We start from the raw sequence: 230,686 nt of genomic DNA on the forward strand, positions 1-230,686 counted from the left end.
CAACAAAGTGAAAAGCATCAATGTAAAAACGGCGCAGCAATCAGTCGCCGCAGCGGAAAAGAAATCAACTGACGCAAATGCGGCGAGAGCCCAAAAGGCTGTCAATGAACTTCAGTCCGGAAAAGACAAAACGTCATTGCAAAAACGGTTAGATAAAGTGAAGAAAAAAGTGGCGGCAGCTGAAGCCAAAAAAGTCGAAACGGCCAAAGCCAAAGTGAAAAAAGCGGAAAAAGACAAGACAAAAAAATCAAAAACAGCCGCTCAGTCCGCAGTAAATCAATTAAAAGCATCCCATGAAAAAACAAAGCTGCAAAAACGGCTGAACGCCGTTAAGCCGAAGAAATAATTGAAAAACCTTTAAGGCGTAATGCTCGTCTTAAAGGTTTTTTTCATCTGTTAAGTGGTGTACGCAACCTTTTTCCCATTTGTTTCACAGGCTTTTCATACTATTGCTATCCTGCTGTGAACAGCATAAAATGAACGTTATTACAGATATCAACTGCATAATGCGGGATTGTGACTGGCAAGCAGGCAAGACCCAACGATGCAAAGGGAGTATTAGTGCCTAGAAAAAGAAAGGTATTTTAACTCTTCTTTTCGTGTTGGGCTCGTAACGGCGCCATGGACATTTCTGCTTTATATGTTTCGTAATGCCCCGTCACCCGACGAGGGCATTTTTTGATGGCTCAGAATGATTTATAGTTTTTCTCACTTTTTTCATTTTGATTGTCAACTTTTCATTTGATACGATGAACAAGCCGACTTTTCTTCAGCAGAGGAGGTTTTTATTGTTTGCAAAAAGAGATTGCGAAAGAATTATTGCTCCTCGCAGGAGGAAAAAACAACATTAACAGCATCAGCCACTGTACAACTCGTCTTCGTTTCGAAGTCAAGGATGAAACGAAAATCGACATACGTGCTATTGAAAATCTGCAAGGTGTGCAGGGCACCTTTTTCAGATATGGCCTGTTCCAAATTATTTTTGGGGCAGGTGTCGTCAACAAAATTTATAAAGAAGTCGTTTGTGTGTGGGAGGCATCGCCTTCTGAAGAGGCTGTTCAAGAGAAACATGCCAGCCGCAAACTGAACCCCGTCACAACATTTGCTAAAACGCTGTCCGATATTTTCATGCCGATTATCCCGGCGATAACAGCAAACGGGTTGCTCATGGGGCTGATCGGCATGATTCAGGTCTTTCACTGGTTCTCTGCCGACAGCCCGTGGATCAAAGTGCTGGATCTCGTATCCAGCACCGCATTTATTCTGTTGCCGATTTTGGTTGGCTTTAGTGCCGCCAGACAATTTGGCAGCAACCCATTTTTAGGGGCATTGATAGGAGGGCTTCTGACTCATCCTGATTTGCTTGATCCATCCATGCTCGGCAGCAAAACCCCCGCTTCCTTGGACATATGGGGGCTGCATATTCCATTGATGGGCTATCAGGGCGCCATTATACCGATTCTTCTCTCCGTTTATATCATGAGCAAAATTGAGAAGCTTTTAAAAACGATTGTGCCCAAATCACTTGATGTCGTGATCATTCCCTTTATCACTGTGATGGTGACAGGGTGTCTCGCGCTGATTGTGATGAACCCCGCCGCAGTTATTATCGGCCAGGTCATATCGCAATCGATTGAATACATTTATCACCACGCAGGCATTGCTGCCGGAGCACTTTTCGGGGGCATCTATTCCACTATCGTTCTATCAGGCTTGCATCATAGCTTTTATGCGATTGAAGCGACTTTGCTTGCCGATCCTCATGTGGGTGTAAACTTTTTGGTGCCGATATGGTCAATGGCGAATGTGGCGCAAGGTGGAGCGGGACTGGCGGTTTTCTTCAAAACGAAGCAGTCCAGCCTGAAGAAAATCGCGCTCCCCGCTTCCCTTACCGCGTTTTTAGGCATTGTGGAGCCGATTGTGTTCGGGGTAAATGTGAAGCTGATCCGCCCCTTTATCGGAGCCGCTATTGGCGGTGCTCTCGGCGGGGCGTATGTAGTTGGGGCACACGTCGTCTCGAATTCCTACGGACTGACCGGCATCCCGATGATTTCAATCGTGCTGCCATTTGGCGTTGCGAATTTTGTTCATTATATGATCGGTTTTTTGATCGCGGCCGTCTCTGCTTTTATAGCTACATTGTTTCTCGGGTTTAAAGAAGAGACAGAATAACTGGATTTATTCGATTTCATTCATAAAACGGGGGATGAAAGGAAAAAAGCTATGAAAATTAAAAGAATCTTAAATCATAATGCAATCGTCGTAAAGGATCAAAATGAAGAGAAGATTCTCTTGGGTGCAGGAATTGCGTTCGATAAAAGAAAAAATGATATTGTCGATCCGTCTAAAATAGAAAAAACATTCGTCAGAAAAGATACACCTGACTATAAACAATTCGAAGAGATTTTAGAAACGTTGCCGGAAGACCATATTCAAATCTCCGAGCAAATTATTTCCCATGCTGAACAAGAACTGAACATCAAAATCAATGAACGGATTCACGTCGCGTTTTCAGACCATCTCTCATTTGCGATTGAACGCCTGAGCAACGGAATGGTCATCAAAAATCCGCTGCTGAATGAGATCAAAGTTCTTTATCCGAAGGAATTCCAAATCGGCATGTGGGCTAGAGCGCTAATTAAAGAGAAGCTGGGCATTGAGATTCCTGAGGATGAAATCGGCAATATCGCCATGCACATTCACACAGCCAGAAACAACGCCGGCGACATGACACAGACACTTGATATAACAACGATGATCCGTGACATTATCAACATTATTGAAACCCAGCTGTCGATCAACATTGTGGAGGATACCATTTCTTACGAAAGGCTCGTGACCCATTTGCGCTTTGCCATTCAGCATATCAAAGCAGGCGAAACCATTTACGAGCTGGATTCAGAAATGATTGCCATCATTAAAGAAAGATTCAAGGATGCTTTCCTATGCGCCAAAAGCATCGGCACTTTTGTAAAAAAGGAATATGGCTTTGAGTTTCCTGAAAAAGAATTGTGCTACATCGCCATGCATATTGAGCGGTTTTATCATAGGTCAGTGGCGCGCTGACAAACAAAAAAACGCTTTTGATGATCTCAAAAGCGTTTTTTTCATATATAGATTATTGGTTGATGGCCGGGCTCCCAATCGTATTCCATTTCGTATAGGACATGTAATGGAAATACTCATCGCGGTACGGATGCTTTGTATTGGAGTTCCAAGGCTTTTCTCCGCCGCAGAAGTGGACGATTGCCGGGTCTTCTCTCGTTTCATTATATTGCTTCCGTCCTAACAGTGTCGGTGGAGTTTTCAGTTTTAACATGATGTATGTTTGAGCGTTCCAGCGCGGATGAAGCTCATACCACTTATCATATAAGATCGCGTTCAGCGCATCTTGGTCATGTAACACAAGAAAATCTTCAGAACCGTTTTCATTGATAAAGTTGAGAACTTTTTCTGTGATGTTTTGCTTTCTCCAAGGTTCCATATCAATAATCATAATACCTGAGTTAAAATACTTTCCTGTGTCCGTGATATTCATTTCTTTCAAACGTTCATGCTGCCCCGCATCTTCCACAGCAGCAACGGTGTATGGAGAGATGTCCAAGTCCCATAGTTTCGAAATATCCTCAAGGACAAGTGCATCACAGTCGACATATATCATACGTTTGATGCTTTCATCCTTAATTAAGTCAGGAATCGAAATGCGGTAATATGCCGCTTTTGTAATATGGCTGCTTTCCACCGCATGTTCATACTGGTTGGCATCCACTTCTAAGAACTCAATCGGCACGCCGAATTTCAATGTCGTTTCTTCCAGCCTTTTTTTGTTATCAGGCTCAATTCCCCCATCAATCACATATAGCTTCACTTTTCTATTCTGGTCCATGTTTGTCAATAAAGAAACGAACATCCCACCTAAATGACGAGCATAATTATCATCTGCGCATGATACGATATGCATAAATTCATCTTTCTTCAATGGTATTCATCTCCCTTTGTGTTGTACAAGTTACATTCCCTTTTTCAGAAAATTAAACACCATTCTCCAATATTTTTTTTAATAGAATGTGCTAGACAACAAAAAGGCTTTTATTTTTTGAACATGCGATAAAGCCAATAAAGAATGAAAAAGCTCGCAATTGCAATCGCTTCAGCTGAGGCGATATACCATGGCCAAGGCCCGAGAACATCCAAAAGTGAAGAGCCGCCCGGCTTTTTCGTTAAATACATATAATTCGCATTCAGCCAGCGGTCAACCAGATAAATGATCCCTCCGTACAGATTGACAATCAAAACAGTCACCCATAAAGAGCGCTGTCTGAGTCTGTACGTGCCAATCACCGCCATAAGCAGACAGGATAGAAATACGGACCCGTGCGAAATAAAAAAGAGAATATATCGTACATGCGGAAATGAAAACATACCAAGATCTGGGGTCAGAAGCGCCTGAAGCGAGCTTCCTATACCGACAAAATACAAAAACACAAACAGCTTTCTGCTCTTTGTCACCAGCATGATCGCTGATAAATACACAGACAGGTCACTCAACTGAAGAGGCAGAGAAGTCCGCACCGACCACCTGCCCGTGGCGATCATCCATATTTGGTAACCAATTTGTGAAGCAAGCAAAAGAAACACAAATAAATAGCGCAGAAATTGACTGAATGCAGGCTGCTTCACTGACCGGCGGAACAGAAACAATAGGATGGCAAGCACGCCGATCAAGCCTAATGTCACTGCATGCTCTGTCGAAAACAGATGAAATGGATCGTGTCTATACACACCTTGAACATATTTTTGCACAACTGCACCCCTCGTTAGCGGATTTTTCTTTATTGTGGTGTTCTTTTGGCTTTTTTTATTCAACTGAAAAATATAGGCTTGAAGTTCACCATCGTCTCTGCTACAATTCATTTCATAGCTAATGATTCTGATAATTTAAGGCAGGCCTGATAAATGGAACGTTTCAATACACAGCAGCAGCTTCGCAAAGAAGAGCATGACACACTCAGCAAGCTTAGACAAATGCCCGTTGAGTCACTCAACTTGGAAGCCATTTCGATCGCGACGAATTTGTATCGGTCTGCGCAAAGGCTCCGTGTCAAAATGGAGACTGAGGTTCTTTCTTCTTACAAATTATCTTGGACCGCTTTCTCCATTCTTTACGATCTATGGGTATGGGGCAAACTCGAAACGAGAAAAATCTCTGAGCTGTCAGGCATTTCAACAGCTACAGCAAGCAACGTGATCAAAACGCTCGAAAAAAAGGGCTTTTGCTCCAAAAGCATCGATACCAGAGATCGGCGACTTGTTTTTGTCACAATTACTGAATCCGGCAAACAAGCGATCGAAGAACTCTACCCCGAGTTTCACAAAGGGGAAACGGAATTGATTACGGGCATGACAAAAGAGGAGCAGAAAACCCTGACAGGACTGCTTAGAAAAGTAGCGGACAATCTTCATACATCATAAGCTTTGACGGGAATCCAGTAGCGGTTTGTCTCCCTGTTTCAGAGAGCCGGCGGAAGGTGCGAGCCAGCACACAGGCACACGCGAATTACCTCCCCGAGCTTTCTTTGTGAACGTTAGTAGCAAAGGACGGGAAACCGTTATTCGAATGAGCGGAAGACAATGTCTTCAACCAGGGTGGTACCGCGTGCATTGAGCCACGTCCCTTATCGGGATGCGGCTCTTTTTGTGTTTCTAAAAAAGGAGGAAGACGATGAAAACATTTGATCAGCTCACAGCAGCACAGCAAAAAGAAGTCGAAAGACAGCTTGATTTATATATGACAGGCGCCCAAGAAGTCATACCGCCGGAGGAATTAAAGGCTAAGCTTGTCAAATCGATTGAGACAGGCACACCACTAAAAATCAAACTCGGATTAGACCCTTCTGCACCGGATGTTCATCTGGGACATACGGTCGTTTTAAACAAGCTTCGCCAATTTCAAGAAAACGGCCACATTGTGCAGCTCTTGATTGGCGATTTCACAGGAAAAATCGGTGATCCGACAGGCAAGTCCGCAGCCAGAAAACAGCTGACCGATGAAGAAGTCAAGCACAACGCCAAAACATACTTCCAGCAATTCGGGAAAGTGCTTGATCCAGAAAAAGTCGAGCTTCACTACAACTCGAAATGGCTGAAGACATTGCATCTGGAGGATGTCATTGACTTGGCAGGCAAAATAACAGTAGCACGCCTAATGGAACGCGATGACTTTGAAGAACGCATTGCCATGCAAAAACCGATCTCCCTGCATGAATTCTTTTACCCGTTGATGCAGGGATACGATTCCGTCGTTCTGGAAAGCGATATTGAATTAGGCGGAACAGATCAGCATTTCAATGTGCTGATGGGACGGCATTTCCAAGAACGATACAACAAAGAAAAACAAGTCGTCATCCTGATGCCGCTTTTGGAAGGCTTGGACGGTGTTGAGAAAATGTCGAAATCAAAAAACAACTACATCGGCATTGACGACCATCCAAACGACATGTACGGGAAAACGATGTCACTGCCCGACAGCCTGATGAAAAAATATATCCATTTGGCAACGGACCTTGAGCTTGAAGAAAAAAAACAGCTCGTGAAGGACTTAGAAACCGGCTCCGTTCATCCAAGGAATGCCAAAATGCTTTTAGCCAAAACGATTGTCCGAATGTACCACGGATTGGAAGCCGCTGAAGCAGCCGAACAATCTTTCAAAACAGTCTTTCAGGAAAACAGCCTGCCTGAGGATATTCCGGCTGTGAACTGGAAAGGCGAGAAAACAATAGCGATGATCGATCTGCTCGTCACTCTTGACCTTCTCTCTTCGAAAAGCGAAGCGCGCCGCATGATTCAAAACGGAGGTGTCCGGATTAACGGAGAGAAAATAACAGACATTCACGCCGATGCAGAGATAAAAGAGAATATGATTATCCAGGTCGGCAAACGCAAGTTTTTAAAACTCCAATAATTTGATGTCCTGACGCTTATGAAATCGGCTTTCATAAGCGTTTTTTTGCAGGTATAAAGCACTGTCTTTTCAAAAATGCGCTTCAGGTTGCAGGAAAACCCTTTAGCATCCCGAAATATTCCCCATCCAAACATTAGGGGAGGTTCATGTTTATGAAAAAGCTTTTAACTGTAATGACGATGGCCGTTTTAACGGCCGGCACGGTTCTCTTGCCGGCACAGAGTGTCACCCCTGCTGCGCACGCTGTCCAAGTATCAGAAAGCCAGCGGGAGCTTCCATTCAAAGCAAAGCGTGCGTATTCCACCATTTCTCAGCTTAGTGAAACAATCGGCCCCAGAATAGCCGGAACTGCCGCTGAAAAAAAGAGTGCCTTATGGATCGCCTCAACCTTGAGAAAATTAAAGCTTGATGTGAAGGTTCAACGATTCGGCATTCCTGACCGGCTTGAGGGAACGCTGTTTTCAGAAGGACGCGACATTCTTCTCCGGGCGGCATCCGGCTCAGCCCCGACTGAGGAAAAAGGGCTGACGGCTCCGCTTTACAATGCCGGCTTAGGCTATCCAAAGGACTTCACCGCTGATGCCAAGGGCAAAATCGCCTTGATTTCAAGAGGAGACCTGACATTTTACGAGAAAGCCAAGAACGCCGAAGACGCCGGAGCGAAGGCTGTCATCATTTATAACAACAAAGAAAGCCTTGTGCCTGTCACCCCAAATCTATCCGGAAATACAGTCAGCATCCCTGTCGTCGGAATTAAGAAAGAAGACGGTGAAACCCTTATCCAGCAAAATGAAGCAACCTTACAAATAAACGCGCTCTCCAATCAAACCTCCCAGAACATCATCGGTGTCAAAAAACCAAAGAACATCAAAAATCCTGATATTGTGTACGTCACAGCACATTATGACAGTGTTCCTTTCTCACCCGGCGCAAATGACAACGGATCAGGAACCTCTGTCATGCTGGAAATGGCACGCGTCTTGAAAAGTATTCCTTCTGACAAGGAGATCCGCTTTATCGCTTTTGGCGCTGAAGAGCTCGGCCTGCTCGGCTCCTCTCATTATGTAGATCATCTATCAGAAAAAGAGTTGAAACGAAGCGAAGTGAACTTCAACTTAGACATGGTGGGTACAAGCTGGGAGAATGCGTCTGAGCTGTATGTCAACACATTGGATGGACAATCTAACTATGTTTGGGAATCCAGCCATACGGCCGCTGAAAAAATTGGATTCGACAGCCTGTCTCTGACACAAGGAGGCTCATCCGATCACGTGCCGTTCCATGAAGCCGGTATAGATTCCGCTAACTTTATTTGGGGAGATCCGGAAACCGAAGAGGTTGAGCCTTGGTATCATACCCCTGAAGACTCGATCGAGCATATCAGCAAAGAACGCCTTCAGCAGGCCGGCGACCTTGTGACAGCCTCTGTCTATGAAGCTGTGAAAAAAGAGAAAAAACCGAAAGCCAATAAGAAACAAATAAAGACAAAAGCCTCTGACATTTATGAAGATATGAAATAAAAAAAGACGGCACATCGCTGCCGTCTTTTTTTAATCCACTTCTTTCTTAATCCCCAGCATTTTCTCATCTAAATAATGGGCGATCTCCGCCGCTTCCTTCAGCTCATCAGTTAAATGTTTAGGAACGTCGTTGTTCAATTTATAGTAGATTTTATGCTCCAAGCTCGCCCAGAAATCCATGGCGATGGTGCGGATTTGAATTTCTGCTTTGACGTATTCCACTCTGTTCGTTAAGTTTACAGGCATTTCAATAATCAAATGCAGGCTTCGGTAGCCGTTCGGTTTCGGATTCTGAATATAATCCTTTACCTTCACGATCCGCAAATCCTCATGCTGCTTCAGGACGTTCACGACATTATAAATATCAGAAATAAAGGAACAAATGATACGCACACCGGCAATATCGTTGATATGTTCCTTCATTTCCTGTGTCGTAATCTCGCAGCCCTTTCTCATGAGTTTATTTACGATGCTTTCAAAGCTTTTCACACGCGATTTTGTATGCTCAATCGGATTGTGGCCATGAATTAAATTGTATTCCTGACTGATAATCGAAAACTTTGTATCAAGTGCATCAAGTGCGAATTTATAAACCAACAGTTCGTTTTTCCAATCTTCCATGACAGTTTTTAAATCGTCCATATGTGTTACAGATAAATCCATTTTCGTCATCTCCTTTAACGGATCTTTATCCGCTGTCCATGTACTAGACGTGCCTGCCTGCTGCTAGGTTCTATGAATTTTTTTACAAAATCCTGTCGAATGTAACAAAAAAAGACCGCATGAAAAAGCGGTCTTCTTTCTTACCGGAAATAACTGATCAATAATCCAATTGACAGCAGGAATCCGAAAAATGTATTGGTTTGCGCTGTAGATTTCATCGCCACAATCATATTCATTGGCAATTCTTTTTTGACGAAGCCTTTCACCGCCTGAACTGGTTTAGGTACGCTCAAAAAGACGACAAACAGCCATGGGCTTGCAGCTCCTGTAATGACCAAGCCGACAACCCAAATATACGCCACAGCAAAAGATGCAGCCAGCAGAGTGACAGCTCCTTTATGCCCCATCAGGATTGCCAATGTTTTGCGTCCGCCTTTTTTATCCTCTTCGATATCGCGAATGTTGTTCGACAGGTTAATCGCGCCGACAAGAATCGCAATCGGAATCGAAATCAAAATGCTTTGCATATTGATCTTATCTGTCTGAATAAAAAATGAAATCAGCACAAATACCGAACCCATGCAAATGCCTGAGAATAACTCACCGAACGGTGTATATGCAATTGGCAGAGGCCCGCCTGTATACAGGTAACCGATCGCCATTCCCACGAGGCCGATGACAGCCAGCCACCAGCTGCTGCTCATGCAAATATACACACCGAGCAAAATGGCAATGCCGTATGAAGCGAGAGCTAATTGCAGAATCGTTTTGGGCTTCATACCATGCCTGACAATTGCGCCGCCGATTCCGACAGATTCAGCTGTATCTAACCCGCGTTTAAAATCGTAGTATTCATTGAATAAGTTCGTCGCGATCTGAATCCATAAGCAAGAAAACAGCATAGCCAGAAACAGCAGCAAATCAACCTTCACATAAAACATCGCCAAAACTGTTCCTAGAAGCACAGGAACAAACGACGCCGTTAATGTATGCGGACGCGTTAATTGCCAAAGAATCTGCCCCATACTTTCTTTTTCCGGCGCTGTCTGACCCTCACCCTTATTTGTTTGGTTCATCTTCCTCTTCCTTTCTATTAAAAGGCTTACTTTATTTCAGCCGGCCACTTGATGAAACTTGCGTTTTGCTTCCTTATCTATCATAATGACTTCTCCACCATTTCACAAGATACCTTGAGCGGGCGTTTTCCTTCTTATTATACCCTTTCTGCCCTGATTTCATTAGGGTTCTGCCTGTGCCTTTACAAACAGGAGCGGAAAAATTTTTTTAAATACATTTTCGCTTTTTAAAAGTTAAAAAGTTCTCTTCATTACATTTGATCTTTCCTTTATAATGAATCAGTCAGAGAAGCTTCATTCATACTCTCTCTCTGAGATAAAAATTCACTTCTGAAGGCAGAAGCCGATATATAAATTTGAGGGAGATTAGGGAAAATATGAAACTTTTTGCGCATCCGCTCGTCATATACTCATGTAATTATCGAAAAAACGGGAAGGGAATTTAGATATGCTGCAATTGATGAAACAGCTGTATGAAAAACCCGCTGTCAAGTGGACTTGTCATACAGGCTTTTATTTGTTGATACTGCTTGTTTTGTTTTTTATGTATGGTTTTCACACCGCGAATACCGGTTCTTATATTTATAACGATTTCTAATTGGAGAGAGAATAACAATGAAACTTTTAGATGCTATTCAAACACATGCGGAAACTTATCCGCAAACCGAAGCCTTCCGCTCTCAAGGCCAGTCGCTCACATATCAGGAACTTTGGGCACTGTCTGACCGTGCGGCGGCCGCAATCAAAAAACGCGTTTCCGGAGAAAAGGGTTCTCCTGTTCTGGTGTACGGACATATGGAGCCGCACATGATTGTCTCCTTTTTAGGAAGCGTCAAGGCGGGACACCCTTATATCCCGGTTGACTTGTCCATTCCGTCCGAGCGGATTGCGAAAATTATTGAAAGCTCGGGCGCTGAATTGCTGATTCATGTATCTGGTCTTCCTGTTGATATTGACAGCGGGCTGATTCAGACAGTTTCAGCGGAAGAACTGCTGGAACACGAAGGCACTGTCAGCCGTGATCAATGGGTGACGGGACACGAAACGTATTATATTATTTACACTTCCGGAAGCACGGGCAATCCGAAAGGCGTGCAGATTTCAGCCGCGAACCTTCAAAGCTTCACAGACTGGATTTGCGCGGACTTCCCGATCAACGGAGGCAAAACGTTTTTAAACCAAGCGCCGTTTTCATTTGATTTATCCGTCATGGATCTTTATCCGTGCCTTCAGTCAGGCGGTACTTTACACTGTGTGACAAAGGACGCCGTGAATAAGCCGAAGATCTTATTCGAAGAGCTTAAAAAGTCCGGGCTGAATATATGGACATCGACGCCATCCTTTGTGCAAATGTGCCTGATGGACCCTGGATTTTCACAAGATCTGCTTCCTGAGGCGGACACATTTATGTTTTGCGGAGAGGTTCTCCCGGTTTCTGTAGCCGAAGCGCTGCTTGAGCGTTTCCCGAAAGCAAGAATTTTTAATACGTACGGTCCGACTGAGGCGACAGTCGCTGTTACGTCCGTTGAAATTACAAGTGACATCATCAGCCGGCACGAATCTCTGCCAGTCGGCTTCGCCAAACCAGATATGAACATTTTGATTATGGATGAACAGGGAAATCAGCTCCCGGATGGAGAAAAAGGCGAAATCGTCATTGCAGGTCCGAGTGTAAGCCGCGGCTATCTCGGTGAGCCTGAGCTGACAGATAAAGCGTTCTTCTCTTATGAAGGCCAATGGGCATACCGAACTGGCGATGCTGGTTATACACAAGATGGTCAGATTTTCTGCCAAGGCCGCTTGGATTTCCAGATTAAACTTCACGGGTACCGAATGGAGCTGGAGGAAATTGAGTTTCATGTGAGACAGTCTCAGTACGTGCGCTCAGCTGTTGTGATTCCGTATCAGCCAAACGGAACAGTTGAATATCTGATAGCTGCAATTGTGCCTGAGGAGCATGAATTCCAGAAGGAGTTCCAGCTGACAAGTGCGATTAAAAAAGAGCTTGCCGCTTCCCTGCCGGCTTATATGATTCCGAGAAAGTTCATTTATCAGGATCACATTCAAATGACGGCTAACGGCAAAATTGACAGGAAACGCATCCGCGAAGAGGTTCTTGTATGACGCCTTACAGCTCGTTTCTATTCTTTATATTGCTTGGCATTCTTCTTCTGCCGACCATTATTCTCGGCCTGAACGGGAAAAGATTCCAGGCATACAACATGTTTATATCCATTCTTATATTGGCTCTGATTTTCTCGCATGACTTACACGGCATCATCGCCCTGTGTTTGTTTACCATATGGCAGGTGCTCCTGATCAGCGGCTACCTGGCGTACCGGCAGAAAGCGAACAGCGGCTTTGTCTTTTGCTCGGCTGTTATCGCGTCTATTCTGCCTTTATTCTTGTCAAAAATATGGCCGTTTCTTTCTCATCCGCAGCCGCATCATCCCGCGCATAACCTGATCAGCTTTTTAGGGATTTCGTATTTAACCTTTAAAGGCGTTCAGCTGATTATGGAAGCGAGAGACGGGCTGCTGAAGGAACAGCTGCCGCTTCACCGCCTTCTGTATTTCATCCTGTTTTTCCCGACGATATCTTCCGGTCCGATTGACAGGTACCGCAGATTCGTCAAGGATGAGCAGAAGGCCTGGACAAAAGAGGAATATGCCGATCTGCTGTATACGGGGATTCACAAGATTTTCATTGGATTCCTTTACAAGTTTATTATCGGCTATGCGATCAACACATATTTCATCATGAACCTTCCCGCGATCACGCACAATAAGATCCTCGGGAATCTGCTGTACATGTACGGCTACAGCATGTATTTATTCTTTGATTTTGCCGGCTACACGATGTTTGCCGTCGGGGTCAGCTATATTATGGGGATTAAATCGCCGGAAAACTTTAATAAACCGTTTATCAGCAAAAATATTAAAGATTTCTGGAACCGCTGGCACATGTCTCTGTCATTTTGGTTCAGAGACTATGTATTTATGAGATTTGTATTTTGGATGACAAAGAAAAAGTGGATCAAAAACCGTATGGCCGTCTCAAATATCGGGTATTTCCTGCTGTTTATGCTGATGGGGGTTTGGCACGGCCTTGCGCCGCAATATATCATCTACGGCCTCTATCACGCCGTCCTGATGACGTGTTACAACTTTTTCGAGAAGTGGAATAAGAAATATAAATGGCTGCCGTCCAACCGCTGGACAACGATTCTCGCCATTGTGATCACGTTCCATTTTGTTTGCTTTGGGTTTTATATTTTCTCAGGAAAACCATTTCATCACCATCATTAAAGGAGATTAGAAAACTATGGATTTTAAACAAGAGGTATTAGACGTTTTAGCAGAGGTTTGCCAGGATGACATCGTAAAGGAAAACCCTGATATTGAAATTTTTGAAGAAGGTTTGCTTGATTCTTTTGGAACAGTAGAATTGCTGCTTGCGATTGAAAACCGTTTTGATATTCTGGTGCCTATCACTGAATTCGACCGGGATGTATGGAATACGCCTAATAACATTGTAAACCAGCTGTCTGAGTTGAAATAATGAAAAAGCGTTTTTTCGGTCCAATTATTTTGGCGTTTATTCTATTCGCAGGCGCCATCGCAGTTCCATCTTCATGGCTGACTCGTTTTATTACCGATAAACGGGTTGAAGAGTCAGCAACAACCTTAAACCCGAGTATGTTTCAGGGGCTTTATTTACAAAATCAGATGCTCAATGATCCGAAGTATCTTCCGATTTACGGGTCTTCTGAGCTTTCCCGGCTGGACGAGTTCCACCCATCTAATTATTTTCAAGTAAACAATGAGGGATTTACGCCTTACCTTGTCGGCAAAGGCGGGTCCCAGTCATTGATACATTCTTTAAACTTCGCTGCCCATATGGATCAGCTGAAGGGCAAAAAAATTGTTTTCATCGTTTCTCCGCAGTGGTTTATTAAGCGCGGGTCTGATGAACAGCATTTTGCGCCGAACTATTCCGCGCTTCAAGGGCTGGATCTGGCATTTAACGAGCAGATCGATCCTGACGTGAAAAAGAAAATGATGAAGCGTATGCTGCGCTTCAAAGCTGTTCAAAACGATGCTGTACTTTCCGAGCTTTATAAGGCGATGGTGAACGGCCAGACATGGAAAGTGAACGCGCTGAAGCCGGCGGCAAAAGTATATTACAAGATGCTCGAAAAGAAAGACCTTTATTATTCGACGACGGAAACCACAGGACCAAAGCGTTATATCTCACAATCCGTGAAGGATAAGTCATGGTCGGAATTAAATAAACTGGCCGATGAATCAGGCAAACGCCACTCCGGGTCTAACGATTTTCACATCGACAATCCTGTTTATAAGAAGCTGAAGCCGAAAGTGCCTAAGCTGAAAGGGAAGAACAAAGGCAGATCGTATGCGAATTCACCGGAATACGGCGATTTTGAGCTGATGCTTCATATCCTGAAAGACGCGGGCGCAGAGCCTATGTTTGTCACCATCCCTGTTAACGGAAAATGGTATGACTACACAGGCTTCCCGAAAAAAGGTCGCACTGACTATTATGAAAAGGTCAATAAACAGATTAAAGCGAAGGGCTTCCAAGTCGCTGATTTTTCAGGTCATGAATATGACCCTTATTTTATGAAAGATACTATCCACATCGGCTGGAAAGGCTGGGTGTATGTGGATAAGGCAATTGATGAATTCTATAAAACCGGAAAGGTTACTTCATCGTGAGCATCTATTAGGACGCGGCTGCATATTTCCTGCTAAGATTTGAAATAGTAAAGGAATCACAGCCAGCTTGATAAGAGGTGTTACATCAATGAAGATGACAGGCAATACGGTTTTGATCACAGGCGGTTCAGCAGGCATCGGGCTTGAACTGGCCAAACGGCTGCTTGAGCTCGGGAATGAAGTGATCATTTGCGGACGCAGCGAAACGCGTCTTGCAGAAGCAAAAAAACAGCTCCCAGCCCTCCATACAAAACAATGCGATGTCTCAGACCGCACACAGCGTCAGGCATTGTTTGAATGGGTCCAGAAGGAATTTCCAACACTGAACGTTCTCGTTAACAATGCGGGCATTCAAAAGGAAATCGACTTTAAAAAAGGGACTGAGGAGCTTTTTGTGGACGGGGATGAAATTGAGCTGAATTTCCAAGCGCCCGTCCATTTATCAGCTCTTTTTACGCCCCACTTGATGAATCAGCCGGAAGCGGCAATTGTTCAGGTAACATCCGGGCTCGCGTTTAACCCGTTAGCTGTTTATCCGGTGTACTGTGCAACAAAAGCGGCGCTCCACTCCTTCTCACTCACGCTCAGACACCAGCTTCGCGATACAAGCGTTGAAGTGATTGAGATGGCGCCCCCTATGGTTGACACGGGATTAAATCAAAAATCACGCGATAAGCAAGGTCTGACGTACCGCGGCATTACACCTGAAGAATATGTTCAATATTTCTTAGACGGCTTAAAAGAAGGCAAACAAGAGATTACAAATGAACGTGTCGAAGGTCTGCGGAATGCAGTCCGTGCCGATTACGACAGAGTATTTGAACAAATGAATGCGCAGGAGAATTAAATTCTCCTGCTTTTTCTTATAAATTTTTTACAAATTTGAGCAAACCTATTGCGATTATTTGGTGAAGGTATACAATAGAATATAAAATATTTTCAAATAAGTTTGATAATATAAACAATTTAACAACAGGGAGATTGACCATGACTAAACAAACGATTCGAGTTGAATTAACATCAGCAAAAAAACCAAAACCAGATCCAAATCAGCTTTCTTTCGGAAGAGTGTTTACAGACCACATGTTTGTAATGGACTATGCATCTGATAAAGGCTGGTACGATCCGAGAATCATTCCTTATCAACCCGTTTCAATGGACCCGGCCGCAATGGTTTATCACTATGGCCAAACGGTGTTTGAGGGCTTGAAGGCTTATGTCACAGAGGATGACCATGTTCTGCTTTTCAGACCGGAAAAGAACATGGAGCGCCTGAATAAATCAAATGACCGCATCTGTATTCCGCAAATTGATGAAGAACAGGTTCTAGAAGGTTTAAAACAGCTGATCGCTATTGATAAAGACTGGATTCCGAATGCGGAGGGCACGTCCCTTTACATCCGTCCATTCATTATCGCAACCGAACCTTTCCTTGGTGTCGCGGCATCTCATACGTATAAGCTTCTTATCATCCTTTCTCCGGTCGGCTCATATTACAAAGAAGGCATTAAGCCTGTCAAAATTGCTGTGGAAAGTGAATTTGTCCGTGCGGTGAAAGGCGGAACGGGAGATGCGAAAACCGCAGGAAACTACGCGTCAAGCTTAAAAGCGCAGCAGGTAGCAGAAGAGAAAGGATTTTCTCAGGTTCTCTGGCTGGACGGCATTGAGAAAAAATACATCGAAGAAGTCGGCAGCATGAACATTTTCTTTAAAATCAACGGTGAAATTGTGACACCGATGCTGAACGGCAGCATTCTGGAAGGCATCACGCGCAATTCCGTCATTACCTTGCTTAAGCATTGGGGGCTTCCGGTATCAGAACGAAGAATCGCCATTGATGAAGTCATCCAAGCCCATAAAGACGGTGTTCTTGAAGAAGCCTTCGGAACGGGTACAGCGGCTGTTATTTCTCCAGTCGGCGAGCTGATCTGGAATGACGAAACACTGATGATCAATAACGGAGAAACAGGAGAAATCTCCAAAAAGCTGTATGACACGATTACAGGCATTCAGAAGGGTACAGTTCCTGATGAATTTGGATGGACGACTGAAGTCGCAGCGCTCACTGAAAGCAAATAAACAAAAAACGGCCCGAAACGGGCCGTTTTTTTATGCTTCAATTTTGTTAAAGAACTGCGGCAGATGTGTTTTGTGCGCCTCCAGCATTTCATCTAAGATCTGTTTGGCCACTGTGTCGGATGGTACGAGAGGGTTAATCGTCATGGCGAGCAACGCTGTTTCGTAGTCGCCTGTGACAGCCGCTTCTGCCGCAACACGCTCAAATGATTTGATTTGCTGGACAAGGCCGCGGACAGATACTGGCAGGTCGCCTACGGCGATTGGCTTAGGGCCATTTTTCGTCATCACGCAGTTCACTTCAACAGCGGAATCATCTGGAATGCTTGCAATCGCACCATTATTGATCGTGTTCACCGGCTGAATGTCGTGTTTATCATTGTAAATGGAGCTGATGAGATTACACGCTGCGTCACTGTAGTATGCCCCTCCGCGTTTCTCAAGCTGCGGCGGCTTGATCGCCAAATTTGGATCTTTATAAAGCTCGAACAGCTCTTGCTCTACCTTTTGCACCACTTCAGCACGGGTGCCTTCCGTTTGTGATGCTTCAAGCTCATGCTCGAACATTTCTTTTGTTTTGAAATAGTAGCGGTGGTAGCCGCAAGGGATCATGTTGAGTGCCTTTAAGAATTCTGGCTCCCACTCAGCGCCGGAGATGTTTTTCATTGTCATCGCGTTTTCCGGATCACCCATCGCTTCAATGACTTGATCCTTGACGCTGACGCCGTCTAAGAAGACGTCCATTCCGAACACCATATGATTCAATCCGGCAAATTGAACCTCTACCCGGTCAACCTCTACATCGAGCGCTTTCGCTACGCCCATTTTCATGCCGATTGGAACATTGCAGAGACCGACAACTTTCTTCAGGTTGGAGTAGCGAAGCAAGGCCTCCGTCACCATACCTGCAGGGTTTGTAAAATTAACGAGCCATGCATTCGGACAAAGCTCCTCGATGTCCTTGGCAATCTCTAAGATGACCGGGATGGTGCGCAATCCTTTAAAGAGTCCTCCCGGGCCGTTTGTTTCCTGGCCGATGACGCCGTATTTTAATGGAATGCGCTCATCCTTGGCTCTCGCTTGCAGCAATCCGACCCGAAATTGAGTCGTCACAAAGTCTGCATCTTTCAGCGCTTCCCTTCTGTCCAAAGTGAGGTGAATGTCAATCGGGACACCAGCTTTTTCAACCATCCGCTTGGCGAGCGTGCCGACAATGTTCAGCTTTTCCTCGCCTTCAGGAATATCAACGAGCCATAATTCACGTACGGGCAGCTCTTCGTACCGTTTGATTAAACCTTCCACGAGCTCCGGTGTGTAGCTTGAACCTCCGCCAATCGTTACAATTTTCAATCCTTTTGTCATATGCTTGCTCCCCCTTGCACGGTGATTTTTTCATATAGCTCAATGAATTCAGCCGCCAAATCCTTGACTGTCATGGCATTCATTAAATGATCCTGCGCGTGGACCATCAGCAGTGTCATTTCTGTTTTTTCTCCGCCTGCTTCACTTTGGATCAGTTCTGTCTGATAATGATGGGCTTTTGACAATTCATCCGCAGCGTCTTGAAGCTTATTCCGCGCCTCTTCGCTGTCGCCGTTTTTCGCGGCGGCGATCGCTTCCATTGCGGAGCTCCTTCCGTTTCCTCCGTGAAGTATGATTTGAAAAATAATTTGCTCCATTTTCTCATTCACGCGATTCACTCCTTTCTTTACAAAGCTGCCTCTTTGTCGCCTGAAACAGCAGGCGTTTGAACGAGCTCTAATTCGTTTTCTTCTTTCAGCTTCTGTTTATCCCACATTCTGAAGAACGGGTAGTAGACAACAAAGGAAACGGTGATATTAATGGCTTGCATGACCGCGCCCGATATTTTGCCTCCTGTCGCCAAATAGCCTGAAAAGATCGGCGGCATGGTCCAAGGGACTGCGATACCCGCCGGTTTGGCGACAAGTCCGGTGCTCATTCCGATGTATGTGAGTGTCAGTGTGATGAGCGGCGTGACGATAAACGGAATTAAGAGCATCGGGTTCATGACGATCGGCATTCCAAAAATGATCGGTTCGTTAATATTGAAGACCGCCGGGCCGATCGCAAGCTTTCCGAGCTGCTTCATTTGTTTGCTTCGGGCGCGAAGGAACATCGTGACAACCAGTGCAAGAGTGGCACCGCTTCCGCCGATATTGATCCAGATATCGAAAAATTGCTGGGTGAAAATCTTAGGCAGTTCCTCACCGGCTTGGAAGGCGATCCGGTTGGCATCCATGGCGCCGTACCAAATCGGTGCCATGACGCCGCCGACAATGTTGGCGCCATGAAGACCGCAGGCCCATAAAAGCATTTTGACAGCTTCTGCGATAAGGCTTCCCCCGAGGCTTCCGCCAAGGATGGAGAGCGGCGTCCCCAGTAAAACGCTTACAACATTATGAAGGCTTTCAAAAGGCGTCGCTTCCACAATCAGTCGGGCTCCCCAAATCAGGAAGATGACGGCAAAGCCGGGGATTAAAGCGACAAATGACTTGCTGACCGCTGGCGGAACGCCATCCGGCATTTTAAAAACCATATTGCGTTGAATAATGAGACGGTAAATCTCTGTTGACACCATTGCGATAATCATGGCGACAAACAGGCCTTTACTTCCCATCAGCGATAGCGGAATACCGCCGCTGACCATCATCTCTTTTGTCGAGCCATCCGGTGTAAACGGCACTTGATACGGTGTCGCTAAGAGGAAAGCCGCAAGAGAAATGGCACCTGCCGACAAGGCATCAACCCCGTATTTCTCTGCCAGCCTGTAGGCGATGCCGAATGCGGCGACAAGCCCCATAATTTCAAAGGTGGCGTCAACCGGGTAAGCGAGCTTCTCTGACCAAGCGCTTCCAAACGTTTTTGCCATAAAATCGGCATATCCGGGAATCGGGAGGTTGCCGATGATGAGGAAAAAGGACCCGATGATAATAAGCGGCATTGTTAAAATGATACCGTCACGGAGCGCCTGCAAATGACGCTGTCCCGCAATTCTTCCTGCTATAGGCATGACCTTCTCTTCTAACAACTGATTGACTTTATTCACATAGCCCGCCCCTCTCTATGACGCGTTTCCAAGCTGTTCAGCCGATTTCAGCACTTCCGCTCCGTTGCACGTCCCATAATGGACTGTGTTAATGACGTCTACCGGAACACCCTTTGATTCACCTAGTTTTTTCAGCTGAGGAAGCAAGTAACGGACTTGCGGGCCGAGGAGCAATACATCCGCTTTATCGATATGATTTTGTACAGAATCACCTGATACTGCCCAAATGGTATAGTCTTTTCCTTGTTCCTGCGCGCTTTTTTCCATCTTGCTGACGAGTAAGCTTGTTGACATGCCTGCTGCACAAACGAGTAATATATTCATGTAAGAGACCCCCTAAGAGTTTGATAGAATTTGTATGTCCTGCTGTTGATAACATCATATTATGAAATCGCTTTCATATACACTCAAGGTTTTTCCGCAGGAAACGGAAAAAAGGTATATCCAGGCTGTCAGTTTATCGTTTTTTATCAAACACATCGGAGAGCTCTTGGTATGTGCGGCTTTTTAACAGCTGGCTTACCGCGGCCGGGTCATCCAAAATGCTGCCGAGCAGTTTATACATGCTTTGCAAATCCGCCTTGTTTTCCTTTTCGACACAAAGCAGGCAGACAAATTGAACCCGTTTATTCTCCCAGTCTATCGGTTTTTTGAGCGTGCAGACGGCCCAAAATGTCGTTTGCGTCTGCGGGACGAGCGGGTGCGGAATGGCCACGAGGTTGCCGAAGCACGTTGGCGACATCTCTTCTCTTTCAAATATAGAATCTATGATTTCCTTATTCGCATAGCCGCCTTCCACTGCTTTCTGACCTAAAAATTGAATCACTTCTTCTTTTGAACGCAGATCCTTCTGGAAAAAAACGAGATCTTCTTTGAGATAGCTGATCGCTTTTTCTTTCTCATCATTGAGGATGGATTCTATTTTTGTAAAATCGGTTCCGCCTAAGATGGTGTTTACCTTCAGTACAGGCACAGGGAGTTCTTTTTTGATCGGAATGGTGCTGACGACAAAATCAATCGATTCGTAAGACATCTGGTCAAGACTGTAATATTCAGCCGTGCCGAGAATATCAATCCGTTTGCCGAAATGGGAGCGAAGTTTTTCCCTCAGAAGCTGGGCGCTTCCCGCACCTGATGCACAAACGATGATGCAGCGCTTCGGCGGGCTTTCTGTTTTCTTCCGTTCAATTGCGGCGCCGAAGTGCAGAGCTAAATAACCGACTTCATTTTCATGGATATCAATGCCCGTTTTCTCTTTTATGACGATTCCGGCGATGATTCCGGCCTCAAAGGCGAGAGGATAATTTTCTTTGATCGCTGCCAGCATCGGATTTCTTAGATTCATACCATACCGGTTGCGGGTGACCGCGGGTTTTACATGCAGTGCCAAGCCGATTTTCAGCTCTTGATCATGCAGGATGCCGAGCTTTAATTCTCGATCGACCGCTTCGATCATGGCGGCAGTCAGCCGATCTGTTTCTTCATCAATTGAAAATTCGCCGTCCCCGCACTGCGGCTGTGTCATTCGTTTCGTGCCGAGGAGATGCATGGCGATATAAGCTGTTTCTTTTTCCGGAAACGTGACGTCAAGGGCTGATTCCAGTTCTTTCACAATGGCTTCTGCAGTTTGGTATTCTTTTTGATGCAGAATGTGTTCCATATCTTCCGGGAAAAGAGACACATAGTGTTCCGTTCTGATCCGCTTACAGGCGATGGCGATATGAATGATGAGGTTATTCAATCCAAGGTTAGACAGAGGAATCCGGTCGTTTTTGACCTTTTTCATAATAATAGAATGGATGATATCGATTTGTTCCTTCGGCAATATATCAGCCTTTTCATTCAGTAAATCGATCTCTGTTTCTCTTTCATCGACAATGTACTCCGCCATACAATACCTCATCTGCACCTCATCTCCGCGCAGCTTGAAGCCGTAATTCGGGCGTGTTTCCATGACAATGCGGTAAGGGAGCAGCCGTTTCTTCACTTCCTTTAAATCGGTTTGAAGTGTAGATTTTGAGATAAATAGTTCTTCAGCCAGCTCATCCAGCTTGAGATAATGATCCGCCAGCAGCAGCCGTTTCATGAGATATGTAATCCTCTCCTCGGGAATTACCGGCAGTCCCTTTTTCTGATGAAACTCGTCTTGCAGCAGCATTCTAAAGGTCTGGTCGTCATGAATGCGCAGCCTGTATCCCGAGCCTCTTACCGATTGAACCAAAGCGCCATGGGCGCTTATTACATCTTGGAGTTCCTTTATATCATTGCGGACCGTCCGCGTCGTCACATGTAAATGTGCGGCAAATACCGAGCTTGTCACCGGAGCTTCTGCCGCCATCAATAAGCGCAGAATTTCACGAAGTCGCCCATGCAGCATGAGAAAAACCTCCTATCATGATAGATGCAGGAATTACATAAGTAGGCAGAAAGGATGTGGTGAAGGGAAAGCGAAATGTATATAAATTCTATAATGGGGAGAAATGCAAGTCAATGAACATCGGGAGGACAAGAGGGAAAACAGACCCATAAAAAAACAGCCGGAATTAGCCGGCTGTTCGGGATGCGGACATGTTCTTTTGTTTAGACGCCTTGCGGTCCTTCATGATTTTTCGAACAATCGGGTAAATGACCGGCGCCCATTTGATAACGGTTTTGACCATTTTTTTCAAGACTCCGATTCTCCCTTCTTTTTTTCTCAACTATTCCCCAGATTCCCCTTTGCTTAAACATGCTAACGCGATACGTACCTGTTTCCCGTCACCCAGAAACGCCACGGATAATCGCGCGCCTCTCCGCTGTTGTCAATGCCGATCCGCGGACCGGTTGATATTTCTTCCGGTGTGTACCCACTTTCAATGTAAAGCGGCTGTTCCGTGATCCAGCGTCCGTAGTCATTCATCGTGACGCCAAGCGCTTTCGTCAACTTTCCGGGACCATTTGTCCATTCCCTCGGACGCCGGCCTGGCCTTCTTTCCTCCATTAACAGCTGGCCTTCCTGAGGCTCAATTGCCCTGATTAATACCGCTTGCGGAACATCCTCTTCGGCGGCAACGACGTTCAGCAATGTATGGGTGTGCATCACATACGTATACACACGGCCAGCTTCAGCAAACATAATCTCAGTCCGTTTCGTCCGGCGGTTGTTAAAGCTGTGGGCTGCTCTGTCCCCGGCTCCCATATAGGCCTCTGTTTCCACGATATAACCTGAAGCTGTCCCTTCATCCGTTTCTTTTACCAAAAGACAGCCGAGAAGAGAGGGAGCCAGTTCTAGGGCCGTTTTTTGATAAAACGTGATGGGCAGCGGATTTCTTTTTCTGGTCACGGATGTCGTACTCTCCTTTTTTCGTTTTGGTAATTGTACCATTCCCGAAGCAGCTAAAAAAAAACTTCAGTTTTAAAATTCTTCCATCAAGGGAATATTGTTACTGTTCAAAAAGGAGGATCAATCAATGAAAGATGATCATCAAAAAGAGTATCACGGCACAAATGTCGAAGGCAGTGAGGATGCGCTTTCTCATAAGACATCCGGGAAAAACGAGTCAGAGGATACCTTAACGAACAGACAGGGGCATCCCGTCACTGACAACCAGAATGTGAGAACGGTCGGGAACAGAGGACCAACAACGCTGGAGAATTACGATTTTCTTGAAAAGATCAGCCACTTTGACCGGGAACGCATCCCTGAACGTGTTGTGCATGCCAGGGGCGCGGGCGCACACGGTTATTTTGAAGCCTACGGAAGTTTTGGAGACGAGCCGATTTCAAAGTACACGCGAGCGAAGCTCTTCCAGGAAAAAGGCAAGAAAACGCCGGCATTTGTCCGTTTTTCTACGGTCAATCACGGAAAACATTCACCTGAAACCTTACGGGACCCCCGCGGTTTTGCCGTTAAGCTTTATACCGAAGACGGAAACTGGGATTTGGTCGGGAACAACCTAAAAATCTTTTTTATTCGAGATCCGCTGAAGTTCCCGGACCTTGTACACGCGTTTCAGCCTGACCCGGTGACCAATATCCAAGATGGTGAACGTATTTTCGACTTCATTTCTCAATCTCCTGAAGCGACACATATGATCACATTCTTGTTTTCACCTTGGGGCATTCCTGCCAACTACCGGCAAATGCAGGGTTCAGGCGTTCACGCCTACAAATGGGTGAATGAGGAAGGCAAGGCCGTTCTTGTAAAATACCATTTTGAACCGAAACAGGGCATCCGCAACCTGACACAGAAGGAAGCGGAAGAGATTCAGGGGAAAAACTTCAACCACGCGACACAGGATTTGTATGAAGCGATTGAAAACGGCGATTATCCGGAGTGGGAGGTTTATGCCCAAATCATGAGTGATGACGAGCATCCGGAGCTCGACTTTGATCCGCTTGATCCGACTAAGCTGTGGTATAAGGATGATTTCCCGTGGAAGCCGATCGGCAAATTAGTGTTAAACAAAAACCCTGAGAATTACCATTCTGAAGTAGAACAGGCTTCATTCGGTACAGGGGTCCTTGTCGACGGACTTGATTTTTCTGATGACAAATTGCTTCAAGGCCGGACGTTTGCCTATTCCGATACGCAGCGGTACAGAGTTGGCGCAAACTACCTGCAGCTGCCAATCAACTCACCGAAAAAACACGTCGCGACCAACCAGCAGGGGGGTCAAATGCAATACCGCGTGGATATCGGCGAAGGTCAAAATCCGCACGTCAACTATGAACCGTCTATTATGGGCGGACTAAAGGAAGCAAACCAGCAGGCAAAAGACCATACCCCGCATGTCGAAGGCGACCTGAAGCGGGAAGCGATTGACAGAACGAACAATTTCGGACAAGCCGGTGAAACGTACCGGAAATTTACTGAGTTTGAGCGTACTGAACTCATCACAAATCTGGTCAATACGCTTTCAACTTGCAGAAAAGAAATTCAGGAGCAAATGATTGAGAATTTCACAAAAGCCGATCCGGACTACGGAAAACGCGTGGCGGAAGGGCTGAAAAAGGCTTCAGAAAATAACAGCAACGGACCGGTTGGCACGACAGAAACGGCTCAAGCCGTCGAGCAGGCCGAACAGGAAAGCCATCCGTCTGATCCGTATTAACACCAAGAACAGGACTTTTTTGACGTCCTGTTTTTCATTTCTCTATTGAAACGTTTCCACAAATTGTGTTGTACTGGAAGGAAAGAGGTGGTGAGAGCATGGACATTCAGCAGCCGCTGATTCCTCAGCAAAAAACAATCGGCACTTTAGATCACGCCGTTTTCTTATGCATGGTATTTTGTTTTTGGTTTTCGGGCTATATTTACGTCCCTGTTTTCAGCCTGTATTTGGAGGATCTGCACTTTTCATACGGAGCGATCGGCATGATTCTCGGAAGCTACGGGGTGACCCAAATCCTGCTGCGGTTCCCGCTTGGGGTTCTGTCAGAAATTCTTTTTTCTCTGCGTAAGCCATTGTTAATTGCCGGCTTTGGATGTTCCATTCTAGCAGCGTGCTTTTTCTTGCGTTTGATTCTTTTTTCTTCGTCCTGACCGCCCGGCTTCTCGCGGGGTTAACAGCATCCATGTGGGTGATGGCAACGATTCTATACGCTCATTATTTCAAAGATGGCAGTGCGTCAAAAGCAATGGGCATTATGCAGTTTTTTACTGTCATGCCTCAGTTTGTCAGCATTGTGTTCTGCGGGCTTGCAGCAGCGCATTTAGGCAGGCAGGTTCCGTTTTGGATGGCACTGGCTGCCTCGTGCATCGGCCTTGTGATATGCTGCTTTATTAAAGATCCGTCCGTTTCTCCTGGGCAACGTAAGGCTCTCCGTATAACGCAATACATCAAAGAAACATTGCGGCTGCCAAAGCTGAAGCTTTTCACGATTCTATCTATGACAGCTCATGCCGTGCTATTTATGACGGTGTTTGGTTTTACGCCGCTTTATACAAATCAGCTCGGAATGGGGGACATTGAACTGCTTTGGGTGATGAGCGCCTTTTTTCTCCCTCATGCCGCGGCTACCCTGAGCTTTTTGTTTTTGCGTTTTACCGGAAGAATCGCCTATGGCACCATGCTGATTTGTTTTGCTGTCATTGGAGTCTGTTTGATGTTCGTCCCTTTTTCAGCTTCATTGTCCACGGTTTGCATGACCCATGCTTTCATCGGTCTGGCGCTTGGCTTTGTGTTTCCCCTATTGTTAAGCCGGGTCGTCGATATCAGCTCAGCTCGTTTAAAAATGTCAGCCATGGGTTTTTATCAATCGTTTTATGCGCTGGGCATCTTTATCGGCCCCCTTCTCGCCGGAAGAATCGCACAGGTTTTCGGTTTGGCAGAGGTATTTTATGGAGCGGGATTGATGGCATTTTCCGCTTTGTTGATGGTGCTGGCCACAAAGCGAAAAATGATCGGTTAATAGCTTTCATACTGCCGGAAGCGCCACACAGAAAAAATGGCCAGAAGCATGATGCACAGAATGGAGAATGTGAGCGACCATCCGAAAAAGTCCGCCCGCTCTCCATGAAGCAGAATATGCTCCGCCTGCTTGCAAAGCTCAGCCGGCAGCCATTTCGCACCATCAGGAAAAAGCGAGACAGCAAAGGAAACGGCAGCAGTCAGCCCAATTCCGGCTGCCGCGGCTGCTCCGAGAGACCGAAACATCACGCTTCCGGCTAGCCCTGCAGTAACAATAAACATCATCCAAAGAGAGTAGAGGCCGAGGCTTGCTGCAAAGCGGCTGAATGATGCGTGTTCAAACAAGATCCGGACGTAATAATAAGCAAGTCCGTACCCAGCTGCAAACGAGGCGATTCCGATCATGCTTTGGGTGATCCATTTGTTCAATATATACTGGGCTGCCGTCACAGGCCGTGACATGATCAGCGCCGTTACACCTTGATTTCTTTCATTCGCCACACTGCCCATGACACTGAAGATAATCAGCGCCATGCCAAGCGTGTTGAATTGGGAAAGCGTGCTCACCATCACCTCAGATCCGGAAGGCATAGTAAAACTGATTTTCATACCGTCTGGCAGGCTCCCCCCATGCGCAATGATTTCCGGCATGTAATAAATGGTCAGCGGCTGCGTCAGCCCCACGATCATCATCGCGATGGGCAGCCAGATCAGCTTGCCGCTTCTCCAGCCTTCCAGCCATTCCTTTTGTAATAGCGTCATCATGACATTCATGCGTGCACCACCTTAAGATAGACGTCTTCGAGAGACTCGGTTTTCTGTTCAAAACAGGTGATTGTCAATCCCATTTGGATACAATCGCTCAGCAATGTCCTGCCAGAGCCTGTATCGCTTAGCTCAAAAACAGCTTGAGACGGATTCTTATAGACAACATCTGATATATAAGGCCTCTCTTCAAGCCAGCCCTTCAGTTTCTCTTTTACAGTAAGAGTGAAAACATTCGTTTGATGCTGTTCTTTAAGCTGCTGTAAAGCGCCTTTCCATGAAATCTCACCATTTTGCATGATCACGACTTGATCACACACCTGCTCCGCATCGTGCAAAACGTGAGTAGAAAACAAAACAGCCATATGTTTTTTCAGCTCCCGCATCATATCCAGCACCTCAATACGCCCAGAAGGATCCAGTGCAGATACCGGTTCATCCAAAATCAAAAGCTTCGGTTTATGAAGCAGAGCCTGAGCCAGGCCGAGCCTTTGTTTCATGCCGCCAGAATAACCGCCGATTCTTTTGTTTGCCGCGTCCTGCAAACCGACAAACTCCAGCATTTCGCCTATTTTCTCAAGGCTTTTTTTCTTTGAAAGGCCAGACAGTCTCCCGGCAAAGGTTAAAAATTCATTAGCCGTCATCCAAGAATAAAAAGCCGGGTACTGCGGAAGATAGCCGATCATACTGCGATCTGCCTTTTGCTCCCCGTACAGCTTGATCGTCCCGGAGGTGGGTGACAGCAGTCCGGACAGCATTTGAAGCGTCGTGGTTTTACCAGCCCCATTCGGTCCTAATAGAGCGACACACTCGTTCTCCTTGACTTGAAAACTGACATCCCGTACAGCTTGATGATGCCGATATGATTTGCATAATGACTCAATAGATAGCATGCTCGCTCACCTTTGCTTTCTGCCGACGGTAAAAAATAAAATCGGCCCAATAATATTGATGCATATAATCACTGCTGCCCACATCCATTTAGGCCCGTTTGTCCGCTCTTCTTTCACACAGCTGATCAGGGCAAACACTGCCAGCACGGCCTGTAATACAATCAGCGGTACAATCATTTCCCAAGAAATATTCATTAGCTGATCCTCCTATTTTTTCGGTCCGGCCTTATCACAAAAAAGTAATAGCAAATCAGAGGCATCGGCGCTTGAATCAGTCCGACAATTCCCCACACCCATGCCAGACGATCCCGTTTTTTCGCATCAATGAATAAAAAGATGCCCTGTGCCAATACAATCAGATAAGCAAACACAAAAATCGTCAATTCTGTTTGGGACATCAGTGTTTCACCTCACGTTCGCCAAGGTATCGTTTTTTCTCAGCCGCAATTAAAATCGGCAGGACAGCCAGCGCACAGACCTGAAGCACGACAAAAGCAGCGGGAACTTGAGTAAATGCCAGAATCGCCGCGCTTACCACCATCAGTGCAGAGAACACAAATAAGATAACTTCTTTCAGCACGCTTTTTCTTCGTTCGGCTTTCATTTGTGACAGCTGATCAAGCAATTCTTTTTGACTCGGTATATTCGGGTTGGCGCATTGGTCAATTTTCTGCAATTCCGATTTTAAATGAACAGATCCCTTTTCTTTATTCATCAGTCCACTCCTTTCTGATTTGCTGGAGCCCTTTATGGACTCTGGACTTTACCGTGCCTTCTTTGATATGCAGCATCATCCCGATATCAGCATAGGTATAGCCGTAATAGTGCCTTAATAAAACGGGCGTGCGCAGCTTCGGGTCAAGCTGAGAAAAGAGATCAAGCGTCTCGCTCCACTCAGAGCCTTTCGTTGACACGTCCCACTTGATCTTGCGTATCGTTTCCTCTGTAACAGCCTGATTTCGTTTCCATTCTCTCTTTCTCTTTTTCTGGTGATCGAGGTAGAGTCTTGACGCGATAGAAATCAGCCAAGTGGAGAATTTGGATCGGCCTTGAAAACTCCCCAGATGGACGTATCCTTTCAGAAAGGTTTCCTGAACCAGATCCTCGCTGACGTCAGGGTGAAGGGAAAGCTTTAACAAGTATTTATATAGAAAAGAATAATAATGCTGAAAAAGGGCTGTAAACGCCTCGTCGCTTCCCTCTTTCGCCTGCTGAATCAATTGCTGTTCTTCATTTGTATCCAATGCACGCGATCCCCCCTTTTTATGTTATCTTGCCTTATGAGACGACACCGGATTCCAAAGCGTTCAATTTTTTTTATAATTCTTTTGATCTATTGACTTCACTGGCTTCTCATTGGTTTTTGTGAGCATCAAAATTTGTAAAGCGAAGTACAGTCTGTTAAGCTATGTTTTTATGTCTATATCAAAATTTCATTATATATGGAGGACGATGCATTGAAAGTAGAAAGGCGAACGATTGAATATATTCCAAATGAAGAAAGACATGGTAAAGCGAAAGATTTATTTCCCGTATGGTTCGGGGCAAATATGCATATCACCACGTTAGTAACCGGTACCCTTCCCGTTGCAATGGGACTTAATCTGTTTTGGAGTGTTGCCGCTATTATTTGCGGAACCTTAATTGGTGCCATATTTATGGCTTCTCATTCCGCGCAAGGACCTCAGCTCGGCATCCCGCAAATGATTCAAAGCCGTGCCCAATTCGGCGTAATCGGAGCGATTCTCCCCCTCTTCTTAGTCATGTTTATCTACCTTGGTTTCTTCGCAAGCAGTACGATTCTGGCGGCCGGGACCTTAAGCAGCTTTGTTCCCATCCCGGGATCATGGAGCATTATAGGCTTAAGCGCCGCATGTTTTTTACTCACCATTTTCGGTCATGATTTGATTCATAAAATGCAAAAAATCCTTTCTTGGACCTCTTTTGCCGTATTTTTTGCTGCAACGATACTCATTTTCCAATTACCGATTCCGGCAGGCAGCTGGGTGCCCGGAACGGTCGACTTGCCCGTTTTCTTGGTGGCGGTCAGCGCCGTAGCGACTTGGCAGCTTGCCTATGCGCCTTATGTCGCCGATTATTCTAGATATCTGCCCATTAAAACACCGGCGTCCAAAACGTTTTGGTACAGCTACGCAGGAACATCTGTCAGCTCCATCTGGATGATGCTGCTCGGCGCGCTGCTGACCACAGCACTTCCTGATTTTACGACAAACTCAGGGACCCAGATTGTGCAATTGTTCGGCCCCTTCTCGTTCATTATGCTGATCATTGTTTTATTTGGCCAGATGGCGATTAATGTCTTTAACTTGTATGGAGCCTTTATGTCCACGACGACTACGCTTGAGCCGTTTCTGAAATTAAAAGTCACACCGAAAATCAGAATCATCATGATTCTTGGCGTCACAATCGTCGGAACAGTCCTAAGCCTTCTCGGGCAAAGTAATTTTATGGAGCTGTTTTTGAATTTCATCTTTTTTATCAGTTATTTCTTAATTCCATGGACGGCGATCAATTTAGTGGATTACTACTTCGTCCGCCACGGGAACTATGAGGTCAAAGCGATGTTTGATGTCAACGGGCCATATGGAAGAGTCAATTGGATCACAACGATTGCTTTCATTCTATCCATCTTGTTAGAAATTCCGTTTATCAATACATCCTTTTACATCGGGCCATTGGCAAAAATGTTTGGCGGCGGGGATATCGCATGGATTATCGGCTTAGCCGTGCCTTCTGTTCTATATTATGTACTCATGAAACCGCGCCTGAAAAAACGAGCGGCTTATCAAGAAAAGCTGTCTTCCCTATGAAGACAGCTTTTTTCATTCAAATCGTTTCCACACACGAGGCAACATGTCAGAGAGCTCGTGGGCGAGCAGCGTATGAGCAGAGTGTTCGTCAGTCCAAAGCTCGGCGCATGCACCGTGCAAGTATACGGCATTTAATACGGCATGTTTCGGGTCTTTGTGGCAGCAAAGCATGCCCAATATCATTCCCGTCAGCGTGTCGCCGGTTCCTCCTTTGGCGAGTGCCCCATTTCCGGTCGGATTGCTCCAGCAGTCGCCATCGGGAAACGCGATGATGGTTTGATTTCCTTTTAACACGATCACCGTTTGCAGCTGAACCGCCCACTCCTTGGCATATTCCGCTCTTTTGTTTTGTAAGTCTTTCACCGGGACCCCTGTCATTCGGGAAAACTCACCTGGATGCGGCGTGAGGATGACGGGCGCCTCCCGTTTCGGATACGTGCGCTTTGTCAGCGCTCCGGCATCCAAAATAACAGGGCAGTCCATCTCAAGCACATGATCAACGGCCTGCTGCACTCTCTCTGTTTGCGGAAGCCCCGAACCGATCGCAATCGCCCGGTACGTCTCTTCAAGCCGTAAGCCCGCCGCTTTTTCCCAGCCGTCACGCCAATACGTGGCCTCCGGCAGAACCGGAACGATCAGCGGGATCACGCTTTCAGACGTGCCGATGACAAGCTTGCCGAGACCGCTCCGCATGGCACCAAGCCCGGCCAAAAGCGCAGCGCCCGGCATATCATCGCTTCCCGCCAGCAGCAAAGCCGTACCGTATGTGCCTTTATGGCTCTCTGCATCTCTTTCAGGGAGCGCAGCCCTCACATGCTCTTCCGTCCAAATCGGAACATTCATATCCATACCTCCTCTTATTATCTCTTCTTATTTTTCCTGCACTTCATCCTTTTCAAACAAAAAAGACAGCCCCAAAGGCTGTCTTCTATTTTACAGGAACGTCGAGGTGATAAAGACGGCGATATCGTTCGTTCGTCGCCAGCAGTTCCTCGTGCGTTCCTTCCATTTCTGTTTTTCCGTTTTCCAGAAAGACGATTTTATCGGCTGCTTCCACACCCGCCAAGTGATGCGTAATCCAAAGAATCGTTTTACCTTTCAGCACCTCAAACACGGTTTCCATCAGTTCGCGTTCCGTAATAGGGTCTAAGCCTACTGTAGGCTCATCAAGTATAATGATCGGCGTATCCTGCAGCAAAATCCGGGCGAGCGCGATCCGCTGCCGCTCTCCTCCTGAAAAACGGATTCCGGTTTCCTGAACTGAAGTATGATACCCGTCAGGCAGCGACTCAATGTAATCATGCAGCTTCACCTGCTTTGCGGCGCGGCGCACATCCTCGTCGCTCGCCTTCCCGTTTCCAAGCCTGATGTTATTCAAAATGCTTGTATCAAACAAGTGAGGCTTTTGATTTAACACAGCCACCGCATCAGCAATCTGGTCCTTTAAAAACGCCGTTTCCACTCCGTTTAACGTTACCGAGCCTGAGTCAGGTTTCATGGCGCCCTCAATTAATGCGAGTGACGTTGATTTTCCTGATCCGCTCCGGCCGAGCAGCGCCATTTTTTCTCCTTGGCGCAGCGTAAAGGAAAAATGGTTCAGTACTTGGCTGCTGTTGTCATAAGAAAACGTCACATCTCGAAACGCCAAGGTGACATCTTTGAGATCAAGCCTGTCAGCCGCAGACTCTGTTTGTGAAGACTCAGGCTGAGGAGCCACCTTGTTCATTCTTCTGATAGAATCCTGATAACCCGGCACTTCGCCCAACGCATCAGAAAGCGGCAGAAAAGCTTCTGTCAGCGGAAACACAACAAGCACAAAGGCTGCAATCATTGTTCTGGCGAGTTCGCCATTTGCATGCTGCCCCGCCGTCCAAAACAGCATCAGCAAAATGAGGCCGGCGACAAGGCATTGCGCGGCGAAATCCCGCCATCTAGTAAAACGATGTTTTTTTCGTTCCAGCTCAAACCACGTATTTTCTTCTTTTTCATAGGAATCAATAAAAGCATGCCGGCGTCCGCTGAACATCCAGTCGCTGACACCCATCACGGCATCTGTGAGACGGCTGTACAGCACATTCCGCCCGCTTTTCAGCTTGGCATTCTTCGCCCGCGTCACAAGCAAAGACACGACCGGAAACAGCACAACCAGAACAAACAGATACACCGCCAGCAAAATGGCAAACGGCCAGGAGAAAAAACCAAGCGCAATCACTGAAACAGCATACAAAAGCAAGGCTGAGATGGCAGGGAAAATGGTTTTCAAGAAGGCATCCTGCAAATGCTCAATATCCTCAGATAAAATGCCGAGCATATCTCCCGTGCGAAAACGGGATCGCAGCATCAAAGCGCCCGGCTCAAGCATGTTGTAAAGGCGGACGCGCATGTCGGACACGATTTTCAAAATGATGTGATGGCCGATCAGGCGCTCCACATAGCGTGACACAGACCGGGCAATCCCAAAGGTTCGAACGGCGACAATCGGGACATAAATGAGCAGGATGTTCTCCGGTCTTGTCGCCGCTTTTGAAATTAAAAACCCTGACGTAAACATGAGAAAAGCAGCGGAAAAAATCGTCACCGTGCCCAAAAAGACAACAAGAACAAACAGACGGGCATTTTGCTTGATATACGGCAGAATCCATTCTTCTTTCTTCATGCTCTTTCCCCCAGTTGTGCCTTCACGAGTTTGGTGTACACACCGTTTTTCGCCAGCAATTCATCATGAGTCCCGATTTCTGCAACCCTGCCTCCGTCCAGCACGATCATTTCATCCATATCAAGCATCCAATGGAGGCGGTGTGTCGCGAGAAAGACAAGCTTATCATCAAATAAATCCAGCATCGTTTCTTTTATTTCATATTCTGTTTCGATATCCAGATGGGCGGTCGGCTCATCCAGCAGCAGAATCGGCCGGTTTCCCAAAAAGGCGCGGGCTAGCGCGACACGCTGAGCCTGACCGCCGCTGAGCGCCCGGCCGCCTTCTCCGATCCGTCCCTCTAATCCTTCAGGAAGAGTGTTTACAAACTCCGTCAATCCCGCTGAGGCAGCAGCGCGGGCTGTATCTTCAGCAGAAGCGCTTGGGTGATAAAAGCGGATATTGTTCGCCAGCGTATCATCAAAAATATAAGGATGCTGCGGAATATAGAGAAGATTTTTCTGCCAGTTCCCGTCCTGCAGGTGCGAACGGCTTGAACCGTTCACATTAATAACACCGCTATCCGGCTCCAAAAACCCGCCGAGGATATCAATTAATGTTGATTTTCCGGCACCGCTTGCACCGATAATGCCGATTTTTTTCTTGCCTTTGAATGACAGATCAATATCAGACACCGACCGGCCAACTGACACGCCTGACAGCTTCAGCTCATCTTGATCGGACCACATCCCAAGCTGAAGAGGCACCTCTTCTTTAAAGCCAGGCTGCGACAAAATCTCTTGAATGGTTTTGCCTGCCTCCTGCCCGTTTAGTGTTGCGTGATAATCGTTCCCCACTTCCCTCACTGGCAGAAAATACTCAGGTGCCAGGATAAGCGCCGTTAATGCAGGGCCAAGCAAAATATCGCCGTCAATCAAACGCAGTCCCAAAAACACAGCAACTGTCGCCACAGACAGCATCGTGAAAAAGTCGAGAGCAAATGAAGATAAAAACGCCACCCGCAGTGTACTCATTGTCGCTTTGCGATACCGCTCACTGACGTGGAAAATGTTTTTGCTATGCGATTTGCTCAATCCTAAAAAACGCAATGTCTCCAATCCGCGAAGAGAATCAACGAAATGGTTGGACAATGTCTGATATGATTTCCACTGGCGATCCGCTTTTCGCTGTGCGACAAGGCCAAGAAGAATCATAAATATAATCAGAATCGGCAGGGCCGCGACTAAAATAATCGCCGACGTCCGATCCTGAAAAAACACGTAGATGACAACCGCAGCAGGCACAATCGCCATGCTGACCATTTTCGGCAAAAACAGTTCAAGATAGCGGCGGAACTGGCTGATGCCTTCCATCGCCAGCGTCACCATTTGTCCCGTCCCCTCTTTCTTTGCAAAGCGGGGGCCTAAACGGAACAGCTGATCGAGAAAGCTCTTTCTCAAATCAGCTCCCGTCTGGGCGGCATAATGATAGACGAGTTTCTGACGCGCCACTGTCACCCCGTGCCGCGCGACAAAAGCGATGAGGAAAAAGCCGATCACCGGAAACAGGGAGGCAATGCTCTTCCCGTTGAACAGTCCGGTTACAGCTTCACTCAGCCACTCTGCCTGCATGATAATAGCGGCTGTCTGAATCAGCGTTAAGCAAGTAATCACGGTGAGAATCCGCTTCATTCCTTTATATCGAAACAGGTCTTTTCCCATTAATAAGTCATAGGCTCCTTATGACTGACGCGCTTCCGGAAGACATAATAGCTCCAGATCTGACTGCCGATGACAAACGGCAATAGCGTTAATGCTGCAATTGACATGACTTTAAGCGAATAATCACCGGAAGAAGCGTTAGCTACTGTTAAATCAAACGCGCTTTGAATCGAGCTGACCATCACCCGAGGGAATAACGAAATGAAAATCATTCCTATGGTCAGAGCAAGACCCGCGCCTGTCATCGCAAATGTCCAGCCGTCTTTACTCTTACGGATGAATAAAGCTGCAAGCATAAAGCAGATGACAATTAAAACAACAAGCGGTATTGTAATCTCGCCGCGGCGTGTAAACATGTCTGTCTCATAAGCAGAAAGAGCCGCGAAAGCAAGCACTGCCACAAAAACAATACCCATTATCTTTTGCGCCATTTGTCGGGCGCGCTGCTGCAAATCATCAATCGTACGCAGCGTGATGAACATTAATCCATGCAGGAAGCAGAGAAGTGTTACGGTCACGCCGCCAAGTACAGAATATACATTGATATAATCAGAGAAATGCGCGTGAATGTTCATATCGGCATCAATCGGCATACCGCGGAATAATGTCGTAAATAACACACCAAGCACAAACGGAGGAATCAGACTGCCGAAGAAAACCACCCAGTCCCAAACCTTTACCCATTTCAGATGATCAACCTTGCCGCGGAATTCAAACGCGACTCCGCGGCCCATTAACGCAAGCAGCACAATGACAAACGGAATGTAATAGCCGCTCAGCATCGTTGCATACCAGTTTGGAAACGCCGCGAAGATAGCACCCGCACCAGTCAAAAGCCATACTTCATTCGCGTCCCAGAACGGCCCGATCGTGTTGATCAGCACTCTGCGCTCTAATTCATTATGGCCAAGAAAACGGGTCGCCATGCCGACCCCGAAATCAAAGCCTTCCAAAAAGAAGAAACCGATAAACAATACAGCAACGAGTATAAACCAAAGATCATGAAGAGATGCCATGGTATACCTCCTGACTAAAAGGATCTGTTGATACAGGAACATCATGATGGTCATCATGCTCCGCGCCTTTTTTAATTTCACGGATGAACAAGAAGACGAGCAATGCGCCCAAAATCATATACATCACACCGAATGCGATGATTGAGAATAACAGGGAGCCCGCCGTTACGTTAGGCGACACGGATTGAGCCGTTGTCATCAAACCCATGACCGTCCAAGGCTGACGCCCGATTTCTGTCATAATCCAGCCCGCGGAGTTCGCAATAAACGGGAAGGAAATCAATGCGATCATGATGCGCAAATACCATTTGCTGTTTTCCAGCTTTTTACGGCGATTCAGCCAAAGGCCGCCTAACGCAGCAAGTATCATGACAACACCTGCTCCAACCATAATACGGAAGCTCCAGAATGTCGTTTTGACAGGCGGAATATAGTCACCTTTTCCATACACTTTTTCGTACTCTGCCTGAAGTGTTTTCATTCCCTTGACACTGCCGCTGAATTTTTGATAAGCCAGGTAGCTCAATGCGTATGGAACTTTGATTTCATTTGAGCTCTTTTCATTTTTCGTATCAATTGTGGCAAAGGCCGTCCAAGCAGCAGGGTCGCCGCTGTCTTCCCAAAGTCCTTCACTGGCAGCCATTTTCATTGGCTGTGATTCCATCAAGTGTTCAGCCTGCATGTGGCCGCTCAGGCCAACGCCAAGGCCTGCGCAAAGACCCACTATCATTGCGAGTTTGAAAGATTGTTTAAAGAATGGCACTTCTTTTTTCTTTAATAGTTTAAAAGCACTGACACCCGCGATAAAGAAGGCCCCGGTGGCAAGCGCACCGAAAATGACGTGCGGGAATTCAACCCATAGCTGCGGATTTGTCAACAGCGCGCCAAAGTCATTCATTTCCGCGCGTCCGTTTTTGATCGTAAAGCCGACCGGCTCCTGCATAAAGGAGTTCGCTGTTAAAATCCAGAAGGACGACATAATCGTTCCGAATGACACGAGCCAAATGCAGAGCGCGTGAATTTTTTTAGGCAGGCGGTCCCAGCCGAAAATCCACAATCCGATAAAAATCGATTCCATGAAAAACGCCAATAATGCTTCAATCGCAAGCGGCGCGCCAAATACATCTCCGACAAAACGGGAATAATCAGACCAGTTCAGTCCAAACTGGAATTCTTGCAAAATCCCCGTAACAACACCGACTGCGAAATTTATTAAGAACAAGTGTCCCCAAAACTTCGCCATTTTGAGGTACAGCTCATTTTTCTTCACAAGATAAAGAGTCTCCATCAATGCAACCATAAACACAAGCCCGATTGACATTGGCACAAACAAGAAATGAAACAACGTTGTTGATGCAAATTGAATGCGGGCTAATACTAATTCACTCATACTTTATCCTCCATTTCCGATTGAAAATGTTATATTGTTCACTACTTCACAAGCAGAACCAAAACTTTGATCAGCATTTCACAAAATAGACGAAAAAAATAATGCTCAACATTTCACAAATACGTCAAAAAGTCGTCAAATATGATTCAAGATTGCCAGACTGACGAATGGCACGATCCCTGAATGGTTCATATTAAGTACTTTACAACGATCTGTTTCAAAAATAAAGCCCAATATACCTAAAAAGTCCTACGCTATGTGACGGATTATTGTCTATTTTGTTGCTGATTGATGGCGGTCGCTAGGATAAATGACCCTTTATTATCGTACATCAACACTTCGCTCCTTGCGAATAAAATGCTTGACCGGCATCAGCACTGGGTTCTCGGCACTCCGGCACATCCGGAATTTAGTCAGAACGTCTCTTTTCATCTGAATCCTAAAAAAGAAAAGTTTGAATAGTAAATTTTTAATATATTAATAATTTCAATTTTTTAGTATACTTAACATAGTGAACAATTTCACTGGCAACAAGATTAGGGGGAGGTTTTTTAATGGGAGAGCTTCAAACTCAATTGCAAATGCAAACGGATACAATTCACGAAGGGGTTCGAAAAGAGAATTGGTTTGCGAAGGCTATGAATATAAAAGTAGGCATTATACCGCTTCCTGTTTATGTCCTGCTGTTTATATTAATTACTATTTTTGTATTGCATCACGATGTAAAAAGCGACATCTTGACATCCATTGCCGTCATGGCGTTTTTCGGATTTACCTTTGCCCAAATCGGAAAATCGATACCGATTGTGCGCTCTATCGGCGGTCCGGCCATCCTTGCTACTTTTATTCCATCTGCTGTCGTCTACTATCACCTGCTGCCAAATGATATTGTCAAATCCACCACAGAATTTACAGAAAACTCAAACTTTCTTTATTTGTTTATTGCCGGAATTGTTGTCGGAAGCATCCTCGGCATGAAAAGAGAAACACTTGTAAAAGCATTTATGAAAATTTTTATACCGCTTATCGCCGGTTCTGTCGCGGCCGCCATTGTGGGACTGGCTGTCGGTACATTGCTCGGCCTCGGATTTCAGCACACCCTTCTGTACGTCGTGATTCCTATTATGGCTGGCGGCGTCGGAGAAGGCGCCATCCCTCTGTCCATCGGTTATTCGGATATCATGCCGATGTCTCAAGGGGAAGCGTTTGCACTTGTTCTTCCATCGATCATGCTCGGCAGTCTATGTGCAATCATTTTAGCGGGCCTGCTCAACAGAATCGGCAAGAAAAAACCGGAATGGACCGGCAACGGTAAAGTTGACCGTTCAGAAGATTCACCTGCGCTGGAGGAATCGCAAAACGGCCAGCACATGTTCAACCTTTCTCTGTTTGCGTCCGGGGGAATCCTTGCCGTCTCCTTATATTTGGTCGGTATGCTCGCCCACGACTTTTTCGGTTTTCCTGCTCCTGTTGCCATGCTGCTGTTAGCTGTTTTGATCAAGCTGTTCAGACTGGTCCCTGCCTCAATTGAAAACGGCGCGTTTGGCGTGTCCCGCTTCTTTTCAACGGCAGTCACCTATCCGCTGCTCTTTGCAATCGGCGTGTCCATGACGCCGTGGGACAAGCTTGTGGCCGCCTTTAATCTCAGTAATATTATTACGATTCTGTCTGTCGTTGTGACAATGATGACGGTCGGCTTTTTCACGGGAAAATGGCTGAACATGTACCCGATCGAAACAGCCATTATTAATGCGTGCCATTCAGGGCAAGGAGGCACCGGTGACGTCGCGATATTAAGCGCTGCAGAAAGGCTTGAGCTGATGCCTTTTGCCCAGGTGTCCACTAGAATTGGAGGGGCCATCACAGTGTCCCTCACGTTATTGCTGTTACACCAGTTTTATTGATAGGCTGAAAGCAAGTTCTTCGGATGACGAAAGAGCTTGCTTTTTTGCATTTCCGTGTTTTTACAAATTCCCGCCGCATGCTATAGTAGTAGTTGGAAAGATTATGATAGAAAGGACTCTAGCATGCCTATGGGAACCAGTCTTTTTTTCTTTATCATTCTCGGGCTGGGCATTCAGCTGATATCAGCCCTTGCAGCAAAGCTTCTTCCGGCATTAGAACTCTGGATTGATATTGTTCTTTGGGTCGGTGCTGCTAGCTTTATCTTCTCTCAACAGCCTTTCATAGACGGCATCGTCTCTCTGGCATTGATGTTCACCAGCTACTGGACCGCATTGGATCTGACTGTCCCCAGCCGTGTTGAAAAACCATCAGGCGATTGGCAGGAAATTGAGCTTGCAAGAGACCACACACGACTCCTCTCGGACATTGCCCTGACTGTCATTGTGTTTGCGGGCGCTATTGTTTTCTTCATTTACGGGCCTGACACCAGCGTTCTAAAATATGTGATCCTGTTCGGTTTCATCTCGGGCGGCGCGGCACTGGTAAAACGCATATTAAATTTTCTAAGTGTAAAAGTCTTTTACTCTTCATCTTTAGAAACATGGCATATCAGCTCACGATATGAAACCCGCACCTACCCGCTTTCAGACCTGAAAGACATCCGGCTTGAATCGACGGCAGATCTATTAAAGCTTCACCCGCTGTTGACAATGTATTCATCCCGGCTCGATATGACGACAAGCTTTCAGCAAGTCATAAGGCTCTCTCTTCCCGCCGAAACGCTGTATCTGACCGTGAAGGAACCTAAAAAATGGAAAGCGACCCTCGGGGAATTTCTAGAATCCGAAAACAAAGAGGAAACGGTTATTGCTGTCCTGCCGCTTTATCATCGGAAAAATGTGAAACGGCTTTTAGGTAAACTTTATTTTGCCGCAAGCGTAAAAGGGATATCTGCTTACGCCGTATTGGTGCTCGCTTTATATGCCTTACACGCTTCACCTTGGGTCATGGCTGGTGCCGTGATGTTGTACTGGGCTTTGAATATGTATCTATCTGACCGGGTGCTGCGGACAGCAATGGATGCCAGGCCTTGTCTGAATTCAGACGTTCAGGCAGCGGCAGATAAGATGTTTAGAAAAGCAGGCATTTCGCATGTGGATATATATGAAACGGATAGTGATGAATATAACGGCATGGCAGTCGGAATGAATGTAGGAAGATCAATGGTGATTCTGACAAGCGCTACATTAACCCTTCCGCCGCATGTCATTGAGGGTATTCTTGCCCATGAAGCTGTTCATATTAAAAAACGTGATGTGCTGTCCATGCAGCTGTTGCGCTTTCTTTATCTTGGGGCAGTCATCGGGATCATTCTCTTGCTTGAGCATTACATCGCCCATCCCGGCGCTTACAAAATCGCACTTTGGGCGCTAATCATGGGAATCATCATTCTATTTCAGCTTTATCAGTCATTTTGTTCCCAATGGATGGAGGTGCGCGCTGATCACCTTGGCGCTTCACTGCTGGAGGGCGGATACAGGCAGATGGCCGAATCCTTAAAGATCCTGGCGGTTCGCCAGGATGAAGATCTGCAAAAACAAAACACCTACAGCTCTGATATAGATGAAGATGAAGTTAAGGTGAACTCTCTCATCCGGGATAACAGCTGGCTTTTCAGAATCATAGACTTTCAGTTTTCTCCTCATCCGCCTATGTATTGGCGTGTCAGCGCATTGCTTTCCAACAAAGGACACGGCATGGTCAAGCGCTGGCTGAGAGATCGGCTGAAAGAATCCATCTCCCTTAAATGAAACTTTTCAGGCTTCAAAACGTATGAAAAATAACTGTTTAAGGGGGGAGCCATATGATTGTTATTCTTATCGCTTTGATCTTCGGAATGATCGTCATTTATCAATCGGCTCGATCATCTGATTCAGAAACCAAAGGACGCCAGCGGGCGGACAGCGGTTTTTTCGGATTTTCCGATGGTGATTCCCGCCATGATGGATGCGGCAGTGACGGAGGCTTCGGGGATTCCGGCTGTGACGGCGGAGGGGGCGGCGGCGATTAATCGCCGCCATTTTTTATTTCATCGACTCGATGTACGCGCCAAATGACGCCCCTGACATTCCCGGGGATACACGTACGCGATGGAGGGCGTACATCCCCTGATCTCTGGAGGCTGCACCAGGTTCAGTCGTCACTCCCATTTGATAACCGGTTTCTTCAGCGGCCTTCAGCGTATCTTCGTTGTAGCGCCCAACCGGATAGCTGATGATGCCCGTTTGCTGATTGAACATCCTATCAAACAGTTTTTTTGAATCTGCCATTTCGCTATATTGCTGTTCTGGTGTTAAACCGTTCAGCTCAAGGTGGTCAATCGTATGGCTTTCAATTGATATGCCATGCTGCGCCATTTCTTTCATTTGATCCTCTGTCAGATGATGTTTATGTCCAATTGATTTGCCGATCATAAAAATCGTCGCCTTCATGCCGTACTTCTTTAATACCGGATATGCGTCTTTGTAATTATCGGTGTATCCGTCATCAAACGTGATCAGCACACATTTCTCACTCGGCTTCTTGTCCTGAGTCAGCATGAGATACGCCTCTTTTGGGGTTAATGTCTGATAGCCGTTATCATGCAGCCATTTCATATGTGCCTCAAATTCTTTCTTTGGCACACGGAGGCTGTTGCCCGAAGAGATGCTGTGGTACATCAAAATCGGCAGCTTTGCCGGTTTCTCTGTTTTGATCCATGCGGATGTATCATCTTCTTTTTTCTGCACATGTACTGTCTTTTCTTCCGGTTTCTTTTGTTCCGCTTTTGGCATCTGCTGCTCCGCATTTGCTTCTTTTTCAGCGCAAGCGGCAAGAGACAAACAGCTGCCCAAAAGAAAGATGCTTAAGATAAATCGTTTCATCGTTTTCCTGCTTTCTGTCTATTTCTTCCTCCTTTTCATCGGTTGATTTGCGGGATTTTCAAGTGAAAAAACCAGACATGTAGCCATGTCCGGTGCAAATTAGGAAAACTGATTCAAAATCAAAGACGTTAAAAGACCAAGAGCAGCAATTAACCCTGTCATCGGACCGCTGTCTTCATATGCCTCGGGCATCATCGTCGATGCAATCATTGCGATGATTCCTCCGCCCGCAAAAGCGGCGATTGCCGACATCATCTCCTCAGGAGCATCATCTAGGAAGTAATATCCTGACCATGAGGCAAAAATAGAAATCATCAGTACCGCCGCCCAAAGCAGCAAGATTTTCGCCTTTGAATATCCGCTGTTCTTCATGCCGGCCGTGCTGGACAGCCCTTCAGGTATATTGCTGATAAAAATTGCGACCACCAAAAGGAAACTGACGGATTGCTCCTCAAGAAGACTGGCTCCAATCATAATAGACTCGGGGACAGCATCCATGATGGTGCCGATAAAAATCGCGATCCCCCCGCCGCCTGCAGCTGCTTGTCCCGATCTTTTTCTTTGTGACGCGCCTCTTTTCGAAACCGCGTAATCAAAAAGGGTAAACACGACAGCCCCTGCTATAAATCCGGCGCCTGTCGAGATCATTCCGCCATCCTTCACCGCGTCCTCAAGAAGTTCATAGGCGGCAGCACCGATTAATACCCCTGTGCCAAAAGCCATGATATAACCGATGATACGCTTGCGAATCGGAAGAAACATCGACGCCAGCGCGCCCAGCAAAACAGCAGAGCCGGAAATCCCGCCCCACATCGCCGCATTCCACATCTCGATCTCTCCTTTCTACAAACCACTACCCGCCGCGGTTTTTGCTGTAAACCTTGAAAGAGAGAGGGCATGCAAAAAACCGGACATCTCTCCATGTCCGGTTCTCCAGCTTAACGAATTCTGATTTCTGTTTCACTATCAAAGAAATGGCCTTTATTCATATCAAACGCAACTGTCAGCTCATCACCTGACTGAATATCGAGACGGGCATCGATCCTCGCAATAAAGTCCTGGTTATCAATTTGCGAATAAATCATGATCTCAGATCCCAGGAGCTCCGCGACATTGATTTTCGCTTTAATTGAAGAGCTCTTATACGATTCCACGACAATCAGTTCATCATGAATATCCTCAGGGCGGATGCCGAAAATGACTTCTTTGCCAATGTAGCCCTTTTCACGAAGCACCTTCATTTTCCCCTCCGGCACGCTCAACACGGAAGAACCGATTTTGATTGTGCCGTCAGACAGCTTTCCTTTGAAAAAGTTCATGGCTGGTGATCCGATAAAACCGCCCACGAATACATTTTCAGGGAATTCGTAAACATCCTTCGGCGTCCCGATCTGCTGAATTTTGCCGTCCTTCATGACCACAATTCGAGTCGCCATCGTCAGTGCTTCTGTCTGATCATGCGTGACGTAAATTGTGGTGGTCTGCAGTCTCTGGTGGAGTTTAATGATTTCGGCTCTCATTTGCACCCGAAGCTTTGCATCCAGATTCGACAAAGGCTCATCCATCAGGAATACCTTTGCATCCCGCACGATCGCCCTTCCCAGCGCAACCCGCTGTCTCTGCCCGCCTGAGAGCGCTTTCGGCTTGCGGTGCAAATATTCTTCCAGCCCGAGAATTTTAGCGGCTTCCTCCACTCTTTTTTTAATTTCAGGCTTTGGCATTTTGCGGAGCTTCAGCCCGAATGCGATATTATCGTATACCGTCATATGCGGATAGAGCGCGTAGTTTTGGAACACCATCGCGATATCCCTGTCCTTTGGCGCCACATCATTTACCCGTTTTCCTTCAATATAAAAATCACCCTTCGAAATTTCCTCAAGTCCTGCGACCATCCGCAGTGTTGTTGATTTACCGCAGCCGGACGGGCCGACAAATACGATAAATTCCTTATCCGCTATGTGAAGATTAAAGTCGTCTACCGCCGCTTCCTTCTGATCATAATATTTATAAATGTGCTCCATCCGCAATTCAGCCATCTAACATCCCCCTTTAGTATTGTAAACGCTTTCTTAAATCAAGTGTATCAGCATTTATCCAACACTGAAATGGGCAGCATTCATAAAATCACACGGCCGTTTTCGTGCATATTTCCAGTTTATTCTGAACCTTCGCTTTGCAGGCAGATAAAATACGCAAGCAGAGCGCCTGTATACGTTTTAATGTCTATTCCTGACCGCTCGATAAATTTATCAATTCGGTACTGCAGGCTGTTGCGGTGCAGATGCAGTTTTTTCGCTGTTAATGTCACGTTTGAGTTGTTTTCAATAAACAGCTTGATCGTTTTTCTCAGCTCAGGTTCATTTACAAATAATAGCTCGGCTTCTTCACAAAGCAATGATTTCAGCCGTCCCTTTTCTTCTTCCAATAATAAAAAAGGGAACATGATATCAAACGTGACACTCTGAACCTGCGGCAGCCGCTTTTCAGCAAATAGAAAATACGTTTGTTCACGGGCATAATGTTTTCGTAAGCGCTCATCTGTTTCATAAAACCTTCCGGCGTAAAAACGGACACTGAAGTAGAAATCACTTTCAAGAACCCTGGCGAGCGACTCCAGTTCGTCTTTCCCCGCTGCCGCTTCACTTTCCTGCTCGACAATCACGCCTCTGTCCTCATGCATCCAAACGATCACAAAAGACACCGGCCAAAAATGGCGCATCGCTTCCGCAAATGATGCCCGTTCTGTTTTGCCAATCAAATGAAAATGAATGAACCTTGTCCTCTTAGTGATATTCGGGGGCACTTCTCCTTTCGAGAATAGAAACGCAAACCACTTGTTTTCTTCTGGCGATTTGAACGACATGTGATCTGCCTCTTCCGCTAGCGTTAAAAATGACTGGAGCAGCAACGTCTCCTTTTGGCTGATCTCCGTTTTTGGGATCGAGATATATTTCTGACTGTTTTCATCAAAAAAACATAGACGGTCTTCCTTTGTACAAAGCTTGTCAGACACAATCAAACCGGGATAAATAGCCAGCAGCGACTTCATATGGTCTCCTCTCCTATGTAAGGATATGTATTTTCAGTATAAGGCGAAATACACATGTTCTCCAGCTTCTTTTTCGCATAAGACGGCCCTCTTTCGTTTACAGCCTTGCTTCAACGGCAATAGAGGATATGCATGAACTGAGACGAATGCAGAAATAATACCGCACATATCCGTTCTAAACAAATAAATCCCTCTGCAGATGCGCAGAGGGACCTCCTTATTTTGAAATATCCACAAACCCTTCACCAAACACATCGCGCACGTCATGGACAATCACAAACGCTTTTTTGTCACAGCTTCTGATGATTTTCTTCAGCATAGAAAGCTCCTGTTTGTTAATGACGATGTACAAAATCTCTTTTGACTGGCCGGTATAGTTTCCCTTACCTGATAAAATGGTGACGCCCCGGTCCATCAGCGTATTGACCTGCTCGGCAATTTCACCTTTATTTTCCGATATGACAGTAATCGCTTTTTTTGTATTCAGGCCTTCAATAATGAAGTCCATCACTTTCGTTCCGATATACAGCATCACAATCGTAAACATCATGTTTTCCACACCAATAATAAAATAAGAGCTGAAGACGACAATTAAATCAAAAAAGAGCAGCGCGTAACTGATATTCCAATCTAAATATTTATTGGCGATTCTGGCCAGAATGGCGGAACCGGCTGTTGTGCCGCCGACCCGAATGATCATGCCGATCCCGACACCCGCAAACACGCCTGCGAAAATCGTGTTAATGATCAGCTCATCAGACGGTGTGCTCCACCCGTGTGTCAAATGCAGAAAAAGCGAGTTTGCTGCCACGGCGATAATCGTATAAACCGTAGTTTTCCCGTCGAGAAATTTATATCCGATCAATAGCAGAAAAGCGTTTAATATAAAGTTTGTCACCCCGGGAGACCATTGAAACACATAGTACAAAATCAGCGTAATCCCCGTAACGCCGCCTTCCCCAAGGTCATTGGGAATCGCGAATAAATTCACAGCAAGCGCGAAGAAAAAAGCGCCAATCACAAGCATCAGCACATCAAGCATTTTCTTTTTCATCACAAACTCCTCCTTCAGATCGTATCAACAAAAAAACCCAGGAGTACGCTCTCGCAAAAGAGCAGAAACTCCTGGGCTTTTATCCCACCGTGTCATAACAGCCAGGCTGTTATGTGTTTTCTCTCGGTCACAGGCCAATATGCATTGCGGAACCCTAGAAAACCAATGTTTTAGCATATCTTTTTCACTTTCCAATATTAGCATTATAAGGGACTGAGCAAATTGGTTCAAGGGGTATTTGCGGAGATTTAGTTGCAAGTGAAAATTCAAGAAAATACAAATTAGCTATTAACATATGTGCGATATAGACGATAAGAAAATAAGCATGTATTTTCACAAGAAAATATAACTATGAATGCTAAATAATATAATAAATTCATAATTTTGTATTGACTAAGTGAAATAATATAGGCATTATAGTACATATGTTTTGTGTATTTAATGACATAGGAGGAAATATAATGGCAGGAAAACTAGTCCCTTGTAAAGCTTGCGGTCAAGAAATTGCAAAAGGTGTAAAAAAATGTCCTAACTGTGGTAAGGATCAGCGTAACTTTTTTATGAGACATAAAATTATTACGTTTATTCTCGCAGTTGTTGTCATCATTATTATTGCTAACATTGGCGGCGGAGGCGGTTCAGAAGCCACTTCCAAAACATCAAGCAGCAGCAAAGCAGAAACTGAAAAAACATACAATATCGGTGATACTGTTAAGACTGAGAAAACTGAAGTGACAGTTACGAAGGTAGAAAAACGAGATTCAGTTGGTAACGAGTTCCTAAACAAAAAGGCGTCTGACGGCGGTATTTTAGTTGCTGTACAATACACAGTAAAAAACGTGTCTAAAAAGCCTATAAGCTCTTTTTCAATTCCTACTGTTAAACTTGTAGATTCCACTGATACATCATATGATGCTGACATAGATGCATCTTCTAACTATGCGGCAGAAACAAAAATCGATGATTCAAAAATTTTAAGTGATCTAAATCCAAATATTAAAGTAACCAATGTTGAAGTATTCGAAGTGGACAAGGATGCTTACTCTAAAGGAACTTGGAAACTTAAATTCAGTAATGATGTTATTGTAAAAATCAAATAGTAGCTGAAAAGGGTGCCTGCGAAGGCACCCTTTTTTAGGAAAAAGGCCTTCTCTGTTGAGAAGGCCTCCATTCTTATTCCTGATTCTTATACCCATTCACATTAGAAGACTGCCATCTCCAAGAATCGGCACACATTTCCTCAAGGCCTCTTTTTGCTTCCCAGCCCAGTTCTTGCTTGGCTTTTGCAGGATCTGCGAAGCAGGTGGCGATGTCTCCAGGACGGCGGTCCGCAAAACGGTACGGAACCTCTTTCCCTGACACTTTTTCAAAGGCTTTGACCATTTCAAGCACACTGTAGCCTGTGCCTGTTCCGAGGTTGTATGCATCAGCTCCTGTGGAGTTCAATACTTTTTCCAGCGCTTTGACGTGGCCTTCTGCGAGATCAACGACGTGAATATAATCGCGTACGCCTGTCCCATCTTTTGTCGAATAATCATTGCCGAATACGCTTAATTGCTCCAGCTTGCCAACGGCTACCTGCGCCACATATGGCATGAGGTTATTTGGGATGCCATTCGGATCTTCACCGATTCGTCCGCTTGGATGTGCGCCGAATGGATTAAAGTAGCGCAGCAGGGCAACACTCCACTCGTTGTCGGCCGTATGCAAGTCACGCAATATTTGTTCAAGCATGAGCTTCGTCTGTCCATAAGGATTTGTCGCGCCTAATGGAAAGTCCTCCGTAATCGGTGATGTTTCCGGAACGCCGTATACTGTTGCAGATGAACTGAACACGATTTTCTTGACGCCGTATTTCTCCATGACCTCACATAATATAAACGTTCCCGTGAGGTTGTTATGATAATATTTGAGCGGAATTGCAACAGATTCACCGACTGCTTTTAATCCCGCAAAATGAATCACAGCTTCAATTTCATTTTCAGCAAAAACCGAATCTACCGCTTCCCGATCCAATAGATCCGCTTCATAGAACGTTAACTCTTTTCCCGTAATCTCTTTGACGCGATTCAGCGCCTCGGCTGAACTGTTGGACAGATTATCAAGTACGACAATCTCATATCCGCTGTTCAATAACTCCACACATGTGTGACTTCCGATGTATCCGGCGCCGCCTGTAACAAGTATTGCCATGATGTAAACCCTCCTAAAAAATGACCTGCTATTATTATATAGTGTTTAGAACTGGTCTACATCCATTTTCATGAAGTTTAATCGTTTATTAATCGTTTCTTCATATTTTCTGCCCTAAACCCTTGCCAGCAATTCAATAGAGGCTTCAGCGAGAATGCGTTCTTTCATTTCTTGGTAGAGATGATTCATATAAAAGCCCTGCTGAAGATTCAGTTCAGCATCCAAAGCATAGACCGTCAGCGTATATGTATGATCCTCGTCAGGCGGCGTCGGCCCGCAATACTGGTGAATCACCTTTGGATTGATGCTTCCCGCAAGCGCTGAAGCAAAGCTGTTTTGCCCCTGTATCATCAAGTCCTGTCTTTCCTCACTTGCATGTTCAGGAAGCTCTCCGATGTGCGCCGGGATGTTCGCCGCTATCCAGTGAATCCAGCTGAATCCGCATACGGGAATGGCGTCATGGTCGATGAAAGTCAGTGCGAGCGTCTTTGCACCGAGCGGGACTTCCTCAAAGCGAATCGGAAAGGATACAAATGGATTCCCGTCTCTCTTATATTTTTCATCTGCATATTTTGAGTATTTGTCATGTAAATACGGATTTGCTTCTACGTATATGTTCATGTGATTCCCTCTCTCCATTTTTTCGTTCTATAGGTATACTAAACGAATGGAAGTATAATCAGTGATAAGCAAATAAGCATTTTCAATTAACAATTTGTTATCAATTAGCAGTGAAGGAGGTATTTCATGGATTTAAAATGGCTGCAAACCTTTATTTCCGCAGCGGAATCAGAAAACTTCAGGGAAACGGCTGAGCGTCTTTATCTCACACAGCCAGCTGTTTCTCAACATATGAGGAAATTGGAAGATGAACTGGACATGCAGCTGTTTTTGCATAGCGGAAGAAGAGTTGTCCTGACTGACGAAGGCAGGCTGTTTTTGCCTTATGCCAAAGAAATAATCAATGCATACCAAGCCGGAAAGCACAAAGTCAGCCAATGGAAGCAGGGGTACAGCCGGGCACTTACGCTGGCCGTACACCCCTACATCGCGTCCTATATATTGCCTCGTTTTCTGCCCGCCTATATCCAAAAACATCCGCATGTCGAGCTTTCAACTCATGTAGCTGAATCTGACGATATCAAACTAGCGGTAGAACACAATGAAGCTGATATTGGTTTGTCGCGAAAAGACCCGAACTCCGGCACTCTTTATTATCAGCACATATGCGAAGGTACGCTGTGTCTGGCTGCTCCTTTTCAAAAAAGCAGGCCTGCGGATGCTGCATCTGTCTTTAGCCGCTATCGGCTGCTTACGCATGATCATCCGTCATATGGGGATGCCTTTTCAGACCGCATCCGTTCACATTACCCGCATATTCAAACGATGGCTGTCGGGCAGACTGATACGGCTGTTCAAATGATAAAAGCGGGAATGGGTGCCTCTTTCCTCCCCACCTACATCATCAAACAGGAAGAGGACGAAAAAAAGCTGATGGCTGTAATTACGCCGCCGCATCTTGAATTGCCGGCGTCCCAAACATTTATGATGTGGAAAAGAAATAGCGAGGACATTCAGCATTTTCACGCCATACTGCAGGACTTCATGCAGTCCGAACAGGTCTAAAATCAATCTGCCGGTTGACGTTTTCTTTTCCTAGAATCGTTATACTTATGGCAGAAAGGATTTGATGACATGGCGATGAGCCCATATATTTTTATTGTATTTATTCTTATTATTTTATCGATGTATCGAGAAAGAACTGTAAAGCCCGGGAAACTGCTGATCATTCCGCTTCTGCTTTTATGGGGCGTATCAGCATCATTTCAATCGTCGTATTTTCATTCCGTTTTACACGCGGCGATCAGCGTTATGTTATTACTGATCGGGCTGGCCTGCGGATTTGGCATCGGAAAGATGGTAAATGTGCGGATTCACCCAGAAACCGGAAAGGTCACTTCACGCGGCTCCCTTGGAAGTGTTATTCTCATTTTAGTGATACTTTCTTTGCGCATGGCTGCGAGAATATGGCTGCCTGAGAGCAACGAGCTTTTTATTGCTATTATTCATTCTATGTTCTTCATTCCCCTCGGCACCATCACAGCCCGCAACATCATGCTTTACAAAGCATACAGACGGCTGACCGCAGGCAAAGCATCGATTCAATAACTGAAAGAAGGACCCGCATGAACCGACAATCTTCGGCTCGGCACTACAAGAAACTTGTGCCGAGCATTATTCTCATTTTGAATGGCATACAATTTTTATCTCACCCATCCAAAGCTGATCCCATTTTGTTAGCGTTTGTGTTTGCGGTTTACTTAGCATTCGTGTGGATCATTCCCTATGTGGCATCCGCTGCTGTCAATTTGGGCATATTCACCGGACTTTGGCTCCTGACCGTTTTCCTTTGGGCTGTTTCTGGCCAAGAGCAGGGAGCCGCCTATTTTTTGATTGTATTTTTAATGATTTATGCAGCCTTTAGGCTCCCTTCACGGCTTTCCTTGGTATTTACAGCATGTTTAATTGGAGGCAACATATTATTACTATCCTCAAACGGGGGAAACTTGAATACCATCATTGGCAATATCTCTATCATGATCGGACTTTACGTATTCTTCTCCTCAATGCGCTTCAGACGCGAAGCGAGAAGAGAAGCAGAACGAAATCATGCTGAATTAGCAAACATGCATGTACAGCTGGAGCAAGCTCACGAAGAACTTCAGAAAGCGCATACTGAGTTACAGGAGGCTTCTGTTCTTTCCTTGAGATACGCTGTGCTTGAGGAGCGAACGAGAATCGCGCGGGACATTCACGACAGCATCGGCCATGAGCTAACCTCTGTGATCGTCCAGCTTCAGTCTCTCCCTTATATCCTGAAAAGCAGCAAGGAGGATTCAGAAAAAGTCATACAAAATGTACTGACTGTCGCCAGAGAATGTCTTCAGGAAGTACGGTCTGTCGTTCACCAAATGGGCCGAAGTGAATCAATGGTAGGTCTTTCCGCTTTACGGGGCCTTATTCATCAAGCGGAGGAGCGTAGCGGCTTATCCATTTCATTAGACACCTCCGTTCTGCAGGAAGAGTCTTGGCCCCAGAACATAAGCGAGACAATCTACCGTGTCTTGCAGGAAGCGCTGACAAATACCATCCGTCACGCCAACGCTTCCCGTATAGCTGTCGTCATTTGTAACGATGAGACCCATCTCCATGTGAAAATCACCGACGACGGACAATTCAGCGGCAATCCCACTTTCGGGTTTGGGCTGTCAGGGATGAAAGAGCGCGCCGAAAAAGCAGGCGGTTCCCTTTCTGTTAAAGCTGTTCAGCCGAGCGGCCTGCAAATTGAGCTGTCATTGCCGCTTACAACAACGAATAAGGAGCCACAGAGATGAACAATCATAAAATACGCGTCGCACTTGCGGATGATCAGCCTCTTGTGCGTGAGGGCTTCCGCTATGTCATCAACGCTCAGCCGGATATGGCCGTTTCCGGTGAGGCCGGCGACGGTCATGAAATCATTGACCTCGCTAAGAAAACAAAACCTGACGTCATCTTAATGGATGTCCAAATGCCGTCCTGCTCAGGCATCGAAGCGGCCAAGGACATCATGTCCGCCCTCCCGGATACAAAAATCGTCATTTTAACGACCTTTGACACTGAAGAATACGTATTTGAAGGTATCCGCGCCGGCGCTGTCGGCTACCTGCTGAAGGACACGCTTCCTGAAGAACTGATAGACGCCATTCGGGCTGCCTCCAGAGGCGAAGCGATTTTCCGCACAGTCACAGCCGCTAAAATCATCAGTGAGACATTCCGCGCAAAGCAACAGACTTATACTGAAAAACTGACTGAACCGTTTACCAAAAGAGAACTCGAGGTTCTTCAGCAAATGGCCTATGGCTTGAGAAATGAAGAGATTGCCGACAAGCTTTTTATCAGCGAAAGCACCGTCAAAACCCACGTGCATCGAATTCTGCAAAAATGCAATGCCCAAGACCGGACACAGGCAGTCGTTTTTGCCATTCGAAACTGCATTGTGAAATAGAAATCTCTCATCTCGGCATGATAGAATAAAACAAAGGAGATGATTGGAAATGAAAGATGACATCATTGAACGGTTTACTACATACGTAAAGGTCGACACGCAGTCAGATGAATCAGTCGACACCTGCCCTTCCACACCCGGCCAATTGACGTTAGGAAACATGCTTGTTGAAGAATTAAAGTCTATCGGCATGGAAGACGCAGCCATTGATGAAAACGGCTATGTCATGGCGACTCTTCCTTCCAATACTGACAAAGACGTGCCGACAATCGGCTTTCTCGCCCACGTCGATACCGCCACAGATTTTACCGGCAAAAATGTCAATCCGCAAATCGTAGAAAGCTACGATGGAAAAGACATCACGCTCAATGAAAAGCTTCAGGTCATCCTATCGCCTGATCAATTCCCTGAACTGTCGGGCTACAAAGGCCACACTCTGATCACCACAGACGGCACAACCCTTCTTGGCGCTGACAATAAGGCTGGCATCGCTGAAATCATGACTGCCATGGATTATCTCATCAAACACCCTGAAATCAAGCACGGCACCATTAGAGTTGCATTTACACCTGATGAAGAAATCGGCAGGGGCCCGCACAAATTTGATGTTGCGCGGTTCAATGCCTCCTTTGCCTATACTGTTGACGGCGGCCCGCTCGGTGAGCTTGAATATGAAAGCTTCAATGCTGCCGCGGCGAAAATCACAATTAAAGGCAACAATGTACATCCCGGCACGGCAAAAGGCAAAATGATCAACTCTGCAAAAATCGCAATGAAGCTGAACAGCATGCTGCCGGCAGATGAGGCACCTGAATATACAGAGGGCTACGAAGGCTTCTACCACCTGCTGTCCATTCAGGGAGACGTAGAAGAGACCAGGCTCAACTACATTATCAGAGACTTTGACAAAGACATCTTCCAAAACAGAAAAGAAACCATGCAGCGCATCGTTGAAGAGCTCCAAAACGAATACGGACAAAATCGCATTCAGCTTGATATGAACGATCAATACTACAACATGAGAGAAAAAATTGAGCCTGTCATCGAAATCGTCCACATTGCCAAACAAGCAATGGAAAACCTCGGCATCGAACCGAAAATCTCTCCAATCCGCGGCGGCACGGACGGCTCGCAGCTTTCTTACATGGGACTCCCGACGCCGAACATCTTTACCGGCGGGGAAAACTTCCATGGCAAATTTGAATACATTTCTGCCGACAACATGGTCAAAGCCGTAAACGTTATCGTTGAGATTGCAAAGCTGTTTGAAGAACAGGCGTAAGCTGAAAAACCAGTCCGAAAAAGGACTGGTTTTTTGCATGAAAATGAAACATTTTAAAAGCTCTGTCCGTAAAAAGACTATCAACGGATGAGGAGGAAATGCAAAGATGAAGAATACAATTGCCGCAAAAAGCCTGTTCAAAAAATGGATGATTTCGCGCCCGCTCAAAATGCAAACAAAACGATCAAACCCATTTAAAAAAATTAGAAGAATGTTCAAACGCTTTTTCTGACCCTTCCCCGGACTCCCCTCAAATCAGGCATCCATTCCAAATTCCCGCCCAAATGCTCCGTAATTTGGGTTTTTTGTGTTCAATTCCTCAAAATAGGGTATATATCAAACAAAGAAGAACACATTATCCATTTATAGTTAATTCGAATTACAGAAATTTAGGTTAAAAGTTATATAAAGGAATTCGTTTTAACGTCGATAGTAACTATAGAACCAATCAAAAGAAAAAACACCAGCTTAATGCAAGACTATTTTCAGGCCATCGACGAAAAGGAATTTTGAGGGACACGCATTTATTTTAATTAGATTTGGAATTTTTTGAATACTTTTAGACGTTTTATCCGTACAATAGAGAATACCAAAACTTTTTTTGGGAGGTATGTAAAATGATCTTATTTATTATCATCGCATTATGTGGCTATCTTCTCTTTTCGTTCAGCAAAGACAATAGACGAAAACCGCAAAAGACAAGCCCTCTGCCTGCACCCGTTCCTCATCATAACAACCTAATCGACCTTGACGCCATCCGCCAAAAACGCCGGATGCATCTTTCCTAAGACATACCTTATAATTGAAAAGGCTGCAGATATGCAGCCTTTTCGTTATTCCTGAAACTAGACTTCAGTAATGATCGAATGATTGATGAAACAACGGATCTTTTCGTTTAACACATTTACGGTCAGAATGAACAAGAGAAATTCAAGGTGGAGGGCCGTTTGTTTTCATTCGGAGACTCGTTACACATATCAGATTCCTCTGGAGAAACGCTCGCTTCCATTGAGCAGAAGCCCATGTCTTTTTTGCCCCGTTATGATATTTCTATCGGGGGAGAAACGGTTTGTGAGGTGACGAAGAAATTAACATTATTCAAACTGAAATTTGAAATTAACAACTGAATTAGGAAATCGACGGTGATTGATGGAAGGACAAATTCCAGCTGACGGACGGCCAGAATGTGTGAATGTCTGTCAGCAAAAAGCGGCTCAGCTGGGGTGATACGTATCGCCTGCTGATTGCACATGAGGAAGATGGGCTGATTTGCACAGCCATCGCGATTGTGCTGGATATGGTATTGGTTGACGATGAAGATAAGCCAAACTTCTAAAAAACTGTTGACAATTCATGCAAAAATAATAATATTAAGATAATTGAAAACTCAATATGAAGATTTACCTTATCAAGAGAGGTGGAGGGACTGGCCCTATGATACCCGGCAACCGCTGTTTTACACAGAATGGTGCTAAATCCTTAAGAACATCGCGTTCTTGCAGATGAGGCAGAGATTTGATCGTTCAAGCTCTTCCTTACACAAAGGAAGAGCTTTTTTCATGCGGCAAACATTTCAGAAAAGAGGCGAATGATATGACTCAACAAGTAAACCTTGCAGCACAGAAATCAGATAAACAGAAGAAAGCTCCTTTCCGCGCTGATCATGTCGGCAGTTTATTACGATCCGCACCAGTAAAAGAGGCGCGGCAAAAACAAGCGGCCGGCGAGATCACTGCAGAACAGCTTCGCGATATTGAAAATAAAGAAATCACCCGCATTGTCGAAAAGCAAAAGGAAATCGGCCTAAACGTCGTAACCGACGGAGAGTTCCGCCGTTCTTGGTGGCATTACGATTTTCTTGAAGGGCTTGATGGTGTAGAGCCCTTCATTCCGGCCGAAGGGATTCAATTCCATCATGCGAAAACAAAAGCCCGCAGCATTAAAGTCACAGGAAAACTGGATTTCACAAGCCATCCGGCGCTTGCCGATTATCAATTTTTACACAGCATTGCCGGAGATGCGACAGCAAAATTGACGATTCCAAGTCCGAATATGCTGTTTTTCGGTGAAAAAGCTGATCAAGGCGTATATCCCGATCAGGAGGAATATTTTCATGACCTGGCCCAGACGTACAAAAAAGCGATTACCGCTTTCTATGATGCGGGCTGCCGCTATCTTCAGCTCGATGATACGTCATGGTCTCTCTTCTTTGAAGAAAAAGGCAGAGAAGTTGTCCGTGCCCTCGGCGGTGATCCGGAAACATTGCCTGCGTTATTTGCCAAAACAATTAACGATGCAGTGGCGGACCGTCCTGATGACCTAACGGTTACGATGCACATCTGCCGCAGCAACTTCCGCTCGACTTGGGCCGCATCAGGAGGCTATGACGCTGTAGCGGAAACGATTCTTGACGGTTTAGACCTTGATGGCTTGTTCCTGGAATACGATGATGACCGCTCCGGAAACTTTGACCCGCTTCGCTTTGTCAAACGCAAGGATCTGCAGATTGTCTTGGGCTTGATTACATCCAAATACGGAGAGCTTGAAGATCCAGAGGATGTCAAACGCCGAATCAATGAAGCTGCGCGCTTTGTCAGCTTAGATCAGCTTTGCTTGAGCCCGCAGTGCGGTTTCGCTTCTACAGAAGAAGGAAACCTTTTGACTGAGGAGCAGCAGTGGGCGAAGCTCCGTCATGTGGTCGACATTGCCAATGATGTGTGGAAATAATCTATCGTTGACAGAAACAAAAAATGTGTGAATAATAGATACTATCAGAAAATTTAATAAAAAGGTTTTCCTTATCAAGAGAGGTGGAGGGACTGGCCCTGCGATACCCGGCAACCGCTGTTTTACACAGAATGGTGCTAAATCCTTTAGAGCAGATTTGTGCTCTTGTAGATAAGGTTGAGATTGTTCACGCAAGCTCTTCCTTATCCTGAGGAAGAGCTTTTTTATATTTGAATGGAAAGAAGGAATGAACAACATGTCACAGCAAACAACACCCGCAGAACAAAAACAATCGCTCCAGAGAAAAAAACCGCCGTTTCGCGCGGATCAAGTCGGAAGCCTGCTGAGATCTGAGCCCGTCAAAAAAGCGCGGCTGCAAAAGGCGGCCGGCGAAATGACTGCCGAACAGCTTCGCCAGATTGAAAACGATGAAATCATCCGCATTGTGGAAAAACAAAAAGAAACCGGCCTGAACGTCGTGACAGACGGGGAATTCCGCAGAGCGTGGTGGCATTTTGATTTCCTGGAAAATCTGGATGGCGTTGAGCCGTTTACACCTGAACAGGGTATCCAGTTCCATAATGTGCAGACAAAAGCACGCGGCATCAAAGTGACGGGCGATATTGATTTCTCAAACCACCCGATGCTCGAAGATTACTCATTTTTACATGGCATCGCTGGTGATGCCACGCCAAAAATGACAATTCCGAGTCCGAATATGCTCTTTTTCCGGGGGAGACTGGAAAAGGATGCCTACAAGAACGATTATGCTCTTTTCCAGCATGATGTATCAAAAGCTTATAAGAAAGCGATTCAAGCGTTTTATGACAGAGGCTGCCGCTACCTCCAGCTTGACGATACAGCATGGGCTGTTTTCTTATCTGAAAAAGGCTTAAAACAAGTGGAAGCATTCGGAACAACGCCTGACGAGCTTCGCCAGCTGTTTGCGAAGTCGATCAATGACGCCATTGCTGACCGTCCGGATGATATGACAATCACCATGCATATCTGCCGCGGCAACTTTCAGTCCACTTGGACAGCTGAAGGCGGTTATGATGCGGCGGCCGAAACCATTTTTGACGGCTTGAATCTGGACGGGCTTTTCTTAGAGTATGATGATTCACGCTCAGGTGGATTCGAACCGCTCCGTTATGTGAAACGCACTGATCTTCAGCTTGTTCTCGGTTTAGTTACATCTAAATTCGGTGAGCTTGAACATCCGGACGACGTGAAACGCCGTATTGAAGAAGCGTCACGTTATGTCAGCTTAGACCAGCTATGCCTGAGTCCGCAATGCGGGTTCGCTTCGACTGAAGAAGGCAACAAGCTGACCGAGGAACAGCAATGGGCGAAGCTGCGCCATGTTGTTGAGATCGCTAACGATGTTTGGAAATAAAGAACAGAAACACACACTTGATTCCTTGGCGGGACAAGTGTGTTTTTTATGCCTGCTCAATTTGATAGGCTTTGCATTTTTCATATAAGCTTGTTTTTCCTATGCCTAATAGCTTTGCTGCCTTTATTTTATTGCCGTCTGCTGCGGCAAGCGCCTCGATGATCGCGTTTTTTTCCGCCTCAGCGATTGTCTCTTTTAATGGCTGTATCGATTGATATTCTCGGACTTTGATTGTTCTTTGGATGGGTTGATCTTCAGGAGCGAGGTTCAGGTGTTTCGGTTCGATTCGTTTGCCGTCGAGGACGTTGACAGCCCGTTCTAGGACGTTTTCCAGTTCACGTATGTTGCCCGGCCAAGAATAGCTCTGAAGCACCGCAATCGCTTCTTTAGAAAGCTCCAAGCCATCAAATCCAAATTTCCGTTCAAGTTTTTTTAATAGAAGCCCTGCGATGGGCACAACATCCTCTATGCGCTCTCTTAGGGACGGGATTTGAATTTTGATTACATTCAATCGGTAATAGAGGTCTTGCCGGAAGTCTCCTTCCCGGACCATTTTTTCGAGGTTTCGGTGTGTCGCCGCAATCACTCGTACATCTATCGGGACCGGGCTTCCTGCGCCGACCCGCTCTATCTCTTTCTCCTGCAGGACGCGAAGGATTTTGCTTTGCATATGCAGCGGCATATCACCTACTTCATCAAGGAAAATGGTTCCTTGATGCGCGAGTTCAAATTTTCCTTTTTTCCCGCCTTTTTTCGCCCCCGTAAACGCTCCGTCTTCGTATCCGAACATTTCTGATTCAAACAATTGCTCCGGGATCGAAGCGCAGTTGACACGCAGAAAGGGAGCATACCGGCGGCGGCTGTTCTGATGGATGGCGTGGGCAAACAGCTCTTTTCCCGTGCCGGATTCTCCCAAAAGCAAAACGGCCGATTGGCTGTCAGATACCCGTTCAGCCAGCCGTTTCGCATCCATAAAGAGAGAGCTGTTTCCGATCAAGTCGCCAAAGTGATATTTACTGAAAAGCTCTTTTTCGTATCTATTTTTGTAGTAATTGAGTTCATTGAGGATGGGTTTAATTTTTCTTGAATAATCCATCCATTCTTGCGGATTGCGAAACATAACGGTTCCGACCGCTCCGACAAGCTGCTGGTTCACATAGAGCGGATACCGGTTGGCGATCATTTCACTGCCGTTAATTGGATGAATAGCGGCAGCCTCTGTACGCCCCGTCTTCGCCACGATATGCATTCTCGAATTTTCAATCACGTCCTGAACGGGTTTTCCTATCGCTTCGTTCTCTGTTTTTTTCAGAAAGTCACAGTATGCCGGATTGATATAGAGAATGTTCCCCTCATGATCAACCACAACAATACATTCCGCCGCAAGGTTGATGATTTCATCCAGCCATTCATAGGGTAATCTTTTAATAGAATGTTTCATCTCCCTGTCGCTCCCGTCACATTTTGTAATCGCTTTCAACCTTATGATAAACGAGAGCCTCCTATGAATACAAGAATCTATTATTGAGCTGTGTAGCCTCCATCCAGCACGACCGCCTGCCCTGTGACGCCTTTCGCCTTTTCACTCGCCAAAAATACGGCATAATCAGCAATTTCTTTCACGGAGAGAAGACGTTTTTGCGGCACAAGCGGAAAAATCACCTCTTCCAGAACCGATTCATAGGGAACATTTCTTGTTTTAGAAAGATCACTCAGCTGATTGCGGACAAGCTGTGTGTCCACATATCCCGGGCAGAGTGCATTCACCGTAATCCCGTGGGGCGCGCCTTCCAGCGCCCCCACCTTTGTCAGCCCAATGACGCCATGCTTTGCGCTGTTATAAGCGGCTTTTCCCGCAAACCCCACCAGTCCGTTCACGGACGCGATATTGATGATCCTGCCGAACTGCTGTTTTTTCATAAGGGGAAAGACATGCTTCATCGCAATGAATGGCGCGGTCAGCATGACGCGAATAAGCTGTTCAAACCGTTCTGTCGGAAACTCTTCAATCGGCGCGACATGCTGCATGCCTGCGTTATTCACCAAAGTATCCAAACGTCCGTATCGGGTCTTGATAGTATGGACGATATCAGCGATTTGCTCTTCCTTTGTTACGTCACATGGAATGCCCATGGCGCTAAAGCCTTCCTCGTTCAGCTTGGCGGCGGCCTCCCCGCACGCTTTTTGATTTACATCTGAAATAATGACTTCGGCGCCTTCCCGGGCGAATTCCTTTGCGATTTCAAATCCGATTCCGCCGGCTGCGCCTGTCACAAGAGCGACTTGTGTTTTCATGTCATACACCTTCCTGCTTAAGATTTTTGCCGGATGACTGACTGGCTTACGGCGAAGTCAGCTTCAGTTTTCTCATATACCTCTTCCAGCGTGACGCCGTCCTGGAGCTCAGTCAGTGTCATATGGCCGTTATCAAAATCAAAAACAGCTAAATCAGTGATCAGCCGATGAACGACTTTCTGTCCTGTCAGCGGGAGGGAGCATTGTTTTTTCACCTTCGATTCCCCATGTTTATTGACGTGCTCCATGATGACAACGATTCGCTTAGCCCCGTTGACCAAATCCATAGCGCCGCCCATTCCCTTCACCATTTTCCCCGGGATCATCCAGTTCGCCAAATCCCCTTGCTCAGAAACCTCCATGCCCCCGAGGATGGCCAGGTCGATATGACCGCCTCGTATCATCGCAAAGGACTCTGCGCTGTCAAAATAGGATGCGCCTGTTACGGCGGTGATCGTTTCTTTCCCCGCATTGATCAGATCCGGGTCTTCCGTTCCTTCCAGCGGATACGGGCCGATCCCAAGCAAACCGTTTTCTGATTGAAGCATCACATGCACGCCCTCCGGTATTTCATTTGCGACAAGTGTCGGCATCCCTATCCCAAGATTGACGTTCATACCGTCTTTTATTTCCTTTACAGCACGTTTGACCATTCTTTTTCTGGCTTCCTTCATTGTGCCGCCTCCTTTCCTTCCGCTTGCTGAACAGTTCGTTTTTCAATCCGCTTTTCATGAGTGCCGAGCACAACATGCTGTACGTAAATACCAGGCGTGTGGATGTGGTCGGGATCAAGCTCTCCCGCCTCAACAATTTCTTCTGCCTCGGCAATTGTGATCTTTCCCGCCATGGCGGCAACCGGATTGAAATTTCTTGCCGTTTTCCGAAAAACTAAATTCCCCATGGTGTCCGCTTTCCATGCTTTTACAATGGCGACATCCCCAGTAATCCCTTTTTCTAACACATAAGTGCGTCCGTCAAAGGTTTTATGCTCTTTCCCGACAGCGATAGATGTTCCGACGCCTGTGGCTGTGTAAAATCCCGGTATACCCGCTCCTCCGGCTCGAATTCTTTCAGCAAGGGTCCCTTGGGGAACCAATTCCACTTCCAATTCTCCGCTTAAAAATTGCTTTTCAAAAATTTTGTTTTCTCCGACGTAGGAAGCGATCATTTTTTTGATTTGCTTGTTTGCCAGCAGCAGACCGAGCCCCCAATCATCAACTCCGCAATTATTGCTGACGACGGTTAAATCTTTTACCCCTTTATCCCTTATCGCCAGAATGAGCTGCTCGGGAATTCCGCACAGGCCGAATCCGCCCGCGATCAGTGTATCCCCCTCTCGAATGAGTTCCGCGGCTTCCTTACTCGATGACAGCACTTTTCCCATATCTGATTCCCCTTTCGTTTTGTCCTATACAAGGCCAGTCAAACTGTAAATCGCGATAATCACAAATACGGCGGCGGTTTTGATGAGAGTAATCGCAAAAATATCCCGATACGATTGGCGATGAGTCAAACCCGTCACAGCCAGCAGGGTGATCACCGCCCCATTATGCGGAAGCGTATCCATGCCTCCTGACGCCATCGAAATGACCCGGTGCATCACTTCAGGCGGTATGTTGTAGGTCTGAATCGCTTTCACATATTGATCAGACATCGCGCTTAGCGCGATTCCCATTCCCCCTGAGGCCGATCCGGTGATCCCTGCCAGCGTTGTTGTCGTTACCGCTCCGTTCACAAGCGGATCTGTAAACGTATGTGAAATGCCGCTGCTCAGCTTATGAAACCCCGGCAGCGCAGCAATAATGCCGCCGAAACCATACTCGGCGCCTGTATTCATCGATGCAAGCAAGGCGCCGCCGATCCCTTCGTTCAGCCCTTCCTTTAGCTGTCCAAACACTTTTCTCCAATCAAACAAAATGGTTGCGATGATTCCGATCAGGAGGGCCAGCTCCACTGACCAAATGGCAACCGCGGAGGAGATATCAAGTTTCCCGAACTCTCCCAATCCTATGGCGGAAAAATCGAATTCATTCGGATACCACTTGGGGAGGATCGTGGTGAAACATTTGTTCATCACACCAACGAGAATAAGAGGAACAAAAGCGAGTGCGTGCCGGACCTTGCTTGTGTCAGGCTCTAAGGCCGGTGAGCTTTGTTCCGGGGCAAGATCAGTTGGCTCACGCGCGGCAGAAATCTCCGATCGAAAACCGGCGTAGCCTTCTCCTGTTTTTTCTGCTTTTTTTCGCCTCGATTCCAAGTAGAACATACCCGCCGCCAGCACAAATACCGCGCCGATCATACCAAGCCAAGGGGCGGCATAAATGTCTGTTTTGAAAAACGTCGTAGGAATTACATTTTGGATTTGCGGTGTACCCGGCAGTGCGTCCATCGTAAAAGTAAAAGCCCCGAGAGCAATCGTTCCCGGTATGAGGCGCTTCGGGATGTCAGCTTCTTTAAACAGATTTTTCGCAAAGGGGTATACAGCAAAGACGACAACAAACAGGCTGACTCCGCTATACGTTAAAATAGCGCCCATCAATACGATAGCGAGTGTCGCTCGTTTCGCCCCGACCAATCTGACAATAGTCTTCGCAATGGAAGCCGCCAAACCGGACATCTCGACGGCCTTTCCGAAAATGGCGCCAAGCAGAAATACTGGAAAGTACAGCTTAATAAAGCCTGCCATCTTCTCCATGAATATGGTTGAGAAAAAAGGAAGCACAAAGCTTGGATCTGTCAGCAGCACAGCAAATAAGGCGCAAATCGGGGCAAACAAAATGACAGAAAACCCCCGATAGGCGACAAACATCAGCAAACCCAAAGCCAAAAGAATAATCATAATGTCCACAAACATCCCTCTTTTCCGCTTGTCTGAGAAAAGGAAAGCGTTTACAAAATATCCCCTCCCTTTCCGTCATTTCTAATGCAAGTTCTGTGCCAGTCACCAGAACACCATTTCAAGCCTTTCCTCTTCCATATTTACGGAAAATGAGCGATAACTATTCCAATCCAGTGGAAAATTCCGTTTTTGCGGAAAACAAAAGGAAAGCTCTTTATGGGAGCTTTCCTCTTTCACTCATTTCGTTCCGATTAATATATCAACATCAACTGTCAGCTGAGCCGATTTCATTTCTCTAAACTGGTTGATATTTTCAGCCGATGCGGACCAGGCTAACGGTGTCATGTTCAGAAGCCATTCTACGCCTTGCTGATGAAGCGTTTTGGTATAGCGCATCCTCATCAGATGATCGAGCTGAAAATGTGTGGTAAAGCGCTCTATTGCAGGTGTATTGGAATAGGTTCGTCTTTCTGAATCTGCGTATAAAACCTGCCTTAGTTCTGTTAAGTAATCCTTTTGAGGGACAACCTTTATAACCAAACCATCTTTTTTCAGCAGTCTGTGAAACTCTGCATAATTTGAAGGTGAGAAAATCGATAGAATGACATCAAATTGCCGGTCTTGAAAGGGCGCATTAGCTACATCAGCTACGGCCCACAGCTTCCCGCCAATATTTTTTGCCGCTCGTAATATGCCATCCTTGGCAATATCAATCCCAATGCCGTGCACTGTTTTCTTCTCTTGAAGCAGCTCGCAAACCGCTTTCAAGTGGGTCCCCTCACCGCATCCGCAATCTAAAATGGTTAACGTCTCTTTTTCAGACTTCCGGTCACTGATCAAGTCAGCTAATGCCTGATGAAGCGGTGCAAAAAAGTGATATTCTGCCATCAGCCGGCTTCTTGCTTCGAAAAGCCCCGCCCGATAGCTGCTTTTGACCGGCTTTGTCAGGAAATTTACGTACCCATGCCGGGATATATCAAACGTATGCCCGCTCTTGAAACAAACCAAACTTTTCCAAGATGTGACCTTCATTGAAGAATCGCAAATCGGGCATCGAAATAGAGAGACAAATTGATTCATATAAGCAGCATGCTTCTTTATGTTTGACACAAAAAACACCTCATTCATTCGTTTTTAAATAAATGAAAAAGGCATAGACAAATAAACCTGGGCCTATCTAACTTTTTGGCCAGGTCTGGAAAGTCGTCTATACCTGTCATTATCTATAACGAATGAATTGAATAATCATAAAAAAGAACTCCTTTTTGCTGCATAGAGGGTTTCCCCGCTATTATGATACAACAATCATCCAGGAATAGGAACGAGATTCTCAACGACAGGCGGCTGTCCGAACTCCTCACTGTTTAAAAGATCAATTAATAAGCGGGCTGTTTCTTCAGCTCCTCCGTTTTGTTGTTCGATCGGCCCAATGGAGCCAGTACACCAGCATTATTGATTACATAAACGCTTCCGGCTCCGTATTAAGGGAATGTGCTGAAACAATTCATCAAAGAGCGCCTTCCCGTGGCTATCTCTCAAATCACTGCTGTCCAAGTCGATCAGCTTTTGATTATTCTGTCTTGAAATACAGTAAAGCCGATGGTCCGCATGTATTGGCGTGCCTGTGATGATATGCTTCGTTTTTCCCTCCTGATCACAATTTCAGCATAGCAATCCATTATGATTTTCCTTTATTTTCTCGACTTCGAAATATAAATTTATTATTTTGAAAATAGTTAAAAAGGTTGATTTTCAAAAAGTGAAAGGATAAAATACTGCTATCATCTTAGAAAAAAGACATTCTTGTATATGATCAGTAATATGGTCTGATTGTTTCTACCTAGTAACCGTAAAAAACTAGACTACAAGAAAGTTTGAATAAATTTGAACGAGTTGAAAAGGACAAGTTCTTTTCTGTTTGCTCTTATTTTTCACACTTTCTGAACTTCCAGAATTTGTGAAGAATAAGGGCTTTTTTCATTTCCATAATAAACCTCATAGGAGTTGCTATCATGTACTTTTTATTAAACCTTGTCGGTCTCATTGTGATTATGGCAGTTGTGTTCCTATGCTCCCCGCAGAAAAAGAAAATCCAGTGGCGTCCGATCATTACGTTAATTGTTCTGGAGCTTTTGATTACGTGGTTTATGCTGGGGACAAAAATTGGCAGCTGGGCCATCGGACAAATTGGAAATTTCTTCACTTGGCTGATTGCTTGTGCCAGTGACGGGATCGCCTTTGCCTTCCCTTCTGTGATGGCAAATGAAACGGTAGACTTTTTCTTCAGCGCACTTCTTCCAATTATTTTCATCGTCACATTCTTTGATATTTTAACATATTTCGGCATTTTGCCATGGCTGATTGATAAAATCGGCTGGGTGATCTCAAAGGCTTCCCGCTTGCCGAAATTAGAGAGCTTTTTCTCTATTCAAATGATGTTTTTGGGAAATACAGAAGCTCTGGCAGTTATCCGCCAGCAGCTCACAGTATTAAACAACAACCGCCTGCTCACATTCGGTTTAATGAGCATGAGCAGCATCAGCGGCTCCATTATCGGATCTTACCTGTCAATGGTGCCGGCGACATACGTGTTTACAGCCATTCCATTAAACTGCTTAAACGCGCTGATTATCGCAAACCTGCTGAACCCTGTGCATGTGCCGGAGGATGAAGACATCATCTATACACCGCCTAAAGAAGAGAAGAAAGACTTTTTCTCTACAATTTCTAACAGTATGCTTGTCGGCATGAACATGGTGATCGTTATTTTGGCAATGGTCATCGGATATGTGGCGTTAACGTCAGCAGTCAATGGCATTCTTGGTGTTTTCGTACACGGCCTGACCATTCAGACGATTTTTGCTTATCTCTTCAGTCCGTTCGCATTCCTGCTTGGGCTGCCGGTACACGATGCGATGTATGTCGCTCAGCTGATGGGAATGAAATTGGCAACGAACGAGTTTGTTGCGATGCTTGACTTGAAAAATAATCTTAAAACACTACCCCCTCACACAGTTGCGGTAGCGACGACATTCCTGACGTCATTTGCCAACTTCAGTACTGTCGGCATGATTTACGGAACGTACAACTCGATCCTTGACGGCGAAAAGTCAACGGTCATCGGGAAAAACGTGTGGAAGCTGCTCGTCAGCGGAATTGCGGTATCTTTACTAAGTGCTGCGATTGTCGGTCTGTTTGTGTGGTAGAAAAATGGAGCCATATCCCTTTTAAGGATATGGCTTTTTTGATTATTAATAAACAGAGGAAGGCACCTGTACATCACGGATTCCAGCTGCATAAGGTCCCAAGTCATACTGGCCGAAGACGATGGCGATCCCGTTTTTCGTAAAGTAAAACATTGTGTCTTGGTTAAGGATAATATCCTCTTTCTTTACATCAGGGAAAAACAGCGTGTCATGTTTTTTGATATAGCTGTATAGGTAATCTTTCGTTTTGCTGACTTTAGTTTTGGTATTCAGAATCTGATTCAGTGTCACCCGCTTGTGTGTGTTCAAGTCGTAGTTGAAGGACTGAACAGACGTTAAACCATGGGCGCCGCCTGAATAGATATAATTGAGCGTTTGAATGCTGAGCTTGCCCGCCGCATTATATTTGACGCTGAAGGATGTTTGATATTCCGCTTTGAAGCCCTGCTGTTCACCGGCTTTTTTGTTTTTCAGGTATTCTTGATACGATTGTTCAATGTAGGCTTTCAGCTCTTGATTGATGTTTTTTTCAAACGCGGCATTCCCGATGTGATGCACCTGAGGATACTTTAATTCCTTGATCTTTTTGTACGTATGGCTGCTGACAGTCGGCGTTTTCGCTTGAACCGCTTTTACAGATGGGGCCGCATATGCAAATACACTAAAAAGCAGGACAGCAGCAGCTACGGCAAATTTCATCATTTTATTCCATTTCATACAATCTCCTCCTTTGATTTTCTTTGTTTATCATTCCCTTTTTTCTGCAACGCACACTTTTATAGACCGATGAAGTGAAAAGAAGTTTCTAGGTCGATCTGCTCGATTTTTCCCAAATAAAAAAGAGACAACATACTGTCTCTTTTTTACTGTTTACGCTCAGCAATCACTTCGTGAACCGCTTGTGCCAAATCAATATTCCCAAACATCTCTAACACCGCAATGACGGTCTGGTCAGGTATGTGTTCTGACTCGTTCTTCGGCACGATCAGTTCTTCCACTGTTTTTTTCAAGCTTTCATTCAGCTTTTGCTGCGGATACGCTTTGGCATACAGCTCCAACGGATCAAGATCATGGTTGACACACCATTGGGCGAATACTAATATCATCATATTTTCGTCGCGCTCGTAAGCCTCTGCGAGCTGTTTTTCGTTCATATGTCATGCTCCTTATCCATAAGTATCTTCCTCTACGATACAGGAGCGAATCAAATTCGTCTATCCCAATGGCGGTGGGCGGCAACTGCTTCGATAAACGCTTTGCTGAAGCCGGTGTAGTCCTCTTCGTCTTCTGCTGTCACAATTCCCGGCCCCTCTGTTGCGCCGACAGCTGATTTGAGGAGGCCAACTCCTTCGTTTGCCGCACCGACCGCCTTATAGTGATTGTAGGCTTCTCTAATAAACGCCATCGCTTGTTTATCTTCTTTTAATTCAAGTCCCCCTGCGGTATAGACGGCGTCATATAGAACGGAGTCTGTCGTCAGGAATGTGCCGCCGACCTCAAGCTGCTGCCCAGCGCCGCTTGTGATGTACCCCAGCGTTTGACTGATGATATCCGCTGTGATCCCTTCTTGTTTTAAGGCGTCCAGCACTGTTTGCAGTTCTTTTTCATCAAAACCATTGCCGGCAAGAACCGCGACTTTTCTCGTTGACGCTGTTTTCACTGTACGGGCTTGGCTTAATGCAGGTGAGGTAAGGATTTCTTTTGATGCTTTGCGTTTCGCCGGCGGCGCCACACCTACTCCTTTGGCGATTTCTTCTGCCAGGACAGTATCTACGTTGCTGAAGACATCGACGACCTGCCGCTGCACATCTTTGCTTTTGACCTTCCCGACCTCGAAGCAAAAGGCGGAGATGATGTGCTTTTTCTCAACCGGGGACATGCTGTTCCAGAACAGTTTTGCCTGTGAATAATAATCATTAAAACTGTCGCTCCGCTGGCGGATTTTTCTGCCCTCTACTTTCTCCTGATAATGGACGTAACCGCCTTCTTCGGCTGACGCAGGAGACGGGTCATTGTTCTGCAGAGAGTTTTTATGATAAGCGACCGGCCCCTTATTGATGGTCATCCGATGATAACCGTCGTACTGGTTGTTATGGAACGGACATACCGGGCGGTTAATCGGAATCTCGTGGAAGTTCGGGCCGCCAAGACGGATCAGCTGTGTATCCGTATAAGAGAAAAGCCGTCCCTGCAGGAGCGGATCATTTGTGAAGTCGATGCCCGGCACAACATTTCCCGGGTGGAATGCGACTTGCTCCGTTTCCGCAAATACATTATCCTGATTGCGATTCAGCGTCATTTTCCCAATGATCTTCACCGGCACAAGCTCTTCCGGCCAAAGCTTCGTCGGATCAAGAATATCAAAATCAAATTTGAATTCATCTTCTTCCTCTATCATCTGCACGCCTAGCTCATATTCAACCGTGCCGCCGTTTTCAATTGTTTCCCACAGGTCGCGGCGGTGGAAGTCGGGGTCTTTTCCGGCAATTTTCTGCGCTTCATCCCATACGAGAGAATGCACGCCGAGCACCGGCTTCCAATGGAATTTCACGAAACGCGCCTTTCCTTGTTCATTGACAAACCGGAACGTGTGAACGCCAAAGCCCTCCATCATCCGGTAGCTGCGGGGGATGCCTCTGTCAGACATCGTCCACATCACCATGTGTGCCGACTCAGGGTTATTGGCGACAAAGTCCCAAAACGTATCATGAGCGGTCGCGGCCTGAGGCATTTCATTGTGAGGTTCAGGCTTAAATGCGTGAACCAAATCCGGAAATTTGATCGCATCCTGAATGAAAAACACCGGGATGTTATTTCCCACAAGATCATAATTTCCTTCTTCCGTATAAAATTTCGTCGCAAATCCTCTGGCGTCACGCACCGTGTCAGCGGAGCCTTTGGAGCCCGCAACCGTTGAAAACCGGACAAATACCGGTGTCTTCACCGAAGGGTCCTGAAGAAATTTCGCCCGGGTGAATTCTGTCATCGGCTCATACACCTGAAAAAAGCCATGCACGCCATACCCGCGCGCATGCACGATCCGTTCAGGGATTCTCTCATGGTCAAAATGGGTCATCTTCTCCCGAAAGTGAAAATCCTCCATCAACGTCGGGCCGCGAACTCCGGCTTTTAACGAATGTTCGTCCTCAGACACCCGTACGCCTTGGTTTGTCGTCATTTTCTTTCCACTGTTATCAACCCTGTACTGTTCGAGCTGCTCGTCTTTTGAGTGTTCATTGACTCGTTTGTTTTGATCATCACTCATGTCTGCTCCCCCTTTTCCTATTCCAGATCTCAAAAAATAAACATTCTACAGCACATTTACCCTTGGCGACCTGCATATAAACTGCTCATCTGCTCTCTAGGTTTTTAGGTCTACTTGTCAACATGAGGTCATAAATATTTGAAATAAGCCTTCCTGAAATGTGGAAGCGCTTACTAAAAATTGTGCTGTTGAATGGGGGAGGTCATATCGTGCTTGCGATACTCGGTTTTGTGATGATCATTGTCTTCATGTATCTTATTATGTCAAATCGGCTTTCCGCTCTTATTGCTTTAATTGTCGTTCCTGTTGTGTTTGCCCTGATCAGCGGATTCGGCAAAGACCTGGGCGATATGATGCTTCAGGGTGTAACAGGCCTCGCTCCGACAGGCATCATGCTATTATTTGCGATCCTGTATTTCGGCATCATGATTGATTCAGGTTTGTTCGATCCGCTCATTGCCAAAATCTTATCCCTTGTCAAAGGAGATCCATTAAAAATCGCTGTCGGCACAGCGGTACTGACGATGACCATTTCGCTGGACGGAGATGGGACAACAACGTACATGATTACCATTGCGGCGATGCTTCCTCTATACAAACGGCTCGGCATGAACCGGCTCGTGTTGGCGGGAATTGCAATGCTCGGGTCGGGAGTCATGAATATTATTCCGTGGGGAGGGCCTACTGCAAGGGTTTTGGCTTCTTTAAAATTGGACACGTCAGAGGTCTTCACTCCGTTGATTCCTGCTATGATTGTCGGCATTCTCTGGGTGCTTGCCGTAGCCTATATTCTAGGAAAAAAAGAACGGAAACGGCTCGGCGTCATCTCAATTGAACACCAGCACGCGTCCGATCCGGATACAGCGCCGCTCAAACGCCCCGCTCTCCAGTGGTTTAACCTGCTACTGACTGTCGTGCTGATGGCCGCTTTGATCACCAGCCTGCTCCCGCTCCCTGTTCTTTTTATGATCGCATTTGCTATCGCCTTGATGGTGAACTATCCAAATGTAAAAGAGCAGCAAAAGCGAATCTCAGCGCATGCAGGAAATGCCTTAAACGTTGTCTCCATGGTGTTTGCCGCCGGTATTTTCACAGGCATTTTGTCGGGTACTAAAATGGTAGACGCCATGGCGCATTCTCTCGTATCACTCATCCCTGACGCCATGGGCCCGCACCTGCCCTTGATTACAGCCATCGTCAGCATGCCATTTACCTTTTTTATGTCGAATGATGCCTTTTACTTCGGTGTTCTGCCGATCATCACAGAAGCCGCCGCTGCTTACGGGATCGATGCCGCAGAAATCGGCAGAGCCTCCTTGCTGGGCCAGCCTGTGCATTTGCTCAGTCCTCTCGTGCCTTCCACTTATTTATTGGTCGGAATGGCGGGCGTCAGCTTTGGCGACCATCAAAAATTCACGATCAAATGGGCCGTGGGAACAACCATTGTGATGACGATTGCGGCACTGCTGATTGGGATTATTTCGTTTTAACATGAGAAAAGGATTTCCGCTGCCGGAAATCCTTTTTTGGTCATTTAATTGATATATTTTATGACAGGCAAGCTTTCAACACCTGAAGCATAGTAGTAATTTAATACACTGAAAAAGTCTATCGCTTTGCCGGTTTTTAGATCAACGATTAATATATGATCCCCATAGTTCTGATCATCCGCATCAAGCCTTCTCGGTGTTTTTTTACCTAACGTATCAAGGAAAGAATCATCATAACCTACCCCGGACTGATAAGCTGATACATGATGCATAAAAAGCGTGCCTGTGTCTAAGTAAACCATGATGGCTGAGCTTGAACTTGCATAACTCGAACGATAAGTGACAGGGTCAGAAATATTTTTAACCTTCACATCAGAAATGGAATGGGTGCGCTGATTATACCCGCCACCATAGGAAAAATAATATTCTCTTTCCCAGTTTAATGAAGATGTTTTCGTATTAGAATTGTACAGCAGTGTACCATTCGCATAAACGGAACCGTCTCCATACTCAGCAACAAAGGCTTGTAAATTAGACGTTACCGATTTTACACTTGAATAATTTGAAGGGTTTTTCGCATTTAACTGAATGTTATATGAATCTCCCGTCGTTCCTTCAGAGTAAACCCGGATCATATAATCGCCAGCGGGAAGCTCTTTTAAAAGCACTAAGTTCCCTGCTGCCATTGTTATATTAGACGGCTGAGCTTCTCCTGTATCCCAATTGACAACATACAATTTCAGATGGTAATCGCTGTTGTTTGAAAGAATTCTTGTGATAAGGGTTCGATCTGACGAAGTACTGAAAAAGTACATATCATCAGGATTATTTTCATCAAGGACAGAGGTTGTATTGAAAACCTGGTCATCGGAGTTGTACATGGAACTTGTTTTAAAAACATTCTCATTCGAAGGCTTCTTCACTTTCATCTTTTCTGTTTTATTGTCTGTTTTAAGGCTTACTTGCTTCGCTTGATCTAATGAAGCACCCTCAGTTTCCTTTTGTTTTTTCAGTTTTTCCTGCTGCTCCATGATTGTTTTTTCTTTTAACACACTTTGCGCTGAGGCAGCATTTGAATTCATACCTAAACTAAAAATAACAAGCAACACAGTACACAAAAAAGGCAGTGAAACAATTTTTTTGTTCTTCATATACAAACCCCTTTCCAATTTTATACTATACATATCGGCGAGGAGCTCGGATCATTTACATAAATATATTTATTTTCATAAATTGTTTATTTTTTCTATCGGTTCATTGACGCGCCATTCGAAGCCATCAGCTCTTTATACCAATAAAAGCTTTTCTTGCAGCATCGAATTTCTCGAAAGCGCCTAACCCGTTTTCTGTCATGATCAATGGCAGCTGTAGCGGTCATAGACTAAACATTTTGTAAAAATTGACGGCGGTTCCATCCTTTTCTATGCGGTTTCTCGTACAATAGAAGTATCGTTACTGGGGAGGGGCTCTGCAGATGAAACGTTTTACGAAACAAGAAAACAGCTGGGTTGTATATGACTGGGCAAACTCTGCTTATTCAATAGTCGTCACAACCGCAGTATTTCCGTTGTTTTATAAATCAGCCGCTGCGGAAGGCGGTGTCAGCGCTGCTCAATCAACTGCTTATTTAGGCTATACGATAGCGATTTCTACCTTTATTCTCGCCATGCTCGGCCCGATTTTAGGAACCATCGCCGACTATGAAGGCTGCAAAAAAAAGTTTTTCGGTTTCTTTGTGTCTGCCGGTGTCGCCAGCACTGCGGCGCTTGCCTTTATTCCTAGTGAACATTGGCTGCTTTTGCTGCTGTTCTACACCATATCGGCTGTCGGTTTTTCCGGCGCCAATGTTTTCTACGATGCCTTCCTCGTTGACGTCACGCCTGAAGAGCGAATGAATCTTGTTTCCGCTCGCGGCTTTGGCTTAGGCTATATTGGCAGCACGATTCCATTTATCCTCAGCATTGCCGTCATCCTGCTTGCACAAGCTGAAACAATTCCAATGTCTGTGTCTGCCGCAAGCCAGCTGTCCTTTTTTATAACGGCCGCTTGGTGGGGGCTGTTTACCATTCCAATGCTGAAAAACGTTCATCAGCGCTATTACATTAAAAAAGAACCCCGCATCATAGCCAACAGCTTTAAACGCCTCGGGCAAACGATGAAACGGATCCGGCAGTACCGGGCGCTGTTCCTTTTTCTGCTTGCTTATTTCTTTTATATCGACGGGGTCGGCACCATTATTACGATGTCGACGTCCTACGGGTCAGACTTGGGTATCAGTTCCACAAGTCTCCTGATCATCCTGTTTGTCACTCAGGTCGTCGCCGCGCCGTTTGCCATTTTATACGGAAGACTGGCGGAGCGCTTTACGGGGAAAACAATGCTGTACGTTGGCATCGTCATATATATGATTGTCTGCGTATATGCGTATTTTCTGGAAACGACGCTTGATTTCTGGATCTTAGCCATGCTTGTCGCCACCTCGCAGGGCGGCATTCAAGCATTAAGCCGCTCCTATTTCGCCAAGCTCGTCCCAAAACACCATGCAAATGAATTCTTCGGCTTCTACAATATTTTCGGGAAATTCGCCTCGATTATGGGGCCGCTTCTCATTGCCGTTACCGCCCAGCTGACCGGGAAATCCTCGACTGCGGTGTTCAGCCTGATCATTTTGTTTGTGATCGGAATTGTCATCCTCGCGTTTGTGCCGGAAGAGAACAGTGCCGATGTCAGCCATCACAAAAATGACCTGCCCCTTTAACTGGGAGCAGGTCATTCATCATTTATTCGCTTTATTCACCTTAAGCTTTTTCCCTTTGACGGTTGTATCCTTCATGGCTTTGAGAACATGTGGGCCTTTTCCGTTTAAAATTTCCACGTACGAGGCGTTATCCATGATCGTAATGATGCCAATGTCATCAGCAGAAACCCCGTCGATTTTAGCGATCGTTCCGACAAAATCAACGGCTCTGATTTTCTTTTTCTTTCCGCCGTTAAAGTACAGCTTCATGATGTCTTTATTCAGCTCTTCGCTTTTATCCTTTTTGATTTTCGGACGGTCTTTCAGTTTAGCGAGAAAATCCGGTTTCTTTTTTGCGATTTCCTCTTGGGACGGGGCTTCTAATGTCTGAATCCCGAATCCAATATAGTCTTCTATTTCAGCTAGGAACCGCTTTTCAAACGGCGCCACAAATGAAATCGCTTTTCCCTGTTTTCCGGCTCGCCCTGTCCGTCCTGTACGGTGTACGTAGCTTTCTTTCTCAAGGGGCAAATCATAGTTGATGACAAGGGCGATATTTTCGATATCGATCCCCCGCGCGGCGACGTCTGTCGCAACTAAATAACGGTACTCGCCTCTTTTAAATTCATTCATGACGTCAAAGCGGTCTTCCTGAATCATCCCGCCGTGAATTTTATCGCATGGATATCCTAAGTCATCCAATTCATCGGTCAGCTGATTCACATGCTCTTTCGTCCGGCAAAAAATGATGCAGCTGTCCGGGTTCTCAGTGATGAGTACATCCTTCAGCAAAGAAAACTTATTCTCTTCTCTGACTTGAATCACCGCATGTTCAATATTCCTTGTGGTGAGGCCGGCCGCTTTGATTTCGATATGCTCTGGGTTTTGCATATATTGGCGGCTTAATTTCTCAATATCCTCTGGCAGTGTCGCAGAAAACAGCATCGTCGTACGCTCGGTCGGGAGATGCTTGATAATCGCCTCCACCTGATCGATGAAGCCCATATTCAGCATCTCATCCGCTTCATCAATGACCAGATAGGAAAGGCGATCCAGCGGCAGCGTGCCTTTTTCAATATGATCTAGGACGCGTCCCGGTGTGCCGACAACGATATGGCTTTTTTGCTTCAGCTCGGCTTTTTGTTTATCAAAAGATGATTTTCCAAACACAGCTGTGGCTTTGATTCGTTTAAATCTTCCGATGTTCGTGATATCCTCTTTTACTTGCACGGCAAGCTCACGGGTCGGTGTCAGCACCAGTGCCTGCGGTTTATTTTCGTCCCAATCCGCCAGCTCGCAAAGAGGAATGCCAAACGCAGCCGTTTTCCCGCTTCCCGTCTGTGATTTGACGACAAGATCTTTTCGTTCAAGGGCTGCCGGAATCACGCTTCGCTGCACCTCGGTCGGTTCTGTATACCCCAGTCCTTCCAATGCTCGTAAAATGTCATGACTGATTTGATAGTTTTTAAAATGACTCATGTATAAACTCCTGTCTCTTGCAGATGTTCTCATTATACTCTAATTTACGGCAGCGTATGTGTTTTGCCGAAAAATGACGTTTTAGAAGCCATCAATCCCCTGTCTTTTTAGTTCCTGAACGGCCAATCGCGCCAGTGCATCGGCCCCCGCGCGGTTCGGATGCAGTGTATCTCCATCCATATAAAGCGCGAGCGTTTTTTCCGGACCGATCGATGTAAAGTATGCCGAACTGAGGACATTCAAGTCAATAAAATGTGTTTTTTCCTCTTCGGCCAAAGCCAATATAGAAGCCCTGTACCATCGGTTTACAGAGGAATGGATGCCTTCAGAAGTAAAGTCTGTCGCCCGGCCCTGAGGTGTTGAAAGGATGACTTCCGCGCCCTTTGCTTTCACCTGCCGGATCATATCACGCATAATCTCCTTAAATTCCGCTTCAGATTCATTATGCTTCGGATTTGTATCGTTAATGCCGAGCTGCAACATAAAGTAATCACCCGGTTTGATGTACTTCAAGATCGCCTCAAGCTGTCCGTCATTTCGAAACCCTCTCGCAATCTGCCCGCCTGATGCCATGTTTCTCACTTGAAAGGTACGCTTGTCGACATAGTGAGGCAGCATTTGTCCCCAGCCCGCCTGCTTGCTGCTGTTGAGCGGATAATAATTGCACACCGTCGAATCGCCGCCGACATAGATCGTTCGGTTTGTCATCGGCTGATCAGACAATTTCTTGATCTTCAGGGCGCTGAGCGTAAAAGCGGTACCCGCCTTGCCTTCAGTCACCAGCAGATTCAGCTGCCCGTCGGTGACAGGAATTTGAAACGTATCTTCCGCACCGTCTCCCGTCATATTGATGACCTGAAACACACCCTCCGCCGCCACACTTGCCCTCGCCGTATTGCCCAGCGTCACCTTCACCTCATAAAGGCCATTCGGAAGATCCACATTAAACGTGTTGTCGCTTTTCGTCCCATACGCCAAAAATTGAACCGCATCACTTTTCACGCCCGTCCCGGATGCCGCCACATCCTTCATATGTTCCGGCGTTTGAAAACCGTAGCCCTTTGATGGGTTATAACGGTCAGACGCCCTTACCCCAATGTAATCAGGCTCAACCGAACCGCTCCCAAAGTCAAACTGATACACCTTCGGCTCAGACGCCTTCAAACTCTCTGCCCCGCTGAAACCCAACATCAACATCATCACAAAACCCGCCGTTATCCATTTTTTCATTAAGAATCCCCCTCTATGAAAACGCATTCATTAATGCATACTCGGTGATTGTTTCTTTATGATGACTGAACGCAGAAAAAAATTGCATTGACAAAAGAAAAGGAAGATTTTATTATATCAATTATTGATATATCATTAGTTGATATAATAAATGAGGTGACCTCATGCCAAAGCAACGTCCGCAGGAAATGGATCAGCTTACCGACGCAGCCTATTATATTGTCTTAACCTTGCTGGAGCCAAAACACGGATATTCGATCATGCAGGAGATTGAGGACATGACCGATGACTCCTTTACGATTGGCCCGGCTACCTTATATACATTGTTAAAGAAATTACTGCAGGAAGAGATCATTGAGCTTGTCAACAACGACAACCCGCGCCGCAAAGTGTACCAGACCACCCTGCACGGCCAAGAATTACTCAAAAAAGAAATGCAGCGCAGAAAAGTGATGGCGGAACACGGTGAACGCGCTTTTCAACAATTGAAAGGGGATTCATCATGAAACAGAAAAAATATATGATGTCCGAAGGCTTGGCTTTTTCAGAAGAAAAGGATATGAAGAGACTAAGTGACATGGCCAGCAAAGGCTGGGTGCTCGATTCTTTTGCGGTTATGGGGTATAAACTTAGAAAAGCTGAGCCGCGGAAGTTGATCTACAGTATTGATTATCATGATGTTGGGGAAGAAAGCTTGGCGGAATACACTGAGATGTTTGAAGCGGCCGGATGGGAGCGTGTTTGCTCTTCACAAGGTATGCATATCTTTTCGGCTGAGCCCGGAACTTCACCGATATACAGTGATCAATCCACCATGAGAGAGAAATATAAAAGAAGCGAAAAAGACGTTCGAAACGTCACCTGCACCTTCAGTTTCCTGACTCTCTTGTCCATTACACTCCATTATGTAACCGGATTATCAAATTGGATACCTTTGTTTTTTCTGATTGTGACTATCCCGTTTCTCGTGACATATGCCGCAACAAAAGCAAGAACGCTTGGAAAGTGGGGAAAATCAGTGTGACATCTTGTCACACTTGATTACATCCCATCCTCCGCAATAGAAGCTTATTTGGTTTTCTTCGTCATACACATAATAACGGAGCCTTTCCCATTGGTCGTCAGTCGGTAAAAGCTCCAAGTCAACCGAATCGATGGATTCAAGGTCATCCAGCTTTGATGCACTGATGTCTTCAAACCGCAAATGAATGTCACAGGTTTGAGCAGATAGTTTTAATTCAAACACAGGAATATGAATATAACGATCATCTTCTTTCATATAGAAAGTAAACTCGTTTAATGTAAATGGACCTGTATCCACATCAGAAAGATGCTGTTTCATTTTCTCATATTGTGTGATATTCATATGGATTCCTCCTCCTTTTATGTTTCATCGCCAACCATATAGATCTCCGCAGCATCGTATTCAAACCACATGATCCGTTCGCCCGAGTCCGTCAGGCATTGGAGTTTGCCTTCGGAAAGATAGTTTTTTGGTTGAGGGTCAGTGATCAGAAAAACATCATCATTGATAGAAGCTAACAGAAATAGAAAACCTGCAATGCCCCGGTCTGTTTCATGTACTACGCATTGGAAATGAAATTGCCTTTTCGCCAGCTTCGTCACTTTGTAAGCATAGCCTTTGAAAAACTCTGACAGGTCTTCTATAAATGAACCACCCGTTATCACCTGTATCATGATTTGCTCATAGGCAAGCCCCTGCCAAAAACGATAAAAAGACTCAGCATCTCCAAGTTCGCATGACGTAACGGTTTGGTCGGGCTTAAGCTCGACCATGTCCAAATTGCCGATACTGCTTATAGAGGTTTTTTCCATAAAATCCTCCTTATTAGTTGGATAGCGCAGCGCAAATCTCTTGTCTGACTTGCTCGTACAAAAGAATGTGATGATACAAATCATTATCGTGTTTGATCATATCCAGCGGGATGTCAGGATACAGCTCAAAAAAGCTTTTCTGCAACGAATGCCGCTGATGCCGGGGCAGCCTTTTATTCGCCAGCACATAATCCAAACTGCCGGCAATAAGCATAAAAAACTCATACACTTCCGCTTCAAAGCCGTACAATTCATCAGGATACGGCGTTTCTTCAAGCTCTTGCTGTCTTTTTCTCAGTTTTTCAAACACGCCGACTCTCTCCTCCGACACATGTTAAATAACAAACTCATCTATCTTGAAACAGGATAGGCGGATATTTATCTATCGCCTCCAACAGGTCTTCACCAAACACAGTGATTGTACATTTCCACGGATCACCCAAAAGCCCCCAAGAAAAATCCTGATAAAAAAAGAAATAATAGTCTCCATTTGGAAATACGGGAACAGGCCAATCGCCAAATTCATCCTGAGGCATTGTCTGATGAGGGCTAAAGGTATATCCGTCATGCTGCCAATCTAATGCGTACATTACATCGTTCTTTCCAGTACATGATTGAAATGCTTTTAAAATAGAAGTCTCTAAATCATTCAGCACTTCGCTCACATCATCATGACCGGATTTACTGCTCATCGCGCTCGAGATATCAAACACTCGATATCGATCAGGCGGGATGATGTGATGACATCTGCTTCCGGGCTTCCCTTTTATGAGCTGGTTCACTTCTGACCAGATGCGGTCTTGTTTTGTCTGACTTAAAGTGCGCCAATTCATCATGATCTCATCAACACCTTATTGGATATCCTGCTTATAAACACCAGAAGAGGTCACTGCGTAAACAGCGTTACTTGTCAGTTTCAGCTGTTGAATGTCTAGGGCTTCACCGTTCGAGTCACAGCAAGTTACCTCTTCCATCTCTTGACTCACATCGGTAGAAATCAAATAAAGAGACGGCTTAAGGTCTGCTCTGTAACAGTTGACCGTCCCGATCCAAAAACCTTCTTTAGCTACTGTGAGCTGATCAAATGCTTCTGATTTAGGTGCCTCATCCGACAGAATCCACACCCGTCTCACAACCGTTTCATCAAATGCGGCAATGACTACATCTCCGTAATACAGCATATAAATCAATCCGTTTTTTTCTGCAAGCCCATAACATTCATCTACAACCGGTGCATCCATTTCTTCAAGCTTTCTATCAATATACATTTCCTTCTGCTTACCATCTAACGTAAAACACCATACACTATCACCCTTCGGATTCTCATCATGATAAATCCCTTCATCACATAAACCGACCCAAAGCTGTTGTTTTTCACCCAAAAGACAGCAGGAAACCCCTGAAGGCAAACGAAAAGCACTTCTCACTCTTCCCTCTTCTGAAAAAACCTTTACCTTCGGCTCATACGATTCGTAATAAACGAAGACATAGCCATTTGCACATTGTTGAAAGAACTGAATATCGCTGCATGTAATCTGCTCTTTCACTTTAAAATCCCGAGCATCACCAGAAGGATCATAGATTGAAAAGGTGAGATCACCTTTCACACCTTTTCCAATGTAGACACGTCCTTGTGCATCAGCATGAAAAAAACAATCTTGGGTGTCAATGTTGATGATTTTATTCATTTTTAATTTTTTCATTTGTTATGCTCCCAGGTTAGAAATGAAGTGATAAGAATAAGCCATTTATTAACTATTAGTAACGGACAGCCTAATTTCATTAACGTTTTGATATAAAGCTACTTTCCAATTCAGTCTTAAATCGCGATGACGTTGTCTTTTACATTTCGTCTGGCTGCTGTTATGTTCTAAGTAAGAAAAGAGAGGCTGACAACCTCTCTTTTTTTATTTAATGTTCAATTGGTATGCATAAAACGATTGATCATCAAAGCGAACTGTTTCAGCTTCTATCGCAATTAACATGCTGTTCATATTTATAAGAAAATTAGCGTTTGAATGGTAGTGTTCAATGTTAGAATTCGACATGTTTCCGATTCCTTCTGGGTGATAACTGAACTCAAATATTTGCCAATTATATTCTTCCGGAACAATTTTTTCTAACCTCATGTCACCAACATCTGCACTATAATAAGTAGATGCCACATTTTGAAATAATATCTTATGCGTATATTCACCTTCACCTTCAAAAACCTTGATATTAAGTGAGAGCTCTTTTTTAAACACATTAAAATCTAAATGAAGGACACTGCACCCTTCATCTATATAATCAACCCAATCATTAATTGTTTTGTACATTGTCATCTCCTACCTCGTTTTAATCAATAACGCATTGCAACAAGCAGAAAAATTAATTACTCCGTATATGGTTTGATCCAATCATTTAAATCATCTGTTGAATGCAAATAAGCATCAGGAGAATCTTTCAAATCAATCCCGCTTAGGAGGATTAACATATCCCAGACTCTATCGTCTTCTACCTCGGGATCATCAGCATAAACATAAGTGCCCGCCCAACCTGACACTTCTTCTCTTGTTGTTTGTCCATTTAAGACACTTTTGATTTTATTTATGCATTCTATTAGCTTTGGCTCGCTCAATTTGATCACCACGTATTCAAGTATTAAATGATTTATTAATAGTATGCAAAGCACCGTACTGATTAGATACATTCCAAAAGGATTCCTCCTAGGAAAGCATCTACCAATAAACAAGCTCGCAACCGTATTCCGTGTGCAATATACATAAACCAAACTGACACTCGGGCTCAACCAAAATAAAACTATGATGGAGAAGCCCTTGGTCGAACTCAATACATTCCAATAAGCCATCAAGGTGCTCGAGACATGTTCCGAAGGTACAAACTAATGCACCAATTTCGTTGCTGTATTGATGAAACAGCAGAACGTCCCTGTCATCATAGGCAACATAGGACTGAGATGTTTTCAAGATCAGCTGTTTCGCTTCCGTTTTTCCTAGAGCATCAACCTCACGGGAGTTGGCTGGTTTTGAATTTGATAAAACCATCTCAAGCAACTGCTTACTTCTCGGCAGATCAGCAAAGCGATAACTGAAGCCTCTTTCTGCGCAAGGGACTAGTTTTTCTTTGATTTCGCTTTTCAACAAACGTCTTTTATTCTCATCGAGTTTTTCGATTAATCTTTTTTGCACGAGCCGCAATCCCTCCACCGTCAATTTCTCAAATTTTTTCATTTGATTAATCTTTCTCTTGTTTTCTTTGTCATTTATCATTCAGATTTGTTCTAAAAAAGCTTGTATCGCTTATTGATACAAGCTTCATATTCTAAAACTCACCTAGCGGATTTTCCCCAAAACGCTCCCACAGTTTTGGAAACCTTTCAGGCAAATCTTCTTCTTCCCAATCCAATTCAATATCTTCTGGTTCGGCAAGCCCCTTTTGTTCAAGCGTATCTAAAAGCTCATCGTATACTTCATCATCCCAATCATCGTCACCAGTCTTCTTGTATGTCAACGCCTCTGTCGCCACCGACAGCAAGTCTTCATTTTGCGGATAGCCTTCCTCATCAAGCGTTTCCTCCGTGATGTATGCTGCCAAATACTCGTGATCATCCAGCACTTTTTCGAATGTCTCTTTGCCCTGGGCAATCAGCCATCCGCGAAAATAATCAAACGTATCGTCTGAACAACCGTCCATGAGGATGTATGCTGCCGCCCATAGTGAGGACAGATAGCTTTTGTGCATAAATGTCTGAAGCATAAATTCAAAATCAACGATCTCATTGATTTCTTTTTTCAATAATTCATCACGTAGCCATTCATTAGGTTCTTCCTTGCTGCAAGCTTGGTCAATAAGCTGCCAAAAAGATATTTCATTCATTTGCTTTTCCCCCTCTGATATCCCTCTTATAGATCCCCGAGTCTGATATTGCATAAATAGCATTACTTGTCAGTTTCAGCTGTTGTACCGAGAGCTCCCGCCCGTCTGGACCACAGCACTTCACCTCTTGTATCGGCAGACTGACATCAGCCGGAATGAGGGACAGTGAATGTTCATCTTTGCATATCCAAAACCCGTCATCTGAAATTGCAAGCTGGTCATATACTCCAGAATATTCTTTATCAGAAACAATCCACACTCGTCTCACGTCCGTCTCATCAAATGCGGCAATGACTGTATAAGAGTAGTACAGCATGTATATCAGTCCATCTTTTTCTGCAAGTGCATAGCAGTCATCTACCACGGGCGCATATATTTCTGAAAGCTGTTGATCAATGTGAGTTTCCTTTAATTGTCCGTCTAAAGTGAAGCACAGCAAACTTTGTTCACTGGGGTTTTCGTCATCATAAATACCTTCATCACTTAAACCGGCCCATAGGTTTTGTTTTTCATCCAAAAGACAGCAGGAAACCCCTGAAGGCAGAGAAAATACACTTTGTTCTTTTCCATCTGCTGAAAACACCTTAACTTTATACTCATGTAGCTTAGAGTAAACAAATACATAACGGTCATCCGAACTCTGTTGAAACAATATAATATCCTCGCACAGAATTTGTTCATTAATTTCAAATCTCCGGATATCGCCGGACAAATCAAAGATCGAAATTACAATTCCTGTTTTATCCTTTTTTCCGATGTACATGCGTTCATGATTATCCACATGAAAAAAACAACCTTCATTTACTTCCTTTTTTATCTTGTTCATTATTAATTTTTTCATTATATCCCCCTAGTCTCTAGTACGTTAAGAACTGCCTTTAAAAGCAGCTCTATTACAAATTAATATGGAAAACTTGTTACTATTCTCCCATTCCTATCTCTTATAACTCGAACACGTTTAGTTTTTCTTTTATTACCATTCACTCCAACATATCTTTTAAAAGTCTTTTCGTAAACTGTACGACCATATTGTCCTTTACGTGCTTTCCCTGATCTTAATGTACTTCTTGTTGTTCGTTTCAAAGCTCTGTTACTCTTGAATTTCCACTTTTTTCCATATTTTTTATCGGAGCGCTTTGGACCGTGTCTATCTTTTATATGATGCCAAGACTCTTTATTAAACCAACCTCTTTTTGCCTTATTAGCAAAACTATAAGCCCTCTTAGCACCCTTAAATATCTTCCCAGGACCAAAGTTAGAAGCGGCTGCCCCAAGCAGCACCTTTCCACCCCTTACCTGATTTATATGCCTTATATCCATCATAAGCTGCAAATCCGGCATTTACCACAAGCCATACCCAATGCCCATCCGGATCAACATTCATCACTGGGTTATTATTTCCATAAGCAAACCCATTCTGATCCAATGAGTCTCCGTCGCTGCCCGGGTCTGGGTCGAGCGATAGGAACACGCCGTTTCTTGGCTCGTAGTAGCGGGCCATGAGATAGTACAGGCCGGTTTCTTCGTCGTATTGGTAGCCTGCGTAGCGGTAGCGGTTGTCTTTTACTTCATCACTTGCTTCGGTTTTTGTTGGATTTCCCCATGCGTCATATTGATACTTGGCAACGGTTTTTCCCGTGCTGTCTGAGATTGCAATGACGTCACCTTGTGCGTTGTAGTGATAGAAATATTTCTTGCCATTTTGCGTGAATGCTAGCAGTTGTCCACTATCACCGTATGTGTATGCTTTTGTGAAAGTATACACATTCAGACTGTCGCTGTAAAAATAAATTGTGTCTTTCCCGAATTAATTAAAACAGCTGTCAAATATACTTGACAGCTGTTTTTGTTTATTATTTTAGTTTAAAGATTCATACTCCTGTTATAAGCTTATTAATCAAAATCCTAATTTTTTCATGAAATTCTAAGCATTCACTTAATTCTTGATATTTTAAAATATCACTTTTATAATTCCTAAAATGAGGATAATGTTCATAGAACGTTTTTTTTAACATTTCTCTTTGATATCTAGGAATTTTTTTATCTTCAATTATATAATTTAAACTTCCAGTTATTAAGGCAAAAAATTCATAAAATTCATCTAAAGAAGTATTTGTTTCTTCTTCAAAATCATACATATCATTTGGAAACGGACCATGTAATAATACATAATATTTTTTGAACTCATCTAATGTTTTTTGATCAATATTATATCTTTTAAAAAATTTCATCCATATTCAGGCCCTTCTATATTGTAGAAATTAAAATTAACGCTTTTTCTTTTTCTTCCATTTATTATTCACAAATGTAACTACCTTTCCACTTCTTGTGTAATAACCAGTTCTTTTTCCATTCTTAATCCTGTAACCTTTTTTTCCAGTAGCTAGTATTACTTTTTCGCGTAAATGCTTATTAGATCTATAAAATGCTCTAGCAACTTTTGTATATCTCTTTTTACTGTAAGATTTACCATTTCTCACAATATGTTTATTATGATGATAGTCCAATGACTTTCTTTTAGTTTTAAATGTTCCTTTATACCAATGTCTTGAGGTGGCCCATTTTCCGATTTTTTTTGTTAATTTTAACTTTCCACCACCTACAAATCCTGATGCGGCTGCAACCGCTACGCCTTTCCAACCCTTACCTGATTTATATGCCTTATACCCATCATAGGCTGCAAATCCGGCATTTACCACAAGCCATACCCAATGCCCATCCGGATCAACATTCATCACCGGGTTGTTGTTTCCATAGGTATATCCGTTTTGATCTAGTGAATCTCCATCGCTTCCTGGGTCTGGGTCGAGCGATAGGAACACGCCGTTTCTTGGCTCGTAGTAGCGGGCCATGAGATAGTACAGGCCGGTTTCTTCGTCGTATTGGTAGCCTGCGTAGCGGTAGCGGTTGTCTTTTACTTCATCGCTTGCTTCGGTTTTTGTTGGATTTCCCCATGCGTCGTACTGATATTTGGCAACGGTTTTTCCAGTGCTGTCTGAGATCGCGATGACGTCTCCGTGTGCATTGTAATGATAGAAATATTTCTTGCCATTCTCCGTGTAGGATAACAGCTGGCCGCTGTCACCGTACGTGTATGATTTTGTGACTTTGTTGTCCGCGTCCGTTTCATACAAGACGTTCAGGCTGTCTCCGTCGTAGAAGTAGTTCGTGACGTTTCCGTTGACGGTTTTTTGGATTCTGTTTCCTTTTTCATCATATTTGTATGTTGCGAACGGCTTGTCTTCGCCTTTTTTTGTAACGGCAGTCAGGTTATCCTCTGCATCCCACGTATATGTGAATTTGCCGTCGGATGTGCGGTTGCCGTTTTTATCGTAAGAGATGCTTTCATCATTGACTTTTGTCAGCTGGTTCATGATGTTGAAGGAAGCATTCACCGTTTTGCTTGAACCGTCTTTTACAGTTGTAACAGTTTTTCGGTTCCCGAATCCGTCATATGTGTATTCAATGACAGTACCGTCTTCGTGGGTTTCTTTGACAAGCTGATTCAGCTTTCCATACTCATATTTCACCTTGCCGCTTGCTGAGCTGTTTATCGTTGTGCGGTTGCCGTTGGCATCATATTCATAGCTTTCTGTCAGAATGCTTCCGCCATTTTTGTCGCCGATATGAAGCGAGCTTACAAGGTTTCTTTCGTCATATGAAAAACTTGTTCCGCCGCCGTTGCCCGTAATAAAGGTTTGGACGTTGCCATTTTCATCATAATCAAATGAATAGGAAGATGTACTATCTTTCATCTCAACCATTTGATCCAGTTTGTTATACGTAAATTGATTCGTTCCTTTTTGGTCCCCATGGCTCCATGAGAAGGTTTTCAGCTTATCGGAGTCACTAGGATATGTCCAAGTTTGGCTGCCGCCGCGGTCAGTCAATTCGGTTAAACGGTTTTTGTTGTCAAATGTCCGTTTCTTTGTGGTGTTCTGCTCTTTATTAACGACCGAAGTTTCATTTCCATTTTTGTCATATGTGAAATTGTATTTTTCTGTACCGTTATACGATTTTGATTTCACCCGGTCTGTTCCATCATAAGAAAGAGACACTTCGTTGCCATTCGGTGAAATGGTTTTGGTCAGGTTGCTGTTGGCATCATATTCACTTGCTAGCACATTGCCCAGAGGGTCAGTTGTTTTCACAAGCTTGCCCATGACATCATATTCGTATTGATAGGTTTGATCTGCTCCCGCCCGAATGGTTTTGCTTACCTCATTGCCTTCCTTATCATAGCTGTGAAGGATAGACGTGCCGTTGGAGAGCGTCATGTTTGTCAACTGGTCTGCCTGATCATACGTATAGGTTGTTTTTTCACCTTTTGCATCCGTTTCAGCCGTTTTCTTACCCGTTTCATCGTAATCAGTTGAAGTAGCGTAACCTAGTTCGTCTTCTTCCTTGGTCACATAGTTTCCATTGCTATCATACGTGCTTTTTGTTAAAAGGCTTCCTTCAATCAGACGGATATCATCAAACCACGCTGTTCCTGTCGCACTCTTTTGGAACAGTATGCTGATATCGACTTTATTAATCGGCTTTGTTTTTGGTATAACAACAGCTGCGCGGTTCCATTCCTGTGTTCCAGAAGGGAATTTCGCGTTGTATACGCCTGTGCTTCCGTCCGCGTAAGTGACATTCGCCTGCAGAGAATAGTCTTTTTCATCTGTGAACTTGACGCTGCTGGCTTTCGACATGCCTGTCAGCGTGAGATAAACCGGTTTGTCGTTTGCGCTTTGCCCTAAGACAACGGTTTGTTTTGTTACTGATCCGGCTTGGGACGCACTGGTTCGGGCAGCTTTTAATGATACATCATCATTAAAGCCTTCTTCAGAATCAACGGATGCCCCGCTTACGCTCCAGTTTTCCGTTGCTGATGTGAAACTGCTATTTTGAACTGGGTTATAGCTTGATGATACTTCGCCTTTTTCCAGCTGGACTTCATCAAACCATGCTTTTCCTTTGCCATCTTTATCTTTATGATCGACTTCCATATACACAACGGCTTTTCCTGCATTCGCAGGAGTCGTAAAAGTGATTTGCCGTTTTGTCCAGTCATTTTTTCCGGCTAATGCGCTGTATTCATTGTGAATCCATTGAATTCGTTTTTGATCTTTGTCTCGCAAATCAATGTTAAAGTAGGCTCTTGATTTCGCTAGATCTGTTTTGATTTTCCCGCTTAATGTATAGGTTGTATTCGGCTCCAGCTCAACTGTTTGTGTTGCTGACGAATACCCATGATCTGTTCCGGCAGACGTTGATTGACTCAAGACTTCCAATGCCTTAGATCCAGAAAGAACTCCGCTTTTATCGGCGATCACGGAGATTTTGCCGCTGTCTTTAGATGCAGTCAGATTCCAGCCGGATTTTTGCGCTTCAAAGCTTCCATCTTTCAGGATATTGGTTGAGGCTGATAACTCTTTGCTGGATTGAATCTGATTTCCGTATTTATCATAAACGGCTGCTGAAGATGATTTTCCGCTCTGATCGGTTTCGGATACAGCATCTAGTCCGTCATAGGCAATATCCGTGACATTGCCCTCGGTATCCTTCATCTTTGTGACATCGTTGTTTTTGTTGTATTCGTATGTCTCAGTTCCATATGCGTCTTTAACAGACGTAACGTTGCCATCTTTGTCATATTGATAGCTTTCCGTTGCTTTTCCTGTTCCGACGTCGTTTGGATCTACATCTTCTACGACATTGTTGCCTTCATACTTTGTATTCGTTGTAATTTTTAACCCTTCCGCATCATCAATGACCTGAATCGGATTTCCCGCTTCATTATAGCCGTACTGTACTTTCCGGCCATTCGGCTGTGTCATGAGAAGCGTCTTTTTATCAGCATCATAGCGATAGACATATGTTTCTTTCTTAGCGTTAATCGCTTTATCGAGACGGTGCCCGCTATACTGATATTCGGTAAAGACAGGCTTTGCTTCGGTACTGTTGGCTGAATATTGTTTGATAAGGCGTCCTTCACCATCATAGTCATAGCTTGTGACAGTCCCATCTGTATCCGTGACTTTCTTCAGCAAATCATTTTCATATGAGTAGGTGACTTTCTTATTCTTAGGCCCGATGATGGAAGTCACATGGCCATTTTCATCATATGTGAGTGTGAGCTTGCGGCCTGATGCATCTGTAATGGCTGTCAGTTGATTCTTGTCATTATAAGTGTAGACGGTTGCATTGTTGTGGCCATCCACTATCTTTTGAAGCTTGCCGCCTTTTTTATTGAAATAAGCGTTTGTTTGATCCTTTGTTTTTAATATGAACTGATCAGCTGTTTCTGTTAATTCAAGATAGACACCGGTCGGCGGCTGATACGTGCCATCGCCTTTTTTAGTAAAGCGATGAGTAGTAGCGTCTTCATCAATATACATTGCCCCGCCGTCCGTCGGGATGACAGATGTTTCTGCATCAGCATACCAGCCTTGTCCAAATAAGTGATCGGAGCTGTCAAGACTGTTGTAGGTTCTCGATAAGCCAAGTCCCGGTCCGCGCCCGTCAATTGACATATCCTCTTCATTCACAATGACATTTCCTGTCGCACCGTTTAACTGGCCACTTGGGATATCAATGATAGACCAGTATTCTTCTGTTCCAAGGAATTCTGCGCCTTCATGGAACGTTGGGTTAAAGGGTGCTGTCGGAATCGTTTCACCATTCGCATCATAGGCGGAAAGAGTGAAGGAATAATTCTTCTTCCCTTTGTAATTTCCATTTGCATTGTTATAGACAGGTGACGGGTCAAGTGCCAATTCACGGCCTTTTCCGTCTGTATGCAGCTTGTAGCTTCCGGCTTTTATTTCCTCAGAAGTCGGCCAAATGTTTTTATTTTGGGTTGTCCAATGATCCACGTCCCCAACATCATAGGACTGATATTCTTTTCCGTTATAGATATTAATTTTATAGCCTTTCGCATTTTGAACCTTTTCCCATATCAAATTCACATAACCGGTTTGGCTTGATTTTGTGTTTGTATACACATAACCGGATAAGTTCTTTGGTTTAGCGATATCAGGAAGTGTCGGGTTGGCAGCCGGTGATGCAATGGCTTCGCCGTCTTTGTTATAGGCGATTATTTTAAATGAGTAATTTTTTTTGGCTGCATCCCCACCGGCGTTTTTATAGGTTGGTCCGGGATTGATCGGCAGCTCTGCTCCGTTTCCATCCTTTAGGTGAAGAGCATATTTTCCCGCTTTCATTTCTGCACTTGTCGGCCAGATCTTTTTCCCCTTGGTGGTCCAAGACGTCTGATTTCCGAGATCAAGTGTCTCAAAGCCTTTCCCATTGAACACTTGGACTTTATAGCCTGTTGCACCGGATACAGCTTTCCAAGAAAGATCGAAGTATCCTGTGGCATTCCCATTATTAAAGCCCTTTGTTGACGGTGCTTGTGCTTTTCCTACATTAGGGATAACAGGCTTTGCCGGTGCGGACATCGCTCCTTCTCCCTGATCAAAGATTGCACTGACGCCAATCCAATAGTTTTTGCTTGTGGCATAGCTTCCGCCGGAGTTTTTATACACTGGAGATGGATCTAGCGCTAATTCAGTTCCGCCTTTTCCATCAAGGTGAAGCTTGTACTTACCGGATGAAATTTCTGCACTTGTCGGCCAAATGTTTTTCCCTTTTGTGCTCCAGGATGTCGTGTTGCCGACTGAGATCGCTTGATATTCTTTCCCATTATAAATCCATACCTTATAGCCTTTGGCACCCTCGGCCTTTTTCCAGCTGATATTGAAAAAACCAGTGCCGTTCCCGTTATTGTATGCTTTAACAGCAGGTGTGCTCGCCTTCGGGATGGTGTATGTCACTTCAATATAAGGCTTATTGTTTGAGTTCGCTGAGGAAATTAGTTTTTTCCAGTATTCCTTACCGTTTCCGTTTGCATGAAGCTTGAATCCATAGTTGGCCCCGCCGGAGTTCCATGCCTTTACAGCGGCGGTCACATCGTAACTCGCCCACTGTCCTTTATGGACGTCGGCTTTTCCGATATTTTTAGATGCCGGTTTGGTGTTCCATGTTACTTTTGCATGATCATAATTGCTGTTGACTGTATCCAGCCAAAGACCAGTTGCCTTTGTTCCGTAATAGGAATGGGCGACGTATGTTTTTAATGTCGCTTTGCTGACTGTCATATTTTGAATCGGTTTTAAATTGTTAAATTTCATGAACGCATAGTTTGTGCCTGTTGTTTTGTCGTAATAACCCGTTTTCAGTACATAGGCCTTCAGATTAGCATCCCATTTCTGTGAAGCTGCCGAATAGTTGGTCGTTGGGTAGGCACTCATGACAAACGTATCTGATGAAACAGATAAGGACGTTGACGGGTCGATAGACACTGGATACACGCGTTCAGGGTCTTTCAGCCAGTTCTCGTCTGCCGTGAGATGAAGCAAATACCCTTCATCATTCTTTTCCAGCTTATAGCTGACTTTTTCTGATCGTCCCACCTCACCGGAAAGCTCATCCAGTTTTGAATCAGTCATAAAAGGTTTAGGCACAGAAAAAACAACTTTTCCTTTTTCATCAGAAAAATCTATTGATCCGTCCTCTTGTTCTTTTGCCTGCAAATCGGTTTTGACCTGAAATGAAAATGTGTTGTATCCATCATACTGATGAAGGACTAAATCTTCTTTTATGTTTTCGTTGAATGTGAAAGTCTGAAGATCAATGTTCGGAAAAACATCCGGATAAACAATCTCATTACCATCAGTCTTATAATCTGCTGGAGTATCTTTCGGAGTAAGTGAAGTTTTATTTGGACCTTTTGCTTCTACAAGTGAATATGTAAGCTTGTGATCATTGTGCTCAAAAGTCGCATAAAGTCCGTTCTTCATTTGCTTTTGAAAATCTGAATTCAAAACAGCATTTTCAGTTTCGACTTGTTTGCTTGTCGTTTCTTTTAATTCAGGAGAAATCTCCTCCCAGTCTGCATTCGATGTTTCCTTTGTATGAATAGGATCAAGGTATACTTCCTGTTTATAAACACCGTCCCCTTCATAATAAAGCTTTGTGTTTTCCGTTCTTTCTGAGGTGATTTCTCCCTCTTTGTTTATATCCTTCTCATTAAATGGTACAGCTTTCTCTGTTTGATCATTCTGAAGGGTTTCTTCCGGATCAGCAGTTGCGACACGATTTCCGGACTCTTCTTCTGAAGTTTTTGCAAGTACATCTACTGGCAATAATGAAATCATTAGCGCCAACACTAAACATACGGCAATGAATCTCTTAACGTTCCGCCTCTTTCTTTTTTTCATTTTCTCTCTCCTTTTGTAATAAAAGTAATATTTACTCAACAATGTTAACGTCACTGAAATATTATTACAATATTTTTCTAGAAAATTTATCTTATTTTAAGATTTAAACAGAGCAAAAAGACCCAAAAAACCAAAAAAAGGCCCATTTAAGGCCTTTACACTTTTTTCTATCATGATTGAAATTGTTCTAAATCCTTTTCTTCAGCCACCACATCCGCCTTCCCCTGCCTCCTGACAAGCGTCAAAGCCATACCCCCAAATATCATCACAATGCCGAGCGTTTGATAAAGATCCGGGCGGAATCCTGTAAACACGGTATCGAGCACGATCGCGACAGCGGGGTCGAGGAAGACAATGATCGAAATAAATTTCGTTGATAAAAATCGCAAGCTGTCAAAAAACAGCAAATACACAATACCTGTATGAATAATACCGGTGGAGACGACCATGATCCAATTTCCCTGAGACAGGTCAGCAAAAGCGCCGAAATGAATGAACGGAAGGAGGATGATGACACCTAATCCGGTCTGCAAAAAGGTTGTCGTATAGGGGCTCAGATTGTGAATGCCCTTTCCTAATAACGTTGTGAATGCGTAAAACAGCGCGGCGAGAACTGCCCAAATGATCCCCGATCCCATCAGCTGGCTGAATGAAGTATTGCCGTTAATGCCGGAAATCAGCGCCGTTCCAAGAAAACAGATCATAATGGAACTGACGGAGATGACATTCAATTTTTCTCTATAGATGATGCTCCCCAGGAGAAGAACAAGCACCGGTGCAAGGTGATAAACGGAAATAGCGATCGTAATGGAGGTTTCTTCAAAAGACTTAAATAAGAAGACCCAATTGAATACCAGAAAGAAACCGCATGCTAATGTTTGCAGGACTTCCCGCTTGCTCCATTTTTCAGTTTTATGCTGACCGGACGCCAGCCAGCAGACGCTTAAAAATAACGTCGCGCACAGACAGCGGACAAATACCAATTCAAATGATGGCAGATTGGTATGCTCCGAGAAAAAGCCGATGGAACCGAAAATCACCATGGAGATGACCATTTTCAGCACGGCTGTTGATTTTTGTTTTGGTAATAATAAAAGAATTTGCTGCATCAAACGTATTCTACCTCCAGTTATGTATATGGAAATGCACCCCATCTGCACCCTTTATTATAGTTTCTTGCCGGCCGTCCAGCCGTCTATGGCTAAGTTTGAGCTGTAATAAAGTGTGCCGCATTAGAAGCATTAACTTCATAGAGAAACGATATTTTACTTGACTGCCCTCGCGTATGAGGGGCATGATTATCTATAATAACTGAACCATTTCATCGTCCTTGAAACGATTCTTCCGTTAATTCTGTTTGGATCACACCCGTTGAAATGCTATTCCTGATTCCCTTTGAACATAGCGAGCTGCTTTGTCAGTCTGATGACCGCATGCTTGGAGGACATTATAAATAGCCCGCGCAGGCTATGCCATTAAGTGGACACAGAGCGATGTTAATCATACACCTTGTTTTCCCCCCTCAGATTACAGCCTTGCTATCATGTATATGACTATTTGAATGATGCGGCTGATCATTCTAGAACAGGGGTGATTTCCCTTATTCCTGCTGCGTTGAATAAAATATCCGGATGTAATTGGCTTTTCTTCAAGCTTTGGCATCAAAGATCCTGCCTGCTGGACTTCAGACAAGTCTGCCTCTTCCTGTTTACTATAAATTCTGACATTTCATTTGTTTGAATATCTACTCCATCGACCCGAAAGCTGTCCGCTAAAGATTATGTGACCGCCGAAAAGCTGATTGCCGTTTCTCTATTTGCCCCAGTAATTAGTCATTCTTTTTTTGCCATTTTCTGCTTTTACTCATTTTGATAATTTTACATAAGCTTGCATATTATAGTTTGTAATATCATGTAGGATCGCCATCCATCCTCTATTTTCCATATGTTTATCATACAGACATTTACCAAAAAACTCACCTGTTTTTTAAGGAGAGAGATCATTATGGTTCAAGCTACAGGTGCACGATGAAATGATCATATGACTATTTTACATCTGTATCTGTTTCAAAAAAGCCCCGGACTCCTTTCTTGTTCCAGGTTATTTTTCTAGTAAGAAAGAAAAATCCATTAAATACCGAACTACTCTTTAGAGTTAACTATAAATGAGAAGGGTAATACTGTTGATATTAAAACTTTTACGGCATACTTTACAATTTAGAAAGGAAAGATGTGGATGGAGTCTATCTGGCTGGAATATGTCTGGACATTGTTCATTTTAATCGGATTAGAAGGACTGCTATCGGCTGACAATGCTCTTGTACTGGCAGTCATCGCCAAGCATTTACCCAATGATCAGAAAAAGAAAGCGATAAATTATGGAATCATAATGGCATTTGCCTTCCGATTTGCGGCGCTTTTTGCCATTTCGTTTATCGCAAACGTCTGGCAGATTCAGGCGATAGGAGCAGCGTATCTTCTTTACCTGGGCTTAAAGCATGTGATTAAGGCCCGTTTCGGGAAAAAAAGTAAGAATATTCATGAGGAGGACAAAGAGGAGGCTGCCGGGAAAGGTTTCTGGCCCACAGTCGGAAAAATTGCTTTAGCGGACCTCGCTTTTGCCATTGATTCGATTCTGGCTGCGGTTGCTTTAGCTCTCGGGCTTCCTGATTCACCACTTGATGATTTCGGCGGCATGGATGGAGGACAATTTATTATTGTTGTCCTAGGTGGGATTGCAGGCCTTATCCTAATTAAGTTTGCAGCAACTTGGTTTGTAAAGCTTCTTAATCAACGCCCTGCACTGGAAACAACCGCATATGCCATTGTGGCCTGGGTCGGCGTCAAACTGGTGGTCATTACCCTTGCCCATGAAGACATTGGAATCCTAGATCATCACTTTCCACACAGCACCACCTGGACACTAATCTTCTATGGCGTATTATTGGCCATTGCTTTATTCGGCTGGTTTGCGCCGGCCAATAAATCAACAGAGAAATAAAGATATAAAAGTATAGTGGTCATTTAAACATATGCGTATTAATATTTGAAGCCAAACAAGATAGAGGCGTCCCCTTACTGATTAAGGGAGCGCCTCTTTTGGGTAACATGTACATTTTTATCTATCGAACAATTAATACAGGACAAGGCGATAATTGAGACACTTTGTGGCTGACACTACCAAGCATCATTTCTTTCAGGCCGCTGATGCCCCCGGCTGCCGACTACGATCAGGCTGACGCCTTTCTCTTTTGCGGTATTTAAAATTTCGTGTGGCTCTCCCTGCGTGTAAATGATTTCGGCTTGAACGTCGTTCTTGGCTGCTTCTACTTTTGCCTTCTCAAGGATTTTCATGCCTTCTTTTTTAACCTAATTCCTGAATTCATCAATAAAATGTTCAGGCACATAGACAATTCCCATCAGACAAGAAGTCGTAACGACGGCTTCTCTCCCCACATGAAGCATTCTTGCATTTCCTATATATCATTGAATAAAAATAATTCCAAGCTGCTTTTTAAATATAACCTTTACCTTTGGTTCGTTATGAATATATATAAATTGTTCAGAATTACACCTCTTTAATTGAGTAACATTTATAAAATTAGATTCAAAAACAAGCAACTCATTGAAGGCGAGACTTAGATTGCACTCCAAAGCATATACATCCATTGTCAGAATCAGTTTAAAGCCTTTCATTTCTTGGATAGAATACATGAATACTTCTGCAAGGGGATCACTCGACACGCTTATTGGCTCACTTTCAAACAGTTCTAATAAGTCATATTCATTGTAAGTAGTGAACATTTTAAACAGCCCCTTTACTTTTTATTTGTTGTTGCTAGAAAAAGATGATAATTGCAAAAACCTTGAAAGGTTCCCCCTTCAAGGTTTTTCTTTATTATTATTTTAATGCCTGTTCTAATATGTTGATTTCATTATCTCCTACATCGTTTATAATGACACCACAAATATTGTCATCACAATCCAAACAAAATAATACGTGATTATTTTCTATAAGAGATTCTATCTCATGAGCTGAAAATTGAATATAAACTGTCTTATCTGTTATATATACGTTTAATATTCCTTTTTCATCGATATACGTTTCATTCTGTTGTCGGTCTACGCTAAGAACAGGAACCCCTTTTATTGGTTCAATGTTTTCAATATTCCATTCTTTAGATTTATAAACATTTTCACACAGAGTTAATGTAATAGAACGAATTTCTCCTGTTTTTTGTGCAAATCCTATTTCGATTAATGATTTTTTAAAATCTCCGGTTCTCCAGTATACCGTTTTATCTTCTGATATATCCCAATTTCCAAATTCTATATTAATTGGTGTATAGACATCAAATTCTATTTTCATAGGCTTTTTATCTCTACATTCCAATGTTTTTAACATGATTTCAAATTACCTTCTAATTATAGTTTCTTTCCCAAAACAACTTTCTTGAATGGCTTTCTTCAATCATACTCTTATACTTTACGTTCACCCTTTAGCAACTCTATTTATATCCGCAATATCATTTAATTTTTTTTCAGTATTCTTTTCCTGAATATATAAATACCTAAAGGGAGTACAAAGAAAAATATGCCAAATGAAAAACCAGAAATCAAATATAACTCTATATCGTTAACTTGATTGGCATTTGCTAACCAGATTTTCATGATAGTTAGAACTATTCCTGCTAGGAGGAAAACAATCTGAATGATTAATAATGATTCATTTATTTTTCTCAATAAAAATTTCTCATCTATCTTCTTCACTTTTTATATTTAAACAGAATCTCTTAAAAATTCTACGCTTATCCTGTCAACCTTTATCTCAACATGTTCCCCAATCAAATAAGGATATTCAGAAAAATACTCATCTTCATCAGTAAGAACGATTCCTGCATCAATTGAATCCTCATGTAAAACTCCCCTAATATAATATTGATACCCTAAACCAATTCGTTCTAATTCTTTTGTTTTTTCTATACTTTCACGAATAACTAACTCATCCAAAATCGTAAAACCAACTAACACAGGATATTTTTTACCCACTTCAATTTCATAAGGACAGACAGAAGAAAAGCCTGTAAATTCTATCCCTTCAATTTCGAGAATCACTTCCTCTTCGATATGTGGATCAAGTTTTTTAACAAGCGCCCTATATATCATCTTAAGAACCTCCCGTCTAATCTGCTGGATTAATTACTGGAATATTTTTTCCGTTAATTGTCTTCCAAATCTTTTTTCCACTCTCAGTATGATAGGTTGTAATTTCCCCTTTATTATTAGTACCTACAAATTCAAATTTCGCTTTACCATTTCTGCTATTACCCATAAACTTAACATAACCTGTTCGAATTTCACCCTTATAATTATATTTAACTTTTATACCGCTTTTGATCACTTCTTTTGCACCTTCAAGATATTCATCAGCATTTTTGTATAATTCACCAAATTCATTTCCATGTTTATAAAAATGAGATTCTAGCTTTTCCCTATCTGCAAAATTAGAAGGATTTTCCCCCTTACCTTTAATATCTTTTCCAACATTCGGAACCCTTTTTACTGCTTTCTCTCCCTTACTCCACACAAAAGCATACTTTCCAATTTTAGCAATAGGTATAATAAAAAGAGTACTCAATATTCGTTCATCAACCGAAACTTTTTTATTGGTTTTAGGATCTTCGCCAGTTGTTGCCCGAATTCCATCATTAACAACAAAAAACTCACCTATTGTATCCGTTACTTTTCCTAAACCAGGTACTTCTTCATCAATATTTTTAACTTCGCCAGCTCTTCTTCCTTCTGGAATCTTTTCAACAATTTCTATACTAGGTTTACCATTTATTACCCGAATATCTCCAGCTACTTTTGGGGATATCTTAGTTGCTTCTTTCTGTAATACCGTTAAGTTACTGTCATCACCATAAATCTCACGCTCGATCTTCTGTTGCTTGTCATCCTTAATCACTGTATCAACGTTGGACTGCTTATGCTTCTCTAGCTTTTTCAACATCATCTCCATCGGTGAATCATCAGGCTGCTTCATTTGCGAGTTAATGCTGCCGAAGGTTTGGTTGATGTTTTCTTCTTCCTGAGATTTCAAGATCGAGCCGCTTTTATAGCCCGTAATTTCAATTTTCGGCCCTGTGTACATCGTTTGCAGCTGGTCCATGTACTTTTTCATCGTTTGAAAATCTGATTTTGCGGTTTCTAGTGCTTGGGTTTTCTGGCCGTCAAATTGAAAGAGTTTATGCAGGGTGTCTGTAATCAGCCGCTCAGCCTGCTCTGTTTCCATCCGAAAAAAGGAATCCTTGACTGTCGGCAGGTTGACGATTGACTGCATCTGTGAGCTGCTCTGTCACTTCTCGTGCATGCTTGATCCCATGTCTGGCATCGTGTGAGAGAAAAGCCTCCGCAATCATGCCGTGGGAGTCAGATTCTACAGAGAAAATGCCATGCTGCGTTTGTTTTAGCATTTTTACTGCACTTTCCATTTGTGCAATAGCGCTTTTCCAGAACAGTGGATATGTTTCAGTATTCTCGATGTTCTATTACATTTTTAGAATTTAGATACGAATTTATAAAAAAACTCCAAAGACACTTCTTTGGAGGGGGAAAATTTATTTTCTATTGAGCATTTTATTTGTTACTATATAACCTAACACTAAACAAAAAATTATCATAATTAATCCAATTGCATACATTATTAATTTCTCTTTAACAGAAAAACCCTCTATTAATAAAATAGCTAGAGTCCATGTAAAAAGTAAAAATAGGGAGAAAAAAATCATAACTTTTTTTCTGAATTTCTTCCAGAATTCCTCCATCTATTTTTCCTCCTCTATAATTTCATTTAACTTACCTCTTAACAATTGGTCTTCATTATCAGTATATCCCTCATAAATTACCTTTTCTATCATTTCTTCATCAAAGAACACATTGAAGTTTTCACTAATGTTCCCTTCTGGATATGGGACTGCAACATAATCAAATTTTTTTCCACTTGATGACTGTATCTGATGTCTACCGAAAACCATTACAAGTTTTTTCATATTTTTTAACTTTACTATAGTTCCTATTGGAAACCAATTTCTAATCCGACTCATATCTATATACTCCTAAGGATTATTTTTTTAACTTTTTAAGCAGTATTTTTTTTCTAAAAATATAAATTCCTAATGGAAGCAAAAAGAAAAATACACCATATGAAAAACCAGCAATAACATATAACTCTATATCGTTAACTTGATTTGTATTTGCTAACCAAATTGTCATTATGGTAAGAAATATACCAGCTATAGGGAAAACAATCTGCATTATCAATAATGCTTCGTTTATTTTTCTTAATAAAAAGTCTTCATTCATCTTCCTTATCCTCATCCTCTATACCTGCCTTAAATGAAATTCCAACTCCATCCGCTATATAAACTTCAAATCCCTCATTAGCCGAAGCGCCTAATCCTAAACTTCCTATAGAAAATCCTACACCGATGTACGGATTTTTATTTTCTATTCCAAACCATTCTTCTAAAGGCTCATAACCAAACCAATTTAGAGGGGAAACAGTTACTCCTACTTCAGATACACTAGCCGATCCTCCTAGACCTCCTCCAGTATTCGAAACATTCGCCTCTATCCCAGCATGAAGTAATTTAAATTCAAGAGCAAGTGGAGATTTTTCATGGTTAATCACTGCATTAATACCATTAAGTTCAGCAGAACCGCCAATCATATCACCAGATAATAAAGTATTAAAAACATTAGAAAATCTCGGTATCGAAAATTCTGCACTTCCACCCAAAGCAGTAAAATAAGTTTCCGATTTCTTAATTTTTTTAACTTTTTCTATTTTATTTTTATCCTTTATAGCCTTATTCGTATCAAAAAGGTTCATATCCATTTTTGTATTAACTAATTTTTCATCACTAATTTCAAAAAATCCTGAAACATTTCCTGTTCCATAGAAACCAAGGATTCCGTTTCTTTCTTCTTTAATCTTAACACGATAGTCCATAAATTTTTTATATAAATCAAGTATATTTTCATCCCTGTTCCCAGCTATACCTTTGATTTTAGGACTGTTTATCGTTTCGTTATAATCACCTATGTCTCTTTTAGCAGTAAAAATTGTTGTTTGAATGTTGTTTTTGTTGCCTTTGTCTTTTTTTATATGACTAGCTTTGTTGCTAATTTTATCTTTTAGCTTCTCAATCATCATCTCCATCGGTGAATCATCCGGCTGTTTCATTTGCGGATTGATGGCGCCAAATGTTTGGTTGATGTTTTCTTCTTCCTGTGATTTCAAGATGGAGCCGCTTTTGTAACCCGTAATTTCAATTCTTGGCCCGGTGTACATCGTTTCGAGCTGATCGATATATTTTTTCATCGTTTGAAAATCAGATTTTGCCGTTTCTAATGCGTTGGTTTGCTGGCCGTCAAATTGAAAGAGTTTATTCAGGGTGTCCGAAATCAGTCGCTCAGCCTGTTCTGTTTCCATCCGGAAAAAGGAGTCATTGACCGTCGGCAGGCTGACGATGTGATCAATGGCTGATGTCTGCCGATTGACTGCGTCTGTGAGCTGCTCTGTCACTTCTCGTGCATGCTTGATCCCATGTCTTGCATCGTGTGAGAGAAAAGCCTCTGCAATCATGCCATGGGAGTCAGATTCTACAGAGGAAATCCCATGCTGCGTTTGTTTCAGCACTTTTTTGTATTCATCGATAAACATGCCAAAGAAAAGGAGAAAAGGCTTGTGGCATTCTTCGTAAAAGGTCCGGATGGCATCTCCGCCTTTTCCTTTTAACGCATCCTTCATGCCTGCCAGGTGCTCAACGCTTTTTTCCAGCTTCTCCAGCTGCTGTTTTTGCTTGTCCAGTTTCTCAATGGTATGCTGAATGCCCTCGTGAAGAGCGTGGACATCTAATGTTTTCAATCCCTTGTCCTCCCGCGCTTTATTTCATGGAAGATGATATGTTTTCGTCCGATTCCTTCATGGCGTTTACCGCGCTTTCCGTTTGTGCGATATGCTTGGCCAAAACAGACGCATATGCTTCAGTGAGCTCCTTGATGTCCTCATTTAATTGCTCGATGGACTTTACAACATTCAAATGGTTTCGTCCTGAGATATGGCCGGGCAAGGAGGACTTGAGTTCAGCTGAGTTCTTAAGCTGAGAAAGTCCCTGTTTGACGGTTCCATAGACCATTTTGATTTCCTGTGCCATTTGCGCTCACCTCACTTTTTATGTTTTTCCTTCTCTATTTCATGCTCTATTCTCGTGATTTGGCGTCTCATGGAATAGACGTCACCCTCTAGAGAGTGAATTTTTTCATCTATACTTTCGATGATTCCGTTGACTTGTTCGCTTTTGATTTGACGATATGCTTTGTTCATTCCTTCACGAATATCTTCAAACCGCTCAGCATGTGTTCCTCTCCATGCATTCCCGTTAAGATGAGGCCGATGAATGAGATGCTGGGCCTCGGAAAATTCGTGTTTGATTTGCCTGATTTCGTGCAGCACTCGTTTTAACTGATGGATCTGTTCCTGTTTTTCATGTAAGTCGGCTTTGACCGAATGTAACAACATTTCACTATGCATGCCGCAACACCTCATGTTTCTATCAAACTGTGTTAATCTTTGACAATACAGACTATTTTCATATTACATGATGGATCATATTGGATAAATAGGTAAAAAGGTTTGTGTTAAACAGAAATGCAGAGGGACTAAATCGCTATAAACCTATCAACTCTCTATAAAAAGTAGTGACATTCAACATAACAGGACTATAAGAATAGGTCTTATTTCTCCTAATCTTTTCTCTCTCGCTTTCTGTCCTTCCCCATTTCTTATCGTCAATATAGGTGATAACACATTTATAATCTGGAAACGTCATCTTATGTAAAAGGAAAAAGCGCCTTCCCTCGAAGGCGCCTTCTCCATCTTATTTAGATCCCCATACAGCCTCACCGCTGCCATTCAATATACTAAACGTCATCACGTTCTTCTCTCTCACCGAATCCCACTGGCGTAAAAATACGCCATGATACATCTTGCCTGCTAACGTAAGTTCAGCTGTATTCTTTCCGGTTTTCTTCCACGTTCCGGTCATTTCCCCGGAAATGGTGTGGTCTTTGTTGAGCTGAATGTTGATGGTTTTTTTGATGTCTGCTGAGATGTCTTTACCGTGCTGAATGAGCTTGTAGGTTCCTGTGATGTCTTTTTGTTTTGCTTTTTCCAGTATTTCTCCTGCGTAACGATATGGCGCCACTACCGGCCAGCCGTCTTTATTCATGAACATTTGATGGACTCTGACTTCATGTTCTTCACCCCTGCCCGGGAAGCGTGTGTGGAAGATTAAATAGGAGCGTCCGGTTTTTTCGTCATAGTATGCGGAGTTGTGGCCCGGTGAGACATAGCCGGTTCCTTTTTCATTTTCTGTTTCAAATGAATAGCTGCCCATGAGTTTGACGCCGTATGGTTCGATGGAGCGGTCGTCGAAGAATGTGCCTTCTTTGCCGCGGACGTCAATCATTGAGTTGCCCTCTGCATCATAATACGGGCCATCCGGATTCTTGGAGCGGGCGACACGGATGTTATAACCGCCTGTTGCGTCAAGACCGCCATATGATAGGTATAAGTAGTAATACTTGGTGTCTGGATTGTAGAGCACATATGGGCCTTCGATTCTGCTGTGGTTGCCGCCGAGCAGTTTTTTGCCGTAGCCCTGTCCAGGAAGCGGGAAGCCCGTTTTCGGATTCATTTCAAGAATGAAAATGCCGCCTGAGTATGATCCGTACACCATCCACAGCTTGCCGTCTTTATCAAAGAAGGTATGTGGGTCTACGACGTTCGGGTGTTTGGTTGCGTCATAAGGTGTTCCGTCACTGCTTGTGCCTTCCATGCCTGATTTCAAAAAGATGCCCTTGTTTTTGTACGGGCCTTCGATGTTGTCAGCGACGGCCACTCCCATGGCGGATCTTGGTGAGTCACCGCGGCAAGCGTTGTAGTACATATAGTATTTGCCGTCCGCCAGCTGCGCGACATCAGCCGCCCACAGGGTATCGGATTGCGCCCATTCGAAGGTATCTTTTAATTCTTCATAGACATTGGGAATAAGAGGGTTGTTGTTGCTGACGCTGGTGGTCAGCTGCTGCCATTGCATGAGGTCATTCGTTTTTGCTGAAGCGAGATGAGATCCAAAAACATAAAAGGTGCCGTTTGACTCAATGATGGAAGGATCATGGACACTGACTTCTTTAAAGACGGGTTTTTCTGCCTTTTGCGCATAGACGGAGTTTGGCAGGGTGAAGGCCATGATAAGGGCTGCAAGAAAACATAAACGGAACAATCGGTTGAACATCTAAACAATTCGCCTCACTTTTTTTCAAATTTTTTAAACGCTTACATTTTTTATGAAGAAACACTGGCCCGCTATGAAGGCCGAATGTTTTCATATTCAAACGGGTAGGTAATGCCCCACTGTTCTCTGACATTGTCCAAGATGCTCATGACATTCCAGGGAGAGACTGATGGTCTGGCTGCCTGTTTGGTGCAGGACTGCTGCTTGCATATCCTCTACTTCATAGTTCAACCCTTTTGCGGTTTCTCCTTCTTCAATCTCCTCTGTTTTTCCATTGGCGTATGTAATGAGTGCTTTTTCCGGCCTTGTAAAGTCGTCGACTGTGATAAAGCCATTTTCTCCGGCAACTACGCCTCTTTTTGGCATTTTCGCTCTCATTGTCAGCGATATGACAGCCATTTCGTTGTCAGTGTTTTTTAAGATGACGCCCGACTGCTCGTCTACAGTCGGCTTGGCAGGGCTGAGGATCTCATTCGGCTGGCTCGTGAGAAAATACCTTGCGAACGAGAGCGCATAGGCTCCTGTGTCCAAGAGTGCGCCGCCATCCACACACCTATCTGGCTATGGTGTGCAATGTGCTGAGATTTCTGCATCACGATATCACAATACCAATCTAACTTGTTAAAGACTGTAAAAAACCTTTTGACTTCTATTGCTGAAACACTTAATATAATACTCAGTTAATAGTTATCAGAATTTTTAGGAATTGAGTGATTCATATGACACTGCATAAAGAGCGCCGGATCGGCCGGCTGTCTGTTCTTCTGTTGCTTCATGAAGCTGAAGAACGTACACAGGTCGAGGAGCTGGAGCGAGATGGATGGAAGGTCTGTCTTGGCAAGGTAGGATCAATGGACGCGCATAAAGTAGTAGCCGCAATTGAAACCGCTTCCAAAAAGAGCGGTGTCATTCAATCTGAGGGCTATCGCGAGTCACATGCGCTTTATCATGCGACGATGGAGGCTTTGCATGGCGTGACCAGAGGTGAAATGCTGCTAGGATCGCTGCTTCGGACGGTGGGATTGAGGTTTGCCGTTTTGAGGGGAAATCCTTATGAAAGTGAAGCGGAAGGCGATTGGATCGCTGTCTCGCTTTACGGAACAATAGGAGCGCCGATTAAGGGACTTGAGCATGAAACATTCGGCGTTGGAATTAATCACATATGAAACAGCCCATAGATCTTAGACGATAGGGGGCTATGCGTGAAATCAAATTTTCACAGCATAGCCCCTTTTTGTATGGGTGCTTTACCAAAGTAAAGAAAAAGGAGTTGGGCTTATGGTGACTTTAGACGGTTCTTCATTGACAACAGTGGACGTTGCTCGTGTGCTGTTTGATTTTGAAGAGGCAGCGGCTTCCGAGGAAAGTATGGAACGCGTGAAGAAAAGCAGAGCGGCAGTGGAACGGATTGTACACGAGGAAAAGACAATTTACGGCATCACCACCGGGTTTGGCAAATTCAGTGATGTCCTGATTCAGAAAGAAGACTCGGCGGCGCTGCAGCTGAATTTAATCCTTTCACATGCCTGCGGTGTCGGCGATCCTTTTCCTGAGTGTGTTTCTCGGGCCATGCTGCTTTTGCGCGCCAATGCGCTGTTAAAAGGCTTTTCCGGTGTACGCGCGGAGCTGATCGAACAATTGCTTGCCTTTTTAAATAAACGCGTCCATCCTGTCATCCCCCAGCAGGGATCACTTGGCGCAAGCGGGGATCTGGCGCCGCTCTCCCACCTGGCGCTTGCGCTGATCGGGCAAGGAGAAGTCTTTTTTGAGGGAGAAAGGATGCCGGCAATGAAAGGCTTGAAAAAAGCCGGCATTCAGCCGGTATCACTGACATCCAAGGAAGGGCTTGCCTTGATTAACGGGACTCAGGCCATGACTGCTATGGGTGTGGTCGCATACATTGAAGCGGAAAAACTAGCCTATCAAACAGAGCGCATTGCCAGCTTAACGATTGAAGGGCTCCGCGGAATTATCGATGCGTTTGACGAGGATATTCACTCCGCCCGCGGCTATCAGGAGCAGATCGATGTCGCAGAGCGAATCCGTTTTTATCTATCTGACAGCAGCTTGACGACCTCTCAGGGAGAACTGCGGGTTCAGGATGCGTATTCATTGCGCTGTATTCCGCAAGTGCACGGTGCGACCTGGCAGACGTTAGGCTATGTGAAAGAAAAATTAGAGATTGAGATGAATGCAGCTACGGACAACCCTCTTATTTTCAATGACGGGGACAAAGTCATTTCTGGCGGAAACTTTCACGGACAGCCGATCGCCTTTGCCATGGATTTTCTAAAAATCGCAGTATCAGAGCTTGCGAATATCGCAGAACGCAGGATAGAGCGCCTTGTAAACCCGCAGCTGAATGACCTGCCGCCATTCCTAAGCCCTCATCCCGGTCTGCAATCCGGTGCAATGATCATGCAGTATGCCGCGGCCTCACTTGTTTCTGAAAATAAAACCCTGGCCCATCCCGCAAGTGTGGACTCTATTCCGTCATCCGCCAACCAAGAAGACCATGTCAGCATGGGAACCATCGCCGCGCGGCATGCTTATCAGGTGATCGCAAATACAAGAAGAGTGATTGCGATTGAAGCAATTTGCGCATTGCAGGCTGTTGAATACAGAGGCATAGAACATGCAGCCTCCTACACCAAACAGCTTTTTCAAGAAATGAGAAAAGTCGTGCCGTCCATTCAGCAGGACCGTGTTTTTTCCTATGACATTGAACGCTTGACTGACTGGCTGAAGAAGGAATCTTTATTACCTAATTATCAGAAAGAAGAACTAAGGGGGATGAACATATGACTGATGTAAAAAAATCAATCCGTGCCAATAGAGGAACAGAACTTGAATGCTTAGGGTGGGAGCAAGAGGCGGTGCTTCGGATGCTTCGAAACAACCTTGATCCGGAAGTCGCCGAGAAGCCGGAGGACCTGATTGTATATGGCGGAATTGGCAAAGCCGCACGGGATTGGGACGCTTTTCACGCCATTGAGCAATCCTTAAAAACACTAAAACATGATGAGACATTGCTCGTGCAATCCGGAAAGCCCGTTGGCATGTTCCGTACACACCCGCAGGCGCCGCGCGTGCTTTTAGCAAACTCTGTGCTTGTTCCGAAGTGGGCGAACTGGGAGCATTTCCACGAGCTTGAGAAAAAAGGGTTAATGATGTACGGGCAAATGACAGCAGGCAGCTGGATTTACATTGGCTCACAAGGCATTTTGCAAGGAACCTATGAAACCTTCGCTGAGCTCGCGAGACAGCATTTCGGAGGAAGCTTAAAAGGGACATTGACGCTGACAGCCGGTCTCGGCGGAATGGGAGGCGCCCAGCCGCTATCTGTCACGATGAATGACGGAGTTGTGATTGCCGTCGAGGTTGATGAGAAACGAATTGACAAACGAATTGAAACAAAATACTGTGACCGGAAAACAGCGTCGATTGAGGAAGCCTTAGCGTGGGCTGAAGAGGCAAAGCTAGCAGGAAAACCTCTCTCCATCGCTCTTCTCGGAAACGCGGCAGAGGTTCACCATACTCTTCTGAACCGCGGCGTCACCATTGATATCGTCACCGATCAGACGTCTGCCCATGACCCATTAATCGGTTATGTTCCTGAGGGCTATTCACTTGATGAAGCTGATCGTTTGCGCCAAGACAATCCAGACCTTTACGTGCGCCTTGCGAAACAAAGCATGAAAAAACATGTGGAAGCCATGCTGGCCTTTCAACAAAAGGGCTCAGTTGTATTTGACTACGGCAACAATATTCGGCAGGTTGCAAAGGATGAAGGCCTGGAGAATGCCTTCGATTTTCCGGGGTTTGTCCCTGCTTACATCCGCCCCTTATTCTGTGAAGGAAAAGGGCCATTCCGCTGGGCGGCGCTTTCCGGTGATCCGGCAGATATTTACCGTACGGATGCGTTATTAAAAGAACTGTTCCCGGCAAATAAAGCCCTTCACCGCTGGATCGATATGGCTCAGGAAAAAGTCGCTTTCCAAGGCTTGCCGTCCCGTATTTGCTGGCTTGGATACGGAGAACGAAAAAAGATGGGGCTTGCCATTAACGAATTGGTTCGAAACGGGGAGCTAAAAGCACCAGTCGTCATTGGACGAGATCATTTGGACTGCGGGTCTGTCGCCTCACCAAACCGGGAGACAGAAGCGATGAAGGACGGAAGTGACGCTGTCGGCGATTGGGCTGTGCTAAATGCGCTTGTCAACACAGCGGCGGGTGCGAGCTGGGTTTCCTTCCACCATGGCGGCGGCGTTGGAATGGGCTATTCTCTGCATGCCGGTATGGTTGCGGTTGCCGATGGAAGCAAGCTGGCTGACGAACGGCTTGCCCGAGTCTTAACGAGCGATCCGGGAATGGGCATTATCCGTCATGCGGATGCGGGTTATGAACGTGCTGTTGAAGTAGCGAAAAAACAAGACATTATCGTGCCGATGCAAAAATAAGGGAGTGATGACATGCCGAAACAAATTGATACGATACTCATCAACGTTGGTCAGCTTTTGACGATGGAAAGCAGCGGCCCCCGCGCGGGCAAAAGCATGCAGGATCTTCATGTGATCGAAGATGCTGTTGTCGGAATCCACGAACAGAAGATTGTGTTCGCCGGAAAAAAAGGGGCTGAAGCCGATTACGAGGCAGACGAAATCATTGACTGTTCGGGACGGCTTGTAACGCCGGGCCTCATCGATCCGCATACCCATCTTGTATTTGGCGGATCTCGGGAAAAGGAGATGAATCTAAAGCTTCAGGGCATTTCCTATTTAGAAATTCTGGCGCAGGGCGGCGGGATTTTGTCCACTGTCAAAGACACCCGGGCTGCCTCGGAGGAAGAGCTGCTGCAAAAAGGCCATTTACATCTGAAAAGAATGCTGTCATATGGCACGACCACGGCTGAGGTGAAGAGCGGCTACGGCTTAGATAAAGATACAGAGCTGAAACAATTGCGTGTCGCGAAACACCTGCATGAGAGCCAGCCCATTGACCTTGTCTCCACTTTCATGGGCGCTCATGCCATTCCTCCTGAAGATAAGGACCGCCCCGATGAGTTTTTAGATCGCATGCTGGATCTCTTGCCGGAAATAAAAGCGGAAGAGCTCGCAGCCTTTGCAGATATTTTTACAGAAACAGGCGTTTTTACAGTCAGCCAATCCCGACGTTACTTAAAAAAAGCGGCTGAGGCGGGATTTGGATTAAAAATCCATGCTGATGAAATTGATCCTCTTGGAGGAGCTGAATTAGCGGCTGAGCTAAGAGCTGTCTCAGCCGATCACTTGGTGGGCGCCTCAAATGAAGGCATACAGCAAATGGCTGAATCAGGAACCATTGCTGTCCTCTTGCCGGGCACGACGTTTTACCTTGGCAAACACACATATGCCAGAGCAAGAGACATGATTGATGCGGGGGTACGTGTCAGCTTGGCAACGGACTTTAATCCGGGCAGCTCCCCAACTGAAAATATTCAGCTGATCATGTCGATTGCCGCGCTTCACCTGAAAATGACCGCAGAAGAAATATGGCATGCCGTCACAGTCAATGCCGCATATGCCATAGGAAAAGGTGATGAAGCAGGGCAGCTCAAAGCTGGACGCTCTGCAGATCTTGTCATTTGGCAAGCCTCGAATTACATGTATATTCCGTATCACTACGGCGTCAATCATGTACATCAAGTCATGAAAAACGGAACAATTGTAGTCAACAGGGAGGGAGGCATTTATGAATAAATACCCTTTTCTCAGAGAGGCAGGTTCTTCGTTTAAAGACCGAGATGTCACAAAAATGAGCGATCTGATAGAAAAATGGAACGGCCAAAGCATTAAGGGGCCGGGACTGATAGGTGTCCCCCTATCAAAATCGTCCATCAGTCATTCCGGCGCTTCTTTTGCCCCCGGAACAATACGCCAGGCTCTAAAACATTCATCGGCTTATTCTGCTGAGCTTGGGGAACATGTCGTATCAGATTTTCTTTATGATCTGGGGGATGTCGATATTCATGTGACTGATATCGTGAAATCACATGATCAAATCTTCCAAACCATGTATGCTCTGCTTTCGGATTATCCAGATTGGGTGCCGCTCATACTCGGGGGAGATAACTCCATCAGCTACTCCACCATAAAAGCGATTGCGCAAACGAAAGGAACGACAGCCGTTATTCAATTTGATGCCCATCATGATGTGCGGAACACTGAGGACGGGGGGCCGACAAACGGCACCCCCTTCCGCCGCCTTTTGGATGAAGAGATCATAGAAGGTCAGCATTTGATTCAACTGGGTATCAGAGAATTCAGCAACAGCTTGGCTTATGAAACATACGCGAAAAATCATCACGTGGACATCCACACGATGGGAATGATTCGTGAGAAAGGCCTGATCCCGACTATTAAAGAAATCCTGCCTGCTGTTCAAACAGACTTTATTTTTATATCTGTTGATATGGATGTCTTAGACCAGTCTCACGCACCCGGCTGTCCAGCGATTGGGCCGGGCGGCCTCTATACAGACGAATTACTCGAAGCAATCAAGTACATCGCACAAGAGCCCAATGTCGCAGGGATCGAAATCGTTGAAGTTGATCCCACCCTCGATTTTCGGGATATGACAAGCAGAGCCGCAGCTCACGTTCTGTTACACGCATTAAAAGGGATAAAACGCTCCCGATTCAAGTGATCTTCCGGCAGGTTGTATGTTGGTAACAAGAAACTCATCTGCCTGATAAACGGCAGCTAAAAGGAGGACGAGACGGTGGGTCTTCAGGAGAAAAGCGGCCATCAGCTGAAACGGACAATGAAAAGCAGGCACTTATTTATGATCTCATTGGGAGGCGTCATAGGAACAGGACTTTTCCTCAGTACGGGCTATACGCTAAGCCAAGCCGGGCCCGGCGGTACGATACTCGCTTATTTAATCGGCGGATTGATGATGTACCTCGTCATGCAATGTCTGGGTGAATTGTCAGTCGCCATGCCGGTGACCGGTTCCTTTCAAAAATACGCTACAACATTCATCGGGCCATCTACCGGTTTTATGGTCGGCATCATGTACTGGGTGAATTGGGTGGTGACGGTAGGTTCTGAGTTTACCGCATCCGGTATTCTCATGCAGCGCTGGTTTCCTGACAGCAGCGTATGGATGTGGAGCGCGATTTTTGCAGCTCTCCTTTTCGTATGCAACGCATTTTCAGTCAAATTATTTGCGGAAACCGAATTTTGGTTTTCGAGCGTGAAGATTGTCACCATCATTTTATTTATCATCTTAGGAGGCGCCGCCATGTTTGGCTTGATCTCTTTAAACGGGACGGCTGATGCCCCTATGTTTTCAAATTTCACCGGTCATGGAGGATTGTTTCCGAACGGCTTTCTCGCTGTATTTATCGCCATGATATCTGTGAGTTTTGCCTTTTCCGGAACAGAATTAATCGGCGTCACAGCAGGAGAATCCGCAAATCCTCAAAAGGATATTCCGCGCTCCATCCGTAATGTCGCATGGAGGACAGTCATTTTTTTCATTGGTGCCATCTTCGTATTATCCGGACTGATTTCATGGAAAGAAGCAGGAGTAATTGAAAGCCCCTTTGTAGCAGTGTTTGCAGAAATCGGAATCCCTTACGCCGGAGATATTATGAATTTTGTTATATTAACAGCCTTGCTGTCCGTGGCCAATTCAGGCCTGTATGCCTCAACCCGTATGCTGTGGTCGTTAGCAAATGAAAACATGATCAGCTCTCGTTTTAAAAAAGTCACATCTAAAGGCATTCCACTCAATGCCTTAATCATCAGTATGGCTGTATCTTGTTTATCTCTCGTATCCAGTATTGTGGCACCTGGAACTGTATATGTGGTGATGGTAGCGATTGCTGGATTTGCGGGGGTTGTGGTCTGGATGAGCATTGCGCTGTCTCAACTCTTGTTCCGAAAGAGATTTCTTAAAAAAGGGGGGAATGTAAAAGATCTGACATTTCGCACACCGCTTTATCCTCTTATGCCTATAGCCGCTCTTTTATTATGTTCAGCTTCTTGTATCGGTCTGGCTTTTGATCCCAATCAAAGAATCGCTCTCTTCTGCGGAATTCCTTGTATCATCCTATGCTATCTCATCTACTATTTCAGAAAAAATCTTACGAAAGCAAAAAAAATCGAACAAGAGGATTATCAGGTTGATCATATCCTGTAATCAAAACAGCACACCCCACTCAGGATGGGATGTGCTTTATTTTTATTCCGTAATTAATGTATGAATCAGCTTCGGCGCCTTCGCTTCCGCTGCGATGCGGATGTTGTCATAAACTTTCGCGATGACTTCATCGACGTTTTCGCGGTTGGCGTAAAGCGTCACAAGTGGTTCGCCTTTTTCAACCTTGTCGCCGACCTTTTTGCGGAGCATGATGCCGACGGCTAAATCAATTTCGTCTTCTTTTGTGGCGCGTCCGGCTCCTAACAGCATGGCAGCAACGCCGATTTCGTCCGCTACGATTTCGGAGACCACACCCGCTTCTTTTGCTGGCACATCAATGTGATAAGCCGCTTGCGGAAGCTTAGACGGATCGTCAACAATCGAGCTGTCACCGCCTTGGTTTTTTAAGAAATCTTTGAATTTCTCTAGCGCTTTTCCGTTTTTCATGACCTCTTCAAGCTTCGCTCTTGCTTCGTCTAATGTACCTGCTTTTTTCGCAAGCACGACCATTTGGCTGCCGAGTGTTAAGACTAGCTCGTGCAGGTCTTCAGGGCCTTCGCCTTTGAGCGTGTCTATCGCTTCTTTCACTTCAAGCGCATTTCCGATCGCAAAGCCGAGCGGCTGGGACATGTCGGAGATGACAGCCATCGTTTGGCGACCGACTTTGTTGCCGATTCGTACCATTGCTTTCGCGAGTTCAGCCGCATCTTCCTCTGTTTTCATGAAGGCGCCCGCTCCCGTTTTTACGTCAAGCACGATCGCGTCCGCTCCGGCAGCGATTTTTTTGCTCATAATGGAGCTAGCGATAAGCGGGATGGAATTCACCGTACCCGTTACATCACGCAGGGCGTACAGTTTTTTATCCGCCGGCGTTAAGTTGCCGCTTTGGCCAATGACGGCAACCTTGTCGCGGTTCACAAGCTTAATAAATTCGTCCTTAGACAGTTCCACGTGAAACCCGTCGATCGCCTCTAATTTATCAATTGTTCCGCCCGTATGCCCGAGACCGCGGCCGGACATTTTGGCAACCGGCACATCAAGAGCCGCGACAAGCGGTGCGAGGACGAGTGTTGTCGTGTCGCCGACGCCGCCGGTTGAATGTTTATCCACTTTAATTCCCTCGATGGCAGAAAGATCAATCGTTTCACCGGAGTTCACCATAGCCATTGTTAAGTCCGCCCGTTCACGATCACTCATATCCTGAAAATAAATCGCCATGGCAAGCGCGCTTGCCTGATAATCAGGAATGCTGCCGTCCGTATAGCCGTTCACGAAAAACTGGATTTCTTCTGTGGTGAGTTCTTTTCCGTTTTGTTTTTTGATGATAATATCTACCATTCTCATTTTAGTCACCGATCCTTTTCGATTATGTTCAGTAAATCAGACCTACAACTGCCGCTGTTAAAAAGCTGACAAGCGTAGCACCGTATAATAATTTCAGACCGAAACGAGCAACAACGTTTCCTTGCTTTTCATTCAGACCCTTTACAGCACCGGCAATGATACCGATGGAAGAGAAGTTCGCGAACGAAACGAGGAATACTGATACAATCGCTGTTGTGCGGCCGCTGAAGTGAAAACCGTTTTGCGAAAGAGACGTCATAGCGACAAACTCGTTCGATACCATTTTTGTTGCCATAATACTTCCGGCGTTAACCGCTTCATTCCATGGAATACCAACAAGAAAAGCGAATGGAGCAAACACATATCCAAGCAGGTCTTGGAAGGAAATACCGAGTACAGCGTTAAAGATACCATTGATCAAAGCAATAATCGCGACAAATCCGATCAGCATTGCTGCGACAACAACCGCTACTTTGAAACCATCTAAGATGTATTCTCCGAGCACTTCGAAGAAGGATTGTTTTTCTTCATTTTCTACACGGAGCATATCCTCATCTTTTGCGACCTCGTAAGGATTAATGATAGAGGCAATGATAAAACCGCCAAATAAGTTCAATACAAGAGCCGTTACGACGTATTCAGGCTTCAGCATCGTCATGTAAGCGCCGACGATTGACATGGATACAGTTGACATCGCAGAAGCGCAAAGCGTGTACAAACGCTGCTGTGACAGTAAACCGAGTTCTTTCTTTAAGGAGATAAAGACTTCTGATTGCCCTAAAATTGCAGATGCGACAGCATTATACGACTCAAGTCTTCCCATTCCGTTTACCTTGCTGAGGGCAAGGCCGATGTATTTAATAATAAACGGGAGGATCTTCCATTTTTGCAGAATTCCGATGAGTGCAGAAATAAATACAATCGGCAAGAGAACGTTCATAAAGAATGTCGATTGATCCGCATTCACCAAACCGCCAAACACAAAGTTGATTCCTTCTGCCGCATAGCCAAGCAGGTAGCTGAATCCTTGTGCAAATCCGCCTACGAGAAAATTCCCAATCCCCGTATTAAGGAGAATGTAACCGAGAATAAACTGCAAAATGAGCATGACAATAATTGGGCGGACCTTAATTCTTTTTTTGCCGCTGCTCGCGATCCACGCAAGGCCTAAAAACACGATTAAACCGATAATCCCGATCAAATACTTCATATGTGTTTCTCCTTTATTTGTATTCGCTTACATTATTATTTCCCCGGAAAGAAAAGCAGGGCACGGAAAGCAATTTGCCTTCCGTCTGCTTCTTAATAATTGTCTCCGCCGGCTCCGTTCTCTCCTTTTACAATGGAAACGCCTGCACTTGCGCCAATGCGGCTTGCACCTGCTTCGATCATCGTGTCTACATCTTCTTTCGTTCTGATACCCCCGGATGCTTTTACGCCGATATCAGGACCTACTGTTTTGCGCATTAAAGCGATATCTTCCTTCGTTGCGCCGCCTGTTGAAAAACCTGTTGAGGTTTTCACGAAATCCGCGCCCGCAGAAACTGCTAAACGGCATGCACGCTCTTTTTCTTCATCTGTCAGCAGGCATGTTTCAATAATAACTTTGACAAGCGCTTTTCCGGCTGCAGCTTCCACCACACCGCGAATATCCGCTTCCACCGCTTCATCTTCTTTATCTTTCAAAGCGGCGATGTTAATAACCATGTCCACTTCAGTAGCGCCTTTTGAAATCGCATCCTTCGTTTCGAACGCTTTTGTTTCTGTTGTGTTGGCGCCGAGCGGGAAGCCGATGACTGTACATACGTCAACTCCTGTTCCCTCAAGCTCTTTTGCAGCCAGCTGCACCCATGTCGGGTTTACACATACAGAAGCGAATTTGTATGTTTTCGCTTCTTCTATTAATTTCAGAATATCCGCTTTTTGTGTATGCGGTTTCAAAGCTGTATGATCAATTTTATTGGCTAATGTCATCCTTCGCACACTTCCTTTTTTGTTAAGATATTTTTTAGCATAACCGACTTTTGAACATATGTAAATTGGTAATTGAAATTTTGTTCAGTGAACGGTCTAAAGGTGTCACAAATCATTAACAAGTGCCCTTGCGGTATGCTGATCAATGATTAACACGTTGGCATATTTTCCTGTTAACGCACCGTGGATCGAAGGCACTTTTCGGCTTCCGCCGGCCACTAATATAGAGCGTTCCTTCAGCCTCAGATCTTCAAGCTCGACGCCTATGGTTCGGTCATTGATGGCGGTGCTGCAAATATTCCCTTCCTCGTCAAAGAACCGCGAACAGATATCTCCAACAGCCTGATGTTTCAGCAATGCTTTCTCTTCTTCGTTAAAATAGCCGAGCCGGAATAACAGCGCCTCGTCCCGGACGGTACCAACTGTAAAGAGAGCGATATTGGCCTGCTTGCCCATCTCGATAATGCGTGCGATATGGCGATCCTTCTCTACCATTCGCTTTACATCGGCGTTATCAAAAACGACGGGAAGCGGGAGATAGCGCGGCATCGTTTGAAAAGCCTCTGCAAACAGCTGAATCGTTTCAGCCGAATAGGTGTTTACCCGGGAATGGCTGATGCCGCCTTTCAGCTGGACGACCTCTACACCCTTTATTTGCTTTGGCTGCATGTTTTGCGCGATCTGATACATCGTGGTTCCCCAGCTGACGCCGACGATGTCGCCGTCTTTTACCGTTTCATGCATATATTCTGCACCGTAACGGCTCAAGTCATGTGTGATTGCTGCATAGTCCGGTGTCGGAGAAAACACAACGTGTGCTTCGAGAAGACCGTATTTCTCTTCCAGCATCGAACCCAGCGCATCTAAATCTTCAAAAGGGTCCATCACGCGAATTTGGACAAATCCTTTTTCTTTTGCGTATTGCAGCAATCGGGAAACGGTCGGCCTTGAAATGTTGAGCTGCTCTGCGATTTGCTGCTGACTGTAGTCAGACTGATAATAAAGCCTTGCCACTTCTATGCTTAATTGTTGTTTTTCCCGATCCATTCCGCACCTCCCTTGGATCAGTTCGTGGTGAACCTGCTTTCGATTTGCTTTTATTATACAGGCTGGCAACGGCTTTCATCCACCTGTTTTATGAGAAACTGAAAAACGCTCTGGCACAGATCTGCCCAGAGCTTATTTTTCCCACTTCATATATTGATAGATGCCTTTCATGATGGCGTATATTCCATATAACACAAGCCCGCACGCCAAGAAGATCAGAATCAGTCTGCCATGCGGCTGCTGCGCGAGTTCAGCGAGCGCCCCGTCAAAGCCTCTTGTGTCGTCCGGATCAGAAGTGAGAGCTGTTTTTATGAGAAAGAAGCCGATGGCTGAGAAAATAATAGCACGGGCGATGTTGCCTGCGCGTCCTGTGTTCTTTGCAATACATATCATTTCTTTGCTCATTTTTGACGTATCGAATTCTTTCATAAAAGAAGCACGGATACCTTTTATGAATTGAACCACTGCAAATAGGAAAAAGCCCGCTCCTGTGAGTCCCGTCAGCCACTGCCCAAACGGCTGTGCCAATATATAAGCAGACCACGTCTGTTCTGAAGTGCTGCCGCTCCCACGATCAAAGACAAACCGAAGGGCATTCCACGCAATTGATGCGTATACGGCGGCACTGAACAAATTTCCCGTTCTTCGTGACAGGCCCCTTCTTCCTGTGCCGTGGCCCTCTGTATCCTTAACCGCACTCAGCACCATCCATATGACATACCCGATGAGTCCGACTCCGATGAAGAAAAGCAAAATCGACCCAAACGGCATGCGTGATAAGGTTTGAAGTGCTCCGCTTGAATCCTTTGCCCCGCTGCCAGAACCGGCAGCCGTCATCAATGCCAGAATGCCGAGCAAGATAAAAACACCGCCGAATGTAAAATAACCAAGCCTTCCGAACCGCTTTATCCAAGGCTTGGATTCCTGTTTTATTTTAGAGATGCACTGGTCCTTCGCATCCATGTGCCCAACCCTCTTTCCGGAATCGTTACTGTATCATTTCCCTAATGAGGAGAGTTGAAACAGCCTTCCTCAGTTTTGTTTAAGAGAGTCTTGTCTTTGCTGCCCGGGCGTGGCCCACGCAGCTGCCGCGACAGCTGTAATACCGCCAGCTAATTTCCCGATGATCATGGCTGCTGCCATTTCTTTTTTCATTCCCGCCACAAAGCCGAGGTGGCTGCCGAGCACAAAGGCGGCGCTGACCGCAAACGCGACATTGATAACCTTTCCTCTCGGCGTCATGTCTTTTAAGGTGGCGAGCATTGGGATATGGTGTGCCAAAGAGCAACCATTCCTGCTGTCGCTGCCTGATCTAGGTGTAATACCCTGCCCAAAGTATGGAGCTGTTTGCCAAAAGCTTTTGTGATAAAAGCTGTCAGCGGAAAAGCGCCCGCTAATACAACCGCGATGGTGCCTACGGTTTGTATGCCTGTTTCCATCTTTTCGAGGCCTGGTATCAGTAAAATGCCTGTCATCGTTTCAATCGAGACAGCAACAAGCCCAATGATCGCAACAATACTGACGGCCTTCCCAAAAACGTGAAATACGCTGATTGTCTTGTCGGTGTAGCGCCATAATCCAAAAGCGATACCCGCAGAAAAAAGAATGGGAATCAGAATGTTTTTCAGGATCAATCCCATCTCAAATCCCGCAGCTACTCCGCCTACGAAGCATCCGATCGGCACAGTGCACAGTCCAATTAAAATACCTTTTGCAAAATAGGGGTGATCCTGTTTTTCAATCATGCCAAGAGCGACAGGAATGGTGAACACGATTGTCGGCCCCATCATCGTCCCCAGAAATACCCATGAAAACACGCCCGCGTCCGGATCTTTCGCCATTTCTGCTGCCAGCGCATAGCCTCCCATATCAATGGCCAGAATGGTGTTGGCAAAGGAGGATGGATCTGCGCCAATGGCGGCATAGACCGGGGACACGACGGGAATCAGTATTCCCGCAAGCACTGGCGCAAGCGACACTATCCCAACCATTGACAGCGCAAGCGGCCCCATGGCCTTAAAGCCTTCCGCAAACCGCTCGCCAAGCCCCCACCTGTTTCCCAAGCAATAATCAGCTGCTCCCAATAATAAAAAGATGGCCAGAATACATACAACCGCATCATTTACCGTCATGGCCTTTCTCCTTTTTCAAACGTAAGATTTGGCTTTATCATATCATCTGAAGGAGGAATGGGAGGCGGATTCTAATCTAAATGCGATAAAAATTCTTTCATGTCAGCGCGCTCAATGGCTCCTATGATATGCGCTGCTTTTTGCACATCACTTGGCAGCGCTGATTTCAATTTTTCTTTTACGTCTTCTTTAGACAGACCGTTTCCGGGGGCTCCCTTTGGGCAGTCCACACGCGCTTCACATATGCGGCCATCTGATAAAAATGCACGAACAATGGTGAAACGGCCTTTTGGAACCGCTTGAGAGGCTGGCTGAATGCGATTGTCATACACACGCTGAATATGACGCATTGCGGCGTGCATGTGATTTGGTATCGGGTCGCTGTTGAAATGTTCAGCAATCAGCTTCTGTCCGTGCAGGGCAAGGGCAATGACATATTCAACGCTAAAGCGGCCTTCCTCTCCTGTTTTTGGTGATCTTGCCGTTAATGCAGCATCTCCGCCAGGCGGAAAGACGACTTCAATCCGTTCTGTATTGTCAGCAGAAATGGCTTCCTGAGAGATAAGCTGGCGAATGGCATCTGCCGCGTGGTGTGCCGCGGAGCAGAATGGATAGATTTTAAACCATAGCCCTGGCTTCACGATTCTCCATGGTTCGCCCCAATGGCTTAACAGCGTGGTTTGGGCCTTGTCTACATCACCGTATAGGCCGAAGAAACCTTTTTCTCCATCCAATGCCGTACGAGTGCCTCCAACATCAGATTGGGCCAGCTTAACAGCAAGCAAGCCTGATTGAGCTGCCAGCCCTGCGTGCAGCGGTTTCATTTCTGTACCGAATTGCACCCTCATTCCGGCAGACTGCGTTGCGGCAAAACCGATTGCTTTTTCCAGTTCTTCTTGAGTGAGTTCCTCCGCGTACCCGACAGCACAGGCGGCAGCTATGGCTCCGAGCGTTCCCGTATTGTGCCAGCCTTTTTCATAGTGCAGGCTGCCAATCGACTCTCCAAGCCTTGCCATCACTTCCACACCGACAATATAAGCGCCAAGAAGCCGCTCGTCACTTTCGCGAGCGGCAGCTGAAGCAATGAGTGCCGGCAAAATCACTGCACTTGGATGTCCCCTTACATCGGAATGGACATCATCGAAATCAAGAGCATGGGCGATAAATCCATTGAGCAGCGCAGATTGTAATGGCGCTGCCTTTTTTCCTTGCCCGATAACAGGGACAAGGGGCGTGCCGCCTTCCTCTTCGACCAGGTGCAAAAGCTTTTGAATGCCTTTTTCTTCTCTTCCTGCGAATGATGCGGCTGTAAAATCAAGCAATCCCTTTTTGGCTTCACGCATCGCGTCAATGGCGTCCTCAGGTTGTGATAATCTTACGGCCTCAGCAAGACCTGCTGTCAGTTCTGTTCGGATCATTTGATTGACTCCAATACAAGTACAGCCAGCTCAGTAAAGTAGCTGGATGCAACTTGCAGTGCGTCTTCATCCAATGTAAACGCCGGATGATGCCACTCTTCTGTGCCGTTTGTTCCCATCCAGACAAAGAGGCCAGGAATTTTTTCTTGATATAGAGCGAAGTCTTCTCCGCCCGGGGATTGCTCCGCATGAACCGTTTGATAGCCAAGCCGTGCCGCAGCTTCGGATGCCGCGTTTAAAAATGTGCCGTCATTCTGAACGGACGGCAAATAAGGAAACCACCGGAATTCGGCCTGTGCCCCGTAGCCCGCGGCGATTCCTTCAGCCACTCGTTTCATATGCTCTGGAACGGTCTTTCTCGCTTCTTTTTGGAAGGTGCGAACGGTGCCTTCCATCTCAGCCAGGTCCGGAATCACGTTCCATGAACTGCCTGCCTGTAATCTTGTGATGCTGACAACCGCGTTTTGCAATGAGCTGATATTGCGGCTGACCACAGATTGCAGGCCGCTGATAATTTGTCCTGCTGCAGCGATTGGATCAATACTGTTATTTGGGATGCCGGCATGTCCGCCTTTCCCTTTCACAACAATCTCAAACCGGTCAACGCTTGCCATGAGCGAACCTTCCTTTATCCCAATGGTGCCGACAGGCAAATCAGGCTTATTGTGCATGCCAAAAATGGCGGAAACGTCATCAAGTACGCCAGCTTCTATGACCTTTCTTGCTCCTGCGGCGATTTCTTCCGCAGGCTGAAAGATAAAGCGGACTGTGCCTTTCAGCTTGTCTCTTCTTTTATTCAGCAAAATCGCCGTGCCGATGATGGAAGCGGTATGAAAGTCATGCCCGCACGCATGCATCGTGCCGTCTATTTTAGAGGCAAACGGCAGATTCGTTTGTTCTTGGATCGGGAGCGCATCAATATCCGCTCGTATCGCAATAACGGGGCCGTCTTCCTGCCCTTTGATTTCGGCAATCACGCCAGTCTCTAATTGAGGAACGTCAACAATATCTATATGTTCTTCTTCAAGCCAGCGGCGGATTTTTTTTGTCGTTTCAAACTCTTGAAATGACAGTTCAGGGTGTGCATGAAGGTCACGCCGCATATTGATTAAACGTGTATGAAACGTTTCTTCGGCCATTCTTCTTCTTCCCTTCTATATAAGCTCTGCAGGTTCTCCCACCTGCTTGATAAATCGTTTTGTCCGTTCATTTTTCGGATGGTCAAACAGTTCTTCAGGCGTTCCCTGCTCAATAATATGGCCGTCCGCCATAAAAATCACTTTATCTGCAACCTCTCTTGCAAATGCCATTTCGTGCGTAACGATGATCATTGTTGTTTGTTTTTCAGCAATCGATTTGATGACTTGAAGCACACCCGCCACAAGCTCCGGGTCAAGCGCCGAAGTCGGTTCATCCAGCAAAATCGCATGCGGATTGACCGCTAGTGCCCGCGCGATGCCGATTCGCTGCTGCTGGCCGCCGGACATTGTGATCGGGTAGCTGTCCGCTTTATGCTCTAAACCGACCTGCTTCAGAATCTCCATCCCAATGCGGTTCGCTTCATCGCGTGATTTTCTTTGAGCCGTGAGTAAAGCCTCCGTAATGTTTTGCAGGGCGGTTTTATTTTTGAACAGATTGTAATTTTGGAAGACCATGGCCGTTTGCTGACGGAGCTGGTATGCTTCCTTGCGTGTAAACTTTTCCGCGTTCAGCTTGGCTTCTCCAATTTCAATGATGCCTTGATTGGGACGCTCCAGTAGATTCAAGCACCGAAGAAGCGTTGATTTTCCGGAACCGGACGGACCGATGATCGCCACCACTTCTCCGCGTTTGACTTCAAGGTCGATTCCGTCCAGCACGACCAGATCTTTAAACGCTTTGCGAATATTTTTTACTTTTATCAACTGATTTCACCTCTAAGTCCGGTATGGCTTGCTCATGGCGCGTTCAAACAAGTCCTGCAGGATGCTGTATATGATTGTAAGGACCCAGTAGACAATCGCAACCGCCAAATAGGTTTCAAAATACTTCAGATTTCCCGATGCATACATCTTACCTTGCGCAAACATCTCCATGACACCCAAAGTAAATGCCAATGAGGTTTCTTTTAGGAGGCCGATAAATGTATTACCCGTTGCCGGTATCGCATTTCTGACTGCTTGCGGAAGGATAATTCGTCTGTAGGCCTGCAGCTTCGTCATACCGACAGACAGGCACGCCTCCAGCTGACCTTCATCAACAGAGTTGAGGGCAGCACGGAAAATTTCTGCCAAATAGGCGGCGTTTTTTAAACTTAAACCGATAATGGCAGCTGTGAGAGCTGTCATCTTGCTCATCTCCGGAAACAGCTGCGGCAGCCCGTAATAAATTAAGAACAGCTGCACAAGTGTCGGCACGCCCCGGAAGAATGAGATATACAGCTTTGACAGCTGATGAAGCACTGGAATTTTATTCTTTGTAATGAGTGCGAGAATAAGTCCGCCGATAATCGCAAAAACCATGGCTGCTACAGCCATAAACAATGTAATCGGAAGGGCCTGAATTAAAGTCGGGAATGCTGAGATCATGAATTCCCAATCAATCGTATTCATTCTGGTGGTTCACCGCCGTTTCTTAATGCTTCTGTTCTACTGTAATATCTTCGTTAAAATATTTTTCTGAAAGCTTTTTAAGCGTTCCGTCTTTGCGCAGGTCATCGAGTGCTTTATTGACTTTTTTACGGGTCTTGTCGTGCGCGTCATCCTTGGCAAATGGGAATGCGACTTGTTCGTACACAATCGGATCTCCGGCAAGCTTCAATGGCAAGCCTGTTTTCTTAATTTGCGCGATCAGCACACTTCGGCTGTTTACGTAAGCGTCCACACGTCCGTATGCGACATCCTTCAGCGTGCCTTCCTGTGTCTCGTATGTTTTGATATTTATTTTTTTGTCAGGATCTTTGCTTTCAAGATTTTTCGCGTGATTTGAACCTAATACAGCAGCTACTGTCTTTCCTTTTAAATCGTCTGCTGATTTGATGTCATTGTTGTCTTTTTTGACGACAATCTGTGTTCCTGCATAAGAGTACGGTTCTGTGAAGTTGTACATGTCCTTTCGTTCATCTGTCACCGCTACCTGATTGGAAATGGTGTCAAGCTTGCCTGTTTGAAGCTCTCCCATCAGACCGCTGAATTCGAGCAGCTTCCAGTCCAGTGTCATGCCGATTTTCTTTGCAACAGCTTCCATTACTTCTACATCAAAACCTGTCAGCTTTCCGTCTTCTTTATAAGCGAACGGGTAGCTCTGACCGGTCGCACCTACACGAAGTACGTTGTCATCCTCTTTACTGCTGCTGTTCCCATTGCCGCAAGCGGATAGCACGGCTAATAACGCAGCAACTACCAGCACAGTCCATTTTCTCATTTTCATTTGATTTTCCCGCCTTTTATCTTTTATAGGTCATGTCGCAGTTGTTTTTTCATATAGACTGTCATATGTCCTTTGCCCAGATCCTGCTGGCCTGCTCGGACATATCCTTTTCTTTCGTACATCTCAATCAGCCACGGGTGCTTATCCGCTGTTCCAAGCGATACAAACGGAACCTTTAACGTATCACGCAGGATGGTCTGCTCCAGCCATTGAAGCAGTTTTGTCCCGACTCCCTTTTGTCCGGTTTCAGGATCAACAGCGAACCACCAGATATGAGGAACGCCATACGGTCCAGGCTGCTGTCCCCAAGGCATTCGTAAGGAGATGGTCGCAATGATCCGCCCGTCTTCTTCCATGACGTAACAGGCGTTTTTTCGGATATTGTTTAAGACCAGATCCAGATCGGCTTGGGCCGCGGCAAAACGAATGCCGAGCTTTCGAATCGGTTCATAAGCGCGCCTTGTCAGCTCGAGAAGCTGTTCGGCATCACGTTCAGTTGCCAGGCGATATTGCGTCTTCATCGAGCGTTCCTCCTTACTTCGCATAACGGTTTACCGGTTTTTCTAAACCGAAATGCTCTCTCAATGTTGTGCCTTCATATTCTTTTCTGAACACGCCGCGCTCCTGTAAAATCGGAACCACTTTGTCAACGAACAGTTCAATTCCTTCCGGAAGAAGCGGGGGCATGATATTAAATCCGTCACAAGCTTTATGGTCCACCCATTCCTGCATCTTGTCGGCAAGCTGTTCCGGCGTTCCGACAAAAATGTGATGGCCTCTGGAGCCTGCAACGTATTTGTAAAGCTCACGTATCGTCATATTGTCCCGTTCAGCCATCTCTTGAACAAGCTTAAATCGGCTCTTCACCGCGTTGGATGCATCCGCATCAAGCTTTGGCAGCGGCCCGTCAAGCGGATAAGCAGACAAATCAATTCCGCCTAAATAATTCTGAAGGATTTGCAGACCGACAGATGGAATGATTAAATCCTGAAGCTCTTGATATTTAGCCCGCGCCTCTTCCTCAGTGTCCGCGATGACCGGAAAAATGCCCGGCATGATCGCAATTTTTTCAGGATCGCGGCCAAACTCGGCTGCCTGCTTTTTAATTGATTCATAAAATTCCTGTGCCGATTCCAAATGGTTTTGTGCCGTGAAAATCACTTCAGCCGTTTTGGCAGCGAGCGCTTTCCCGTCCCCTGATGAACCCGCCTGAATCATGACAGGCTGGCCCTGCGGCGACCTTGAAACGTTCAGAGGCCCGCGGACTGAGAAATACTCTCCTTTGTGGTTGAGCTCGTGCATTTTTTCTTTATGAAAGAATTCACCTGTTTCTTTATTGCGGATAAAGGCGTCCTCTTCCCATGAATCCCAGAGTCCCTTTACGACCTCGACAAATTCCTCTGCCCGCTGATAGCGCAAGTGGTGTTCGAGATGCTTTTCCCCGCTGAAATTCAGTGCCGTTGACTCAATGGATGAGGTCACGACATTCCATCCGGCACGGCCGTTGGACAGGTGATCCAGTGACGCGAATTGTCTGGCAATGTGAAACGGCTCGCTATAAGTAGTGGAGGCTGTAGCAGTCAGGCCAATGCTTGATGTCACCTGCGCCAAAGCGGAGAGCAAAGTAAATGGCTCAAACCTTGTTAACACATTTGGATGCGATTTGCTGTCAATTGACAGGCTGTCTGCTAAAAACAGCATATCCAGCTTGCCCCGCTCTGCTGTTCTCGCCAGCTCTTTAAAATAATCCAAGTTCATGCTCGCATCCGCAGGCGCGTCCGGATGCCGCCAAGACGCAACGTGATGGCCGGTCCCCGCAAGAAAAACTCCTAATTTGATTTGCTTCTTTTTGCTTGTCATGACGTTACTGCTCCTTTTATCATGTTTTAGGCTGAAAAGTCCGAAAAATAAACTCCTATATTCCTAGTTGTTTAATGTGAATAAATCAAAATGTACATTTGTATGGCGAGTTTGTCAATGAGTTGAAATCAATTTTTTCTATACAAGCTGAAGAGACCCTTACGTGAACATGATGGAATAACATTGGTTCATTCAACTAGTGCAACCTCCATATCGGCAAAGAAACTGAGTCTGATGAAGCTGCGACTCAGTTTCTATCCAAACATTTTATAGAAATGCAGTTTTTAACATTTCCTTTGCCTTTTCTTCTCTTTTGCAAACCGCCTATCGTAACTATCTAATAAAAAAACAGCTGACTCCGGATTCAAACCGGAATCAGCTGATTGAGTCAATTAATTAAGCTCATGAATACTCTCTTCTGCTTTAGCGGAAAACACTTTAGGCTCTAAGCCGTCAAGGTCTTCATGAAATAAATTTACTTTTTGGATTTGCCGATTGTCATAGTGGTGGAAATAGTAGTTTCCCGTGTCATTGCACATCACGGAAGTATATTGCGTATAATGAATTTCGTCTTCTTCCGTTATCACTGCGCCCTTGGGTATTGTCATATTGGCCAAAATTTGAAAAGCGGCTGTTACCCCTTTCGTTTCATCGGCTGCCGGCTCTAGGTGTTCTTTCAAATAAACAGCTCTGACAAACCGGGAAGGCGGTGTATAATCCCCCGGCAAGCCTACAGTTCCTAAGCCTTGGCCAAAAGCGGAAAGTGCTAGTCCGCCCATCTCTTTGCTCTCTAATTGCTTCGGTCTGATTCCTGTATATTGCTGCAGATTGGTTACATGCCATATAAAGTCGGGGCTGTTCGTCATGACACCAGGTTGATTGTCATAGACTTTGAGGCCGTCTGCTCTCGGTTCTATCGTCAGGCTGCGTCCCGTCCGGTCTGACAATATCCAGTGAAGCGGTAAAACTGTATCCAATAGATCTAATTTTTTCTCTACAATCGTCAAAGATCGAATCTTTTCTTTCACGTCTTCCAAAGACTTACAGACTGACAGCGCCCATGTCACAAACTCATGCGGGGCAATGTGAACGGTGTCTTCCCGTATCGTTTTTTCGTACTCCGCATAGCCCGGAAAATAAAGTGCAGCACACGATAAACCGTTTTCATTAACGCCGTCTGCAAATAAAATATTCCCAAGTTTTCTCCCCATACCGATAAAAGCGTACTGTGTCTGATGGGCCTTTCCGTCAGCTTCACTACTCCAACTGTAACGGCGCGGATAGAGAATCACCTCTGTCCCCAGCTGAAATGCAAAATCCATTGTTCTTGCTAATACATGTTTCCGGTCAGCAGTTTCCAATGTAAGACTTGTGCACATTTGATCAGTCCCCTTTTCAATTCAGATTCATATCATACATATTGAGAACGAATTGGTTTTATCAGCATAACGAAAGTCAAATCGATTCGTCAAAGAATTGACATTACATCTAATAAAACGAAAAAATCCAGCCTTTAGAAGGCTGGACTTTTTATTTAGCCAAAACAAGCTCGTGAATCGCATGTGCAACGCCATGTTCATTATTAGAGCGCGTTTGAAAGTTTGCGGCCTCAAGCACTTCCGGAATGGCGTTTGCCATGGCAACGCCGCAGCCGGCCCATTCGATCATTGTCAGATCGTTGCCGTTGTCGCCTATGCTCATGACTTCAGCCTGCTCGATTCCGAGCAGATTCGCCAGCTGACGCACAGCATTTCCTTTGCTTGCTTCCGGATGCAGAATTTCGTAAAAGAAAGGCGCGCTTCTGACCATCGTATACTTTTCTCTCACGTCTTTCGGTATCGATGTAATGACGTGGCTTAAGTGCTCTGGTTTATCAATAAACATCACTTTCGGAATGAGAATGTCTTTAGGCATCTCCTCAATTTTGCGGTAATGAAGCGGCACCTGTGTCACGTACGACTCATATACGGTAAATTCGCTGATATCACGGTTAGGCGTATACAGGTTGGCTGAGTCGAAGAAGTGCATCGGTGTCTCCAGCTCTAAGCTCAGGTCATATAATGATGCTAAATCATCATATCCTAGAGACAATTCCGTCACCACTTCTTTTGTATGCGTATTTTGAACAAGCGCCCCGTTATAGGCAATCACATAGTCGCCTTCCTCAATTAAATTGAGTTCATCTAAGTATCTCCGAACACCCCCGATAGGCCGGCCGGTGCAAAGGACAATTTTTACCCCTTCCGCTTTTGCGGCATGCAGCGCGTCACGGACCTCCGCCGTCACTTCATGATGATCATTTAAAAGTGTTCCGTCCATATCGATTGCTATTAATTTGTACATTCTGCATCTCCTTCGTGTCGTTTTCAGGCTATAGTCCCATCATATCGTTTTTTCTTTTTGATATTCAACCGCAAGAGATGATTTTCTCCTGTTTCTGTTTAGACGTCTGCCTTGTCTCCGGATCCGCGTGCGCGGCTTGCGTTTTCTTTCTGGAGCCTTTTCGCCGGTTTCTGCTTGTTTCTGTTTCATCAGCAGGAAGCCGGCAGCTAAAAATGGAATACCCGTGATATTGAAGATGGCAAGCTTCACACCCGCCGCCGTCAAAAAATATGCCCAAGAAGATGAAGGGTTCCGTCTGATCATCACATAAGCGGCTATTTCGAGAATAATCATGATCGCATGCAGCACTAAACAATACATAAGCAATACAATCACAAAAAACAGAACATAATTCACCAGTGCGCCCGAGTACATCATAGAACGCAGCATTTGCATAAATGATAACGACTGCATCGACCCGTTAATGACATTCGGATTGTAGATCGTATAGCCACTAAATAAATGTTTGATTTTGAGAAAAGCCCATAATACGAATATCCACTGAATGATATGTAAAATAAGGCCTGTCACCACTAGACTTTCCGCTTTTTTATTTCTCATGTTTCTCCTCCTTGCCGGCCTTTGACTCGATTCTTGTCATCGTTTTGGCCTGACCATTTTGTTCCCATATCAACGTTCCGTCTCTTCCTCTTTTCAGTTTGCTTTTGAGCGGATAATAGGAGCCAAGGTACTGGATCTCAATGGAGCCGTCAGTGCTTTGAGACATCACCTTGTATTCCATAAAGGGCAGCTGCACCTCTCCTCTCCCTTCAATCACCTCCGTCTCCAGCACCTTGTCTTTGGTAAATGTGACCGTTGCTGATTTCACGCCGTCCGCGGGACCGGGGGTAATGCCCTCATCCCACGTTCCGTAATAAAACGGCGTCTCTTCTTTTGGCTGCTGGCAGCCAGTAAGCATGAGACATACAGCAGACAAGAACAAAATGATAGGTCCTTTTCTGCACAATGTCATCACCTTCCTTTCTGCCCCTTTTTAGGCGAATGCCGTGGCACTGTGCCAATGACTACATAGATTATAAGGAATTCACCCACATTCTTTTTAAGGAGATTGATCACATGAACCCTTATCAATATTACAGCCCGCAGCTCCCTCAGCAGGAACCTTACTATAGCCAATATGAATACAATCCATATCCGCAGCAGGATGTATACCAGCCATACCAGACGGACAGACAGCCGGCATTGGAAAGAAGAATTGCTGCGCTTGAACGGCAAAACGAACAGCAGACAAGAGAATTAACCCGTCTGTCGAATGAGGATCGCCGTCAAAACCGGGAAATTGCAAGGATGGCCGATCAGGTCAATCAGCTAAGCCAGGCTGTTGAACGCCATACACGCCGCTTAAACCGGCTCAATCAGCGTCTTCGTACGGTAGAAAACAGATTAAATATCCCATTTACTGCGGGCGAAGGCGGTTTCTGAAGCAAGAAAAGAAAAAAGCGGAATACGATTCTCCAGATGTCGGAGTTTCGTTTTCCGCTATTCTTATGTGCAGGGCGGGACATTTACATAAAAAGGGTTTTTACAAGTATACAATTTTTGCCGATGTCATTCAAAGGATGAGGGGGGCAAGGAAAATAATTGTAGTTCTCCTTTTGCCGAATTTCTTCTGGTTCGGGTTGCATGATAAGACCGACAAATGTCAATTGAACACATGGAGGGATTATACATGCACAATCCGCAACACAGTCTGCAGCAGCTGAACCAATGCCGCCAGACAGCGCAGCAGCTTATTCAGCAAACACAGCAAAGCAGCAACCAATATCGTCAAATGCTTCATCAAGAGCAGCAAAACATTCAAATGCTGCAGCAGATCCTCAATCACGAACAACAAGCTGCACATACCATTCAGCAAGCGCTGCAAGGGCATGACGCAGCCATTCAAAAATGCCAGCAGGTTGTCAACATGTGCAACCAGATGCAGCAGGAACTCAATGGACAATCAAGTGTGATGAATACAAATGTATCTACACTTCCATTCGGTCAACAAACGCCATTCCAGCAGCATTCCTATCAGCAGTAGCATATAAAAAGCTCAACACAATGTTTAGTGTTGAGCTTTTTTCTTACCGGTCTTTGCGAATATGTATATCTTGGATAGTCTGTTTCGGCGCATGAAATCTGCTCTCGGCTTCACTTCTTGCCTCGGCAAAGGCCCGTGCCTCCACATTGTCTTTGTAGACATCCAGCTGAATCAAATACAGCGGACGCACTTTAAAACCGTGAATAATGGTCACAGCCCACAACGGGAGCACAATAAGTAGTCCGGGCGGGTCAGGCAGCACGAAAGCAAATGCAAATACCAAAAAATAAATAATTCCGTACATGATCCACTTTTTATTTCTCACCTTGATGCCAATAAATAAAAAGGCAAAAAAACTGGTAATGGCAAAAGGCATGAGAATAAACAGCATCCACCAGCTATGAAGCCATTCCCACGCGGCACCTCTTTTTGTGATTTCCATATTCCCCTCCTCCTATTTACCTATAATAATCGATAATGAATACCGCGTCACTTGTATAACAAAAACTTTTTCCCTTTAAAATAGTGATAGACGGAGAACAGGTTTCTTGCTATATTATTAGTTGATAATGATAATCATTACTAATGAACGAACATACATATTGGGGGGTTCTTGATGAAAAAGAACATATTGCTCGCAGGCATGCTGGTGCTGCTTCTCGTGTTTGTCAGTGCTTGCAGCGGCACGGCTTCGAAAGGAAGCTCAGGTGATTCAGCTTCAGATAAGACAGAAATGAGAACATACAAATCAACAAAAGGGAACGTCAACATTCCTGCACATCCGAAACGCATCGTTACTGATTTTTATGCTGGGGAATTGCTGTCTGTCGGGGCGAATGTGGTCGGCTCGGGCTCATGGTCATTTGATAATCCATTTTTAAAATCAAAGCTGAAAGATGTAAAGGATGTTGGTGATCCAATCAGCGTTGAGAAAGTCATGGAGCTTCAGCCTGACTTAATTGTTGTCATGAATGAAGAGAATGTCGATAAATTAAAGAAAATCGCTCCAACCGTTGTCGTTCCTTATAACACCGCAAAAAACATCGAGGATACCGTTGCAATGTTCGGAGATATTGCGGGCGCCAAGGATAAAGCAAAAGCATTTATGGCTGACTTTAACAAAAAAGCGGAAGCAGCCAAAAAGAAGATTGCCGGCGTCATCGACCAAGATGCGACCTTCGGCATTTATGAAAACACAGACAAAGGCGAATTCTGGGTCTTCAATGACAATGGCGGTCGCGGCGGCCAAGCTGTATACAACGCGCTTGGGTTAAAAGCGCCTGAAAAAATTGAACAAGATGTCATCAAAAAAGGAGAGATGAAACAGCTCTCTCAAGAGGTCATTCCCGAGTATGCCGCAGATTATATGTTCATTACGGACTACAATCCGAAAGGTGAAAGCAAAACGCTCGACAAGCTGAAGGACTCCTCTATCTGGAAAAACCTAGACGCTGTCAAACATAATCGCGTGTTTATCAATGACTTTGACACGTTCTACCCGTACGATCCGATTTCTGTCAGCAAACAGGTGGATATCATCACCGACATGCTGATCAAACGGGCCGAAGAAAATAAAAAATAAAGAAAATGGCACAGTTATGACACTGTGCCGTTTTTTATGATTCACTTGAATGCTGCCTGTACAGAGTGCGGCATATCTTCAAACCTGACTTCCTCCCAAGTCTCGACATACTTTCCTTTTGCCTTCACCTTCAAATAGGCGTTCTTTCGAAGGTCTTTACCGGCGAAAAAGGTCACTTCTTCTTTTTTTCCGGATGCATTGTATCCGTCTAATGTATACTCAGTACCGCCCGGGCTAAGATGTCTGCCATCTCGATCAATCTGGACATAGACATTTTGCTGGTGAATAAACGGATTAAACCTGTCTGTAACATCGTTATGAAAAAAGAGAAGCCCGCATATTGCGGCAGCGGCCGCTACGACGGCCAGGATTGCCAATGCTTTTTTCATCTTTGCACGCCCCCTTACTTGTTCATTTTTTTCAAATAGCTCGACCGCACCGCGAGGAAGAACAGAAGCTGAAAAATGAAAAACCCTCCGATGGTGAGACTGAGCGGTCCCGCTACTACGGAATAGCCATCCACGGCCAATGTTCTCAAGGCAAACAGCGTATGCATGACAGCAATGACAAATGGAAAGAAAAAGAGAATCGCCAATTGTATCGTCACGCTTTGTGACATCTCACACTCACTCAAACCGATTTTGGCCAGCGAACGGTAGCGCTCCCGATCTTCTTCTAAATCGGTGAACAGCCTGAAATATAAGAAACTTGCTGCCGCGATAAAGAAGACGATCGCGATAAACAGTCCGATGAATAAACTTAAGCTTGGCAGCTGCACCGTATCATAGTAAGTCCCGGCTTTTGCCATAAAATCAGAATGCACGTCGATATAATTGCCGTAAATCTCATTTTTCAAGGATTGGCTGAACCCTAGACTGTCTTTCCAATGATCATAGCTGTAGCCGTATAATGTCGCTTTATCACCGAGTGATTTGAGCTGATCAAAGGTTTTATCGTTCACCGCGATGATGGAACTTAATGAAATCAGCGGTTTTTTGACTTCTTTTACCGACAATTTTTGGTCAGACGGCTTGCCTTTTTGGTTCAGCAACTTCAGCTGATCCGGCGCTTCGTTTTTGAAATTTCGGTCATACGTGCCCGGGAAAAAGATAGCCTCATCATTTTTCAGGCCGTTCAGCTTGACATGGAAGTATTTTGATACATCCGATTCGCTGATCATGTAAACAGGGGGAACCGTTTCTCCTTCCTGATAGCGAACATAAGAAACATTTATCTCGTCTTTCTTATACGTAAAACCGTGTGTTTTCAGTTCATGGTCAATTTTTTTCAAATGAGTCTCTTCTTTTGGATTGCCGCTGTAAGATATATACTCCATCTCATAAGCGGACTCTTCCGCCCCGACGGTCGATTTGTACATCGCGAGCACGCCCGTAGCCGTAAACGCAACCGCGGAAATCATGCTGACAATAAAGAACAGGCGGGCGTTGTCTTTTAAACGATAGACAAGGTCAGAAACCCAAATAATATTTTTCCCGCGCAGATAAAAGGTTTTCCACTTCTTCAGCGCGCGCAGAATCCAGATGCTGCTTTGGCTGAAAAAGAAATACGTTCCGATGACGGTGAGCAGTAAAATGATAAACGGTTCGGTCCCGTGGATATTGCCTTTAAGGACCATGCCGTACCCGCCGCACAGACAGGCGATGCCGAATAAGGACAGTAGCACGGACGGCTTTGGCTCCGGCTTAATCTTGTCAGTGCCCTTTATTAATTTGATAACCGTATTTGATCTGACAAAAAGGATCGTAAACTGCGATAAAAGGAAAAATAAGAGCAGAAATCCGCCAGCCGTAATACCGAGCGCTTTCCAAGGCATATACAAAGGCAGCGCATCCATTTCTAAAATATAAGCGCCGACCGTAAAGAACGTCTTTGAAAAAATGAATCCTCCGATAATGCCGGCTGCAATTGACATGACGCCGATGATCATATTTTCCGCAGTAATGAGCTTTCTCAGCTGCCCCGGCGTGATGCCCTGCATGAGCAGGATGCCGAATTCTTTATTTCTCGATTTCAAAAATGCATTAACCGAATACAGAACAAATAAGAAAGAAAAAACAAAGATCATCCATTCCGCAGCGGTTAAGCCTTTTTTGGCGATGTTATTCAGGTAGCCTTCCTTTAATGCCGGATGAAACAGGAACATCGCAAAGGTAAAGAAAATCAAAACAGAAAAGGCACTGCTTAAAAAGAATGCAAGATAGGCCCTTTTGTTTCTGGTGACGTTTTTATAAGCGAACTGAAGAAAGGTCATTTGCGTTTCCCCCCAGCATAGACAGCACATCAAGAATTTGTTCATAAAATACTTGGCGGTTTTCCCCGCGGTAAATCTCATTAAACAGTTCGCCGTCTTTTATAAAGATGACGCGGCTGCAGTAGCTTGCCGCAACAGGATCGTGGGTCACCATCAAAGCCGTGACATGATCATCCTGATTCAGGCTCTGCATCGTTTCCATGACGTCTTTTGACGCTTTGGAATCAAGGTTTCCCGTCGGTTCATCGGCCAGGATGAGTGACGGCTTATGAATGACCGCTCTTGCGATGGCGGCCCGCTGGCGCTGGCCTCCGGACACTTCAAACGTCCGTTTGTTGAGCAGGTCTTCGATTCCGAGCTTTGCCGCGATGCCTTGCAGTTTTTCTTCCATTACAGACGGTGCTTCTTTTTCAAGCGTTAGCGGCAGCATGATATTTTCACCAATCGTCAGCGTGTCCAGAAGGTTGAAATCCTGAAACACAAATCCGAGCTGCTTTCGGCGGAAATGAGCGAGCTTTGTCCGCTTCAGCCGGTGCGGGTTTTCTCCGTGAATCAGGATATCGCCTGAATCCGGCCGGTCGATCGTTGAAATGATATTCAAAAGCGTTGTTTTTCCGGAACCGGACGGTCCCATCACCGCCGTGAATCCTCCTTCTTCTATTGAAAATGAAATTTGCTTTAAGGCTTGATAGGACACTTGTCCTTTATAGGTTTTATTTATATGTTTGACTTCAAGCATATTCGCCATGAAAATCCTCCTTATGGTTCTATTCTTGTTGGTCTGGGCTGCTTTCATGTAGTATCGGGACGTTCGACATAAAAATTCCCCTTGACGTAAATCCATGTTATCAAGGGGAAACAAAACGAGCTATGTTGTTTTCTTAACGCAGCCTTACACTTTTGTAAGAAATGAAAATCGAACCGATGTCCCTTCACCGCGAGACGAGCTGATGTCCACCGTATGATTGAGCTTGTCCGTGATTTCTTTGACGAGATGGAGGCCGATTCCCGTAGATTCTTGGAAACGCCGCCCGTTTTCACCGGTATAATAAGGGTCAAACACCCGCTTGATGTCTTGCGAGGGTATGCCGACACCGTAATCTTTGACTTCAAGCACCGTCCTGTCTTCATCGCGGGAGACATTCAGCTCAAGTCTGTCACTCTTGCCCGCTGAATACTTGACCGCATTTGTGACCACTTGGCCGATCGCAAATTTAAGCCATTTTGCATCAGTGTAAATCTTATGATCATCGCAAATGTTCATTTTCGGATAAACGCGGTATTGAATAAAAAATCGTTTATAGCTTTGAATGACTGATTGGAGAAGCTCGGACAGGGAAACCGCTTCGATTTTAAAATCCCGTTCAAACAGGTCCAGCCTTGAAGAATAAAGAAGCGTCTCCAGCCCGAATTCAATCTGCCGGATTTCTTTTTTGATTTGTTCAAAAACGGGCTCATCTTCTTCCTGAATGATTAAATTAATGACCGACAGCGGCGTCTTTACTTGATGCACCCATTGATTCATATACGTCACCCGCGCGTCAAGCTTGGCTTCAGTCTCATGGAGCTTCTGGTGCTGCAGACGCATCAGCTCCATCTGCTTTTCATATAGCTCTGAACAAAACACTGAAGAACCGAGATACGGGATGTCCGTCCCTTCCTGCCCCGAGCTGAGCCAATGATACACGCCGCGGTCTTTGTACCAGCGATAGGCAAGATAACCCGCCAAAATAAGAAGCTGCACGCCCAATATGTAAAACAAGTGAGAAAAAGAATGAAGACCCGCAAACCAGTAATAAAAGAAGACAAACAGCCCTTGAAGGAGAAAAAGCAGAATCAGCACTGCATGAGACCGGAGAAACAGCTTCATGACTGCGCCCTCAGCTGGTAGCCTTCGCCCCGCACCGCTTCAATAGAAACAGGCGCATTCAGCTCCCGCAGTTTTTTTCTGAGCCGCGTGATATACACGTTAAGTGTATTATCATCGATGAATATGTCGGTATCCCACGTCTTTTCCATGAGACGGTCCCGGCTCGTCACCTTTTCTCCCCGCTCAAGCAGCACTTCCAAAAGCTTGCTTTCTTTTTTAGAAAGCTCGCTTTTTTCATCCTGAAAACGCAGTTCAAACCGTTCCACAAAGAGCTGAACGCCGGCATATTCAACCACTTTCTCCCCCTGTTTTGCGGCGTACTCTCCGTATGCCCTGCGGATCTGGCTTTTGATTTTCGCCAGCACAATATCGTAGGAAAAGGGTTTTTCGATATAATCGTCTCCGCCGTTTTCAATCGCCATCACCTGATCCATTTCCCCGCTTCTGGCTGAAATGAAAATGATCGGGCTTGTGGAGTGCTGGCGGATCTGGCGGCACCAATAATAGCCGTCATAGGACGGCAGGTTGATATCAAGCAGCACCACATCGGGCTTTTCCCGCAAAAAGACATCAAGAACAGCTGTAAAATCCGCGGCGACCACTGTTTGATATCCGTATTTTTCAAGGTAATTCTGCAATAGTCCGCGAATGTCTTCACTGTCTTCCACAATCATGATTTTATTCAAACTGAACCACTCCCGTTTCTTACACTGCTGCCATCATCATAATCGTTTTGGGCGTATGGACGCAACACCGCACAAAAAAACCGCCATCTCGGCGGTTTCTGGTCTCTTTAGCCGACCTGCTGCTTAGCTGCTTTACCGGCTGATCCGAACTCTCTCATTTTGCTTCGCACTGTCTCTTCCACGGCTTCAATGCCGGGTGTCAAATAGCCGCGCGGTTCGTACAGATCGCTGTTTTCCTGAAACATGCGGCGTGTTTCGTCTGTCCACGCTACCATACATTCCGTATTGATATTGATCTTCGCGTGGCCGAGCGTGATGGCTTTTTTGATCTGATCCTGCGGAATCCCGGATGCCCCGTGAAGAACGAGGGGAATATCAGTCATGCGGGAGATAGCCTCCATTTCCTTAAATCCGAGATTCGGCTCACCCTGATATTTGCCGTGTACAGAGCCGAGGGCAGCGGCTAGCGCGTCGATATTGGTTTCTTTGACGATCCGCTCACATTCCGTGAAATCGGCATAGCGGACCCCGCCGACCAGCCCGTCTTCCATTCCTCCGACCGTGCCGACTTCGGCTTCTACTGACACGCCGTGCTTTGCGGCATAATCGGTGACTTCTTTTGTCATCGCGATATTCTCGTCAATCGGCTGATGAGAGCCGTCAATCATCACTGAGCTGAATCCGGCATCAATGGCCTGTCTGCAGCGTTCCGCACTGCTTCCGTGATCAAGATGAAGCACCACGGGAACGGTAATCGCCATGTCCTCCATTAACGCGCCGACCATGGCGGCAATCGTTTTAAATCCGCCTAAATAGTCGACAAGGCGATCGGAAGCCGCAGCGATGACTGGTGATTGCTCCTTTTGCGCCGCTTGCAAAATCGCCTTCGTCCACTGCAAACCGTTGATATTAAACTGGCCGATCGCGTATTGCTCCCGCTTTGCATCTTCAAGAAGCTCTTTCATCGATACAAAAGCCATGTCCACCCCTCCTTTATCCATTACATGTTGAAGTATTTTGATACGACATCAACCGTTGTTTTTTTCGCTGTTTGAATGGCTTCCTCAGCACTCAGCTTATAGTATTCAGGCCGGAAGAGCTCAACCGATACAACATCAGAGAAGCCGATTTCCTTCAGAGCCGATAAGTGGGCATCTAAGTCAATCGCCCCGTGGCCCGGCCATACACGATCCTCATCTGTTAAAAACCCGATTGGAAAATCTTCTGTATCATCGATATGGTAGATGAAAATTTTCTTTCCGTCCGCTTGCTTTAAGCTTTCGATATTGGAACCCATGGCGTGGAAGTGGAAACTGTCAAGGACAAGCCCGACATTGTCACGCTCGACTGTGTTTACGATGTCGTACGCCTGTTCAAACGTATTGACCGTACATTGCGGGTGGCCGACAAATTCAAGCGCGATTTTTACGCCATACGGCTCTGCGATATCTGAAAGCTCAGTCAGTACCTCTACACTGCTCTTTTTGATTTCTTCTTTTATAATCTTCTGCTCAGTCACAAGCGGTACGGCTACGACATATTTCACACCGAGGGTTTTGCACGTTTCCATCATGTCTTTAAATTCAGCGATGATCTCATTGCGGCCTTTTTCATCACGGTTGTTGAAGAACACGAGTGCGTTTAAGGCAAGCGGTTTGATGTGATGGGTTTGAAAGTATTCCGCAAGATCGGCCAATGAATGATCTTTTAAGTACTCCGGCAGCTTATCCATTGTGCGAATTTCAATATAATCATAGCCGTGCTTTTCGCATAGTTCTACATCCTGTTTAAGATTTGAGTTTTCCAATGTTGTTGCTTCGTTAAAACAAAGTTTCATGCCAGACTCCCCCATCTGCAATTTTTGATATGAAGGGAGTTCGGCAGGAAGGCTGTTCGCCATATCCCGCCGAACTCCATGCTCAGCTTATGCCAGACCTAATTCTTCTTTCATTTTTTTAAGCATAAATCGGCTTGATTCATCCGCTTTTTCATCGACCCAAGCAAAAACGGCATTCGTCGCAATTCCGTCGAACTTCATCTCTCTCAGCTTTCTGAAAATTGTCTCAAAATCAACCTCACCCTGACCAATGTCCAAATGCTGGTGAACCGTTACTTTCGCGTCAGGCGGATTGACGATGTACCGGAGGCCATGAGCCGCTTTATGATTAAAGGTATCCGCAAATAAAACATGTGTGAGGCGGTCGCCGGCTTCGTCAAACATGGTCTCGATGTCGCCTTTGCCGTCATCATAGAAGAACGTATGGGCAGTCGAGTAGACAAGATTGATCCAATCCTTGTCAAGCGCGCGGATCATATCCATCGCACCTTTGTGCGTTTCGATAAAATCGTATGGATGGGCTTGAAGATTGAGTTTAATGCCTTCTTTTTCAAAGACGGGCAGAAGCTCATCCATGGATTTGATGAATTTTTCTTCACTTGTTAAAGGATCATATTTTGAACCGCTGAATTCACTGTTCATCAAATCCACATCAAGATCAACCGCAATTTCGATCGCTCTTTTCCAGTTGCGTACCGCAGCCTGGCGGCGGTCTTCTTCAGGACCCGCCCAGTGGTAAAGCGGAAGGAGTGATGAAAGCTTAACACCTGTATCCCTTAAAAGCCGCTTTAATTGTTTGATTTTTGCTGAATCGACTTTCGGATATTTATAGAATGGGCAAAAATCCTCGCGCGGCGATAGTTCAATATATTCATAGCCAAGCTCCGCCGTTTTATAGACCATTTCCTCTAACGTTAAATCATCTCGATACATTGATGGATCTAATGCTAATTTCATATTATCACTCCTCTTATTTTAGTTTTCTACTGTTGTAAACGATTGATAGAATTCCGGTTTTTCCTTCAATTCAACCTTTTCTTTTTGTCCAGATTCCTGGGCTTTTACACACGCGTCAGTCGTAACGGCAGCAATATAGCCGTCCCATGCCGTCGGCCCGCTGACTTCGCCTTTTTTCTGGATCGAATCAATGAAGTCTTGGATTTCCACATCGTACGCATCCACAAAGCGTCTCTGCCAATCCATTAGAATGTTTGTGCTGAATTTCCCTTCTTTTCTCATGCTGATGCTTGATGGTTCAGGAAGCTTGATGATGCCGTCTTCTCCAACAATCTCACATTGAATGTCATAGCCGTATTTACAGTTCACAAAGATTTCAGCATTAATGACGATACCGCCTTTTGTTTCAATGACTACGATTTGCGGATCTTTTAAGTGCGGCAGGGCGTTTTTCGATTTTTTCGGATAGATGACTTGAACGGACTCGTAGTCATCATTGACGAGCCAGTGCAGCACATCAATTTCATGAACGAGCGTATCAACAACTGCCATATCAGTCGTATAATTTCCCGCTACAGTCGGGTTGCGGTGCGCACAGTGAATCATCAGCGGCTCGCCGATCACATTGTTATCGAGCGCTTCCTTCAGCTGTACGTAACCGCTGTCATAACGGCGCATAAAGCCGACTTGAACGAGGCGTTTCCCCACTTTCATTTCTTCTTCGACGATGCGCATACATCCATCAGCAGTTGTCGCAAGCGGTTTTTCACAGAATACATATTTCTGGGCTTTAATGGCTTTCAAAACACTCGATTCATGCGCAGGCCCCCAGCTTGTCACTAGGACAGCATCTACATTTTCAGCTGCCAGAAGGCTGTCATCATCAGGATATACTGCTGCATTTAATTGGTAGTGCTCGACGACGTTCTGTGCGGCTTCTTGATTCACATCCGTTACAGCCACAATTTCTGCGCCGGACAGTTTGTTTGTGATGCGGTTAATGTGTTCTTTTCCGATTGCTCCAGTTCCAATAACACCAATACGTAAACTCATTGACAGCCACTCCTTCTGTTGGTTACATCATTTTGCTTTCTTTGCCTTGCTTTACGTGATTGTAAGGCGATCCGTAGAGTTCCTCTTGAATTTGTTCAAGTGACTTGCCAGACGTATTCGGCGCGAAGAGAAGCCCGATGATCATACTGGCCGTCACACATCCGAGGAGAATTGCAGCCATCGTTCCAATGCCGAAATTGGTCATAATCATTGGGACAAACAGACTCCAAATCCCTATTGAAATACGGACGAGGAAAAACATCAGTCCTTGTGCAGAAGCACGATATTGCGTAGGAAAGATTTCACTGGCCCATAACTGATAGTTCGCTTGCTGTCCGGCTCCGTTATTGATGCCGATCACGACAATAAACAGGAGCAGAACCGGCAGGCCTTCAACCGGCAGCAGAAACAGTGACCAGCCGATCACTGCCATAAAAGCTGCGATTCCAAAAACACGTTTTCTATATTGATCTGCAAAAGGCATGAAGATCAAGGCGACCCCCAGTCCGGTAAAGATAAACAGTCCCATTTGCAAAAGATTTGCCATATTGGCAGATACCCCGCCGACCTGCTGGTAAATGTATGGCATAAAAAAGCCCATCACCCCGGCGGCTAAATTCCAAACCAGGTACACACCCATCAAAAACAGGATGCTTTTTAGATACATAGGCTTGAGCAAATCAAAGTACGATGTTTTGTTTAATACAGCCGGCTTCTCTGTTTGTGTGTCTGCGGGCTGATTTTTCTGCTGCCATGCATCTGACTCAGGAAGTCTGATTCTGAGGACGTACGTAATCAGCGCAATGACCAGCAGATGGGCAAACACGATTTTATTTCCCAAGAGACCTAAGTCACCGACCAATACGGAGAGAAGCAGCACAACGACTGCCCCCGCGGCCCAAGCGACCTGTGCGACTCCGCAATGGCGGGCCCGGTTTTTCTTAGGGGCGTTTTCCGCGATAATGGTCCACGATGCGGTGATATCAGCGCCAACCGATAACCCGATAATCATGTAACCGCTTAACAACATGGGGAAATTGACTCCAAACAGGACTAAACAAATCCCCAGAGCGTAAACGAGCATGCTGTTGGTATAAACAGCTTTCCGCCCAACTCTATCCGCCAGAAATCCGCCGAGCAAAGCGCCGACAGCGGCAGAAATGGCATTTGCGCTCAACGCGCCAAGCAGTCCGATTTGGGTATCTGACAGTTTCAGGTAACTGACCCATAACGATAAACCAGCAGATCCAGCCACAATCGAACCGGCATCAATATAGTTGGCCAAGGCAGCCGCGATGGTCCGTTTATTGAGGGCCGAATCTGCAATGGTATTGCCCATATATTCACTCCCCCTCTAGTTATTTCGCCACACCCAACAATTGCTTATCAATGTAGTTTCTGGCGATCAATGCGTACTCCAGCGGGTTTGCGATATCGGGATCCTGTTCAGCCTCAACAACAATCCACCCGGAATAATTGTGCTTTAACAGCAGCTGATACACTTCTTTAAAATCAATGCATCCGTCACCGGGAACCGTAAACATGCCTTGTAAAAACGATTGCTGAAACGATTTCCCTTCGAGTTTGCATTGTTCCATGACATTCAGACGGGCGTCCTTAAAATGCACGTGTTTAATGCGATCAATATGCTTTTCCAGCATGCCCATGTAATTGCCGTCAGAAATATATGAATGGCCTGTATCATAGAGGAGATGCACATGTGCATGGTCTGTTCCCTCCATCAGGCGGTCCACTTCTTCCGCTGTTTGGACACCAGTACCGAGGTGGTGATGATATACCAGCTTTAAGCCATGCTGAGCGGCAATTTTCCCAAGATGATTTAATCCTTCACAAAGCCGTTGCCATTCCTCATCAGTAAAATGCGGCTTCTCTGTAAACACGTTTTTCTCAAGGCTTTGCACGCTGTAGGTTTGTTCAGAGACAACTGCGACATCCGCATTCACTTGCTGCAAATACTCACAATGCAGGGTAAAAGCCTTCGCGGTTTCACCGAGTCCGTCACGCAAAATGAAGCTGCTGAACCATTTTCCGGCAATGCGCAAATTGCGAAGCTTAAGCTCTTTATTGAGGATGGCAGGCTCGGGGAAAAAGCCCCCGACTTCCGTCCCTTGAAAACGTGCGACGACAATATCACTTAACAAATGCTGAAGTGTATTTCCCGCTCCAATTTCAGGCATATCATCATTCCGCCACCCAATGGGAGCGATCCCCCACAGGATTTCATGTTTGCCCATCATGTTGCCTCCCCTCTAATACTGCTTAGCAGATTCGAGCATTTTCTCTTTTGCTTCGTATGCTTTTTGAACGCTTTCTTGTTCAGATACTTCAGCTACTCCGACATGCCACCAGCTGTCATAGCCGTCCGTCATTGTTTTTGGCAGCACTTTCATTTCAATCAACGTTGAAACGTCTTGTTTCTTCGCATCCTCTAACGCCGCTTTTAACTCTTCCACTGTGTTAGCACGGTACGTTTTCGCACCGTAACCCTCAGCGACTTTCGCGTAATCGACATTCAAGATTTGGTTATCATCTGTGCGGAACTCACAATAGTAGCTGCCGCTCCCGTGGTCCATTTGCAGGTTATTGATACATCCAAAACCAGAGTTGTCAAAAAGCAGCACATTGATTTTCTTGTTGTACTGAATCGCCGTAATCAGCTCGGAGTGAAGCATCAGGAAGCTGCCGTCCCCGACAATGGAATACACTTCTCTATCAGGGTGGGCTAATTTAAGCCCCAGTGTCCCGGACACTTCATAGCCCATGCAGGAGTATCCGTACTCCAGGTGATACGTATTTGGAACATTAGAATGCCACAGACGCTGCAAATCTCCAGGAAGAGAGCCTGCCGAACAGATAATCACGCTGTCTTCAGGAATGGTCTCGTTGATCGTCAGCAATGCTGTTGTTTGCGGAAGCTCCGTATTCAACGCGTCAGCATATTCATTTAGAACCTCTTGAGAGAAATGATGTTTGATTTCCGGATCAAATGCTTCCCGTTTAAACGTCACTTTGCTGAGGCGTTCACGTTCAGCGAGCCATTCGTCCTTCAGCTCCTTGATTGTTGAACCGAATTCACTCTTATAGCCTTCAAGCAAGCCGTGCAGTTTGCCAAGCGTCACTTTCGCATCCGCTACTACTTGGAACGCATCGAGTTTATACGCCTGCATTCGGCTGACATTGATGTTCAGAAACTTCGCTTTATCAAAATCAAAAGCGGTCTTAGAAGATGTCGCAAAATCTGTATATCTTGTGCCGATACCGATAATCAAATCAGCTTGGCGGGCCGCTTTATTTGCCGCAAGTGTACCTGTGATGCCCATTCCGCCGAGGTTATTCGGAAAATCAGCTTCAACTGTCGATTTTCCTGCCTGCGTTTCAACTAACGGAATGGCATACGCTTCAGAAATGGCAACCAATTCATCGCGCGCACCGGAGTATTTTGCGCCTCCGCCGACGAGGATCACAGGATTTTTGCTGGCTTTAATCAGCTCCGCCGCACCTTGAAGCTCACGCTCGCTCGGCTGCATGCGATCAATATAGTGAACCCGTTTGACGAAGAAACTCTCATCGAAATCGTACGCTTCACCTTCGACATCCTGAGAAATGCAAATGGTCGCCGGGCCTGCTTTGGCCGGATCAGTCATGACTTCAAAAGCGCGAAGCAAGCTGCTCATCAGCTGCTCAGGGCGTGTAACGCGATCCCAGTATCTCGATACAGGTTTCAATGCATCGTTTGTCGTAACCGCCGCACTGTATTCTTGCTCCATTTGCTGCAGTACAGGATCTGGCTGTCTTGTCGCAAATGTATCTGCCGGAATCAAGAGAACAGGAATGTTGTTTGCCAATGCAGTGCCGGCTGCCGCCACTAAGTTGGCCGCTCCCGGTCCGACAGATGTTGAGACCGCATAAATTTTTCTTCTCAGCATTTGCTTGCTGTACGCCATTGCGGCATGCGCCATTCCTTGTTCATTTTTCCCTTGGTATACTTTTAAATGGCCTGCATCCTGCTCAAGCGCCTGCCCAATCCCTAATACATTTCCATGGCCAAAAATCGTGAAAATCCCTTCAACAAAAGGCTCTTCTTTTCCATCAACATGGATGTACTGCTGGTTTAAGAATTTAATCAGTGCTTGTGCTGTTGTTAAGCGAATTTTCTTACCCACAAACGATCCCACCTTTACTCGATCTTTTTCAATTATGACTGTGCTTCAATAAGCTGTACGATTTCTTCCGCTGTCGGCATGGCTTCCGATGAGCTGTGCTTGCTGACAACAATGGAGGCTGACGCGCTGCCGTATTTCAATGCGGTTTCAATGTCTTTTCCGCTGACAAGCCCGTAGATAAAGGCCGAAGCATACGAATCACCGGCCCCAAAGGTTTTCAGCACGTTTGTTTTGTACGCTTGGGCGCGGAAGACTTCGCCCGATTTGCTGTATGCGTAAGAGCCTTCTACGCCGTGCTTGATGACGACGAGATCGGCTGAATGCTCAAATAAAGAATTGACAGACTCTTCATTGCTGCCGCCTGTGCGGTTTTCCATGACATCGAATTCATCCCGTGTTCCGATGACGATATCGGACTGCTCAGCGACCAAAGAATAGTAAACGGCTGTTTCATCCGCTGACTGCCAAGTGTATGGACGATAATCCAGTTCGAATACGACTTTTACCTGATGCTTTTTTGCATATTGAATGGCTTTTATCACCGCTTCCCGAGACGGGCTTTTGGCGAGCGCTGTACCGGAAACGAGCAGCATTTTCGCATTGGCGATATAGTCCTCGCTTACCTCCGATGGCTCAAGATAAAGATCCGCTACGTCATCACGGTACATTAAGATGCTGCATTCTTCCGGACTCAGAATCTCAGTAAAAGCAAGACCAGCTTTATGCCCTTCCTTATCAACGATCATTTGCGTTGTGTCTACGCCGGTGTTTCTCATATAGGACTCTATGAACCTTCCATGCTGGTCATCTGGAATTTTGCCGATAAAGCCCGCTTTTAAGCCGAGCTTTGAGCTGCCAATCGCGATATTCGCAGGCGAACCGCCGACGTATTTCGAAAATGTCATTGTTTCTTCCATTGGACGATTGTATTCAACCGCGTTCAGATCAATACACGCCCGACCGATGGCAACAATATCAAAGTCCTTCTCTTCATTGAATGTATACTTCATCGTAAACAGCCACTCCTCACTTGTTAGCGTTCTAAAATCCACTCATGAGCCGGATCATTATGAAACTTCCACTTTCGCGTCGGCCCTGCCATGACATTTAAATAGTAGGAAGTATATCCGTCCGGCACACCAACCGGATGATATCCCGCAGGAACAATGACAACGTTTTCATTTTCTACAGTCATTGTCTCGTCAATGGAGCGGTCGTCAGTGTATACGCGCTGAAATACAAAGCCTTGGCCCGGATCTAATTCATGGTAGTAGGTTTCTTCCAAGAAGGATTCCTCAGGCAGGTTGTCTTGATCGTGTTTATGAGGCGGGTAGCTGGACCAGTTTCCGCTGTCTGTATACACTTCAACCACTAAAAGGCTGTTAGCTGAAGGGTCTGAATCCGGAAGAATGTTGTGAACGGTCCGTTTGTTCGAAAACTTTCCGCGATGTTCAATCCCGTTGTCTTCCGCCTTGATCAGCTTTGTCGGAAGCTGTTTCTCTGATGGCGAATAGCAAAGCGCCACTCTCGCATCACTCACTGCCGTAATCTCAAAGGCACGGTCATTGGAGATATAGACGCTGTCTGTCGGTTTTCTCTCAAATACGCTTTCACGCGTACCGATATGTTCAAACGTAGATTCATGATCCGTCACTGTGATTTTTCCCGTCACTGCCACAATGCAGATTTCTTGTTTTCTCAATTCATCTGCATAGCTTGCACCGGATGTAAGATCTAACACTTTAAACTCTACATAGGTAAGATCTGAGTTTGATTTCGTTACGTCATGCACAAGGTTGACGCCTTTTGATACTTCATTCGACTGCGGCTTACGCAACAAATGACTCATGGTTAAGCCCTCCTCTTTCTATGGTAAGAATGAGTCCGAACAGCGCAGAGACACGCCGTTCGGCTGTTCGTCGTTTAGTTGAAATCAGGTGCCGGGTATCTTGCCGTCACCACTTTTTTACGCGTGTAGAAGTCAACGCTGTCTTTACCGTTCGCATGCAGCGTTCCAAAGAATGAAGATTTCCAGCCTGAGAATGGGAAGAACGCCATCGGTGCCGGCACACCCAGGTTGATGCCGAGCATTCCCGCATCAATGTTTTCACGGAAGTAGCGGATGGCATTTGAGTTCGATGTGAACAAGCAGGCGCCGTTCGCAAACTCAGACTTGTTGGCAATCTCAATGGCTTCTTTCAGGTTTTTCACGCGGATGACGGATAAGACCGGAGCGAAAATTTCATCTTTCCAGATCGTCATCTCTGTCGTGACGTTATCGAAGATTGTCGGACCAACAAAGTAGCCGTCGTCAGATACGTTTTCACGTCCGTCACAAACGAGTCTCGCGCCTTCTTCCAGCCCTTTTTCAATATAGCTGAGCGTGCGTTTCTTGTTGTCCTCGCGAATAACCGGTCCTAAAAACACGCCGTCATCAAGGCCGTTTCCGATTTTAATCTCAGCCACTTTTTCCTGCAGCTTCGCCATGAATTCATCAGCGATACCTTCTTCAACTGTCACAACCGCACAAGCCATGCAGCGTTCTCCAGCTGAACCGAAGGCTGCTCCGATGATGTTTGTGACCGTGTCTTCGAGATTCGCATCATTCAGGACAATCGTGTGGTTTTTCGCGCCTGTCAGAGATTGAACACGTTTTAAGTTTTCGCTACCTTTTTTGTAGACGTATTCGCCAACAGGCTTAGAGCCAACAAATGAAATCGCTTTAATTTCAGGATGCTCCAGAATGCCGTTTACCACATCATGTGCACCATATACGACGTTGAAAACACCTTTAGGAAGACCCGCTTTTTCGAAGAGCTCAACCAATTTCTCCGTTAACAGCGGCGTACGCTCAGACGGTTTTAAAATAAATGTGTTGCCGAGTGCAATGGCCATTGGGAACATCCAGCAAGGAACCATCATCGGGAAGTTAAATGGTGCGATTCCGCCGACAACTCCAATTGGGTAGCGATAGTTGGCCGCTTCAACATCCGTCGCAATAGATGCAAGTGAGTCTCCCATCATCAGAGAAGGCGCGCCTGCCGCGAACTCAACGTTTTCAATCCCTCGTCCCACTTCTCCCAGAGCTTCTTTTGTGTTTTTGCCGTTTTCGATGGTGATTAGATGAGCAAGTTCTTCTTTATGCTGAGACAGCAGCTGCTGGAAGTTAAATAGAATTCTCGCACGGCGCGGAACCGCCACTTTCGACCATGTTTTAAATGCCTCAGCCGCTGTTTGAGTCGCGTAATCAATGTCTTCTTTTGTAGAAATCGGCACTTGGCACAGCACTTCTTTCGTTGCCGGATTGATAACGTCTTCATATTGATCTGTTTTGCTTTCAACCCATTCACCGTTGATATAGTTTTTTAATCTTCTGATTTCTGCCATTCTTATTGCCTCCTTCATTAGTAAACACATACACTTGTATGGATGGTTCAGGATAGATTCATATGATAAGAATTAAACGCTTTCAAAAAAACCAAAAAAAATCAATGGTTAGATACATGTGTTATGCAAGCAACCATCTCATCACTGAAATCACATATGTCAGGTTACTTCTTGGTCATTTCTTGGTTATATTCTAATCGTATAATACCCATAAGTCAATCATAAACACTAAATTTTCTCATTATTTTTATTATACTAATCTTTCAACAATGGAAGAGATCGCCTGGAAGTTCGGTGAGTCTTGAAAAAAAATTATACCAATGTTATCATTTTTTAAGCAACTATTGATTAACTTTTGATTTTTATTATATATTTACATTACTTTAAGATTCAAGAAGGAGTTTTTTGTATGAAACTGATGCGGATACAGGAAATGGAGGAGTACATTTTATCGCATGGCACTGTTTCCTTAGATGAGCTGTGCCAGGTTTTCAATGTCTCGAAAAACACAGTCAGACGCGATATCAACAAGCTAACGGAAAAGGGTGCCATCGAAAAAGTATACGGCGGCGTAACATCAATTGAGAAAACCGCATTGGTTCCTTTTGAGAATCGCACCATCCAGCACCAAGATGAGAAAACAAAAATTGCCCATTACGCCTCCCGTTTTATTGAAGACCATGACTTAATCTTCATTGACTCAGGAACAACGACCAAATCGATTCTCGATACACTTGATCCGAACAAAAATGTCACCATTTTAACCAACAGTTTGGATATTATCAATGCGGCGGCGGCTTTGAAACATATCAACTTAATCATCATCGGAAACAACTATAAAAGAAAAACACGCTCCTTTGTCGGCATGGATGATCCCGGTACCTTGGAGAAGTACAATATCAACAAAGCCTTTATGTCCGCAACCGGAACAACACTGACACATGGATTGACCAATTCGGATCTGCTCGAGTACGACATTAAAAAGAGGATTTCTGAAAAAGCGAAAGAAGTGTATTTATTGGCCGATCATTCTAAATTCGGAAAATCAACGCTGCTGACCTATGCGCCCTTTGACAGGCTGCATTGTATTGTGACATCTCAGCCGTTAGATGACGAGTACACGCAGTACTGCCATGAGCACCAAATCGGCATTCATCTAGCTTAACGTTTACAATAGTATTGAGAGTCTTTCATCAATTTTATTTCAGGAGGTAGATCATGAAAAAAGCAACGCTCGGAAAATCAGACCTGCAGGTATTCCCTATCGGATTAGGAACAAATGCTGTAGGAGGACATAACCTCTACCCGAATCTGAATGAAGAAACCGGAAAAGAATTGGTTCGCGAGGCCATTCGCAATGGCGTGACCATGTTAGATACCGCTTACATTTATGGGATCGGCCGTTCCGAAGAATTAATTGGTGAGGTGCTGCGCGAATTCAACCGCGAAGATGTCGTCATCGCCACGAAAGCCGCACACCGAAAAGAAGGAAATGACTTTGTCTTTGATAATTCACCAGCATTTCTTAAAAAATCGGTTGATGAAAGCCTGAAGCGTTTGAAAACTGATTATATCGATCTGTTCTACATTCACTTCCCGGATGAACATACGCCGAAGGATGAAGCGGTTAACGCACTGAATGAAATGAAGCAAGCCGGAAAAATCCGTTCCATCGGTGTATCCAATTTCTCTTTAGAGCAATTGAAAGAAGCAAACAGAGACGGATTAGTAGATGTATTGCAAGGCGAATACAACCTGTTAAACCGTGAAGCGGAAAACACATTCTTCCCGTATACGAAGGAGCATAATATTTCATTTATTCCTTACTTCCCGCTCGTGTCTGGATTATTGGCAGGAAAGTATACAGAAGATACAACGTTCCCTGAAGGAGACCTGCGAAACGAACAGGAGCACTTCAAGGGTGAGCGTTTCAAAGAAAATATCAGAAAGGTCAACAAGCTTGCGCCAATTGCTGAAAAGCACAACGTGGACATCCCTCACATCGTATTGGCTTGGTATTTGGCAAGACCGGAAATCGATATTTTAATCCCTGGCGCAAAACGTGCCGATCAGCTGCTTGATAACATCAAAACAGCTGACGTGACGCTTTCTCAAGAGGATATTTCATTTATTGATCAGCTGTTCGCATAAGAAAAAACAGCCTTCTCCATTGGGAAGGCTGTTTTTATTTGCCCATAAATTGGTTTGATTTTGATGTAAAACTTACAAAAAGAGCCATGAATCCGATAAAATAAAGGGAGTTTATCTCAGAAAGAAAGTGATTGAAATAGCTAAATATGATATGAAAGATTGATATGACGCTAGAATAAGCTCATCTGTCTGACCCCCTCTTTCACTTTTGCTGATGATTCAAACCAGAAATAACGGGCCGTTGCAGCCTATGGAGGAAACAGAATGAAACTGAAATATGTAAAAGCCTTAGTTGCAGTAACCGTTGCTTTAGGTGTACTGCTGCCATCAACCATTTCTCATGCAAAAAGTTTTAGTGGCCGCTCATCATCCAGTCACAGCAGCCGAAGTTCAAGCTCGTCATACAGCGGAAGCTATAAATCCAGCCCGAAATCCAGCTACAGTTCAGGATCAAGCTCTTCAAGCAAAAACTCCAAAACGTCTGATGATTCATCATCATCGATTTCGCTGAAAAAGAAATCTTCCGATAAGACAAGCTCATCAAGCTCTAAAACATCGTCAGGCACGTTTTCCGGTGCCACATCAAAAGTAAGCGGAAAGACATACAGCGGAAAAACATCTAAAGCTTATGTTGGCGGACGTTATGTTTCAGTGAATCATTATTACAATGCAGGATTCTCGCCATCAGGATGGTTTGGCTATTATAGCGGATTCACAACGAGCATGTTCATGATCAGCATGATGCACCCTTGGGGTTACACCTATCATCCAGTCGGGGGCCCAGGCTATGTTTCTTATGGCCCTTCGCCTATTGCCTGGATCGTTGATGTCATCGCTTTGATCATTATTTTAATCATTGTCATTGCAATCATTCGCGCATTTAAAACACCGAAGACATACAGAAGGAGCTTTTAGGTAATGAAATTAGTATTAAACGAGCAAGAAATTGTAGACGGGATTTGTGTGTATATTTCTAATGAAGAAGAGATTTACCCTGAAGACGTTGAAGTAAAAGAGCTGTCTTACAACAAGCGTACAGGATTTTTCGCTGAAGCCAAATATGGCCTGCATCACAAGCAGCTTGAGTCGGATGACATTTCAGAAGGCATTATTCAGTTCTTAGAGGAGTACCATAACTTCAATCCAGACGTTACCGTCGTTGAATTGCAGTTTGATAAGAAAAAAGGATTCTCCGCCTTGGTTTTCGTCAACGAGGGAGAAGCATAAAAATGTCCTAATTAAAACCTTACTCCGGGCGAGTAAGGTTTTTTTATGTTTTTTCCTCCCGTCCATGAAATGCTGTAATTACTGTTTCCTGTTTTCATTGGATCTGCCATCATTGTGATCCTCGCTATCGTGATCAATAACTTGCGTAAAAACCGCCAATATCCCTCGTTTTGGCTTTGAATTTCCTTTTGTGAAATCAAGATTTTTTCAAACAAATGTTTCAAATCGATTAGGAAAAGGGTACTACTCTATTAACTTTGTTAAATATAGTACATACTCATTGGCTCAAAGACTGAGGAGGAACATTTGTGAAGATAAATATAAGGAAATATTTGATCTACTTTTTCGGCGCTTTAGGGGGGCTGCTTTACGGTTACGATACGGGCGTCATCTCGGGCGCGCTGCTATTTATCAACAATGATATCCCTTTAACAACACTGACAGAAGGATTGGTTGTCAGCATGCTGCTACTCGGCGCGATTTTTGGTTCCGCATTCAGCGGGACGTGCTCCGATCGCTGGGGCAGGAGAAAAGTCGTATTTGTCCTTTCCATCATTTTTATCATTGGGGCGCTCGCTTGTGCGTTTTCTCAAACCGTCACCATGCTAATAATGTCTCGGGTCATTCTCGGTTTAGCCGTAGGCGGTTCAACGGCGCTGGTGCCTGTCTACCTTTCAGAAATGGCGCCGACAAAAATCCGCGGAACACTCGGCACGATGAACAACCTAATGATTGTCACCGGTATTTTACTTGCATATATCGTAAACTTTCTATTCACACCGTTTGAAGCGTGGCGCTGGATGGTGGGGCTGGCTGCGGTTCCTGCCGTGCTTTTATTAATCGGGATCGCGTTTATGCCGGAATCGCCAAGATGGCTCGTGAAGCGCGGACGTGAAGATGAAGCAAAACGAATCATGAAAATCACTCATGATCCAAAAGATATTGAAATAGAATTGGCGGAGATGAAGCAAGGGGAAGCTGAGAAAAAAGAAACAACACTCGGCGTGTTAAAAGCCAAATGGATTCGTCCCATGCTTTTAATTGGGGTCGGTCTTGCTATATTCCAGCAGGCTGTCGGCATTAACACGGTGATATACTATGCGCCAACCATTTTTACAAAGGCTGGCCTTGGTACGTCAGCTTCTGCACTCGGCACAATGGGAATCGGTGTCCTCAACGTCATCATGTGTATCACCGCCATGATCTTAATTGACCGTGTCGGCCGCAAAAAGCTTCTGATCTGGGGAAGTGTCGGCATTACGCTGAGCTTGGCCGCACTATCGGCTGTGCTCCTGATGCTGGGGCTCTCTACATCAACAGCTTGGCTCACCGTCGTATTTCTCGGAGTTTATATCGTATTCTACCAGGCGACATGGGGGCCGGTGGTTTGGGTGCTCATGCCTGAGCTCTTCCCGTCCAAAGCACGCGGAGCAGCGACAGGGTTCACCACTTTGGTGCTATCCGCAGCCAACCTGATCGTGTCGCTCGTCTTCCCGCTCATGCTCAGCGTAATGGGCATCGCATGGGTCTTTATGATTTTCTCAGTCATTTGTCTTCTCTCATTTTTCTTCGCCCTTTACATGGTTCCTGAAACCAAAGGGAAAAGCTTGGAAGAAATTGAAGCAAGCTTGAAACAACGTTTTAAAAGAAAGAACAACAGACAAAGCCGTGTACTCAATGAACGGACGTCATAAATAAAAAAAGGAATCGTCTCATTTGGACGATTCCTTTTTTATTCTTACACCATTACTTTGCACATATTGTTCGTAAATTCCACAGGGTCCTGAATTGGCAGACCTTCGATCAGAAGCGCCTGATTGTACAGGAGATATGTGTACAGGCTTAGTTTCTCTTTATCTTGTTCGAAAGCGTTCTGCAGCGTCTTGAATACCTCGTGATTCGGGTTGATTTCCAGCACTTTGTCCGCTTTTACATTTTGGCTTTCCGGCATCGCATTTAAGATTTTTTCCATCTCGATTGTCACTTCACCGTCAGCTGCAAGGCAGACCGGATGAGATTTGAGGCGTTTCGATACTCTGACGTTTTTCACTTTGCCGGACAGAATATTTTTCATTTCCTCAAACAGATCCTTGTACTTGCTTTCCTCCTCTTCAGACTGCTTTTGATCCTCATCTGAATCGATGCCAAGGTCGCCGCTTGATACAGATTTAAACTCTTTTTCTTGATATGAAGCGAGCATCTTGATCGCAAATTCATCAATATCCTCTGTAAAGTAAAGAATTTCATAGCCTTTGTCCGCTACCATTTCCGTTTGCGGCAGTTTTTCAATCCGATCGTATGAATCACCGGTCGCGTAGTAAATATATTTCTGCTCTTCAGGCATTCTGGATACATACTCGTCTAGGCTGACCAGTTTTTTCTCTTTGGAAGAGAAGAATAATAAGAGATCCTTCAATTGATCTTTATTCGCGCCAAAATCATTGTACACGCCGAACTTCAGCTGTCTGCCGAATGATTTGTAGAAGGTCTCATATTTTTCTCTGTCTTTTTTCAGCAGGCTCTGCAGCTCGCTTTTGATCTTTTTGCTGATGTTTTTCGCAATCAGCTTCAGCTGGCGGTCATGCTGCAGCATTTCTCTGGAAATGTTCAGCGACAGATCCTCAGAATCGACCATACCCTTTACAAAGCTGAAGTGGTCCGGCAGCAGATCCGCGCATTTGTTCATAATCAGCACGCCGTTGGAATACAGCTCCAAGCCTTTCTCATATTCCTTAGAGTAATAGTCAAACGGCATGTTTTCAGGAATAAATAGAATCGCGTTGTAACGAACGGCACCATCCACACTGATATGAACATGTGTGAGCGGTTTATCAAATCCGTAATGCTTTTCAGAATAGAACGTTTCATAGTCCTCATCTGTCAGCTCGCTCTTGTTTTTTCTCCAGATCGGCACCATGCTGTTGACCGTCTGTTCTTCCTGCACCTCTTCAAATTCATTCTCGCTGCCTTCCTTCGGCTTGTTAACTGTTGTATCCATTTTGATCGGGTAGCGAATGAAGTCGGAGTACTTTTTGATGATCGCTTTTAAACGATATTCTTCTAAAAATTCATCATAGCTCTCATCTTCCGTGTTCTCTTTGATCTTCAGAATAATGTCTGTGCCGACAGAATCCTTTTCACACGGCTCAATTGTGTAGCCGTCCGCGCCTGCAGACTCCCATTTATACGCTTCTTCACTGCCGAGCGCCTTACTGATAACGGTCACCACGTCGGCAACCATAAACGCCGCATAAAATCCGACACCGAATTGCCCGATGATGTCATGGCCGTCCTTCAGTTCGTTTTCTTTTTTAAACGCAAGAGAGCCGCTTTTGGCGATCGTACCGAGGTGCTGTTCAAGCTCGTCCTTTGTCATTCCGATCCCTGTATCCGTGATTGTCAGCGTTCTCGCACCTTTGTCAGCCGCAACTTTTATGTAGTAATTGTCTTTATCGAAGGTTAGCGCATCATCAGTCAGCGCTTTGTAATAGATTTTGTCAATCGCGTCACTCGCATTGGAAATTAACTCGCGCAGAAAAATTTCTTTTTGGGTGTAAATGGAATTAATCATCATATCCAGCAGTCGTTTGGACTCTGCTTTAAACTCTTTTTTGGCCATTCCGCTCGCTCCTTTTTCATGCTTTGTGATGTTATGTAAACTCTTTTCAGCATCTATTTATCACAAATGATGACTTCTGTCAATATGGTTTTCATCAAAGAACGATAGATGCATATATATGTCAATTTAACATTAGTTGGGTGAGTTTTCACTATTTTTTCTAGACAATCGGATAAGAAAAAGAGAGGATCAGCCTCTCTTTTGTCCTGCATCATTCCAACGGCCAAACTCCCGCTTCATCCAAATATGCACCGGATAGAAAAACAAACAGAACGGTATCAGAAACAATAGATTATGCCATGACGCATTCAGAAGTGCGCTAGCTGTAACCGGAAACGTAATCTCTTGCAATAAAAAAGAGATGACAGTCAGCACAGCAAACGCAGCCGGAATCGTGACAAGACAATAAAATTTGAGTTCCTTCTTATGCTGTATCTTCAAAACACATAAAACCTCCCACAATTTCTCATTCATCTTACCATATGCAGGTATTACTTTTTTCACATGTTTATCACTGCACACAGCGGGAAGACAAATAAAAAAGGAGGATTCTTGTTATGGGACGATTAGAAAACAAAACAGCTGTGATCACAGGCGCCGCGACAGGCATTGGGCAAGCGACGGCAGAGGTTTTTGCCAATGAAGGCGCGCGTGTGATTGTCGGCGACATTAATGAAGATCAAATGAAAGAGACAGTCGAAACGATCAGACAAAACGGAGGACAGGCTGAAGCTTTTCATCTTGATGTGTCAGATGAAGAAAATGTGAAACAATTTGCTGATCAACTCAAAGACGCGTACGGCACAATTGATATTCTCTTTAACAACGCCGGCGTCGATCAGGAAGGCGGAAAAGTGCACGAATATCCAGTAGATCTGTTTGACCGCATTATCGCAGTCGATCTGCGCGGCACGTTCCTTTGCAGCAAATACCTGATTCCGCTTATGCTAGAAAAAGGAGGCTCCATCATCAACACCTCCTCCATGTCAGGCAGGGCTGCGGACCTTGACCGCTCCGGCTATAACGCCGCAAAAGGCGGTATCACAAACCTGACAAGAGCGATGGCAATTGATTACGCAAGAAACGGCATCCGCGTCAATTCCATCTCACCGGGTACGATTGAAACGCCGCTGATTGACAAATTAGCTGGCACCAAGGAACAGGAAATGGGCGAGAAATTCCGCGAAGCCAACAAATGGATCACGCCGCTCGGCCGACTCGGCAAACCGAAGGAAATGGCGACGGTGGCGCTGTTCCTCGCATCTGACGACAGTTCATACGTCACAGGCGAAGACATCACCGCAGACGGCGGCATCATGGCGTATACATGGCCTGGGAAGATGCTGATTGATGAGAAATGGAAGGAAGAGACGAAATAAGAGAGGGGATTCAGCCCCTCTCTTTTTTGTTTTTCAAAGCAATACAATCTTATACTTCTTCACATCCAAAAACTGCAAAAACTCCCTGGCCAGCACCCTCGGATCGTGCGCCTTTCCCTCATCCAGCCGATACAACATCAAACCGATAATCATAGCGGAAACATAATAAGCATAAAGTTTCTTTCCCGCGCGGATATCAAGCTGCTGATGCAGGTAAAAAGATTCCAGCGCTTTGAACATGCTGGGTATCACATGAGGAATTCCCCATTCAGGATTGAGAAACCGGACAATAGGCGAGCGCTCCGATAACGCAGAAAGCAGGCTGGCAAGCGCCGTCTCAGCTTCCGCTAAAGAAAGCTCATCCGGACTGGCACTCACCGTCAGCCGGTCAATCATATCTGCACACGATTGATGAATCATCGCTTGTACCAGCTCATCTTTATTGGCATAGTGATCATAAAAGGTCGCCCTGCGAATGTTGCTTTTTCTGGTAATATCCGAAATCGTCACCGCCGCATAGTCTTTTTTCTCCGCCAATACGTCCAGCAACGCCTCCTGCAGCGCCTGTCTCGTGCGGACAACACGACGGTCAATTTGCTTGTTCTCCTCCGGCCCCGCTTCAACAGCCTGTCCAAACAGCCAATAAAACCGTTTCTGAGAAACAAGTTCCCATACCTTGTGGCTGATGGCTTCTGGAGACGCAGACGCATCCTCATTCAGCCAGTACAAAATAATCGCATACGTATACAAAGCCCTGTAATGTCCGTAAATCTCCTGCTCCATGGGCGTCAAATTGACATGAATCGGAGACAGCATGACATCCTGCTGAAACACATCTTTAAAAAATCGGTGGAAATTTTGATACGGTACGTTGTCTCTAACCATCATTGCTGAGAAGAAAGATTGATGCTGATGAACAAAAGACAATGTCGGATGCACGGTTTGCCGCTTTTGGCTGAGATGAAGTGTATCCATATGCTTGAACGCTTCATAGAGCGCTTCGCTCAATCCTTCCTGCATGTCACCCATCAAATCCTCAATGATGGAAAACTTATCCTCGTAATAAAGATAGAGTGTCCCGCGGCTCACTTGTGCGTGTTCAGCAATTTCTTTCATTGTAATCTGTCGAATATCCCTTTTTTCTAATAAATCCAGAAGCGCCTGTTTGATTTGAGCCTCAGCAGATTCCGGCAAAAGAGTCACCTCCAAACTTAGACAGATGTTCGATATATGTACGGTAACGTATAGATGATTCTCCGTTGTCTTTCTTATAGAAAAGATACCACTTTATAATAGTTCCGAGATAAGCAGAAAGCAAATGAGGGGGATTTTACAATGGAACAGCAAGTAAAAGACGACATTCAGCGCGTCTTCCAGCTTCAGAAAAAACAGCAAAAAGTGCTGCGTGCTTCAACAGCGGAACAGCGCAAAGAAAAGCTTCAGCGCTTTTTGGATTCCGTCATCGCACATGAAGAGGAAATCATTGAAGCGATCCGCAAAGACGTGCGGAAGCCGTATCACGAGGTCAAAAAAGCAGAAATCGAAGGTACAAAAAAAGCGATCAGAGATAATATGAACAACCTGGAAACATGGATGACACCCAAAGAAGTCGGTTCATCCTTAAGCTCTGATGCCAACGGAATCCTCATGTACGAGCCTAAAGGCGTTACGCTTATACTCGGTCCGTGGAACTACCCGTTTATGCTGACGATGGCGCCGCTTGCCGCTTCTATCGCAGCAGGAAACAGTGCCATTGTGAAGCTGTCAGACTTTACGATGAACACGAGCAACATTGCCGCAAAAGTCATCCGAGATGCTTTCGACGAAAAAGAAGTTGCCATTTTTGAAGGAGAGGTTGAAGTGGCCACTGAGCTTCTTGATCAGCCGTTCGACCACATTTTCTTCACCGGAAGCACAAATGTGGGAAAAATCGTCATGACAGCAGCCGCCAAGCACTTGGCATCTGTCACGCTTGAGCTTGGCGGCAAGAGTCCGACCATCATCGACAGTGAATACGACTTAATGGACGCAGCGAAAAAAATTGCTGTTGGCAAGTTCGTAAATGCCGGTCAAACCTGCATCGCGCCGGATTATGTCTTCATTAAAAAAGACGTGCAGGACAAGTTCGCGGGCATTTTACAAACCATCGTCAACGCAGGATTTATGGAAGATGATTACACGCCGGATCGAAACAAATTTACGCAAATTGTCAATGACCGCAACTTTAACCGCGTCAAAGCTTTATACGACGATGCCATCGAGAAAGGCGCGGAAGTTGTGTTCGGCGGCGTATTTGATGCAAGCGACCGTACGATCTCGCCAACCGTTTTGAAAAACGTTACGCCAGATATGAAGATCATGCAGGAAGAAATCTTTGCACCGATCCTGCCGATGATGAACTATGAAGACATCGATGAAGTCATTGATTACGTAAATGACCGCGATAAACCGCTCGCGCTTTATGTATTCAGCCACAACCAAGACCTGATCGACAATGTCCTTCAGCACACCACATCAGGAAATGCAGCCATCAATGATGTCGTCGTTCATTTCAGTGACGTCAACCTGCCATTCGGCGGCGTGAATACAAGCGGAATCGGCTCTTACCATGGGGTATACGGATTTAAAGAGTTCTCCCATGAAAAAGGTGTGTTTATTCAAGCAGCTAAATAAACATGGTTCAGAGAATCTGCATCCCTTGCAGATTCTCTTTTTCTATCATCCCCAGTTCAGTCATTTTCAGTGAATAAATGTAGTTCACAGAAAAATCATGCATCAGCGAAAATAGAAAACTATGTAAAATCCCTTGTGACAGGTTTCTTTGACGAAGAACGAAAAGCGGCAAAAAACCAAATGATGTTTACAGCCGCTGAAGCGAGACAGAGCACCGTCACAGTGATTACATCAGAAAGCGGATGGTCACTGAATATACTGACCATCAGCACAATGGCGGCAGTAGATAAGTGAATCAGCAAACCCATGCCGCAAAGCGCCGCCATCACAAATTTCATCGCATCCACACCCAGCATGTAAATGAGGATGGGAATGAGATAGAAAACAAGTATCATACCAATTGCCGACCACATACCGATAGAGTTGAACTGATTGGCTGAGGACCCCGTGTCTGCCAGCGGAGAAAGTGAAGCCGCAGCAATCATAGCGCAAAAAAGGAATGCAGAAATCACAGTCAAGATCACCACGCGATTTTTTCTGGACATGATCAATTGACACCTCCTAAAATAGAAATATTAACCTTTATTATCATAAAGGAAAAACTAATAGAAATCGATGGTGTTTCTACCTTAATTTCAGTGTTGTGTTCTATGCCAAAACCTGGTGTAAATACCCAGTATGCGAGGGTCCAAACCCTTCCTCGCTCTCCAGATTCGCTTCAATTAGCTCCCATACCTGCTTGCAGCTCGTGCTCATATCATCCAACCCGTCTGTCGATCAACAGCAGACGTTTCTTGTCGTCCTCACTAAACACCCGATGACCGTTCGCCTTTCGTTTAACCGGCGGAAGCAAGCCGATTTTCTCATCATAACGAACTTCATCCTCAGTCATTTGGCACTGCTTTATGGCTTCTAATAATGTATAAGACATGCTTTTTAATGATCTCTGGTATATTTATATAGTAGAAAAGAAAGGATAAAAGACTCATTTTTCAGTAATATCAGGATTTTATCACCATATCATATTGCAAAAGCTTTTTTTACAAAGTATACTGTTCCAGATTAATTCAAAGGAGAGAGAAATATACATGGAAAAACCGGCAGGATTTTGGATTCGTGTTTTAGCTTATTTGATTGATGGCATTATTGTATCTGTTCCTAGCTATATTATTCTATTTATTATCAATTCGGTATTTATCGCTGGATCCATCGCAACAGACCCATACATGACAAAAGACGAATATATGATGAAATACTTAACGCTTGCCTTTTTGCCAACCATGCTGATTATGATTGTCATCAGTGTGTTATATTACGGGCTGCTTACAGCTTCTAAAATGCAAGGCACGCTCGGCAAGAAAATTCTCGGGCTGAAAGTAGTCAATGAACAAGGCGGACGCGTGTCTATCGGGCAGGCAATCGGCCGTTACTTTGCGTACATATTATCTGGAATTATCTTTTATATCGGTTTTATCATGGTGGCATTCGGAGAGAAAAAGGGCCTGCATGACATCATTTGCCGCACACGGGTTGTATATAAATAATTGAAAACCTGAAAAAGTCTAGACTCCAATATGAGTCTAGACTTTTATTTATCTATGATTTCTTCAAGATCGGCTGCCATTTCATATACGTAAGGCTCCTCCAAAGCCACTCAAACGGCCCCATTCGAAATGCCCGAAGCCACAGGTGGCTGAAAATCATTTGAAGGGCACATACCGCGATCGTGATCAGCACGCCCGCAGCCGGATACACTTTGCCGTATAACCCCAACCCGTAATGATAGAAAATCAACGTACAAATGATTGATTGCATGAGATAGTTGGTAAATGCCATTCTCCCGACTGCGGAAAAGTATTGCAGCGGCTTAGCCAGTCTTGTCTTATGATATAGATACACAATCGTTGTGACGTAGAAAAACATAAGAAAAGGCGCTCCAACCAGCAAACATACTTCTATTTCGGTCACACTGTACAATATATGAGCGCTGATGCCAATGACCAGCCCAGACAGCCATACTCTTTTTAACGCTTTGCGGTGCTTTTCCGGCTGATGCAGCAATCTTGCTTTTGCCGCCGCGGCGCCCAGCAAAAACATACTGAAATATGGGATGGAGGCAAAAAAGAAATTCAGCGGATTATAGGTCAGCATGCCATTCATTGACATATATACGAGACGGTCGTGGATTCGCTGTTCCGCAATGTCTTTCAGGCTGCCGTTTCCGTAAGCATGCAGCGCCTGCTTCGCCTGCTGAATGGCCGCCTGTGCCCATTCTTGACCGTTCGCTTGATGAAAGCTTGCCAAAATAAACGGGAGCGAAAACAGGAGATACAAAGAGACTGCCCATATCAACAGTGTTTTCGGCTTTGCTTTTCTGAACAAAAGGAAAACCAAGCCAAGCAGGGCATATTCCGTTAAGATATCCCCGTCCCATATCAAAAAAGCATGAATGGTACCAAAGATGAAGAGTGCCAATAATCTTCTGATATAAAGCGAGACAAAACGTTTTCCTTTGCTTAACGCTCTCTCCATCATCACCACCATGCCAAACCCAAATAAAAATGAAAACAGTAAAATACATTTGGTTTGAATCAAAAATTTCAATATGTCTGCTACAGCAAAGTCGGCACCAGACCACTTTTCCGTGAAAAAATTATCCTTTCCAAGCATAGACAAATACATATCCGGATAACTGAAGTGCGCCAAATTCACAAATAGAATGCCGAAAATGGCAATTCCTCTTAACACGTCAAGCACACCAATCCGCTCATTTGTCAGAGTCGGCTGTAATGAAGCCATATGAATCACGCTCCTTTATTTCTATACCTCAAGCGTATGAAAAATAGAAGCGAAGAAACATCGATTTAGATGGCAACACAAAGGAAAAACCTTACAATCCTGTCACCTTCACAATAAAAAGCCAGGCTTCACAGGAAGCCCGGAGATATTATGGTTTCATGACCTTTAAATCTAATGTGTCGATATTCTGCAAGACACGGTCGAATCGCAAAGCTTGAGGTTCACTCGGGAAGATATGCCCCTCATACGGATCTCCTAACGTGCGGAAAAACGGCTCGAATAAGCCCGGAACCAATACCCCCACCATTTTTGTATAGTGAGAATCCAAGCGATAGGAGTGTACAGTGTTGGCAGGAACATGCAGAAAATCTCCTGGATTAAGCTGAATTTCTTCACCATCGGCCCACATCGTCATTTGCCCTTCAAGGCAATAGAATGTTTCTGTATGATGCTCATGGTAATGATCAACGATGCGATCGCCTTTAGGACCTTCAGATGATACAACGATAAATTGCCCGTCTGTATTCTTTTGCGCAGCCACTATCCGGTGTAGCTGATCGCCCGTCAACAAACGGTCTCCTTCTCCAGACTCAAGCACATATGGAACAACGCCATCCGGAAGTTCTGTATTCTCCACAAGTTTTGGAGCACCGGCAGGGTTTTCATCCTCCGCAAACATAATGTCCGCCACCTCAATCGCTTTTGCAAAACGCTCTTTTGATACCTCTTCGCTTGCGTGCGGCGGATGTTCAGCATGATCATACGGCGTTCCAAGCACGGAATACATATGTGCGACATTCCCTTTCATTGTGTAAGACACCAGCCGTGTTCTATGGCTCTGCATCCGGTAGCTGTGCGGCGTTCCGGCCGGAATGTTCGCATAATCACCAGCTACTAAAAGATAATGTTCACCATCAAGTGTCAGTTCAAGCTTACCGTCCAGAACAAGAAGCCCTTCATGCGTATTTTTGTGAATATGAAGCGGAAAGGCATCCCCTTTTCCCCCAGAAAGCAGCACGATCTCGAACAAATCTCCCGTGCTCTTTCCGTTTGCCATCACTGTCGCAACCTGTCTGCCGAACAAATAGCGCTCTCCCTCTCCGCTGCGGAGCAAGTAAGGCACTTTTTCTTTGGGCAGTGAATGTTTACTTAACGTTTTCATGTTGTTTCCTCCAATTTAGACCAGTCTATATACTTCAGGTTTCCGACTAGACCGTTCTATATAATTGTAGGGGAAAGGATAACAAATTGCTACCCTTTTTTTCTCACCAATACTGGAATTTGTTCGGCAATGAGAAGAAGGGGCGTTTTGTCTTTATTCGTTAACGAAAGCATAATACCGCCTTCAATCATCGAATTGATCAGCATCCCAAGCTGATTTGCTTCTTCTTCTGCAAATCCGTTTTCCATTAATTTTCTGGCGAAAACCGCTTCCCAGCTTTTAAACACCTTCATGCAAACCGTGCGCAGCGGCTCGCTGATTAACGCCGTTTCACTCGCCAGCAAGCCGACTGGAATCCCTTGAATGCTTTCCGTATTGTCAAACTGGCTGGCGGTTTTTTTGATAAAATGCTGAATCGCTTCTGTTGGATCAGAGGATTCATCCATACTTTGCTGTATCACATGTTCAACGATCTTTCCTGTATATGAAACCGCTTCAATTGCTAATTCTTCTTTGCCATTCGGAAAAAAGTGATAAAGCGATCCCTTAGGAGCACCGCTTTCTTTCACAATCTGGTTTAAGCCCGTCGCGTGATATCCTTGCAGCTGGAACAGACGTGATGCTGTGTGAAGGATTTTTTCACGTGAATCTCCTCTGCTAGTCATTGAAACATTCCCTCCTAGGTATGGTAGAGCGACTTATATAATATAAAAAAGAACCATGGGATTGTCAAAAAGGGGTAGTGGCCTCCCGGTTGGGGTAAATGTAGACAAACATGTCTAGGAGGGGATTCTCGATGCCAAATGATGATACGGTCACCAATACTGAACAGCTTGAAAAACAGCAAAACCCGAAAACGAAGCTCAAACTGAAAAAAGTAAAGGATCAAGTCATCGTCATTACCGGTGCTACAAGCGGAATCGGCCTCGTCACCGCGAGAATGGCAGCCGAAAAAGGAGCAAAAGTCGTCGCAGCAGCCCGAAATGAAGAGGCCCTTCAGGAGCTCGTTGACGAAGTAAAGAAAAAAGGGCACGAAGCCATCTATGTAAAAGCAGATGTGGGAAAAGAAGAAGACGTCAACCGCATCGCAGAAACCGCGATCAGCACATTCGGCCATTTTGACACATGGGTTAACAACGCTGCTGTTTCGGTTTTCGGACACGCCATGGATGTGACCACCGAAGACATGAAGCGCGTGTTTGACACCAATTTCTGGGGTCCGGTCTATGGAACAAGGGCAGCCGTCAAACACTTTACAAGCAGAGGAGGTCCGGGTGCTCTCATCAATGTAGGAAGCCTATTCGGCGACAGAGGAACCGTCATTCAATCCACCTACGCGTCTGCGAAATTCGCGCTTCACGGATGGACAGAAAGCATTCGAATGGAGCTTGAAAAAGAACAGGCACCCGTCTCGGTCACACTCATCCATCCAGGCAGAATCGACACACCCTACAACGAACACGCCAGAAGCTACCTGGACAAACAGCCGGCTCATTACCGCTCTATGATCTATCCGCCGGAAGCTGCAGCCGAAGCCATCCTGTTTGCCGCTGAACATCCGAAACGCGACATGTACATCGGCTCGCAGGCAAAATCCATCGCCATGCTGGGTACACTCTTCCCCCGGCTGACCGACAGGCTGATGGAAAAAATCATGTACTACAGCCAGCATGCGGAAAGACCGTCCAAACCGCGTGAAGAAAGCGCGCTTTACCATGCGGGCTACGGCATGCATGACAGGGGGAGAAATAAAGGGTGGCTTCGGTCAAGAAGCTATTATGTAAAGGCCACAAAGCGCCCGGCGGTAACTGCGGCTGCGGCTGTCGGGCTTGCTTGTGTCTGGGCTGCCGTTAAACGCACCAAATAAGAGCTTCCCATTTGATTGCACACCATAAAAACCCATGCAGATTTAATATGCATGGGTTTTTTGATGTTAATCGACAAAGGCCTTGTTCATACGCTGCAGAAGTTCGCCAAACATCTCTTTTTCATGTATTGACCACTCTTTCAGCATCTGTTCATAACGTTCTAGGCGCATCTGGTGATCTGCCTTTAATGCTTGTTTGCCGAGTTTTGTAATAGTAAACAGACTGACTCTTCTATCGGAAGGATCGGTAAAACGATAGATGAGCTCCTTGGCTTCTAAAGCTGCAGCTTGTCTCAAAAGCATTTGAATATGGAGAACTAGCCGTATCCATGAGTTCTGTCTCCATGACACTCTATGCGGTTCTCGGCTCATTTTTCGGACCGCTTGTCATCTGGCTGTTTCATATTTAATAAAGAAAGACTGCCCCGGAGGAGGGCAGTCTTTTTTGGGATACGAATCGGCGAAAGTAAACAGGCATTTTGGCCTGTTTATTTTAGTTCTCCGATATCTCTTAAATATTGTTCACGCTCTTTTTTATCGGGGTAAGCGGTTTTGATGTATTCTTCTTTTTCTTTCTTGGTGTATTCGCTCCAATCTGTAAAACGATTACCTACATCCTCAGGGTAACTCATTCCGTCCACTTTATTGGAATCATAAATTAAATCTGCTGAGAAGTAAAACTTATCTGGATTGTCATTTATATATCCATTTACTATTATTCTTCCCATTGGGTTTATTTCAACTTTATCCTCGAAAGTAATTTTTTTAATAAAATTATGAATATCTTCCTCCTTTAGATGTTCTTTAATTTTTGGTTTCATCTTTTCTACATATTCTTCTGCTTTTTCTTTATCGCTTTTTTCTTCTTTTTTCACTGTCTGTTTACCTCCAGTCTCTTCTGTTGTTCGATCTGATATATTCATTTTTTTTACTATTCCGTAAGAAATACCTAATACAACAATCAATACGATCGTACCTATTATAAGTATTTTTTTTACAAATGACATGGTATTTCATCCTTTTTTAATTTATTATACAATATATACAAGTTTTTGGAGAGTGAAGTTATGTCTAGAAAAAAGAATTCACTTACAGACGAAGATTATAATAAAGCATCAAGTGCTGCATATAATCTTAGAAACTATCGTATTGGTACTAACATTGAGATAAGTAATGGACAAAAGTTATATGTAGTTGATCATAAAAAAACGAAAAAAGGGCTTGATGCCCTTACTTTAGTATCCGAAAAAGATTACAAAATTTCCAACCATGGAAAAGACAAAGAAAAAATCCAAAACGCCATCATCGCATACCGTGGATCAGAACCCATCAGCCCCGGCCAATTCCAAGATACAATAAAACAATATCGTGATGAGCGGGAACAGCTTATTAAAGAAGTAGAGAAAAAGGGAATCAACATTCCTGAAGATGAAGATGGTTCCTTTTATGATTCAGCAAAAGGGCTTCGTGAATATTCAAATGAGATTTTGCAGGATTGGCTTCACATGGATACTAGTTATCTAGTTGGCAAAAAGCCGTTTGATGATGGAACAGATAATCAGGCCATTCAGGCAGATCAATATGCAAAAACAATACATCAAAATTTTAAAAATGCTGACATTCAAGTAACGGGTCACTCATTAGGCGGTTCTAATGCAGGCTATGTCGTAGTGATGAATGACTTTATAGAACGCGGTGTCACTTTCGAGAATCCTAACATATATGAAAACCTGCCTGAGGATGTAAAAGCCCGAGCGTTAAAGGGAGAGTTTCGCAGCCGTTTAACAGAATATATTAATTTAAATGATGGATTATCCTTGCTGAATCGGGATGCTGCTGAAGTAGGCAAAGTAAAAGTGATGTATGACGAAGCTTTGCCGAATGGTGTACAGAATAATAGCCTCCCTGATGAAGTGAAAATGCTGGGCCTTGGACTTAAACATTATGGCAATCAATCTCTTGATATTACACTATTTGCTGAAGCCTTGATGGGAAGTCACGGCTTGGATCGATACAACTTCCATTCAGATGGCTCTGTCCAAACTGTGGATGACGTTTTAAAGAACAACCCTGACTTTGCATTAGCGATGCTTGAGCAAATGAAATCAACGAATGTGAAGGCCAATACAGGTGTTTCGATTCTGATCAAATCACATGTATTAATGAATACAAGTACTCAGTTAAAGCATGTTGCCGAAACGGAATGGTCAAAAATGATACGCCAGATTGAAAGAATCGATGACAAAGTAAAGGATTCAATTGAGGATGTCAGGAATATGCATGCACGAATGGTTGGTTTTGGCGCCTATGATGAATTATCAGTTTCCGATGTCGATGATCTGATCAATAAGATCAAAATGAACAAACCGCACCACCTTTTTTACTCAAAAGAAAAATATGATCAGGCAGTAGATGCAGCGCTCAATCTGCAACACTTTCTACAGATGATTGCAGATGATCTCGGACATATGGGACATGCGTATCATGATGCAGATCTGGCAGCGGCCAGTCGAATGGGGATTTCATAAGGAGAGAAAGATACATGGATTTTATGAATAAGAAACCAACAGACGCTGACCGTTTTATGCAAAGAATGACGAGTCAGCATTCAAGCACTTCGATTTTTTCAAATGCTGGTATAAATACCTCTGAAATGACACCTGAACAATTGGCTGCATTCAAAGAGAGGAAGAGACAAGAACAAAAATTGGCGTTAATGAATTCAATCAAAAAACAATTAAGCTATGCATTCCAGGAAGACCGTAAGAATTTGTCTTCGATCCTTGAAAACATTACAGATGCCGAGCAGGCTATAAAGACAAAACGAGAAATCCTCAACCATCATATGTCTGGAAAAGCAATAGATAGTGTCACTGATAAAATGAAAGATTACCTTTCATTTGATAAAGTTCATTCTGATGTTTCGAGTGTAATCAATTCCATTGGCTTATAAGGTAGAGAGTCCATATAGCTTAAACTAAAGAAGATATCATCTCCGACAAAGTGGCGCAGCGAGAATGAATCACGAATGAAACTGTGCGTCTGGAAAACGATCATTAGCACAGAAAAAAGCAGACTGTTCCCAGTCTGCTTTTTCCATTACGATCTAAAGAAATCAACCAGCGGCTGAAAATCCTTAGACAAATCAACATCATTCGGCTCTGCTTGAAGCAGGCGGTCAATCATTTGCTCTAATTCCTCAATATCATTTTTATCTGTGTATTCAATGAAGTTTAAGCTTTCAAGCCAATCCCGGTATGAATGTTTAGCTTTGCCGTAGCTATTTCCAAAGACGAGGCATGGTGTTTTGGTGATAATCGAGAAGATCATAGCGTGAAGGCGGTCGGTAATGACCAATTTACTTGAACCGATGCGGTCAAGCATCTCCATAAAATGCTTTTCCCGATCCTCGTAATCAATCATATCGACCGTATCAAGCACCGTGTCTGTACGCTCCGCGTAGGTTGTTTTTTCTGCCCATTTCATCATGTGTGAAATAAAATCTTCATCGGTTACCTTCTCCTTGTCCGCTCTTAAAATAAAAAGAACGCCGTCCCGTTCAAGCTCTTTCGGTACGATATCCAAAGACAGCACCATATCCGGTGTAAAGATCACATCTGAATTAAAGGTTTCTTTCACAACATCGAGCGTCTGCGTCTCCCGCGCGGCAATCGTTAAATGTGGATTTTGATGGTACGCATCCTGTGTTTTTTTCTTTTCTTTGTTTCCGTCCTCTGTATCTTCAAAATAGACGGATTGAGGAAGAGAAATGGATTTATAGTCTTTAAACGCTGCAAAGACCTTCCTTCTGTCCTCCTCAATATCGAGATAAAGATTGCCTAAATTTCCTCCGCCGGTAAAGCAGACAATATCGTCTTCACGGATGATTTCCTTCACTAATTCGATGCCTTCATCCGTCGCATAGTCCATAATTTCAATATATTCATAGTACGGAAAACGATTTTTAATAAATTTCTCTTCCGCATACGCAATCGCTTGGTCTCCGATGTTTGTGTAACTCGGGGAACCAAACAAAAATACTTTTCGTTTATCATTTAATAAGGCTTCGGGTTTTACATTCGGCGCGATCCCTTTACCTAGTTTTTTGCCTTTGATTTCTTGTACAGTCATGTCTGCGTCCTCCTTCTAGGTTGTGCTTGTTACCTGTCTGTACCCAGAAAGGAGGGTGAATATGCACGGGCATGTGCTTGCCCCGGCTTTATATCAGATACATCGTTTTCGCCAGTTTTAAGGATGCCGCAATGTTTCTTGCCGTTCTTTCCATATTCTCGGCTGCATGCCCAAGTGCGTCTGCAAGGGGCACGGCTCCCGGCACGATGCTAAAAAGGGCATCCATCCCGTGTGCATAGACCGCATCACTGTCTCGCGAAACGGATCCCGCAAGTCCAATGACAGGCACATCGTATGCCTTAGCCGCTTTGGCCACGCCAATCGGCGTCTTCCCGTAAACTGTCTGGCTGTCAATCCGCCCTTCGCCGGTAATCACAAGATCTGCATCCTGAACCTCGCTTTCAAACTGGACCGCATCGAGGACGATGTCAATGCCTCTCTTCAAATCAGCACTGAGAAAAGCAAGAAGACTCCATCCGAGACCGCCTGCTGCACCGGCGCCTTCTGTTTCCCTGAAGCTTGTTTCAAGCGTTTTCTCTGCCACATCCGCAAAGCGGGACAGATTCTGGTCAAGGATACGCACCATGTCAGGCGTGGCGCCTTTTTGAGGACCGAAAACAGCGGAAGCCCCTCTTGGCCCTGTTAACGGGTTATCCACATCGCAGGCGACTTCGATTTTTACATTTCGTAATCTGGGATCAAGTCCTGCCAAATCTATTGAAGAAAGCTGAGAAAGCACACCGCCTCCGGGTCCAATTTCATGGCCTGATTCATCAAGAAGCCTCCCGCCCAGCGCCTGAACCATCCCGGCTCCGCCATCGTTTGTGGCGCTTCCGCCGATTCCGATGATCAAATGCTCTGCACCCGCATCAAGAGCGGCTCCGATTAATTCTCCCGTTCCTTTAGTAGATGTGGCAAGCGGATTTCTCTTCTCTGCGGGCACAAGGTGCAATCCCGATGCGGCAGCCATCTCAATCACAGCCGTTTTTCCGTCTCCCATTAGGCCAAAAAACGCTTTTACCGGTTCCCCCAGCGGACCCGTAACCATCTGCTCTTTTATGATTCCGCCTGTGGCATCGATTAATGACTGTACCGTTCCCTCACCGCCGTCCGCCATCGGCAGCTTCCGATATTCAGCATTCGGGAAAACTGTTTTGAAGCCTCTTTCTATGGCATGAGCCGCCTCCAACGCTGATAAGCTTTCCTTAAAAGAATCTGGTGCAATAATGATTTTCATCCAATCGCCTCTTTCAAAAAGTGATGATTTACAGTGTCTTTTCTTCAATTTACCATAATTACTTTTGGGGATATATACCAATTTACAAGGAAAAATTTTATTAAAAATTAGAAATGAAAGTGTTTGCATTAATAAAACATTCACGTTATCATACTTGTATACAAGTATACTCCTTAGTGAAGAAGGTGAGCGTATGCTAGATTCCAAGGACCTGTTATATCCCGCAAAATGGCTTTCAAAAGCGTCAACCGGCGTTCGCGTTGCTTGCGAGCTGAGAATGCGAATTATTTCAGGCATGATTGAAAGCGGTACCATTCTATCAGAAAATACAATCGCGGCTGAGTTTTCCGTAAGCCGTTCGCCGGTTCGCGAAGCGTTAAAAATACTGGCTTCCGAAAAAATCATCCGTTTAGAACGAATGGGAGCGGTTGTGATTGGGTTAACTGAAAAGGAAATCGCAGAAATATATGACGTGCGTTTATTATTAGAAACGTTTGTCTTTGAACGGCTTGTCAAAATCGACGTTGAGCCTTTAGTCAAAGATCTCAGCAAGATTCTAGAAATCATGAAAGTCTCCATCAAATACGAGGACGCGGACGAGTTTTCATTTCAGGATGTGTTATTCCATGAAACGATTATCCGCGCCATTGATCACTCATACATTCAGATGATCTGGAACAATCTAAAACCCGTAATGGAAAGCTTTATTCTTTTATCAATGCGGGTACGGTTAAAGGAAAAGTACGAAGATTTCTCAAGGATTCTGGACAACCATGAGCTATATATTCAAGCGATCAAAACAAAGGACAGGGCGCTGATGGTTCAGTCTCTGCACCAGAATTTTGACGATGTGCAAGAAAAAGTAGAGGACCTCTGGCTCTCACAACAAATGCTGGCAAAAGGAGCTGAACACCAAAATGACTAGTTATATGTTAGGAATCGATATCGGTACGACCAGCACAAAAGCTGTATTATTCACTGAGAACGGAGAAGTGGTACAGAAAGAAAGCATCGGCTACCCGCTCCATACACCGGACATCTCAACAGCTGAACAAAATCCGGAAGAGATTTTTCAGGCTGTCATCCATACAACAGCAAAAATCACGAAACAGCACCCGGAAAAACAAATCTCATTTATTTCCTTCAGCAGCGCCATGCACAGCGTCATTGCCATGGACGAAAATGATCAGCCGCTGACGCCATGCATCACGTGGGCAGACAACCGAAGCGAAGGCTGGGCGCATAAGATTAAAGATGAGCTCAATGGGCATGAGGTTTACAAACGAACAGGAACACCCATTCATCCGATGTCACCGTTAAGCAAAATTACATGGATCACAAATGAACGAAAAGAAATTGCTTCTAAAGCCAAAAAATATATCGGCATCAAAGAGTACATTTTTAAACAGCTATTTAATGAGTATGTAATCGATTACTCATTGGCATCAGCGACAGGGATGATGAATCTGAAAAGCTTGGATTGGGACGAGGAAGCACTGACGGTCGCAGGCATTACGCCGGATCACTTATCCAAACTCGTGCCGACAACCCAGATCTTTCAGCACTGCAGCCCGAAATTAGCGATACAGATGGGAATCAATCCGGACACACCTTTTGTCATCGGCGCAAGCGACGGCGTACTGTCCAATCTCGGTGTGAATGCCATTAAAAAAGGAGAAATCGCCGTTACGATCGGTACGAGCGGCGCTATCCGAACCATTATCGACCAGCCGCAAACCGACGAAAAGGGGAGAATTTTCTGCTACGCGTTAACGGACAAGCATTGGGTCATCGGCGGTCCGGTGAACAATGGGGGCATCGTTCTTCGCTGGATCAGAGATGAATTTGCTTCATCAGAAATCGAAACAGCGACAAGACTGGGAATTGACCCGTATGACGTGCTGACAAAGATTGCTGAACGCGTCAGACCGGGTTCTGACGGCCTGCTGTTCCATCCGTATCTCGCCGGGGAACGCGCTCCCTTATGGAACTCGGATGTACGCGGCTCATTTTTCGGCCTGACCATGTCACATAAAAAAGAACATATGATACGTGCAGCATTAGAAGGGGTCATTTACAACCTGTACACTGTGTTCCTGGCACTAACAGAATGCATGGACGGACCGGTCACCCGAATTCAAGCGACTGGCGGCTTTGCAAGATCAGAGGTTTGGCGGCAAATGATGTCGGATATCTTTGAATCAGAGGTTGTCGTTCCGGAAAGCTATGAAAGTTCATGTCTCGGCGCCTGCATTTTAGGCCTGTATGCGACAGGGACAATCGATTCGTTCGATGCCGTGTCCGACATGGTCGGCAGCACGTACAGACATACGCCAATTGAAGATTCGGCCAAAGAATATAGAACATTAATGCCGATTTTCATTAATCTATCAAGATCATTAGAAAATCAATATACCCAAATTGCAAATTATCAAAGAAGCCTAATTACACACAAATAGCACATGACATGAAGGGGAGGGCATTACCATGCCGTTAATCATTGTTGCACTTGGGATCCTAGCTTTACTGATTTTGATTATGGGCTTAAAATTAAACACATTTATCTCATTACTGATCGTATCATTCGGCGTGGCACTGGCACTTGGGATGCCGTTTGATAAAGTTGTCAGTTCCATTGAAGAAGGTATAGGGGGGACACTTGGCCACATCGCACTCATCTTCGGACTCGGTGCGATGCTGGGCAAGCTGATTGCTGATTCAGGCGGCGCACAGCGTATAGCAATGACGCTCGTCAACAAATTCGGCGAGAAAAATATACAGTGGGCTGTTGTGATTGCTTCATTTATTATCGGAATCGCGTTGTTCTTTGAGGTAGGATTGGTTCTCTTAATCCCGATTGTATTTGCGATTTCAAGAGAATTGAAGATTTCTATTTTATATCTCGGTATTCCGATGGTCGCAGCATTATCCGTCACACACGGTTTCCTGCCGCCGCACCCGGGACCAACAGCGATTGCCGGGGAATACGGCGCAAACATCGGTGAAGTGCTGCTGTACGGCTTCATTGTTGCTGTTCCGACAGTCCTGATTGCAGGGCCAATATTTACAAAGTTGGCGAAAAAAATCGTTCCTGCATCATTTGCGAAAAACGGAAATATTTCGTCACTCGGCACACAAAAAACATTCAAGCTTGAAGAAACACCAGGATTTGGAATCAGTGTATTTACAGCAATGCTTCCGATTATCATCATGTCGATCGCTACCATCATTGATTTGCTTCAAGAAACAATAGGATTTGCGGATAACAGTTTCCTGGCTTTCATCCGTTTAATCGGGAATGCATCGACTGCCATGATTATCTCACTGCTCGTTGCTGTTTACACAATGGGAATCGCACGCAACATTCCAATCAAAACCGTCATGGACTCTTGTTCTACAGCCATCTCGCAAATTGGCATGATGCTGTTGATCATTGGGGGAGGCGGCGCCTTTAAACAAGTGTTAATCAACGGCGGTGTCGGCGACTACGTAGCAGATTTATTCAAAGAAACGGCATTATCACCGATTCTGCTGGCATGGCTCATTGCAGCGATCCTGCGCATCTCCTTAGGATCAGCAACCGTTGCCGCATTAAGCACGACGGGGCTCGTCATTCCATTGCTGGGACAGTCCGATGCCAACCTTGCATTAGTGGTGCTCGCAACTGGCGCGGGAAGCGTCATCGCTTCACACGTCAACGATGCCGGCTTCTGGATGTTCAAAGAATATTTTGGATTAAGCATGAAAGAAACATTTTCCACATGGACCTTACTGGAAACAATTATCTCCGTTGCTGGACTAGGATTTATTTTATTGTTAAGTTTAGTTGTATGAAATTATTGAAGGAGATGTAACACATGTTCAATACAATTGGTGTCATAGGCTTAGGCGTAATGGGAAGCAATATCGCCTTAAACATGGCAAATAAAGGCGAAAAAGTCGCCGTCTATAATTACACCAGGGATTTAACGGACCAGCTTGTGAAAAAGCTGGATGGACAATCGTTAAGCCCGTACTACGAGCTTCAAGATTTTGTTCAATCACTAGAAACACCAAGAAAAATCTTTCTGATGGTCACAGCGGGAAAACCAGTCGATTCCGTCATCCATTCGTTAATACCTTTGCTTGAAGAAGGAGACGTCATTATGGACGGAGGCAACTCCCACTACGAAGACACAGAAAGAAGATATGACGAGCTGAAGGAAAAAGGAATCGGCTACTTAGGAATCGGCATTTCCGGCGGGGAAGTCGGCGCATTACAAGGGCCTTCCATCATGCCGGGCGGAGATCGAGACGTCTATGAAAAAGCCGCTCCGATCCTGACCAAAATCGCAGCGCAAGTCGGAGAAGACCCTTGCTGTGTCTACATCGGGCCAAAAGGGGCAGGGCACTTTACAAAAATGGTGCACAACGGCATTGAGTATGCAGATATGCAGCTGATTGCAGAAGCCTATACATTTCTTAGAGAAACGCTTCGTCTGCCGCTCGAAGAAATTGCCAGCATCTTTGAAACGTGGAATCAAGGTGAGCTGAAAAGCTATTTAATAGAGATTACAGCGGAGATTTTACGGAAAAAGGACGAACATACAGGTCAGCCGCTGATCGATGTCATTCTTGATAAAACCGGCCAGAAAGGCACAGGAAAATGGACAAGCATGCAAGCCATTGATAACGGCATTCCATCCGCTATTATCACCGAGTCCTTGTTCGCCCGCTACCTGTCGTCCTTAAAAGAAGAACGTATGGCGGCTGAACCATTGTTAGCCGGTCCGGAAACAGAGGAAAAACATTACGATAAGGACCTCTGGATTGAATACGTCAGACAAGCCTTATACATGGGAAAAGTATGCGCCTACGCACAAGGCTTTGCTCAATATAAAATGTCATCTGAGCTTTACGGATGGAACCTGCCGCTGAAAGACATCGCTTTGATTTTCCGCGGCGGCTGCATCATCCGAGCGGATTTCCTAAATGTCATCAGCGAGGCATTCCAAGAGCAGCCAGATCTCTCAAACCTGCTGATTGCACCTTATTTTTCAGAAAAATTGAAAGCCTATCAGACAGGCATGCGAAAAGTCGTTTGCGAGGGCATCAGCGCCGGCAGCGCGTTCCCATGCTTAAGCACCGCGCTCTCTTACTACGACGGCTACCGTACAGGGCGTTCCAACGCCAACCTATTACAGGCGCAGCGCGATTATTTCGGCGCCCATACGTACGAGCGGACAGATATGGATGGCGTTTTCCATACCAATTGGTCTGATGCAAACTAATAGATAAAGCTGACAGCTGGAGCTTTTATACCAGCTGCCAGCTTTTTTTATAGGATAAACTCACATATCACAACTAATTGAGAATCAAACATATAAAATTTAATATGTGTCAAAGTGCAATTTATGCTGATCACACCAGCACTTTCCTTCACGATGAGTGGAAAAAGAGAAAATAATTAAGGGGTTTTGTCTTGACAAAAAATATATATTAATTAATAATTCATATATAATTAGAATTATTATTGAAAGCACTATTGCTTTCTAAACCATTTTTAGGAGGAATAACATTATGTCTTTAATCGGTAAAGAAGTACAACCATTCGAAGCAAAAGCATTCAAAAACGGTGAATTCATCGATGTAACAAACGAATCTCTAAAAGGTCAATGGAGCGTATTCTGCTTCTACCCAGCAGATTTCTCTTTCGTATGCCCAACTGAGCTTGAAGATCTTCAAAACCAATACGCTGCACTTAAAGAATTAGGTGTTGAAGTGTACTCTATCTCTACAGATACTCACTTCGTACACAAAGGCTGGCATGACAGCTCTGAAAAAATCGGCAAAATCACTTACGCAATGATCGGTGACCCATCTCAAACGATCTCTCGCAACTTCGATGTGCTTGACGAAGAAACTGGTCTTGCTGACCGCGGAACATTCATCATCGATCCAGATGGCGTGATCCAAACTGTTGAAATCAATGCAGGCGGTATCGGCCGTGACGCAAGCAACCTGATCAGCAAAGTAAAAGCAGCACAATACGTTCGTCAAAATCCAGGTGAAGTTTGCCCGGCTAAATGGGAAGAAGGCGGCGAAACGCTTACACCTAGCCTTGATCTAGTAGGTAAAATCTAAGGAGTGCATTCAATTGGTACTTGATCCAAATATTAAAGCACAATTAAATCAATACATGCAGCTAATTGAGAACGACATTGTTCTCAAAGTGAGTGCAGGTGAAGATGACACTTCTAAGGACATGCTGGCTCTCGTTGATGAGCTGGCTTCCATGTCATCTAAAATTACTGTTGAAAAAGCTGAATTGAACAGAACGCCAAGCTTCAGTGTGAACCGCGTCGGAGAAGACACTGGCGTCACTTTCGCCGGTATTCCTCTTGGACACGAATTCACTTCTTTAGTGTTGGCATTGCTGCAAGTGAGCGGCAGACCGCCTAAGGTAGATCAAAAAGTCATTGATCAGGTGAAGAAGATCAGCGGTGAATACCACTTTGAATCTTATATCAGCCTGACATGCCACAACTGTCCTGATGTTGTACAAGCTTTAAACATGATGAGCGTGCTGAACCCGAACATCACTCACACCATGATTGACGGTGCAGCATACAAATCAGAAGTTGAAAGCAAAAACATTATGGCAGTGCCAACGGTTTATCTAAACGGCGAATCCTTCGGAAGCGGCCGCATGACCCTCGAAGAGATTCTTGCGAAAATGGGCAGCGGCGCAGATGCATCTGAGTTTGCTGACAAAGATCCTTACGACGTTCTTGTTGTCGGCGGCGGACCTGCCGGCGCAAGTGCAGCCATTTATACGGCGCGTAAAGGAATCCGCACAGGTGTTGTCGCTGAACGCTTCGGCGGACAGGTTCTCGACACACTGAGCATCGAAAACTTCATCAGCGTAAAAGCAACTGAAGGACCGAAGCTTGCTGCAAGTCTTGAAGAGCACGTGAAGGAATATGATATTGATGTCATGAACCTTCAGCGCGCAAAACGACTTGAGAAAAAAGATCTGTTCGAACTTGAACTCGAAAACGGTGCTGTCCTGAAAAGTAAAACAGTCATCCTTTCAACAGGTGCTCGCTGGCGCAATGTCAACGTACCTGGTGAACAAGAGTTCAAAAACAAAGGTGTCGCATACTGCCCGCACTGTGATGGCCCATTGTTTGAAGGCAAAGACGTAGCCGTTATCGGCGGCGGAAACTCTGGTATCGAAGCAGCGATTGATCTTGCAGGTATTGTCAATCACGTCACTGTGCTAGAGTTCGCGCCGGAACTGAAGGCAGACGAAGTCTTGCAAAAACGTCTCTACAGCCTGCCAAACGTCACTGTACTTAAAAATGCACAAACAAAAGAAATCACAGGCGATCAGAGCGTAAACGGCATCACATACGTAGACCGCGAAACAGGCGAAGAAAAACACGTTGAACTCCAAGGTGTATTCGTCCAAATCGGTCTCGTGCCAAACACTGAATGGTTAGACGAAACCGTTGAACGCAACCGCATCGGCGAAATCGTAGTCGACAAACATGGCGCTACAAGCGTACCAGGCTTATTCGCTGCCGGCGACTGCACAGACGGCCCTTACAACCAAATCATTATTTCAATGGGATCAGGAGCAACTGCCGCTTTAGGCGCGTTTGATTACCTTATCCGTAACTAATATGAAAAGCCGCTATGCTGCTCGAGCTGCAGTATAGCGGCTTTTTTTGCCCATCAAAAACCCGAACCAGGCACTTCGGTTAAGTGCTCGCTTCGGGCCATCTGCTTTATAATTCCTCACCATTCGTTTGAATGACGTTTTTGTACCACTCAAATGAATCCTTCTTATACCGCTTCATGGATCCATTTCCTTCGTTGTCACGATCAACATAGATCATGCCGTAGCGTTTTTTCATTTCGCCTGTTGTAAAGGAAACGATATCAATAATGCCCCACGGCGTGTAGCCGATTAAATCTACACCGTCATAAGTGACCGCTTTTTCCAGTGCTTCAATATGTGATTTTAAATATTGAATACGTTCCGGATCATGGATGGTACCGTCCTCTTCAAGCGTATCAACCGCCCCAAAGCCGTTTTCAACGATGAATAATGGAATTTGGTATCGATCATAGAGACGATTTAATGTGTATCTTAAACCAGTCGGATCAATCGCCCAGCCCCAGTCACTGGATGTGATGTACGGGTTTTCAACACTATTCGGCAATCCGCCGTTTACGACATCTCCCGTATTGTCATTTTCGACATCGCTTTTCACAGTTGTCGACATATAATAACTGAAGCCCAAATAATCGACTGTCCCATTTCTCAAAATCTCGTCATCGCCATCTTCGAACGTGATATTGTATCCTTCTCTTTCAAACTCTTTTAACGCATACTTTGGATAATAACCACGAACCTGCACATCCGGGAAGAAATAACGCTGTCTCATTTCTTCTTCAGCAAGCATCACATCTTCCGGATTAGAGGAGTAAGGATAAATCGGCACGTGTGACACCATAGCCCCGATTTGGAACTCAGGATTGATTTCCTTTCCTTTTGCCACTGCCAATGCGCTTGCAAGTAACTCATGGTGCGCCGTTTGGTACATAACTTCCTTGGCATTTTCATTTTCTCCGACGACAACTCCTGAGTTCGTCCATAGGAACAGAGGGTTGTTCACATCCATCTGGTTATTGATCTCATTGAATGTCATCCAGTACTTCACTTTATCTTTGTATCGGTTGAAGCAAACCTCAGCAAATTTGACGAAAAAGTCTGCGACTTTTCGATTTCTGAAGCCGCCGTATTCTCTTGCAAGATGCAGCGGCAGTTCAAAATGAGACAGGGTAATCACCGGCTCGATTCCATGCTTCAGCAATTCATCAAATACATTATCGTAGAACTGCAAGCCTTCTTCGTTCGGTTCAGCCTCATCGCCTTTCGGGAAAATCCGGCTCCAGCCGATAGACGTCCGCAAGCATTTTAATCCCATTTCCGCAAACAAAGCGATATCTTCCTTGTATCTGTGATAAAAATCAATGGCTTCATGGTTCGGATAAAATTCGTTCTCTTCAATGGACTCCGTGATTTTTCTCGGTACGCCGTGCGCACCCGCTGTCATCACATCGACGACACTTGGCCCTTTACCGCCCTGATTCCATCCTCCTTCAAATTGGTGGGCAGCTAAAGCGCCGCCCCATAAGAAATCCTTCGGCATTTTTTCCATCTTATATTCCTCCCTAGCTTAAGACTGTAAATAATTTTTGGTCTAACGCACTTACTTCAAGATCCTCGATGAGAATTTCCTGATACGCATGTGAATTCGTGATGATGACTGGGGTAATCGTTGTTAACCCTTTCTGTTCAATGAGTGCTTTATCAAATTCGGCAAGCACCTCGCCTTTTTTGATTGCATCTCCCTCTTTCACCTTTAAGGCAAAAGGAGTTCCGTCTAACGTCACTGTATCCAGCCCGATGTGCACAAGCAATTCGACGCCAGAGGTTGAACGCAGACCGATCGCGTGCTTTGTAGGCGCAACCATGACGACGGTTCCGTCAAACGGAGCATAGAGCTTATTATCGGATGGCTCGATCGCCAAGCCTTGTCCCATGGCACCTGAGCTGAATACCTCATCAGGCACCTTAGAAAGCGGAATGACCTTGCCGCTAAACGGAGCATATACGGTTTCTTCATTTGCCTGTGCCGTTTGAAGACTTTCCTTTTCCGGCTGTGCAGCTGTATCTTCACCATAGCCAAAGATCTGAATCAGCACAACAGGAAGAATCACCGCAATCGCAGCACCGATTAAAATACCCCAGATGGATGTCGGGAATTGTTCATTGATGCCATTCACGATCGTCAGCGGTCCCGGAAGTCCGGCATACGCAAAGTAATACGGATTAAAGAAACTGGCCGTGATGGCACCAACCGCCCCGGAAATACAGCCAAAGATAAACGGCTTCTTAAATCTCAAGGTCACACCGTAGATCGCCGGCTCAGTAATGCCAAACAGTCCGGTGGCCCCAGCTGACACACTGACTTTTCTCGTTTCCTTATTTCTCGCCTTTAAGATAACGCCAAGCACTGCGCCAACCTGTGCAACCACAGCAATCGTTTGATACGCTTGGAATGAATCCCGTCCGTATAGATCATAGTTCGCCAATACCATAGGCGTAATGCCCCAATGTACGCCAAAGATCACGATGACCTGCCAGAATGCGCCGATGATGGCTCCAGCCAAAGCCGGCACGTTCTCCGCCAAGAAGTTGTAACCGTTTGCAATTCCGTTTGCGCCTAATGTTGTCACAGGGCCAATGAGGACAATTGTTACTGGCACCATAATGACCATACATAGGAAAGGAACAAATAACGGTCTGATCACTTCGTTCATTCTCTTATTCAAGAATCGTTCAAGGTAAGACAACATCCATACTAGAAATAATGGCGGCAGCACGGAAGACGTGTATGTCGTTTGCGATAAAGCAATCCCTAAGAAGGAAATGCTCTTTCCGTCTGCGATTTGAGTCGCCATCTCCGCCCATGTCGGGCTGACTAACGCGGCACAGCACGCTACAGCAATATACATGTTGGTTTTAAAATGCTTTGATGCCGTAATCGCGATAAAAATAGGCAAAAACGTAAACGGCGCCCATGATATGAAACTAAAAACCTGATAAGTTCCCGTTTTCTCAAAGCCATCAAACAATAAATTAATGAGAATTAATGCACCTTGCAAAATACCGGCCGCAGCCAAAATGTACACAAATGGCGCAAATACCGCTGACATGGTCGCGATAACACGGTTCAGGATCGTTCCTTTATTTTCGCTCTGGTCACCAGTCAGATCAATATTGACCAGCTTCGAAAACGCTTCGAAAACGTCCCCTACATGCTGTCCAATAACAATCTGAAATTGCCCGCTGTTCTCCACGACCGTAATCACGCCGGGCATGGATTTAACGATATCTTTCGCTTGCGGCTTAGACCGCTTTAGCACCAAGCGAAGCCTGGTTGCGCAGCGAGAAGCTCCTATCACATTCTCTTCCCCGCCTACCGCCTCCAAAATGTCTTTTGCTAGTCTCGTATAATCTCTCACTTTCCCCGACATTTTCACCCACCCCTTTGTTTTGGTTACGCTTTCATTATAATTGTACCGGTATAATTTATCAATACTCTAACAAAGTATTTATACCTTTATCATTTCTGTAAGCGGTTTATGATATAATTTTGACAAGTGAAACTAAACGAATGAATGAGGAATGCGTATGTTAAAGTACCAGCAAATCGCAGCGGAGATCGAAAAGTATATAGAAGAACACGAGCTTAAACAGGGAGATAAGCTGCCAGTGCTAGAAACCCTCATGGCCCAGTTTGAGGTCAGCAAAAGCACAATCACAAAGTCTCTGGATCTACTAGAACAAAAAGGCGCGATCTTTCAGCTTAGAGGAAGCGGCATCTTCGTCCGAAAGCATAAACGAAAAGGCTACATCAGCCTCCTGTCGAATCAAGGATTTAAAAAAGACCTCGAGGATTTTAATGTCACCTCAAAAGTCATTGAACTAGACGTGAGAAAGCCAACACCGGAAGCGGCAGAAAACCTCAACATCGGACAAGATGAGGACATCTACTTTGTCAAAAGGGTCCGCTACATCAACGGCCAAACCCTATGCTACGAAGAATCCTATTACAACAAATCCATCGTAACGTACTTGAACAAGGAAATTGTGTCTCACTCAATCTTTCATTACATCCGGGAAGGATTGGGACTGAAGATTGGCTTTTCTGATTTGTTTCTTCACGTGGGTCAGCTTAATGAGGAAGAAGCGGAGTACTTGGGGCTGAAGGCTGGACTGCCCAAGCTTTATATAGAGAGTATTTTTCATCTGACAAATGGGCAGCCGTTTGATTTCTCGAAAATCTCTTATCATTATGAGCAGTCGCAGTTTGTGGTGCAGGCGAATAGTTTTTTGTTGTGAAATTCGGGAAATAATAGGATTTCGGGTGGGTAAATCATTAAGGATACCATAAAAGTCTGTTGCAGAATTTGTTTATAAATTACAAAACAAACCTCCACTGAGTACAAAGCTATCTTGGTACTCAGTGGAGATTTTTTGTGACCACTTATGTTTAACTGTCTAGTTCTAAGTTGGAAGATTAGCTAGCTGCTTCAGGTATGCAGGTTTAGCGCTATTAGTACATAAAAAAGCTACTTCACGAGAAGTAGCTCCATCTTATTAAATGCCCATTTTGACCCATCTCGTTTTAGAAAAGCGAAGTACAATTACGTTTATTATCATGATTGAAATTAAATATAAAATAATATATAAAATATCATGATTACCAAGTGTCATATGATTAGACTGCAACACGTTTTCTATTCGGTGATACATAGTGTTACCTGCCTCAAAAGGAGCAATAAAACCAAACGTTTTATTGCTTATTGCTACTAAAATAACTGAAGTAATCCAATAAACGATACTAACACCTATACTAGTTAATATATTCGAACATAACATACTTATAGTTCCAATAATTAAAATATACTGCAATATAACGGCAGAAAATAAAAAGAGCAATAATGCAAAATGGGAAAAATCATGGTACATCAACGAGATGATGAGCAGACCAAGCGCGATAAACACAAAACATTCCAAAAATAAAACAGCTATCTTTTTATAAAAGAAAGTAAAAATGTTTTCCCCAATTAATTTATAAAAGAGAATATTTTTATTTGAATATTCTCGATTAATAAAAAAAGCGATAACAAATGAAAATAACAACAAACCAAACTGAGTAGCAACGGTATAGGAGCTAAAGAAAAACATCTCAGGTGTAACATTGCTGACTTTATCGATTCCAACCAATAAAAAATAACCCAGTAAAAATAAAAATACAAACATAGATCCTAAAATAATGAAAACTTTGTTGCTAATACTTTTTTTAAACTCTAATTTCATCTTAAGCCCCCACTGTTTTATTACTCATTTATATACACTTCAATTAATTTATCTACTGAATTATATTTTTCAATTTTTTGGTTGTTAAATATGTAATAATGGCCTTCTATCGCCTTTAAATCAGACAAATCGTGTGTAATATTAATGATCGTCTTCTCTGGGTTCTCCTGGATATACTTTTTCAGAAAACGATGAATTTCCATAACCGTTTTTTTGTCTAACGAGTTCGTTATTTCATCTAAAACAATAATATTTTTGTCCTCCAGCAAAAAGCTAAGCAATTTCAATTTTTGCTTTTGTCCATCACTTAAGTTTTTGATAAGAACTTTACCATCTATATTATCAAGATTAAGTAAACTCGCAATCTTATTTATCATTTCTGAATCAAACTTTTCACTCAAAAAGTTTAATAAAAAGTCCTTAGAAACATCATGAGGTATGTTCGACGAGCTAGATATTAATGAAACATTTTTACGAATATCTTTACCGATTCGTTTGCTATTATTTAATAAAAAATCTTTAGCAAGCTGTGATTTACCGACTCCATTTTTTCCGACAATATGGTTCATTTCCCCATTAGAAAAATGTAAGTCAGTATCCTGAAGTAACGTTTTGCCTTTCACTTTTAAAGTATAATTCGCTATATTCATATACATACTCCTAGGAAATATTTGAATTTTCAAGGTGCCTCTTTCGTTTCCGGTGCGGAACTGTAAAAAATGTTTTTTAAGGATTAATTTGGAGATCTTTCACTCTAGTTTACAATATATAACACTCAATGTACAACAACAGCAGTTTCCTCAAGGCAATTCCTTACAAGATGACTGACAAACAAGCTAAATAAATGGATCATCAATACCGTATCAATACATATTGATAACAACAATAAGGAGGATACTGAACCTTTTAGCCTAAGCCCTTGACTTAACAACCTCCTCCGTAAATACTGCTGAAAGGTTTTTTTAGCTCTAGCTGCCTTAATCTTTTTCTCTTTTTTTCTGCTTTTTCTTTATTCCCGCTCATCTCGGCCCTCTTTCCCTCATTTTCATTGTCTCTAAAAGGAGTTATGCGTTACTATCATATAAAGGTCCAATGATGAAAAATAATGACATACTTTTAAATTAACCTGATATGCACATGCTCATAAATAGGGGTTTATTCTAAAAAGGGGATGGACGGTTTTGGAAAGCAAGTACTTAGATTTACTCGCACAAAAATACGATTGTGAAGAAAAAGTGGTAACGGAAATCATTAATTTGAAAGCGATACTGAACCTGCCAAAAGGCACCGAGCATTTTGTCAGTGATTTGCACGGGGAGTATCAGGCATTCCAGCACGTGCTGCGTAATGGTTCGGGACGAGTAAAAGAAAAGATACGCGACATTTTCAGTGGTGTCATTTACGATAAAGAAATTGATGACTTAGCAGCATTGGTCTATTATCCGGAAGACAAACTGAAGTTAATCAAACATGATTTTGATGCGAAAGAAGCGTTAAACGAGTGGTATAAAGAAACGATTAACCGAATGATTAGGCTTGTTTCTTATTGCTCCTCGAAGTATACCCGCTCCAAACTGCGTAAAGCACTGCCTGCCCAGTTTGCTTATATTACGGAGGAGCTGCTATACAAAACAGAACAAGCTGGCAACAAGGAGCAATATTACTCCGAAATCATAGACCAGATCATTGAACTTGGCCAAGCCGATAAGCTGATCACCGGCCTTGCGTACAGCGTTCAGCGACTGGTGGTCGACCATCTGCATGTGGTCGGCGATATTTACGACCGCGGACCGCAGCCGGATCGGATTATGGAGGAGCTGATCAATTATCATTCTGTCGATATTCAGTGGGGAAATCACGATGTCCTTTGGATCGGTGCCTACTCCGGTTCCAAAGTGTGCCTGGCCAATATTATCCGTATCTGTGCCCGCTATGACAACCTGGACATTATTGAAGACGTGTACGGCATCAATTTAAGACCGCTGATGAATCTGGCCGAAAAATATTACGAAGATAATCCAGCGTTCCGTCCAAAAGCAGACGACAACAGGCCAGAGGATGAGATTAAGCAAATCACAAAAATCCATCAAGCCATTGCCATGATCCAATTCAAGCTTGAGAGCCCGATTATCAAGAGACGGCCGAACTTTAATATGGAGGAACGGCTGTTATTAGAAAAAATTGATTATGACAAAAATGAGATTACGCTGAATGGAAAAACATATCAACTGGAAAACACCTGCTTTGCGACAATCAATCCGGAACAGCCAGATCAGCTATTAGAAGAAGAAGCAGAAGTCATAGACAAGCTGCTATTCTCTGTCCAGCATTCCGAAAAGCTGGGCCGCCATATGAAGTTTATGATGAAAAAAGGCAGCCTTTATTTAAAATATAACGGCAACCTGTTGATTCACGGCTGTATTCCTGTCGATGAAAACGGCAATATGGAAACGATGATGATTGAGGATAAACCGTATGCGGGCCGTGAGCTGCTCGATGTATTTGAGCGGTTCTTGCGGGAAGCGTTTGCCCACCCGGAAGAAACCGATGATCTGGCGACAGATATGGCTTGGTATTTATGGACAGGCGAGTACTCCTCCCTCTTCGGAAAACGTGCCATGACGACATTTGAGCGGTATTTCATTAAAGAGAAGGAAACGCATAAAGAAAAGAAAAACCCGTATTATTATTTACGAGAGGACGAGGCAACCTGCCGAAACATCCTGGCAGAATTCGGCCTCAATCCAGATCATGGCCATATCATCAACGGCCATACACCCGTAAAAGAAATCGAAGGAGAAGACCCAATCAAAGCAAACGGAAAAATGATCGTCATCGACGGCGGCTTCTCCAAAGCCTACCAATCCACAACAGGCATCGCCGGCTACACGCTGTTATACAACTCCTACGGCATGCAGCTCGTCGCCCATAAACACTTTAACTCCAAGGCAGAAGTCCTAAGCACCGGAACCGATGTCTTAACGGTGAAACGATTAGTGGACAAGGAGTTAGAGCGGAAGAAAGTGAAGGAAACGAATGTGGGTGAGGAACTGCTGCAGGAAGTTGCGATTTTGGAGAGTTTGCGGGAGTATCGGTATATGAAGTGAGGGATGTGGGGTTCAGGGATTATATTCTCTGGGCTCTTTTTTTGTGGTTTTCATATAACTATTTAGTATCGCTAATTGCTAACAAGTCTGCTTACTGCTCGTACATAAGTGCGTAATTATACCAGTACAAATATAGTAGGAAGATATTTTTTTACGAACACAAAATTAAATGATCTGCAATCAAACTAATCCGAAGAAGATTCTATCGTGAAGTTATTTATAAACATGAGAAGATAGATTATTAATAATTTTTAGCAAAAAAAGGACATTTAAGTTTGATTAATAAGTTTGAAATCGATTTGATTTTACAGAACATAAATAAATATACGGTTCTTTTTCCTGAAGGCAAAGAATACAATTATTCTATGCTGGAGAACCTAATGAAGAATTGGACAAGCCCATATGATAAATGGTAACTTCAAATCAGTCGAGATTTAAATGACGAATATAAAGAATTGGGCAGAAATAATCCGTATGCAAATAAGGGGAAAAATACAAAAGTTGTTGTTTTATCACAGGAAAAGACAGACATGACCATTTTAAATTACTCTTTCTTAAAAAGGACCCAAAGAAGCTTAAAAAACTAAAATTTAGCACTTGGAAAAAATAATTGGCTCTGTTGATACTCGTAACATTAAATAAAGCAATCGAACTGACAATAACCGAGAAATCTAAGAAGAGGTTTAGAGAAAGTATAAATTAACAGATTTTAATTCTACATCCAACGATAACAGAGCCTATTTAAAAGTAAAAAACTTATATTTGGTGATTGTTTGATAGTTCCAAATTTCCATTTAACTTTTTTCTATTTCATCCAAATATTTATTCACAACTAATCTAATTGTAGAAATTTCTTGCTTATCATCTGAACCCTCTAAGTCAGCAAATACTTTAGATTCAAAACCGGTATAACTAGCCTTTTGGTTTAACTCTCCTAAACAGAAATTAATTTTCCGTTTTCTAAACTCCTGGTATAAAAAATAAGAGACTTTAGTTTTCCAAAGACTATACTTTACTTGATTACATCTTAACTCTGGGTTTGAATTATGTTCTAGTACTGATGACAATAATATATAGTAGTGTAGAGGGATAAACGAACGAATAAAAGGTATTACTTCAAAATTTCTAGCAATATCAATAAGAGCTAATGCTTGTCTAATATTTCCAAAAACAGCCAGAAAGAACATCTCTCCACTCGAAAGTGAGTCCATATCAAAATAATCGTTTTCTTCTCTGTATTTTTGAATTCTGTATTCCCATGTCTCGGTTGGATTATCACCATCAAATAGAAGAATTGATGCTGAATTTTGGTGATCTAAATGCTCAATAAGATCTCCTGTTGTTACTACTTTATACTTATATTCCTTAATATTTGTGATACTGGTGAAAAAATTACAGAATATATTTTCGGCTAATTGATCAAGATCATTATAATGTTGATTTAATATTACTGATGTATAACGTAAAGGTAAGATAATGAGGTCACTTTTAATTTCATCAATTATTCTGATATTATCTTTAATTGTGTCTGAAATAATCCTTTTCATATTTTTTAAATAGACCTCGTCTGTAACACCGATTAAAGTATTCAGATAACTTGGAAGCGGGTCATCAAAAACATGATAATCTCCCATTAGAAAGAAACTATTTTGATCTTTATCATCTATGTCAAAAATCGTAGCAGCACTAAAGCAATACGTATCTCTCCCCCTAAAAAGATACTCAAATACTAAATTTACAATATTCCTATTTTCATACCAAAAGACATTAATCGAGTCTATCATTGCCAATGAAATTTCATTCTGTGGAAACTTGTCTAGTTTCTTTAATAAGGAAAGATAATCATTCTGGACAATAATAAGCTCTTTAAATAAAGGATTATTCATTTTGGTTCTCCTCCTGAAATATCTCGGGGAGATTATACTGATCTTCCAGTAACTTTAAATGTTTATTCATTATCATTACACAATCATGAGCTACACTAGAGAGTTTTTGAAAGTTATCAATATCAGGTATCCCATGGTATTGATGTCCTGAGGCAGAACACTTCAGTATAGAACTTTCTCGTATTGCTCCCCAAAGCCCATGTTCAAATATAGAATCATAGTCATAATAGTATTTCCATAAGTCTTCTTCATTCACCTTTTTAAATTTAGATCGGATATTTCCTAAACCAAAATAGCTAGTGTCAATATCAATAAACTCTTCATTCTTAAACTCTGATACCAAGAGGTTAATATATTCGAATGGAACATGGCCTCCCTCAATTGTGGGTTGATCATCAGCATAACGTCCATAAATCAGTTTGTATTGGCCAATACCATAGTCCTGATATTCTCTCCATATATCGTCGTGGTTCGGTTCTTCTAATAACAAGTATTTAGTCATCATGTAGTTTTCAATAATGGATCTCATAATTGAACGACCAGATATAGTATATTCCAAATTATGATCAACTAGCTCTATAAGCCTTTTATAAGAATATGTAGCGATTCCCAGAAGAACTAGAAATCTATTATCTAGTGGCCTTGTTTCTATAAGTAACTTACTGTAATAATTTAAAATATCGTACACATGTTGTTTATATTTCTTTAAATCAATTGATTCGTCTTTAGTAGTTTCAGTATTCACATAAAAAACCTCACAATCTGTTAAAAGACTTACCCTCTTCCAAAAATCACTAACAAATTTAAAATTTTTTGGGAAACTGGTGCTAATCCCCATTTCAAGCGTACGAATATTTGGTCTGTAAAGTTGCATTTCAGGTTCATCATGTGAAATATAAGGATATCGAGAGATTATTTCAGGAAAAATACTATTATCCAGTACTTGGAGTTTACCTGATAACATATATTTATAGACAATTAGAAATCGTATATCTGTTGATAGATTACTATGTTGATCAGAAAGTTCTTTTAGAATAATATTCAGTTGTTTAATACGTTTTTGAATAGAGCTATTATATCCCTTGATAGATTGTAGGAATTCAGGAGATTGATTCTGAAAAACTAACGATAGTGGTCCTAATGATTCTATAACTTGTAACTCATCCAATAAATTATAAAAGACCTTTTGTTTCTCATTAGAAAGGCTAAATACTAGTGACATTCTAGGTAAGATAATTTCCTTCCCTTCGTCCGATTCCAATTCATGCAGACAGTTCATAATTCTTAGACACTTTTCTAGTTTAGCATTTCTTTCTCCACTATTTACTATTAACCCTAACCATACATACTCAGGCATACGTCTATAATACCAAGATTCCTCTTTTAATAATCCTTGGAACTGCTGATTGAATGGAGTAATTAATTTTCCCTTTTCAAATTTATGTTCAGATAATTTACTTCGTTCTATCAAATTTGGTATCCTCCATTCAAATTTTTTTCTTTCTAAGATTATTGACTTTACCATTGAGATTTCTCCTTTTTACTTTGCAATGACTAGATTACTGCTAGTTCCAGCTCTTCATCACTACAAGAAAAATCTCCTCACTTTTTTCTTAGTTCTAAATTTAGTGGAAACGGGTTCTGGTATTTACACAGAAGAGGAAGCCATAGTTTATATTTCATCTCAAGCCAAAACCTATTTATGATAAGGCTCCCCTTGACATAACTCAGTGCGGTTTACGTAAGGAAAAATAAAATGCTTTATATAAAAGAAAATAAGTCAGTAATACATTAAAATAATATTTTGATGATACTTAGTGTAAAAAACGCCTTACTAATTTTCTAATAAAGCGAGTTCCATTTATACATTATTTGATTTATACAGAAGCAATCTTGAAAATTTCTTTAATTCACTTCTAAGATTCTCCCAATTCCTTTGAGTTGCTGTTGCGTAATGTCCATAATCTGCGCTATTAATAGTTTCTTCTAAACAATTATAATTTGTATAAAAACGTTCATTATAACAATTTTCTGCAAATAAAAATCCCGTAGTTAATGATTTTAATAATTTTTCTTTGTTATCTCCAGCCCTATAATTTATCTTATATATACCCTCATCTATAATATTTACTACTGACCCTAGGATTAAAATCCATCGTGCTACACTCGGCAAATGCTTTTTATCTAATCTATATTCCTCGTCACTTAAAATTCTCTGTGTTATTATAAAATTACTTCTAATTGCAAATGACCACCAATAAAATAATTCTATAGGTTTTATATTTAAATCTTGATCAACCATTTCTTCAAATTTTTCATAAAGTAAGATTAAATTTCTAAAATTATCCGTGGCGGCAAATGCATCTGCATCCATTTCTAATGTTCTGAAATCTAGTGATGAAACGTTTTTTATATTTTTGCTATTATCTTCTTCAAACATCGAAATGTATTGTACACTATTTTCACTATTTTGCTCTTTTGAATTTATATATTCACAATGCCCGTTAAGTAGATGGCCTAATTCATGAGTAATAATAAAACGAGAAACAAAAATTGTAAGTAATCCAGCTAATTTATAATCTATAACTTTACTATCAAAAAGATTAGCGTTACCATTACTATCAAATTTTATAAACTCATACGATGTTTCTTCATCTTCATCGATACGTAATTTTTTCATAAAATCATCCGTTTTCATTTTTGTAAACCCATAAAAATATTCAAAAAAATTATCTATAACTCCTTTATTTACTTGTATATTGTCTAGATAGTTACTAGACCAAGCTTTTCCTCCTAAATTTGAATCTTCTTTAAGACAAAATTTCAAATTATATTTTGAGGTATCATTTTCATCTTTTAAAGCTTCTTTTACAAGGTACTGGTATTGTTCATAAATTTCCATCGCTCTATTTTTAATATCAATATAAAAATTTTCTTTATTATTCAAAATTACCATTTACTCCTTCCTGGATTTTAATAATTATTATATTAATGAACTATATTTAATACCCTGAAAACATATATCCTTTTGAACTGCAATCGTATATCCTTAAAAAATTCAACCTATAAACTTATAATGTTTAACTACAAACATTACATAAGTATCTTCATTTAATATTATACTATAATTACCAAAAATAAAATAGCCTCACTTTAAATTAGTAAGGCTGTTAATTCTTTTAATACTCACTATTTAATAATAAATGATTAGTTGGTTAAAACCACATTTACTTATGATAAGGCTCCCCACGATTAATCCGAAAAGCCCGATAAATCTGCTCCACTAGTATGAGACGCATCAACTGATGAGGAAACGTCATTTTCGAAAACGACAGCTTATCATCCGCTCGCTTCATTACCGCGTCGCTCAATCCGAGTGATCCGCCGATAACGAAAGTAACTTTGCTTTTTCCATAAGTAGCCAGCTTATCTATTGTATCGGCTAGTTCTTCGGATGTTTTCATTTTTCCTTCGATGGCGAGGGCGATGACGTGGGCGTCGGGGCTGATTTTGGATAGGATGCGGTCGCCTTCTTTGTCTTTTATGATTTTCATGTCCTGGTCACTTAGGTTTTCCGGCGCTTTTTCGTCCGGGAGTTCGATGATGTCGATTTTTGCGTAGGCCGAAAGTCGTTTTGTGTATTCTTCAATGCCTTGCTTGAGGTATTTTTCTTTTAGTTTTCCGATTGTCACAATATTGATATTCACAGGTCATCCCCACTTTAAAAACAAGTTATTCATATATGTTGTCCACAATTGTGGATATCTTTTCTGTATTTTGTGTAAGATCATTCGTTCCCCACTATATATACTGCGGGGTCTCCACATAATTCACAGGCTGTGGATAAACTGTTAGTATGTTCGATTTTTCTGATTTCGGGCGGCAGCTCGTGGTCGTCTATGTACATATCCAGCACGGTTTCGATGTGTTCTTCACAGGAATAATACGTTTGTTTCATGTTCAAATCCTCCGATGGTTTCTTGCATTTTTGCAAATATTCTCTTCCCAATATAACCTATTTATTCACATGTTAGTAGTGCTTCGGGCTGGGTTTTATCCACAAATCGACAAACAAGCTGTTGATGACTCTATTTCGCTCGTATGTTAGTTTGGTTGTAACCGATGTTTGGGGAGGTCTGCATGTGCGCTTCAGATTGGTTTGGCTTTTTGTGATCATGTTGCTGCTTGCTGGGTGTCAGTCGTCTTATTGGGTGTTAGAGAAGGATCGGATCGGTGAAGGGAGTTCCGAGCTAGAATTATACGCAAATTACCTTCAAACACATGATGAAGTGAAAGGATACCAAGTCTTCACCATATCAGAAGGCAAAAAAATGGTCGTGGTCTCTCTCGGAAGTAGCGAGAAGGATAAGAAGCTTGAGGTGTCAGACGTCAAATACTCACCTAAAGAAACGATTGTGACTGTGAAACGAAAGCCGGCTTCCGAGGAAAATGAGAAAAACCCTTATATTTTGATTGGACTGGACAAAATTGAAGGGAATTTAATCGTCCAAGACGAATCAGGAGATCGCTTTGAAGAAACCGATTATCAGCAATAAAGCCGGCGTTCGATTGAACGGCCGGCTTTTTTTTATTTCAATGTTCCATGCGGATCAATCACAAATTTCTTCGCCGCTCCTTTGTCAAAGTCGCTGTATCCTTTTGGCGCGTCGTCCAGAGAAATGACAGTGGCGTTGACGGCTTTTGCGATTTGCGCTCTGCCGCTCAAGATCGCTTTCATCAAATTGCGGTTGTATGTCATGGCAGGTGTTTGTCCGGTGACGAAGGTGTGGGCTTTGGCCCAGCCGAGTCCGAAGCGGATCTTTAATGAGCCTGTTTTGGCGTCTGCATCCTTTGCACCGGGATCTTCGGTCACGTATAAGCCTGGAATGCCAAGGCTCCCGCCGACCTGGGTGACGTCCATGATCGAGTTCAGTACGGCGGCCGGCGCTTCTCCTTGGCTGCCGTGTCCGGATGCTTCAAAGCCGACACAGTCCACTGCGGCATCAACGGTTGGTTCACCTAGTATTTGTTCAATTTGTTCGCCGAGGCGGTCGTGTTTTTGCACGTTGACCGTTTCACAGCCAAAGCTTCTGGCCTGTGCCAGTCTGTCTTCATTCAAATCGCCTACAATCACTGTGGAAGCGCCAAGGAGCTGGGCGGAGTGCGCGGCGGCTAAGCCGACAGGTCCCGCTCCTGCGATATAAACGGTAGAACCTGTTTGCACGCCCGCTGTATATGCCCCGTGAAATCCGGTCGGAAAAATGTCGGACAGCATGGTTAAATCAAGAATTTTCTCTAACGCCTGTTCTTTATCCGGGAAGACCAACAGCTGAAAATCAGCGTACGGCACCATGACGTATTCAGACTGCCCGCCGACCCAGCCGCCCATATCGACGTAGCCGTAAGCCGATCCCGGCCGGTCCGGATTGACATTCAGGCACACATGCGTTTTCTGCGTTCTGCACATCACACAGCGCCCGCAGGCAATATTGAAAGGAACGGATACAATGTCGCCTTTTTTGATAAATTCAACGTCCCGCCCCGTTTCAATGACTTCTCCCGTAATTTCATGCCCGAGCACTAAGCCGTCAGGGGCCGTCGTGCGGCCTCTGACCATGTGCTGATCGCTTCCGCAAATGTTTGTGGTAATCACCTTCAAAATCACCCCGTGCTCACATTTCCGGTTTACATTCGCCTTCGGAACGCCGGGCCCGTCCCTCAAGATTAACTCCGGATAGCCGATATCCTCCACTGCCACGTTTCCTTTGCCTTTGTACACAACCGCTTTGTTTCCTGTCAACGCCATTCCTCCCATTCATGTGTTTGGACTTTGCGTCCTTGAACATGACTTCGGTTCAGCATGACCCTTTCCCTTTTTCACGCCTGCTTTTTCTGTATTCTTACAACAACAAATATGCCAAGAAAGCAGCCGATAATGATTCCGATGATGTCGAACCAATCTGCTTTACCTCCGTTTAACAGGAACATCGTAGCCGCCGAAATCAGACTGATGATAACAGCCAGAAGAATGACCCGTTTGGTGCGCATATGCTTCCTCCTTTATCTGCATCCATTTTATATTTTCATTTTACAGTAATTAACACCTGTTTGCTTGAAAAGGCCATTCGAGCTTTATCGTTTTGAACCATGTTTAGATGGAGGCTGGACAACGTTCTATCATTGATATGCACATTGCGCAACAGAAAAAAGAGACTTCACCATTCTCTTCATAAACAGCGGTCAGTTGAATAATAATTTCCTGAGAAATAATGTGACAACACTGGCTGCTAACGCAATTGCAGTATAAAGCACAACCCAAAACATGAATGAACTGTTGCCAGAGGCTAACGTAAACAACAATATCAAACTCGCAATAAAGACGATGAGCGGACCAATCCAAACTTTCTTCCATATGAAATAACCCGCTGCACCAATTATGCCTGACATCATCGGAAAAACAAAAACGATAAGCAGTATAACGGCTCCCAAGTCGGAACCCCCTTCACCTTAAAGATCCTTCATCACCTCAAAATCATACAGCTTCAAATGACTCTTCGGCGCCACAATCTCCTTTACCTTCCCGATCTCTTTTTCCTTCCGTTTCTTTCCGGTTTTCAGGCTGTATTGTTCAATGTATGCAGGCTGGTTGTAGGTATATGTGAAGAAATAGAGGCTGCTGCCTTTTTGTGTGATTTCTTTAAAATCGGCCTTCATTTTTTCTGGGGAAAGGGCGAAGGCAATCCGGCACTTTCCTGTCTTTGCATCGATCTTGTATACCTTTCCGAAGCCGTCAATGAAATACAGGGACCCGTGATACGAGAAAAAGCTTTTTTTAAAGCTGAATGGCATAGAGCTGTATATTGTTTGCTCGTCGTTTTTGTATTCGGCGATATCGTAAAGCTCCACCTTGCCGTTTTTCTTATTGATTTTCACCATTTGATAGAGATTGCTGGCTTTTTGCCCCCGAACCATCACATATACAGCTTGATCGTCCGCAGCAAGCTGAGACTCGATTGAGGCTCCTTCCCGATACTGCCATTCCGTGATGGCGTGATAGGTAAGCTTCTTTTGATCGGCCTGAATCTGGAGGAGCTGATAGCCTTTCTCGTCGTCTGTCGGGACAAGTGCGTAAATGGCGCCACCGTGAAAACCGGAGGCTCGGATGTAGTACGGGATGACGTCTTTTTTCCACTCCCCGTCCAACTGGCGGTACAGCTCTGAGCGGTATCCGCCTCCCTTTTTGTCATAGCCGGAGTTGTAGAGGGTGTAAAAGCCGTCCGTGTTTTGCAGAAACCCCGCGCTGTCACCTGTATGCTGATAGGCTCTTTTATGGGAGTGCAAGCCGTTTTTGATCGTAAAAATCGTGTGTTTGTCCTCCAGCATCACACTGTCGTCATGAACCTTGGCGGAACCCAGCTCAAGGCCCTTCATCTGAAATGAAGACAGCGACCTGTCTTGGCTAATAAACAGGGCATAGCTTTTCCCGCCGCCGAATGCATCTTGATCTGCAGAGGTTGAGAAATACAGCAGGACTTCTTTGTCGGTCAGAAATTCAGGGTCTCGGAGATCCTGCTGACTCACGGCTTTATGGCTTTTGAGAGGAGAAACGAAGACAAATAGTGCGATTCCTACGAGAATCAGCATGACAATAGTGATCATCCATTTTTTCATATCCGTCTCCCTAATTGATCGTCATGACGGTTGTCGTATAGGAAGAACTTGTGATGTCGCGCGGGTAAACGCCTAATCCTTTATTGCTGTCGATATCAATGCCGGCTTTTAGCAAAAATGCAGACCATAGGAGCTTCGAACAGTTTTTGGCGCCGTCATGGCCGGTATTTCTGTTATTGACGAAGTTAAATGAATATGGGTCGCCGACTCTTGATACCGCCCAGTCGGCAGCGGATGTTTTTTTAGATGAGGTGACGTTGACTGTTTGTACGATGGAGTTGTCTTCCACGTCTCTGGCATTATAAGCGATCTGCCTGACGCCGTCGCTTGGAACCGATTCAACAATCTTGTCAGCGGCGGAGTACATGCCGACATGGCCATGATTGTAGTAGGCTGTGTAGGAGTTGGTGTAGTAGATGTTTCCTTTCGTGCTTGTGGGAAGTTTTTTCGTACCGGATGAGCCGCCCATCACGGACATGCCGCTTTCCTTGGCGAGCTGGTCACCTTCTGCTTTATCGGCGGTGATTTCCTTGTAAAACTGTTTGAGAATCACATCGGTCTTTACGTGCTGCTGTTTGGCAATCTGGCTGGCGGATTTTGTGATTTCTTCTGCGGTCGTGCCTGGCTGAAGCGCTGCGATTTCTTCAGCATAGTTCGTGGTCCTTGCAGCTTTTGCGGGAGAAACAAACAGGCCGACGCACATTGTAAGCGCTACCAAAATAATTGATACCTTTTTCTTCATACTCATGACATCTCCTCTTTTCATGTGTGTAGGAAAGATACTTTCCTTTATCAACATTATATTAGGGAAATGTGGAAGGTAACTAGGTGATTTACAGAATTTTTAGAAATCATTTACAGGAAGGTTGTCTCACAAAAAAAAGGCCTTCCCCAGGCCTAAAGCTTCTTACTCATGATCACATCAGTCTCCTGAAATCCGGTTTGCTCATACAGCCGCCTTGCCGTCTCATTGTGAGCGAATACGTGGAGAGACAGCTTTCGAATGCCCATGTTTCCTGCCATCTCATCCAGTGCGTTCAAGGCTTGCTTCGCGAAACCTTTTCCCCGATATGATTCATACAATCCGAAATCGTAAATAAACGCTTCTGCTGCGGGTGTTCCGGTTCTGCGTGAATCCAGAGCCAGCCAGCCGTTTCCTTACCGTTCAGTATGATACTCCACAAATGGTGATGATGTGTGTGCAGCCCATTCGGCAGCAAATCAGAAAAAGTCTGTTTGGACAAAAGCATGGCCTCTTCAGGGAGCCACGATCCTGCCTTTATCTTTTCTTTTGCATAATGCTTAGTCGTGTATGTCAGATAGGATCGAAATTCCTCGGCTTGCATAGGTGTCAGCGTAATGGTCATATCGCCTCTCCTTTATTTATTGACTAGAGTATTTTACATAAAATAGAAGGAGGTGTTACTATCATGATAAGCAATGAGATTGATAAATGAATAGAGAAGGGAGTTTCAAATGAATAAGATTGCACCTGCAGAAATCGCTAACATGCTCAACGATTGGTACCTTGCGATCAAGAAACATGAAGTTGAAGAGTCCGCCCGTATCTTTGAAGAAGTGAAGCCTTTATTGGATGATATGGAAGAGGATCAGGAGGTGCTTGCCTACTTCTCCTTATTAGAATTGCGCCATAAAGTTTTGCTTCATGAAGCGAGAGGGCTGGGCTTTCAGCATGAGGAGTCTCCTCATATGAATGCTACGTCAGACATGCTGAAATATTACTTTTTTCTGTTTGAAGGCATGTATGAAGCCTATAAAAATCATTACGAAATTGCCATCGGGCTCTATAAAGAAGCGGAGCAGTATCTCAGCAACATCCCCGATCCGATCGAAAAGGCCGAATTTCATCTGAAGGTCGGAAAGCTCTATTATAAGCTGGGACAAAATATTGTGTCTCTCAACCATACACGGCAAGCGGTCAAAACCTTCAGAGAAGAAACGGATTACAAAAAGAAACTCGCCTCCGCGTTAATTACGATGTCAGGCAATTTTACCGAGATGAACCAGTTTGAAGAGGCGGAAAGCTATTTGGATGAAGCCATTCATATGACGAGAGAATTAGAGGACCATTTTTTTGAAGCCCAGCTTTTACATAACTTTGGACTTCTCCATGCCCAAAGCGGCAAATCAGACGAGGCGATCTCAAAATTAGAAGAGGCGTTACAGAATGAAGAGTACGCCCGATCTGCCTATTACTATCATTCTGTTTACTTGCTGATACGAGAGCTGTTTAAGACGGAAAAGAAAGAACAGGCCCTAGCTTATTACCAAAATTTGAAGGAAAAATTAAATACTGAGCCGAATAAGGTATGTGAGGCAAAAATTGATATTTTATATGCCATTTACGCAGAAGGAGGTCATGCGGAAACGTTTCACTTATGCAAAGAACATATGGATGTGTTGATGTCGGAGAGAGAATACGACAGTGTAAGAGAACTTTCCATTTTGGCTGGCGAACGGTATAGGGAAAACGAGCTTTACAAAGAAGCTGCCCACTTTTTTTATGAAGCATTACAGATTGAGGAACTCATTAAACAAACGGAGGTTATGTAAATGAAAAAGTTTCTAATTGGCGCAGGCGTTGCAGCAGTGATTTTATCCGGCTGGTTTATTGCAGATCATCAATCACACTCACAAGAGATGAAAGTCGCTGAAAAGATGATTGGATAATAAAAAACCCCCGCTGGGATGCGGGGGTTTTCACATGTCTACAGCAATTTCTTCCCTAGCAGGGATTCTACGAGCTCTACTGCTGTTTGGCCAGTCTTGTTTTCATGATCAAGGATCGGGTTGACCTCAACAAATTCAGCTGAAGTAATGATGCCTGCGTCATACAGCATTTCCATAGCCAGGTGGCTTTCGCGGTAGCTGATGCCGCCGACGACAGGGGTTCCGACACCCGGTGCGTCGTTTGGATCAAGTCCGTCCAGATCAAGGCTGAGATGGACGCCGTCGCAGTCTGACAAATAATCGAGGGTTTCTTCGATCACCTTTGTCATGCCGAGACGGTCGATTTCATGCATGGTGTACACCTTCATGCCGCTTTCCTTAATATACTGGCGCTCTCCTTCATCAAGTGACCGGGCGCCGATAATGACGACATGTTCCGGTTTGATTTTAGGCGCGTAGCCTTCAAGGTTAACCAGTGACTCGTGCCCGATGCCGAGGCTGACCGCAAGCGGCATGCCGTGAATATTGCCTGAAGGTGATGTTTCAAGCGTATTCAGGTCACCGTGCGCGTCATACCAGATGACGCCGAGCTTATCGTAATGCTTCGCTGTACCTGCGAGCGTGCCGATCGCGATACTGTGATCGCCTCCCAGAACAAGCGGGAATTTTTTCTCTTCAATCACGGTGTTCACCTTTTGAGCGAGCTTTTCGTTTCCTGCCAGTACAGAATTTAGGTTTTTCAGTTCTTCATCGTTTTTGATCTTTTCACGGCTGATCGGAATGTCCCCGAGATCTTCAACCGTATAACCCATTTCTGACAGCCTCTCAATCAGATGGGCATACCGGATGGCACTTGGCCCCATGTCCACTCCGCGTCGTGCTTGTCCTAAATCCATTGGCATTCCAATAACCGAAATCGTTTTATCCATCTGTGATTCCACCTCAACATATAAGATAATGTCCTATGCGGGTTATAACAAAGATGACTTACGGACAACGTTTTTAAAGCTCTAGCTGACGATTTGCCTGCTTGCGTTTTTTAATGACGACATGATAAATGATGTAGCAAATAACCATAAACGGTACTCCGCAATACAGCGCGATACGCTGCTCCGGATCAAACGCGAGACTGATGAGGACGACTGTATTTAACGTTAGGCCGATCAGCGGAAGCACCGGATATAGCGGTGTTTTAAATTTCAAATCTTCCGTCTTGCCGCCTTCACGGATATATTTGCGTCTAAACATGATTTGGGAAAGCGAAATCGTAATCCAGCCGACCTGTGCGCTCATGCCCGCCAAGGATAGAAGCACCATATATACGGTTTCAGCCTGCGCAAATTTTGTCAGAAGTGACAGGCAGGCAACAGCCATCGTCACGATTAACGCGTTCATCGGCACACCGCGTTTATTTGTCTTGCCAATTGCTTTGAAGGCCTGTCCTTCATTCGCCATCGCGAACAGGATACGTGTCGATGCGTATAAACCTGAGTTTGCAACGGATAGCAGCGCGATTAAAATAACAAAGTTCATGATGTCAGCAGCGTATGGAATTCCGATTTGCTCAAATACGACAACAAACGGACTCTCCACAACTCCCGCCTGTTTCCACGGAATCATGCCGGCAATGACAACGATTGATAGAACAAAGAAGACCAGTGTTCTCCAAACCGTCTGTCTGATTGACCGCGGAATCGTTTTTTCAGGATTTTCACTTTCTCCCGCAGCAACCCCGATCAGCTCTGTTCCCTGGAACGCGAAGTTCACAGTAATCATTGTGATCAGCATTGCTTTTATACCGTTCGGAAATAACCCATCTTCATAAAAATGCGTCAGAAACGGTGCTTGCTCTCCGCCTTTTAGGTCAATGAAGCCGAACATAGCGGCTCCGCCGAGAATAATAAATAAAAGGATAATCAATATTTTAATGCCCGAAAACCAAAATTCAGATTCTGCAAAGGCTTTCGCGGTTATCGCATTTAAGGTAAACATGAGGGCCGCAAAGACCAGACACCAGATCCAGACCTCCACATGCGGAAACCAGCGCTGCATCAGCTGTCCCGCTGATAAAAATTCAATAGCGCATGTAACCGCCCAGCCGAGCCAGTACAGCCAGCCAAACGCAAATCCGAAGGCCGGGCTGATAAATTTTGTCGCATAGGTCTGGAAGGACCCCGACACAGGAAAGGCGACCGCAAGCTCCCCTAAGCAAAGCATGGTCAAAAACATGATAAAGCCGCCCACTAAATAGGACAGAACCGCACCGAGCGGTCCTGCTTGGTTAATGGTAAACCCGGTTCCCAGGAAGAAACCGGTTCCGATCACTCCGCCCAATGAAATCATAAACAAGTGGCGAGATTTCATTGTCCGCTGGAGCTGATTTCCGTTATCTTGGTTCGTATTCACATTCTGCACCCCTTCAGCAACTTGTATTGGATCTAAGCTGGAACATCTACATGGTGCGTATCCCAGTTTGCTGTCCAAAGAGTCTCTATCTATTTAATATAAAATTCACTTCTTCTCATAAAGATACATTATACTAAAATACTGTAGCTGAGCAAATAGGGAGTGCTAATTTTTATGTTGTAAATTTATACAAACGAAGTGAATATCCCGCCATGATGCGGATTTATGCCTTTTGCAGCACATGCTTAATTTTTTCAATCGCCCAATCCAAATCCTTTTTGGAAATGATTAATGGAGGGGCAAAACGAATGACGGTATCATGCGTTTCCTTGCATAAAAGTCCTTCATCTTTTAAACGCTCACAATACGGACGCGCCGCTTCCGTCAGTTCCACACCGATAAACAGCCCTCTGCCGCGGACTTCTTTAATGATAGGGTTATCAATGCTCTCCAGCTCTTGTTTAAAATACTCGCCAAGCTCAAGAGAACGCTCCGCCAGCTTTTCATCTTCCAGCACTTCCAGTGAGGCGATGGACACCGCACACGCCAGCGGATTTCCGCCAAATGTGGAGCCGTGTGAGCCCGGGTTAAACACGCCTAAAACGTCGCGGTCCGCCGCAATGCATGAGATCGGAAACACACCGCCGCCAAGCGCTTTCCCCAAAATGTACATATCAGGATCAATGCCATCCCAGTCACAAGCGAATGTCTTGCCTGTACGTCCGAGGCCCGTCTGAATTTCATCGGCAATCAACAGCACATTTTCTTCCTTACAAATTGCCGCCGCTTCCTGCAAAAACCCTTCAGGCGGAATCACAATGCCCGCTTCGCCTTGAATCGGTTCAAATAAGAATGCCGCTGTGTTTGGCGTAATCGCCTGGCGCAGCGCTTCCGCATCTCCGTAAGGGATTAGTTTGATTCCCGGAAGCATCGGACCGAATCCTCTTTTATACTCTTCTTCAGAAGAAAGAGAAACCGCAAGCATCGTCCGGCCATGGAAGTTCCCGACACATGCGATAATTTCCGCTTGATTGTCTGCTACGCCTTTCACTTCATAAGCCCAGCGTCTCGCTGCTTTTACCGCAGACTCAACCGCTTCAGCCCCCGTATTCATCGGCAGAATCATCTCTTTGCCCGTCAGCTTAGCCGCCTTTTCGTAAAACGGTCCGAGCTGATCGTTGTGAAACGCGCGAGACGTCAGCGTAATTTTATCAGCCTGATTCTTTAATGCCTGAATGATTTTCGGATGTCTGTGTCCCTGATTCACCGCAGAATAAGCACTCAGCATATCCATATATTCATTGCCTTCCGGGTCCTTTACCCAAGCACCCAGCGCTTCAGAAATAACAATCGGCAGCGGATGATAATTGTTGGCACCATAGTGAGACGTCTGATCAATAATTTCTTTGGATTTTGATAAAGCTGGCATATTTGAATTCCCCCTTGTTTTCTGTTTCCACACTATATCCTGCTTTCCCTTTTTATAAATGCAAGTTTCGTGCCAACTCGCACATTCGTGTATTTTCTACAATATTCGAGGTAAGGGTGCAAAGATATTCAGATATTTTGCGCGAAATTTTCATAAAGTGCAAAATTCTTTTGCATATCCTCTCCATTCTTTTATAAAATAGAAGCAATATTAAGAAAATAAATGAGGGAGGTTTATACTTTGGTCAAAGACAGCGAATTCCTCACATTAGTGTTTCAGAGCATTCTGGATGAAATTGATGTCGGCCTGCACGTGGTGGACGAGCATGGAAACACGATTGTTTATAACAACAAAATGATGCAGATTGAAGATATGGAGAAGCAGGACGTCTTAAATAAAAACCTGATGGATGTGTTTATGTTTTCGAAGCAGCAGGACAGCACGCTTGTGCAAGCCCTTCAGGAAGGCAAAACGATCAACAATGTAAAGCAAAGCTATTTCAATAATAAAGGCCAGGAAATCACGACGATCAATCATACATATCCGATTGTCCAAGACGGCGAAATCAAAGGCGCTGTCGAAATTGCCAAGGATGTGACAAAGCTTGAACGCTTGATCAGAGAGAATATGAATAAAAAAGGAAACGCGACGTACACATTTGACAGTATTCTCGGCACCAGTCCGGCGATTCAGGATGTCATTGAAAACGCCAAGCGGGCGACCCGAACATCTTCATCGGTGCTTCTCGCAGGTGAAACCGGCACGGGAAAAGAGCTGTTCGCACAAAGTATCCATAACGGCAGCGACCGATCAAGCGGCCCGTTTATTTCTCAAAACTGTGCGGCTCTGCCTGACAGCCTGGTGGAAAGCATCCTGTTCGGGACGAAAAAAGGTGCGTTTACAGGTGCCGTTGACCAGCCTGGCCTGTTTGAGCAAGCCCATGGCGGCACACTTCTGTTAGATGAAATCAACTCGCTGAATTTGAGCTTGCAGGCAAAATTGCTGCGTGCCCTGCAAGAACGGAAAATCAGACGCATTGGTTCGACCAAGGATACACCGATTGACGTGCGCATTATCGCCACGATGAATGAAGACCCGATTGATGCCATTGCGGGAGAACGAATGCGGAAGGACTTGTATTACAGGCTGAGCGTCGTGACACTGATCATCCCGCCTCTTCGGGAGCGCAAAGAGGACATTTTGCTTCTCGCGTCGGAGTTCATCCAGAAAAACAACCATCTATTTCAAATGAATGTCGAACAGATCAGTGAAGATGTGAAGCAATTTTTCTTATCCTATGATTGGCCGGGCAATATTCGCGAACTTGAGCATATGATCGAGGGTGCGATGAATTTCATGACAGATGAACAAATGATTACGGCTAACCATCTGCCATATCAATACCGCATGAAAATCAAGCCGGCTGACACATCGGAGCCAGAAACCGTAGGGCACCAGCCAACAGCTGATTTAAAAGAAAAAATGGAGAGCTTCGAAAAATATGTGATCGAGAACATTCTAAGAAAACACGGCCATAACATTTCAAAAACCGCCCAGGAGCTCGGCATCAGCAGACAAAGCCTGCAATACCGGCTGAAGAAGTTTTCTCTGCACGCAAAATAACAACCAGTAATCATACATAAAATAAACGCTGAAAATGGAAAGCTGACAAGCCCTTACACACTGTTTCACGTGTAACATCCATGTATTTTCTATGGAACGGGCGTGACCCCGTTCCGCTTTTTTACATAAAAAACAGCCTGGCATTGGTGCCAGACTGCTTCTATTATCTTCCTAACTGATCTGCGGAGGACAGTTTCACTTCAACGGACTTTTCTTTTCCGCCTCGGTAAAACGTCACCTTCACCCGATCACCGACACGTTTTTGATAAAGACGCTTCCGAAGATCCACAATATCATTTACTTTTTGCCCGTCAAATTCAGTGATGACATCCAGTTCCTTGAGTCCCGCTTTTCCGGCAGGTGAAAAGGCATCTACACCCATTATCACCGCTCCGTTGGTCACATGTTTAGGAAGCTTCAGCGTTTCATCCCAATGGTAGCTTGCGATATCATTTAACGATTTCATTTCAATGCCAAGGAACGGGCGCTTCACTTCGCCATATTTCTCCAAATCCTCTATCACCGGGATCACAAGTTTAGATGGAATAGACAGGCCAATCCCTTCAACCGCTGACTCCGCGATTTTCATTGAATTGATGCCGATGACTTTTCCGTCCATATTTAACAAAGCGCCGCCGCTGTTCCCCGGGTTAATGGCCGCATCGGTTTGCAGCACCTCTGCATTCCAGTCAGGCTGACCGTCATCATTGGAATCAACCGGAATCGCTCTCTCTGTTCCCGAAATGACGCCCTGTGTGACAGAGCCTGCAAATTCAAGGCCTAACGGATTGCCGATCGCAATTACCGGTTCGCCTGATTTCACTTTATCTGAATTGCCAAAATCAGCGACGGCTTTGATTTTATCGCTTTTCACCCGCAAGACGGCAAGATCCATCAGCTGGTCGCTGCCGACAAGCTCAGCAGACACGCGCGAACCGTCTTTTAAACTGATTTCAATTTGGGAAGCGCCCTCGATCACATGATGGTTGGTCACGACATAAGCTGAGTTGTCATTTTTCTTGTAGATGACGCCTGAGCCGCTCCCAGCCTCACCGCTTTCTCCCCAAATATCTGTTTTTTGAATGTTTACGACACCGACAACAGCTGGCGACACATTGCTGACAATCTTAGTGACAGCGTTGTTCACACTGACATTCACTGTTCGAATTGGTTCCTGCCTGTTGTTCAGCTGCTGATTTGCCTCACCTGTATCTAACCCCTCATTTGAAAGGTACGGCATTAGAAACGCCATCAATACAGCGCCGACAATCACCCCGATCAGACTTGAAAGAAAATAACCTTTTTTGCTTCTCTTCGGCTGTTCAGGAGTATTATGTTCCTCACGCTCGTAATCCACCATATTCCATCCTTTCAGAGAACGTTGATATGGTTATAGTGTGGATTAGAAACTCCTATAATAGTCATGTTACACAAGAAAAAATTATACAGCGCAAAGCGGAGTAGCCTTTTTCGGGTCGGTATCAAACAAATCAAATGTCTCTCCTGCCACAAACCCTTTAGAAGCCAAGGTCTGCTGAACAGACATTCTGGCCAGCTCTTTCATATTGTTGTCCTGACTCAAATGGGCGAGGTAGATACGAGATGTCTCATCGCCGATGACATCAGTCATCGCCAAAGCAGCATCTTCATTTGAAACGTGCCCGACGTCACTTAAAATGCGCCGCTTAATACTCCAAGGGTATCTTCCCATTTGCAGCATGCCGACATCATGATTGCTTTCAAAAACGAACACATTCGCCGAACGGATAATGCCCTTCATCCGGTCACTGACATATCCTGTGTCTGTCATTAACGCGAGCTTGCGCCCATTACAATGAAACACATAAAACATGGGCTCAGCCGCATCGTGAGAGACGCCAAACGATTCTACATCAAGTCCGCCAAACGACTTCACCGTCTCCATCGGAAACTCAAACTTTTGATCGGTATCAATTTTGCCGATCTGGTTCTCCATCGCCTTCCACGTCTTCTCGTTCGCATAGATCGGAAGCTTGTACTTTCTGGCGATGACGCCGAGGCCTTTAATATGGTCACTATGCTCATGCGTCACAAAAATGCCGTCCACATCATCCAGCTTACGTCCGATTTGCGCCATTAATCCGTCCATGGCTTTCCCGCTCAAACCGGCGTCCACTAAAAACGCGTGATCCTCTGTTTCCAGGTAAAACGCATTTCCCGTACTCCCGCTCGCAAGTACGCTAAATTGCAAGCTCATTTCAGTTCACTCCATTATTTTGATTGATCTGTATCTAAAATCGTACTCTCCAAAGCATTCACAGTAAAATACTCTTGCACTTTCTTTTTCTCGCCGTTCACTTTTTTATCATACTCCACCGTAACTCTCCATACCGGCGCCAGCACCTGCGTACTTGTCAGCGGATATTGCGCCACATAGCCGAATTTCACACTCTTTATGGTGCAGTATTCTTTTAACTGATTTTGATAGTACAATAATTCAACCGCATCAAGCTCAGTAATTAAGCTCTCTTTCTGAATCTGCTTAAAGGTCTCAAGGGTCGACTGCTCGTATGACACAACCTCGTTTTTATCGTTTAAATGCAAAATCACTTGTCCGATCATATTAGAGGAGTTATCAGTCTTCTGATAAATGTAATGGCCTTCATACGTTTGGAAGTAAATGATTTCTTTTTTAGATTTATCCACCTTCCAAAGCTTGTATTTTTCACCATCTTGAATTTTAGAAGACACAAGCGCCTGTGCATCGCCCTCTATGTTTTTCTTGGAAAGGCCAATCGGGCTCGTAAACTTCATCTTTAGGTTCGTTACTTTATGATCATCACTAGGCATATCCATCATAGGCTTTTGATCCTTGAGTGATTCGATATCATCCTTCGTGAAGACCTTTTGATTCGCCGTGATCCGATAGCCTTCTATCGCTTCCTTATCCAGACCTTCATATGTGATATGATCTGCCTTCATGTCATGCTCTACATCGTTTTTAATGACTTCATATTCTTTACTGATCGATCGCTTCTCAAAAAACTGATAGCCTAAGAAAATATCTAAAATGAGGAAGGCAACGATGAAGATTGTTTTTGTCTTATTCCACTCCATTGTCTGCCCCCTCCTTCGTCAATAATTCCTTCGTAATCGGCACCATTTTTCCGTTTATTTTCATAGCCCAAACCGGTTCAAGCTCAACAAGAGGATCATCGTTAGTTGATGTTGACACCAACTGATACGCAGGGAAAATCTGATCAATTTTGTCCGTATCATACGCCGTTTGTTTGGATAGAAGAGCCCTCACTTCACTGCCGCTCATCAGCTCTGTTTCACTTGTTTTAATCGGATTCGTTCCAAGACTGTAGTTCGGCCGTTTATAGCTGAGAATATCGTCATTGGCCCATTGCACGGTGATCGCCGAAGTGCCGCCAAACGGTTTAGACATGCTGTTAATGACCGGGAGCTGGTCCATAAAGATATAGAAACTCAGCTGCTGGCTGTCATTGATATTAAAAAATTGATAGTGATCCGTCCAGCTTCCTGTATCCTCTAGGTATTTCTGACTCTTTTTGATTAACTCACCTGTTTGATACGAGGTGCTCTGCACTAAATTACGCTGCTGAAATTGAACCTGCCGCTGAGTCAAGCTGACATCTAAACGGCTGATGCCATCCGTCAGTACATTTCTGTTATTATAATTTGAATCTTCTCTTACGATGCTCGGATCGCTGAACAGTGCCTGTTTAAAAGTGTTTGTCTTAATTGATTCCGTGACAAATTCCTTTTTATCCATCGTAAGCGATTTGTTCGGAAGCAAGAACTCTTTCTTTGTTCCGATCGAAAACAAGCTGTACGCAGGCATGTTTGTTTTTTTGTTTTGTAAATCATTCATGATATTCCGGTAGTTTGCTGATTCAACCGTCACTTCCAAAATAAGCTGCTTGCTGTATGATACCAAATAAATCTTCTTATTCGTTTTTGTTTCTTCGAATGGGATCATAATATGATCAAACGAGCTGTATTCAAACGATTGATTGGACCATTTAAGCAGCGTTTGAATAATATCAATAGGTATCGTGTCACTGAATTGCAGATCAAGCTTGGCAGCAGAACCGCCTCTTCCATAAAACCAGCTCTTGAATCCGGCCTTATCATAATGATCCGATATATCTTTAATGCCTTTTACATCCCAATGCGGCAAATCTGACCAGACTTCATCATAAAGTGTTTCATCATCGACCTTATAATGAGCACCGTCATCATGAATAAACATTTCCCGCGGTTTTACCGTCTCAGACAGCTTTTGGGTATTTTTCTCAATTTTATGTTTCTCACGCACCATAGACTCTGCTGATGACGAGCCTTCAGAAAAATTAGGCTGAAATGTCCATATGCTCCATGTAAAAACAAGACTGATGACGACAAGTACCGTAAGTAATATTGTTTTTATATTTTCACGCTTCATCCCAATCATCCTCTTGTTCTTCTTTATATGGAAGAGTAAACGTTATCGTTGTGCCTTTTCCTTCTACACTGTCTGCCCAAATATCTCCGCCGTGCGCCTGAACCATTTCCCTCGCAATGGCAAGTCCCAGACCGGTCCCGCCGAGCTTTCTCGTTCTCGCTTTATCGACCCTGTAGAAGCGGTCAAAGACTTTTTCGACATCCTTTTTCGGAATCCCAATCCCTTCATCCTTAACACTGATATAGAGAAGTTCTTCCTCTTCATTTACGTCAATCGAGAAGGTGACATGTCCGCCTTCAGGAGAATATTTTAAAGCGTTGGAAATAATATTATCGAGTACCTGCGTAATTTTATCCTGGTCAATCTCTACATACAGGTTTCTGTCCGGCAGATTGCGGATAAATTCCACATGCTGTTCCTTCGTCATTTCAAAGCGATCAATAATGAGGGACATAAATCGGACGATTTGAATCCACTCACGATTAAATTGATAATCCTTGCTGTCAAATTTAGAAAGCTGAAGCAAATCGTTTACAAGCCGAATCATCCGCTCTGTTTCATTCTGCGTCACCATTAAGAAACGCGGTGCAATGTCTTTGTTTTCCCACGCACCTTCAGCTAACGCCTCTAAATAACTGCGCATTGTCGTAAGCGGCGTCCGCAGCTCGTGTGATACATTCGCCACAAACTCTCTGCGTTCCTGATCAATTTTCTCCTGCTCGGTTACATCGTAAATGACCGCAATTAAGCCGTCGATTTTGCCATGCTCCCTTTGAATCACGGAGAAATTGACGCGAAGCACTGTCAGTTCATCGTCCCGCTCAATTTCGAGCAGCATAGAGTCCTGCTGTTCAACTAAATCTTCAAATGTATAATTCTCTTGAATCCCCAGCAAGCTTGTAATCGGCATTTCCAAAGCTGTTTCACGTGAAACGTTCAGCAGCTCCAGCGCCGGGCTGTTCAAGAGGATAATTGCTCCGTTTCGGTTTGTGGCAATAACGCCGTCCGTCATATAGGCAATAACAGAGGAAAGCTTTCTGCGTTCACCCTCTGTCATGGCCTGTGCATCTTCAAGCTCTCTCGTTAAGTGATTAAACGTTGTGGCGAGCTGTCCAATTTCATCATGACCATACTTTCTAACCTTCCTGGAGAAATTCCCTTTCGCAAGCTCCATTGCCTGTTTCCTCATATCTGAAAGCGGGTGGGTAATGGTTCTGGCTAGAAAAATACCGAGAAGGGCTGTCAAAACGAGGGCCAAACCAGTGCCGGAGGCCAGTATTGTGTTGATGGTCTTCATTTGGCCAAAGACATCTTCCATGCTCGCTACCACATAAATCGCTCCGACAACCTCTTGGTTTTCAGTGGTAACGGGCTTTGCGGAAATGAGGACTCTTATTTTGCTTTTCGGGTCATAATATTTTCTAGAATAAGACTGTTTAGTAGAAAAAATTCTTTTGAAAATGAGATCCGTCGTTTGTTTCCCTGCAACTTCTTCTCCATATGGCCTTGAAGAGCCAACCACTTCATAGCTTTTATCAACAAAAGTAATTTCCCGAATTTCATCACTCTTCGTGAAGTCATTCAAAATACGGCTGACATCATCCTTAATGACGGTGCTGTCGTTATCACTCTTATATTCCTGCTCAATATAATAAGAAAGGTTGTCGATTCGCTGATTAAGCGATTGTTCATAAGATGTAATCAGCGACTTCTCTACCTGATTGACAAAATACACACCAATGACTTGCATCGCGATGATAATCAAAAGCACATAAATCAAGGTAATCTTAAATTGGATCGACCGAAAAAAACCAACCTTATTCATTGGGCATTAGTCCTGTTCTGGGTTTCTCAAGTAATAACCGACGCCGCGGCGTGTGACAATCCAATTTGGATGGCTTGGGTTGTCCTCAATTTTTTCACGAAGGCGGCGCACTGTTACGTCAACCGTTCTGACATCCCCAAAGTAATCGTAGCCCCAGACTGTTTGCAGCAAGTGCTCACGTGTCATGACTTGACCGATGTGTTTTGCCAGGTAATGCAGCAATTCGAACTCACGATGGGTCAATTCGATCGTTTCATCTCTTTTAGACACTACATACGCGTCAGGGAAGATCACGAGGGAGCCGATATGAATGTCGTTGGAAGATGATTCTTCCTCCGCTGGCGCTGTTGTCAGCTGGCGGCGCAGGTTCGCTTTCACACGAGCCAAAAGCTCACGTGTACTGAACGGTTTCGTAACATAGTCATCAGCACCGATTTCAAGCCCGATGACCTTATCAATTTCTGAATCCTTAGCCGTCAGCATAATGATAGGCATATCGTATTTCTTTCTGACTTCACGGCATACTTCAACGCCGTCTTTATTTGGAAGCATAATATCTAAAAGAATTAAATCAGGCTGAAGCTCTTCCACCATTTCGACGGCTTCATTTCCGTCATAGGCGCAATGCACTTCATAGCCCTCTTTTCTTAAGTTAAATTCCAATATATCTGCAATCGGTTTTTCATCATCTACTACAAGGATCTTTTTATCCATCATTTTTGATTTTCCTCCTGCCGAATGGTCTTCATTTCATCTATATCACATTCGTTACATCACTTATGGCCCAAATAGAACAATGGGTCCTTGTCTATTATAACGGTTTAAGGTCAAAAGATAAAAAAAATAAAGGTTTAGAAAAAAACACATTTTTCACCTTCATCCACCAGTTGTCTATCTTTTGTCATGTTTTTCAACTTTTCTTAAAAAAGATAATTTAAATGAAACCTCCCCTCACCTGCGTGCGTCTTTTCATTGACGTCTTCTTCTTTGAACCGGCCGCAGGGCCGGTTCTCCCTTTTTCTTCTATTATAACACTCCGCATGTCTATCTTTTCTTAAAAGAAAAAACGCACCTACGATTGCAGATGCGTTTGGTAAGTGGCTCGGGACGGAATCGAACCGCCGACACACGGATTTTCAGTCCGTTGCTCTACCAACTGAGCTACCGAGCCAAATGATTTATTTTTCTCTACTAAGTAAAGTAAAATGGCGGTCCGGACGGGACTCGAACCCGCGACCTCCTGCGTGACAGGCAGGCATTCTAACCAACTGAACTACCGGACCTTACAGTAATTTGTCTGGAGAGCTGTCGTGTCAGCTCTCGCAGACAAATAAGGAATTTAGCAATAACGCTAAAGTAAATCAATGACCCGTACGGGATTCGAACCCGTGTTACCGCCGTGAAAGGGCGGTGTCTTAACCGCTTGACCAACGGGCCTTCACAAAAATGGTGAGCCATGAAGGACTCGAACCTTCGACCCTCTGATTAAAAGTCAGATGCTCTACCAACTGAGCTAATGGCTCCTAAGATGCCGGATTTTCCATAGAGCAAACGACTTGGATCAAGTTCTTATCTTGTACTCTATTGAAGTAGTTTCCGTAACAACGAGATTTATAATATCACGAACAAATAGAAGTGGCAATAACTTTTTTGGTTTTTTTTCATATTTTTTTCTCAGACCAACTTATATGCAGTTTTCAAACAAAAAAAAGCCCCTGAAAACAGGGGCTTACGGGTATTCTGCTTAGTTCGCACGATACACGCTGCGAAGGACATTTGTTTGTGAACGGTCTGGGCCGACAGAGAAAATAGAAAGCGGAATGCCTGTCAGCTGAGACACGCGCTCAAGATAGTGACGCGCGTTTTCAGGAAGCTCGCTCAAGCTTTTCGCACCTGTAATATCCTCAGTCCAGCCCGGCATTTCTTCATATACCGGCTCACATTCAGCAAGTGCTTTAAGGCTTGCAGGGAATTCTTCGATGATTTCGCCTTTATAGCGGTACGCCACACAGATTTTCAGCGTTTCAATTCCTGTTAGAACGTCAATTGAGTTCAGAGAAAGATCTGTAATTCCGCTGACACGGCGGGCGTGGCGGACAACGACACTGTCAAACCAGCCGACACGGCGTGGACGGCCTGTTGTTGTTCCATATTCACGTCCGACTTCACGGATTTGATCTCCGATTTCGTCTTTCAGCTCAGTCGGGAAAGGACCATCGCCGACACGAGTCGTATAGGCTTTTGAGACGCCGACTACGTGCTTTATTTTTGTCGGGCCTACACCTGAACCGATGGTTACACCGCCGGCAACCGGGTTAGATGACGTAACAAACGGGTATGTTCCTTGGTCGATATCAAGCATAACCCCTTGTGCGCCTTCAAATAACACGCGGCGGCCTTCATCAAGCGCATCATTTAAAACAACTGATGTATCGCAGACATATTTCTTAATCTGCTGTCCGTATTCATAATACTCATCTAAGATATCTTCTATTTTAAATCCTTCTGTCTCGTACATTTTCTCAAGCAGACGGTTTTTTTCTTCAAGATTGCGTTCGAGTTTCTCCGCAAACGCGTCACGATCCAACAAGTCTGCGATACGAATGCCGATTCGGGCTGCTTTATCCATATAAGCAGGGCCGATTCCTTTTTTCGTTGTGCCGATCTTGTTTGCTCCTTTTCGCTCTTCTTCCACTTCATCCAACTTCAAATGATAAGGCAGAATCACGTGAGCTCTGTTGCTGATTCTCAGGTTATCTGTACTGACGTTGCGCTCATGAAGATACGCAAGCTCTGTGACTAATGCTTTTGGATCTACAACCATTCCGTTTCCAATCACACACGTCTTATCTTTATAGAAAATTCCAGACGGGATTAAGTGAAGCTTGTATGTGACTCCGTCAAACTTGATGGTGTGCCCTGCGTTATTTCCGCCTTGATAACGGGCGATCACTTCTGCATTTTCTGATAGGAAATCTGTGATCTTACCTTTTCCTTCATCGCCCCATTGCGTACCTACTACAACTACTGAAGACATGTCCGTGCACCTCCGTTAACCTTTCAAAAACGATTCTATTCAAACAAATCAAGTTTATCAGTGAAGAAACAGAAAGTCAATTGCAAATCCGAACATTAAATTCTTGTAAATCCTCATTCGTTCGCTTTAATTGATATTAGAAGCGTTTTCTTAAAGCTTTTCCTCGAAAAGCTCATGAAACTTTCACCCTTTAGTGGGGGAAAGAATCGCTTGTCTGAAATCCCTTTTGTGTTCATGAACACGATTCGCCAGCCGTCTGGATCCTCTATTGTCACCCCTCCATGACTCCAGTACGGGTTCTCAGGTTCCGCCTCCTGATAGCCCATTCTTTTTAATTTTGCAGTGATGGCTTTGACTTCTTCTTCGTTCGGCACATAAAAGACGAGCAGGCTGTCTGGATGGGGCACGGGCGCTGTACTTTCCCCTTCATGCTGGGTGAATTCCAAGTGGTAATCGGTGTGGGGGAGGCCAAACATGACACCGTCATACCCATTATGCTGATGAAATTCACCAAGTCGTTTTAAGCCCAGCCCTTCTTCATAAAAACGAATGATCTGGTCAAGCCGGCCCGTATGTCTTGCTATCCGAATTTGTGCGGCATGAAATTGTGAAAAACGATTCCTCATTGTTACCCTCTCCTTTTTGCCTCATTTTATTAAACCGCTTTCATTTTCACATCCGCTAAGCGGCTGGTTTCTCTTCCGTCTTCTGGATGAAAAAAACCCCAAGAAGAAGCTCTTGGGGTTTACGCACCGGGCGGAACACCTGCGTCGTCAAAACGCCGTTCCAGGTTGACGAATTTATTGTATTCTTTTACGAACGCAAGAGACACGGTTCCTACCGGGCCGTTACGCTGTTTGGCAATAATGATTTCGATAATGTTTTTGTTCTCAGTTTCTTTGTCATAGTAGTCATCACGATAAAGGAACGCAACAATATCTGCATCCTGCTCAATACTTCCTGATTCACGGATATCAGACATCATCGGACGTTTATCCTGACGCTGCTCAACGCCACGCGAAAGCTGAGATAGCGCGATAACAGGGACTTGAAGCTCTCTGGCGATCGATTTCAGTTCACGGGAAATCTCTGATACTTCCTGCTGACGGTTATCTTTTGAACGTCCGCTTCCCTGAATCAATTGAAGGTAATCGATCAAAATCATGCCAAGACCGCTTTCCTGCTTCAAACGGCGGCATTTGGCACGGATTTCACTGACACGGATACCTGGTGTGTCATCGATATAAATTCCGCTGTTGGACAGGCTTCCCATCGCCATCGTCAGCTTGCCCCAATCCTCTTCTGTCAGATTTCCTGTACGAAGGTTTTGGGCATTGATATTTCCCTCGGCACAAAGCATACGCATAACGAGCTGCTCGGCACCCATCTCAAGACTGAAAATGGCTACACTCTCGTCGGTCTTCGTCGCTACGTTTTGCGCGATATTCAGGGCAAAGGCCGTTTTCCCTACTGACGGACGGGCAGCCACAATAATCAAGTCATTGCGCTGGAATCCGGCAGTCATCCGGTCAAGCTCAGAAAACCCTGTTGGAATCCCGGTAATATCGCCTTTTCGATTGTGAAGCTGTTCGATGTTGTCATACGTCTGAACAAGGACATCCTTGATATTTTGGAAGGCGCTTGTATTTTTGCGCTGCGCCACTTCCATAATCGTTTTTTCCGCTTCACTGAGTAAATCTTCAACCTCGTCCTCGCGGGTATATCCGTCCTGAGCGATTGTTGTCGCTGTTCTGATTAACCGGCGAAGAATTGATTTTTCCTCAACGATTTTTGCGTAATATTCTATGTTAGCCGCTGTCGGCACCGAGTTTGCGATATCAGTCAGATACGATATGCCTCCCACTTCTTCCAGCAGGTCCGTGTTGGCAAGCTCTGACGTCACCGTAACTAAATCAACCGGTTCACCACGGTCTCCGAGCACCAGCATCGCATTATAAATTTTTTGGTGGGACATTCTATAGAAATCATCTGGAATCAATACCTCTGAAGCCAGTGTTAAAGCAGACGGCTGTAAAAAAATAGCGCCTAACACGGCTTGTTCGGCTTCTATATTTTGCGGCGGCAGCCGATCATTCAGAAGGTCTGTCATGCTAAGCACCGTCCTCTCATTAAAAAATCTCCAAACTCCATTTTACCATTTATCCAGAAAAAAAATAGAAAAATTCTTTGTTTCCTATTTTTTTCAGTCAGCAGATTGGATAGTTTCGGACAGTGTCAGCCTGGGGAAAAAAACTGATAAAACTTGAGGGAGGAATAAATATGCTGAAGAAATACGCCGTAACACCCAACGTCGATGTGGACGGCTGGTTTATCACAGTGGATAATGTGGCGCCTACAGCTTTATACACCTCTAAAGACGCCGCAATTGAAAAAGCGAAGCAGGTAGCCAAAGAGAACAGCCCGGCAAAGCTTGTGATTTATGACCAGCATAAAAATGTGGAAGAGGAACTCTCTTTCTAACAAACTGAAAGCCTTCGCTGCCGCGGGGCTTTTTCAGCGGGTACGACACGCTATTCCATCCATTTGAATCCGGTACGCATCATGATATCCGCCGCCTTTTGATACAGCTCCCACTCTTCAAATGAAGCAAATTTCCCCATCAGCTCCTGAAGCTTATGCCGCAATGCGATATATTCTTCCAATGTGACAGCTCTCTCAGTGTCGATCTGATGCTCATACAGCATTTGTTTTAATAATGATAACGGTTTATTCATGATGAACCCTCCTTATCTCTTTTATAAGGGGCATTTTCGGAATGCACCATTCCTTTGTGATATCTTCTTACGTTTCACATCTGATTCTTGTACAATGGACAAAAGAGAGGAGGGATCTTTGTGAGACCTTTGCAAATTTCTGCTGAAACTGCACAAAAGCTTGCAGAGTCTTTGAATCTGCCGCTTGAACAGATCATGCATATGCCTCAGCATATCCTGCTTGCCAAAATGGCTGAATTGCAGAAAGAGGACAAATCATAAACCCGCACTCGCATACTTGCTTACATGTATCGGAATGATATTAAGTATATGTTAGAAAAGAGGAGTAACTGCTTTGCCACATCCACAAAATAAAAAAATCCAATCGTTTTGGCTGATTGCCGGTATTATCTTTATCGCGTTTAACTTAAGACCTGCAATCACTTCAGTTGGGCCGGTCATCAGCTCCATCAGGACAGAGCTGCACATGTCCAATGGGGCAGCCGGTTTTTTGACCGCACTGCCGCTGCTTTCGTTTGCCGTTCTTTCTCCGCTCGCGCCTAAGCTAGGACGTCGTCTTGGAAATGAGCGAACCTTATGGCTTGGTCTCCTGGTACTGTTTATCGGTGTTTTGATTCGCTCTGCCGGCTATACTGCCGCTTTGTTTTTCGGAACGGCACTTATCGGAATCGGAATTGCGATCGGAAACGTACTTTTGCCAAGCTTAATCAAACATAAATACCCTGAAAAGCCAGGGCTCATGATCAGCCTGTATACGACATCAATGAATATATTCGCTGCTTTAGCATCAGGTATCAGCGTACCTTTAGCGGCCCAGTTGGATGGCGGATGGAAACAGGGATTTCTCTTATGGGGAGGCTTGGCATGTCTAGCCTTGCTGATTTGGATACCCCAGCTTCGCCATCGGGATGTGTCTAACCAGACGCCGCAGCTTCAAACAAGTCCGATTTGGGCTTCCAAAATGGCATGGTTCGTCACCATCTTCATGGGTCTGCAATCCTTCTTATTTTACAGCAGTATCGCCTGGTTTCCTGAAATACTCCGTTCACACGGAATTGATACGTCAACCGCCGGATGGCTGGTATCACTCATGCAATTTGCGAGTCTGCCTTCCACTTTTCTGACACCAGTTTTAGCTGATCGCGTGAAACATCAGCGCGGGATCGTTGCAGCGCTGACCGCAGTCTATCTGATCGGTCTATGCGGATTATTAACAGGCGGCAGCCATGCTATGCTTGCCATCTGGATGGTGATTATCGGTATCGGACAAGGCTCCAGCATTAGTCTGGCACTTACTCTCATTGGGCTCCGCAGTGAAAATGCGTATCAGGCTGCAGCGCTGTCAGGCATGTCCCAGTCATTTGGCTACCTTCTTGCTGCCATCGGGCCGATCTTTGTCGGGTTTCTCTTTGACCAGACACATTCATGGACAATGCCGATTGTGCTACTTATTGCTGCTCTAATCGTCATGGGAACAGCAGGACTCGGGGCAGGACGCGATCGATACGTCCTTCAGACAGAGAGAAAGCGAAATTCAGCATAGAAAATGGGCGGGGAACTTGTCTCCGCCTCTTTTTTATGAAAAAAACTGCAAGACATTCTTTGAATCTTTATGGTTTATTCATAAGTTTTTCATATTTGTTATTTACAATAAGACATCATAAAGAGGTGAAAGAGGTTGATACCGGACTCTTGTCCTATCTGAGAAAGCATAATACCGGCGAAGAGTATCTATTTGCTACTTTGACAACCGTAACGGCTGCGCCATATATCATCAATACAGATGAATCTGTCATGGCACTCGGCGGCTTCAACGGCACAGATCCGATCCTGACTGTCTCTGATCTGAAAAAACTAGTCAAAGAGGGCAAAGTGAAATACTTCCTGCTGTCAGAAAAGAACTCAGGCAATACTGAACTCGTTTCTTGGATCAAGAAAAACGGCCAAGAAATATCTTCTGACAAGTACAGCAGTTCCTCGAGCAGCACAAGCAGCCAGCAAAGCATGAAAGGTGGACCTGACGGAGAAAGCCAGCAAACCCTTTATCTCGTAGAATAAAAAAAGAGGCTTGGATCAATCCAAGCCTCTTTTCTATTAAGCTTCTTCTTTCACATGTACCTTTAACACAGCCTGCACCTCAGGATGCAATTTCACAGGAACGTTTGTATAACCTAACGCACGAATGCCGTCCGGCAGTTCCAGCTTCCGCTTATCCACTTTAATGTTATGGTCTTTTTGAAGCTGTTCAGTAATTTGCTTACTTGTGACAGAGCCGAATAAACGGCCGCCTTCACCTGATTTCGCGCTGAGCTCAACAGTCAGTTTTTCTAATGTCTCTTTTAAGCTCTTTGCCTGTTCAAGCTCTGCGATGGCTTCTTTTTTCTCTTTTTGCTTTTGACCGTTTAGTACACTGATGTTTGACGCGTTCGCTTCAACCGCGAGGCCTTTTTTAATCAGAAAGTTATGCGCATAACCATCTGCTACGTTTTTCACTTCGCCTTTTTTTCCTTTTCCTTTTACATCTTGTAAGAAAATAACCTTCATCTTTGTACGCCTCCCTCAAAATACTCATCTATGGCGCCCTTCAGCCGCTCCAGTGCTTCTGTTACTGAAATGCCGGATAACTGAGTCGCCGCATTTGTTAAATGTCCTCCGCCTTCCAGCGCCTCCATGATGATCTGAACATTCACATCGCCAAGAGACCGCGCACTGATACAAACAGTTTGTTCATCACGTCTTGCTACCGCAAATGAAGCCTCAACCTCGCTCATCGACAGCAGAGAATCCGCAGCCTGCGCAATCAGCACTTGATCGAAATATTCATCCTCATTCTCAGGCAGAGATGCAATCGCGATGTTCTCTTTATAGAGGGCCGTATGCTGGATTAGCTTCGCTCGTTTAATATAGGAATCAACGGTTTCTTTGAGGAACTTCTGCACAAGCACCGTATCGGCGCCTTTTGCTCTTAAATATGAAGCCGCATCAAAGGTCCGCGAGCCAGTGCGGAGTGAAAAGCTCTTTGTATCCACTATTATACCAGCTAATAGGGCCGTTGCTTCAATCATATTGATTTTTAAGCGCTTCGGCTGATACTCAAGCAGCTCTGTCACCAATTCCGCTGTTGATGAAGCGTACGGCTCCATATAGACGAGCAGCGGGTCTCTGATAAATTCTTCGCCTCTGCGGTGATGGTCGATGACCACAATATGCTCAATTTTGTTTACCAGCCGTTCTTCTATAACAAGCGACGGCTTATGTGTATCCACGATGACAAGCAGCGTGTCGTCATTGGCAATTTCCATTGCTTCTTCAGGCGTGATGAACCTTGACCACAGCTCTTCATATTTTTTAATTTCCTCAATCAAGCGCTGCACACTTGAACCGATTTGGTTCGGATCAATCACAATAAATCCATCTTTGTTATTTGCCTGTGACACCTTTAATATCCCGATCGCCGCACCGATAGAATCCATATCGGGAAATTTGTGTCCCATGATAATCACATTGCTGCTTTCAGAAACAATTTCCTTTAAAGCATGAGAAATCACGCGGGCGCGCACCCTTGTTCGCTTCTCCATCGGGTTCGTTTTACCGCCGTAAAACTTCACTTTTCCGTTTGGCAGCTTAATGGCTACCTGGTCTCCGCCGCGGCCCAGTGCTAAGTCCAGACTGGATTGCGCCAAATCGCCAAGCTCCTTCAGCGATGAGACGGAAGCTCCGACACCGACGCTTAAGGTCAGCGCAACGCCGTCAAATGAGGTTTTTTCCCGTACCTCATCCAGAATCGAAAACTTCGAATTTTCAAGTTCGGTTAAAATATTCTCATTAAGCACAGCGATAAAACGTTCTGACGATGTCCTTTTTAGGAATATTCCATACTCCTGCGCCCAAGCGTTGAGCAAAGAGGTCACTTGGCTGTTCATCGTGCTTCTCGTCTGGTCGTCTAATCCTTGCGTCACATCATCGTAGTTATCAAGGAAAATATAGGCCAGCACAGTTCTTTCATTTTCATATTGCTTTTCTATCTGTATCTGTTCCGTCACATCGAAGAAATAAAGCAGACGCTCATCCCGTTTGATGACAACTTTAAATTTTCGGTCATTCAATGTAACCGTTTCCGATTCTACCTCTTGTTTGATGAGCGGCACAACGGATTCACAAGTATCATAAAGTGATCTCCCCACTAATGTACTTTCATTAAAGCAAGAAGAGAGAAACGGATTTGCCCATTCTATATAGTATTGATCATTAAAAAGCATGATGCCGATCGGCATTTCCATCAATGCCTCTTCCCCGACTTTTTTCAACCTGTAGGATAACGTAGAAATATAAGCGTCAATCTCTTTTCGAATAAGAGAATCCGCGCGTTTTATAAAAAACAGTATAACTGCAAGCAGCAACACTTCAACGGTTCCTATGATCCAGTTAAAATAAAAGCTGATGAGGATTGTAATGATTGACAAAGCAATCAATGCATAGATGGGATACCGAAACAACGGTTTTTCATAAAAGCTTGGCATTTCTATCACTCCCCACCATGTGAGTAAAACTCATTTTCACTTCACCTTATTCCTTATGTTAAAGCCCATGTCTATAACGCCTAAAATGCGAATGGCTGCCATAAAAATCGGTTGCAGCAGACCAAGAATGACTGCAATGACGGCCACTGCCTTTGGATATTTTTTCTTATGGCAATAGAAAAAGATAAATGATAAACCTTGGATAAAAATAAGAAATCCGAGTATAAACTCCCCATTTAAAGCGATAGAGTACAGCATTTTGCCTTTTTCTAAAGGCAGAAATGACAGCATGACAATCAACAAATACAGTACTACAACACTTTGCGGAAACTTCAACTCTCTAAAAGGCTTTAGACTAGGAATATCGGGGGAGAATCGCCTTAAGAGCGGCTTAGCGATAAGGTAACTGAGGAAAGAAAAAATGGCTCCTACCATCACGATAGCTGTTGGAAAAAGATATTGAACCGTACTCAATTGTTCTTCCATCAGTTTCATTTGTTTCTCAAGTTCTTCAGCATTACCCGATTGTTTCAAAACGGATTCAACGATATCGAGTGATTGCCGATATTGTGTCATTGCTTCATCAATGATATTGATACCCAAAAACTGAATGCTTATCACAAAATAGAACACGATACAAAGCATATAAATAAGGGCACCCGAAATAATAGCATGGCCGGGTTCTCTTTTTTTGAAAAAATGCCCCATGGCTATGCCCGCACAAGCTGACATAAAAGCTACAATCAGTCCGTTAAAGGACCCGACAATAAAGACAACAGGAAGACTGACAGCGCCCATCCATAATCCTAATTTCAATCCGTGTCTGATCGTATAAAGGATCATAGGCAGCGGCAGTGCAAATAACAGAATGGTTCCAATCAATGGAACATAAACGACCAGCAGTGTGATGATCGCAAACAAACTGATTAAAATAGCACCTTCCATTAATGCTCTTGTTTGTTTCACTTAGTCACCTCGTATCATACTGAACATACGAATAGAAAAGAGCAGCATAAACGACTGCTCTTTTTTTCATCGCCGCAACATGTTTTGCACCAATGTTTTCATATCATCTCTAAAATTACTTTTATATTTTAACATAAGTCCAAATCGCAAGTAAAATGACGCCAATGTTTCATGTGAAACATTGCAAACGAAAAGACATTCTTTAAAAGAATGCCCATCACTTCTTATTCTTTATCATCCATAAAACCAGAAGATTCTTTGTTTTTCTTCTTCGTTTTTCTGACATATACAAATATTAAAATTACAAGTAAAAGGGTTGTTGCTTGCAGAACGCCGCTGCTAAACAAGAAAAAGTTCTTTATCATGTCCCACATCGTGTTTCACCTCTTTTTGGATGTTCTCAACCCGTATCCTATATAAGGTGGATTCCCTTTTTAAAAACTTCAAAACATCATGAACAACATTGAACGTTGGGCATATGCTGATACAGAATCTGATTGATAAAGGAGATTTGTTACATGGATGAACGCAGAACGTTGGCTTGGCATGAAACATTAGAGATGCATGAGCTGGTTGCTTTTCAGTCAAACGGGCTCATTAAACTGAAGAAAATGATTAGAGAAGTTAGAGACCCTCAGCTCAGACAGCTTTATAGCGTTTCCATTCAGGCCGTTGAGCAGAATTTAAGAGAGCTTCTCCCATTCTTCCCTCAGGCGCCGATGCCTCGCGATGATGAAGAAGAAGAGCGTGCGGATAACCCATTTTTCAGCGGTGACCTGCTCGGCTTTGCCAAAACATCTGTCCGCAACTATGCTATCGCAATTACAGAAACAGCAACACCTCAATTAAGAACCGTACTTGTCAAACAGCTGAACGCTGCCATTAAGTTGCATGCGCAAGTTTATCAATACATGTATCAGCACGGATACTACCCATCTTACAACCTTTCTGACCTGTTAAAAAATGACGTCAGAAACGCCAATAAAGCCATTTCGATGAAATAAAAGAAGCAGCAAAGGCTCTCCCTTTGCTGCTACTTCTGCTGTTCTTTTAATAAACTGTTTGAACGACGCGCCTCCAGTGCTTCTCGGTTGGCGTCGCCCCATTCTTTCATTTGCAATACAATCGGCTCAAGCGTTCGCCCGAATTCTGTCAGAGAATATTCAACCTTGGGCGGCACCTGGTGATAAACTTCGCGATGAACAATGCCATCCGCTTCAAGCTCTCGAAGCTGCAGGGTCAGCATTCTTTGGGTAATACTCGGGCATATTTTGCGAAACTCATTAAACCGTTTCTTGCCATCTATCATGTGATAAAAAAGGATTCCTTTCCACTTTCCGCCAATGACATCTAGTGTAAATTCAACCGGACAGCCTTCTTTGTTTGGATAAATATTATTTTTTCGGCTCATGTTCGACCCTCCAATAGTACCTTTTTTGATACTACAGATCATTTTGCAACTGACCTACCCAGCATTTTACACACCTTTCCTCTTTCACTCAAAAAAAATGCTTTATATTCACATCAATTTTTAAGGGTTTGCATGATTACACCCGCAGCAAGACGTGTTAAACTATAAAAAGAATGTTTACACTACTTAAAAAAGGATAAGGAGTTATCATGGAAAAAATACTTATTTTCGGACACCAAAATCCAGACACAGATACGATCTGCTCTGCTATTGCTTACGCTGATTTAAAAAACAAACTCGGTTTCAACGCTGAGCCTGTCAGACTTGGACAAGTCAACGGCGAAACACAATACGCGCTTGATTACTTCAAACAAGAAAGCCCTCGTCTTGTAGAAACAGCTGCAAACGAAGTGAACGGCGTTATCCTTGTTGACCACAACGAACGCCAGCAAAGCATCAAGGATATTGAAGACGTTCAAGTTCTTGAAGTCATCGACCACCACCGAATCGCAAACTTCGAAACAGCTGAGCCGCTTTACTATCGTGCTGAGCCTGTCGGCTGTACTGCTACAATCTTAAACAAAATGTACAAAGAAAATAACGTAACAATCGAGAAAGAAATTGCCGGCCTTATGCTGTCTGCTATCATTTCTGACTCTCTGTTATTCAAATCTCCAACTTGCACGGACCAAGACGTAGCGGCAGCAAAAGAACTTGCGGAAATCGCTGGCGTAGATGCTGAAGAATACGGCTTAAACATGCTGAAAGCAGGCGCTGACCTAAGCAAAAAAACAGTTGAAGAGCTGATTTCTCTTGATGCAAAAGAATTCACACTCGGCAGCAAAAAAGTCGAAATCGCACAAGTCAACACAGTGGATATCGAAGATGTGAGAAAACGCCAAGCTGAGTTAGAAGCAGTGATTTCTAAAGTTGTGGCTGAGAAGAACCTTGATCTGTTCCTTCTTGTCATCACAGACATCTTAGAAAACGATTCACTTGCACTTGCAATCGGTAACGAAGCGGACAAAGTGGAAAAAGCATTCAACGTCACATTAGAAAACAACACAGCCCTTCTTAAAGGCGTTGTTTCTCGTAAAAAACAAGTCGTTCCTGTGTTAACAGACGTGATTGCAGAATAATAAAAAAGCATCCCGCTCCCGGGATGCTTTTTCTTATTCGCCAAGCTTTTCAATTTGCCCCATCACATCAGTAATTTGCTTAGCGTTTTGGACCAATTCGGATTGCTCCAATTCCTCAAGCGATACCTTTCCTTCTTCCACTTGCTGCAAGACGTCTTCCGCACTTTTTTGCAATGTGTCGTTATGCTCCTGTAGGGTGCTGTGAAGCTCCGCTGCGGCATCAGGCGGTGTTAATTCATTAAAATCAGCCGCTGCCTTTTGAATAGACTCAAGCTGTGTCTCTAGTTTTTCTTTCGCCTCAGTGTCATTTACAGCTTCCTCAGCCAATGCAGGCGCTTCCTCTGCAAACGTCTTCACCTTTTCCACATAAGCTGACGCTTCATTTGTATAATCCAGCCCGTCATTCACCTGATCCAGTATTCCGCATCCGCCTGCCCCTAAAAGACCCACGCCGGCCAAAACCGTCAGAACCATTTTCTTCATTGTTTGCCCCCTTATCGTTTCTTCTTCATTTTTTCTTTCAAGATCGGGATCAATTTCTCTTTCGCTAATGGCAGCCCCTTCTTCACCAATTCACGTTTCAGCCATTTCTTCAGCTTAGACATAGTGAATCTCCTCTCCCTTTTTTGATAAAAATGAAAAAACTCCACCGATTTGGTGAAGTTCAGAAACAAAAAGACCTTCACCAAATCAGATTTGGCAAAGGTCTCGCTAACAATCAAATTGCCAGCAAAGCCGAGGACACCTACTCCCGTAATGACGACTTTACTGTGAAAGCTACTCCCCTTTGGAGTGTTCATTTTTATTACTTTCATTCTAAAGCAATAGGCTTTTCCAGTCAAATTCCTGCTGCTCGTTTACATAAAAGATAGGTGTGGTATTTAAAATTTGAATGGTATTTACATCCGGAGATCATGCTATAACAGAGGAGGTTTTCATCATGAGTCAAGAGCGCGTGAAACGGCCCGGGCATACCAGGTGGTACATATCTTCGTTACTGAGCGGCATTATCATTCTTAATTATTTTGATCGAGTGGCCATTTCTGTCGCTGCCCCGGCGATACAAGATTCGTTTCACCTCACAGCAACTGAACTCGGCATTGTGTTTTCGATTTACACCTATTCGTATACACTGATGCAGCTGCCCGTCGGAAGTTTATTGGACAGGTTTGGCGTGGCCTGGGTCACTAGAATCGGAATGACGGTTTGGAGCTTTTTAACGATCATTCTCGCTTTTTTACAAGGAAAACTGCTCTTATATGTGTTCCGATTTCTCATTGGGCTGACGAGCGCATCGGCGTTCCCCGCCGCTTCCAAAGCAACCGCTCTATGGTTTCCCCCAAGCGAACGGGGTCTGGCGAACTCGCTGTTTGATTCAGCCGCCAAATTTTCAAACGTGATCGGTGCGCCGCTGGTCGCCTTTCTCGTCACAACATTTGACTGGCGGGTCGCCTTTTTAACAATCGGATGCATCAATGTGCTGTTTACCATCTTTTTCTGGCAATACTATGAGCAGCCCGAACGGCACAAACGCATTTCCAAAAGCGAATTAAACTATATTCAGAAACACAATACAATCACAACAGAACAAATCCCTTACAAAACGGGTCCGCTTTTAAAAAAGCTTTTCACTAATCGTAAAGTATGGGGCTTAATGATCGGATTTACAGGGTACGGCTATACATTCAACCTGCTGCTTACATGGCTTCCGACTTTCTTTAAGCATACATACGGAATGGATCTCATGTCATCCGGCTTATTCACCGCCGTGCCGTGGCTGATCTCTACCATTTCCGGCATTGTGGTCGGCGGCTGGCTCGTCGATTATCTTATCAAGAAAGGCTATTCCAACACCAAGGTGTATCGAACCGTAATTATTGTAGGGATGAGCTTTGGCTTTTTCTTTTTGGGCTCCATTCTGACCAATAATATAACCGTTGCGATTATCTGCATTTCAATCGGCCTCGCCGGCGTTTCTGCAACGGCTCCGGTCGGCTGGTCCATCTCCGCAGAACTGGCCCCGATTGGCTCCGTTTCCATGCTGAGTTCCATGGTAAACCTGGCAAATAACCTATTCGGAGGCATAATTGCCGCTTCACTCACGGGATATTTGTTTGATGTGACAGGTTCCTTTACGCTCAGCTTTCTGGTTGCCGGTTTTGTATTGCTGCTCGGACTGATTTTTTACGTGTTTGTGCTAGGGGATGTGAAAAGAATTAAGTTGGAGTAAAGAGTGCTTGTGTGAAAGCACTCTTTTCTTTGATCATAAAAAAAGAGCCGCCAGCCTGATTTTTTTAGAAGCGGTGTGACGTATCATGACCCTGCCGGACAAGAGCATGTCATGAACCATATTACGTTCCTGAATCAAAACAGACATCCGACCAGCAAAGAAGATTACGTAAAGCAAACGCGATTTTATGCAGGATGATTTTCATCGAGAAATGTTAGAAGATCAGCAAACCATTATCTTATTAACTGACCGTCGTTGCAGAACACCTATAGCGTGAGTCTTTGCCACTAACGCATTCTCTCTGCTCAAGTTGCGGCACCGCCAACAATCGATACATTCTGCCGGTCAACATCAAAATTCCGCCCGTTCCACTTCAATACGGTTTGAACATATCCCAACGAGTCGGCGTTATACCTTCCGGCGATCCGCTGATACGCCAGCAATTCGTATACGCCGTCTCTGTTGAAATCAACCGGATACAAGCCGGATAAAGGATTCACCCAGCCTTCTATCGGCGCTTTTAAAACACCCTGATTCGTATAGATCTCATTCAAATAGTCTCTGCCTTTGTAAGTAAGATCCAGTATATATTGGTCATGCTGGCGTTGACTGATCACGCTCGCTTTATATTGATTTTGATAGCTCACACTGTACTTGAATTCATCATTAAACGAATCAGAATTGAAAATCTGCCTGAACTGCCGGTTCATATAAGCAAACACATACGCATATATAGAGCCTCCACTTCCCCCGGTATCAATTACAACAGCCACATCTTCCGTTTTATTGCCTGTCACATCAGCCAGAAATAGTGAAGGATTGTACCCGATATTGTTATGAAGCTGAATTTGCCGTTCCTGATGTGTCTTGCCGTCACGTATCACCAAAGTGATATTTCTCCATAGCGGACTGCCTGACGTTTGATTGCCAGTAAGGAAGACTTCATCAGCGACTCCATCTCCCGTCACATCACCCCGCGCTGAAGTAATAATCGCGCGCGAGAAAACGGGCTGCCTATATCCATATGGATACTGGTAAAGCGTTGATTCTCCACCATGATAAACCCAATAAGGTGCCATTCTGCTGTTGTATGGATTCAATTGCATTCACCCTTTCCTATTCACCTTCATGAATCATGATATGCAGGAAAAGGACACAGCAGATCACATGCAGCCCGTCTTGTTTCAGAATGTCTAAGCACTATAAGCTACATTAATACGTGTTTATTTTCAAAAAGACATCGAAACGATCACGCTTATTAAATGCTTTTGAAAAACTGGACTGTCAATAAAGGAAATGACAGAATTTATTCAAGGCAGAAGTTTGGCCCTTGCTCATATATCGCCTATAAGTGAAGAATACCTATCTTCAGTCCAGAAAAAGATAAGCATTCTTTCTTGTCAGCGAAAAATAAAATAAATTAGTCATAGCGCGCTGCCCGACACCTTTTCACTCCTTGCCAGAAATACCGACAGCACGAAAGCAAACAGCAGCATGAACGTGATCATTCCGACGACACCCAGCCATTGAAAAGCAGACCAAAACACGCCGCCGACTGTTCCGCAAATACTTGAACCTGCATAATAAAAGAACAAATACAGCGATGAGGCCTGCGCTTTGTTGTGCAGGGCCCTCCGCCCAACCCAGCTGCTGGCGACTGAATGCCCTCCAAAGAATCCAAAGGTAAAAAGGGCAATCCCCAAAATTTTTACAGCTAATACGCCGTTTAACGTTAATAATGCACCTGCAGTAACGATAAAAATATTCATCATCAGTATTTTATGATACCCGTATTGATCGACCATTCTTCCAATAAAAGACGAGCTGAAAATCCCGACAATCATCACAATAAATATCCAGCTGACAATCGCTTTGTTAAAGGAATACGGCGGCGCTAACAGCACATACGCAATGTAGTTGAACAATGCAACATTGCTTCCGAGAAGCAAAAAACCAATGAGGAACAAGCTTAACAGTTTCCGGTCCTTCAAGTGACTGATTAAAGACATTCCCAACTGCCCGATCTCAAGTTTTCTCGGCGTAAAATGGGTCGATTGAGGCAAATTCATAAAAAATATCATACTCGCTATCAAACTAATCACACCAATTGACCCCATCGCTATATGCCAAGTAAAGTACTCACTCAAGAGCCCTGAAACAATCCTTCCAAAAACGGCGCCGATTGCGTTTCCGCTGATATACAGCCCCATCGCCGACCCAAGGCTTCCAGGTTCAATTTCTTCTCCAAGATAAGCCATCGCAATCGATGGGAGACCAGCGAGCGCAATCCCTTGAATGGTTCTTAATATGAGCAGCGTATGAAAATTCGGGCTGAAGGCCGATGCCAGACAGAGAACGGATGCGGCCAGCATGGATACAGCCATAATCGGCTTACGTCCCCATACCTCTGACAACGAGCCGAAAACAAGCATGCTGACAGCTAAGAGCATCGTTGTAACAGATAAAGAGAGACTCGCTGTTGTAGGTGTCACATGAAATTCTCGCGTGAACTCCTCCATGAGCGGCTGTACACAATACAGAATGGCAAATGTATTAAAACCTGCGGCAAAGAAAGCAAACGTAATTTTACGAAAAACTGGTGTGCCTTTTTGAATGTATGTCATCGGGACTTTATCTGCCCCTCACCATTTTGTTGAATACTGCACTCCATAAACATCCATCCTTTATTTTTTGCGATTTCAAACATCCTCGAGTCTGTTTATACATTTATCTTAGCACTGTGGATATATGTTGTATAATGCATAATAAATATCCATTTCATGCTTATATGTAATGTAGGAGGTGTTGATGATTTGGAATGGGAACAACTTGAATATTTTCAAACACTGGCCCGGATGCAGCACGTCACGAAGGCGGCGCATAGCCTGTCGATCACACAGCCTGCGCTTTCACGCTCAATCGCCAGACTCGAAAACCATGTAGGCGTCCCGCTATTCGACAGGCAAGGACGTTCGATTAAACTAAACAAATACGGAGAAATATTTTTAAGACACGTCCATGCCATGATGAAGGAATATACCGAAGGGAAAGAAGAAATCCAGGCTTTGTTGCAGCCTGACCAAGGTGAAGTGTCTCTCGGTTTTTTACATACATTAGGAACTACGCTGGTTCCCGATTTAATCGGCAGCTTTCAGCAGAAATATCCCGACATTACCTTCCAGCTGGAGCAAAACCATTCATATTGGCTGCTTGAACGATTAAAATCCGGAGATCTGGATCTCTGTCTCCTTGCCTCCATCAAACCTGAAAAGCTGATCCGATGGATACAATTATGGAGCGAAGAACTGTTTGTATTTGTGCCAAACAACCATCCGTTATCTCATCGCGAAAGCATTTCACTGACTGAAGTTGCGGATGAGCGTTTCATTTTATTGAAAAAAGGATATGCGCTGCGCATGACGGTTGATGAATTGTTTGAGAAAGCGGATATTCAACCGAACATTATGTTTGAGGGTGAAGAAGCAGCCACCGTAGCAGGTTTTGTGGCAGCCGGTCTTGGCATATCCATTCTGCCCGATCTGAAAGGGTTAGACCAAAGCAAAATCAAAAAAATTCGTGTCAGCTGGCCGGAATGTCAGCGCGTCATAGGAATCGCCTGGATAGAAGGCAGATTTTTATCCCCGGTGGCAGAGACCTTTAAACAGTATGTCATCAGCCATTTTTCTGATAAAGAGGAGGATCAATCATGAATGTGAAGAGAATAACGACAGAACATGATTTACATACAGCGTTTGACATCAGAAAGACAGTATTTGTTGAGGAACAAGGCTGTCCAGTTTCCGACGAGTTCGATGAGTTCGATACACTCCATGGAGATTGCCAGCATATTCTGGTTTACCATGAACATCAGCCGGTTGGCACAGCGCGTGTTCGTATCGTTGATCACGCAGGCAAACTGGAAAGAATCTGTATTCTGAAGCCCTATCGCAAATTCGGATTGGGGAAAGTGATTGTCGATGAGTTAGAGCGTATTGTGAAAGAAAAAAGGATTGATACATGTAAACTTTACGGTCAGACACAGGCAGCAGGCTTTTATGAAAAGCTCGGCTATCAGACAGCATCAGAAGAATTTATATTGGATGGCATTCCGCATGTGCTGATGACAAAAGGAGACGTTTCCGGACAATAAATTGTTCACAAATTTGTCACTTATGAGCATGTGTGATTCATTGGTATACTAATCACCGATTATGGAGAGAAGGATTGATTGTATGCCAGCAAATAAAAAAGAAGGCCTTATCTTTGGCGTGATGATGTGCTTTGGGATGGTCTGCGTCATGTCGATTTATAATGCAGTGATCAACGGAGCCATACATGATTTTTCATGGGTTACAGCTTTTGAGATGATCATAGGATTCATTGTAGCGTTACTGTTAGATTTACTGTTAGTCGGACCGCTCGCAAGAAAAATGACATTCAAACTGCCGTTCGACAAGTCTAAGAAATTATATGTCGTCCTTGCCATGTCGACTTGTATGGTGGTTGGTATGGTACTTTGTATGTCTGTTTTCGGATTAATCACGGCAACTTTATCGAATGGACTTAACGAGAACAGCCTATTCAGTGCGTACCTTATGATCGTTCTGAAAAACTTTATTTTAGCCTACCCCTTGCAATTGCTGATTATGGGTCCATTAGTCAGAGGGATTTTTATGAAATTTGTAAAACCAAAGCTCGCAGCTGCCGTTTAAATAAAAAAGGAGTGAGCGTAACACTCACTCCCTTTTCTCATTGATTTTCAGCACTCCGCCTCACGAATGAATGTAAAACAAGCTCCGCAAACGCCTCTGCGGCGGGCAGCTGCCATTTTTTCTTTTTGATTAGCATATGAGAGTAAAGCGGCTCAAAGCTTTCAGCATGATGAAGGATTTTCAGCTTACCCGCCTCCACTTCTTCTTTCACTGTCACATAAGGCAGTACAGAAAATCCAAGTCCGCTCATGACCGTTTGTTTAATCGCCTCGATACTCCACAACTCCATTGTTTGAAAGCTGCGAATGTCATGCTTCACTAGATATGTTTCAAACATGGTCCGATAACTGCAACCCTCTTCATTTGTAATAAAGAAATGACTGCTATTTTCTTGTTTATAGTCATCAAAATGGTCCGGTCCGTCATGACTGCCCACAAGGACAATCTTCTCCTCGGTTAACGTGTGATGAATGCATTTTTCAATATTAATTTCCGGATAGACCATTAACGCGATATCGACCCGTCCGCTCAATAAATCTACCTGGTTTTCCCCGCATGTCCCGTTGCTTAAGATGATTTTCACATGAGGATATGTCAGTGAAAATTCCCTTATGATCGGCCCTAGTCTGGAAATGGTTAAAGACTCAGGTGCGGCTACCTTTAATACTCCCTTGATTTCATGGACACTCTTCATATTCTTGATCTGGTCGTGGGCAGAAAGTAAATCTTCTGCCAAAGGGATTAACTCTCTGCCTAAATGAGTCAGCTTTAGATTTCTTTTTTCATACGAAAATAAAGCCCCGCCGATTTCCTGCTCAAGCGC

General features: G+C 44.4%; 216 protein-coding genes, 4 tRNA genes, 19 pseudogenes, 4 riboswitches and 1 other annotated feature (2 of these 244 only partly in view). Of the genes and pseudogenes, 81 read left to right on the top strand and 158 right to left on the bottom strand.

What is annotated here, in order from left to right; translation table 11 throughout:
• The 3 genes and pseudogenes from HC660_RS19515 to HC660_RS19525 all read left to right on the top strand — a co-directional run.
• Positions 1 to 346, top strand: a pseudogene (locus HC660_RS19515) (S8 family peptidase) (it extends 1,592 nt beyond the left edge of the window).
• 446 nt (positions 347 to 792) lie between these two features.
• Complete coding sequence (locus tag HC660_RS19520) at positions 793 to 2,172, top strand: sucrose-specific PTS transporter subunit IIBC (RefSeq protein ID WP_168749074.1); 1,380 nt, start codon at positions 793 to 795, stop codon at positions 2,170 to 2,172.
• Positions 2,173 to 2,223: 51 nt separating this feature from the next.
• Positions 2,224 to 3,066 (top strand): PRD domain-containing protein, encoded by an 843-nt coding sequence (locus tag HC660_RS19525; protein WP_010332379.1) that lies wholly within the window; start codon positions 2,224 to 2,226, stop codon positions 3,064 to 3,066.
• 52 nt (positions 3,067 to 3,118) lie between these two features.
• On the opposite strand, the gene HC660_RS19530 is transcribed toward HC660_RS19525, so the two are convergent.
• Together HC660_RS19530 and HC660_RS19535 are read right to left on the bottom strand one after the other, a co-directional pair.
• Positions 3,119 to 3,979 (bottom strand): glycosyltransferase family 8 protein, encoded by an 861-nt coding sequence (locus HC660_RS19530; protein ID WP_010332380.1) that lies wholly within the window; start codon positions 3,977 to 3,979, stop codon positions 3,119 to 3,121.
• Between the two features lie 110 nt (positions 3,980 to 4,089).
• Positions 4,090 to 4,803 carry a YwaF family protein gene (locus tag HC660_RS19535; protein WP_010332381.1) on the bottom strand — a complete coding sequence of 238 codons (714 nt, stop codon included), beginning with the start codon at positions 4,801 to 4,803 and terminating at the stop codon, positions 4,090 to 4,092.
• Between the two features lie 153 nt (positions 4,804 to 4,956).
• Between HC660_RS19535 and HC660_RS19540 the strand changes: the two genes are divergently transcribed.
• The 3 genes from HC660_RS19540 (at position 4,957) to HC660_RS19550 (ending at position 8,481) form a co-directional block, all read left to right on the top strand.
• Positions 4,957 to 5,472: a MarR family transcriptional regulator gene (locus tag HC660_RS19540; protein ID WP_168749076.1), complete on the top strand. Its 516-nt coding sequence runs from the start codon at positions 4,957 to 4,959 to the stop codon at positions 5,470 to 5,472.
• Positions 5,467 to 5,679: a binding site (T-box leader), on the top strand. It overlaps the preceding gene by 6 nt.
• 43 nt (positions 5,680 to 5,722) lie before the next feature.
• On the top strand, positions 5,723 to 6,961 hold the full coding sequence (gene tyrS, locus HC660_RS19545) for a tyrosine--tRNA ligase (protein WP_168749077.1): 1,239 nt from the start codon (positions 5,723 to 5,725) through the stop codon (positions 6,959 to 6,961).
• 152 nt (positions 6,962 to 7,113) lie between these two features.
• Positions 7,114 to 8,481 (top strand): M28 family metallopeptidase, encoded by a 1,368-nt coding sequence (locus HC660_RS19550; RefSeq protein WP_168749079.1) that lies wholly within the window; start codon positions 7,114 to 7,116, stop codon positions 8,479 to 8,481.
• 30 nt (positions 8,482 to 8,511) lie between these two features.
• On the opposite strand, the gene ywaC is transcribed toward HC660_RS19550, so the two are convergent.
• A complete protein-coding gene (gene ywaC / locus HC660_RS19555) occupies positions 8,512 to 9,144 on the bottom strand; it encodes a GTP pyrophosphokinase YwaC (protein ID WP_010332385.1) in 633 nt (210 codons plus the stop codon).
• A 140-nt stretch (positions 9,145 to 9,284) separates the two neighbouring features.
• A complete protein-coding gene (locus tag HC660_RS19560) occupies positions 9,285 to 10,220 on the bottom strand; it encodes a 1,4-dihydroxy-2-naphthoate polyprenyltransferase (RefSeq protein ID WP_010332386.1) in 936 nt (311 codons plus the stop codon).
• 448 nt (positions 10,221 to 10,668) lie between these two features.
• On the opposite strand from HC660_RS19560, the gene HC660_RS19565 reads away from it, so the two are divergent.
• The 7 genes from HC660_RS19565 to HC660_RS19595 all read left to right on the top strand — a co-directional run bounded on the left by HC660_RS19565 (position 10,669) and on the right by HC660_RS19595 (position 17,038).
• Positions 10,669 to 10,818, top strand: a complete 150-nt coding sequence (locus HC660_RS19565) for a teichoic acid D-Ala incorporation-associated protein DltX (RefSeq protein ID WP_010332387.1) — start codon at positions 10,669 to 10,671, stop codon at positions 10,816 to 10,818.
• Positions 10,819 to 10,835: 17 nt separating this feature from the next.
• On the top strand, positions 10,836 to 12,344 hold the full coding sequence (dltA, locus tag HC660_RS19570) for a D-alanine--poly(phosphoribitol) ligase subunit DltA (protein WP_010332388.1): 1,509 nt from the start codon (positions 10,836 to 10,838) through the stop codon (positions 12,342 to 12,344).
• Positions 12,341 to 13,528 (top strand): D-alanyl-lipoteichoic acid biosynthesis protein DltB, encoded by a 1,188-nt coding sequence (gene dltB / locus HC660_RS19575; protein WP_168749081.1) that lies wholly within the window; start codon positions 12,341 to 12,343, stop codon positions 13,526 to 13,528. The genes dltA and dltB overlap by 4 nt, the downstream gene beginning before the upstream one ends.
• A gap of 16 nt (positions 13,529 to 13,544) precedes the next feature.
• A complete protein-coding gene (gene dltC / locus HC660_RS19580) occupies positions 13,545 to 13,781 on the top strand; it encodes a D-alanine--poly(phosphoribitol) ligase subunit 2 (RefSeq protein WP_003227325.1) in 237 nt (78 codons plus the stop codon).
• The gene (dltD, locus tag HC660_RS19585; protein WP_168749083.1) at positions 13,781 to 14,959 is read left to right on the top strand and encodes a D-alanyl-lipoteichoic acid biosynthesis protein DltD; all 1,179 of its coding nucleotides are present in this window, start codon (positions 13,781 to 13,783) and stop codon (positions 14,957 to 14,959) included. The genes dltC and dltD overlap by 1 nt, the downstream gene beginning before the upstream one ends.
• 88 nt (positions 14,960 to 15,047) lie before the next feature.
• Complete coding sequence (locus HC660_RS19590) at positions 15,048 to 15,806, top strand: SDR family oxidoreductase (RefSeq protein ID WP_168749085.1); 759 nt, start codon at positions 15,048 to 15,050, stop codon at positions 15,804 to 15,806.
• Positions 15,807 to 15,946: 140 nt separating this feature from the next.
• Positions 15,947 to 17,038 (top strand): branched-chain amino acid aminotransferase, encoded by a 1,092-nt coding sequence (locus HC660_RS19595; RefSeq protein WP_010332392.1) that lies wholly within the window; start codon positions 15,947 to 15,949, stop codon positions 17,036 to 17,038.
• Between the two features lie 30 nt (positions 17,039 to 17,068).
• Here HC660_RS19595 and licH read toward each other — a convergent pair whose 3' ends face one another.
• From licH to HC660_RS19630, 7 genes are all read right to left on the bottom strand, one after another.
• Positions 17,069 to 18,397: a 6-phospho-beta-glucosidase LicH gene (gene licH, locus HC660_RS19600; protein WP_168749087.1), complete on the bottom strand. Its 1,329-nt coding sequence runs from the start codon at positions 18,395 to 18,397 to the stop codon at positions 17,069 to 17,071.
• Positions 18,394 to 18,726, bottom strand: coding sequence for a PTS lichenan transporter subunit IIA (gene licA / locus HC660_RS19605; protein WP_168749089.1), 333 nt, complete (start codon positions 18,724 to 18,726; stop codon positions 18,394 to 18,396). The genes licH and licA overlap by 4 nt, the downstream gene beginning before the upstream one ends.
• 17 nt (positions 18,727 to 18,743) lie before the next feature.
• The gene (gene licC / locus HC660_RS19610; RefSeq protein WP_168749091.1) at positions 18,744 to 20,102 is read right to left on the bottom strand and encodes a PTS lichenan transporter subunit IIC; all 1,359 of its coding nucleotides are present in this window, start codon (positions 20,100 to 20,102) and stop codon (positions 18,744 to 18,746) included.
• Positions 20,103 to 20,117: 15 nt separating this feature from the next.
• Positions 20,118 to 20,426 carry a PTS lichenan transporter subunit IIB gene (licB, locus tag HC660_RS19615; protein ID WP_010332396.1) on the bottom strand — a complete coding sequence of 103 codons (309 nt, stop codon included), beginning with the start codon at positions 20,424 to 20,426 and terminating at the stop codon, positions 20,118 to 20,120.
• A gap of 133 nt (positions 20,427 to 20,559) precedes the next feature.
• Positions 20,560 to 22,479 (bottom strand): transcriptional regulator LicR, encoded by a 1,920-nt coding sequence (licR, locus tag HC660_RS19620; protein ID WP_168749093.1) that lies wholly within the window; start codon positions 22,477 to 22,479, stop codon positions 20,560 to 20,562.
• Positions 22,480 to 22,645: 166 nt separating this feature from the next.
• Positions 22,646 to 22,762 (bottom strand): small protein YxzF, encoded by a 117-nt coding sequence (locus tag HC660_RS19625; protein WP_128568460.1) that lies wholly within the window; start codon positions 22,760 to 22,762, stop codon positions 22,646 to 22,648.
• 71 nt (positions 22,763 to 22,833) lie between these two features.
• Positions 22,834 to 23,424 (bottom strand): DNA-3-methyladenine glycosylase, encoded by a 591-nt coding sequence (locus HC660_RS19630; RefSeq protein ID WP_010332399.1) that lies wholly within the window; start codon positions 23,422 to 23,424, stop codon positions 22,834 to 22,836.
• Positions 23,425 to 23,551: 127 nt separating this feature from the next.
• On the opposite strand from HC660_RS19630, the gene katX reads away from it, so the two are divergent.
• Positions 23,552 to 25,195: a catalase KatX gene (gene katX / locus HC660_RS19635; RefSeq protein WP_168749095.1), complete on the top strand. Its 1,644-nt coding sequence runs from the start codon at positions 23,552 to 23,554 to the stop codon at positions 25,193 to 25,195.
• A 98-nt stretch (positions 25,196 to 25,293) separates the two neighbouring features.
• Positions 25,294 to 26,495: pseudogene (locus HC660_RS19640) on the top strand (MFS transporter).
• On the opposite strand, the gene HC660_RS19645 reads toward HC660_RS19640, so the two are convergent.
• The 6 genes from HC660_RS19645 to sigY are packed head-to-tail and all read right to left on the bottom strand — an operon-like array spanning position 26,492 to position 29,396.
• Positions 26,492 to 27,268: an ABC transporter permease gene (locus HC660_RS19645; protein WP_010332402.1), complete on the bottom strand. Its 777-nt coding sequence runs from the start codon at positions 27,266 to 27,268 to the stop codon at positions 26,492 to 26,494. The pseudogene HC660_RS19640 and the gene HC660_RS19645 overlap by 4 nt on opposite strands.
• Positions 27,265 to 28,152: an ABC transporter ATP-binding protein gene (locus HC660_RS19650; protein ID WP_168749097.1), complete on the bottom strand. Its 888-nt coding sequence runs from the start codon at positions 28,150 to 28,152 to the stop codon at positions 27,265 to 27,267. The genes HC660_RS19645 and HC660_RS19650 overlap by 4 nt, the downstream gene beginning before the upstream one ends.
• Before the next feature lie 6 nt (positions 28,153 to 28,158).
• Positions 28,159 to 28,347: a sigma Y negative regulator YxlE gene (yxlE, locus tag HC660_RS19655; protein WP_024123344.1), complete on the bottom strand. Its 189-nt coding sequence runs from the start codon at positions 28,345 to 28,347 to the stop codon at positions 28,159 to 28,161.
• A complete protein-coding gene (gene yxlD, locus HC660_RS19660; protein WP_010332405.1) occupies positions 28,347 to 28,550 on the bottom strand; it encodes a sigma Y negative regulator YxlD in 204 nt (67 codons plus the stop codon). The genes yxlE and yxlD overlap by 1 nt, the downstream gene beginning before the upstream one ends.
• On the bottom strand, positions 28,550 to 28,867 hold the full coding sequence (locus HC660_RS19665) for a YxlC family protein (protein WP_168749099.1): 318 nt from the start codon (positions 28,865 to 28,867) through the stop codon (positions 28,550 to 28,552). The genes yxlD and HC660_RS19665 overlap by 1 nt, the downstream gene beginning before the upstream one ends.
• Positions 28,860 to 29,396 (bottom strand): RNA polymerase sigma factor SigY, encoded by a 537-nt coding sequence (gene sigY, locus HC660_RS19670; protein WP_095712702.1) that lies wholly within the window; start codon positions 29,394 to 29,396, stop codon positions 28,860 to 28,862. The genes HC660_RS19665 and sigY overlap by 8 nt, the downstream gene beginning before the upstream one ends.
• Positions 29,397 to 29,609: 213 nt before the next feature.
• On the opposite strand from sigY, the gene HC660_RS19675 reads away from it, so the two are divergent.
• Complete coding sequence (locus HC660_RS19675) at positions 29,610 to 30,983, top strand: purine-cytosine permease family protein (protein WP_127696338.1); 1,374 nt, start codon at positions 29,610 to 29,612, stop codon at positions 30,981 to 30,983.
• A gap of 12 nt (positions 30,984 to 30,995) precedes the next feature.
• Here the strand turns inward: HC660_RS19675 and HC660_RS19680 are convergent, their stop codons facing one another.
• From HC660_RS19680 to cydA, 5 genes are all read right to left on the bottom strand, one after another.
• Complete coding sequence (locus tag HC660_RS19680; RefSeq protein ID WP_168749101.1) at positions 30,996 to 31,826, bottom strand: NAD(P)H-hydrate dehydratase; 831 nt, start codon at positions 31,824 to 31,826, stop codon at positions 30,996 to 30,998.
• An 85-nt stretch (positions 31,827 to 31,911) separates the two neighbouring features.
• A complete protein-coding gene (gene cydC, locus HC660_RS19685; protein ID WP_168749102.1) occupies positions 31,912 to 33,639 on the bottom strand; it encodes a thiol reductant ABC exporter subunit CydC in 1,728 nt (575 codons plus the stop codon).
• A complete protein-coding gene (cydD, locus tag HC660_RS19690) occupies positions 33,636 to 35,339 on the bottom strand; it encodes a thiol reductant ABC exporter subunit CydD (RefSeq protein ID WP_168749104.1) in 1,704 nt (567 codons plus the stop codon). Before cydD ends, cydC begins: the two co-directional genes overlap by 4 nt.
• Positions 35,339 to 36,355 carry a cytochrome d ubiquinol oxidase subunit II gene (cydB, locus tag HC660_RS19695; RefSeq protein ID WP_168749106.1) on the bottom strand — a complete coding sequence of 339 codons (1,017 nt, stop codon included), beginning with the start codon at positions 36,353 to 36,355 and terminating at the stop codon, positions 35,339 to 35,341. The genes cydD and cydB overlap by 1 nt, the downstream gene beginning before the upstream one ends.
• On the bottom strand, positions 36,339 to 37,745 hold the full coding sequence (cydA, locus tag HC660_RS19700) for a cytochrome ubiquinol oxidase subunit I (RefSeq protein ID WP_168749108.1): 1,407 nt from the start codon (positions 37,743 to 37,745) through the stop codon (positions 36,339 to 36,341). The genes cydB and cydA overlap by 17 nt, the downstream gene beginning before the upstream one ends.
• Positions 37,746 to 38,299: 554 nt before the next feature.
• Between cydA and cimH the strand changes: the two genes are divergently transcribed.
• The 3 genes from cimH to HC660_RS19715 all read left to right on the top strand — a co-directional run bounded on the left by cimH (position 38,300) and on the right by HC660_RS19715 (position 41,721).
• Positions 38,300 to 39,649, top strand: coding sequence for a citrate/malate transporter CimH (gene cimH, locus HC660_RS19705; RefSeq protein ID WP_168749110.1), 1,350 nt, complete (start codon positions 38,300 to 38,302; stop codon positions 39,647 to 39,649).
• A 123-nt stretch (positions 39,650 to 39,772) separates the two neighbouring features.
• Positions 39,773 to 41,461, top strand: coding sequence for a M56 family metallopeptidase (locus HC660_RS19710; protein WP_168749112.1), 1,689 nt, complete (start codon positions 39,773 to 39,775; stop codon positions 41,459 to 41,461).
• Between the two features lie 56 nt (positions 41,462 to 41,517).
• The gene (locus HC660_RS19715; RefSeq protein WP_026014625.1) at positions 41,518 to 41,721 is read left to right on the top strand and encodes a hypothetical protein; all 204 of its coding nucleotides are present in this window, start codon (positions 41,518 to 41,520) and stop codon (positions 41,719 to 41,721) included.
• 13 nt (positions 41,722 to 41,734) lie between these two features.
• On the opposite strand, the gene HC660_RS19720 is transcribed toward HC660_RS19715, so the two are convergent.
• From HC660_RS19720 to HC660_RS19740, 5 genes are all read right to left on the bottom strand, one after another.
• On the bottom strand, positions 41,735 to 42,574 hold the full coding sequence (locus HC660_RS19720) for a polysaccharide deacetylase family protein (RefSeq protein ID WP_168749113.1): 840 nt from the start codon (positions 42,572 to 42,574) through the stop codon (positions 41,735 to 41,737).
• 99 nt (positions 42,575 to 42,673) lie between these two features.
• A complete protein-coding gene (locus HC660_RS19725; RefSeq protein WP_168749115.1) occupies positions 42,674 to 43,402 on the bottom strand; it encodes a ZIP family metal transporter in 729 nt (242 codons plus the stop codon).
• A gap of 110 nt (positions 43,403 to 43,512) precedes the next feature.
• Positions 43,513 to 44,610 carry a maltodextrin ABC transporter ATP-binding protein MsmX gene (msmX, locus tag HC660_RS19730; RefSeq protein WP_010332420.1) on the bottom strand — a complete coding sequence of 366 codons (1,098 nt, stop codon included), beginning with the start codon at positions 44,608 to 44,610 and terminating at the stop codon, positions 43,513 to 43,515.
• Between the two features lie 119 nt (positions 44,611 to 44,729).
• Positions 44,730 to 45,623: a PucR family transcriptional regulator gene (locus tag HC660_RS19735; protein ID WP_168749117.1), complete on the bottom strand. Its 894-nt coding sequence runs from the start codon at positions 45,621 to 45,623 to the stop codon at positions 44,730 to 44,732.
• Positions 45,624 to 45,840: 217 nt separating this feature from the next.
• On the bottom strand, positions 45,841 to 46,677 hold the full coding sequence (locus HC660_RS19740; RefSeq protein ID WP_168749119.1) for a YitT family protein: 837 nt from the start codon (positions 46,675 to 46,677) through the stop codon (positions 45,841 to 45,843).
• A 66-nt stretch (positions 46,678 to 46,743) separates the two neighbouring features.
• Positions 46,744 to 46,846: riboswitch (guanidine-I (ykkC/yxkD leader) on the bottom strand.
• A 391-nt stretch (positions 46,847 to 47,237) separates the two neighbouring features.
• Between HC660_RS19740 and HC660_RS19745 the strand changes: the two genes are divergently transcribed.
• Positions 47,238 to 47,777 (top strand): DUF4352 domain-containing protein, encoded by a 540-nt coding sequence (locus HC660_RS19745; protein ID WP_168749525.1) that lies wholly within the window; start codon positions 47,238 to 47,240, stop codon positions 47,775 to 47,777.
• 73 nt (positions 47,778 to 47,850) lie between these two features.
• On the opposite strand, the gene galE is transcribed toward HC660_RS19745, so the two are convergent.
• Together galE and HC660_RS19755 are read right to left on the bottom strand one after the other, a co-directional pair.
• Positions 47,851 to 48,870: a UDP-glucose 4-epimerase GalE gene (gene galE / locus HC660_RS19750; RefSeq protein WP_168749120.1), complete on the bottom strand. Its 1,020-nt coding sequence runs from the start codon at positions 48,868 to 48,870 to the stop codon at positions 47,851 to 47,853.
• A 114-nt stretch (positions 48,871 to 48,984) separates the two neighbouring features.
• A complete protein-coding gene (locus HC660_RS19755) occupies positions 48,985 to 49,491 on the bottom strand; it encodes a YbhB/YbcL family Raf kinase inhibitor-like protein (RefSeq protein ID WP_168749121.1) in 507 nt (168 codons plus the stop codon).
• Between the two features lie 126 nt (positions 49,492 to 49,617).
• Between HC660_RS19755 and HC660_RS19760 the strand changes: the two genes are divergently transcribed.
• The 10 genes and pseudogenes from HC660_RS19760 to HC660_RS19800 all read left to right on the top strand — a co-directional run bounded on the left by HC660_RS19760 (position 49,618) and on the right by HC660_RS19800 (position 58,323).
• Positions 49,618 to 50,496: a LysR family transcriptional regulator gene (locus tag HC660_RS19760; RefSeq protein ID WP_168749122.1), complete on the top strand. Its 879-nt coding sequence runs from the start codon at positions 49,618 to 49,620 to the stop codon at positions 50,494 to 50,496.
• A gap of 69 nt (positions 50,497 to 50,565) precedes the next feature.
• Positions 50,566 to 51,039, top strand: coding sequence for a DUF1453 family protein (locus tag HC660_RS19765; RefSeq protein ID WP_168749123.1), 474 nt, complete (start codon positions 50,566 to 50,568; stop codon positions 51,037 to 51,039).
• Positions 51,040 to 51,056: 17 nt separating this feature from the next.
• The gene (locus HC660_RS19770) at positions 51,057 to 52,265 is read left to right on the top strand and encodes a sensor histidine kinase (protein ID WP_168749124.1); all 1,209 of its coding nucleotides are present in this window, start codon (positions 51,057 to 51,059) and stop codon (positions 52,263 to 52,265) included.
• The gene (locus HC660_RS19775; protein WP_168749125.1) at positions 52,262 to 52,918 is read left to right on the top strand and encodes a response regulator transcription factor; all 657 of its coding nucleotides are present in this window, start codon (positions 52,262 to 52,264) and stop codon (positions 52,916 to 52,918) included. The genes HC660_RS19770 and HC660_RS19775 overlap by 4 nt, the downstream gene beginning before the upstream one ends.
• Positions 52,919 to 52,967: 49 nt before the next feature.
• Positions 52,968 to 54,200, top strand: a complete 1,233-nt coding sequence (pepT, locus tag HC660_RS19780) for a peptidase T (protein WP_168749126.1) — start codon at positions 52,968 to 52,970, stop codon at positions 54,198 to 54,200.
• Between the two features lie 106 nt (positions 54,201 to 54,306).
• Positions 54,307 to 54,432, top strand: a complete 126-nt coding sequence (locus HC660_RS21255; RefSeq protein ID WP_010332428.1) for a hypothetical protein — start codon at positions 54,307 to 54,309, stop codon at positions 54,430 to 54,432.
• A gap of 307 nt (positions 54,433 to 54,739) precedes the next feature.
• Positions 54,740 to 54,988: pseudogene (locus HC660_RS19785) on the top strand (hypothetical protein).
• Between the two features lie 114 nt (positions 54,989 to 55,102).
• Positions 55,103 to 55,536: pseudogene (locus tag HC660_RS19790) on the top strand (LURP-one-related/scramblase family protein).
• Between the two features lie 66 nt (positions 55,537 to 55,602).
• Positions 55,603 to 55,709, top strand: a riboswitch (SAM riboswitch).
• Positions 55,710 to 55,793: 84 nt separating this feature from the next.
• Positions 55,794 to 56,927: a 5-methyltetrahydropteroyltriglutamate--homocysteine S-methyltransferase gene (locus HC660_RS19795; RefSeq protein ID WP_168749127.1), complete on the top strand. Its 1,134-nt coding sequence runs from the start codon at positions 55,794 to 55,796 to the stop codon at positions 56,925 to 56,927.
• Positions 56,928 to 56,995: 68 nt separating this feature from the next.
• Positions 56,996 to 57,105: riboswitch (SAM riboswitch) on the top strand.
• 78 nt (positions 57,106 to 57,183) lie between these two features.
• Positions 57,184 to 58,323, top strand: a complete 1,140-nt coding sequence (locus tag HC660_RS19800) for a 5-methyltetrahydropteroyltriglutamate--homocysteine S-methyltransferase (RefSeq protein WP_168749129.1) — start codon at positions 57,184 to 57,186, stop codon at positions 58,321 to 58,323.
• Between the two features lie 46 nt (positions 58,324 to 58,369).
• On the opposite strand, the gene HC660_RS19805 is transcribed toward HC660_RS19800, so the two are convergent.
• From HC660_RS19805 to HC660_RS19830, 6 genes are all read right to left on the bottom strand, one after another.
• Positions 58,370 to 59,764 (bottom strand): sigma-54 interaction domain-containing protein, encoded by a 1,395-nt coding sequence (locus HC660_RS19805; RefSeq protein WP_168749131.1) that lies wholly within the window; start codon positions 59,762 to 59,764, stop codon positions 58,370 to 58,372.
• A gap of 80 nt (positions 59,765 to 59,844) precedes the next feature.
• Complete coding sequence (locus tag HC660_RS19810) at positions 59,845 to 60,618, bottom strand: 3-hydroxybutyrate dehydrogenase (protein WP_168749132.1); 774 nt, start codon at positions 60,616 to 60,618, stop codon at positions 59,845 to 59,847.
• Positions 60,619 to 60,635: 17 nt separating this feature from the next.
• On the bottom strand, positions 60,636 to 61,292 hold the full coding sequence (locus HC660_RS19815; protein ID WP_024123370.1) for a CoA transferase subunit B: 657 nt from the start codon (positions 61,290 to 61,292) through the stop codon (positions 60,636 to 60,638).
• Positions 61,289 to 62,002 carry a CoA transferase subunit A gene (locus tag HC660_RS19820; RefSeq protein WP_168749134.1) on the bottom strand — a complete coding sequence of 238 codons (714 nt, stop codon included), beginning with the start codon at positions 62,000 to 62,002 and terminating at the stop codon, positions 61,289 to 61,291. The genes HC660_RS19815 and HC660_RS19820 overlap by 4 nt, the downstream gene beginning before the upstream one ends.
• Before the next feature lie 24 nt (positions 62,003 to 62,026).
• Entirely contained in the window at positions 62,027 to 63,466 is a 1,440-nt protein-coding gene (locus tag HC660_RS19825; RefSeq protein ID WP_168749136.1) for a GntP family permease, read from the bottom strand.
• Between the two features lie 228 nt (positions 63,467 to 63,694).
• The gene (locus HC660_RS19830; RefSeq protein WP_211090777.1) at positions 63,695 to 64,537 is read right to left on the bottom strand and encodes a methyltransferase domain-containing protein; all 843 of its coding nucleotides are present in this window, start codon (positions 64,535 to 64,537) and stop codon (positions 63,695 to 63,697) included.
• Positions 64,538 to 65,240: 703 nt separating this feature from the next.
• Positions 65,241 to 65,342: riboswitch (purine riboswitch) on the top strand.
• A 127-nt stretch (positions 65,343 to 65,469) separates the two neighbouring features.
• Between HC660_RS19830 and HC660_RS19835 the strand changes: the two genes are divergently transcribed.
• Positions 65,470 to 66,663 carry a NupC/NupG family nucleoside CNT transporter gene (locus HC660_RS19835; RefSeq protein ID WP_010332441.1) on the top strand — a complete coding sequence of 398 codons (1,194 nt, stop codon included), beginning with the start codon at positions 65,470 to 65,472 and terminating at the stop codon, positions 66,661 to 66,663.
• 45 nt (positions 66,664 to 66,708) lie between these two features.
• Here the strand turns inward: HC660_RS19835 and HC660_RS19840 are convergent, their stop codons facing one another.
• From HC660_RS19840 to HC660_RS19850, 3 genes are all read right to left on the bottom strand, one after another.
• Positions 66,709 to 67,380, bottom strand: a complete 672-nt coding sequence (locus HC660_RS19840) for a DUF3298 and DUF4163 domain-containing protein (RefSeq protein ID WP_168749140.1) — start codon at positions 67,378 to 67,380, stop codon at positions 66,709 to 66,711.
• Positions 67,381 to 67,526: 146 nt separating this feature from the next.
• A complete protein-coding gene (locus tag HC660_RS19845; protein WP_024123376.1) occupies positions 67,527 to 67,817 on the bottom strand; it encodes a protein YxiS in 291 nt (96 codons plus the stop codon).
• 50 nt (positions 67,818 to 67,867) lie between these two features.
• Positions 67,868 to 69,928, bottom strand: a complete 2,061-nt coding sequence (locus tag HC660_RS19850; protein WP_168749142.1) for a catalase — start codon at positions 69,926 to 69,928, stop codon at positions 67,868 to 67,870.
• 209 nt (positions 69,929 to 70,137) lie between these two features.
• Here HC660_RS19850 and citH point away from each other — a divergent pair, with 209 nt between their 5' ends.
• The gene (gene citH / locus HC660_RS19855) at positions 70,138 to 71,418 is read left to right on the top strand and encodes a citrate transporter CitH (protein ID WP_168749144.1); all 1,281 of its coding nucleotides are present in this window, start codon (positions 70,138 to 70,140) and stop codon (positions 71,416 to 71,418) included.
• 44 nt (positions 71,419 to 71,462) lie between these two features.
• On the opposite strand, the gene HC660_RS19860 is transcribed toward citH, so the two are convergent.
• Positions 71,463 to 72,569: a hypothetical protein gene (locus tag HC660_RS19860; protein ID WP_168749146.1), complete on the bottom strand. Its 1,107-nt coding sequence runs from the start codon at positions 72,567 to 72,569 to the stop codon at positions 71,463 to 71,465.
• Positions 72,570 to 72,892: 323 nt separating this feature from the next.
• Between HC660_RS19860 and HC660_RS19865 the strand changes: the two genes are divergently transcribed.
• On the top strand, positions 72,893 to 74,176 hold the full coding sequence (locus tag HC660_RS19865; RefSeq protein WP_168749148.1) for an MFS transporter: 1,284 nt from the start codon (positions 72,893 to 72,895) through the stop codon (positions 74,174 to 74,176).
• A gap of 18 nt (positions 74,177 to 74,194) precedes the next feature.
• Here the strand turns inward: HC660_RS19865 and dbpA are convergent, their stop codons facing one another.
• Complete coding sequence (dbpA, locus tag HC660_RS19870) at positions 74,195 to 75,634, bottom strand: ATP-dependent RNA helicase DbpA (RefSeq protein WP_168749149.1); 1,440 nt, start codon at positions 75,632 to 75,634, stop codon at positions 74,195 to 74,197.
• Positions 75,635 to 75,715: 81 nt separating this feature from the next.
• Positions 75,716 to 76,864 carry a rhamnogalacturonan acetylesterase gene (locus HC660_RS19875; RefSeq protein WP_168749150.1) on the bottom strand — a complete coding sequence of 383 codons (1,149 nt, stop codon included), beginning with the start codon at positions 76,862 to 76,864 and terminating at the stop codon, positions 75,716 to 75,718.
• 164 nt (positions 76,865 to 77,028) lie between these two features.
• Between HC660_RS19875 and HC660_RS19880 the strand changes: the two genes are divergently transcribed.
• Both HC660_RS19880 and HC660_RS19885 read left to right on the top strand, forming a co-directional pair.
• Positions 77,029 to 77,370, top strand: coding sequence for a PadR family transcriptional regulator (locus tag HC660_RS19880; protein ID WP_168749152.1), 342 nt, complete (start codon positions 77,029 to 77,031; stop codon positions 77,368 to 77,370).
• Entirely contained in the window at positions 77,367 to 77,888 is a 522-nt protein-coding gene (locus tag HC660_RS19885) for a DUF2812 domain-containing protein (RefSeq protein ID WP_168749153.1), read from the top strand. Before HC660_RS19880 ends, HC660_RS19885 begins: the two co-directional genes overlap by 4 nt.
• Positions 77,889 to 78,101: 213 nt before the next feature.
• Here the strand turns inward: HC660_RS19885 and HC660_RS21160 are convergent.
• The 16 genes and pseudogenes from HC660_RS21160 to HC660_RS21410 all read right to left on the bottom strand — a co-directional run.
• Positions 78,102 to 78,230 (bottom strand): annotated as a pseudogene (locus HC660_RS21160) (hypothetical protein); the annotation flags it as partial.
• Between the two features lie 17 nt (positions 78,231 to 78,247).
• Positions 78,248 to 78,700, bottom strand: coding sequence for a hypothetical protein (locus HC660_RS19895; RefSeq protein ID WP_168749155.1), 453 nt, complete (start codon positions 78,698 to 78,700; stop codon positions 78,248 to 78,250).
• Positions 78,701 to 78,713: 13 nt separating this feature from the next.
• On the bottom strand, positions 78,714 to 79,010 hold the full coding sequence (locus HC660_RS19900) for a YxiJ family protein (RefSeq protein WP_168749156.1): 297 nt from the start codon (positions 79,008 to 79,010) through the stop codon (positions 78,714 to 78,716).
• Between the two features lie 37 nt (positions 79,011 to 79,047).
• Positions 79,048 to 79,536 carry a DUF2716 domain-containing protein gene (locus HC660_RS19905; RefSeq protein ID WP_168749157.1) on the bottom strand — a complete coding sequence of 163 codons (489 nt, stop codon included), beginning with the start codon at positions 79,534 to 79,536 and terminating at the stop codon, positions 79,048 to 79,050.
• 15 nt (positions 79,537 to 79,551) lie between these two features.
• Positions 79,552 to 79,968 carry a YxiH-YxzG fusion protein gene (locus HC660_RS21165; protein WP_238933040.1) on the bottom strand — a complete coding sequence of 139 codons (417 nt, stop codon included), beginning with the start codon at positions 79,966 to 79,968 and terminating at the stop codon, positions 79,552 to 79,554.
• Positions 79,969 to 80,079: 111 nt separating this feature from the next.
• A pseudogene (locus HC660_RS21170) lies at positions 80,080 to 80,403 on the bottom strand (DNA-binding protein); the annotation flags it as partial.
• A 204-nt stretch (positions 80,404 to 80,607) separates the two neighbouring features.
• Positions 80,608 to 81,024, bottom strand: a complete 417-nt coding sequence (locus HC660_RS19915; RefSeq protein WP_168749159.1) for a YxiG family protein — start codon at positions 81,022 to 81,024, stop codon at positions 80,608 to 80,610.
• 50 nt (positions 81,025 to 81,074) lie between these two features.
• Entirely contained in the window at positions 81,075 to 81,392 is a 318-nt protein-coding gene (locus HC660_RS19920) for a YxzC family protein (protein ID WP_010332458.1), read from the bottom strand.
• Positions 81,393 to 81,420: 28 nt separating this feature from the next.
• A complete protein-coding gene (locus HC660_RS19925; protein ID WP_168749527.1) occupies positions 81,421 to 81,891 on the bottom strand; it encodes a YxiF family protein in 471 nt (156 codons plus the stop codon).
• Positions 81,892 to 82,024: 133 nt separating this feature from the next.
• Positions 82,025 to 82,579: a DUF4240 domain-containing protein gene (locus tag HC660_RS19930; RefSeq protein ID WP_168749160.1), complete on the bottom strand. Its 555-nt coding sequence runs from the start codon at positions 82,577 to 82,579 to the stop codon at positions 82,025 to 82,027.
• Positions 82,572 to 83,420 carry a YxiH-YxzG fusion protein gene (locus HC660_RS19935; RefSeq protein ID WP_168749162.1) on the bottom strand — a complete coding sequence of 283 codons (849 nt, stop codon included), beginning with the start codon at positions 83,418 to 83,420 and terminating at the stop codon, positions 82,572 to 82,574. The genes HC660_RS19930 and HC660_RS19935 overlap by 8 nt, the downstream gene beginning before the upstream one ends.
• 59 nt (positions 83,421 to 83,479) lie before the next feature.
• Positions 83,480 to 84,383 (bottom strand): annotated as a pseudogene (locus tag HC660_RS21405) (RHS repeat-associated core domain-containing protein); the annotation flags it as partial.
• 67 nt (positions 84,384 to 84,450) lie between these two features.
• Positions 84,451 to 84,810: a YxiJ family protein gene (locus tag HC660_RS19945; protein WP_121643646.1), complete on the bottom strand. Its 360-nt coding sequence runs from the start codon at positions 84,808 to 84,810 to the stop codon at positions 84,451 to 84,453.
• A gap of 36 nt (positions 84,811 to 84,846) precedes the next feature.
• Positions 84,847 to 91,851, bottom strand: coding sequence for a tRNA nuclease WapA (locus tag HC660_RS19950; RefSeq protein WP_168749164.1), 7,005 nt, complete (start codon positions 91,849 to 91,851; stop codon positions 84,847 to 84,849).
• A gap of 170 nt (positions 91,852 to 92,021) precedes the next feature.
• Positions 92,022 to 92,960 (bottom strand): DMT family transporter, encoded by a 939-nt coding sequence (locus HC660_RS19955; protein ID WP_168749528.1) that lies wholly within the window; start codon positions 92,958 to 92,960, stop codon positions 92,022 to 92,024.
• Between the two features lie 57 nt (positions 92,961 to 93,017).
• Positions 93,018 to 93,296: pseudogene (locus tag HC660_RS21410) on the bottom strand (SDR family oxidoreductase); the annotation flags it as partial.
• Positions 93,297 to 94,086: 790 nt separating this feature from the next.
• Here HC660_RS21410 and HC660_RS19960 point away from each other — a divergent pair.
• Entirely contained in the window at positions 94,087 to 94,851 is a 765-nt protein-coding gene (locus tag HC660_RS19960) for a TerC family protein (protein WP_168749165.1), read from the top strand.
• Between the two features lie 121 nt (positions 94,852 to 94,972).
• Here the strand turns inward: HC660_RS19960 and HC660_RS19965 are convergent.
• The 14 genes and pseudogenes from HC660_RS19965 to HC660_RS20025 form a co-directional block, all read right to left on the bottom strand.
• Positions 94,973 to 95,315, bottom strand: a pseudogene (locus HC660_RS19965) (universal stress protein); the annotation flags it as partial.
• Between the two features lie 18 nt (positions 95,316 to 95,333).
• Entirely contained in the window at positions 95,334 to 95,654 is a 321-nt protein-coding gene (locus tag HC660_RS19970) for a hypothetical protein (protein ID WP_168749167.1), read from the bottom strand.
• Positions 95,655 to 95,751: 97 nt separating this feature from the next.
• A complete protein-coding gene (locus HC660_RS19975; protein ID WP_168749169.1) occupies positions 95,752 to 96,255 on the bottom strand; it encodes a hypothetical protein in 504 nt (167 codons plus the stop codon).
• Between the two features lie 374 nt (positions 96,256 to 96,629).
• Positions 96,630 to 97,016 (bottom strand): UCP019853 family protein, encoded by a 387-nt coding sequence (locus tag HC660_RS19980; protein WP_168749171.1) that lies wholly within the window; start codon positions 97,014 to 97,016, stop codon positions 96,630 to 96,632.
• A 16-nt stretch (positions 97,017 to 97,032) separates the two neighbouring features.
• Entirely contained in the window at positions 97,033 to 97,791 is a 759-nt protein-coding gene (locus HC660_RS19985) for a pre-toxin TG domain-containing protein (protein ID WP_425321671.1), read from the bottom strand.
• Positions 97,777 to 98,329 (bottom strand): annotated as a pseudogene (locus HC660_RS21415) (T7SS effector LXG polymorphic toxin); the annotation flags it as partial. The gene HC660_RS19985 and the pseudogene HC660_RS21415, both read right to left, overlap by 15 nt.
• Positions 98,330 to 98,470: 141 nt before the next feature.
• Positions 98,471 to 98,677: a hypothetical protein gene (locus HC660_RS19990; RefSeq protein WP_024123402.1), complete on the bottom strand. Its 207-nt coding sequence runs from the start codon at positions 98,675 to 98,677 to the stop codon at positions 98,471 to 98,473.
• The gene (locus HC660_RS19995; RefSeq protein ID WP_101859720.1) at positions 98,678 to 98,956 is read right to left on the bottom strand and encodes a DUF4176 domain-containing protein; all 279 of its coding nucleotides are present in this window, start codon (positions 98,954 to 98,956) and stop codon (positions 98,678 to 98,680) included.
• Positions 98,957 to 98,975: 19 nt separating this feature from the next.
• Positions 98,976 to 99,215, bottom strand: a complete 240-nt coding sequence (locus tag HC660_RS20000) for a hypothetical protein (RefSeq protein WP_240312876.1) — start codon at positions 99,213 to 99,215, stop codon at positions 98,976 to 98,978.
• An 834-nt stretch (positions 99,216 to 100,049) separates the two neighbouring features.
• A pseudogene (locus HC660_RS20005) lies at positions 100,050 to 100,782 on the bottom strand (ribonuclease YeeF family protein); the annotation flags it as partial.
• 19 nt (positions 100,783 to 100,801) lie between these two features.
• On the bottom strand, positions 100,802 to 101,071 hold the full coding sequence (locus HC660_RS20010; protein WP_168749173.1) for a YwqI/YxiC family protein: 270 nt from the start codon (positions 101,069 to 101,071) through the stop codon (positions 100,802 to 100,804).
• An 11-nt stretch (positions 101,072 to 101,082) separates the two neighbouring features.
• On the bottom strand, positions 101,083 to 101,448 hold the full coding sequence (locus HC660_RS20015) for a YwqH-like family protein (protein ID WP_106019816.1): 366 nt from the start codon (positions 101,446 to 101,448) through the stop codon (positions 101,083 to 101,085).
• Positions 101,449 to 101,794: 346 nt separating this feature from the next.
• Positions 101,795 to 103,213 carry an arabinan endo-1,5-alpha-L-arabinosidase AbnB gene (gene abnB, locus HC660_RS20020; RefSeq protein WP_168749175.1) on the bottom strand — a complete coding sequence of 473 codons (1,419 nt, stop codon included), beginning with the start codon at positions 103,211 to 103,213 and terminating at the stop codon, positions 101,795 to 101,797.
• A gap of 96 nt (positions 103,214 to 103,309) precedes the next feature.
• Positions 103,310 to 103,744, bottom strand: coding sequence for a hypothetical protein (locus tag HC660_RS20025; protein ID WP_244956475.1), 435 nt, complete (start codon positions 103,742 to 103,744; stop codon positions 103,310 to 103,312).
• 188 nt (positions 103,745 to 103,932) lie between these two features.
• Between HC660_RS20025 and hutP the strand changes: the two genes are divergently transcribed.
• From hutP to HC660_RS20055, 6 genes are all read left to right on the top strand, one after another.
• On the top strand, positions 103,933 to 104,379 hold the full coding sequence (gene hutP / locus HC660_RS20030; RefSeq protein WP_010332488.1) for a histidine utilization transcription antiterminator HutP: 447 nt from the start codon (positions 103,933 to 103,935) through the stop codon (positions 104,377 to 104,379).
• A gap of 112 nt (positions 104,380 to 104,491) precedes the next feature.
• A complete protein-coding gene (gene hutH / locus HC660_RS20035) occupies positions 104,492 to 106,018 on the top strand; it encodes a histidine ammonia-lyase (protein ID WP_168749177.1) in 1,527 nt (508 codons plus the stop codon).
• The gene (gene hutU / locus HC660_RS20040; RefSeq protein ID WP_168749178.1) at positions 106,015 to 107,673 is read left to right on the top strand and encodes a urocanate hydratase; all 1,659 of its coding nucleotides are present in this window, start codon (positions 106,015 to 106,017) and stop codon (positions 107,671 to 107,673) included. Before hutH ends, hutU begins: the two co-directional genes overlap by 4 nt.
• Before the next feature lie 12 nt (positions 107,674 to 107,685).
• Entirely contained in the window at positions 107,686 to 108,951 is a 1,266-nt protein-coding gene (gene hutI / locus HC660_RS20045) for an imidazolonepropionase (RefSeq protein WP_168749179.1), read from the top strand.
• Positions 108,944 to 109,897: a formimidoylglutamase gene (gene hutG, locus HC660_RS20050; RefSeq protein ID WP_168749181.1), complete on the top strand. Its 954-nt coding sequence runs from the start codon at positions 108,944 to 108,946 to the stop codon at positions 109,895 to 109,897. The genes hutI and hutG overlap by 8 nt, the downstream gene beginning before the upstream one ends.
• A 75-nt stretch (positions 109,898 to 109,972) precedes the next feature.
• Positions 109,973 to 111,400, top strand: a complete 1,428-nt coding sequence (locus tag HC660_RS20055) for an amino acid permease (protein ID WP_168749183.1) — start codon at positions 109,973 to 109,975, stop codon at positions 111,398 to 111,400.
• A 42-nt stretch (positions 111,401 to 111,442) separates the two neighbouring features.
• Here HC660_RS20055 and HC660_RS20060 read toward each other — a convergent pair whose 3' ends face one another.
• From HC660_RS20060 to HC660_RS20140, 17 genes and pseudogenes are all read right to left on the bottom strand, one after another.
• Positions 111,443 to 112,744 (bottom strand): pyrimidine-nucleoside phosphorylase, encoded by a 1,302-nt coding sequence (locus HC660_RS20060; RefSeq protein WP_010332494.1) that lies wholly within the window; start codon positions 112,742 to 112,744, stop codon positions 111,443 to 111,445.
• Between the two features lie 28 nt (positions 112,745 to 112,772).
• A complete protein-coding gene (gene nupC / locus HC660_RS20065; RefSeq protein WP_010332495.1) occupies positions 112,773 to 113,954 on the bottom strand; it encodes a nucleoside permease NupC in 1,182 nt (393 codons plus the stop codon).
• Between the two features lie 92 nt (positions 113,955 to 114,046).
• Positions 114,047 to 114,718 (bottom strand): deoxyribose-phosphate aldolase, encoded by a 672-nt coding sequence (deoC, locus tag HC660_RS20070; protein ID WP_105954544.1) that lies wholly within the window; start codon positions 114,716 to 114,718, stop codon positions 114,047 to 114,049.
• 105 nt (positions 114,719 to 114,823) lie between these two features.
• On the bottom strand, positions 114,824 to 115,765 hold the full coding sequence (gene deoR / locus HC660_RS20075) for a DNA-binding transcriptional repressor DeoR (RefSeq protein ID WP_168749184.1): 942 nt from the start codon (positions 115,763 to 115,765) through the stop codon (positions 114,824 to 114,826).
• 132 nt (positions 115,766 to 115,897) lie between these two features.
• Positions 115,898 to 116,728, bottom strand: coding sequence for a DUF1206 domain-containing protein (locus HC660_RS20080; RefSeq protein WP_168749186.1), 831 nt, complete (start codon positions 116,726 to 116,728; stop codon positions 115,898 to 115,900).
• A gap of 69 nt (positions 116,729 to 116,797) precedes the next feature.
• A pseudogene (gene eutH / locus HC660_RS20085) lies at positions 116,798 to 117,897 on the bottom strand (ethanolamine utilization protein EutH).
• A 71-nt stretch (positions 117,898 to 117,968) separates the two neighbouring features.
• Positions 117,969 to 119,315, bottom strand: a complete 1,347-nt coding sequence (locus HC660_RS20090) for an MmgE/PrpD family protein (RefSeq protein ID WP_168749188.1) — start codon at positions 119,313 to 119,315, stop codon at positions 117,969 to 117,971.
• Positions 119,312 to 120,454: a M20 peptidase aminoacylase family protein gene (locus tag HC660_RS20095; RefSeq protein ID WP_168749190.1), complete on the bottom strand. Its 1,143-nt coding sequence runs from the start codon at positions 120,452 to 120,454 to the stop codon at positions 119,312 to 119,314. Before HC660_RS20095 ends, HC660_RS20090 begins: the two co-directional genes overlap by 4 nt.
• Positions 120,455 to 120,469: 15 nt before the next feature.
• Positions 120,470 to 121,219, bottom strand: a complete 750-nt coding sequence (locus HC660_RS20100; RefSeq protein WP_168749192.1) for an amino acid ABC transporter ATP-binding protein — start codon at positions 121,217 to 121,219, stop codon at positions 120,470 to 120,472.
• Between the two features lie 12 nt (positions 121,220 to 121,231).
• A complete protein-coding gene (locus HC660_RS20105; protein WP_010332503.1) occupies positions 121,232 to 121,906 on the bottom strand; it encodes an amino acid ABC transporter permease in 675 nt (224 codons plus the stop codon).
• Positions 121,907 to 121,928: 22 nt separating this feature from the next.
• A complete protein-coding gene (locus HC660_RS20110) occupies positions 121,929 to 122,723 on the bottom strand; it encodes an amino acid ABC transporter substrate-binding protein (protein WP_168749194.1) in 795 nt (264 codons plus the stop codon).
• 23 nt (positions 122,724 to 122,746) lie between these two features.
• Positions 122,747 to 123,244 carry a GNAT family N-acetyltransferase gene (locus HC660_RS20115; RefSeq protein WP_168749196.1) on the bottom strand — a complete coding sequence of 166 codons (498 nt, stop codon included), beginning with the start codon at positions 123,242 to 123,244 and terminating at the stop codon, positions 122,747 to 122,749.
• Positions 123,245 to 123,257: 13 nt separating this feature from the next.
• A complete protein-coding gene (locus HC660_RS20120) occupies positions 123,258 to 124,583 on the bottom strand; it encodes an LLM class flavin-dependent oxidoreductase (protein ID WP_168749198.1) in 1,326 nt (441 codons plus the stop codon).
• 392 nt (positions 124,584 to 124,975) lie between these two features.
• Entirely contained in the window at positions 124,976 to 125,962 is a 987-nt protein-coding gene (yxeI, locus tag HC660_RS20125; protein WP_168749200.1) for a penicillin V amidase, read from the bottom strand.
• Between the two features lie 151 nt (positions 125,963 to 126,113).
• Complete coding sequence (gene yidA, locus HC660_RS20130; RefSeq protein ID WP_010332508.1) at positions 126,114 to 126,926, bottom strand: sugar-phosphatase; 813 nt, start codon at positions 126,924 to 126,926, stop codon at positions 126,114 to 126,116.
• 39 nt (positions 126,927 to 126,965) lie between these two features.
• Positions 126,966 to 127,526, bottom strand: a complete 561-nt coding sequence (locus HC660_RS20135) for a hypothetical protein (RefSeq protein ID WP_168749201.1) — start codon at positions 127,524 to 127,526, stop codon at positions 126,966 to 126,968.
• Positions 127,516 to 127,938 (bottom strand): DUF3255 family protein, encoded by a 423-nt coding sequence (locus tag HC660_RS20140; RefSeq protein ID WP_168749530.1) that lies wholly within the window; start codon positions 127,936 to 127,938, stop codon positions 127,516 to 127,518. Before HC660_RS20140 ends, HC660_RS20135 begins: the two co-directional genes overlap by 11 nt.
• Positions 127,939 to 128,042: 104 nt before the next feature.
• Between HC660_RS20140 and cotNE the strand changes: the two genes are divergently transcribed.
• Together cotNE and HC660_RS20150 are read left to right on the top strand one after the other, a co-directional pair.
• Positions 128,043 to 128,408: an inner spore coat protein CotNE gene (cotNE, locus tag HC660_RS20145; protein ID WP_010332511.1), complete on the top strand. Its 366-nt coding sequence runs from the start codon at positions 128,043 to 128,045 to the stop codon at positions 128,406 to 128,408.
• A gap of 247 nt (positions 128,409 to 128,655) precedes the next feature.
• Positions 128,656 to 129,009, top strand: a complete 354-nt coding sequence (locus HC660_RS20150) for a hypothetical protein (protein WP_168749203.1) — start codon at positions 128,656 to 128,658, stop codon at positions 129,007 to 129,009.
• Between the two features lie 43 nt (positions 129,010 to 129,052).
• On the opposite strand, the gene HC660_RS20155 is transcribed toward HC660_RS20150, so the two are convergent.
• Positions 129,053 to 129,451, bottom strand: coding sequence for a hypothetical protein (locus HC660_RS20155; RefSeq protein ID WP_168749205.1), 399 nt, complete (start codon positions 129,449 to 129,451; stop codon positions 129,053 to 129,055).
• Between the two features lie 174 nt (positions 129,452 to 129,625).
• Between HC660_RS20155 and HC660_RS20160 the strand changes: the two genes are divergently transcribed.
• Positions 129,626 to 130,591: an iron-hydroxamate ABC transporter substrate-binding protein gene (locus HC660_RS20160; RefSeq protein WP_168749207.1), complete on the top strand. Its 966-nt coding sequence runs from the start codon at positions 129,626 to 129,628 to the stop codon at positions 130,589 to 130,591.
• A gap of 41 nt (positions 130,592 to 130,632) precedes the next feature.
• On the opposite strand, the gene HC660_RS20165 is transcribed toward HC660_RS20160, so the two are convergent.
• The 15 genes from HC660_RS20165 to iolA form a co-directional block, all read right to left on the bottom strand.
• Complete coding sequence (locus HC660_RS20165) at positions 130,633 to 130,980, bottom strand: YxeA family protein (protein WP_168749209.1); 348 nt, start codon at positions 130,978 to 130,980, stop codon at positions 130,633 to 130,635.
• Positions 130,981 to 130,994: 14 nt separating this feature from the next.
• Positions 130,995 to 132,863 (bottom strand): ABC transporter permease YxdM, encoded by a 1,869-nt coding sequence (gene yxdM / locus HC660_RS20170; RefSeq protein ID WP_168749210.1) that lies wholly within the window; start codon positions 132,861 to 132,863, stop codon positions 130,995 to 130,997.
• Entirely contained in the window at positions 132,838 to 133,611 is a 774-nt protein-coding gene (gene yxdL, locus HC660_RS20175; RefSeq protein WP_010332517.1) for an ABC transporter ATP-binding protein YxdL, read from the bottom strand. Before yxdL ends, yxdM begins: the two co-directional genes overlap by 26 nt.
• 144 nt (positions 133,612 to 133,755) lie before the next feature.
• Complete coding sequence (gene yxdK, locus HC660_RS20180; protein WP_168749212.1) at positions 133,756 to 134,733, bottom strand: two-component system sensor histidine kinase YxdK; 978 nt, start codon at positions 134,731 to 134,733, stop codon at positions 133,756 to 133,758.
• Positions 134,730 to 135,419, bottom strand: coding sequence for a two-component system response regulator YxdJ (gene yxdJ / locus HC660_RS20185; RefSeq protein ID WP_014666014.1), 690 nt, complete (start codon positions 135,417 to 135,419; stop codon positions 134,730 to 134,732). Before yxdJ ends, yxdK begins: the two co-directional genes overlap by 4 nt.
• Before the next feature lie 107 nt (positions 135,420 to 135,526).
• Positions 135,527 to 136,399, bottom strand: a complete 873-nt coding sequence (gene iolJ / locus HC660_RS20190; RefSeq protein ID WP_168749213.1) for a 6-phospho-5-dehydro-2-deoxy-D-gluconate aldolase — start codon at positions 136,397 to 136,399, stop codon at positions 135,527 to 135,529.
• A 20-nt stretch (positions 136,400 to 136,419) separates the two neighbouring features.
• Positions 136,420 to 137,256, bottom strand: coding sequence for a 2-keto-myo-inositol isomerase (iolI, locus tag HC660_RS20195; protein WP_168749214.1), 837 nt, complete (start codon positions 137,254 to 137,256; stop codon positions 136,420 to 136,422).
• 87 nt (positions 137,257 to 137,343) lie between these two features.
• Complete coding sequence (locus HC660_RS20200; RefSeq protein WP_168749215.1) at positions 137,344 to 138,213, bottom strand: sugar phosphate isomerase/epimerase family protein; 870 nt, start codon at positions 138,211 to 138,213, stop codon at positions 137,344 to 137,346.
• A gap of 18 nt (positions 138,214 to 138,231) precedes the next feature.
• Positions 138,232 to 139,266 (bottom strand): bifunctional inositol 2-dehydrogenase/D-chiro-inositol 1-dehydrogenase, encoded by a 1,035-nt coding sequence (gene iolG, locus HC660_RS20205; RefSeq protein ID WP_168749216.1) that lies wholly within the window; start codon positions 139,264 to 139,266, stop codon positions 138,232 to 138,234.
• Positions 139,267 to 139,288: 22 nt separating this feature from the next.
• Entirely contained in the window at positions 139,289 to 140,605 is a 1,317-nt protein-coding gene (iolF, locus tag HC660_RS20210) for a myo-inositol transporter IolF (protein WP_010332524.1), read from the bottom strand.
• 19 nt (positions 140,606 to 140,624) lie between these two features.
• Positions 140,625 to 141,521, bottom strand: a complete 897-nt coding sequence (iolE, locus tag HC660_RS20215) for a myo-inosose-2 dehydratase (RefSeq protein ID WP_168749217.1) — start codon at positions 141,519 to 141,521, stop codon at positions 140,625 to 140,627.
• A gap of 15 nt (positions 141,522 to 141,536) precedes the next feature.
• Positions 141,537 to 143,450, bottom strand: coding sequence for a 3D-(3,5/4)-trihydroxycyclohexane-1,2-dione acylhydrolase (decyclizing) (iolD, locus tag HC660_RS20220; RefSeq protein WP_168749218.1), 1,914 nt, complete (start codon positions 143,448 to 143,450; stop codon positions 141,537 to 141,539).
• Positions 143,451 to 143,482: 32 nt separating this feature from the next.
• Positions 143,483 to 144,460, bottom strand: coding sequence for a 5-dehydro-2-deoxygluconokinase (gene iolC / locus HC660_RS20225; protein ID WP_010332527.1), 978 nt, complete (start codon positions 144,458 to 144,460; stop codon positions 143,483 to 143,485).
• A 23-nt stretch (positions 144,461 to 144,483) separates the two neighbouring features.
• On the bottom strand, positions 144,484 to 145,299 hold the full coding sequence (iolB, locus tag HC660_RS20230) for a 5-deoxy-glucuronate isomerase (protein ID WP_168749219.1): 816 nt from the start codon (positions 145,297 to 145,299) through the stop codon (positions 144,484 to 144,486).
• A gap of 74 nt (positions 145,300 to 145,373) precedes the next feature.
• Positions 145,374 to 146,837 (bottom strand): methylmalonate-semialdehyde dehydrogenase, encoded by a 1,464-nt coding sequence (iolA, locus tag HC660_RS20235; RefSeq protein WP_168749220.1) that lies wholly within the window; start codon positions 146,835 to 146,837, stop codon positions 145,374 to 145,376.
• 409 nt (positions 146,838 to 147,246) lie between these two features.
• Here iolA and iolR point away from each other — a divergent pair, with 409 nt between their 5' ends.
• From iolR to HC660_RS20260, 6 genes and pseudogenes are all read left to right on the top strand, one after another.
• Positions 147,247 to 148,002 (top strand): myo-inositol utilization transcriptional regulator IolR, encoded by a 756-nt coding sequence (gene iolR / locus HC660_RS20240; RefSeq protein WP_010332530.1) that lies wholly within the window; start codon positions 147,247 to 147,249, stop codon positions 148,000 to 148,002.
• A gap of 53 nt (positions 148,003 to 148,055) precedes the next feature.
• The gene (locus tag HC660_RS20245; RefSeq protein ID WP_010332531.1) at positions 148,056 to 148,988 is read left to right on the top strand and encodes an aldo/keto reductase; all 933 of its coding nucleotides are present in this window, start codon (positions 148,056 to 148,058) and stop codon (positions 148,986 to 148,988) included.
• A gap of 264 nt (positions 148,989 to 149,252) precedes the next feature.
• Entirely contained in the window at positions 149,253 to 149,903 is a 651-nt protein-coding gene (locus HC660_RS20250; RefSeq protein ID WP_168749221.1) for a hypothetical protein, read from the top strand.
• Between the two features lie 3 nt (positions 149,904 to 149,906).
• Positions 149,907 to 150,215 (top strand): DUF2653 family protein, encoded by a 309-nt coding sequence (locus tag HC660_RS20255; protein WP_095712624.1) that lies wholly within the window; start codon positions 149,907 to 149,909, stop codon positions 150,213 to 150,215.
• A gap of 78 nt (positions 150,216 to 150,293) precedes the next feature.
• Positions 150,294 to 150,395, top strand: a pseudogene (locus tag HC660_RS21185) (HPP family protein); the annotation flags it as partial.
• A gap of 128 nt (positions 150,396 to 150,523) precedes the next feature.
• Positions 150,524 to 151,909 carry a sugar porter family MFS transporter gene (locus tag HC660_RS20260; RefSeq protein WP_168749222.1) on the top strand — a complete coding sequence of 462 codons (1,386 nt, stop codon included), beginning with the start codon at positions 150,524 to 150,526 and terminating at the stop codon, positions 151,907 to 151,909.
• 44 nt (positions 151,910 to 151,953) lie between these two features.
• On the opposite strand, the gene htpG is transcribed toward HC660_RS20260, so the two are convergent.
• Both htpG and HC660_RS20270 read right to left on the bottom strand, forming a co-directional pair.
• Positions 151,954 to 153,834 (bottom strand): molecular chaperone HtpG, encoded by a 1,881-nt coding sequence (gene htpG / locus HC660_RS20265; RefSeq protein ID WP_168749224.1) that lies wholly within the window; start codon positions 153,832 to 153,834, stop codon positions 151,954 to 151,956.
• A 189-nt stretch (positions 153,835 to 154,023) separates the two neighbouring features.
• Positions 154,024 to 154,275, bottom strand: coding sequence for a hypothetical protein (locus tag HC660_RS20270; RefSeq protein ID WP_168749226.1), 252 nt, complete (start codon positions 154,273 to 154,275; stop codon positions 154,024 to 154,026).
• 116 nt (positions 154,276 to 154,391) lie between these two features.
• Between HC660_RS20270 and HC660_RS20275 the strand changes: the two genes are divergently transcribed.
• The gene (locus HC660_RS20275) at positions 154,392 to 155,213 is read left to right on the top strand and encodes an SDR family oxidoreductase (RefSeq protein ID WP_168749227.1); all 822 of its coding nucleotides are present in this window, start codon (positions 154,392 to 154,394) and stop codon (positions 155,211 to 155,213) included.
• A gap of 33 nt (positions 155,214 to 155,246) precedes the next feature.
• On the opposite strand, the gene HC660_RS20280 is transcribed toward HC660_RS20275, so the two are convergent.
• On the bottom strand, positions 155,247 to 156,407 hold the full coding sequence (locus HC660_RS20280; protein ID WP_168749229.1) for a TetR/AcrR family transcriptional regulator: 1,161 nt from the start codon (positions 156,405 to 156,407) through the stop codon (positions 155,247 to 155,249).
• 141 nt (positions 156,408 to 156,548) lie between these two features.
• Here HC660_RS20280 and HC660_RS20285 point away from each other — a divergent pair, with 141 nt between their 5' ends.
• Positions 156,549 to 157,886 carry an aldehyde dehydrogenase family protein gene (locus HC660_RS20285; RefSeq protein ID WP_168749231.1) on the top strand — a complete coding sequence of 446 codons (1,338 nt, stop codon included), beginning with the start codon at positions 156,549 to 156,551 and terminating at the stop codon, positions 157,884 to 157,886.
• Positions 157,887 to 158,005: 119 nt separating this feature from the next.
• On the opposite strand, the gene HC660_RS20290 is transcribed toward HC660_RS20285, so the two are convergent.
• Both HC660_RS20290 and HC660_RS21190 read right to left on the bottom strand, forming a co-directional pair.
• Positions 158,006 to 158,431: a DUF5391 family protein gene (locus tag HC660_RS20290; protein ID WP_168749233.1), complete on the bottom strand. Its 426-nt coding sequence runs from the start codon at positions 158,429 to 158,431 to the stop codon at positions 158,006 to 158,008.
• A 212-nt stretch (positions 158,432 to 158,643) separates the two neighbouring features.
• The gene (locus HC660_RS21190) at positions 158,644 to 158,817 is read right to left on the bottom strand and encodes a MerR family DNA-binding transcriptional regulator (protein WP_244956476.1); all 174 of its coding nucleotides are present in this window, start codon (positions 158,815 to 158,817) and stop codon (positions 158,644 to 158,646) included.
• A 157-nt stretch (positions 158,818 to 158,974) separates the two neighbouring features.
• On the opposite strand from HC660_RS21190, the gene HC660_RS20300 reads away from it, so the two are divergent.
• Positions 158,975 to 159,430 carry an RDD family protein gene (locus tag HC660_RS20300; protein WP_168749235.1) on the top strand — a complete coding sequence of 152 codons (456 nt, stop codon included), beginning with the start codon at positions 158,975 to 158,977 and terminating at the stop codon, positions 159,428 to 159,430.
• 52 nt (positions 159,431 to 159,482) lie between these two features.
• Here HC660_RS20300 and HC660_RS20305 read toward each other — a convergent pair whose 3' ends face one another.
• The 3 genes from HC660_RS20305 to yxaF form a co-directional block, all read right to left on the bottom strand.
• The gene (locus tag HC660_RS20305) at positions 159,483 to 160,685 is read right to left on the bottom strand and encodes a DUF418 domain-containing protein (protein WP_168749237.1); all 1,203 of its coding nucleotides are present in this window, start codon (positions 160,683 to 160,685) and stop codon (positions 159,483 to 159,485) included.
• 148 nt (positions 160,686 to 160,833) lie between these two features.
• Positions 160,834 to 161,847 carry a quercetin 2,3-dioxygenase gene (locus tag HC660_RS20310; protein WP_168749238.1) on the bottom strand — a complete coding sequence of 338 codons (1,014 nt, stop codon included), beginning with the start codon at positions 161,845 to 161,847 and terminating at the stop codon, positions 160,834 to 160,836.
• Positions 161,848 to 161,936: 89 nt separating this feature from the next.
• On the bottom strand, positions 161,937 to 162,512 hold the full coding sequence (gene yxaF, locus HC660_RS20315; protein ID WP_168749239.1) for a transcriptional regulator YxaF: 576 nt from the start codon (positions 162,510 to 162,512) through the stop codon (positions 161,937 to 161,939).
• 131 nt (positions 162,513 to 162,643) lie between these two features.
• Here yxaF and HC660_RS20320 point away from each other — a divergent pair, with 131 nt between their 5' ends.
• Positions 162,644 to 163,714, top strand: a complete 1,071-nt coding sequence (locus HC660_RS20320) for an SDR family oxidoreductase (RefSeq protein WP_168749240.1) — start codon at positions 162,644 to 162,646, stop codon at positions 163,712 to 163,714.
• Between the two features lie 66 nt (positions 163,715 to 163,780).
• Here the strand turns inward: HC660_RS20320 and HC660_RS20325 are convergent.
• A pseudogene (locus HC660_RS20325) lies at positions 163,781 to 164,029 on the bottom strand (MarR family winged helix-turn-helix transcriptional regulator); the annotation flags it as partial.
• Here HC660_RS20325 and HC660_RS21420 point away from each other — a divergent pair.
• Positions 164,008 to 164,124 (top strand): annotated as a pseudogene (locus tag HC660_RS21420) (LrgB family protein); the annotation flags it as partial. The pseudogenes HC660_RS20325 and HC660_RS21420 sit on opposite strands and share 22 nt — an antisense overlap.
• 78 nt (positions 164,125 to 164,202) lie before the next feature.
• On the opposite strand, the gene HC660_RS20330 reads toward HC660_RS21420, so the two are convergent.
• A complete protein-coding gene (locus HC660_RS20330; RefSeq protein ID WP_010332558.1) occupies positions 164,203 to 164,721 on the bottom strand; it encodes a DUF1433 domain-containing protein in 519 nt (172 codons plus the stop codon).
• Between the two features lie 60 nt (positions 164,722 to 164,781).
• On the opposite strand from HC660_RS20330, the gene HC660_RS20335 reads away from it, so the two are divergent.
• A complete protein-coding gene (locus tag HC660_RS20335) occupies positions 164,782 to 166,242 on the top strand; it encodes a lipase (protein WP_168749241.1) in 1,461 nt (486 codons plus the stop codon).
• 14 nt (positions 166,243 to 166,256) lie between these two features.
• A complete protein-coding gene (locus HC660_RS20340; protein ID WP_168749242.1) occupies positions 166,257 to 166,667 on the top strand; it encodes a hypothetical protein in 411 nt (136 codons plus the stop codon).
• A gap of 146 nt (positions 166,668 to 166,813) precedes the next feature.
• On the opposite strand, the gene HC660_RS20345 is transcribed toward HC660_RS20340, so the two are convergent.
• Both HC660_RS20345 and HC660_RS20350 read right to left on the bottom strand, forming a co-directional pair.
• Entirely contained in the window at positions 166,814 to 167,845 is a 1,032-nt protein-coding gene (locus HC660_RS20345) for a polysaccharide pyruvyl transferase family protein (RefSeq protein WP_010332561.1), read from the bottom strand.
• An 88-nt stretch (positions 167,846 to 167,933) separates the two neighbouring features.
• Positions 167,934 to 169,082, bottom strand: coding sequence for a glycerate kinase (locus HC660_RS20350; protein ID WP_168749243.1), 1,149 nt, complete (start codon positions 169,080 to 169,082; stop codon positions 167,934 to 167,936).
• A 193-nt stretch (positions 169,083 to 169,275) separates the two neighbouring features.
• Between HC660_RS20350 and gntR the strand changes: the two genes are divergently transcribed.
• The 6 genes from gntR (at position 169,276) to ahpF (ending at position 176,748) form a co-directional block, all read left to right on the top strand.
• Positions 169,276 to 170,007, top strand: a complete 732-nt coding sequence (gene gntR, locus HC660_RS20355; RefSeq protein ID WP_010332563.1) for a gluconate operon transcriptional repressor GntR — start codon at positions 169,276 to 169,278, stop codon at positions 170,005 to 170,007.
• Entirely contained in the window at positions 170,000 to 171,541 is a 1,542-nt protein-coding gene (gntK, locus tag HC660_RS20360) for a gluconokinase (RefSeq protein WP_168749244.1), read from the top strand. The genes gntR and gntK overlap by 8 nt, the downstream gene beginning before the upstream one ends.
• Positions 171,542 to 171,569: 28 nt before the next feature.
• Entirely contained in the window at positions 171,570 to 172,916 is a 1,347-nt protein-coding gene (gene gntP, locus HC660_RS20365; RefSeq protein WP_168749245.1) for a gluconate permease GntP, read from the top strand.
• A gap of 23 nt (positions 172,917 to 172,939) precedes the next feature.
• Positions 172,940 to 174,352, top strand: coding sequence for a decarboxylating NADP(+)-dependent phosphogluconate dehydrogenase (gene gnd / locus HC660_RS20370; protein WP_168749246.1), 1,413 nt, complete (start codon positions 172,940 to 172,942; stop codon positions 174,350 to 174,352).
• Between the two features lie 289 nt (positions 174,353 to 174,641).
• Positions 174,642 to 175,205 (top strand): alkyl hydroperoxide reductase subunit C, encoded by a 564-nt coding sequence (gene ahpC / locus HC660_RS20375; RefSeq protein ID WP_010332567.1) that lies wholly within the window; start codon positions 174,642 to 174,644, stop codon positions 175,203 to 175,205.
• Between the two features lie 13 nt (positions 175,206 to 175,218).
• Positions 175,219 to 176,748, top strand: a complete 1,530-nt coding sequence (ahpF, locus tag HC660_RS20380; RefSeq protein WP_151174649.1) for an alkyl hydroperoxide reductase subunit F — start codon at positions 175,219 to 175,221, stop codon at positions 176,746 to 176,748.
• Positions 176,749 to 176,854: 106 nt separating this feature from the next.
• Here the strand turns inward: ahpF and bglA are convergent, their stop codons facing one another.
• Together bglA and HC660_RS20390 are read right to left on the bottom strand one after the other, a co-directional pair.
• On the bottom strand, positions 176,855 to 178,294 hold the full coding sequence (bglA, locus tag HC660_RS20385; RefSeq protein ID WP_168749247.1) for a 6-phospho-beta-glucosidase BglA: 1,440 nt from the start codon (positions 178,292 to 178,294) through the stop codon (positions 176,855 to 176,857).
• A 13-nt stretch (positions 178,295 to 178,307) separates the two neighbouring features.
• Positions 178,308 to 180,176, bottom strand: coding sequence for a beta-glucoside-specific PTS transporter subunit IIABC (locus HC660_RS20390; RefSeq protein ID WP_168749249.1), 1,869 nt, complete (start codon positions 180,174 to 180,176; stop codon positions 178,308 to 178,310).
• Between the two features lie 157 nt (positions 180,177 to 180,333).
• On the opposite strand from HC660_RS20390, the gene HC660_RS20395 reads away from it, so the two are divergent.
• The gene (locus HC660_RS20395; RefSeq protein WP_168749250.1) at positions 180,334 to 181,044 is read left to right on the top strand and encodes a GntR family transcriptional regulator; all 711 of its coding nucleotides are present in this window, start codon (positions 180,334 to 180,336) and stop codon (positions 181,042 to 181,044) included.
• Positions 181,045 to 181,302: 258 nt separating this feature from the next.
• On the opposite strand, the gene HC660_RS20400 is transcribed toward HC660_RS20395, so the two are convergent.
• From HC660_RS20400 to HC660_RS21195, 3 genes are all read right to left on the bottom strand, one after another.
• Entirely contained in the window at positions 181,303 to 182,025 is a 723-nt protein-coding gene (locus HC660_RS20400; RefSeq protein WP_168749251.1) for a YydJ family epipeptide exporter permease subunit, read from the bottom strand.
• Between the two features lie 20 nt (positions 182,026 to 182,045).
• Complete coding sequence (locus HC660_RS20405) at positions 182,046 to 182,675, bottom strand: YydI family epipeptide exporter ATP-binding subunit (protein WP_168749253.1); 630 nt, start codon at positions 182,673 to 182,675, stop codon at positions 182,046 to 182,048.
• Positions 182,676 to 182,949: 274 nt separating this feature from the next.
• Complete coding sequence (locus HC660_RS21195) at positions 182,950 to 183,048, bottom strand: DUF6366 family protein (protein ID WP_244956477.1); 99 nt, start codon at positions 183,046 to 183,048, stop codon at positions 182,950 to 182,952.
• A 158-nt stretch (positions 183,049 to 183,206) separates the two neighbouring features.
• Between HC660_RS21195 and fbp the strand changes: the two genes are divergently transcribed.
• Positions 183,207 to 185,132 (top strand): fructose-1,6-bisphosphatase, encoded by a 1,926-nt coding sequence (fbp, locus tag HC660_RS20410; RefSeq protein WP_168749255.1) that lies wholly within the window; start codon positions 183,207 to 183,209, stop codon positions 185,130 to 185,132.
• 794 nt (positions 185,133 to 185,926) lie between these two features.
• On the opposite strand, the gene HC660_RS20415 is transcribed toward fbp, so the two are convergent.
• The 5 genes from HC660_RS20415 to HC660_RS20435 form a co-directional block, all read right to left on the bottom strand.
• Positions 185,927 to 187,018: a hypothetical protein gene (locus HC660_RS20415; protein ID WP_168749256.1), complete on the bottom strand. Its 1,092-nt coding sequence runs from the start codon at positions 187,016 to 187,018 to the stop codon at positions 185,927 to 185,929.
• A complete protein-coding gene (locus HC660_RS20420; protein ID WP_168749258.1) occupies positions 187,011 to 188,543 on the bottom strand; it encodes a DUF5677 domain-containing protein in 1,533 nt (510 codons plus the stop codon). The genes HC660_RS20415 and HC660_RS20420 overlap by 8 nt, the downstream gene beginning before the upstream one ends.
• 336 nt (positions 188,544 to 188,879) lie before the next feature.
• Positions 188,880 to 189,965, bottom strand: coding sequence for a hypothetical protein (locus HC660_RS20425; RefSeq protein ID WP_168749259.1), 1,086 nt, complete (start codon positions 189,963 to 189,965; stop codon positions 188,880 to 188,882).
• Positions 189,966 to 190,245: 280 nt separating this feature from the next.
• Positions 190,246 to 190,725 (bottom strand): 23S rRNA (pseudouridine(1915)-N(3))-methyltransferase RlmH, encoded by a 480-nt coding sequence (gene rlmH / locus HC660_RS20430; protein ID WP_003326142.1) that lies wholly within the window; start codon positions 190,723 to 190,725, stop codon positions 190,246 to 190,248.
• A gap of 80 nt (positions 190,726 to 190,805) precedes the next feature.
• The gene (locus HC660_RS20435; RefSeq protein ID WP_003236479.1) at positions 190,806 to 190,976 is read right to left on the bottom strand and encodes a CxxH/CxxC protein; all 171 of its coding nucleotides are present in this window, start codon (positions 190,974 to 190,976) and stop codon (positions 190,806 to 190,808) included.
• 184 nt (positions 190,977 to 191,160) lie between these two features.
• On the opposite strand from HC660_RS20435, the gene HC660_RS20440 reads away from it, so the two are divergent.
• On the top strand, positions 191,161 to 191,574 hold the full coding sequence (locus HC660_RS20440) for a hypothetical protein (RefSeq protein ID WP_168749260.1): 414 nt from the start codon (positions 191,161 to 191,163) through the stop codon (positions 191,572 to 191,574).
• Positions 191,575 to 191,606: 32 nt separating this feature from the next.
• Here the strand turns inward: HC660_RS20440 and fdhA are convergent, their stop codons facing one another.
• The 6 genes and pseudogenes from fdhA to HC660_RS20470 all read right to left on the bottom strand — a co-directional run bounded on the left by fdhA (position 191,607) and on the right by HC660_RS20470 (position 196,056).
• Positions 191,607 to 192,833: a formaldehyde dehydrogenase, glutathione-independent gene (gene fdhA / locus HC660_RS20445; protein ID WP_101859662.1), complete on the bottom strand. Its 1,227-nt coding sequence runs from the start codon at positions 192,831 to 192,833 to the stop codon at positions 191,607 to 191,609.
• A gap of 62 nt (positions 192,834 to 192,895) precedes the next feature.
• Complete coding sequence (locus tag HC660_RS20450) at positions 192,896 to 193,066, bottom strand: hypothetical protein (RefSeq protein ID WP_010332581.1); 171 nt, start codon at positions 193,064 to 193,066, stop codon at positions 192,896 to 192,898.
• Positions 193,067 to 193,258: 192 nt separating this feature from the next.
• Entirely contained in the window at positions 193,259 to 193,507 is a 249-nt protein-coding gene (locus tag HC660_RS20455; protein ID WP_024123504.1) for a DUF2651 family protein, read from the bottom strand.
• A gap of 18 nt (positions 193,508 to 193,525) precedes the next feature.
• The gene (locus HC660_RS20460) at positions 193,526 to 194,689 is read right to left on the bottom strand and encodes a YycP family beta-propeller protein (protein ID WP_168749261.1); all 1,164 of its coding nucleotides are present in this window, start codon (positions 194,687 to 194,689) and stop codon (positions 193,526 to 193,528) included.
• Positions 194,690 to 194,699: 10 nt separating this feature from the next.
• Complete coding sequence (locus tag HC660_RS20465; RefSeq protein WP_168749262.1) at positions 194,700 to 195,437, bottom strand: YiiX/YebB-like N1pC/P60 family cysteine hydrolase; 738 nt, start codon at positions 195,435 to 195,437, stop codon at positions 194,700 to 194,702.
• A gap of 149 nt (positions 195,438 to 195,586) precedes the next feature.
• Positions 195,587 to 196,056, bottom strand: a pseudogene (locus HC660_RS20470) (GNAT family N-acetyltransferase).
• 109 nt (positions 196,057 to 196,165) lie between these two features.
• Between HC660_RS20470 and rapG the strand changes: the two are divergent.
• Complete coding sequence (gene rapG / locus HC660_RS20475) at positions 196,166 to 197,263, top strand: response regulator aspartate phosphatase RapG (protein WP_168749263.1); 1,098 nt, start codon at positions 196,166 to 196,168, stop codon at positions 197,261 to 197,263.
• A complete protein-coding gene (locus HC660_RS20480) occupies positions 197,264 to 197,380 on the top strand; it encodes a Phr family secreted Rap phosphatase inhibitor (protein ID WP_010332587.1) in 117 nt (38 codons plus the stop codon).
• A gap of 38 nt (positions 197,381 to 197,418) precedes the next feature.
• Here HC660_RS20480 and rocF read toward each other — a convergent pair whose 3' ends face one another.
• From rocF to rocD, 3 genes are all read right to left on the bottom strand, one after another.
• Positions 197,419 to 198,309: an arginase gene (gene rocF, locus HC660_RS20485; protein WP_010332588.1), complete on the bottom strand. Its 891-nt coding sequence runs from the start codon at positions 198,307 to 198,309 to the stop codon at positions 197,419 to 197,421.
• A 73-nt stretch (positions 198,310 to 198,382) separates the two neighbouring features.
• Complete coding sequence (locus HC660_RS20490) at positions 198,383 to 199,786, bottom strand: amino acid permease (protein ID WP_168749264.1); 1,404 nt, start codon at positions 199,784 to 199,786, stop codon at positions 198,383 to 198,385.
• A gap of 223 nt (positions 199,787 to 200,009) precedes the next feature.
• Entirely contained in the window at positions 200,010 to 201,215 is a 1,206-nt protein-coding gene (gene rocD, locus HC660_RS20495) for an ornithine aminotransferase (protein ID WP_168749265.1), read from the bottom strand.
• Positions 201,216 to 201,455: 240 nt separating this feature from the next.
• Here rocD and rocR point away from each other — a divergent pair, with 240 nt between their 5' ends.
• Positions 201,456 to 202,838 carry an arginine utilization regulatory protein RocR gene (gene rocR / locus HC660_RS20500; protein ID WP_168749266.1) on the top strand — a complete coding sequence of 461 codons (1,383 nt, stop codon included), beginning with the start codon at positions 201,456 to 201,458 and terminating at the stop codon, positions 202,836 to 202,838.
• A gap of 163 nt (positions 202,839 to 203,001) precedes the next feature.
• Here rocR and HC660_RS20505 read toward each other — a convergent pair whose 3' ends face one another.
• The 13 genes and pseudogenes from HC660_RS20505 to dnaB all read right to left on the bottom strand — a co-directional run bounded on the left by HC660_RS20505 (position 203,002) and on the right by dnaB (position 214,260).
• Positions 203,002 to 204,198, bottom strand: coding sequence for a S1C family serine protease (locus HC660_RS20505; RefSeq protein ID WP_168749268.1), 1,197 nt, complete (start codon positions 204,196 to 204,198; stop codon positions 203,002 to 203,004).
• Positions 204,199 to 204,279: 81 nt separating this feature from the next.
• On the bottom strand, positions 204,280 to 205,074 hold the full coding sequence (locus tag HC660_RS20510) for an exodeoxyribonuclease YycJ (protein WP_010332595.1): 795 nt from the start codon (positions 205,072 to 205,074) through the stop codon (positions 204,280 to 204,282).
• Between the two features lie 14 nt (positions 205,075 to 205,088).
• Positions 205,089 to 205,934: a WalRK two-component regulatory system regulator WalI gene (locus HC660_RS20515; protein WP_010332596.1), complete on the bottom strand. Its 846-nt coding sequence runs from the start codon at positions 205,932 to 205,934 to the stop codon at positions 205,089 to 205,091.
• Positions 205,921 to 207,288 carry a WalRK two-component regulatory system regulator WalH gene (yycH, locus tag HC660_RS20520; RefSeq protein WP_168749270.1) on the bottom strand — a complete coding sequence of 456 codons (1,368 nt, stop codon included), beginning with the start codon at positions 207,286 to 207,288 and terminating at the stop codon, positions 205,921 to 205,923. Before yycH ends, HC660_RS20515 begins: the two co-directional genes overlap by 14 nt.
• Positions 207,278 to 209,113, bottom strand: coding sequence for a cell wall metabolism sensor histidine kinase WalK (gene walK / locus HC660_RS20525; protein WP_010332598.1), 1,836 nt, complete (start codon positions 209,111 to 209,113; stop codon positions 207,278 to 207,280). Before walK ends, yycH begins: the two co-directional genes overlap by 11 nt.
• Before the next feature lie 6 nt (positions 209,114 to 209,119).
• Positions 209,120 to 209,827: a cell wall metabolism DNA-binding response regulator WalR gene (gene walR / locus HC660_RS20530; protein WP_010332599.1), complete on the bottom strand. Its 708-nt coding sequence runs from the start codon at positions 209,825 to 209,827 to the stop codon at positions 209,120 to 209,122.
• Between the two features lie 384 nt (positions 209,828 to 210,211).
• A tRNA-Phe gene (locus tag HC660_RS20535) sits at positions 210,212 to 210,284 on the bottom strand.
• 35 nt (positions 210,285 to 210,319) lie between these two features.
• Positions 210,320 to 210,396, bottom strand: a tRNA-Asp gene (locus tag HC660_RS20540).
• A gap of 82 nt (positions 210,397 to 210,478) precedes the next feature.
• Positions 210,479 to 210,550: transfer RNA gene (locus tag HC660_RS20545), tRNA-Glu, on the bottom strand.
• A gap of 10 nt (positions 210,551 to 210,560) precedes the next feature.
• A tRNA-Lys gene (locus HC660_RS20550) sits at positions 210,561 to 210,636 on the bottom strand.
• A gap of 221 nt (positions 210,637 to 210,857) precedes the next feature.
• The gene (gene purA / locus HC660_RS20555; protein WP_010332600.1) at positions 210,858 to 212,150 is read right to left on the bottom strand and encodes an adenylosuccinate synthase; all 1,293 of its coding nucleotides are present in this window, start codon (positions 212,148 to 212,150) and stop codon (positions 210,858 to 210,860) included.
• Between the two features lie 209 nt (positions 212,151 to 212,359).
• Positions 212,360 to 212,776, bottom strand: a pseudogene (locus tag HC660_RS20560) (VOC family protein); the annotation flags it as partial.
• 119 nt (positions 212,777 to 212,895) lie between these two features.
• Positions 212,896 to 214,260 (bottom strand): replicative DNA helicase, encoded by a 1,365-nt coding sequence (gene dnaB, locus HC660_RS20565; protein WP_010332602.1) that lies wholly within the window; start codon positions 214,258 to 214,260, stop codon positions 212,896 to 212,898.
• A 170-nt stretch (positions 214,261 to 214,430) separates the two neighbouring features.
• Here dnaB and HC660_RS20570 point away from each other — a divergent pair, with 170 nt between their 5' ends.
• The gene (locus HC660_RS20570; RefSeq protein WP_010332604.1) at positions 214,431 to 214,631 is read left to right on the top strand and encodes a DUF2188 domain-containing protein; all 201 of its coding nucleotides are present in this window, start codon (positions 214,431 to 214,433) and stop codon (positions 214,629 to 214,631) included.
• Positions 214,632 to 214,681: 50 nt separating this feature from the next.
• On the opposite strand, the gene HC660_RS20575 is transcribed toward HC660_RS20570, so the two are convergent.
• Complete coding sequence (locus HC660_RS20575) at positions 214,682 to 214,885, bottom strand: hypothetical protein (RefSeq protein WP_010332605.1); 204 nt, start codon at positions 214,883 to 214,885, stop codon at positions 214,682 to 214,684.
• 120 nt (positions 214,886 to 215,005) lie between these two features.
• On the opposite strand from HC660_RS20575, the gene HC660_RS20580 reads away from it, so the two are divergent.
• The 3 genes and pseudogenes from HC660_RS20580 to HC660_RS20590 all read left to right on the top strand — a co-directional run.
• Positions 215,006 to 215,146, top strand: coding sequence for a YycC family protein (locus HC660_RS20580; RefSeq protein ID WP_003242786.1), 141 nt, complete (start codon positions 215,006 to 215,008; stop codon positions 215,144 to 215,146).
• Between the two features lie 73 nt (positions 215,147 to 215,219).
• Positions 215,220 to 216,428: a CynX/NimT family MFS transporter gene (locus HC660_RS20585; RefSeq protein WP_168749271.1), complete on the top strand. Its 1,209-nt coding sequence runs from the start codon at positions 215,220 to 215,222 to the stop codon at positions 216,426 to 216,428.
• 131 nt (positions 216,429 to 216,559) lie between these two features.
• Positions 216,560 to 216,943, top strand: a pseudogene (locus HC660_RS20590) (mannosyltransferase YkcB-related protein); the annotation flags it as partial.
• A 36-nt stretch (positions 216,944 to 216,979) separates the two neighbouring features.
• On the opposite strand, the gene rplI reads toward HC660_RS20590, so the two are convergent.
• The 4 genes from rplI to HC660_RS20610 form a co-directional block, all read right to left on the bottom strand.
• Positions 216,980 to 217,429 (bottom strand): 50S ribosomal protein L9, encoded by a 450-nt coding sequence (gene rplI, locus HC660_RS20595; RefSeq protein ID WP_010332608.1) that lies wholly within the window; start codon positions 217,427 to 217,429, stop codon positions 216,980 to 216,982.
• Positions 217,426 to 219,405: a cyclic-di-AMP phosphodiesterase GdpP gene (gdpP, locus tag HC660_RS20600; RefSeq protein ID WP_010332609.1), complete on the bottom strand. Its 1,980-nt coding sequence runs from the start codon at positions 219,403 to 219,405 to the stop codon at positions 217,426 to 217,428. The genes rplI and gdpP overlap by 4 nt, the downstream gene beginning before the upstream one ends.
• A gap of 36 nt (positions 219,406 to 219,441) precedes the next feature.
• On the bottom strand, positions 219,442 to 220,371 hold the full coding sequence (locus HC660_RS20605) for a YybS family protein (RefSeq protein WP_168749273.1): 930 nt from the start codon (positions 220,369 to 220,371) through the stop codon (positions 219,442 to 219,444).
• 224 nt (positions 220,372 to 220,595) lie between these two features.
• On the bottom strand, positions 220,596 to 220,745 hold the full coding sequence (locus HC660_RS20610) for a hypothetical protein (protein ID WP_010332611.1): 150 nt from the start codon (positions 220,743 to 220,745) through the stop codon (positions 220,596 to 220,598).
• A gap of 144 nt (positions 220,746 to 220,889) precedes the next feature.
• Here HC660_RS20610 and HC660_RS20615 point away from each other — a divergent pair, with 144 nt between their 5' ends.
• Complete coding sequence (locus tag HC660_RS20615) at positions 220,890 to 221,375, top strand: spore coat protein (RefSeq protein ID WP_010332612.1); 486 nt, start codon at positions 220,890 to 220,892, stop codon at positions 221,373 to 221,375.
• Between the two features lie 29 nt (positions 221,376 to 221,404).
• Here the strand turns inward: HC660_RS20615 and HC660_RS20620 are convergent, their stop codons facing one another.
• Positions 221,405 to 221,782 carry a winged helix-turn-helix transcriptional regulator gene (locus tag HC660_RS20620; RefSeq protein WP_010332613.1) on the bottom strand — a complete coding sequence of 126 codons (378 nt, stop codon included), beginning with the start codon at positions 221,780 to 221,782 and terminating at the stop codon, positions 221,405 to 221,407.
• Positions 221,783 to 221,991: 209 nt separating this feature from the next.
• Between HC660_RS20620 and HC660_RS20625 the strand changes: the two genes are divergently transcribed.
• The gene (locus HC660_RS20625) at positions 221,992 to 222,921 is read left to right on the top strand and encodes a manganese-dependent inorganic pyrophosphatase (protein WP_168749275.1); all 930 of its coding nucleotides are present in this window, start codon (positions 221,992 to 221,994) and stop codon (positions 222,919 to 222,921) included.
• A 33-nt stretch (positions 222,922 to 222,954) separates the two neighbouring features.
• Here HC660_RS20625 and HC660_RS20630 read toward each other — a convergent pair whose 3' ends face one another.
• On the bottom strand, positions 222,955 to 223,404 hold the full coding sequence (locus tag HC660_RS20630) for a DUF6376 family protein (protein WP_010332615.1): 450 nt from the start codon (positions 223,402 to 223,404) through the stop codon (positions 222,955 to 222,957).
• A gap of 436 nt (positions 223,405 to 223,840) precedes the next feature.
• Here HC660_RS20630 and HC660_RS20635 point away from each other — a divergent pair, with 436 nt between their 5' ends.
• Both HC660_RS20635 and HC660_RS21200 read left to right on the top strand, forming a co-directional pair.
• Positions 223,841 to 225,151 carry an MFS transporter gene (locus HC660_RS20635; protein WP_168749532.1) on the top strand — a complete coding sequence of 437 codons (1,311 nt, stop codon included), beginning with the start codon at positions 223,841 to 223,843 and terminating at the stop codon, positions 225,149 to 225,151.
• A gap of 48 nt (positions 225,152 to 225,199) precedes the next feature.
• Positions 225,200 to 225,423, top strand: a pseudogene (locus HC660_RS21200) (MerR family transcriptional regulator); the annotation flags it as partial.
• Positions 225,424 to 225,456: 33 nt separating this feature from the next.
• Here the strand turns inward: HC660_RS21200 and HC660_RS20640 are convergent.
• Both HC660_RS20640 and HC660_RS20645 read right to left on the bottom strand, forming a co-directional pair.
• Positions 225,457 to 226,251, bottom strand: a complete 795-nt coding sequence (locus HC660_RS20640) for a YybI family spore inner coat protein (RefSeq protein WP_168749534.1) — start codon at positions 226,249 to 226,251, stop codon at positions 225,457 to 225,459.
• A 324-nt stretch (positions 226,252 to 226,575) separates the two neighbouring features.
• Positions 226,576 to 227,775 (bottom strand): MFS transporter, encoded by a 1,200-nt coding sequence (locus HC660_RS20645; protein WP_168749277.1) that lies wholly within the window; start codon positions 227,773 to 227,775, stop codon positions 226,576 to 226,578.
• A 189-nt stretch (positions 227,776 to 227,964) separates the two neighbouring features.
• On the opposite strand from HC660_RS20645, the gene HC660_RS20650 reads away from it, so the two are divergent.
• From HC660_RS20650 to HC660_RS20660, 3 genes are all read left to right on the top strand, one after another.
• Entirely contained in the window at positions 227,965 to 228,861 is an 897-nt protein-coding gene (locus HC660_RS20650; protein WP_168749279.1) for a LysR family transcriptional regulator, read from the top strand.
• A complete protein-coding gene (locus HC660_RS20655; protein WP_168749281.1) occupies positions 228,858 to 229,301 on the top strand; it encodes a GNAT family N-acetyltransferase in 444 nt (147 codons plus the stop codon). The genes HC660_RS20650 and HC660_RS20655 overlap by 4 nt, the downstream gene beginning before the upstream one ends.
• 82 nt (positions 229,302 to 229,383) lie before the next feature.
• Positions 229,384 to 229,863 (top strand): DUF2798 domain-containing protein, encoded by a 480-nt coding sequence (locus tag HC660_RS20660; protein WP_168749282.1) that lies wholly within the window; start codon positions 229,384 to 229,386, stop codon positions 229,861 to 229,863.
• A 37-nt stretch (positions 229,864 to 229,900) separates the two neighbouring features.
• Here HC660_RS20660 and HC660_RS20665 read toward each other — a convergent pair whose 3' ends face one another.
• On the bottom strand, positions 229,901 to 230,686 hold the 3' portion of the coding sequence (locus HC660_RS20665; RefSeq protein WP_168749284.1) for a LysR family transcriptional regulator. It continues 111 nt past the right edge of the window; 786 of the gene's 897 nt are visible here — the last part of the coding sequence; the start codon falls outside the window, past its right edge; the stop codon is at positions 229,901 to 229,903.

Source organism: Bacillus mojavensis (assembly GCF_012648005.1).
In the GTDB taxonomy this organism is placed as follows: domain Bacteria; phylum Bacillota; class Bacilli; order Bacillales; family Bacillaceae; genus Bacillus; species Bacillus mojavensis.

Coding starts and splice junctions, on each gene's coding strand:
- HC660_RS19525 (WP_010332379.1), top strand. CDS start 2,224: ATGAAAATTAAAAGAATCTTAAATCATAATGCAATCGTCGTAAAGGAT.
- HC660_RS19540 (WP_168749076.1), top strand. CDS start 4,957: ATGGAACGTTTCAATACACAGCAGCAGCTTCGCAAAGAAGAGCATGAC.
- tyrS (WP_168749077.1), top strand. CDS start 5,723: ATGAAAACATTTGATCAGCTCACAGCAGCACAGCAAAAAGAAGTCGAA.
- HC660_RS19550 (WP_168749079.1), top strand. CDS start 7,114: ATGAAAAAGCTTTTAACTGTAATGACGATGGCCGTTTTAACGGCCGGC.
- ywaC (WP_010332385.1), bottom strand. CDS start 9,144: ATGGATTTATCTGTAACACATATGGACGATTTAAAAACTGTCATGGAA.
- HC660_RS19560 (WP_010332386.1), bottom strand. CDS start 10,220: ATGAACCAAACAAATAAGGGTGAGGGTCAGACAGCGCCGGAAAAAGAA.
- HC660_RS19565 (WP_010332387.1), top strand. CDS start 10,669: ATGCTGCAATTGATGAAACAGCTGTATGAAAAACCCGCTGTCAAGTGG.
- dltA (WP_010332388.1), top strand. CDS start 10,836: ATGAAACTTTTAGATGCTATTCAAACACATGCGGAAACTTATCCGCAA.
- dltB (WP_168749081.1), top strand. CDS start 12,341: ATGACGCCTTACAGCTCGTTTCTATTCTTTATATTGCTTGGCATTCTT.
- dltC (WP_003227325.1), top strand. CDS start 13,545: ATGGATTTTAAACAAGAGGTATTAGACGTTTTAGCAGAGGTTTGCCAG.
- dltD (WP_168749083.1), top strand. CDS start 13,781: ATGAAAAAGCGTTTTTTCGGTCCAATTATTTTGGCGTTTATTCTATTC.
- HC660_RS19590 (WP_168749085.1), top strand. CDS start 15,048: ATGAAGATGACAGGCAATACGGTTTTGATCACAGGCGGTTCAGCAGGC.
- HC660_RS19595 (WP_010332392.1), top strand. CDS start 15,947: ATGACTAAACAAACGATTCGAGTTGAATTAACATCAGCAAAAAAACCA.
- licH (WP_168749087.1), bottom strand. CDS start 18,397: ATGACAAAAGGATTGAAAATTGTAACGATTGGCGGAGGTTCAAGCTAC.
- licB (WP_010332396.1), bottom strand. CDS start 20,426: ATGAATATATTACTCGTTTGTGCAGCAGGCATGTCAACAAGCTTACTC.
- licR (WP_168749093.1), bottom strand. CDS start 22,479: ATGCTGCATGGGCGACTTCGTGAAATTCTGCGCTTATTGATGGCGGCA.
- HC660_RS19625 (WP_128568460.1), bottom strand. CDS start 22,762: ATGGTCAAAACCGTTATCAAATGGGCGCCGGTCATTTACCCGATTGTT.
- katX (WP_168749095.1), top strand. CDS start 23,552: ATGAAAGATGATCATCAAAAAGAGTATCACGGCACAAATGTCGAAGGC.
- HC660_RS19645 (WP_010332402.1), bottom strand. CDS start 27,268: ATGAATGTCATGATGACGCTATTACAAAAGGAATGGCTGGAAGGCTGG.
- HC660_RS19650 (WP_168749097.1), bottom strand. CDS start 28,152: ATGCTATCTATTGAGTCATTATGCAAATCATATCGGCATCATCAAGCT.
- yxlE (WP_024123344.1), bottom strand. CDS start 28,347: ATGAATATTTCTTGGGAAATGATTGTACCGCTGATTGTATTACAGGCC.
- yxlD (WP_010332405.1), bottom strand. CDS start 28,550: ATGTCCCAAACAGAATTGACGATTTTTGTGTTTGCTTATCTGATTGTA.
- HC660_RS19665 (WP_168749099.1), bottom strand. CDS start 28,867: ATGAATAAAGAAAAGGGATCTGTTCATTTAAAATCGGAATTGCAGAAA.
- HC660_RS19680 (WP_168749101.1), bottom strand. CDS start 31,826: ATGAATGTTCCGATTTGGACGGAAGAGCATGTGAGGGCTGCGCTCCCT.
- cydC (WP_168749102.1), bottom strand. CDS start 33,639: ATGAAGAAAGAAGAATGGATTCTGCCGTATATCAAGCAAAATGCCCGT.
- cydD (WP_168749104.1), bottom strand. CDS start 35,339: ATGGGAAAAGACCTGTTTCGATATAAAGGAATGAAGCGGATTCTCACC.
- cydB (WP_168749106.1), bottom strand. CDS start 36,355: ATGGCATCTCTTCATGATCTTTGGTTTATACTCGTTGCTGTATTGTTT.
- cydA (WP_168749108.1), bottom strand. CDS start 37,745: ATGAGTGAATTAGTATTAGCCCGCATTCAATTTGCATCAACAACGTTG.
- cimH (WP_168749110.1), top strand. CDS start 38,300: ATGGGAGAGCTTCAAACTCAATTGCAAATGCAAACGGATACAATTCAC.
- HC660_RS19710 (WP_168749112.1), top strand. CDS start 39,773: ATGCCTATGGGAACCAGTCTTTTTTTCTTTATCATTCTCGGGCTGGGC.
- HC660_RS19720 (WP_168749113.1), bottom strand. CDS start 42,574: ATGAAACGATTTATCTTAAGCATCTTTCTTTTGGGCAGCTGTTTGTCT.
- HC660_RS19725 (WP_168749115.1), bottom strand. CDS start 43,402: ATGTGGAATGCGGCGATGTGGGGCGGGATTTCCGGCTCTGCTGTTTTG.
- msmX (WP_010332420.1), bottom strand. CDS start 44,610: ATGGCTGAATTGCGGATGGAGCACATTTATAAATATTATGATCAGAAG.
- HC660_RS19735 (WP_168749117.1), bottom strand. CDS start 45,623: ATGAAGTCGCTGCTGGCTATTTATCCCGGTTTGATTGTGTCTGACAAG.
- HC660_RS19740 (WP_168749119.1), bottom strand. CDS start 46,677: ATGAAAAAGAAAATGCTTGATGTGCTGATGCTTGTGATTGGCGCTTTT.
- HC660_RS19745 (WP_168749525.1), top strand. CDS start 47,238: ATGAGACATAAAATTATTACGTTTATTCTCGCAGTTGTTGTCATCATT.
- galE (WP_168749120.1), bottom strand. CDS start 48,870: ATGGCAATACTTGTTACAGGCGGCGCCGGATACATCGGAAGTCACACA.
- HC660_RS19755 (WP_168749121.1), bottom strand. CDS start 49,491: ATGAACATATACGTAGAAGCAAATCCGTATTTACATGACAAATACTCA.
- HC660_RS19760 (WP_168749122.1), top strand. CDS start 49,618: ATGGATTTAAAATGGCTGCAAACCTTTATTTCCGCAGCGGAATCAGAA.
- HC660_RS19765 (WP_168749123.1), top strand. CDS start 50,566: ATGGCGATGAGCCCATATATTTTTATTGTATTTATTCTTATTATTTTA.
- HC660_RS19770 (WP_168749124.1), top strand. CDS start 51,057: ATGAACCGACAATCTTCGGCTCGGCACTACAAGAAACTTGTGCCGAGC.
- HC660_RS19775 (WP_168749125.1), top strand. CDS start 52,262: ATGAACAATCATAAAATACGCGTCGCACTTGCGGATGATCAGCCTCTT.
- pepT (WP_168749126.1), top strand. CDS start 52,968: ATGAAAGATGACATCATTGAACGGTTTACTACATACGTAAAGGTCGAC.
- HC660_RS21255 (WP_010332428.1), top strand. CDS start 54,307: ATGAAGAATACAATTGCCGCAAAAAGCCTGTTCAAAAAATGGATGATT.
- HC660_RS19795 (WP_168749127.1), top strand. CDS start 55,794: ATGACTCAACAAGTAAACCTTGCAGCACAGAAATCAGATAAACAGAAG.
- HC660_RS19800 (WP_168749129.1), top strand. CDS start 57,184: ATGTCACAGCAAACAACACCCGCAGAACAAAAACAATCGCTCCAGAGA.
- HC660_RS19805 (WP_168749131.1), bottom strand. CDS start 59,764: ATGAAACATTCTATTAAAAGATTACCCTATGAATGGCTGGATGAAATC.
- HC660_RS19810 (WP_168749132.1), bottom strand. CDS start 60,618: ATGAAAACACAAGTCGCTCTTGTGACAGGCGCAGCCGGCGGAATCGGA.
- HC660_RS19815 (WP_024123370.1), bottom strand. CDS start 61,292: ATGAAGGAAGCCAGAAAAAGAATGGTCAAACGTGCTGTAAAGGAAATA.
- HC660_RS19820 (WP_168749134.1), bottom strand. CDS start 62,002: ATGGGAAAAGTGCTGTCATCGAGTAAGGAAGCCGCGGAACTCATTCGA.
- HC660_RS19830 (WP_211090777.1), bottom strand. CDS start 64,537: ATGAATCAATTTGTCTCTCTATTTCGATGCCCGATTTGCGATTCTTCA.
- HC660_RS19835 (WP_010332441.1), top strand. CDS start 65,470: ATGTACTTTTTATTAAACCTTGTCGGTCTCATTGTGATTATGGCAGTT.
- HC660_RS19840 (WP_168749140.1), bottom strand. CDS start 67,380: ATGAAATGGAATAAAATGATGAAATTTGCCGTAGCTGCTGCTGTCCTG.
- HC660_RS19845 (WP_024123376.1), bottom strand. CDS start 67,817: ATGAACGAAAAACAGCTCGCAGAGGCTTACGAGCGCGACGAAAATATG.
- HC660_RS19850 (WP_168749142.1), bottom strand. CDS start 69,928: ATGAGTGATGATCAAAACAAACGAGTCAATGAACACTCAAAAGACGAG.
- HC660_RS19860 (WP_168749146.1), bottom strand. CDS start 72,569: ATGAAGAACAAAAAAATTGTTTCACTGCCTTTTTTGTGTACTGTGTTG.
- HC660_RS19865 (WP_168749148.1), top strand. CDS start 72,893: ATGAAACGTTTTACGAAACAAGAAAACAGCTGGGTTGTATATGACTGG.
- dbpA (WP_168749149.1), bottom strand. CDS start 75,634: ATGAGTCATTTTAAAAACTATCAAATCAGTCATGACATTTTACGAGCA.
- HC660_RS19875 (WP_168749150.1), bottom strand. CDS start 76,864: ATGAAAAAATGGATAACGGCGGGTTTTGTGATGATGTTGATGTTGGGT.
- HC660_RS19880 (WP_168749152.1), top strand. CDS start 77,029: ATGCCAAAGCAACGTCCGCAGGAAATGGATCAGCTTACCGACGCAGCC.
- HC660_RS19885 (WP_168749153.1), top strand. CDS start 77,367: ATGAAACAGAAAAAATATATGATGTCCGAAGGCTTGGCTTTTTCAGAA.
- HC660_RS19895 (WP_168749155.1), bottom strand. CDS start 78,700: ATGGAAAAAACCTCTATAAGCAGTATCGGCAATTTGGACATGGTCGAG.
- HC660_RS19905 (WP_168749157.1), bottom strand. CDS start 79,536: ATGATGAATTGGCGCACTTTAAGTCAGACAAAACAAGACCGCATCTGG.
- HC660_RS21165 (WP_238933040.1), bottom strand. CDS start 79,968: ATGTATATTGATAGAAAGCTTGAAGAAATGGATGCACCGGTTGTAGAT.
- HC660_RS19915 (WP_168749159.1), bottom strand. CDS start 81,024: ATGACAATGTACAAAACAATTAATGATTGGGTTGATTATATAGATGAA.
- HC660_RS19920 (WP_010332458.1), bottom strand. CDS start 81,392: ATGTATCTAATCAGTACGGTGCTTTGCATACTATTAATAAATCATTTA.
- HC660_RS19930 (WP_168749160.1), bottom strand. CDS start 82,579: ATGAATGAAATATCTTTTTGGCAGCTTATTGACCAAGCTTGCAGCAAG.
- HC660_RS19935 (WP_168749162.1), bottom strand. CDS start 83,420: ATGAAAAAATTAATAATGAACAAGATAAAAAAGGAAGTAAATGAAGGT.
- HC660_RS19945 (WP_121643646.1), bottom strand. CDS start 84,810: ATGAAATTTTTTAAAAGATATAATATTGATCAAAAAACATTAGATGAG.
- HC660_RS19950 (WP_168749164.1), bottom strand. CDS start 91,851: ATGAAAAAAAGAAAGAGGCGGAACGTTAAGAGATTCATTGCCGTATGT.
- HC660_RS19955 (WP_168749528.1), bottom strand. CDS start 92,960: ATGCAGCAAATTCTTTTATTATTACCAAAACAAAAATCAACAGCCGTG.
- HC660_RS19960 (WP_168749165.1), top strand. CDS start 94,087: ATGGAGTCTATCTGGCTGGAATATGTCTGGACATTGTTCATTTTAATC.
- HC660_RS19970 (WP_168749167.1), bottom strand. CDS start 95,654: ATGTTCACTACTTACAATGAATATGACTTATTAGAACTGTTTGAAAGT.
- HC660_RS19975 (WP_168749169.1), bottom strand. CDS start 96,255: ATGTTAAAAACATTGGAATGTAGAGATAAAAAGCCTATGAAAATAGAA.
- HC660_RS19980 (WP_168749171.1), bottom strand. CDS start 97,016: ATGATATATAGGGCGCTTGTTAAAAAACTTGATCCACATATCGAAGAG.
- HC660_RS19990 (WP_024123402.1), bottom strand. CDS start 98,677: ATGGAGGAATTCTGGAAGAAATTCAGAAAAAAAGTTATGATTTTTTTC.
- HC660_RS19995 (WP_101859720.1), bottom strand. CDS start 98,956: ATGAGTCGGATTAGAAATTGGTTTCCAATAGGAACTATAGTAAAGTTA.
- HC660_RS20000 (WP_240312876.1), bottom strand. CDS start 99,215: ATGAATGAAGACTTTTTATTAAGAAAAATAAACGAAGCATTATTGATA.
- HC660_RS20010 (WP_168749173.1), bottom strand. CDS start 101,071: ATGGCACAGGAAATCAAAATGGTCTATGGAACCGTCAAACAGGGACTT.
- HC660_RS20015 (WP_106019816.1), bottom strand. CDS start 101,448: ATGCATAGTGAAATGTTGTTACATTCGGTCAAAGCCGACTTACATGAA.
- abnB (WP_168749175.1), bottom strand. CDS start 103,213: ATGTTCAACCGATTGTTCCGTTTATGTTTTCTTGCAGCCCTTATCATG.
- hutP (WP_010332488.1), top strand. CDS start 103,933: ATGACACTGCATAAAGAGCGCCGGATCGGCCGGCTGTCTGTTCTTCTG.
- hutH (WP_168749177.1), top strand. CDS start 104,492: ATGGTGACTTTAGACGGTTCTTCATTGACAACAGTGGACGTTGCTCGT.
- hutU (WP_168749178.1), top strand. CDS start 106,015: ATGACTGATGTAAAAAAATCAATCCGTGCCAATAGAGGAACAGAACTT.
- hutI (WP_168749179.1), top strand. CDS start 107,686: ATGCCGAAACAAATTGATACGATACTCATCAACGTTGGTCAGCTTTTG.
- hutG (WP_168749181.1), top strand. CDS start 108,944: ATGAATAAATACCCTTTTCTCAGAGAGGCAGGTTCTTCGTTTAAAGAC.
- HC660_RS20060 (WP_010332494.1), bottom strand. CDS start 112,744: ATGAGAATGGTAGATATTATCATCAAAAAACAAAACGGAAAAGAACTC.
- nupC (WP_010332495.1), bottom strand. CDS start 113,954: ATGAAGTATTTGATCGGGATTATCGGTTTAATCGTGTTTTTAGGCCTT.
- deoC (WP_105954544.1), bottom strand. CDS start 114,718: ATGACATTAGCCAATAAAATTGATCATACAGCTTTGAAACCGCATACA.
- deoR (WP_168749184.1), bottom strand. CDS start 115,765: ATGGATCGGGAAAAACAACAATTAAGCATAGAAGTGGCAAGGCTTTAT.
- HC660_RS20080 (WP_168749186.1), bottom strand. CDS start 116,728: ATGGATGCGAAGGACCAGTGCATCTCTAAAATAAAACAGGAATCCAAG.
- HC660_RS20090 (WP_168749188.1), bottom strand. CDS start 119,315: ATGATCCGAACAGAACTGACAGCAGGTCTTGCTGAGGCCGTAAGATTA.
- HC660_RS20095 (WP_168749190.1), bottom strand. CDS start 120,454: ATGGCCGAAGAAACGTTTCATACACGTTTAATCAATATGCGGCGTGAC.
- HC660_RS20105 (WP_010332503.1), bottom strand. CDS start 121,906: ATGAATACGATTGATTGGGAATTCATGATCTCAGCATTCCCGACTTTA.
- HC660_RS20110 (WP_168749194.1), bottom strand. CDS start 122,723: ATGAAAATGAGAAAATGGACTGTGCTGGTAGTTGCTGCGTTATTAGCC.
- HC660_RS20115 (WP_168749196.1), bottom strand. CDS start 123,244: ATGAAGACGCAATATCGCCTGGCAACTGAACGTGATGCCGAACAGCTT.
- HC660_RS20120 (WP_168749198.1), bottom strand. CDS start 124,583: ATGACAAGCAAAAAGAAGCAAATCAAATTAGGAGTTTTTCTTGCGGGG.
- yxeI (WP_168749200.1), bottom strand. CDS start 125,962: ATGTGCACAAGTCTTACATTGGAAACTGCTGACCGGAAACATGTATTA.
- yidA (WP_010332508.1), bottom strand. CDS start 126,926: ATGTACAAATTAATAGCAATCGATATGGACGGAACACTTTTAAATGAT.
- HC660_RS20135 (WP_168749201.1), bottom strand. CDS start 127,526: ATGAGAAATAAAAAAGCGGAAAGTCTAGTGGTGACAGGCCTTATTTTA.
- HC660_RS20140 (WP_168749530.1), bottom strand. CDS start 127,938: ATGACATTGTGCAGAAAAGGACCTATCATTTTGTTCTTGTCTGCTGTA.
- cotNE (WP_010332511.1), top strand. CDS start 128,043: ATGAACCCTTATCAATATTACAGCCCGCAGCTCCCTCAGCAGGAACCT.
- HC660_RS20150 (WP_168749203.1), top strand. CDS start 128,656: ATGCACAATCCGCAACACAGTCTGCAGCAGCTGAACCAATGCCGCCAG.
- HC660_RS20155 (WP_168749205.1), bottom strand. CDS start 129,451: ATGGAAATCACAAAAAGAGGTGCCGCGTGGGAATGGCTTCATAGCTGG.
- HC660_RS20160 (WP_168749207.1), top strand. CDS start 129,626: ATGAAAAAGAACATATTGCTCGCAGGCATGCTGGTGCTGCTTCTCGTG.
- HC660_RS20165 (WP_168749209.1), bottom strand. CDS start 130,980: ATGAAAAAAGCATTGGCAATCCTGGCCGTCGTAGCGGCCGCTGCCGCA.
- yxdM (WP_168749210.1), bottom strand. CDS start 132,863: ATGACCTTTCTTCAGTTCGCTTATAAAAACGTCACCAGAAACAAAAGG.
- yxdL (WP_010332517.1), bottom strand. CDS start 133,611: ATGGCGAATATGCTTGAAGTCAAACATATAAATAAAACCTATAAAGGA.
- yxdK (WP_168749212.1), bottom strand. CDS start 134,733: ATGAAGCTGTTTCTCCGGTCTCATGCAGTGCTGATTCTGCTTTTTCTC.
- iolJ (WP_168749213.1), bottom strand. CDS start 136,399: ATGGCTTTTGTATCGATGAAAGAGCTTCTTGAAGATGCAAAGCGGGAG.
- iolI (WP_168749214.1), bottom strand. CDS start 137,256: ATGAAACTTTGTTTTAACGAAGCAACAACATTGGAAAACTCAAATCTT.
- HC660_RS20200 (WP_168749215.1), bottom strand. CDS start 138,213: ATGAAATTAGCATTAGATCCATCAATGTATCGAGATGATTTAACGTTA.
- iolG (WP_168749216.1), bottom strand. CDS start 139,266: ATGAGTTTACGTATTGGTGTTATTGGAACTGGAGCAATCGGAAAAGAA.
- iolF (WP_010332524.1), bottom strand. CDS start 140,605: ATGGGCAATACCATTGCAGATTCGGCCCTCAATAAACGGACCATCGCG.
- iolE (WP_168749217.1), bottom strand. CDS start 141,521: ATGGGCAAACATGAAATCCTGTGGGGGATCGCTCCCATTGGGTGGCGG.
- iolC (WP_010332527.1), bottom strand. CDS start 144,460: ATGAAGTATACATTCAATGAAGAGAAGGACTTTGATATTGTTGCCATC.
- iolB (WP_168749219.1), bottom strand. CDS start 145,299: ATGAGTCATTTGTTGCGTAAGCCGCAGTCGAATGAAGTATCAAAAGGC.
- iolA (WP_168749220.1), bottom strand. CDS start 146,837: ATGGCAGAAATCAGAAGATTAAAAAACTATATCAACGGTGAATGGGTT.
- iolR (WP_010332530.1), top strand. CDS start 147,247: ATGAAACTGATGCGGATACAGGAAATGGAGGAGTACATTTTATCGCAT.
- HC660_RS20245 (WP_010332531.1), top strand. CDS start 148,056: ATGAAAAAAGCAACGCTCGGAAAATCAGACCTGCAGGTATTCCCTATC.
- HC660_RS20250 (WP_168749221.1), top strand. CDS start 149,253: ATGAAACTGAAATATGTAAAAGCCTTAGTTGCAGTAACCGTTGCTTTA.
- HC660_RS20255 (WP_095712624.1), top strand. CDS start 149,907: ATGAAATTAGTATTAAACGAGCAAGAAATTGTAGACGGGATTTGTGTG.
- htpG (WP_168749224.1), bottom strand. CDS start 153,834: ATGGCCAAAAAAGAGTTTAAAGCAGAGTCCAAACGACTGCTGGATATG.
- HC660_RS20275 (WP_168749227.1), top strand. CDS start 154,392: ATGGGACGATTAGAAAACAAAACAGCTGTGATCACAGGCGCCGCGACA.
- HC660_RS20285 (WP_168749231.1), top strand. CDS start 156,549: ATGGAACAGCAAGTAAAAGACGACATTCAGCGCGTCTTCCAGCTTCAG.
- HC660_RS20290 (WP_168749233.1), bottom strand. CDS start 158,431: ATGTCCAGAAAAAATCGCGTGGTGATCTTGACTGTGATTTCTGCATTC.
- HC660_RS21190 (WP_244956476.1), bottom strand. CDS start 158,817: ATGTCTTATACATTATTAGAAGCCATAAAGCAGTGCCAAATGACTGAG.
- HC660_RS20300 (WP_168749235.1), top strand. CDS start 158,975: ATGGAAAAACCGGCAGGATTTTGGATTCGTGTTTTAGCTTATTTGATT.
- HC660_RS20305 (WP_168749237.1), bottom strand. CDS start 160,685: ATGGCTTCATTACAGCCGACTCTGACAAATGAGCGGATTGGTGTGCTT.
- HC660_RS20310 (WP_168749238.1), bottom strand. CDS start 161,847: ATGAAAACGTTAAGTAAACATTCACTGCCCAAAGAAAAAGTGCCTTAC.
- yxaF (WP_168749239.1), bottom strand. CDS start 162,512: ATGACTAGCAGAGGAGATTCACGTGAAAAAATCCTTCACACAGCATCA.
- HC660_RS20320 (WP_168749240.1), top strand. CDS start 162,644: ATGCCAAATGATGATACGGTCACCAATACTGAACAGCTTGAAAAACAG.
- HC660_RS20330 (WP_010332558.1), bottom strand. CDS start 164,721: ATGTCATTTGTAAAAAAAATACTTATAATAGGTACGATCGTATTGATT.
- HC660_RS20335 (WP_168749241.1), top strand. CDS start 164,782: ATGTCTAGAAAAAAGAATTCACTTACAGACGAAGATTATAATAAAGCA.
- HC660_RS20340 (WP_168749242.1), top strand. CDS start 166,257: ATGGATTTTATGAATAAGAAACCAACAGACGCTGACCGTTTTATGCAA.
- HC660_RS20345 (WP_010332561.1), bottom strand. CDS start 167,845: ATGACTGTACAAGAAATCAAAGGCAAAAAACTAGGTAAAGGGATCGCG.
- HC660_RS20350 (WP_168749243.1), bottom strand. CDS start 169,082: ATGAAAATCATTATTGCACCAGATTCTTTTAAGGAAAGCTTATCAGCG.
- gntR (WP_010332563.1), top strand. CDS start 169,276: ATGCTAGATTCCAAGGACCTGTTATATCCCGCAAAATGGCTTTCAAAA.
- gntK (WP_168749244.1), top strand. CDS start 170,000: ATGACTAGTTATATGTTAGGAATCGATATCGGTACGACCAGCACAAAA.
- gntP (WP_168749245.1), top strand. CDS start 171,570: ATGCCGTTAATCATTGTTGCACTTGGGATCCTAGCTTTACTGATTTTG.
- gnd (WP_168749246.1), top strand. CDS start 172,940: ATGTTCAATACAATTGGTGTCATAGGCTTAGGCGTAATGGGAAGCAAT.
- ahpC (WP_010332567.1), top strand. CDS start 174,642: ATGTCTTTAATCGGTAAAGAAGTACAACCATTCGAAGCAAAAGCATTC.
- bglA (WP_168749247.1), bottom strand. CDS start 178,294: ATGGAAAAAATGCCGAAGGATTTCTTATGGGGCGGCGCTTTAGCTGCC.
- HC660_RS20390 (WP_168749249.1), bottom strand. CDS start 180,176: ATGTCGGGGAAAGTGAGAGATTATACGAGACTAGCAAAAGACATTTTG.
- HC660_RS20395 (WP_168749250.1), top strand. CDS start 180,334: ATGTTAAAGTACCAGCAAATCGCAGCGGAGATCGAAAAGTATATAGAA.
- HC660_RS20400 (WP_168749251.1), bottom strand. CDS start 182,025: ATGAAATTAGAGTTTAAAAAAAGTATTAGCAACAAAGTTTTCATTATT.
- HC660_RS20405 (WP_168749253.1), bottom strand. CDS start 182,675: ATGAATATAGCGAATTATACTTTAAAAGTGAAAGGCAAAACGTTACTT.
- HC660_RS21195 (WP_244956477.1), bottom strand. CDS start 183,048: ATGAGCGGGAATAAAGAAAAAGCAGAAAAAAAGAGAAAAAGATTAAGG.
- HC660_RS20415 (WP_168749256.1), bottom strand. CDS start 187,018: ATGAATAATCCTTTATTTAAAGAGCTTATTATTGTCCAGAATGATTAT.
- HC660_RS20420 (WP_168749258.1), bottom strand. CDS start 188,543: ATGGTAAAGTCAATAATCTTAGAAAGAAAAAAATTTGAATGGAGGATA.
- HC660_RS20435 (WP_003236479.1), bottom strand. CDS start 190,976: ATGAAACAAACGTATTATTCCTGTGAAGAACACATCGAAACCGTGCTG.
- fdhA (WP_101859662.1), bottom strand. CDS start 192,833: ATGGGAGGAATGGCGTTGACAGGAAACAAAGCGGTTGTGTACAAAGGC.
- HC660_RS20450 (WP_010332581.1), bottom strand. CDS start 193,066: ATGCGCACCAAACGGGTCATTCTTCTGGCTGTTATCATCAGTCTGATT.
- HC660_RS20460 (WP_168749261.1), bottom strand. CDS start 194,689: ATGAAAAAATGGATGATCACTATTGTCATGCTGATTCTCGTAGGAATC.
- HC660_RS20465 (WP_168749262.1), bottom strand. CDS start 195,437: ATGAGTATGAAGAAAAAGGTATCAATTATTTTGGTAGCGCTTACAATG.
- rapG (WP_168749263.1), top strand. CDS start 196,166: ATGAATAAGATTGCACCTGCAGAAATCGCTAACATGCTCAACGATTGG.
- HC660_RS20480 (WP_010332587.1), top strand. CDS start 197,264: ATGAAAAAGTTTCTAATTGGCGCAGGCGTTGCAGCAGTGATTTTATCC.
- rocF (WP_010332588.1), bottom strand. CDS start 198,309: ATGGATAAAACGATTTCGGTTATTGGAATGCCAATGGATTTAGGACAA.
- rocD (WP_168749265.1), bottom strand. CDS start 201,215: ATGCCAGCTTTATCAAAATCCAAAGAAATTATTGATCAGACGTCTCAC.
- HC660_RS20505 (WP_168749268.1), bottom strand. CDS start 204,198: ATGGTGGATTACGAGCGTGAGGAACATAATACTCCTGAACAGCCGAAG.
- HC660_RS20510 (WP_010332595.1), bottom strand. CDS start 205,074: ATGAGCTTGCAATTTAGCGTACTTGCGAGCGGGAGTACGGGAAATGCG.
- HC660_RS20515 (WP_010332596.1), bottom strand. CDS start 205,934: ATGGAGTGGAATAAGACAAAAACAATCTTCATCGTTGCCTTCCTCATT.
- yycH (WP_168749270.1), bottom strand. CDS start 207,288: ATGAAGCGTGAAAATATAAAAACAATATTACTTACGGTACTTGTCGTC.
- walK (WP_010332598.1), bottom strand. CDS start 209,113: ATGAATAAGGTTGGTTTTTTTCGGTCGATCCAATTTAAGATTACCTTG.
- walR (WP_010332599.1), bottom strand. CDS start 209,827: ATGGATAAAAAGATCCTTGTAGTAGATGATGAAAAACCGATTGCAGAT.
- purA (WP_010332600.1), bottom strand. CDS start 212,150: ATGTCTTCAGTAGTTGTAGTAGGTACGCAATGGGGCGATGAAGGAAAA.
- dnaB (WP_010332602.1), bottom strand. CDS start 214,260: ATGACAGACCTTCTGAATGATCGGCTGCCGCCGCAAAATATAGAAGCC.
- HC660_RS20570 (WP_010332604.1), top strand. CDS start 214,431: ATGCTGAAGAAATACGCCGTAACACCCAACGTCGATGTGGACGGCTGG.
- HC660_RS20575 (WP_010332605.1), bottom strand. CDS start 214,885: ATGAATAAACCGTTATCATTATTAAAACAAATGCTGTATGAGCATCAG.
- rplI (WP_010332608.1), bottom strand. CDS start 217,429: ATGAAGGTTATTTTCTTACAAGATGTAAAAGGAAAAGGAAAAAAAGGC.
- gdpP (WP_010332609.1), bottom strand. CDS start 219,405: ATGCCAAGCTTTTATGAAAAACCGTTGTTTCGGTATCCCATCTATGCA.
- HC660_RS20610 (WP_010332611.1), bottom strand. CDS start 220,745: ATGTGGGACATGATAAAGAACTTTTTCTTGTTTAGCAGCGGCGTTCTG.
- HC660_RS20615 (WP_010332612.1), top strand. CDS start 220,890: ATGGATGAACGCAGAACGTTGGCTTGGCATGAAACATTAGAGATGCAT.
- HC660_RS20620 (WP_010332613.1), bottom strand. CDS start 221,782: ATGAGCCGAAAAAATAATATTTATCCAAACAAAGAAGGCTGTCCGGTT.
- HC660_RS20625 (WP_168749275.1), top strand. CDS start 221,992: ATGGAAAAAATACTTATTTTCGGACACCAAAATCCAGACACAGATACG.
- HC660_RS20630 (WP_010332615.1), bottom strand. CDS start 223,404: ATGAAGAAAATGGTTCTGACGGTTTTGGCCGGCGTGGGTCTTTTAGGG.
- HC660_RS20645 (WP_168749277.1), bottom strand. CDS start 227,775: ATGACATACATTCAAAAAGGCACACCAGTTTTTCGTAAAATTACGTTT.
- HC660_RS20655 (WP_168749281.1), top strand. CDS start 228,858: ATGAATGTGAAGAGAATAACGACAGAACATGATTTACATACAGCGTTT.
- HC660_RS20660 (WP_168749282.1), top strand. CDS start 229,384: ATGCCAGCAAATAAAAAAGAAGGCCTTATCTTTGGCGTGATGATGTGC.